This is a genomic window from Flavobacterium algoriphilum (assembly GCF_048158655.1).
GTDB classification, from domain to species: domain Bacteria; phylum Bacteroidota; class Bacteroidia; order Flavobacteriales; family Flavobacteriaceae; genus Flavobacterium; species Flavobacterium algoriphilum.
The window spans coordinates 57,672-288,357 of record NZ_JBLNKY010000005.1 but is presented as its reverse complement, the minus strand read 5'-3'; the positions used below and the strand labels follow the sequence as shown (position 1 = coordinate 288,357).

The window sequence follows — 230,686 nt, the reverse complement described above, 5'->3', positions numbered from 1 at the left end:
TTTTCATAGTAGGAACTTGCTGCTACTCTAACGGTATTAGGAAGATACGTTCCATCTAATTGTAAAACGACACCTTGACCAATAATTCCACCATCACGACCAGGAAGCGTAACCTTGGTTTTTCCCAATGTATTATTCTTATGATTGGTTTGGGAATACATACTACCTCCTTTTTGTCCGTCTAAAAGAAAACTCAGTCTCACTTTTCCGATAGTAAACTCATTCATCAATCCAGCTTTCCAGTCAGCAAAAGCATTACCTTGTTTTTTCATTATAGGATCTAGTGTAGCAGGTAAACCGGCTGAAGTATAAATAATCTGACCGTCTGGAGATCTCTGAAAACCTCTACTGTACATATCTCCCATTCTGCCACCTACTCTGGCTTCAATGCTAACATTACTTTCATGGTTGTAAATAACCTGGTTTGTTATGCCTGGAGCAAGTTCTTTAACATAACTTCTATTGCGGCTCCAAGTGAGGGTACTATTCCATTTGAATTTACTTTTTGCTATTAATTTTCCTGTTATAGCAAGCTCCATTCCTCTACTGTTTATTAAACCTGCATTTACCATTGCATTTGAGTATCCGGACACGGGGTCTAAAGGAATTGCTAAAATTTGATTGCGACTATTATTATTGTAATAAGCCATATCAATCGATAAGCGGTTTTTAAACATTCTAAAATCAATACCCGTTTCTATACTAGAAGTTATCTCTGGTTTTAAATTAGCATTGAATAATGTTGTTGTGTTGGTAAAGCTATTACCATATATCCTGTCATAATATTTATCGGTTTGGTATGGTCTAGTGTCGTTACCAACTTGTGCCCACGAAACTCTAAATTTAGCAAAGGAGAAAACAGACGGTAAGTTTGCTATCTCGTGAATCAGGAAACTAGAACTAATCGAAGGATAGAAAAAGGAATTGTTACCGTAAGGCAAAGTACTTGACCAGTCATTACGACCCGTAATATCTAAAAATATTTTTTCTTGATAGGAAAATTGTGCTAAACCATAAAAGCTATTAATCGCTTTCTTTGTTTTTAAAGGATCTGCAACTGCTTGATCCAAGCTATTTGATATTTGGTAAATACCAGGCTGAGATAACTGATCCGCATAAAGTCCTGCAAAATCATAGTTTTGTCTCATTGAATTTGTACCAGCTGTAAGGTTATAATTAATATTATCATTTAGTGCATTCTTATAGGTTAACAAGGCATCCGTATTTATTTCATAACTAAATACATTTTGTTCCCTATACATTCCTCGAGCATATTTAGTCATGCTAAAAGGACGTTGTTGTGATCTGAATTCATTTGACATGTCCAGACCAGAGCGCACCATAAATTCAAGCTTATTAGTAAACTGATACGTTGCTGATACGTTTCCAATCACCCCATGTTTGTTCATTTTGTTGAGCATTTCATACATTCCAAGATAAGGATTGTCAGGCCCTGTATTGAAGGGATTCTTTTGTTTAACACCAACAAGTCCAGGCTCCCAATAAGGTTTAAACCATTCCGGTTTTATATTTGGAGCTGTACCAATCATAAGAAAATACATAATCGATTGATTATTGTATCCGGCAGCTGGAAGATTATCACTTTTTTTGTTCGTATAATTCATCTTACCATTTATCTTGAGCTTATCAGAGATTTGTTGATTTACAGATAAAGAAGCATTTATTCTTTCAAAACCAGTATTGGGAAGAATCCAATCATTTTTAAGATGAGTAATCGATAATCTGGTAGACCCTTTCTCATTTCCCCCTTCTAATGCGATACTATTTGATTGTGTAGTACCTGTTTTAAAAAATCCAGAAATATAATTTTTGTTAGCAGCCCACGGAGTACGTTCAGTAGGTTTACCATCTGCAGCATTAGGATTATATTGAAAATAGGACTGTCCGTCAAATTTTGGTCCCCATGCCCTTCCTGCACCTACATTTGTACTTGTATTTAGACCATCAGCGCTATCTAAGTAAGAATAGTATTTATCTGTTCGTCCCTCTCCATATTCAAATTGGTAATCCGGCCAACGATTTACTTGATCAAAACTAAAATTACTACTAATTGTTACTCCTATTCCTTTATCTTTAGTCTTGCCCGACTTGGTAGTAATAATAATTGCACCACCAGCGGCTCTAGTTCCATATAAAGCAGTTGCACCAGCACCTTTTAATACCGTAACTTTTTCAATATCTTCGGGATTTATATCTGATAATGTAGACCCAAAATCAACGGGGCTATCCTGTGAGAGGTGAGAAGAGAATCCTGTACCTGTAATCTTACTACTCACAGGAACTCCATCCAAAACTATTAAAGCTTGGTTATTATCAAGATTAAGTGATGACTCACCTCGAAGTGTTATTCTGGAAGAACCCATAGGACCTGCACCAGATCCCTGTATATTTAGACCCGCAACTTTTCCAGAAAGAGAATTTACCCAGTTATTTGATTTGGCATCTTTTACAGCATTTTCACCCAGTGATTGTGCGGCATATCCCAATGATTTTTCTTCACGCTTTATACCTAAGGCTGTTACAACTACCTCTTTTAGAGACGTTTCGTCTTGATTGAGTACTACTTTAATTTCGATCTTATTTTCAATATTGATTTCTTTAGTTTGAAATCCCACATAACTAATTGACAAAATAGTTGCGTCTACAGGAACATTTAAAGTAAATTTCCCGTCAAAATCAGTGGTTGTAGCTATCCTAGTTCCTGCTACAAAAACAGAAGCACCAGGAATAGGCAAATTAGATTCATCCAAAACCATTCCTGTAATTTTTCGATTTTCTTGGTCCTTTTTAGGAATGATTTTAGGAGTAATTCCAATCACTTCTTTTACTAAAACACCACTTTTAGTGATCTTAAAATCAAGACTAGCCTTCGTTTTTAAAACCGCTAAAACTTGGTTTAGATCTTGGTTGTTTATCGTAATGGAAATTTTCTTTTGAAGAAAATTTTGGTCTGACATATAAATAAACTTATTGTTTATTTGTCGTTCTATGAGGATAAAGGTTTGCTTTATCGATACGTCTTTTAGGTTTAAATTAATTTTCTCTTTTATAGCTGCATTTACTTCAACAATACTTTTATTTGAAGTATTCGAGTAAGTCACCTCAATACCAAACAGTAGTAATAAGGATAAGGTTAGTATAATTTTTTGTTTCATTTTATCTATGATTATTTATTGTTGTTTTTCAAACTAAACTGATCTTAAAAAAAGCTAGTTTTTGTACTCATTACTAAATGGAGTTAACTAACCCTCTTTTTTTATAGGACTCCAAGGCTCTACTAATATATTTTAGTGCGATAGCTATGTGATTTTCAACCGTTTTAGGAGTGACGTTTAGAATTTCCGAAATTTCTTTGTATTTTAGTCCATCGATTCTACTGAGTTCAAAGGCCTGACGTGATTTTTTAGGGATAATATCTAAGATTTCACGTATCAAACTGGTATTTATTTCCTTTTGTTCATTTTCAATAATCTCCTGCTCCCTACTAGGAGAAAACATAGTATTTATAGTTTTTTCTTCATCGATTTGTTGATGAAAGTGCTCTGATTTCCGTGCTGTTTTTAAATTGTTTTTTACTATTACATAGATATAGGATTTCGGGTTTTTAATTTTATCAATAATATTTCTATTGTTCCACAACTGAATAAAAATATCAGCGACTTTTTCTTCGACAAGGCAAGAGTTTGATTCATAACTCATTCCAAAACGACACAAAGGAGTATAATACCTATTAAAGAAAAGTTCCATCGCCTCGTATTGGCCATTCCGAATTTGTTGAAATAAATAATCGTCTGAAAAGCAATCACTACTGCCAATTTTTGTTGGGTTAATTTTCATGGTACTTGGTAATCTCGATGTTATTTTGAATGGTTTTTATTATGGTTACATCTGAAATAAACTCTAGAGAAGTTATAAATTCATCAATTGTCAGGTTTTTAAAAGCACCTTTTATATGTTGATTTGCAATGACTGCATCCTTAATGATAAAATTCACTCCATAGAATTGATTAATTTTTAGAAGTGCGTCTTTAAATTTCTCATCATCCAGAATGAGTATATTGTCTTTCCATGCAGAAACCTTATTAACATCAAAATTTCTTTTAATCACTACTTTGGTTTTAGAATTCCAAACTAATTCTTCATTTGGTATTAGGTTAATCTCATCCTTACTTTCTTTAAGTAAAACATGTACCTTTCCTTTTGCTAAAGAAACCGTTTGATTAACGATAGTACTACTGACATTAAATTCTGTTCCTAAAACTTTCACATTAAAATCATTGGTATGGACAATAAAAGGAGAATTAATATTCTTTGTAACTTTAAAGAACGCTTCTCCTTCCAACCAAATATCTCTTTGTTTTCCAAAATCACTGGAATATTTAACTTCACTACCCGAATTTAAAATAACAGTACTGCTATCCGGTAAAATAAAAGTAAGGCGCTGCCCTTTAAGAGCAATTCTATGATTTGTATATTCAGATTGTGTCATTCCAATGAAATAAAACCCCAGACAAAAAACCAATAGGAAAGCCATAGATAGCACTGCCTTTTTTTTTATGGAAACTTTTACAGATTTAACCTTTTCTGGTTTATTATATTTGTTAAGGATTTCTTCGAAAGAAATAGTTCTTTTTGGCAATTCACTATTGGGATAACTAATCCAAATTGTTTTAAAATTTTCAAATACAGCTAGTAGATCATCGTCTAAAGACAATTCGATTTCAAATACAGATCGCTCTGCTTTTGACATTTCACAGGCAATATATCTCACGCATTTTTTTTCCTTTTGACTAACATTCAACATAAATATTTCCCTTTGTTTATAGGAGTCAAAATAAGAGAAATACCCCTAGTTTTTAATACCATCAAATCGACACGATATCGTTAATGAATTGTTAATAGCCCAAGAGAGAGGTACAAATCCCTCTTTCACCGCGGAATCAAAACCCGAAACGCAAGTTTCGGGTTTTCTACATTTAATTGTTACCAAATTTTATATTTTTAAAAGCAGCTAGGATTGATTCTAGAAGCCAGTACTGTTTTTATAAAAACCTGGACTTATGATGTGATTTACTTTTTTATTAATCAATTAAAAATAGAATGCTAATCCGGATCAATATTTAAAATTTTATTTCTGTAACATTTCATTATTAGGAATAAAAAACAGCATTCATACTGAAAACCAATTTTTTAACTTTATTTTTTCGTAATTTTGATATAAAGCATAATTGAAAGTTTTAGCTTTCAAAATCCCAAATGATTTAAGAGATTCCAAAACTATATAATGATTCAATATCTAACCGAGTTTCATTAATACAGTAAAAGCACACTCCTTATAATTTAAAAATAAAACTATGCGAGTTTCTGTCATCCGAAAAAATGTAATATTTAGCCCTGATTCTAAGAGGGTTGTTGCCAGATATTTTATAAACGGCGATAAACGTACCCAAAAAATGGTAAGCCATATAATGATGTTAGACGAAAAACAAGTCGTAGAGACCCTAGAACATACACTTCGGGAGTTTGCCAGACGGCATCGAAATATTTCAAGCACATTTTTCAGGCATTGTGAAAAAATTAGAGGAATCATTGAAGGGATGCAAATCAATTATGACGGCCTGTCTGCTGAACGAAAAATGCTCATTGGTTCTTACTGTACAATGGAGTACGCTATAGAATCAGCAGCTTTTTTCAACCCTTCTATTGTGGCAGATTTCGATCAGTCGGGCCTTGAAATTGGTGAAAAACGGATCGTTATTTCTTTCCGTGCCACTGGCGAAGGTCATATCTCATCAATCGTTTTTAGAAGAGGAATTCTGGATAAGAATAACAATCTACATGTGATGAAAATTGGCAATAACATTGATAAAGCTGAGATTGTACACAAAACGCTATATAACAAAGAACGATTTTTGATAAAATTGGCAGAAATGCATACGTCGAACAAATACTCGGCCCATATTATGCAGGAATTACCGAATGAATTTGAGTATGCCGTGTTAAAAAGTATGGTAACCAAAGCCTTATGCGATCCAATGATTCGCCAAGAGAGGAGAACGGCCCTCGAAGAAGTGATCTGGTTGGCTGATTCGTTTTATGATTTACAATTTAAGCACGATTCCGATATTACCGAACGTGTTATATTTCCGATATCAGATTCTGAAAGTCGCGGTATTGAAGATGCCCGCTTTGTGTGCTTTATGGATGATGATCAATCATGTAAAGTAATGGCTACCTATACAGCTTATAATGGTCATGTGATTCTTCCAAAACTTATTTCTACCGAAGACTTTTATACGTTTCGTGTAATGCCCTTGTATGGGGTTGGTGCTGAAAATAAAAACCTCGCACTATTTCCTAGAAAAATAAAAGGCAAGTATGCCATGCTTTCCAGAATAGATGGGGTTAACAATTACCTTATGTTTTCAGATAGGGCTACGCAATGGAACGATCCTGTTTTACTTCAAGAACCGCGTTATCCATGGGAATTTACACAAATCGGAAATTGTGGATCACCACTTTGGACCGAAGAAGGCTGGCTGGTTCTTACCCATGGTGTAGGTACCATGAGACGATATTGCATAGGGGCTTCGCTATTTGATCTTGATGATCCTTCGAAGGAAATTGGCAGACTTAAAGAACCCTTACTTTCCCCACTAGAAGATGAAAGAGAAGGTTATGTACCCAATGTGGTGTATTCTTGCGGTTCAATTATTCACAACAACAGCCTTATATTACCTTATGCAGTATCTGACTATTCTTCTACTTATGCTGTGGTGGATATGTTAGAATTGATGGATGCTTTGAAGCAAAGTAAATCATAGTTTATTTTAAGATACTCCAAACATAAAAATTCCGGCTATTCTAAAAAGAAAACCTCAAGTTTTTTTAGTCCACTTAAAAATTTAGATTTAATTAAAAGAGTAGAAAAATAAGATTTTCTACTCTTTTTTTATCATGAAAATGAGTTTCTTAAGTGAAATCGAGTTTTGCTTAATTGTCTAAAAAAATCTAATTACAAAAAACCGATACTTTTTCAGTGATCCCGCTTTTGTTTCAGTTTTTTATTTTCAAACGATTCCTATACTTTAAGCAAAATATTATTTTAAAGTATCGACAACTTCTTTCACGAGTCGCAAACTTTTTAGTTTGTCCTGATGATTAAATATCGGACTGGTAATCATCAATTCATCAACACCTGAATAAGCTATAAATTGCTGCAATTCGGTTGCTAATTTTTCTTTGCTTCCAACAAATGAACAAGCAGTCATTTGGTTTACATGAAAACGCTCCGCATCGCTCATAATACCTTCTAAAGAATCAACGGGAGGTTGCAGTCCTTTTCTGTCGTTTCGAATTAAATTTAGAAACATTTGCGTCAAACTGGTTGACAAAATTTCAGCTTCTTCATCCGTATCGGCGGCGATCGCATTAACACATGCCATAGTTTTGGGTTTGTCCAAAAATGGAGAAGGCTGAAAATTATCGCGATAAAATTCAAAAGCCTGTAACATCTGTTTGGGGGCAAAATGCCCTGCAAATGCATACGGCAATCCATTGGCAGAAGCCAACGCAGCACTGTCCATACTGGAACCTAAAATCCAAACAGGGACTTTTGTCCCCTCTGCAGGAAAAGCCCTCACATTTGCAGTGGCATTTTCCACTGAAAAATAATCTTGAAGTGCAGCCACATTTTGTGGAAATCGTTGTGATTGTTCAAAGAAATCTTTTCGAATGGCTTGTGCGGTCATCGAGTCCGTTCCTGGTGCTCTTCCTAAACCCAAATCAATTCGGTTGGGATAGAGCAATTCTAATGTTCCAAACTGTTCCGCAACGATAAGCGGAGAATGATTTGGCAACATAATTCCACCGGAACCAACTCGAATATTTTGTGTTTGACTGGCAATAAAACCAATCAGAACAACTGTTGCCGAACTAGCGACGTGTGCCATATTATGATGTTCGGCTAACCAAAATCGGTTATACCCCAAACTATCGGCAAGTTGCGCCACCTCTTTTGTTTTTTGCAAAGTTTCGCTGGCATTGCTATCTTGGGTAATTATTGCTAATTCTAATATAGAAATTGGAATATTTTTGTTCATTTAAATTTGAGATTTCGAACAAAATTAAGCATTTACACCAAAGGTCTATATTCTTCAATGTTAATTGAATTATAATGTTTTAAAACTAAAAAGAACTTTCATTTATCCCTATTGAAAATCATAAAGAAATCATCTTTATGTGATTCCTTCGTATTTCAATTAGAAAAATATGAACTAAGCCAGAATTATTTACTTCTATCCCAATACTTCAATAGTATCCAAAACTAGAAAACAATACTTTTATTTATCTGCCGAAGTCATCCTGTAAACGAACTATATCCTCCTCATCAGAAGGATTTTGAGGGTCTGTATGTTGCCAAATTTCTGCTACTATTCCCCATGAATCTAATCCTATTAATCGATGGCGCTCTCCTTTGTCCAACTGTATAAAAGTACCCGGAGCCAATTTTTGAAGTACTCCTTCTTCGTCTGTCAAACTGGTTTTTACTCCAACAATTCCGGAGAGAATTTTCCATATTTCTGCTCTGCGATTATGAAATTGCCATGACAAACGCTTATTTGGGGCTATAACCAAAATTTTCGGACTCAGCTTATTTGTAATTCTGATCGCATCCATTTCAAGATGCGGGAAAAATTTAGCGGCAAAAGCATTTGCCTGACTTTCGTCAATCACAAAAAAACCTCCCCAAGGACGTGATTCATCTTGTTTTATAACAGTAAAGTTTTCTTTTTTTAATGCCAATGCAATCTGTTCAAAAGCAGTACTTTTTTCTAAATTATCAGGTAGGTTTAGATTCATTATAATGGTTTTGAAGTAATAAATATTCGATTGATCAAATTCCGCTATTACTAGTTTTTATAAATAATAAAGGCGTTTAATTTCAATTTTGAGTTTCCCATTAGGATTTTTGCTCCCTTTGGAACATTCACTTTCGTTTCTTTACCAAAATTTATTAGTACCGTAATTTGGTCTCCTTCAAAAGACCGGGTAAACAAAATTTGATTGTTATGATGTTCTAGTCTTTCATATTTTCCATATTGCAGGACTTTTTCATTATTTCGCAGTGCAATCAACTTTTTATAACCGTTAAGAATTGACTTTTTTTTGTTCATTAAACGCTGAACATTGGTTTCTTTGTAATCAGAGTTAATTTTTATCCATGTTTTCGTAGTTGAAAAACCTGCGAAAGGAGTTCCATTCCACTGCATTGGACTTCGGGATTTGTCACGGTTGTGATCATTTCCTTCAACGAGTGCTTGATCCGGATTTTTTCCTTTGGCCAAAGCCAATTCGTAATGAGTCCTTCCTTGAATGTCAACCATTCCTTTCAAATTCTTGGCAATACTATTACGCATCCCAATTTCTTCACCATAATAAACAAAGGGAACTCCTTTAGCGGTAAGCATCAAAGCCGCTAATGCTAGAGCTTTATCCGGATTCCCCTTGGCTAATCGGTCCATCATTCGGGGCATATCATGACTTCCAAAAAACAAAGTTGGGTAATTACTCATGTTTTTTTCCATGCTTTGCAACTCGTCAAAAATACGTTTCGAGGAAAAATTTTTGATGCTTCCAAAGTTAAAATTAAAGACAACATCCAATAAATCTTGCGATTGATATTGCTTTAAAACCTCAATTTTATCGCTTCCTATTTCTCCTACTATGAACCGATTATCATACTCGCTTACAGTCAATTTTATGATTCGCATTGCGTCTTTTACACCTGCCTGATCAATGTCGTTGGTGTGTTGTTGTAGCCTGTCTTTTACTGGATTATCAGCTGTAATTCCGTTAGTGTTTAAAAAATTAATCACATCCAATCGAAATCCATCCACCCCTGTATCCAACCAAAATCGAAGCACTTTTTGAACCTCAGCCACCACTTTAGGGTTAGACCAATTGAGATCGGCCATTTTTTTATCAAATTTATGATAGTAATATTGATTGGTCAACGTATCCTTTTCCCATGCTGTTCCACCAAAGAAAGATTCCCAATTGTTGGGTCTATCTTTCCAAATGTAATAATCCCTATACGGATTGTCAATTGATTTGCGGGATTCTTGAAACCATTTGCATTCCGTAGAAGTATGATTCAAAACCATATCCATAATTACTTTGATTCCTCTTTTATGGGCTTCCTTCAAAAATTTATCAAAATCAGCTTTGCTGCCATAAGTAGGATCTACCTCGTAATAATTAGCAATATCGTACCCATTGTCCACCTTTGGAGAAGTCAGAAATGGCGTGAGCCAGACTCCTTTTATACCCAATGATTTCAAATAATCCAGCTTCTCGGTCATTCCTATAAAATCCCCATATCCATCGCCATTACTATCAGCATAACTGGGCATATAAATCTGATAAAAGACTGATTCTTTCCACCAATTTTGTGAGTATAACGTATTTTGTGCGGTTACTGAGCTACTGTCAAAGGAAAAAAAACAAAGTAGTGTAACGATTACCAGATTACATTTCATAAGCAAATCCTTTTATTTTTTCTGTTGAAACTTATAATCGACCACAATTCCGTTTACTAACATTTTAGCACCTTGATACGTGATTCCCCCCCCTGATGGAATACAGACAATTACCGCTGCACTTTCTGGAGCAATCTTTATTTTAGCCGAAGAAGAAACGTTACGCGCAACAAAACGCCCCGAAACAGTATTGTACAAATCGATTTTTTTTCCTTGCTCTGTTTGTATTAAAACTTTTTTATTAATCGTATAAGGGTTATAATATAAAAAAGAAGGATACGCTTTATCTCTATAAAAATCAGTAGCCAGTAGATTCAATTGTAGAATTCCATTCACATTCGTTGGACGGATAATGCTTCCGAAGACACCCACGTGTCCACTGCCATAAACGCTGAATTGCGATTCTTCCGGATTTTGTCCCAGTACCCAAAGCGGCCCGTCACCTTGTGCCACTGGTCCTTTTAAATTTTCATACGCTTTATAACCAGACTGTCGAATGATGCCTTCATACCCGATTACTCCTTTGCTAACTGCAGCAAGATGCGGTATCGTTTCATGCTCATCTGGCATGTACTGCGGATAAAAGAAGCGTGAAGCATTAGCGGCATTCAACATCCATTTCCCAATTGCCGTTGCATACGATTGATTGTAGCGAACCATTGGAACCATCGGCCAAGCCATATCATAGGTATTCATCAAAAAGCCATAACCACCATGATCCACGGTACTACCTACGGTACCTGAAATATCCATTCCATTCCAGTTGCCCACCAAAACACCCCAACCCTCCCTACAAATTGCAGTTCCATCGAAGGTCCAACCCAACATTTTATTCGTGTCGTAATGCTCTGCTCCTTCTTCTGCATTTATTCTTGCTGCCAAATAAGCCCCAAAAGGCATTAGCAATTCATACGTAGGATTTATAGGTTGCGATTGTAGCGCAGCCAATGCACTTTTGGCGCCTTTTAAATACCTTGGATCTCCAAATTTTTTATACGCCGCATACAAAACCCAGGCATGCCCCGCCGCGGCATCGGGTTGTGCGCAAATGTTGTTTTTCATCGGTTTCATTTTGCCGTAATCAAAATAAGAATAATCATAATTTCCATTTAAAATAGAATCGGCCTTAAAGAATTTTTCGGCTATACTTTTAGCGATTACCTCAAAACCAGGTTCGTTAGGGTATTTATCATAAACGGCATAAAACAGGAGATTTGGATACACATCATACCACCAATCGCGGCCATAACCACCGCCTAATAAAGCGACCTCCGGAGCCGTATTGTTCATCATAATGTCCCAACCTGTTTCGGTATTGAAATAATTTTTTAGCATACCAACATAATTCAAATTTTGTTGTTTGCTTTTGTCTATACCTATTAAACTGGCCCCTAATGTAGCTCCTATTGTAGCGAGTGCTTCATGAAACATTCCTTTGTTATTGGTGCCTTGTCTTACGTCAGCCACGGCAGTATACATACCAACAACGTCTTGTGGAAAATTCTTTTTTGTGCTGTCTATCCATACCATCGGCCAAAATTTACCTTTGGCATTGAAATCATACACGGTACTATCAAAACGCACCGCCATTTTTTTATAATCGATGATTTGAAATGGTTTGGGCAAGTTTGGCATTTGGTCCACACGCGCTATGTTTTGTTGTTTAACTTGGGCTGTTCCATTGAACCCGAGAAGGATAAGAAACAAACCCGAAAAAGTAATTTTGAAAATAGTATTCATTTCATATTTTGATTTAATTGTAACACACTTTTAGAAACTAATCGGTATTATACCATTTTTTCGGCTACTTCGCTCCGTACTTTGCTATCTATTACTGGTTCATCCGGAGAAAGCAATTTCCCTTCTGCTATAATTTTCTTGGCTACAAAAATAGAACTCAACTGCAAAACAGCAACGATAACAATAGCATATCGCAACGCAATTTCAGTTGAAATGGCATACGCCAAAATAAGAAACGTTCCCGCGCCTAAAAATCTCCCTGCAAATAATCCTGCCTCATGGTTCAAAATATAAGCAAATTCGCCTCTTTTTTCAATTTTAGAAACGATATCAATTACTTTAAATTGAATTGGGAAATACGCCAAATCCATTAGTGGTTTTGCAATCAGCAATAATAAGATGAAAATAATCACACCGGTTTGATTAAATAACAACCCATTGATCACCGCTCCTAAAGCAAACAAAACAAGTCCCGCTGTAAATATTTTTATTCGGTCAGAAGGTTTTGAAATCCTTCCTAAAACATACATAATTACTGCAGCAATTATAGCTCCTATGGATTGCGCAGTTCCTAGCGCTCCTTCTTTACCTATCAATAACATAATCAGCATGGCGGGTGCTGTTACCAGAAAACCCTGTACCAAGCCTTTCAATACTGATAAAGACAGTAATTTATACCACAACTGATGAAATTTAAAAAAAACATATTTTTTCTGTTCGGGATTTTGGAATGTCCCTCTGAAACAAACTATAGAGGCTGCTACAGTTACTAAAAATACCATTCCGGTAATAATTAAATAGGCCGTGTGAATTTGCGCTTCGTCTCCGCTTGACTCAATAAACCAACCAATTGTAATCGGAATGACTACAGCTATGATCGTGTAAAAAAAGGTTTCCAAACCATAATAATAATTTCGATTCGTATCATTGGTGATGGCTAATGCCAAATAATCTCGGTTAGACCAATAAAAGCCAAAAGACAATCCCATAGTAATACCTGCAAATCCTATTCCTACTAAGTCTAATGTCTTTAATGACATCATAATCATCATGGAAACGCCACTAAGCATCATTCCTGCCGAATATAATTTCCTGATATTAAAATGTTTCAGCAAATAGCCGTTCAATAAAAAAGTTAGCGGAATTCCGGCATAAATAGTAAGCTGATAAATCACCACTTTTACGGGGTCATTAGAACTTCGCATCACATAAGCAGCTACAAAAATATCTATAACAGGCAAAACGAAGGCATAAACCAGATTCGTAAGTACTAATATTTGAAAATTGTGGGTCTGACTTTTAAAATGACTAATTTCTGTTTGTAATTTTTTGAACATTAGTTATATTTTAAAAGTGAATAAATGTCTTTGATAGAAAACTCCGCACCACAAACAAACTCATCCGAAGCGCCGTAATAAATAGTGACCGTATCACCATCAGGCTGTACAATATGTCCGTTTGTAAATACTACATTCCCGAAAAAACCAGTCAATTCATAAGTTGCAGTTGGCACCATTATAGGTTCTTCAGTGCGTGCAATTACTTTTGTAGGATCTTTTAAATCCATTAAAAAAGCCCCTAAACAATATTGATGTGCAGCATTGGCTCCATGATAAATAGACAACCAGCCTTTTTCAGTTTTTATGGGAGCAGCTCCGGCACCCACTCTTTTACTATCCCATAGTCCTACTCTTGTTTTTATAACACAATGGTGATTTCCCCAGTGCAACCCATCTGGAGAGGACGTTATCCAAATATAATTCCCACCAATATCAACACTGCTTGGACGATGCAAAGCATAGTACATCCCGTTTATTTTTTCATCAAAGATGGCGCAATCCTTATTATGAGGTGGCAATATCATTCCATGGGATTGAAAGTTTTTCCAATCGGTTGTAGTGCGTAAACCTACTCCTACTCCATTATCAGAAACTGCTGTATAGGTCAGGTAATATTTATTTTCGAGCAAAGTAACCCGGCAGTCTTCTATACCAAATGTTTCCAGCAATCCCTCACCAACTAAAGGCGGATAATTCTCTGGCTCATAAAAATGGTTTCCATCGGTACTGCATAATAATCGCAGGTGAGATAAAGTAGTTAAATAATCCACTCCTTTATAATTAATTACTCTGGCGTCACTGGCATCTAATTCCGGATCGTCTTTAGGAATTTCAATAATTTTAATAGCCCCGCTTTCCGTAAGAATTGGAAAAGAAATTACGGTGTCATTTTGTTTTGGTCTTTCGGCAACTCTAACCAAAAGCCATGTTTTCCCATCAAATTGAAATACCCCTGGATTAAGGAGACAAGTAATTTCAAGACCTTCTCTACTAGCTGGAAGATCTGCTGGGGATAATAATGGGTTTTGTGTGAAACGTTTTGCAATATCGTTCATGCTATTCTATTTTTAGTTTTTTAGTTTTATTTTTTTTAAAATCCTTTGCGAGATACAAAAAAGTAATTTAATAGTAAATTTATCATAAAATCAACAACTATTCTATTTATTTACACATATCTAGAACAAACAAATCCAATTTAGTAAAAGAGAGATTCGCAACTATTGATAATTTAAAACAAAAAAACAATTCAAAGACGAATATAAAATCCGAATTGTCCTTAAATTTGTATAAAATAGTTTGATTATGGAAATCAGAATCGAAGCTGTTCAAATTGCGGAATCCTTCAATATGAAGAAATTTCGCACAGATTTTCGTGCTGAAGCAAATTCGGGCTCTACTTCCGAAGTATTTTATGCATTGGTGGAGAATGAGCGTTTTTTATATGTTTTTGATTATGGTGTTGTGGTCTTTGCAAATTATGATGCGATTGCCAAAAGTGAATTCGTGAACTTTATAAAAAATTACGCCACTACTTTAGTTGATTTGGATTTATCCGAAGAATACCGCATTGAAACTGACGAAACTATACAAAAGGTCCTAGTAAAAAACAATTATGTCACCGTTTCTCAAATAGATTCCTCCCTCATGCGAATCGTTATGCTTAATATTGCCCAATCTGTTGCGCTGGAATATTACGAAGTATTGACTGACGAACTCATTACCTCTTCAAAACACTACATTCTCGAATTAGAACAACACGGAAAACTCAGTATTTCCAAAACCAATTTGCTTAAATACATTGGAAAAGTCCTGAATGTAAAGAACAGTATTGTAGACAATTTATATATTCTTGATGACCCAAATCTCGTTTGGGATAATGAAGAACTCAATTTACTCAACCGCCATCTTAAAGCTAATTTTGATATCAATACCCGTTTTAAAGATCTCGATTACCGCTTGCAAATTGTAGAAAACAATCTTACGTTGTTCACCGATGTACTGAACGTGCGAGAAAGCTCCCGCCTGGAATGGGTGGTTATCATATTAATTGCAATGGAGATTGCCATCGCTTTATTTTTTCATTAAAACCTATAGGCTATTGCATCCGATTTCCTGTTACTTCAAGAAATCTAAAATATTTCTTTGATTCTTTATTCTAAAAACAAAATCATTTTTGTTATTTTTGTTTTTACAAGGATAAATTATTAAAGAAAAAAAGTGAATTGTGTTTTAGCACTGAGAATTCTATATAATCTAATTCCCGAACCTGAATAAATAAGCACTCCATTAAATATTATAAATGAAAACCTATTACATTCATAACGGAACTGAAAACAGTGGTCCGTTTTTTTTAGACGAATTAAAAGCTAAAAAAATAACAAAAACAACATTAATATGGTTCGAAGGTATGGACGAATGGAAATATGCCGGAGACATCCCTGAATTAAAAATCATTTTAGCTGTAGTTCCTCCACCTCTGAAAAACATTACAGCTTTACCAATAGAAAATAAAAAAGTAGTAAGTCTAACTATTTTAGGATTAGATAAAAGTATCTTTTTTTTAGCTTGTGGAATTTTAGCTTTAATTATTGGAACACTGATTTTCAATACGTATCAAGAAAACAGAAGTTTAGAATTTGAACAGAAAAATCACCAAACCGAATTTCAAAACCAACAAATTGAACTACAACAAAAACAAACTGACGAGGAAAAAATACAACTTGCTATTCAAGAAAAAATAGAATCGGATAGACTCTCAAAAGAAAAAAAAGACTCTATCAACTATAGAATTTTAGAAATAAAGAAAATAATATTTGTCAACAATGCTAATTTAGAGGAGGATCAAAATAAATTAATTGATGCCAAAGACTTTAAATTATTAAGAACAGAAATCGAAAGGGAGGAACAGATTAACTTGATAGAAGATGATATTATCCATTGGCAAAACGAAATTAAACAACTAAAAAATGAAGCCGATCGATTGTATTTAAAAATAGAAACAATACACTAATCTTAATTTTAGGAATCAAAAGAATTCCACAGCAAAAAAAACTCCAAAGCTTCAAAACTTTGGAGTTTTCCTTAATTTAAACAACTTTTCAATCAAGCTATTTTTCTAAACTTTCTAATGTCATATTCGAAATCACAGACTTATCTTGATCCAAAACATCCTCATTACTTGCATATTGATCATTTTTCTTTATAAAAAGCCAAGTATTATCATCTTTCGTTTTTAGTTCTACCAATGCAAATTCACCTTTGAGCTTTTTTCCATTAAGAATAAAACTAAGATGTCCTTCTTTCAAATCACAATTTAATTTTTTTTCGACATTAGCTACGCCTTCATTATCCGCTAAGGTATAGCTTCCATTATCCCAAATCATAACAATTCCTGCACCATAGTTTCCTTCAGGAATAATTCCTTCAAAATCTTTGTAATCATAAGGATGATCTTCCACCATAATCGCCAGTCTTTTATCCGCAGGATTCATCGACGGCCCTTTAGGTAAAACCCAACTTTTTAATACTCCGTCTATTTCCAACCGAAAATCATAATGCAAATGAAATGCTGCGTGCTTTTGCATGACGAAAACTAATTCGGTTATAGATTTTTTAATAGCACCTTCAGGTTCACTGATGTACTTAAAATTACGCTTTTGATTGTATTTATTTAAAGATATCATAATAAATAAAATTAGAGTTAAAATAAAACTAAAAAATATGAAATTGATATATTCGTGTAATTAGTCAATATGCAAGCTAAAAAAACATTTAGATTGGGTTCAACTTTTTCCTGTATTTTCGTCTAAATTGCTGTGATTATCACCGCCAATACTATAATTGTTATTCTCCTCGTCTTCACTTCCCATATCTTCCTGATCATCATCCAGTTCAGATCCGGGAACGTCTAAGTCACTGCCAGACTCATCCTCATAAAAATCTTTTTGATTCAATTCCCTGACGTTATTAATTTCAACAGGTGCTTTTTTTCTAGTAATATCTTCCGGGTCAATTTCCATTTCTTTGTGGAACTGATTATAAATATCTTCGCTTGGAGGATAAATAAGAGAATCCGGCACTTTATTTTTATCTTTAGAAACCGGTTTCGTATTATTTAGATTTAATTTGTCATCTTTGTTTTCCATTTTAATGTTTTATTAAATTGACTTACAGAACACTAAGATAATCATTTTTAAATAAAAATGCATTTTATAAGTATAAAAAACAACCTCTAATTCTTATTTTATTATGGAAACGATTTATACATTCTTTTCAAATTTTAAGCTTTCTAATCCCTAAATTAATTCAATTAATTGTTAGTTTGGTAAGAATCCATTTTTATTTTAAACAAGATTTTTTACCCTTTAAATTCTTAAAATAAAGTTAAGTAACATTCTTTGGTTTTCTAATCAAGTCTGATTCTTTTAAATTTACAAAAATTATTTTTTTTTATAAACAACTACAAAATGGTACCAATGGAAGACCCAGAAAAAAACCAAAATCAAGCAATGAATCCATTTTTTCAACCCTATAATACACCGTATAATGTTCCGCCTTTTGATAAAATAAGAAACGAACATTTTAAACCCGCTATTTTAGAGGGCATTAAACGGCATCAGACAGAAATCGATCAAATTGCAGATAATACAGATGTACCTACTTTTGAAAACACCATTCTTGCCATGGAAAATTCAGGTGACTTTCTTTTGAATGCTACTATGGTTTTTTCTAATTTGAATGGCGCAAATACCAACGATGACCTTCAAAACATAGCCAAAGAACTTGCTCCAAACTTAGCGGCACACAATGACAACATCTATTTGAACGAAAAATTATTCTCAAAAGTAAAATCACTTTGGAATGAAAAAGAAAAGCTAAATCTGAATACAGAACAAGCTAAAGTTTTAGATAATTTATACAAAGCATTTGTACGAAGCGGAGCCAATTTAGCTGATTCAGACAAAGATAAACTGAGAAAAATAAACGAGGAACTTTCACTGACTTGTTTGAAATATGGCCAAAATGTTTTGGCTGAAACCAATACATACAAATTGGTTATCAAAGATAGAAACGATTTATCCGGATTACCTCAGGAATTAATTGCTGCTGCTCTTGCCGAGGGGAGATCAAAAGGAAACGAGGGAAAATGGGTTTTTACCTTATCCAATTCCAGTGTGATTCCGTTTTTGCAGTACAGTGCCAATAGAAATTTAAGACAGCAAATCTGGAAAGCCTATGAAACCCGTGCGAATCATGATGACGATTTTGACAATAAAGAAAATGCGCTGAAATTGGCAAATCTACGCGGCGAAAAATCCAGACTTCTTGGTTATGAAACGCATGCTCATTATGTTTTGGAGGAAACTATGGCCAAAACTCCAGAAACTGTTTATAAACTTTTGAATGATTTATGGGAGCCAGCTTTAGAAATTGCCAAAACGGAAGCAGCAGATATTCAAGAAATGATGACAAAAGACGGAATCAATGATTCGGTTCAACCCTACGACTGGCGATTTTATACTGAAAAAATCCGTAAAGAACGTTTTGATTTGGACGAGCAGGAATTAAAACCTTATTTTAGTTTAGAAAATGTCCGAAAAGGCGTTTTTCAAGTTACCCAAAACTTATACGGCTTACAATTCAAACCCTTACTTGACGTACCAAAGTACCATGTAGAGGTAGAGGTATGGGAAGTTTCAGAATCCGACGGAACGCCTGTCGGTGTTTTGTATATGGATTTTCACCCTAGAAATTCTAAACGTGGCGGAGCATGGATGACGTCCTATAGAACCCAAAAAACAGTTGATGGATTTAGACAAGGTCCAGTAATTTCTATTGTTTGCAATTTTTCTAAACCAACAGAAAATAGTCCGGCTTTATTGACTTTTGACGAGGTGACAACTTTTTTTCATGAATTTGGTCATGCTTTACACGGATTATTATCGAATGTAACATACCGAAGTTTGGCCGGTACAAATGTGTCAAGAGATTTTGTTGAATTACCTTCGCAAATTATGGAAAATTGGGCCGGAGAACCTGAAGTTTTAAAAATGTATGCCAAACAGTATCAAACAGGAGAGGTCATTCCGGATGATTTGATTAAAAAAATGCAAGAATCAAGCACTTTTGATCAAGGTTTTATGACCACAGAGTATTTGGCAGCTTCGTTTTTAGATTTAAAATACCACACTCAAAAAGAGGCAATTACATTAAACAGCAATACTTTTGAGAAAAATGCAATGGACGGAATAGGCCTAATCAATGCCATCATTCCAAGATATAGAAGCACGTATTACAATCACATCTTCTCAGGTGGCTATTCGGCTGGATATTATAGTTACATCTGGTCAGGCGTTTTGGATACGGATGCTTTTGAAGTCTTCAAAACAACCAACTTATTCAATCCTGAAAAAGCCATATCATTCCGAAAAAACATTTTAGAGAAAGGCGGAACCGAAGAACCAATGGTCTTATATAAACGTTTCCGCGGAGCAGAACCTAGTGTTGCACCTTTATTAAGAAAACGAGGTTTAGACAAAAAACAAACAGCGGCGCCTACAAAAAAATCCGACGATTAATTATTCCAAAAACAAAATATCCCATTCTTAAACTTAATTTAGAATAGGATATTTTGTTTTAACTATTGGTAAACGATAATACATCTCTTTATTTACCACGACTTCTATTTTTGAAAAAGTCAAATGATTGCCTTAAATACTGATTAAGCAATATAAAAATAACGACATTACCCATTACATAAAACAGTAACAGTAGATTTCCATACTGAACAATAAAATCGATTGTGATTGACAACTCAAAAATCGATATTTTCTATTCTATTTTCCACAATTAATACAACTTAAATCACTAACTTTAAACAGCTTAAATATGTGTCTGAATAACTTGAAAGTACTTTCATAATCTTAAAAATAAAAACATGAGCGCATTAAAAGACAATATAATACCGGGAAATCACGGTCAAATTTTTGGAACAAATGCTATAGAAGAAGTTGATTTAATCGAAATTAAAGCCAGCGTCTTAGGGCTCGATGGAATAAAAGATGTGCTGTTGAATGCTGAAATATTCCCCAGAGAATTCACCGTGCATACCTCTAAAATGGTAGCTATAAGTGACATTGAAAACAAAGTAAAATCCGTAGGCTTTCACGTTATCCCAAAAGATATGTTTCAGCTTTAAAATTCAAATCTCCCCTTTCTTTAGTTTTCACAATTAGCTCTAAAATTAAAACCAACCCGATTCAGTTAATCTCAAATTATTTAAAAAAGACAAAAATGGAAACTAAAAAAACAATCTATCAATTACATGAAGAACATAAAACGTGGTTAGACAAACTTTCATTTTATAAAGATGAACTTAAAATTATGGATAACCGAATTTTGGAAGTGGCAAAAAAAAACACATCTAATGAGGTACGCTCCTTAGCTGATCATTTTAATAATCAACTAATTATCCAAAAGGAACAAATCGACATCCTAAGTCATGATATTAAAAGTCACGAAGTGTACCTTGATGCTGCAGCGCTCGATAATCCTAATGGTATTGATAATGAAAAATTTTCAGACCATAAAAAACACCGGGAAAGTATCGTCATTTTTGAGAAACTATTTAAAGATTTGAGAGAAGATTTAATTAATTTTCTATCGAAATGGATGTGAATGTTGTATGATTTACAAAAATTAGAAACGTATTTTAAAATTAACAATTATTTCTTAAGTTACCTGTGGAAAAAATTTATATAGTAGAACAGAACCCAGATTTAACAGATTATTACAATTTTTTTCGATTATAACAAGAAAACCTAACCCGTTTATAACGCTTCCGGACTCCCTTTTCTGAGTAAGCACTACCTTTAAAATACTTTTAGTATTATTAGCAACAGCTAATTAAAAATTTAAACAAAAATTAGTATTCTAAATTTGGTTTTTACTTATTCATATCGTAATATTGCAATATAAATATATAACGATGGGAATTACTAAATCAGAACATTTTACAAACGAGCAAAATGAATTGGCGACTTTAGCGAAAGCCATAGGTCATCCCGCACGTATTGCCATTATTCAACACCTTATCAAAGTAAACAGTTGTGTATGCGGTGATATAGTAAACGAACTGCCTCTAGCCCAACCTACCGTTTCACAGCACTTGAAAGAACTAAAAAATGCCGGTCTTATAAAAGGTAATTTTGAAGGAAATGCCATTTGCTACTGTCTCAACGAAGAAGGTTTTAATAAAATAAAAGGCTTTTTCCAGCATATCAATACCTATTTAGAAAACAAGAAAAATCAATGTTGTTAATTTTAAAAATACTAGAATCATGAAATCGCCAGGACTCAGAAAAAACAATATAATTTAGGAATGGCGATACCATATTCCTTTTAAAAAACAAATATTATAATCATATGAAATTATCAGAAATTAAAAATCAGTTGAGTACGTTAGAAGACGTTGCTTTTGTATTGCCAAACGGAACCTATGTCCCAGAACATTTCCATGTAACCGAAGTGGGTTTAATCACCAAAAACTTTATCGACTGTGGTGGAAAAGTTCGAAAAGAAACCCTAGTAAATTTCCAATTATGGGATGCCAATGACTTCGAGCACCGCTTAAAACCGCAAAAACTTTTGGATATTATTGCCCTTTCAGAAAAAGTGTTAGGAATCGAGGATCACGAAATTGAAGTAGAATATCAAGCCGAAACGATTGGAAAATACGACTTAGGTTTCAACGGAACAACATTCACTCTATTAAACAAACAAACAGCTTGTTTAGCACAAGATCAATGTGGCGTTCCTGCAGAAAAACAAAAAATAAAATTATCCGAAATCCCTACGCAATCAAGCTGTTGTACTCCTGGAGGAGGCTGTTGCTAATTTTTTAAAACTATAAAATGACTCTAACAAAAACCATCCTATTTCCTGAAATCGAAAAAGTAATCCGTGCTTTTGATTTTGAAAACATAACAGCAGAACGCAAAATTATTTTGCAACCGCTGATTGATTTTATTCAAAACAAAGCTACAAACCAACAAGAAATCAGGCTAAACTTAATCTGCACACACAATTCCAGAAGAAGCCATTTATCCCAAGTTTGGGCACAAACAGCAGCAGCTCATTTTAATATAAAAAATGTATTTTGTTATTCTGGGGGTACCGAAGCAACTGCTTTATTTCCTATGGCTGCGAAAACACTAGAACAATCAGGCTTTAAAATTAAAACCATTGCAATAGGGAATAATCCAATTTATGCCATAAAATATTCCGACAATGAACATCCTGTTATTGGTTTTTCAAAAACTTATGATGATGATTTTAACCCCAAAAGGGAGTTTGCAGCAATATTGACTTGTTCGCAAGCAGATGGAGGTTGCCCTTTTATTGCAGGTGCTGAAATGCGTATTCCAATCACATTTGAAGATCCAAAAGCGTTTGACAATACGCCACAACAAGCAGAAAAATATCAGGAACGCAGTTTGCAAATTGCTACCGAGATGTTCTATGTATTCTCCCAAATAAAATCATAAAATGGCAGCTAAAAAAAGATTACACTTTCTCGATAGTTACCTTACACTTTGGATATTTCTGGCAATGACAATTGGCGTTTCTATTGGCTACTTTATTCCGTCAAGTAGCGGCTTTATCAATTCTTTTTCAAGCGGAACGACCAATGTTCCTTTGGCAATTGGATTAATATTAATGATGTATCCTCCATTGACTAAAATTGATTTTTCAAAAATTCCTTTAATGTTTGAAAAGCCAAAATTACTCACCGCCTCTTTTTTAATCACCTGGATTATTGGTCCGTTTTTAATGTTTTTATTAGCAACATTCTTTTTGAAAGATTATCCGGAATACATGACCGGTTTAATCATTATTGGGATTGCGCCTTGCATTGCGATGGTAATTGTTTGGAATGAATTAGCTGAGGGAAATAGAGAATTAACAGCTGGATTAATTGGAATTAATAGTTTACTTCAAGTCTTCTTCTTTGGTTTATATGCTTATTTCTACCTGGAAGTCATGTTGCCTTTATTTGGAATAAAAGGTTTGGAATTAAATATTACGGTTGCCCAAATTGCTACAACAGTTGGGATTTATTTAGGAATTCCATTTGCATTAGCAGTAATTAGCCGCTATGCCATCAAGAAATACATTGGCGACAAATGGTTCAATCAAAAATTTATTCCTTTTGTCTCTCCCATTACTTTGATTGCTTTGCTTTTTACAATTGTAATCATGTTCAGTTTAAAAGGTGAAATGATTGTTGATTTACCGCTGGATGTAATTCGAATTGCTATTCCACTTGTGATTTTCTTTACCATTATGTTTTTCCTGATGTTTTTTGTTTCTAAAAAAATTGGAGCCAATTATCGGGATGCCGTAGCGCTTTCATTCACTGCATCGGGTAATAATTTCGAATTGGCAATTGCAGTTTCTATTGGAGTTTTCGGTATCAATAGCGGACAGGCATTTGCCGGCGTTATTGGGCCATTAGTAGAAGTTCCGGCTTTGATAATTTTAGTAAATGTCGCTTTTTGGTTAAGAAAAAAATATTATCAATCTAAGTAATTTCAAAAATAAAAATTTTAAAACATAAGTACATAATTTTAAATTAACTTCAAGCTCCCACATACTTTTTGGGAGCTTTTTTTTGCTATAAATCACTTAATCCCCTAAATGCAAAATATTTATTTCATAAAAAGAGGTTTTTTATTATAAATACCCCATTTAAAACATCCTTTTTTTAATAATTACCAATTAATTTCAAAAACACAAAATTAAGTATGAAAATTAAGTATTAATACTTATATTTGTCTAATAATACTTAATTAATGAGGTTATGATTCAAGTAATAGTAGTCGGAAACGGCATGGTAGGTTACAAATTTTGTGAAAAATTCATCACAAAATCTGGACAAGAAGAATATCAAATCACCGTATTTGGAGAGGAACCAAGACGCGCATACGATAGAGTTCACTTGAGTGAATACTTTGCAGGTAAAAGCGCTGATGACTTATCATTATCAACATCAAACTGGTACGAAGAAAATAATATAATCCTAAATACCTCTGAATTAATCACTGATATTAATAGGGAACAAAAAACAATACATACCCATTTAGAAAAAACACATACTTACGACTACTTAGTTTTAGCTACAGGGTCCGCTGCTTTTGTACCTCCTATTGAAGGGGTGGATAAAGAAGGCGTTTTTGTATACAGAACTATTGAGGATCTGGACGCAATCATGGCTTACGCCAAGAAAATAAAGCAAAATGGAGCTACAGAAGCTGCCGTCCTTGGTGGTGGATTATTAGGATTAGAAGCTGCTAAAGCGGTATATGATTTAGGATTAAACCCACACGTAGTAGAATTTGCTCCTCGATTGATGCCAAGACAGCTCGATAAAGGGGCGAGTGAAATGTTGCAATCAAAAATTGAAGAACTCAACATTGGCATTCACCTGAACAAATCAACACAATATATTGCTGGAGAACATGCCATAACGGGAATGATGTTTGAAGGCGATTATCTTCTTAAAGTGGATATGTTAGTAATTTCTGCGGGGATTAAACCACGGGATGAACTAGGAAGAGTTTCCGGACTTGAAGTAGGTGTACGAGGAGGAATTCTAGTAAACAACAAGATGCAATCTTCAGATCCTTATATCTATGCGATCGGAGAAGTAGCACTTTATAATCATATGATTTATGGTCTTGTAGCTCCTGGATATGAAATGGCTGATGTAGCTGCTGAACAAATCCTGAAAGGGGCAAAAACGATGAGGGAAACCATCGATATGTCCACACAACTAAAATTAATTGGTGTTGAGGTGGCGAGTTTTGGTGATCCTTTTATAGAAAGTGAAGGTGTGACAGCCATAGTTTATGAAAACAAATTCAGCGGAATTTATAAAAGAATCAATGTAACCAAAGACGGAAAAAAATTACTGGGCGGTATACTTGTAGGAGATTCGTGTGATTATAATGGTATGTTCCAAATTTATAGCAATGCTATGGCCTTGCCTGCTAATCCAGAAGATTTAATCTTGGGTTCAAGAGGTGGAGAAAGTTCTAGTATGGGAAGTGTTATGGATTTGCCAGATACTGCCGTAATTTGTTCTTGTGAAAATGTAACAAAAGGAGCAATTTGCTGTTCAATACTTGATGAAACCTGTGAAACAGTATCAGATGTGGTAAAATTAACAAAAGCAACTTCAGGCTGTGGCGGTTGTAAGCCAATGGTAGTTGATTTAGTTAAAGAAGCCCAAAAATCAATTGGCAAAGAAGTGAAAGAAAGCATTTGCGAGCACTTTCTTTTTACCAGACAAGAATTATTTGATATCGTAAAAATCAATAAATACACTAACTTTTACGAAGTTGTAGATCACCACGGAAATGGCGATGGTTGCGAGGTTTGTAAGCCGGTTGTAGCTTCTATTTTTTCAAGTATCTACAATGACACCGCAAACAAGCACGTTACTACTCAAGATACCAATGACCGATTCTTGGCTAATATTCAAAGAAACGGAACCTATTCAGTAGTGCCAAGGGTTGCAGGAGGCGAGATTACTCCAGACAAATTAATTGTTATCGGAGAAGTGGCCAAACAATTTGATTTATACACTAAAATTACGGGAGCGCAACGTGTCGATTTATTTGGAGCACATTTGAACGATTTACCAAAAATTTGGAAAATACTAATCGAAAATGGTTTTGAAAGTGGCCACGCATACGGAAAATCATTGAGAGCCGTAAAAAGTTGTGTTGGTAACGCTTGGTGTCGTTATGGAATGGATGATAGTGCAGGATTTGCCATTGAACTTGAAGATCGTTACAAAGGTATTCGTGCTCCGCATAAAATTAAAGGAGGCGTTTCGGCTTGTATTAGAGAATGTGCCGAAGCAAGAGGAAAAGATTTTGGACTGATAGCTGTGGAAGGCGGTTGGAATCTTTACATCTGTGGAAACGGTGGAGCCAATCCAAAACACGCTGTTCTACTAGCAGAGCAAATTGATAAAGCAACTGTTATTAAATATTTAGATCGTTTTTTAATGTATTATATCCGTACAGCGGGACCTTTAGTACGTACCGCAACTTGGTTGGATAAAATGGAAGGCGGATTGGATTATTTAAAAGAAGTTATCATTCACGACCGTATCGGTATTTGTGAAGCATTAGAATCTGAAATGGAATCGCTTGTTGGAACTTTTGAATGTGAGTGGAAACAGGTACTTGAAAAACCAAGATTGATGAAACGTTTTAGTCACTTTTTGAATTCAGATGAAACGGATGATACTATCGAATACGTACCGTTAAGAGATCAAAAAATGCCAAAACCGTGGTAATAAATAATTAAATTCTTTCCAGTAAATAGTACTTCAACGGCTTTTTGGGAGTAATGGAAAGATAAAAAAATAAAATTATGGAAAATATATTAAACGATTACAAAGCTGTTTCGTTAGAAGACGTTAAAGTTTGGTTCAAAGCCGGAAAAATAAAAGACTTTTCTAGTAATAGAGGAGGATGTATTAAATATAAAAACAAACAGATTGCCGTTTTTAATTTCGAAAGAAGAAATGAATGGTATGCCTGTCAAAATGCTTGTCCTCACAAAATGGAAATGGTCTTGTCAAGAGGGATGACTGGTTCTGCAGATGGTATTCCAAAGATTGCCTGTCCAATGCACAAGAAAACTTTTTCTCTAGTAGATGGTTCCAATCTGAATGGGGAGAAATATTCAATAGCAACCTACCCTGTAAAAGTTGTAGAAGATGAAGTATTCGTTGGCTTTTTGGAATAATTATGTATCTTTGATTTTAAACATTTCTAATGACAGCAACACCATTCCAGAACGCAAGTAAATGGATTGACGCAGAGAATGCTCAAGATCCAAACCACGAAACATACCAAGCTATAAGCTATCCAAAAGAATTATTATATTCAAATCGAATGTATGAAAGACTGATGGATTTTCATCCAAATGCATCAGAAGAAGTTCAAATTGCCTCCAAAGCACAACACATTTGCCGATGGAAAATAGCACGGGAATCCTATCCAATGGATCGTGTGGGTTATTTAAAATGGCGCGAAGATTTGAAAAAATTTCACGCCAAAACAACCGCTGTTATTTTAGAAAAAGCAGGGTACAGCGAGGAATTTATCGCCAGAGTTTCTTTTCTGATCGAAAAAAAATTACTTAAAAAAGACGCCGAAACACAGCTATTAGAAGATGTAATTTGTTTAGTATTTCTAGAGTATTACTTAGACCCTTTTGTACACAAACACGACAGGGAAAAAATGAAAAACATCATTCTGAAAACTTGGCTTAAAATGTCTGAAAAAGGACAGCAAGAAGCCTTAAAAATCAACTACAGTGCTGCGAATCTTGAATTGATCAAAGAGTCTCTTGAACTGTAATTTGATTTCGTTATGACAAAAAGCGCCAAAGGATCATCTATCGATACTATTTCATTTAAAAACTTAAGGCGATTGTATCTTTTCGCCTTATTAACAATTGCCATTACGGTATTGCTAAGCCAGTTGTTGATACAATACAATCTTAACAGCCAGCTGAGTGATTCCCGAATAATCAATATTTCGGGAAAACAAAGAATGTTGAGCCAGAAGTTGACGAAAGAAGTTTTAATTTTCAATTTCGTAACGGATACTGCCAAAAAAAATGAGGAAATTACAAGGATTAACGAAACGCTTTCGCTTTGGAAAACTACCCATTTTAATTTAGAAAAAGGAAATGACAGCCTTGGTTTTCCAAAAGAAAAAAGCAAAACTCTTTCGGTATTATTTAAGGCAATCAAACCTAATTTTGACAGTATAGTTAACGCTGCAACGCTTTTTTTAGAAAATAAAAAACAAAATACAAAGGAACCCGAAAATCAAAAATTAGTACAAACTATCCTTGAAAACCAAGTAGTTTTTCTTTCTAAAATGAACCAAATTGTTGATGTATACGACAAAGAGGCGCTAGAAAAAGTGACGCTGCAAAGTAAAACGGAATACGCAATTTTAGTATTTACATTATTTGTTTTATTACTGGAATTCTTGTTTATCTTTAAACCGACCAATCAAAAAGTAGAAAAACTTATTTCTAAACTTTTATCTTCCGAGAAAAACGCATTAAAACTCGCTTATAACACGGAAATAATTAGCGAAATAAAAGAAAATTCTGTTAAAGAATTGAAATCGCTCAATTATGCCATGGAGAATACGTTGCTCTATTGCCGGGTTGCCCCTGATGGTACCGTGATTCATATTGGTGAAAAATTCTCAAAACTGCTTCAATACAACCCATTTATTTCTGACAAAACCTTTTCTCAGGTTCTGACTCCAATAGAAAAAGAGCAAATCGTAATTGACAGGATTCTTGCCGAAAAACAACGCAGTGGCTGGCAAGGAGAGCTCAATATTACTAATAGAGATGGCGAATCCCTCTGGCTCGACTTATCGATGGTTCCCGTAACGATAAAAAAAGAAGAATCTGAATTATTGATTATCTGTTTTGATATTACCGAGCGTAAGAAAGCGGAACAAGAAGTTGAACGATTGAATACCGAAAATGTAACCGATAAAATCAATCAACAAAAGATTATTTCGAGTAAAATTGTCGAAAATCAGGAAAACGAGCAAAACAGGATTGCCCGAGAAATTCACGATGGAATTGGACAAATGCTTACCGGCTTAAAATTTAGTCTGGAAAGCATTAATCTGGATGATAAAGAAAAAGCGGCTCAAAAAATAGAGTACCTGAAAAAATTATCGCTTGACATTATAAAAGGAGTACGTACCGCCACCTTTAATCTAATGCCTCCTGAATTGAGCGACCATGGCATTGTTTCCTCCATTGCAAAATTGACTCAGGAATTATCAAAATTAACAGGGAAGAATATTCTTTTTTATAATAAGACCCATTTTGATAAACGATTGGATTCTTTAATTGAAATTAACGTCTACAGACTGACCCAAGAAGCCATTAACAACGCTCTTAAATATGCCGAATCCTCGCATATAATTGTACAATTATCTCATAGCAGCACAATTTTGAGTATTACGATTGACGATAACGGAAAAGGATTTGATATTACAACCGTCGAGAAAAAAAGAAACAGCGAGTCTGGAATGGGATTGCTTTTCATGAAAGAAAGGATTCAATATATTAATGGTCGGGTTTTCATCAACTCGATTCCTGGTGAAGGAACTCGCATTACTTTCAATATTCCTATATAATCTTCGGAAAATTACAAAATTCACTCTTTTTTCAATCCAAATAAAATAATTTCATTAGAATACGTATCTTAGCCTTTATTTTTAGGTTAATATACGTAATAATCAGATTTAAAAATTAAGTAAATTATGAGTAATACTATTCGAGTTGTTCTGGCAGATGATCATGTATTTGTAAGAGATGGTATCAAATCATTATTAGAAAACGAAGTAAACATAGAAGTTGTAGGTGAAGCTATTGATGGTTTAGAAGCCCTAAAAATAGTAGAAACAAGCAAACCTGACTTACTCATTTTAGATATTCGTATGCCTAATATGACCGGTATTGAGGTAGTCGAAAAACTAAGAAGTCAAAACAATATGGTAAAAATTGTTATGCTTTCTATGCATGAATCCGAAGAGTACGTATTAAAATCAATCAGAGCCGGAGCCGATGGATACTTACTTAAAGGTTCCAGCAAAGAAGAATTTCTTAAAGCACTCCATACTATTGCTAATGGCGGAAAATATTTCAGTGGCGACATCTCCTCTATATTAATTGGTCAGCTTAACAATCCGTATGGGGTAATGGAAAAAAAGCAAGTACTTGACGAAGAACTGATGATAACCAAAAGAGAAAAAGAAATTCTTAAACTTTTATTATCTGGAAAAGGAAATAAAGAAATAGCCGAAGCTTTAGACATCAGTAAGCGGACTGCAGAGGTTCACCGTTTTAATTTGATGAAAAAATTGAAAGTAAAAAATCTTATGGAACTTTCTAATAAAGCAACAGAATATTCTTTATTGTAATCTTTTTTCAGGAAGAGCCTTTCCAATTTTCCAAAGACTACGTACTTCAATATAAATTAAGTATAAATACTTAATTATTTTTAGCAAACTGCAAAAACACAGGTTTAAACTAAGTTTTAGTACTTATATTTGTAAAAAATATAAGTATCATGAAAAATTCAAACTCTTTATCCCAATCCCATAAAATTTTGGTTTTAAATACACTTGCATTTACTGTATGTTTTGCATGTTGGACTTTAAATGGTGTTTTAGTAACATTCCTAGTAGACAATGGAATTTTTAAATGGAGTGTTGTCCAAGTGGGCTGGCTTCTTGGTATTCCAATTCTAACAGGTTCTATTATGCGTTTACCAATAGGTATTTTAACTGATAAATTTGGTGGGAAATATGTATTCTCCATATTACTGCTCCTCTGTTCTATCCCTTTGTTCCTACTTCCTTTAGCTGATAGTTTTTTCATGTTTGCCCTGCTGAGCTTTTTGTTTGGTATGGTAGGGACCAGTTTTGCAGTTGGAATTGGATATACCTCTATTTGGTACCCAAAAGAATGGCAAGGTAGAGCATTGGGAATTTTCGGAATGGGAAATGCTGGAGCTGCAATAACTACATTTCTTGCCCCTTCATTATTGAATCATTTTTCAATTGAAGACCCACAAAATGGTTGGAAATTATTACCGATTATATATGGAACTGCGTTGGTAGTTATTGGTGTTGTATTCTTGGTTTTTGCAAAAAACAAAAAAATAGAGAACCAAACCAAAACGGTTTCTCAAATGCTTCAATCCTTAAAAAGTGTCAGAGTATGGAGATTTGGAGCCTATTATTTCTTAGTATTTGGATGTTTCGTTGCGTATTCCCAATGGTTGTTACCCAACTTTATGAACGTGTATCAAACTAGTCTTGTCATGGGCGGATTATTTGCTACCATGTTTAGCTTGCCCTCTGGTGTGATTCGTGCTTTTGGTGGTTATTTATCCGATAAATTCGGAGCTCGAAAAGTGATGTATTGGGTATTAGGATCTTCTGTACTATTAAGTGCTTTATTGATGATCCCAAAAATGGATATTACTACAACAGGTCCTGGTGTAATGGCTACAAAAAAAGGAACTATTACAGCCGTTTCTGATACCAATGTAAAAATTGGTGATAAAGATTTCCTTATTGCTCAAAAAGTAGAAAAACGTATGGAAAGCTCTATTTTTCCCATCCGAACTTCCTGGCAACAAGTAGTTGTAACCCAAAATCAAGAAGTAAAGAAAAAGGAATTAGTTGCTAAAGGAATAACTCACATTCGTTTTGACGCCAATATGTGGGTATACTTAGTTTTAGTAATTGGGATTGGTATTTCTTGGGGAATTGGCAAAGCGGCCGTTTACAAACACATTCCTGAATATTTCCCTACAGAAGTTGGTGTTGTCGGTGGAATGGTAGGTATGATAGGCGGTATTGGTGGTTTCTTTGGACCAATAATCTTTAGTTATTTATTGACTGCAACAGGAATTTGGTCAAGCTCTTGGGTATTTATCCTGCTATTCTCAGCAATATGTCTGGTTTGGATGCATCTTACTGTAACCAAAATTATGAACGAAAAACACCCTACGCTATCCAGAGAAATGGAACGTAAAAAATAATACTTTTTTGAATGGGTTATTTAAGTTAAAAAAAATATTAATAATCAAACCAGTAAATAACACTTTCTATTACGGTTTTACATCTTGTGTAGAGGCTAAAAAATCAACCGCAAATTCGCAGATTAAAGCTGTGCGTTTGCGGTTTTGTTTTTAATAGAATGAAAATCTAAACATTAATTTCTATTCCCCGCTACCGCACGAATCCTTTCGTGTGGTTCGTTATCATTTAAATACTAAACATTCTAAAAACAACTACATCGTCAATTAATCCTTTTTGACCTGAATAATCAATGGCATTACTGTAAACATAATCTTCCGCTTTATAAACTAAGCCTCCTTCTACAGGATTATTGTGTACATAGTCTATCTTTTGTTGAATAACGGCATTGCTCCACAATTCTATAGGTTGATTAATAAATCTTTGTACTCATTACGAGTAAATACACCTATCCAACCTACTACTGAGAAACTTATAAAGTACAAACCCTCTGGATTATGACCCGAGACGATAGTCGAACGGACGAAGTAAATTTATAATTTCTACTCATAATTACTGGTTTTAAGATTAAGTTTAGTTTTAATCTACATGCACCACACGAAAGGATTCGTGCGGTAGCGGGGGAAACTTATAAAATATGCTCCAGATTTTTCAGCAAATTTGTATTTTCCACTCATTGGTTTTAAATTAAAAATTGACTTAGGTTTGTGGGCACGAGCATTTGCCAATAATTTAAGAAACATATTTATTCACTAAGTTTTCAATGGCTAGCGCGAGCGTCCCGCTCGTGCCCATAATCAAATTTCTCTTCTCTTTGTTTTTCGCAATAATTTAATGATTCAATTATCTTTCCAAAATATAAATCCTTTGCGGGCACGAGCGTGACGCTCGGGCTAGCTGGGGGGGGGGGGGGTATTTATGCAATATGTAGATTTTCAGCTTTTTGTTTTTTTTGAATTTCTTTTATCGTTAATTCCTTGCCAAATATTTCTTGGTGTAATCCAGTATTATTTATTGATTTAACTAATTCTTGAATAGCTTCTGATGAAAAATAAACTTTAGATTTTTTTGAAAAACTATCAGTAGTTTCAATCCAAATAAATTGTTTAAAATCTTGATTTATCGAATTTTCATCAGGATCATCAACTTTAAATTCTGAGCTATTTGCCCACTTCAAATACGCTATTAATATTTTCAATTGAGCAGTTGTTATTTTATAAATTGCTTTATTTTGAATTGCTTTTACAAGATTACTTAAAATTATATGATCTCTATTGTTTTGAAATTCACCAACGATTTTATAAAGAGGTTTTCCTTCGTTCGTAGTTATTTTACCAATTTCTCCTGCCGTAATAGCATTTAAAATAATATTAAACACTCCATTATGAGTTTTATCAATTTCAATGTCACTACCTGATAAAACATTATCTTTACTATTAAAACCGTAAACTTTATTTTGCATAGGATTCAAAATAAGAACTTCTCTAGGATTTATATCTACCATTTCAGGCAAAAGTTTTGACCATATTTCCATAAATTCTTTACTTTTTTCATTTGCTTTCATTTGAATAAAACGGTTGAAACTTGCAGTTGAAATATTAGCGTGTTCATTTTTACTTGAAGCTCTGTAATAAATTGCTCCGTTCAATATTTTGTATTCAGGAAAATTATCTTTAGGTACAAGAATGTTGTTGTTTTTTTCGATAATGATGTAAAAGAATTTTCTAGCTCCAACTTGAAACATTTGTAAATCTAAGGAAACTCCAACGTTGGTAATTTTTACAAATTGTTGGGTCACATCATTTAAATCGATATTTGTTAAAAGGTCAATATTTAGTTTATCAAGACCTGTATCAGCATAATTCCCACTACTATCTTCATTTATTCCAATTAATATAATTCCACCGTCAGCATTTGAAAATGAAAGAATGTCTTTTGCGAAATTCATTGAAAAAAGCTCAATGTTTGATTTTGAAGCAGTAATATTTAATCTAAGTTTATAATCAATTAAATTATTTTCTTTTGGGAAAACTCCATTATTTTTAATTTCTGAAATTATAGTTTCAACTTTCGATTTCAATTCAATTAAGTTCATTTATTAAATTTTTTAATTAATAATTTTATTTAAACAATTTCTGTTAAGTTCCTATAAACTGACGGCTAACGTTCCTCAATGGTGGGTTAAGAAAGCCTAAACTTTCGGTTAATATAACTATTTTACAAGTACAAAACCAACTTCAAATTAAGCCCAAAACCCGCCATATTGCCAAGCGGCGGTTGGCAGAAGTATTAATTATTTACATTACCTTGACGTATTATTATTTCTTCTTGTCTTCTTTTTTCTGCTTCAATTTTTTGTTTTTCCATTTCGATTTTGTGAAGCTCTTGTTTTTCTTTTTGAACTTGTTCAGCCGTTACTAAAGAATGTTTAAAATAATCCGCTGTATTAATATTATAGCCTTGACTTTTTATGTAAAGATTTAATGCCAATGCTGTTGGTGTTATATTTGCAATTAATTCTTCACTTGCAGCTTTGAAACCACCTGCACTATGTATTAATTCTAATGAACGAAGATGGTCCAACTCTCTATCGATTCTATGAATATTATTGGTTTTTGTCAATTCAATTAAAAGATTACAGTCTGCTTCAAGATCATCACCAACTACAAGCCCATTTTTGTATAAAATCTTTCTGGAGCTTTCACAGGAAAATTTGAGTATTCTTGCTTGTGCAACAGTTAATTGTTTTAATAAATCAACGAAAATTAAATTTTCGTCATCTTGTCCATCTTCAGTGCACGATGATGTAAAAAGCCCTGCCCACAATTCTTGAATTTCATCGTTGTCATTTAAAGAACCGTTTTCAATTATGGATAATGCAATTCTTGGATGTGATTTAATTTGCAATGATTCTCCCTGAAAATCTAACTTCCCTTTTGCTTTTTCCATAATATTTAAGATGTTGCATAATCTCCAATGTCTTACTTTATCTTTTAATAAAAGTCCTATTTCATCGAGAGCAGGTAAACAAACACTTTTTAAAAAACCTTCTAATCCTTGAAATGATTTTTCAACTCCTGTATTTACAGCATCCCCTATAGGTTTTAATCCTAAAATATCTAAACTAGATTTATTTTCCATTATGTCTTTTTTCTAAATATTCTGCCAACTATATAGTACTGCAGTTATCCGACTTATTACCCCTAAATTGGGTAGATTGTAGCGATAAACATCAAACGGTACTTCCTTCAAACATACAAATTAATTACCGAAAAATCTGATAAAAAAAGCTTGACAATTATATTATTTTCAAAAATAATTCCTTCTTAATTGTAAACTTTACGGAAAACCACATTCACATTCTTTTTACACAAAATCCCTAGCCCCGGGAGTAGTGAAAACCCCATGCAGGAGGAGAACCACTTTTTCTGGTAGTGGCAGAGCGACCACAGGGAGCTCCTGCCGGCGCCTAGAAAAAGGGTTGGAGACCAAATGGATTGTAACGAATAATGGACCCGAGTGAAACGAACATACGAAGTAATTAGCTCCTAAAAAAAATTGTAGAAAATTAACCGCCAATAGCAATCATGCTGCGGTTGTCTTGATTCAAAGCGGGATTGTTTACCTCCTCGATAGTAGTCATTCCTGCACGTACTTTCTTTTTGTTTTTAATGGCAAAAGCAATCCAGTCTTCTATCGCTTCGTCATTTCTGAAAGGCGTCAATACATCTGTCTCGGAGTTGGAGAACAGACAGTTTTTTATTTTCCCGTTTGCTGTAAGGCGAATTCTGTTGCAACCGTCACAAAAAGGATTGGTTATCGAACTGATAATCCCAAAGCTTCCCAAGTAGTTTTTAATTTTGAATTCTCTGGCAGTGAAGTTTTTATCGTCTTCTAATTTCTCTACATGGGATTCTGGGAAATGATGTTGTACCTGATCCAGAATCTCCTTTTGAGAAACCATTTTGCTCTTGTCCCACTTATTTCCTGCAAAAGGCATGAATTCTATAAACCGAATCGAAATGGGTAAAAACTCAGTGAGTTTAATAAAATCAATAATTTCATCGTCATTGAATCCTTTGATCAAAACCACATTGACTTTGATTTTGAAATCATTGTTCAACAATAAATGCAAATTATCAATTACACTCTGAAACTGGTCTCTAAGCGTAATCGAATGAAATTTGGAGGCCACCAAAGTATCTAAACTCAAGTTGATTTTTTTGACGTTAAATTGCTTTAAAACGTCTATATGTTTGTTAATCAAAATTCCGTTTGTAGTAATGGAAATCTCAGTTTGAAGCGAAGCCAGTTTAGCTATTATTTCAGAAAAATCTTTTCTTAACAACGGTTCTCCGCCGGTAAGTCTTATTTTATCAACACCATTATTGACGAATGTTTGGGCGATGGCGTGAATTTCGTCAGCGGTCATCAAGCTCGCTTTTGGACTTAATACAATTCCATCAGCCGGCATGCAATAGGTACAACGCAAATTGCATTTCTCAATTAAGGAAATACGCAAATAGTTGTGTTTACGTCCAAAATCATCCGTTAAAACAGCATTATTTGGTGTCATGATTTTTGCCTTTTAAAATATGAAAAACATGCAGCACATGAGGAAATATGGCATCCATGGATTCCTTTGCGCCATTAGTTGAACCTGGTAAAGCCAATACCAAAGTATTCCCTAAAGTTCCCGCAACTGTTCTGGAAAGCATCGAATACGGCATACGCTGTTGCCCATAATTGCGAACGGCCTCCTCAATTCCCGGAATTCTGGTTTCTAATAACGGTTCTAGTGCTTGCGGTGTAACATCTCTTGGCGAAAGCCCAGTTCCTCCGGTAAAAATGATCAATTGATTTTCTTTTGCGAAAGCTTTAGTTCGCTCTTGAATCACATCAATTTCATCAGGTATAATTTCGTAATGCGTAGTTTCAACACCGCTAATTTCCAGTTTTTCAACAATAATTTTTCCGGAACGATCTTGTTTATCTCCCGCAAAAATTGAATCGGAACAAACAAAAACCGCCGCTTTAATGGCTGATGGAAATCTATTTTTGAAAGACGATTTTCCGCCTTCCTTACTGATTAATTTAATCGTCGAAATCTCGATGTTTTTGTCAATTGGTTTGAGCATGTCATACATCGTAAGCGCCACAATCGAAGCACCGTGCATCGCCTCAACCTCAACTCCGGTTTTGTAAACCGTTTTTACCTTGAAGATAATATCAATGCTTAATTCGTTGATTTCATATTCCACCGATGTGAATTCAATAGGAATAGGATGGCAATCAGGAATGGATAAATGCGTATTTTTCACTGCAAATAGACCGGCCGTTTTGGCCATTTCCAGCACGTTTCCTTTTGGAACCAGATTATTTACAACGGCATCAATTGTGGCTTGAAGACTTACAATTACTGTTGCCTTTGCGGTTGCGGTTCGGAGCGTACTTATTTTATGTGTGATATCAACCATTTATATGTGTCTAAAGTTTTAAAGTCTAAAGTTGCAAAGTCAGCCTCTTGAAAACAACAAAACCGTTATTTTTAATTCGTTTGGATTATTCTATTTATAACCCGTTAGTGTAATTCAATTTGTTTAATTTTTTACACATAGAAACATAGATTTTAAAATTTTGGAAGGCGTTTCACTTTATTAGAGAAAACCTTAGTGTGAACCCAAGAATTGGACTATTCAACTCTTTTTTTCTATGTTTCTATGTGGCTCAATTTTTTTATTTAAGATTAATTAAAATTTTTATTGATTACACCCAACGGTTATTTATAGTATTCAAAAAGACTTTCGAATTTATGACTACAAACTGTTTTTCTTCCAAGTAAAAGTACTGTTTTCGAATATTTCTTTACCAAAAATTGGCACATCTGTTTTAATCCAATTCACAATCGTTTCAGTGGCTTCATATACTTGCTTTCTTCTGGTTGCCGAAACAAAGACAAACAAACAGATTTCTCCTACTTTAACAACGCCCAAACTGTGATAAATGTGCATGCAAATCAAATCAAATTGCGCGAAAGCCTTCTCTCTAATCACGTTTAGGGATTCGTCTGCCATTTCTTCGTAAGCGCTGTAATCAATTGCAGCTACGGTTTGACCATCAATTGCATCGGCTCTGACTTGACCCAAAAAAATATTGTGTGCTCCAATAGTGGTTTTCGATTGGTGTTTCGCAATCGAATTCCCTATAAATTCCGATGAAATTGGTCCCTGAATGAAAAAAGTTTTGGTACTCATGCTCTTTATTTTTATATTTTAGGAAACAGAAACCGTTCCTTTATGCAGTATTTTATCCAATGCAATAGCGCCTCCGGCAATACTTCTGGCATTAATGAAATTATTATTTCTAAGAATTTCAATTGCTTTTTTACTTCTAATTCCGGATTGACAAAAAACAAATAATTCCACATTAATATCCAACTGATCTAGGGTTGCTTCTAAACGATGTAACGGAATTTGAATTCCATTTTTGATTGTTATTTTTGGATGCTCCTCTGCATTTCGAACATCCAGAAAAACAACTTCCGGATGATGCATTTGTTCTAATGCAAGAGCAGCACTGATTTCAATAGTTGCACTTTCAACTGATGTATATTTATTTTCGAAAGCTACTCTATCGATCGTATTTATTTCTGTTTTTGAAAAATCAAACTTCTGTTGCTCGTTATTCAACATATTATAAACTAATAATTTACCAGACAACAACTCTCCTATTCCCAAAACCATTTTCAAAACTTCATTCGCTTGAAACATTCCAATGATTCCAACCGATATTCCCATAACACCAGCATCATTACAGTTGCCAACTTGCGCTGATTCCTCAGGAAAAAGACAGCGGTATGTAGGTCCGTTTTCATAATTAAAAATAGAAACCTGTCCTTCAAATTTATAAATAGAACCGTAAACAAACGGTTTGTTGGTTACGCAACACGCATCATTAATCAAAAATTTAGTATTCAGATTATCCGTGGCATCAACCATAATATCATACTGTTCGAATAATGAAATTACATTTTTAGAGTCTAATTTTTCAGTAAATGCATTTATTTTTATAGAAGGATTAAGTTCCAAAGCCATAGCTTTTGCTTCGAGAACCTTACTTTTCCCCACCGAACTGCTTTTGTAAATCACTTGGCGTTGCAAATTGCTCACTTCGATTCTATCATCGTCAACAATTCCAATTTCCCCTATTCCGGCTGCCGCCAAATACGGTAAAACAGCCGTACCCAATCCTCCGGCACCAATTATCAAGACTTTGGTTTGTTGCAGTTTTTGTTGCCCATTAATACCTACTTCAGGAAGTATAATTTGTCGGTTGTATCGTGCTGTTTCCATAAATTTAGGTTTTGTAGACAAAAATCAAAAAATTTATTACTGATGCGGAGTTTTTTTTTAAAATCTTAAATCAAAAATCGTTAATCAGCAATCAAAAATCCTAACCTCCAGCAAATGGTGGTAATAAAGCAACAACATCATTGCTTTTCAGCATATAATTTGCTGTATCCTGTACTATTTTTTGATTAATTGCAACACTAAAAGAAAGTTGACTCAATTGGTATTTTTGTTCTAATGCTGCTACTAATTGGTGTAAAGGTAAACCCGAAAAAGAAAATTCTTCTCCTGGAGTTTTTGTTTTTTGGGCTATGACGCCAAAATATTTGACTGCGATCATGCCGTTAAATTTAAGTTTTGAAAAATAAACTCATCATCCGAAAATTCCTCTTGAAAATAAGTCTTTAATTTTGAAGCATTTCGCACCACTTCGCCTATGACAATAATTGCAGGAGAAGAAAGTTGGTGCTCTTCGACTAACTTCGCTATAGAACTTATGGTTCCAACCACTTTTTTCTCCGTGTTTTTGGTACCATTTTGAATGATGGCAACAGGCAAATCATCGGTTCTGTTGTTTTGATAAATCGAAATAATTTCGTCCAATTTATTCATTCCCATCAAAATAACCACAGTTGCTAATGATTGAGAAGCCAAAGCCACATCTTTGGACAATTTATGATCCGAAGTAGTTCCGGTAATTACCCAGAAACTTTCGGCTACTCTTCTTTGTGTCAAACTGATTCCATTAGACGCCGGCACCCCTAAAGCAGATGAAATTCCAGGAACAATAGCAGTTTCCAAATCAAATTTTTGAGCATATTCTATTTCTTCGCTTCCTCTTCCAAAAACAAATGGATCGCCACCTTTCAATCGAACAACATGACCAAAACGTTTTGCCATCGACACAATCAATTCATTGATTTGATCTTGGCTGTACGCGTGACAACCAAAACGCTTTCCAACAAAAATGATTTCTGCCTTTGTAGCATATTGCAATAATTCTTCATTTACAAGCGCATCATACAAAACAACATCAGCACTTTCGAGTGCTCTGATTGCTTTTAAAGTGATCAACTCTACATCTCCGGGACCTGCCCCTACGATTGTCAATTTTGGTGTATTTGAATTTTTCATTTTAACTAGGATAAATTGGTATTCAATTCGTTTAACTCGGCAACAGAATTTATATTTTTAAACAGATGTCTTTTGGCATTCGGAATCGGAATCAATTGATGTTTTACATTTGAAATGAAGCGCATCATTTTCAAATCATTAGCAGCAATTGCCTTTTTTAAAACAGGTATTAAACTTGTAGCATAAATCCCTATCAAAGGATGAATCCGATCAGTATCTTTAAAAACAGAAACCTCAAAATTTGTACCATGATTTTCAATCAATTCCAACAGTATTTCGGTAGAAATTAATGGAATGTCGCAACTCAATATCAAATTCATCTCCGTTTCTGAATGGACCAGTGCTGTATATATTCCTCCCAAAGGTCCTTTATGAACTACTATATCTTTTATTTTCTTATATGCTAAATAATCGTAATCGTTAGTATTCGTAATCAATTGAATGTTACTTGATATTGGCAAAACCGCTTCAATAATATGCGCAATAAAAGGTTTGTTTTGGTACAACACCAATCCTTTTTCCGACTGCATTCGGCTGCTTTTTCCTCCACAAAGAATTGATACTTGCATACTTTATAATTTATTGATTTAAACAATCAACTTCACGCTCGCTAATAGGATTACTGTTGCTAACACACATTTCAACACTTTATTGGAAAAATATCCGCTCCCGTAATAGGCGCCTAACATCCCTCCGAAAACAGCTATTGGAACTAAATAAAAACTTTCTGTTGGAAATATTTTGTCTCCCATAAAATAGCCCGAAAGTCCTGCAATAGAATTCACCAGAATAAATAAACTTGAAATGGCTGCTGTTTCTTTTAACGTTGCCCAACCCAATAATAAAATAATTGGACTCAGGATAACACCGCCACCAATCCCTAACATTCCGGATAATAAACCTATTCCAAAACCTATCCCCATAGCTAACGGAATATTCATTTTAGCACTATCTGTTTCTTTAGAATTAAAAAAACCGAACAATCGCAACGCTGCCAGAATCAATACGATTCCTAACAATATTTTATAACAACTATTTTCTAACGGAATCATCCCGCCTATAAAAGCCGCCGGTACCGAAGTTATCGCGAAAGGATAAAACAGTTTGGGTTTAAAGAAATCTTTTTTATAATAAAAGAAAAAAGAAATTCCTGAAACAAACAAATTAAGCAACAAGGCGGATGGTTTCATCACCGAAACAGGGAATGCAAAAATGGCCATCAATGCCAGATATCCGGAAGCGCCACCATGACCCACGCTGGAATACAAAAACGCAACCACCGCTAATAATACGCCGAATAAAATCAAAAAATCATTATTTACTATTGACATCTTACATCTATTAATTAAGTGGTATAACCAGTACTTCCTGATCTTTTTCAACATTTACCACATCATAAGGCAAATAAATTAAAGCATTTGCTACCGCAAAAGTGTTCAACATGGCTGAACTTTGACTCTCCAATATGGTAACTTTTTCATCATCATACAACCCTTTCAAAAACAAGGATTTTCCTGTTGTATTCTCTATTGTTGAACTTATTTTCCGTTTGATTTTTGGCAAATGAATTGCTTCAAAACCCATATTTATTTTTAGCGCCGGATGCACATAAATATAAAAACTGGTCAATGTTGAAGCTGGATTTCCAGGCAAGGCAAAAACTAATGTTTTGTCTTTTTTTCCAAAAAATAACGGTTTTCCTGGTTTCTGATTAATTGTATAAAACAACTCTTCTACTCCATTAGATAAAAGTGCTTCTTTTACAAAATCATAATCTCCAACCGAAATTCCGCCCGAAACAAGCACAACATCAAAACCCGAAAGACAACATTGCAAAATTATTTTTGTCGCTTTCAAATTATCCTTTACCTGGAATTTTTCTATTTTTTTAATCCCAATTCCCTGCAAAGCAGCTTCCAGCATAATAGAGTTACTCTCGTAAATCTTCCCTTCAGATAATTTTTTACCCACTTTTACCAATTCGTTCCCAGTAACCACAATTGCTACTTTAGGTTTGGCATAAACTGTTATTTCCGTAATTCCCAAACACGCTAAAAATCCGATAGCCGCAGGAGTAATCAGGGCATTATTTTCAAGTACCAGTTCGTTTTCTTTTATTTGCTCGCCTTTGTTTCTGACATTCGCAAAAAGAACAGGCATTTGGGTAATTTCAAGTGTTTTATTTTCAATCGTAGTATGTTCCTGCATGACAACGGTATCCAAATTATCTGGAACATATGCTCCGGTGAATATTCGTATTGCCTGATCTTTCTTTATTTTCTTATTCGAAAAATCACCAGCTTGCGAAATGCTAATCACATTAAACTGTTGTAATTCACCATGTGTAAAAGCATAACCATCCATCGCTGATTGACGGAAAGGCGGCATATCCATGGGAGAATAAATTGCTTCCGCCAAAATATAACCAAGTGATTTGGCCACTTTAATTTTTCTGATAGGCATCTTGCAACTATTTTCTGCAATAATCGATAAGGCTTGGTCCACTTGTATCATACAATGCTGAATAAAACTAAGTAAAAGTACTTATTGCAAATATACGTAAATATGTGAAGTTGAACCAACAATTACCTATAATTACTTGTAAAATGCATATACCAAGATTTAAACAGTTTTATTTATTAAAAAACGAACAAAGCAATACCAAATCTGTAAAATCTGTAAAAGGAAATCCCGAATCTAGAAAATATTTTGAGTTTCCATTTTAAAATTTTTAACCCATCCAGATATAGGATACTTAAATACTCTAAACTTAACCTTATTTTAAATCCAAAAACATAAAACTTAAAGCAACAAAAGAGGCTTAAATAAATTGGCAAGTATTTTCCTTAGTAAAATATAACTTTTTGAATTTAAGATACTTAAGCACCCTATATTGATTTATTTTTACTAATTTTATACCCCCTCAAAAAAAATACTCGTTTTAAAAATACCCCACCTACTCGATTAAATAGTGTGACCAATCTTGATCAATTATTAAGTGACTAGGATTGTTCATCGAAATTGACTAATACTTATTACATAAAACTTATATACAGCTCTTATATCAGCAAATTTTCTCAAATTTAATACACCTACTAAATCATTTATTAACACAATTAATAACTTTTTAAATGTTTAAATTATGAAAAATGTAGTACAGATTAAAGAAGTAAATTCTTCTATCAAAAACAGGAGGGAATTCCTCAAAATTAGCGGGCTTACCGTTTTAAGTACTGGTTTATTATTATCTGGTTGTAACAACAACGATGATTTAATTCTCAGTCCAAATAGTACCGGCCTTACATCTAAATATGGACAAGGTCATTTTCCAGGAACAAAAGATGGTGTCTTTGATTTAGGTGCAGGCGACTTAGGTGTATTGACTTATGCCTATGCTCTGGAACAATTAGAGGCAGATTTTTATACCAAAGTTGTAAATGCAAGTGGATTCACAACCAATTTTACCGCTGAAGATCAACAAGTGCTTCAGGATTTGTACTATCATGAAGTTATCCACCGCGAATTCTTTAAAACAGCGTTGACTGGAGCTCTTCCTAATCCAAAAAAACAGTTACTCCCTGACTTAGAATTCAATTATGGAAGTTTAAACTTCAGTAGTCGTTCTCAGGTATTAGCCACTGCCAAAGCACTAGAAGACACAGGTGTAGCAGCCTATAATGGTGCAGGAAGATTAATTAGCAATCCAGATTATTTACTACTAGCTGGTAAAATAGTTTCTGTAGAAGCAAGACACGCATCTGCAATTAGGAGTTTAATAAATCCTAATTCTAAAGATTTTGCAGGAGATGATGTTATTGATACTAATACAGGACTTGATGTAAAGAAAAACCCATCCGAAGTTATTACAATTGCAAAAGGATTTATCACAACTACTTTCACGGCCTTATACTTACCCTAATATAAAACATTAAAAAATTAGAAATTATGAACATATTAAAATTTATAGCGTCTTTTACTAATGACGAATTAATGCAAAGTAAAGGATCAAGAAGAGATAGTTTTGGAAAAATAAGTCAATTAGGGAAAAATTTAGCATTAGCCTCAATTCCATTTGGGCTTTCATCATTAACAAATGTGGCTTATGCCGGAAAAATAAAACCTACTCCTAGCAACCCTATAGGAGCATTACAGCTGGCATTAACATTAGAATATCTTGAAAAAGAGTATTATATCATGGGATTAGAATCTGGTGTAATTCCTTCCGGTGGAAGAGATGAAAAAATTTTTATGCAAATTTCAGACCATGAAACTGATCACGTTACTTTTTTGATTAATGGTTTAGGAGGTGTTGGAAGTCCAAATTTTGTTGAGAAACCAACTTTTGATTTTACCGTCAATGGAGCTTTCGATCCCTTTAATCATTATCCTACATTTTTAGCTTTAGCTCAGGCTTTTGAAGATACAGGTGTAAGAGCTTATAAAGGTCAGGCTACTAATTTAATATCAGCCCCAGATTTGTTGACGGCAGCACTACAGATTCATTCTGTGGAAGCACGTCATGCCTCCGAAGTAAGAAGACTACGTGGTCTTAAAGGATGGATTACATTAAATCAAAGAGGAGCAGGAATGCCTGAGGCAACGCAAGCAGTCTACAATGGTGAGGAAAATATCATTCAAGCAGGTTACGATACCTCATCATTATTTGGTGCAAACGCAGGATCAGAATCTTACGATGAACCTTTGACTACAGACCAGGCAGTTGCTATTGCGAGTTTATTTATTGTGTAAACTAGGAATATTGTAAAATAGAATTTAGTCTATACTGATATAAAAAATCATAGTTTATTCTATTATCGGTTGATATTTACATATCTTAAATTTTATTAAAAAAATAAGAAGCCCAAAATCTATTGTAGATTTTGGGCTTCTTTGCATACCTTAATTAATAGCTAAATTTATTCAATAGGTAAAATAAGTGTCGATGTTATGGCTTCCAAAACTTCAAAAGCCGTTTCTGCCATCTTGTTCCCTTTCGTATCCAAAAGCGGATTTACTTCTACAAATTCGATACAAACTACCTTTTTACTTTCGATAATCTGATTAATAATTGCAATAACTTCGTATTGATCAAATCCTTTTGGCACCGGAGTTCCCGTTCCATATGAAATCATATCACAATCCATAGAATCCACATCAAAAGAAATATAAATGATATCACAATTCATAAGCTCAGCCAAAGCCTCCGCTACACAAGTTTGAAGTCCCCTATAACGTACCTCGTGAACTTTATAATTTCGAATATGCAACTTTTCAATCTGCTTATCTTCGGCTTCTTCGGTATCGCGAACGCCAAAATAAATAATATCTTCGGCCAGCACTTTAGCGCCTTCGCTGCCAATATTTTTCATTTTCTCCCAATGCTGTTGAGTTTCAAGAGGCACTTCATTATTCTGACAACTTAAATTGTCATCTGCAAGAGCAGCCGATAATGGCATGCCATGAATATTCCCCGAAGGCGAGGTATAAGGCGAATGCAAATCAGCATGGGCATCAATCCAAATAACTCCTAATGTCTGTTCCGGATAAGCTGTTTTAATACCGCTTATAGATCCTAATGCTGAGGAATGATCTCCTGATAAAACTATGGGAAAATAATTCTGTTCCAGATTTTTCTTTACTGCATTACAAACTCTGGTACACTGTTCCACAACGTGCTCAATTCTTCTGGCAGAGGTGCTTCGGGTTTTATCATAAATGGATTCGTTATGCGTTTTCACATCTTCAAACTCAAATTGATTAAAATAATCGCTATCTTGATTAATTGCGGCTATTTCGATAGCATCAATACCTAAATCCGAACCTCGGGTTCCTGCACCAATATCAGACCTATTTTTGATTAATTTTATTGCTTTTTCCATCATAATTAAATTATCTGAAATCGTTTAATGCTCTTTCGATAATTCCAAGACACTCGTAAATTTGAGTTTCTGTGATAACTAATGGCGGTGCTAAACGTATTTTATTTCCATGTGTAGGTTTTGCCAGTAAACCGTATTCGCTGAATTTCATGCAAATATCCCAAGCTAAATCCGAGTCTTCTTCACAATTGATAACTATCGCATTTAGCAATCCTTTACCACGAACCAATGTAATTAGCGGATTTCTAGAAGCGATTTCGTTAAGGCCGGTTCTTAAAACAACTCCTAAGTGAGCGGCATTTTGCGATAAATTTTCATCCCGAACCACTTCAAGTGCTGCAATGGCAACAGCAGCTGCAACTGGATTTCCTCCAAAAGTAGAACCGTGCTGACCAGGTTTGATGACATTCATAATTGCATCATTGGCTAAAACTGCCGAAACTGGATAAACGCCACCTGATATCGCTTTTCCTAAAATTAAAATGTCTGGTTGAACATTTTCATGATGTACGGCTAATAATTTCCCAGTACGTGCAATTCCGGTTTGTACTTCATCAGCGATAAATAACGCATTGTATTGTTCGCAAAGCGCTTTTGCTTTCGCCAAATAACCGTCGGCAGGGACATAAACTCCGGCTTCTCCCTGAATAGGCTCCACTAGGAAACCGGCTATATTATTAGTTGATTTTAAAGCGTTTTCCAATGCTTCAATATCATCATAAGGTATTTTGATAAATCCTGTCGTAAATGGACCAAAGCTTTTACGCGCATTTTCATCATTCGAAAACGAAATAATCGTAGTCGTTCTTCCGTGGAAATTATTCTCACAAACAATTATTTGCGCTTGATTTTCTGGAATTCCTTTTACTTCATAGGCCCATTTTCTACACAATTTCAAAGCGGTTTCTACTGCCTCGGCACCAGTATTCATTGGCAATATTTTATCGAAACCAAAATATTTAGTTACAAATTCTTCGTAAGGTCCTAATTGATCGTTATAAAAAGCACGTGATGTCAAGGTCAATGTTTGGGCTTGTTTTACCATTGCTGCAACAATTTTTGGATGACAATGCCCTTGATTTACCGCCGAATAAGCCGACAAGAAATCATAATATTTTTTTCCGTCAACGTCCCAAACATACACGCCTTCCCCTTTTTCTAAAACTACCGGTAACGGATGGTAATTATGAGCGCCATACTTATTTTCTTTTTCTATAAATGCTTCAGATTTTGAAGAAAGTGCTTGATGTGATTGTTCCATGACTTGTTATTTGATGAAAATTTTAAACAAAAATATATAATATTTTTTATTTTACAACAAAAAATGATAATTTTGACTTAATTTAATCGTTTAAAATAAATAATCACTTTTATTTGTACGGAAATAAGTCATTCCAAAATAAAGGCTTATGATTTTTACTTTAATTAGATGAGAAATAATCGTTACTTTTATAAATAGTAGAAAACACCTTTTTCAATTTAAAATAAATTCCATGGACACATTAGATGAATTTGATATCAACATTATTAAAGAATTAGAAAAAGATGGCCGCATGGCATTTTCCGCTATTGCCACTACGCTAAAAATATCTAATACAATGGTTCATCAGCGGGTAAATCGATTGACAGACCAAGGAATTCTGGCAGGAATAAAACCCATTATCAACGAAAAGAAAATTGGCTACGACTGGGCTTCTTTTACCGGTATCACCTTAAATAAAGACCAAGATTCCAACAGAATTATCGATGAATTAAAGAATATTCCTGAAATTACGGAATGCTATTATGTTACTGGTTCTTTTACACTTTATATCAAAATAGTAGCCCAGAACCATGAACATATGAGAAAAATCCTTTATGAAAAAATTGATAATATTCCGGGTATTTCAAAAACGGATTCCATTATAGAATTGGGTTGCGCCTTCAAACGAAACATTACTTTATAATTTAAGTATTTATTTTTTGTTATAAAAAAATCAAAAAAAAGGTATTTATATACAAAAAACACAATTTATTTAGATATTTGTATAAAAAAATTATGAAAAATATAGCCTTGTTTATTTTTGGAATGATATTATTTTCAAACAGCACTTTTGCACAACTGAAACCAGTAAAATATAGTGATGGCGCTCAGGTTTTGAATGGATTCCAAATTCAGCCAATGAAAAAAAGCCCACAAAAACCGGGTATTCTAATTCTTCCCGCTTGGAAAGGAATTGATAAACATGCAAAAACTACCGCAGAAACTTTGGCTAAACTAGGATATTATGCCTTTGTGGCCGATATTTATGGCGCTGGAAATTATCCAAAAGACAATGCCGAAGCGGGTCAAAAAGCAGGATTTTACAAAACTAACTACAAGGAATACCAAAAGCGAATTTCATTAGCATTACAACAATTAATTAAATCCGGAGCAAATCCTGATAATATTGTTATAATGGGATATTGTTTTGGTGGAACTGGAGCACTTGAAGCTGCACGTGCACACTTAAATGTAAAAGGAGTGGTTTCTTTTCATGGTGGATTAGGTAAAGATGCATCTCGTCCTACAGAACCTATAACTGCAAAAATTTTAGTTTGCCACGGTGCTGATGATCCGTATGAATCCAAAGAAGAAATCACCGCATTCCAACAAGAAATGAGAGACACCAAAACCGACTGGCAAATGGTTTATTATGCTAATGCAGTACACGCTTTCACAGATCCCGATGCAGGAAATGACAATTCAAAAGGAGCTGCCTACAACGAAAAAGCAGCCAAACGTTCTTTCGAACATTTCAAAGTTTTCTTAAATGAAGTTTTGAAAAAATAATTTCACATTTAATTTATAATAAAAAATCATGAAAAAAATAATCTTATTAAGTTTACTGTGCGTTTTAAACATCAGTTGCACTTCTCAAAAAATGGGTGTTGCAGTTGTTGAACCTACAAAATACATGAATACCATTACGGCTAGTGATTTAAAAACACATCTTTACATAGTCGCTGCTGATTCAATGGAAGGACGCCAAACAGGTTCTGAGGGACAGAAAAAAGCAGGTGTTTATCTCATCAATCAATACAAGAAAAACAATGTGCCTTTTCCTAAAGGAGCAACCAGTTATTATCAAAAAATTCCCGCATCCTATTTGAATGCAAAACGAAATGAAAACTTATCTGATTCCGAAAACATTTGGGCGTACATCGAAGGTTCTGAAAAGCCAAACGAAGTGCTGGTTATTTCGGCTCATTACGACCATGTAGGGATTAAAGACAGTGAAGTATACAATGGTGCCGATGATGATGGTTCCGGAACAGTCGCTTTATTAGAAATTGCACAAGCATTCGAAAAAGCTAAAAAAGAGGGCCACGGTCCAAAACGCTCAATCCTTTTCCTACATGTTACCGGAGAAGAACATGGTTTACACGGTTCACGTTTTTACTCAGAAAATCCTTTGTTCCCTATTGCAAACACGATTACCGATATCAACATTGACATGATTGGTCGTCGTGACGAGGCACATGCAAATACAAACAATTATATATATCTGATAGGTGCAGATCGTTTATCAACTGATTTAGATAACATTTGTACCATCGCAAATGCCAAGTATATTAAAATGGATTTAGATTATAAATTCAACGACCCTAAAGATCCGAATCATTTTTATGAGCGTTCAGACCATTATAATTTTGCCAAACATGGAATTCCAGCGGTATTCCTTTTCAATGGTGTACATGAGGATTACCATCAAAAAACAGATGAAGTCGATAAAATTGAATTTGATGCGTTGGCCAAAAGAGCTCAACTTGCTTTTGTAATCGCCTGGGAATTGGCAAACAGAGAAAATCGCCCTGTAGTCGATAAAAAATAGTTTTAGCTTTAGGGCGCATCCCGCCGAAAAAAGCGGGTCGGGCTATTCGTTGCAATCTTATTATTATCCTGTCAACGTTTTGATCCCTGACAGGGTAATAAAAGGATTTTCACTGCTATCCCTTGTCCAAAAGCGATACAACAAGAGCTTTGAAGGAATTCAAAGCTCTTATTGAATTTATATATACTGAAAAACAAACCACTACTCTTTCTTTGAAGTTGTAATCGGCCTATTATTTCTGGACCACTCGCTCCAAGAACCAACATACAATTTTGGGATTTTAAGGCCTGCATAAGCTACTGCTAAAAGCGTATGACAAGCTGTTACACCGGAACCACAATGCACGATAACATTTTCAGCTACTGTATTTCCAAATTCTTTCATATAATTATTTTTCAGTTCCTCAGGTGATAAGAAAAAACCATTAGAATCTAAATTAGAGGTAAAAGGAATATTTATGACACCCGGAATGTGCCCTGCAACTAAATCTATAGGTTCTTCCTCTCCATAATATCGTTCCTCATCCCGTACATCTATAACCAGAAAATCCTTGTCATCTGCTACTTTATCAATTTCATGAATATCTGCTAACGGCAACAACCAATTTTCAATTTTATAGGGTTCCTTTTTCAAAGGGATTTCTGTTTTTGAGCTTGTTGGAAATCCAGCTTTAATAGCCGCTTGAAATCCTCCATCCAGCACTTGAATCCTATTATGGCCAACAGATTTTAGCATCCACCAGAAACGTGCAGCTGCATTGGAGCCATTTTTATCATCATATACTACTACGTGGCTCGTAGGCGTTATGCCAAGACTCGTTAAAGTTTCAGAAAATTGTTCAAGTGTAGGCAAAGGATGTCTCCCTCCTATGGATACATCAGCGTTTATATTGGCTAACTGAGTATTTAAATCAACATACAAAGTGCCTTCTAAATGTTTGGCTCCATAATTTTCTTTAGCTCCATATCCGTTACTAGCATCAATAAGAATTAATTCACTTGTCCGATTCACTTCTATTAGTTCATCAGGCTTTATAATTGGTAAAATTTCTTGAGGCATATTTTTTATTTTTTTATATTAGTGTCATTGTTTTATTTTAGCTTACACCAATAGATTTTAAATGAGATAGAACTAACGACAACTTTAAATACTGCTAATTTATACTATTATTTACAATTCTCAAAAAAGCAATTAAACTCAAAAACACACAAGAGACAATTGTTCTCAAGAGAATTTTTTCCATAAAAAAAGCCCACTTATGTGGACTTTAAATATCTTTTCTTGGATTTAGTTAGCAGTTACAATCTTTATGTTTCAACTTTAAAATATGTTTAAGCATTTTCATCAAACTCAATTTTATCTGCGCAATCTATTTTGTTTAATGGCTTCTCCATAGGCAATGTAAAATAAAAAGAGGAACCTACACCTTCTGTACTTTCTACCCATATTTCACCACCATTCTTTTCTAAAAATCCTTTTACCAATAATAATCCTATACCTGCACCTTTATTTTCTATCCTTGCTTTAGAAAGTATATTCATTTGTGGTGAAAAGAGTTTGTCTTGAATTTCTTTAGACATACCAATACCGGAGTCCTTTATCTGAACTATTATTTTATCTTCTTCCGTTTTTGCTGTAACAGTAATTTTACCACCGGGAAGTGAATGCTTAATCGCATTTGAAACTATATTTTGGATAACAGAAAGTACCATTTTTCCATCTGCAAAAACACTGGTATTCTCTTTAATTTCATGATGCAGATTTATTGTATTTAAAGAAGCAGTATCATTTAAAGTATCAAAAACTTTTTGAACATACTGAACAAGATCAATTTTCCTTGGAGAAAATACTTCCGCTGCGTATTTTATTCTTGCCCACTCGACTAAATAATCTAACATATTCAATTCATCAACTGATGATTTGTAAAGTAGCTCAAGCATTTCTTTAACTGTATTTGGCTCCATTCTTTCAAAATTTGATTTCAAATATCCTGCAGTAGCTATAATACTGGATAATGGACTTCTCAAATCATGTGAAAGAATGGCAAGAACGCTTTCCTTATGAGTATTCAGATCTTCCAGCTCTTTTACATATTTTTTTATCGCATCTTCTGATTTTTTTCTTTCCGTTAAGTCGCGTAGAATTTTAACATATCCTAGCATCTCTCCATCTATACTAGTAAGTGGAAAAACCAGACCATACGCATAAAATTCACTCTTGTCTTTACAAATGTGCCATCTGTTATCTGTTGCTCTTCCCTCCTTTAATGCAGTTTCAGTTTCATTTTTAGAAATACCATTTTTTATATCTTCTTCGGTAAAGATTATATCAAAATGTTTTCCTATAATTTCATCCGGTTTATAACCAAATATTTTTGATGACCCTGAACTCCAGCTATTTATTACAAATTCATTATCAAGAGTAAAAATGGAGTAATCTTGTAAGCTGTCTATGATCTGGCTATAAAACTCAGCATTTGGAATGTAATTACTTTTAAGAATTTTAGAATTAATATGCTCGTTTTCCATTTGGTTAATTAAATGATATTTAAAAATTTTGAATGCAAAATAGTATTTGAAAATCAGGTATAAATGCGGTATAAATGCGGTCAAAGATAAACAATTAGGATATGCGTAAACTGAAAAACGAAAAATATTCCCCCAAATGTAAATGACTCATTACCTACACTAGTTCGCTATTTAATTTCAGAAACATTTTTTCGATTATTAAATCCTAAACGACTTCATCAATCACACTAATTTATACTATACCCTTCCTCTTTTACAATATTCAAGCCAATAAATAAATTCGCACAATCCCACGAAAATTTACCCCACAAAAAAAGCCTCGAATTTCTTCGAAGCTTTTGCTTTCTGGGTGGGAGACGGGGCTCGAACCCGCGACCCTCGGTACCACAAACCGATGCTCTAACCAACTGAGCTACAACCACCATTTGCTTAGCGGTGGCAAAGATACAACATAAGTTTACTTCTGCAAATAATTTTTTTAAAAAATTACAGCAAAATTATATCAAATCTGCTAAACTATTGACTGCCAAATATCTTTCAACCGTAAAACCTTCTGCATAATCTACTCCTACAAGCCTTCCTAAATCCTGTGAACGGTAATTCAGGCTCTCAAAGAAGTTTTTACTCGTTATTGGTGATTCCGGTTCTTTGGAATTTGCATCATAAAACTGCGAACGATACGCTAAAATAGATTCAATTTTCTTATCGGTAAAACCTGTAATATCGACAACGAAATCAGGTTCTATATTTTTCCACTGAATGTAATGATACACAACTTTTGGTCTCCAGGCAGCTTGATTTTCTCCATCGAGAGTAGTTTCTATTTTTCGCAATCCTGATAGAAAACAAGCATCCGAAACCAATTTACTTCCTTTTCCATGATCGATGTGACGGTCGGCAATTGCATTACATAATACAATTTCAGGTTTATACTTGCGAATCATTTTTATGATTTCCAATTGGTGTTTTTCGTCATTTACAAAAAAACCATCACGCATTTCCAGATTTTCCCGTACCGAAACACCTAGAATTTTTGCAGCAGCATTAGCTTCCTCATCTCTAATCTCTGCGGAACCACGAGTTCCTAACTCGCCACGAGTCAAATCAACAATTCCGACGGTTTTCCCTAAGGAGATTTCTTTTAGAATAGTTCCCGCACAACCCAATTCCACATCATCAGGGTGCGCACCAAAAGCAAGTATATCTAATTTCATTATTTATTGTTTTCTGTTAACTGTTTCCTATAATATTTAATCTACAATACCTTTTTCATTGTCATTGATTTATTGATACTTTCGCTCCACTCCTTTTCCGGTACGCTGTCTTTTGTGATACCACAACCCATATACAAATACGCCTGAGAAGCTACAATTTGCATACAACGCAAATTTACAAACAAATTAGAACTTACCGAATCTGTTGCAAAACTACTGTTCAACTCCCCTAAAAAACCAGTATAAAAACTCCTGTCGTAATTTTCATTTTCCAAAATAAAAGCTTTAGATTGCTCTTTTGGCAAGCCACAAACTGCTGGCGTGGGATGCAATAAATGGATTACTTGCTGCAAACTGGAGTTCGAATTCAATACTCCCCAAATATCTGTTTTTATATGCCAAACACTCCCCGCTTTAACGCTGTAGGGTTGGGTAACCGAAACTTCTAAAGCCACGCCTTGCAAAACTGAAACTATATAATCCGTAACATATTGCTGCTCTTCTTTCTCTTTTTTTTCCCAAATTATTTCCCCCGAGCCACTATCCTTTTGAGTTCCTGCCAAAGCCATTGTTTCAAATACATTAACATTGGCTTTTAATAATTGCTCGGGTGTAGCGCCAAGCCACATTCCCACTTTTGGATGAAAAAAACAATACACAAATGTAGCGGGATACAACCGAACCAACTTTTCGAATACCGTAGCCAAATCAAAATCAACCAGATCAACTGTTTCTTTTCGGGATAAAACCACTTTCTTGAATTCGTCTTTTTCAATGGCTTGAATTCCTTTGGCAACCAATCTTTCAAAATTATTTTTGGTTGCTGCACTTGGATCCTTAAATTCCCTTTCAAAAACGTCACCTTTTTTTTTATCGCAAACAACACCCGCTATTTCGGATTGATTTTCAGGAATTAAATAGGTTTGATTGCCATCAAAAGAAGCAAAAACAAAGCCTTTTTCGGTAAAATCGTGTACTTTATACAATTCATCATTTTGCTGAAAAAGTCCAATTACCATATCCGAATTGGGCTTGCAATACAATACAAAGGGTAAATTTTGCTGTAATTGATTTTGGGCTTTATCTAAGATTACTTCCATTATTTGTCTTCACTTTTTCTTTTTGGCAGAACCATATTCGTCAATTTGCAAAGCGAAATCAAATTGTCTTTTTCATCCGTAATTCGTATTTCCCAAAGATGAATGCTTCTTCCCTTGTGAACTATTCTTGCCGTGGCAGTTACGATTCCGTCACGTTTTGCTTTCAAATGATTTGCCGATATTTCAATTCCACGCACTTCACTGTGGTCTGAATTTATATATAACATCGATGCCGCACTTCCCACACTTTCCGCCAAAGCCACCGAAGCGCCACCGTGTAATAATCCCATAGGTTGGTGCACCGATGGATTTACGGGCATTGTAGCTACTAAATAATCTTCTCCTGCATCAGTATATTCAATATTCAAGGTTCTCATCAATGTGTTTTCGGAGATTTGATTGCAATATTCAAGGATTTTTTCTTTGTCGAATGTCATATTTTAGCTTTAAAAATGTAAAAATAAATAAAAGATGAGTTACAAAATAGCAAATGCAATTGTTATTCTAAATTCAAATTTGAAAATCATTTCTTATCCAAATAAGATTTTCCTTATTTTTACAAAAAAACTAACGAAATGCGTCCCATAACTTTATTGTTTTTTATTGGAATATTGATGACTGTTTGCGCTTGTCGTTCTGATTTTGAAACCGTAGCCAGCACGGGCGATTTGACCTTTTCTAAAGACACTATCTACTTAGACACCGTTTTTACAAACATAGGTTCTAGTACCTACCGCCTTAAAGTGTACAATCACAGTAAAAATGACATTACCATTCCAACCATAAAATTAGAAAAAGGATTGAGTTCTAAATATAGAATGACAGTCGATGGAATGCAGGGAACAAATGGAAAAATATTCACCAATGTTGATCTTCTCGCCAAAGACAGTTTGTATATTTTGATAGAAACCACCGCTAATATTGCAGATGCCAACCCAACCGACTTTTTATACACGGACCAAATTCAATTTGATGGCGGCGAAAATTTGCAAAAAGTAACATTAGTGACGCTTATACAGGATGCTGTTTTTCTCTATCCAAAACGTTTTGCTGATGGAACAACGGAAACGCTCCCCATTGGCGATGAAAAAATCGATGGTTTTTATCTCGATGAAAATGATCCCGTAAATGGCAATGAATTACAGTTCTCTAATAAAAAACCGTATGTTATTTATGGTTACGCTGCGGTTCCTTCAGGTAAAACGGTAACTTTTGATGCGGGAGCCAGAGTCCATTTTCATGTAAATTCAGGTCTTGTTATATCTAAAAACGCATCGATACATATAAATGGCGCTACGTCTGCAACGGATAAATTGGAAAAAGAAGTCATTTTTGAAGGCGATCGATTGGAATCCGAATATTCAGATGTTCCAGGACAATGGGGAACGATTTGGCTTACTAATGGCAGCACCAATAATCAATTGAATCATGTCACCATCAAAAATGGAACTATCGGATTGTTGATTCAAAACAACGACGGAACAACTACTACAATAAAAAACACCCAAATATACAATTCAGCCAATTATGGTATTTTGGCGCAGACCGCAAAAATTAATGGGGAGAATCTTGTTATCAACAATGCGGGACAAGCCAGTTTAGCATGTGTTTACGGTGGAAATTACAACTTTACCCATAGCACTTTCAATAACAATTGGAACAGTTCTAAACAAGCGGCGGTTTTAATAAGCAACTACATTTTAGGAGCAATCCCAGAAGTAAAAGATTTGACCCAAGCAACATTCAATAATTGTATTATTTACGGTTCATACTCGAATGAAATGATTTTAAACAAAAAAACAGCTACTACTTTTGTATACCAATTCAATAATTGTCTCTTAAAATTTGACAATACTTCCAACCAATTTACGACCAATCCAGACTATCAATTTGGAACAGATCCATCACATTACAACGCAATTATTTTAAATAAAGATCCAAAATTCCTGAAGATTTCCAAAAACAATTTCAACATTGACAATACTTCTGGCGCTTTCGCAAAAGGGAATTCGTCATATCTGATTCCGTTGGATATTATGGGAAACACCCGAACTTTACCTCCAGATTTAGGCGCGTATCAAAGCAAACCGTTCCCTAAATAATTTTTCAAAGTCTTTGCTTTTCACATTTGCTCGTACTATTTATTTAAACTAAATTTGCATCGCAATACAACAAACTAAAAAACAATGATCCATTTCTTTGAAAACCAAAGCAAAGCTGTTTTTGCAGTACAAACGCAAAACGAAATTTCGGCTCAAGACATTTCAAAACTCAACTGGCTTTTTGCCAACTCCTATAAAATAGAAAAATCCGTATTGACGGATTTTTTTGTTGGTCCTCGTGCCACTATGATTACGCCTTGGAGTACCAATGCAGTAGAAATTACCCAAAACATGGGCATTGTCGGAATCATTAGAATTGAAGAATTTCAAAAAGCAACAGCTGATTTTTCTGATTTTGATCCAATGCTTTCGCAAAAATACGCTGAGCTAAATCAAGATATTTTCACTATCAACGTACTTCCGGAAGCTATTTTGGACATCGATGATATTGCAACCTACAACAAAAAGGAAGGTTTGTCTTTAAGTCCGGAAGAAGTAGATTATTTGGATAATTTAGCCCTTAAATTAGGACGAAAACTAACCGATTCTGAAATTTTTGGTTTCTCTCAAGCCAATTCAGAACACTGTCGTCACAAAATTTTCAACGGGAAATTTATAATTGATGGAGAAGAAAAAGAGTCTTCTTTATTCAAATTAATCAAGAAAACATCTCTAGAAAATCCTAACGATATCGTTTCGGCTTATAAAGATAATGTCGCTTTTGTAAAAGGGCCACGTGTACAACAGTTCGCACCAAAAACTTCTGACAAACCTGATTTTTATGAAATCAAAGAATTTGATTCGGTTATTTCATTAAAAGCAGAAACCCACAATTTCCCAACAACTGTAGAACCTTTCAACGGAGCTGCAACTGGTTCCGGTGGCGAAATCAGGGATCGTTTAGCTGGTGGGCAAGGTTCCTTGCCACTGGCAGGAACGGCAGTTTACATGACTTCCTATTCTCGTCTGGTAGAAAACAGACCATGGGAAAACGGAATGGCAGAAAGAAAATGGTTGTATCAAACTCCAATGGATATCTTAATTAAAGCTTCAAACGGAGCTTCTGATTTTGGAAATAAATTTGGACAACCGTTAATTACTGGTTCTGTCTTAACTTTCGAACACGAAGAAGACGCACGCAAATTAGGTTTCGACAAAGTGATTATGCAAGCGGGTGGAATTGGTTACGGAAAATTAGATCAAGCGATTAAGAAAAAACCTCAAACTGGAGATAAAATTGTTATCCTTGGTGGTGAAAATTATAGAATCGGAATGGGTGGAGCTGCAGTTTCATCAGCTGATACTGGTGCTTTCAGTTCCGGAATTGAGTTGAATGCAATACAACGTTCGAACCCAGAAATGCAAAAACGTGCTGCCAATGCGATTCGTGCTTTGGTAGAAAGCGATATCAATCCTATAGTTTCTATTCACGATCACGGTGCAGGTGGACATTTAAACTGTCTTTCGGAATTAGTGGAAGATACTGGTGGATTAATTAATTTAGACAAATTGCCTGTGGGAGACCCTACCCTTTCGGCAAAAGAAATAATTGGTAACGAATCCCAAGAAAGAATGGGATTGGTTATTGGTAAAGAAAACATCGATTTACTTCAAAAAATTGCCGACCGTGAACGCGCTCCAATGTATCAAGTTGGGGAAGTTACCGGAGATCATCGTTTTACTTTCGAATCAAAAACAACTGGGGCTAAACCAATGGATTTTGCTTTGGAAGACTTTTTTGGAAGTTCGCCTAAAGTGGTGATGACGGACAAAACTATCCAAAGAAATTATAGTACTTTAAGTTACGACAAAAAAAATATTTCAACGTATTTAGAGCAAGTATTACAATTAGAAGCCGTTGCCTGTAAAGACTGGTTAACGAACAAAGTGGACCGTTGTGTGGGTGGAAAAGTTGCCAAACAACAATGTGCCGGTCCATTGCAATTGCCTTTGAATAATTGTGGTGTAATGGCTTTGGATTATCAAGGGATAGAAGGAGTGGCTACATCAATTGGGCATTCGCCTGTTGCGGCTCTGATTGATCCTGTTGCGGGAAGCAGAACAGCCATTGCAGAAGCATTATCTAATATTGTTTGGGCACCTATCAAAGATGGTTTAGATGGAATTTCCCTTTCGGCCAACTGGATGTGGGCCTGTAAAAATGAAGGTGAAGATGCGCGTTTGTATGCCGCAGTACAAAGTTGTTCGGATTTTGCAATCGAATTGGGAATTAACATTCCAACCGGAAAAGATTCACTTTCGATGAAACAAAAATATCCAAACGAAGAAGTAATTGCGCCGGGAACGGTCATTATTTCGGCAGGTGGAAATTGTACCGATATTACTAAAGTTGTGGAACCTGTTCTACAAAGAGACGGTGGTTCTATTTATTATATCAATCTTTCTCAAGATGAATATAAATTGGGAGGTTCTTCGTTTGCACAAACATTGAATACTATAGGAAATGAAGCACCGACAATTAAAGATGCGGCTTTTTTCAAAAACGCTTTCAATACCATTCAGGAATTAATTCTTGACAATAATATTCTTGCAGGACACGACATCGGAAGCGGTGGTTTGATCACTACTTTACTGGAAATGTGTTTTGCCGATGTGAATTTGGGAGCTAAAATAGACTTCTCTGTTTTCGAAGAAAAAGACATTATCAAATACCTATTCGCTGAAAATATCGGGATTGTTTTCCAAGCAAAAACAGATGCTGAAGTGGAATCTAAATTAAACTCAAATAACGTTTCTTTCTATAGATTAGGAACAGTTACAACTGACGAAACTTTGGACTTTGGACCATGTGGATTAAGTATCCCAAAATACAGAGACATTTGGTACAAGACATCATTCTTATTAGATCAAAAACAATCTAAAAACGGAATGGCTCAAGCGCGTTTCGACAATTACAAAAATCAACCGTTGCAGTTTACTTTTCCAACACATTTTACAGGAAAAAAACCCATTATCGACAACTCAAAACCGCGTCCAAAAGCAGCTATCATCCGTGAAAAAGGAAGTAATTCCGAGCGTGAAGTTGCAAACGCCATGTACTTAGCCGGTTTTGATGTAAAAGACGTTCACATGACCGATTTGATTTCGGGGCGTGAAACTTTGGAAGACATTCAATTCATTGGTATTGTGGGTGGTTTCTCAAATTCAGATGTTTTAGGTTCGGCTAAAGGTTGGGCTGGAGCGTTCTTATATAATGAGAAAGCCAATATAGCACTGAAAAACTTCTTCGCAAGAGAAGATACTTTATCTGTCGGAATTTGCAATGGATGTCAATTGTTTATTGAATTGGGATTAATCAATCCTGAGCATGAGCAAAAACCAAGAATGTTACACAACAACAGTCAAAAACACGAAAGTATTTTTACTTCTGTAAAAGTGCAAGAAAATAATTCAGTGATGCTTTCTACACTTTCAGGTTCCACACTTGGAGTTTGGGTTTCACACGGAGAAGGAAAATTCCAATTGCCATTGGCGGAAGAAAACTATAATATCGTTGGAAAATACGGTTATGAGGGCTATCCTGCCAATCCAAACGGATCTGACTATAACACCGCCATGATGTGTGACACAACAGGAAGACACTTGGTTATGATGCCACATATTGAGCGTTCGGCTTTCCAATGGAACTGGGCCAATTATCCAAAAGACCGAAAGGATGAAGTTTCTCCTTGGCATGAAGCTTTTGTCAATGCAAGGAATTGGATTGATAAAAAGTAATTATATAGAAATATAATTTATAAAAAGCGTTCCTGAAAGGAGCGCTTTTTTTATGGGGTAGAAATCAGATGACAAGTTCGCATTCACTTAATATCAATTAAAAATTCTGTTTAATACTATGATTTTATACTACTAATCAATGGGTATCAAACTCGTGTACCATTTCGTTGGTCATAGACGGAAGGTTGGAAAACCTCTATGTACTTGATGCCATTGTGCCAACCTATCAAATTAGTAACAATAGTATTAAACAGAATTATACATTCCAAAAACAAAATATAACCTATATTCTCTTTTAAATATCTTTTAAAAAACTGCTGAACAAAAATAGCAGCACAACATTCTATTGTAAATTTACAACTTAGCCGCATAAAAAACTATAAATTTGGACTTAAATAAATACCAAAACAATGGCATTGATAAAAATTAAGCATTCATAGTTGCACCTCACAATCTTAATTCAGAGAAAACGATTTCGTAAAATAAAATATTTCTAGTTTAATTTCCATTTAAAATTAATAATTATCATTAATTTTTAATTAATTTGCGATAAAATTCAACCTCAGAATAATGACTTCTATAACCAGACTTTTTGATTTTCCTTATTATCAGCAAGATAAATATACTTCAATTCCAGATGCTTTAACAACAAAGAAAAATGGGGTTTGGATAAAAACTTCTACTCAAGAATATATCGCTAAAGCCAATGCCATATCAAGGGCATTACTGAAATTAGGTGTTCAAAAAGACGACAAAATTGCTGTCATTTCTTCTAATAACAGAACCGAGTGGAATATTATGGATATTGGGGTGTTACAAACTGGAGCGCAAACAGTTCCTATTTACCCTACGATTTCTGAAGAGGACTATGAGTATATATTAAATCATTCCGGTGCCATGTATTGTTTTGTATCCGATGAGGAAGTGCTTCGGAAAGTAAATTTAATTAGAGATAAAGTACTCACTATCAAAGAAGTATATTCGTTCAACGAAATTAAAGGTTGCAAAAACTGGAATGAACTTCTAATACTTGGCGAAGACCAAAGCAATCAAAATGAAGTTGAAGCTAGAAAAAATAATATAAAAACGGAAGATTTAGCGACTATTATTTATACTTCCGGGACAACAGGAAAACCAAAAGGCGTCATGCTTTCGCATAAAAACATAGTGTCAAATGTGTTGGACAGTGCTCCTAGAATTCCTTTTGAAGCGGGAAAAAGTCGTGCCTTAAGCTTCCTGCCTGTCTGTCATATTTTTGAAAGAATGATTTTGTATTTATACCAGTATTATGGTGTTTCAATCTATTTTGGAGAATCAATCGATAAAATTAGTGATAATCTAAAAGAAGTAAGACCCACAGTTATTACTGCTGTTCCCAGACTTTTAGAGAAAGTATATGATAAAATCTACGCCAAAGGTACCGCACTAACCGGCGTCAAAAAGAAACTATTCTTTTGGGCCATTGATTTAGGATTAGTCTACGAACCTTATGGAAAAAATGGCTTGTGGTACGAATTACAACTCAAAATTGCACGTAAATTGATTTTTAGTAAATGGAAAGATGGTTTGGGTGGAAATCTGGATTTGATGGTTTCCGGAAGTGCCGCTTTGCAACCCAGATTAGCCAGAGTTTTTGCTGCTGCAGAAATCCCGGTAATGGAAGGCTATGGATTGACTGAAACTTCTCCTGTAATCTCCGTAAACGATATGAGAAATCACGGTTTTAAAGTAGGAACTGTGGGCAAAGTAATCGATAATGTGGAAGTTATAATTGCTGAAGATGGTGAAATCCTTTGCAAAGGACCTAACGTAATGATGGGATACTTCAAAGATGAAAAATTGACCAACGAAGTAATTACAAACGGTTATTTCCACACAGGAGACATTGGAGTTTTTGATGAAGACGGGTTCTTGAAAATTACGGATCGTAAAAAAGAAATGTTCAAAACATCCGGAGGAAAATATATTGCCCCTCAATTAATTGAAAACACGATGAAACAATCGCGCTTCATTGAACAAATAATGGTGATTGGTGACGGACAAAAAATGCCGGCTGCAATCATTCAACCAAGTTTTGATTTCATTAAGCAATGGGCTGTTATTCATGGAATAGATGTTGGAAAAAGCAATGTGGAGATTATCTCGAACGAAAAAGTAATCGAACGAATTCAGACCGAAATTGATACCCTAAATAAAAAATTTGGGAATTGGGAAAAAATCAAACGCTTTGAATTGACGCCGGACGTTTGGTCCATTGACGGCGGACAACTTACCCCTACTCTAAAACTAAAACGAAAGATAGTGATGGATAAATACATCAATTTATTTCATAAAATCTACGGTTAGTATTTCAAACAAAAAAAAACATGAAACTAAAAATCCTAATTTGTTCCGTTATAAGTGTATTCTTTTTTTCTAATTGCCAAGAAAAATCGAAAGTAGATCCTATTAAAGTAAATTATTTAGATTTCTCAAAAAGAGACGATCAGGTGACTGGAGGTATCAAAATGATTCCGATAAAAACGCCGAAAGGGACTTTTAAAGTCTGGACAAAAACTGTGGGTAATAATCCCAAAATAAAAGTATTGCTCCTTCACGGCGGCCCAGGATTGACGCATGAATTGTATGAATGTTTTGACGGGTATTTCCCTAATGAAAGCATCGAATATATTTATTACGACCAATTGGGATCCTATTACAGCGACCAACCCAAAGACAATAGTTTATGGACCAATGAACGTTTTGTAGAGGAAGTCGAACAAGTACGCATTGCATTAGGCTTAGACAGTTCCAATTTTTACCTAATGGGACAATCTTGGGGCGGAATCCTAGCGATGGAATATGCGTTGAAATACCAAAAAAACCTAAAAGGTTTGATTATCTCCAATATGATGGCAAGTGCTAAGGAATATAATGCTTACGCAAAAGACGTTCTCGCACCACAAATGGATCCGAAAATCCTAAAGCAATTACAGGATATCGAGAAAAACAATGATTTTGATAATCCAAAATACAGCGAATTACTGTTCAAATATTACTACACGGAACATGTTTTAAGAAAACCACTGGACCAATGGCCGGAATCCATTAACAGGTGTTTCAAACACATCAATCCGGATGTATATGTTTTTATGCAAGGTCACAGTGAATTTGGCATCACCGGAAATGCTTCTTTGAAAAATTGGGATGTCAAAGCCAGATTAAAAACACTGACGGTTCCTACATTGAGTATTGGTTCAAAGTACGACACAATGGATCCCGAACACATGAAATGGATTGCCCACGAAGTTCAAAACGGACGCTTCTTGTTTTGTCCTAACGGAAGCCACCTTTCACAATACGATGATCCTAAAAATTATTTCACAGGCGTGATTAAGTTTTTGAAAGATGTTGATAATGGGGAGTTTAAGAAAGGGTAAATAGCAATTTTCAACAAATCATCATATTCTTTAATAGCAAATTTTATATCAGTATAGAAATTGATTATTCAATTCACAGGTTTTGTTTCCCGAAATAACTTCAAAAAGAAATAAACTTCCAAATATTATCCAATAGTCCCGAAAAATATCGGTTTTTATATGTATTTTTTTATCAATTTAAAAAATTACCACCCAATCTTAATTTTCAGATTATGGCTTTGGATATTGCAATCACTGTTTTAATGTCAGCATTGACTTTTACCGTTATCGCACTTGTTAATGAAAAACTAAAATAGATAAAAATTCTTACTAAAAAACTCTCCATGTCATGGGGAGTTTTTTAGTTTATACAAAAAAAATAAAAAAATAATTCAACTTATTATGCGTGCATAGTATTTTTTTTTATTATATTTGAAATCGATATAGTTAGAGATATGAAAGATAAAACAATAGATTATATTTTAAGAGCGACTTGGCAAGCAGTCTCCAGAATGTACAATGAAGAAGCCTCTAAATACGGTGCAACGATGGCTACAGGTTTTGCATTGCTGAGTATGGATAAAGAAAAAGGAACACCCTCTACGGCTTTAGGTCCAAAAATGGGGATGGAAGCAACAAGTCTCACCAGAACCTTAAAATCAATGGAAGATAAAGGATTAATCTCAAGGAAGAAAAATCCTGATGATGGTCGTGGCGTTTTAATTTACCTGACAGAATTTGGGAAAGAGAAAAGAGAATTATCAAAAAACACCGTTTTGAAATTCAATGAAACCGTGCGAAAACATATATCCGAGGAAAAATTGCAACATTTTATTGAAGTCGCAGAAACCATCAATGAATTAATTCAAGATAAAAATATTTTTAATCATACAAGCGTAAGCGAACTGACGGAACAAACTGAAAAACCAGAAAATGACATCGCCACAATTAAAAAAAATAATCCATAATTAAAAATGGCGCTACCATATTCCTTTAAAACCAAATAATAACCACTTATGACATCGCCACGATTCAAAAAAACAATCAATAAGTAAGAATGGTGATACCGTATTCCTTTAAAAACCAAATAATAACTACGTATGAAACGCACAATTAAAAAAGTTGCAGTAATTGGATCCGGAATTATGGGTTCAGGAATTGCTTGCCATTTTGCCAACATTGGAGTTGAAGTTTTACTTTTGGACATTGTTCCAAAAGAACTCACCGAAGCCGAAGCTAAAAAGGGGCTTACTTTAGAAAGCAAAATTGTCAGAAACCGATTGGTGAATGAGCATTTGGCTAATTCTCTAAAATCGAAACCCTCTCCTATTTACAATCCGAAATTTGCCAGTAGAATTACTACGGGAAATACAACGGATGACATGGCGAAAATCGCTGCAGTAGATTGGATTATTGAGGTTGTAGTGGAACGTTTAGACATCAAAAAATTAGTTTTTGAGCAAATTGAAAAATTCAGAAAACCGGGAACTTTAGTTACTTCAAATACTTCTGGAATTCCAATTCACTTTATGAGTGAAGGAAGAAGTGACGATTTTCAAAAACATTTCTGTGGCACACACTTTTTCAACCCTGCGCGTTATTTAAAATTATTCGAAATCATTCCTGGTCCTCAAACTGCAACAGAAGTTTTGGATTTCCTTACTGATTATGGTTCAAAATTCTTAGGAAAAACTTCAGTCGTTGCCAAAGATACTCCGGCATTCATTGGAAATAGAATTGGAATTTACGGTATTCAGAGTTTGTTTCATTTGGTAAAAGAATTGGGATTAACCATTGAAGAAGTCGATAAATTGACCGGTCCTGTTATTGGAAGGCCAAAATCAGCCACTTTCCGAACGGTTGATGTTGTTGGATTGGATACTTTGGTGCATGTTGCCAACGGAATCTACGAAAACTGCCCGAATGACGAACAACATGATTTGTTCAAGCTTCCTGATTTCGTCAACAAAATGATGGAAAACAAATGGTTTGGAAGCAAAACAGGCCAAGGTTTTTACAAAAAAGTAGACAAGGATATTTTGTCTTTGGATTTAGACACTTTAGAATACCGTCCGGCCAAAAGAGCTTCTTTTCCAACTTTAGAATTGACAAAAACAATCGATAAACCTATTGATCGTTTTAAAGTTCTGGTAAAAGGTACAGATAAAGCCGGAGAATTCTACCGCAAAAGTTTTGCGGGAATGTTTGCTTACGTTTCGAACAGAATTCCTGAAATTTCAGATGAATTATACAAAATTGACGATGCTATGAAAGCCGGTTTCGGGTGGGAAAATGGTCCTTTTGAAATTTGGGATGCGATTGGTGTCGAAAAAGGAATCGAAATCATGAAAGCCGAAGGTTTAGCACCAGCTGCTTGGGTAAACGAGATGTTGGCTTCCGGAAATGCTAGTTTTTACACTGTAAAAGAAGGCGCTACTTTTTTCTACAATATCCCTACAAAATCGCAAGCCAAAGTTCCGGGTCAGGATGCATTTATCATCTTGAACAACATTCGCGAAAGCAAAAAAGTATGGAGCAATAGTGGAGCAATTATACAAGATTTAGGAGACGGAATTTTGAATTTAGAATTCCAGTCTAAAATGAATACGATTGGCGGCGATGTTTTGGCAGCCATCAATAAAGCAATCGACTTATCTGAAAAAGAATATCAAGGACTGGTTATTGGAAATCAAGCAGCGAATTTCTCTGTTGGAGCCAATATCGGAATGATATTCATGATGGCAGTCGAACAAGAATACGACGAGTTGAACATGGCGATCAAAATGTTCCAAGACACGATGATGCGCGTACGCTACTCTGGAATTCCTGTTGTGGTTGCACCGCACGGAATGACTTTTGGCGGTGGTTGCGAAATGAGTTTGCATGCGGATAAAGTAGTCGCTGCGGCAGAAACCTATATGGGTTTAGTGGAATTTGGTGTTGGAGTCATTCCTGGTGGTGGCGGATCGAAAGAAATGACCTTACGTGCGGCTGATTTATTCCATAAAAATGATGTGGAATTAAATGTACTACAAGAATATTTCTTGACTGTTGCTATGGCAAAAGTGTCTACTTCTGGTTACGAAGCCTTTGATACCGGACTTTTACAACACGGTAAAGATATCATCGTGGTAAACAAAGACCGCCAAATTGCCGAAGCAAAGAAACACGTTTTACTAATGGCCGAAGCCGGTTACACACAACCGATTCGCAGAAACGATGTAAAAGTTCTTGGAAAACAAGCATTGGGAATGTTCCTAGTGGGAACGGACCAAATGGTTGCCGGAAAATACATATCGGAACACGACAAAAAAATCGCAAACAAACTAGCTTACGTAATGGCTGGTGGTGATTTATCAGAACCTACATTAGTATCCGAACAATATTTATTGGATTTAGAACGAGAAGCTTTCTTATCCCTTTGCACGGAAAGAAAAACATTGGAGCGTATCCAATTTATGTTAACTAAAGGAAAACCTCTAAGAAATTAGATTTAAGACTGAAGTATTAAGACTTAAAAAAAAGACTATTCACAATTTTGAAAAATTAAAAATTTGGCAAAAAACGATGGATGTTGCTGTTGAAGTTTATGAAGTTTCTACTTTATTGCCTAATGATGAAAAATTTAATTTAATTCATCAAATAAAAAAATGTGCAGTATCTATTCCTTCTAATATTGCTGAAGGTTCTAGAAGAAATTATGATAAAGAATTTGTACAATTTTTAGGAATTGCAAATGGTTCAACTTTTGAATTAGTAACTCAATTAATACTTGCTAAAAGGCTTAAGCTTGTAAATGAAGATTTAATACAACCTATTATTAATCAATTAGTAGAAGTTTCAAATATGAATTTTTCATTTCAAAAATCATTAAAAGAAAAAATTAACATAAACATTGGAAAATCTTAATACTTAATTCTCCAATCTTAATACATAATTTATGAAAACAGCCTATATAGTTAAAGCATACAGAACAGCCGTGGGGAAAGCACCAAAAGGGGTTTTTAGATTTAAACGTCCTGATGAGTTGGCGGCAGAAACGATTCAGTTTATGATGAATGAGTTGCCTGATTTCGACAAAAAACGTATTGACGACGTTATGGTAGGAAATGCCATGCCGGAAGCAGAACAAGGACTAAATGTAGGGCGATTAATCTCTTTGATGGGATTAAAAATCGAAGATGTTCCTGGTGTAACCGTAAACCGTTATTGCGCTTCAGGATTAGAAACAATTGGTATGGCAACCGCCAAGATCCAGTCCGGAATGGCCGATTGTATTATTGCCGGTGGAGCCGAAAGTATGAGCTTTATTCCAATGGGAGGATACAAACCGACTCCGGATTATGCTGTTGCAAAAGCAGGAAACGAAGACTATTATTGGGGAATGGGACTAACTGCAGAAGCGGTTGCCAAACAATATAATGTATCCAGAGCCGATCAAGATGAATTTGCGTACCAATCGCATATGAAAGCTTTGAAAGCACAAGCCGAAGGCAGATTCGATAAACAAATTGTTCCGATTACTATTGAGCAAACGTTCATCAACGAAAACGGTAAAAAAGAAACCAAATCCTATATCGTAAATAAAGACGAAGGTCCAAGAGCAGGAACTTCAGTAGAAGCATTAGCCGGTTTAAGACCCGTTTTTGCAGCGGATGGAAGTGTAACTGCAGGAAATTCATCCCAAATGAGTGATGGAGCCGCTTTTGTTTTAATCATGAGTGAGGAAATGGTAAAAGAATTGAATCTAGAACCAATTGCCCGTTTGGTAAACTTTGCTTCGGCTGGTGTGGAACCAAGAATCATGGGAATTGGACCCGTAAAAGCGATTCCGAAAGCTTTAAAGCAAGCAGGATTACAATTAAAAGATATTGATTTAGTGGAGTTGAACGAAGCATTTGCATCCCAATCATTAGCGGTAATTCGTGAATTAGGATTGAATCCTGATATCGTAAACGTAAATGGTGGAGCAATAGCATTAGGGCATCCGCTAGGCTGTACCGGAGCAAAATTGTCTGTTCAGCTATTTGACGAAATGAAAAAAAGAGGAAGCAAATATGGGATTGTAAGTATGTGTGTGGGAACTGGACAAGGAAGCGCAGGGATTTACGAGTTGATGTAGTCAAAGATTTCCATCCAATTGTCATTCAGACAAAAGAGGGATCTTCACAGGAAGAATGACGATATTGAGAATTTAGATTATAAATAAAAACATATTAAAAAATAAAAAAATGGCAGATACAGTTGAAAAAAAAGTAACCCGTGGCGGTCAGTTTTTGGTTAAAGAAACAAAGTGCGAAGATGTCTTCACTCCTGAAGATTTTAATGAAGAACAATTAATGATGCGTGACTCTGTAAAAGAGTTTGTAGACAAAGAAATCTGGCCGAACAAAGATCGCTTTGAAAAAAGAGATTTCGCCTTAACGGTGGAAAGTATGCAAAAGGCAGCTGAAATGGGTTTTTTGAGTATCGCAGTTCCTGAAGCTTATGGTGGAATGGGAATGGGATTTGTAAATACTGTTTTGGTTTGCGATTATATATCGGGAGCAACAGGTTCCTTTTCTTCTGCTTTTGGAGCACATACAGGAATTGGAACACTGCCAATTACTTTGTATGGAACTGAAGAACAAAAGCAAAAATATGTAACAAAATTAGCGTCTGGCGAATGGTTTGGAGCATATTGTTTGACTGAACCAAGCGCTGGTAGTGATGCCAATTCTGGAAAAACAAAAGCAGTATTATCTGAGGATGGAACACACTACAAAATCACAGGACAAAAAATGTGGATTACCAATGCGGGATTTTGTAATGTTTTTATTGTTTTTGCTCGTATCGAAGATGATAAAAATATTACTGGTTTTATTGTAGAAAATGATCCAAATAATGGAATTTCTATGAATGAAGAAGAACATAAATTAGGAATTCGCTCCTCTTCTACGCGTCAGGTTTTCTTTGCAGATACAAAAGTTCCTGTTGAAAATATGTTATCCGAAAGAGGGAATGGTTTCAAAATAGCCATGAATGCTTTGAATGTAGGCCGAATTAAATTGGCCGCAGCCTGTTTGGATGCACAACGCAGAGTTATTTCAAACTCCACAAAATATGCTAATGAAAGAATACAATTCAATACCGCTATTTCGCAGTTTGGTGCCATCCGAGCAAAATTAGCCGAAATGGCAACATCCTGTTATGCCGGAGAAAGCGCTACTTATCGTGCTGCAAAAGATATTGAAGATCGAATTGCGTCACGTGAAACCGAAGGAGCTACCCATCAAGAAGCAGAATTAAAAGGGATTGAAGAGTATGCAATTGAATGTTCAATTCTAAAAGTGGCTGTTTCTGAAGATATTCAAAATTGTGCAGATGAGGGAATTCAAATCTACGGTGGAATGGGATTCTCTGAAGACACACCAATGGAAAGTGCTTGGAGAGATGCCAGAATTGCTCGCATATATGAAGGAACAAATGAAATCAATAGAATGCTATCTGTAGGAATGTTAATCAAAAAAGCGATGAAGGGTCACGTTGATTTACTTGGACCAGCATCAAAAGTACAAGAAGAATTAATGGGAATTCCTTCTTTTGATATACCTGATTATTCAGAATTGTTTGCTGAAGAAAAAGAAATGATTGGTAAATTGAAAAAAGCATTCTTAATGGTGGCAGGAGGAGCCGTTCAAAAATACGGTCCAGATTTGGATGCACACCAACAATTATTGATGGCAGCTTCAGATATTTTGATTGAAATTTATATGGCTGAAAGTACCATTCTAAGAACGGAAAAATTAGCTAAAAAAGAAGGTGAGGCCAAAGTACAAGAGCAAATTGCCATGGCAAAATTATACTTGTATAAAGCAGTAGATATCGTTACTCAAAAGGGAAAAGAAAGTGTAATCTCTTTTGCTGAAGGGGATGAACAACGTATGATGCTTATGGGCTTACGCCGTTTTACAAAATATACTAATATGCCAAATATTGTAGGATTAAGAGAAACAATCGCTACAAAATTAGTAGCTAAAAATGAATATTGTTTCTAGAATATAAACATAGTTTTTAGTTTATTTATTTGTCATAAAAACCGTCTTGTTCCTTATAAACATGACGGTTTTTCTATTTAATCGAAAAATCACTTATCTTCATTTTTTTTCTATTGGTCTGATTTCTCCATTATAAGAAATCGGACTTCGATTATTAGAATTAATGGTAAGTGTAGCGTTCCCTTCAAAAAAAACAGAAAGAAATAGTATGTAGACATCCGTATCTCCGTTAACAGTCGCTTTTATTTGATAGGCTTTTCTTCCTTTTTCAGTGGTAAATTCTTTTGGACTTCCTTCAAAATTTAAACCACCATTCCCGTTACCATAGTCAATGCCACTGTACCCTCTACCAAAAAAAGGCATTTCACTCTTAATTATATCTGGCTTAAATTCCACATAATTTGAATTAGTGGTCAAATCAATACTTCTAAATCCTTGACCTAAGGCTGTTCTTCCAATAAAAACAAACGCTTTAGAATTAACCAAAGCTGCTATTTGTTTCTCTTTTTCGATTTTGAGTTCCGCTCTTAATTGTTTCTTACTTTTTTCCTGAGCATAACTCGATGTTAGAATCAGCGAAAGAAACAATACTAAAATTGCTGTTTTTATTTTCATGGTATCCATTTTAAAATTTATAATACTATTAAATTTACTTTAAAAATTTTATATTTATTTTTTTCAAAGCGCATCACGGCGATATCGCACATCACGAAATTTAATAATTTTCCATTTTATGAATAAAATAAGAATATATTTTTTGAAGCGTTGACAAGCAAATACTCTCGACGGTAGGTTTTTTAATTAGATATCCCTTAAAAGCTATTTTAGTCCACTAACAAAAATTAAGTCTCATGTTCCTTCAAGTGAAACTGTTTTATTCATAGTTTATTTAAATGAATTACAAGTAACAAAGCAAAAATACTGCCAGTTTTAAGATTTTAAAAAAAATCTTACAAAAAAAAGTATTTTAAAATCGTATCCAGTCCTCCTAAGTTTTCAATAAATACAACAATTTATTTCTTTTTAATCTCTGTAATTTCCACCTTAATATTAACAGCATACGCATTTGGAATGATTTTTTTCCCATGTGCATTGGCATACACTTTAGTGAATTCGGCCCCGAAATATAAGATTATAGCGGAATAATAGACCCAAATTAAAATAATGATTATGGAACCTGCCGCACCATAAACGGTTGCTACGGTTGAACTTCCTAAATAAAAACCGATAGCAAATTTACCAAACATAAAGAAAAAGGAAGTAAAACTGGATCCTATCAAAGCATCTTTCCAAGCAATAGTTCCATCCGGTAGTGTTTTGAAAATAATGGAGAACAACAATGTTGTAGTCGCAAATAAGATTAAAATATTAAAAACATAAAATATATAAACCGTCGTGTCAGGGAAATAAACGAGCAATCCTGTGTTTATAATGTCCATAACTGTATTTACCATCAAACTGACCATTAACAAAAAACCAACTGAAGCAATCATGGAAAATGACATCAGTCTGTTTTTAATAAATTTCATAATTCCTTTATTCGGTTTTGCTTTTAAGCCCCAAATAAAATTAATGGAACTTTGTATTTCAGCAAAAACACCCGAAGCACCAATCAACAACATAACTCCTCCAAATATCGTTGCAAATGTAACGCTATCAGACAACTCAATATTTTTAATGGTTTCCTGAATTTGAATCGCTGCTTCATTGCCAACCATTCCGTTAATCTGTCCAAAAAACCTTCCTGTAACAGCTTCTCTTCCAAATAAAAAACTAAAAATAGATAAAATAATAATTAACAACGGGGGAAGTGAAAATACGGTATAATAAGACAATGAAGCACTCAGTTTTATAGCGTTATCATCATCAAATTCTCGATACGTTCGCTTTAATAAATCCCAACTTATAATCGCGATCTCTTTATGCTTCATGTTCTGCTGTTATTTTATCGTAAGAAAACGATACATGGTTACCTTATTTGACCTAAAAACACATTTAAATTAGAGTTGTATGTCAATTACTGCTGTTTTCAAAACTACAAATAAATTGATTAGGTATTCAAAATGAATATTGTAAAATTCCCATAAAATTGAATTATTTAAAACACAATCCTATTATTCGTAATACAAAATTTTCTTACCTTTGAAATAAAACATTTTATGAAAAAATTAGCCTTATTATTTAGCATCGTGTTAGCCCTTTTTATTAGTTGCAAAACCAATTCCTTTTCTCCTGATAAAAAATTAGTTATTGCTTTCGAACCAAAAAGTGGAAGTCAGGTTTCTGGAACTGCAACTTTTGTAGAAAAAGACGGAAAAGTGACTTTCGTTGCAAAATTAGCTGGGCTAAATCCGGGTATTCATGCTATACATATTCATGAGAAGTCCGATTGTACGGCTGCCGATGGAAGTTCAGCTGGTGGACATTGGAACCCAACATTCAAAAAACATGGTAAATGGGGAGTTGGAGAATATCACAAAGGTGATATTGGAAATTTTATTGCTGATGAAAAAGGAAACGGAACCATTACTTTAACAACTGATGAGTGGTGTATTGACTGTGGTGATACAAATAAGAATATTTTAGGAAAAGGACTGATCGTCCACCAAGGGGCAGATGATTTTGTTTCTCAACCAGCTGGTAATGCCGGCGCAAGAGTTGCTTGTTCAGCTATTATTAAATAGTTTTTTAAATTTAAATTGGAAGATAAAGAGCACCTGTATTTTAAATTGATTCAACAGTAACCAAAATAGACCTAGACCGCAGTAAACAGGTTTTTTCTCCAAGAAATGATAAAAGTGTTTGGAGTAAACTAAATAAAACGTGTATCGAGAAATTCCTTAAAGAAGATCTGATGCATGAAAGCGGATTGCCCAAAATGAAATTGCTAAAAAACGGCAGTTGGACTTCATTAGCTGCTGTAAAGGATTTGATTATGCCATTTGATCTGGGAAATGGTTTTTTATAAAAATAAGGCGGCATTTGAAAATTATAAAAATTTTAGCCTCAATATTTTATAATAACTAATTAAAACTTAACCTAAACTTTTTCTACGTAACCATAAAAAACATAGCTTTGTAGCTTCAAATTAAAGCAATGATTAACCCTTCGGCATCAGGTTGGATAGATAAATTTTTTGTTGAACAAAAATTTTCAAAAGAAACAGTTTTTAAAACTACTGATTCATTTTATCAAAAAGTTAGAAATACAGGTTTTATATACGGTCATATAATTGCATTTGAAACCGTTAATAAAATTGAAACCAAAGGCTGGTTTAAAGAAGAGATTTCCAAAGTTGCTTTATTAAATACTTTATACAATATTTTTTGTTTGACTAAGCAAGAAATCAGTTCTGAAAATTTCATAAAAGAAGCGGTTGATTTCTATAACCAAATGAATCCCCAAGGATTTAATTTATTCAAAAAAATACTCCCTAAAAATTCCCTTTCCCTAACACTGGAAAAAATAATTGATGAACGTGTCCAAACCAATGATACAATCATCAGTAAAAATTTCTCACACCTTGTAACAAACGCACTTTTGTTTATTGATGTTGTTGCTTTTCGCCAATATTTAATTCACGGAGAAATTCCTGAGAAATATTTAAAAAAAATTGAAGAGACAATAGTTAATCTTGTGACACTGGCCCTAAAAATTAAGTTAAATAAATCTCAATATGATGATTTGTTAATTAAACTTTTTGAAGCCTCCATACGCTACAGCAAATTTTCAAGAGTTCCTGTTCAAAGTCTGGAAACCCTTCAATTGGATTATTTCACACATGAATTAGAAAAATATTATTTAATCGACATTGCGGGTATGGCGCTGTGGAGTGATGGAATAATTGAAAATAACGAAGCCTATTTTTTACATTCATTAGCTGAAATGGTATCAATTACAGATGATTTTGTTAATCAGAGCATAAACAGCACTAATGAATTCATTACCCAACATAAAAAAGACATCCCTTACTTCAATTACTCGAATCCAGTCAAACATTTTTATGACCAAACCACTCAAAGTGTTGTAACTTTAGTAAGCCGTAATAAAAACCGATTGATAAAGGAAATTGTTCAAAGTAAAGAATTAATGCTTCTGTTAGCCTCTTCTACTCGAAGAGATTTAGATGAAAAGGAAAAGAAAAAAGTAAAAAAACAATTATTAGATATTTGTAAAACCATTCCTTCCTTGACCATATTTTTATTACCAGGCGGAAGTTTATTGTTACCTATTTTAATAAAATTCATCCCAACCTTATTACCGTCAGCTTTTAATGAAAATTTAGAAGAAATCGAATAAAAAATTGCCCGATAGCAATTTTTTTTTAAAAGTTTTTAGTTGATATCATAATACAAAACTTTAGCTGATTGAACATCTGAACAACCATAATGTTCACAATAAATGTTTTACTTTCAAAACATGCATTATAAAATCTATAACTTAACATACTCATATCAAAATGCACCACCATATTGGCAATATTTCTATGGACAAATACCGCTCGTGATTTTCACCAACAATTTCGTTAACTCTATTATCCAAACAACCAATCCATAATAGGGTAAGTTTGCCCTTTGGCTAACTCCGCAAAATAATTAGGATCGTTAGTCCGATATTTTTCTACCCATTTTTTATTATTTCTGATAATTTTTTATAAAAATCACTCCTAAAGAATTAATCCCTAATTGATTCAAATGTGAATTTACATTAGTTCTTTTATTTGCTAAAAAAAATATTGTCCCTTTTATTGATTATTTCGAATGTACTACAGTAATGTTACAATTCTTCCTCTAACCAGGCGCGCATCATCCAGATTGTTTTTTCTTGTTCAGCTATAAAATCACTCATCATTGAATTCGTTCCTTCATCATTAATTTCTGAAGATTTATTAAGAATTTCTCTTTCAATTTTTAACAAATGAGATAATGAATTTACAATTAAATGAATTGCTTTTTCATCTATCGAAATATTCTTCCCAACCGCCAATTGGCTATTTTTAATATAATCCTCAAAAGTATGAAGCGGTGTTCCACCAAGAGTAAGAACACGCTCAGCAATCATATCAATTTTCAATTGTGAATCATTGTATAATTCTTCAAATTTGACATGCAAATCAAAGAAACGCTTTCCACGAATATTCCAGTGAATCCCTCTTAAATTTTGATAATATACTTGAAAATTAGATAGCAGCGTATTTAATTCAGTCACAATTGATTCAGTTTCTTTAACGGGTAAACCTAAAATATTTGTTTTCATGATAATTGTTTTCAACAAATTTAAACAACAAAATAACATTTTACACTATAAACTAAATTGATTGTTTTTATATTTGTATTAGATATTACTATAAAAAATGACAATCACTCAACTGAAATATGTTTTAGCTGTAGCCGAACATAAAAACTTTACTCTTGCTGCCGAAAAATGTTTTGTAACTCAGCCCACTTTGAGCATGCAAATTCAAAAAATTGAAGAAGAGTTAAGTATTCAAATATTTGATAGAACAAAAAAACCAATTCAGCTTACGGATATTGGACAAAAAATCGTCAATCAGGCTAAAAACATTGTTAACGAAGCCGATAGAATTCAAGATATTGTAGAGCAACAAAAAGGTTATATTGGAGGAGAATTCAGATTAGGAATAATTCCTACAATTATGCCAACATTATTACCAATGTTTTTGAATAATTTTATCAAAAAATATCCCAAAGTAAAGCTTATTATTGAAGAGTTGAACACGGAAGAGATTATTATAAAACTCAATAACGGTCATCTTGATGCTGCAATTGCAGCTACACCTTTACTGGAAGAAAAAATCAAGGAAATTGTTTTGTATTTTGAACCTTTTGTCGCCTACATTCCGGAGAGTCATCATAATTTTCAGAAAGAAGAAATAGAAGTCGCAGATTTAAACTTAGATGAAATCCTATTATTGCAAGACGGTCATTGTTTTCGCGAAGGTATTTTAAACTTATGCAAAAGTGCCGGTAAGAATGAAATGAATCACTTTCGAATACAAAGTGGAAGTTTTGAAACTTTAATAAAATTAGCCGATGAAGGTTTGGGAACCACATTACTTCCTTATTTACATACCTTAGATTTAAAAGAATCCGACAAAATTAAATTACGCCACTTTAAGGAGCCAAAACCTGCAAGGGAAGTCAGCTTAATCTTTCCTAAAAGTGAACTTAAAATTCAGATAATTGATGCACTTCGGAGCACAATTGCAGGTGTAATAAAAGGGGCAATTGTTTTTCAAAATGTTCAAATTATTAGCCCAATTCAGAAAAAATAAAAAAGGAACCAATCTAAGGTTCCTTTTTATTTATGAATTTACGATTAGTAAACATTGTTTTAATTCTGGTTTTCCAATTGTAAAATTTAATAACCATTCTCTTAATTGTTCCATTTCGTATGGTAATAAAGTTTTAATTGCTTTTTCTAATTCTTTACAAAAAAGCATCGGATCGAAACTTACTCTTTCAAGCACTGATTTTGTGTAATCAAACATGATTTTCGACATAATAAATTAAGATTTTTGGTTATCAAATAGTATTAATTTATGTAAAAATACATTTTTACAAGAGACAATATAACAAATTAACGTTCTTTTTAGTATTTTATTTCATTTCAAAAAAAGTATTTTTCTTAAACTCAAAATTTTTATTTTTCTATTTCTTAGTCGCACGAAACATTTCTCTTTTCCCAGGAGGTCCCGCTAATTTTTCAACTGTGAAACCCACTTCTATCATACTCCTTTTCACCACTCCTCTCGCAGCATAAGTAACCAGTACACCATTGTTTTTAAGAGCATTATGCATTTTTTTAAAAATGGCTGTACTCCACAATTCAGGTTGCACCCGATACCCAAAAGCATCAAAATAGATTAAATCAAATTTTTCAAAATCATCAATTTCTTCAAAAAGTTGTTTCCTTTTAGTCAACGTAAAATCATCCCTTAAAACAATTTTTTCTTCCCAATTGCTTTCATGCATTTTTTTAAATACAGAACTTTCATTACTGGCATTCAGTTCATCTACGTAATTCATCGATACAACTTCCTCTGCTGATATTGGATATCCCTCAACTCCTACATAATCGATGGATTGCTTCATTTTAGATGCTTCCAGAAAAGTGACGAAAGCATTCAAACCTGTTCCAAAACCAATTTCTAAAATAGAAATTTGTCTATTTTGAAACAAAGACAATCCATTTTTGATAAATACGTGTTGTGCTTCCTGTATGGCCCCATGTTTAGAATGATAACATTCATCCCATTCCTGCAAGTGAATGGTTGTGGAACCATCGAGTGTTTGGATTATTTCTCTTTTCAAAATTATAATTTGAGATTATTCTTAGTTTAATAGCTATATAAGCCGGTCAAATTTAATCAAAACTAAAACGTAATAGTCTCAAAAAATCTATATTTTTTATAAATTTCATATAAATTGACGCTATTTATTTCCATTTTTTAAAAGATAAATAAATCACAGCTAAATGCTATAATTAATGGAATAATCATAAGTATTTCAGTGATTTTTATTTAATTTTGCAAACATTAAACTTAGTTTTGTAAAAAGCAAAGATTTTAATCCCCAAGTATAAAAAATAAAAATAAACAATACCTTATTATGAGTACAACTCAAACTAGCAAAATTGAAATAATTAAAGCCCCTACTTCAAAAATAAATGAAGTAGATTTTGAAAACTTAAGCTTTGGTTCTGTTTTTACAGATCATTTATTCGAATGTGATTTTAAAAATGGGGAATGGCAAAAACCGGTCATTAAGCCTTACGCTCCTTTTTTGTTAGATCCGTCTACAAGAGTTTTTCATTATGGCCAAGCTATTTTTGAAGGTATGAAAGCATATAAAGATGACAATAATGACATTTGGCTTTTTAGACCTGATGAAAATTACAACCGTTTCAATAAATCTGCTGTAAGAATGGCTATGCCAGAAGTTCCAGAAGATGTATTTATGAATGGTCTAAATCAATTGTTACAATTAGATGAAGCTTGGATAAAAAAAGGAAAAGGAAATTCCATGTATATTAGACCGTTTATGATTGCAACAGGCACGGGAGTAATTGCAAATCCATCAGATGATTATAAATTCATGATTATTTTGTCTCCTGTAGCAGCTTATTATTCGGGTGATGTAAAAGTACTTATTGCGGAGCATTTCAGTAGAGCTGCAAACGGTGGAATAGGAGCTGCAAAAGCTGCTGGAAATTATGCAGCCCAATTTTACCCTACTGACTTAGCTAATAAAGAAGGATTCCAACAAGTAATCTGGACTGATGATGCAACACATACCAAATTGGAAGAAGCCGGTACAATGAATGTATTTTTTAGAATCAATGATACGTTACTAACAGCGCCTGTAAGCGAGAGAATTCTTGATGGAGTAACCCGAAAAACGTTGATTGATTTAGCAAAAAGTGAAGGTATAGTTGTCGACATTCGTCCCGTTTTAGTTTCAGAACTTGTTGAGGCTTCTGAAAATGGAACTTTAAAGGAAATCTTTGGAGCTGGAACTGCTGCAGTGGTAAGCCCTATTTCTGGATTTTCGTATAAGGATGTTTATCATGAATTACCAAAAATTGAAAAATCTATGGCATCTCAATTAAAAGATAAATTGACCAATATTCAAAATAAATTGGAGGAAGATACTTTTGGTTGGACTGTTAAAGTATAAATTTCTAATTTTAGATTTATAAAAAAAGCGATTTTCATACTGAAAATCGCTTTTTTTATAAATCTTTTTTAGGCAAAATGAATCTCCTATTTTCCCTCCAATATTTTAGAAAAATCAGGTTTGAAATAATTAGGACCTTTCATTACTTTTCCGTCTTCACGGTAAATAGGTTTTCCATCTTCGTCTAATTTACTCATATTACTGCGTTGAATTTCATCAAAAACTGCTTCCATTTTATGCTGTAGGCCGTGCTCAATAATAGTTCCACATAAAATATACATCATATCGCCAAGTGCGTCTGCAATTTCTACCAAATCATTATTTTGAACTGCTTCCAGATATTCTTCGTTTTCCTCTTTCATCAAGTTGTATCGAAGTGCGTGTTTATTTTCTCCTAAATTAGCTGTAGGTATTTCATTATGTCCTATTTTAAATGCGGTATGAAATTCCTTTACGGATTCTATCTGTTTTTGCATGTTTTTATTTTTATTAAATGAAAAGGCAAATTAGCAACTATTTCTAAACAATTAACTAAATTTGCCCGAAATAATTTAAACTATGTTTAGTCAAGGACAATTAGTGTTTGCAGGCTGTTTTTTTGTTGCTTTTGTTATTGCAGCAATTTATGCCTACCGAAAAGATTTGGGAGTACATAAAGAGTTTTATAAGGGGAATTACAAAATATTAATAGGTTTCTTAATTTTTATTGGAATTCTGTTTATGATTAAAATATTTTTCAAACGTTAATCTCTTTATTTTTTGGAATAAAAAATGCCCACTATTATTTATAGGTGAGCATTTTTTTTTGAAATTTATACCGCTAATTTTCCAAAGGTAAAAAAGCAAAGTTTTTAGAATATTTCAACATTTGTTCGGCAAATGTTTTTGGCTGTTGTATTTCTATCGAAATAATTTTACCTGTTTTGTCTAATTTAGGAACCAAGACCGGATTTACAAAACCACTATAAGCAGCTGAAGCAAATTGTTTGTTACGTTCTAAAACTTCGGCATGTAGTTTTTGATCTACTTTCACACCATAATTTTCCACTAATGCTTTTCCTGCATTAAAATCTCCTTCTGATTTGATTCGTTGTACTTCTCTTAACAATTGCCCGAATAAATCGTGTAACTTTTCATAATCCGTAACATTGAAATACGTTTTTGCGTTACGAGTGATTTTCTCTATAACATTGTCTTTTTGTCCTTTTTCAAAAACCCAAGAACTCACCCACTGACGGTTTCTCATGTGTGCTTCTTCAATATTGGCACCCAATTCTAAACGCACTAACTGCGTCATTAACCCATTTCTAATGTAACTATCATAAGATTCCATTCCAAGTTTTTTCCAATCGTCAACTAACCCTAATTCCTGTAATTTTGGATTGTACAAATAATATAATCCAACTAGATCAGCCCTACCTTCTTCAAGTGTCGAAGCATAACTTTTCAAGGATTCTTTAGGAGTTCCTACACCAGGATTAATTTGTCCTGAAGCATGACCCACCACTTCGTGTAAAGCAGTATGCATCTTATCCCCTATTTCGCCATATTTTTTGGCCAAAGCAATTTCTTCTTCGTCATTAGCAAATTCTTCTAATTTTCCTTTACCGGCAGCTTTTGCATACGAATCAATAATATTTCCTAAAGAAACTGATTTTGAACCATGTTCCGCACGAATCCAATCTGCATTTGGAAGATTTACTCCAATAGGTGTACTTGGCGATGCATCACCCGATTCTCCTGCTACAATAACCGTTTTGTAAGAAACACCCACTACATTTTTCTTTTTATGTTCTGGCATTAACGGAGAATTATCTTCAAACCATTGGGCATTTTTGGAAACTACTTCCATTTTTGCCGACATGTCAAAATCTTTAATCTGAACGATTCCTTCATAAGAACCTCTGTAGCCTAATGGATCATTGTATACTTCAATAAAACCATTAATATAATCAATGTTACCTTCGGTTGCATCTAACCAAGCGATATTATAATCATCCCAAGTTTTTAAATTACCCGTTTTGTAATAACTGATCAGTAATCCTAAAGCATCCGCTTGTTTTTTATTTTCGGCAACTGTTTTTGCTTTTTCTAGCCAATAAGTAATTTTATCAATTGCTGCACCGTACATGCCGCCACTTTTCCAAACTTTTTCAGTTAATTGTCCTTTTGAATTGCGAACTAATTTAGAATTTAAACCATAAGAATAAGGTTTCTTAGGATCTGGACTTGTTTTATTAGCGTAAAAATCTTCCGCTTCTTTTAATGAAATTCCCTTGTCATAGAAATTAATGGCTGACCCTTCCAATAAACCTTTTGATTCGTCAAGATTCACTTTTTTGGCATCAGCATCATTAAAGATAATAGCTGCAATAGTTGGCGATAAAGTTGTATTAGTAGTTTTCAATAAACCGTTAAAATAGGCAATAGAAAATCCTGGCTTAATTTTATCGCTGGAATAATGATGATGAATGCCATTGGAAAACCAAACTCTTTTAAGGTATATTTCGAAATTTTTCCAGTCTCCAGAAGTCTTATCTCCTTTATAATTTTTATAAATATTCTCTAATGCTTTTCTAATTTTCAGATTGTATTTATAATGTTGGTCCCACATTATATCACGTCCTGAAGTTCCGGCTTGAGTCAAAAAATAAACTAATTTTTGTTCTTTTAGTGTTAGATTTTTCCAATCAGGAATTTGATAACGCAATACTTTAATGTCGGCAAATTGTTCAACAACATAATCGAAAGAAGCTTTCTCTGTGGTTTTTACTGCCGTAGTTTTTGTCACTTGTGCATTACAAATAACAGAAACCGCAAGAGTTGTAAAAAATCCAGCAATTTTAAGTGATTTCATTATTACTAATATTTAGATGTTTAGCAAACTATTATATAACAAATATACATATTCTTTAAATAAATAATAAAAACCATACCTAATATTGTCGCTCTCTTAAAGTGAACAAAATTATAATTCCACTTTACTGTCAATATTTTTTTGATTCAGAGTTAAATAAAATAAAAATTAAATTCAAAAAAAAGTTTGAATTGCAAAAACTAAACCACCAAGTTTTATAATTTTTTAATAGTTGCCTTACAGTATTAATAAAATTTCTAACTTTACAAGATAAAACAGTCTATTATCATGAGGATTTTAAAATATTTATTTCTTTTATTACTACTTAGCTTAATTGCATTATCCATTTTTATTGCAACACAAAAAGGAGATTTTACTGTAGAAAGAAGTAAAGTGATTAATTCCCCAAAACCCGCGGTATTTAATTATGTGAATGATTTTAAAAATTGGGGAGATTTTGGCTCTTGGGTTACAGCAGATCCTGAAATAAAAATAACTTACCCTCAAAATACAATTGGAAAAGGCGGTTCTTATTCTTGGGAAGGGAAAGATGGCAATGGCGATATGAAAACGATTTTCGTAAAAGAAAATGATAGTATTTCTCAAAAAATGAATTATAACGGAACTTCTTCAGATGTTTTCTGGACTTTCAAAGACACTGTAGGAGGAACTAAAGTGACTTGGAGAACAAAAGGAAAAATGAGTTTTCTTTTCAAAATTTATTCTGCTTTTAATGGAGGTGCTGAAAAAATAATAGGTGGAATGTATGAAAAAAGCTTAGCTAACTTAGACAAAACATTAGATTATGAAATAAATACCTATTCCGTAAAAGTAGACGGCATGGTAAAGAAACCGGAGACTTTTTATTTACATCAAACTTTCACCAGTAAAATTGCCAATGTTACTAAGAATTATAAAATTGTTGCTCCAAAAATCATCACTTTTTGCAAAAAAAATAATCTGGTAATTACTGGAAAACCTTTCATACTCTATCATAACTATGATTTAGTAAACGGACTTACTAAAATATCTATTTGTGTACCAATTAAAAATCAAATTTTCACAAGCGAGGGAAGCGATCTTTATTCTGGAAAACTAGAAGCGTTTGAAGCAGTAAAAACTACTTTAACAGGTGATTATTCCCATAGAGACAAAGCTCTAGACAAAACAACGCAATACCTTAATGCGAATCATTTAGCAGCAGATGGGACAATTTCACATCTTGAAATTTACCTGATGGATAAAACCAACATAAAAAATCCATCAAAATGGGTTACTGAAATTTATTTTCCAATAAAATCAAAAGGAGAACCTGTTACAATCTTCAAGCCGGCAGTTATAAAAGCCGATCTAGCCATAACAACTGGACCTGGTATAAAAACTACTGAAGCTATAAAAACTGAACCCGTTGCAAAACCTAAGCCCGTTGCAAAACCCAAACAAATTATAAAAAATGAACCTGTCATAAAAAATCCAACCGCTCCAAAAAAAGAAGAAGAACAATCTGAATTTTAATATTTTTTTTATTCTAAATTAAACCTATTTGATAAATTCCATTCTAACTTATAAATAATAGCTTTGCAAGAGGAAAAGGAATTCATTCAAAAACTATTGAACCCTAAAACGCAAAATCAAGCGTTTCAACAACTCTTACAAGATTATCAAAAACCGCTGTACAATCACATTCGCAATATTGTATTGAGTCATGATGATGCTGATGATGTGCTGCAAAACACTTTTATAAAGGTATTTCAACATTTAAAAAAATTTAAAGGAGACAGTAAACTTTTTTCTTGGATGTATCGCATTGCAACTAATGAAGCATTAACCTTTTTGAATCAAAAAGCAAAAATTAACGGAATTTCATCTGAAACATTACAAAACAAAACCATTGATAATCTAAAAGCAGATATTTATTTTGACGGAAATGAAATTCAAATAAAATTACAAAAAGCCATCGCCGTTTTACCCGAAAAACAACAATTAGTTTTCAAAATGAAGTATTTTGAAGAATTAAAATATGAACAGATATCAGAAATATTAGGGACTTCAGTCGGTGCTTTGAAAGCATCTTATCATCATGCCGTAAAAAAAATAGAAGCCTTTGTAACGGTAAATTAAACCTTTTATATTTAATTAAGTCTAATGAATATTATGAAAGCATTTAAATTAGAAAACAACACAAAAATTGAATCCGGATTTAAAACTCCAGATCATTACTTTGAAAATTTTTCGACAAAAGTTTTACAACAATTGCCAAAAGAAGATTCAAAAGTAATTTCTCTTTTTCAAAAAAGAAAGATAATAATGATGATGGCAGCTGCAATTTTAGTTATTGCTTTAATGATACCTATTATAAACACCTACACTACAAAAACTAAGGAATTAGATTCCAAAACTTTAGAAAATTATCTTACCTATCAATCTAATATGAACCAATACGATCTCATAAGTGAGCTAGACTTTGAAGATATTAATAAAATAGAAACTACCGTAGCACTTGAAGACAAGACCGTTGAAGATTTATTATCTATAAATTCCAATGTTGAAAATCTTATGATTGAATAAAACAATACATTTTAATACTGAAATTGAACTTAAAAATACAATAATGAACATTAAAAAAATATTACCAATACTACTCTTACTTTTCTCTTTCAATTTTTATGCTCAAGGCGAAAAAATGAAAGAAAAAAAAGAACAAATCAAAGTTTTAAAAGTTGCTTTTTTGACAACCGAATTAGATTTAACAACTAGTGAAGCCGAAAAATTTTGGCCACTCTACAACACATTTGATGATAAGCAATTTGAATTGAGACATCAAAAAATGAAAACTTTAATGAAAAGAATAAATGATGGAGGTCTGGATAAAATGTCTGAAAAAGAAGCCAGTACTTTTCTTACTCAAATGGAAAGCAATGAAGAAGAATTATTTTTATTACGAAAAAAATTCACTGCAAATCTTAAAACTATTATTCCAGCAATTAAAATCATAAAACTACGAAAATCTGAAGAGGATTTCAATAGAAAATTATTGCACCAGTACCGCGACAAAGGTCCTAGAAAATAAATTAATTTTATTAATTCAATAAACGCCCTATTCAATGGTTCATTCATTATAATAGGGTTTTATTTTTTAAAATTTAAGCGAACCATTTTATTTTTACCTGCAGCAATAGCGGTGTGCTTATCCAAAAACCGAATTGTAAAAAGATTGGAATCAGTAGTTAATTGTTTCCATGAAATACCACTATCCGATGAATAATACAATCCGGATGCACCTACTGAAACTAATTCTCTTCCATCACTTTCTGGAACATATTGTACGCAGGAAGTATAACCAAAACCATGATTTTCGGCTTGTAATTTCCATGTTTTACCCCCGTTAGTTGTTAACGCCTTGTTTGAGAAATTTTGATTCAATACCTCATAATTCCCTCCAGCTATAAATCCTTTTTTGGAATCATAAAAATCAGCTGTAAAAATCCCAGTCATGGTTTTCCCTTGAACTATTGGCGTATCATGCACTTCCCAAGTTTTCCCTTTATCTGATGAATAAAAAACTCGGGCTTTTTTTCCGCCAGTAACAATCCAAGTCTTATTTCCTTTGGTAACAATATTAGTGTTGCTTGCCGCAAAAGCACCTTCCCCCTCTATTATTTTTGGTAATTTATCACACGAGATTTTATTCCATGAAGCACCACCGTCACGCGTTATTATTATACTAAGACAATTAGTTATTGGATCTCCAATAGCGATTCCTTCTTTGTCATTCCAAAATTGCATACTATCATAAAATACTTTTTTATGATTTTCCTGATAAACCAATTGGGTTGCTGATCCGTCTTTAGCAATTTTATATAATAAAGCTGGATTTGAAACGTTAAGTATAAAAATTGCTGCAGATGTTTGCGCAATGCTTCTAAATTCAAACATCAAACTATCATTACCAATATGGCTTTCATCTTTTTTATTTTTTTCCAAATCATAAAAACCAAATCTTGAATTGTCCGCAGCATACCAAATTTTATTTGCATCAATTAGAATGGCTCTAATACTCACTTTATCTTGAAACAACGTATCAATTTGCACAGATTGAAAGCCCATATCATTAGGATTTACAACAACACAACTACTTGTTTTACAAGATGTAAAAATATTTAAAACCAATATAATTAAAATATTTCTTAGCATTTTCTATCATTTTAAAGGCTAATCTACAATTAAAAATGTTAATCCCAATAGTGCCTAAATTTATTGGCACAGTAATTGAATGTTAAAAAATATTAAATTAATACTATTAATCATGAAAACTAAAATAGTTCTTTTAAGTTTATTAACTTCTGTTTTCGCCACACAAATATATGCGCAAGATAGAACTACAGTAAATGCACTGAATAATGAAATTAGCGATAATTTAGATTTACGTGCAGTTGCATCAATTTTTGGAGATTCAAGAGATCTTCAGGATTTTGAAAGACGGTTGAATGACCCACAACTTCAGATATCAAATTTAGATTTGAATAATGATAACGAAGTAGATTACTTAAGAGTAATTGAATCCGTCGAAAATAGAACTCACGTGATTATCATCCAGGCAGTTATTGATCAGGATGTATATCAAGATGTTGCAACAATCGATGTTGAGAAAGACAGATACTACAATATTCATGTACAAGTTGTAGGAGATGTATACATGTATGGTCAAAATTACATTTACGAGCCTGTGTATTACAATACACCATATATTTATGCTTCTTTTTGGGCTTCTAATTACCGTCCCTATTATTCTACTTGGAATTGGGGTTATTATCCTTCATATTATTATGCATGGAATCCATTCCCAATTTTCAGATATAGAAATAACATCAATATTTGCTTAAATATAAACAACAATTACAACTATGTTACCTCAAGAAGAAGTAGTATTGCCATAGGATTATACAGTACAAGACGTTCAAATGGATATGAAAGACAATACCCAAACTATGCTTTCTCAAGAAGAAATTATCAAGTAACAAATCGTTATGAATTAGACCAAAGAAGAGGATCTAGAAATGTTGGTTCTAGAAATGAAAATGGTTATCAAAACAGAACCAATTCTTCTAGAGAAGCTTCCACACAAAGGACAGAGAATGAAAGAGATTATTCTCAAAACAGAGCCAATCCTTCTAGAAATGCGACTCCACAAAGAGCGCAACAACCAAGAGATTATTCTCAAAACAGAGGAAATTCTTCTGGAGAAGCAGCTCCACAAAGAGCGCAACAACAAAGAGATTATTCTCAAAACAGAGGGGATTCAACTGGGGAAGCTGCGCCACAAAGAGCACAACAACAAAGAGATTACTCTCAAAACAGAGGTAATTCACCAGGAGAAGCAGCTCCACAAAGAGCACAACAACAAAGAGATTACTCTCAAAACAGAGGAAATTCATCAGGGGAAGCTGCGCCACAAAGAGCACAACAACAAAGAGATTATTCTCAAAACAGAGGGAATTCATCAGGAGAAGCAGCTCCACAAAGAGCACAACAACAAAGAGATTACTCTCAAAACAGAGGGAATTCATCAGGAGAAGCTGCGCCACAAAGAGCGCAACAACAAAGAGGAAATTCAGATGGACAAGCAGCTCCACAAAGATCGGAACAACAGAGAGGAAATTCTTCATCAAGAAACGATAGCAGAAGGTCTTAAAACACGCTAATAAATTAAAAAGTACGGTTGTATCAACTGTGCTTTTTTTTGTCATTTTATTAAATAAACAGCTCTAATTTATTTAAAAAGAGTAAATTTGATGAGTTTTTTAAAAATATTACATGAGCGCATCGCACAAAGACTTGCATACTAAATTAACATTAGGTGGGTTACTAGTTTCATTAGGAATAATTTACGGTGATATTGGAACTTCACCTTTATATGTAATGAAAGCCATACTAGGTGATCATATTATCAATGCTGATGTCGTTTTGGGAGGGATTTCAGCTGTATTTTGGACTCTTACTCTACAAACCACTATAAAATATGTACTGATTACTTTAAGTGCTGACAATCATGGTGAAGGTGGTATTTTTGCTTTATATGCATTAGTCAAAAAAACAAAAATTCAATGGTTAATAGTCCCCGCAATTATTGGCGGAAGTGCCTTACTCGCCGATGGAATAATAACCCCACCCATATCTGTATCTTCTGCTGTTGAGGGAATCAGAACCTATTACCCACATATAAATACTATCCCAATAGTAATAGGAATTCTATTTGTATTGTTTGCAATTCAACAATTTGGAACCAAATTAGTCGGTAAATTTTTCGCTCCAATGATGCTTATTTGGTTTGGTATGCTTGCCGTTTTGGGCTCCATACAAATCGCACAACATACTGAAGTTTTCAAAGCTCTGAACCCTTACTATGCCTATCATCTATTATCCATTCATCCTGAAGGTTTTTTTGTTCTGGGTTTTGTATTTCTTTGTACAACTGGAGCTGAAGCATTATATTCAGATATGGGACATTGTGGTCGAAAAAACATTAGAATTAGCTGGATCTTTGTAAAAACTGCGTTAGTGCTTAATTATTTTGGACAAGCGGCTTATTTAATCCATCACGAGGGCGAAACATTACAAAGTTTAGGAGGAAAAAATGGAAATCCATTCTATCTTATCATGCCTGATTGGTTTCAACCTATAGGAATTATTATTGCAACACTTGCAGCAGTAATTGCTTCACAAGCATTAATCAGTGGTTCATTTACATTAATAAATGAAGCCATGCGATTGAACTTTTGGCCTAAAGTAAAAATAAAATACCCTACTGAGTTAAAAGGACAATTATATATTCCATCTATAAACTGGTTGCTGTTTTTTGGTTGTGTTGGCATCGTATTGCACTTTGAAGAATCCAGTAATATGGAACATGCTTACGGATTAGCTATTATTTTATGCATGATAATGACTACTATTTTACTTAATTTTTATTTAATAATGAAAAGAGTAAAATTGTATTTTATTGTACCATTGATTACCATTTATCTAATAATTGAATTTAGCTTTTTAGCAGCTAATATTACAAAATTTGCAGAAGGTGGCTATGTAACCCTTTTTATAGCAATAGTTTTAATATCGGTAATGACCATTTGGTATTTAGCTAAGAAAATTAACAAAAGCTATACCAAAATTGTTAAGATTGAAGATTACAAAAAGGTGCTTGTCGAATTAAGTAAGGACTTATCCATTCCTAAATACGCGACGCATTTAGTCTATATGACTAATGCAGGAAGAACAGATGAAATAGAAGAAAAAGTAATGTATTCCATTTTACAAAAAAGACCTAAAAGAGCTGATATCTATTGGTTCGTACACGTGAATATATTAACGGAACCTTATAAAACCGAATATAAAGTAACCGAAATGGTTAAAGATGATTTGTATCGTGTGGACTTTAATCTTGGTTTTAGAGAGCCTACCAAAATAAACTTGATGTTTAAAGAGGTAATTAAAGACATGGTACAAAAAGGAGAAGTAGATATAACCAGCAGATATGAATCTTTGAATAAAAATAACATTATAGGGGATTTCAAATTTGTATTATCTGAAAAGTTCCTTTCTAATGATAGTGACTTAAGATGGTATGAAAAAATAATCATGAATTCCTATTTCTTCATTAAAAAATTAAGTTTATCTGAAGAAAGAGCCTTTGGCTTAGACAGCAGCTCTGTTAAAATTGAAAAATTCCCAATGGTGCTTCATGCTCCTGAAAAGATAGCATTAACAAGAGTTAAATAAGGATTTTAAAATCCTAATAATTTATAAAAGCACTGTGTAAAAACAGTGTTTTTTTATACCAAAAAATTAAAAAATAACATTCATTATTAAAAATATAACATTCAATCAATTAATAGTACCTTTGCACCTCAATTATTAAAAATGAGATTACACAGAAATTTAGTTTATACTACCATTGATGCTTTGAACGCCATATTTAATGAAGGCGAATATGCTGATAAAGTGGTAGCACGATCCTTAAAAAAAGACAAACGTTGGGGAAGCTCTGACAGAAAATTTGTTGCCGAAACCATCTACGAAATTGTACGTTGGAAAAGATTATATGCCGAAATCGCCGAAGTAAAAGAACCTTTTGACAGAGACAATCTTTGGAGAATGTTTTCTGTATGGGCCGTTTTAAGAGGCTACCCTATTCCTGATTGGCGCCAATTGGAAGGAACTCCAGAAAGAAAAATAAAAGGTCGTTTTGACGAACTTTCAAAAGTGAGAGCCTTGAAAGAATCTATTCCGGACTGGATGGATGAATTAGGAGTTAAAGAATTAGGTGAAAAAGTTTGGGCAACTGAAATTACAGCTCAAAACCAGCCTGCTAAAGTTATTCTAAGGGTAAACACACTTAAGACAACTCGAGAAGCGCTTCGTGCTATTTTGATGGATTTAAATATTGACACAGAGACGCTGAAAAATCAACCTGATGCTTTGGTTCTAAAAGAAAGAGCTAATGTTTTCTTGACTGATGCTTTCAAACAAGGTTTCTTTGAAGTTCAGGATGCTAACTCCCAATTAGTGGCTGCTTTCCTTGATGTAAAACCTGGAATGCGTGTTGTTGATACCTGCGCTGGTGCTGGTGGTAAAACATTACACATTGCTTCTTTGATGGAAAACAAAGGACAGTTAATTGCTATGGATTTGTATGAAAGCAAATTAAAGCAATTAAAAATCAGAGCCAAAAGAGATGGCGCTTTCAATATTGAATACCGCATCATTGATTCTACAAAAATCATCAAAAAATTACACGAAAAAGCAGACCGTGTTTTAATTGACGCACCTTGTAGCGGCTTAGGAGTTCTAAAAAGAAATCCAGACGCTAAATGGAAATTAAAACCGGAATTTATTGATAACATCCGTAAAGTACAATCGGAAGTTTTAGAAAGTTATTCTAAAATTGTAAAACCGGGTGGGAAATTAGTGTACGCTACTTGTTCTATATTACCATCCGAAAATCAAGAGCAAATTGCTCGTTTCTTGACTACTGACATTGGAAAACAATTCAACTTTATTAAAGACCAAAAAATATTGGCTTCAGAGTCTGGTTTTGACGGATTCTACATGGCTTTGTTAGAACGTAAAGAAAACTTAGAGCAGAAAGAAAAAAGAGTACAGAAAGAAATAGAATAGAATAGAGATTTTAGACTCCTGAATTCACAAAAAAAGTCCTCGAAATTCGAGGACTTTTTTATATTATTATTTTTTCAGCTTAATATTTTTCCAACTTTAAACCTTAAATTCAAAAACTTCAAACTTCAATTAATCATTCATTGAGATTAAAAACTCCTCATTGTTTTTGGTTTTCTTGAAACGATCATTAATGAAATCCATAGCTTCCACTGGATTCATGTCCGAAAGGTATTTTCTCATAATCCACATGCGTCGCAATGTTTTTTGATCCAATAGCATATCGTCACGTCTTGTACTTGAAGAAGTTAAATCGATAGCAGGAAAAATACGTTTGTTAGCAATTTTTCTATCCAATTGCAATTCCATATTACCGGTACCTTTAAATTCTTCGAAAATAACTTCATCCATTTTTGAACCGGTTTCAGTCAATGCAGTAGCAATAATACTTAATGAGCCACCATTTTCTACATTACGGGCAGCTCCAAAGAAACGTTTTGGTTTTTGCAATGCATTCGCATCCACACCACCACTTAATACTTTACCTGAAGCAGGTTGAACGGTATTATACGCTCTGGCCAAACGCGTAATGGAATCCAATAGAATCACAACATCATGACCGCATTCTACCAATCTTTTTGCTTTCTCAAGAACGATATTCGCAATTTTCACATGCTCTTGCGGTTCTCTGTCAAATGTAGAAGCAATTACTTCGCCACGCACACTACGTTGCATATCAGTAACCTCTTCCGGGCGTTCATCAATTAATAAAACAATTAAATACACTTCAGGATGATTCGCCGCAATTGCATTGGCAATTTCCTTAAGTAACATTGTTTTACCCGTTTTAGGCTGCGCCACAATCATTCCACGTTGTCCTTTTCCTATTGGTGAAAACAAATCGATAATTCGTGTTGAAATGGTACTTTGCTTTTCAGCCAGTTTAAATTTTTCTGAAGGAAAAACAGGCGTTAGATGTTCGAATGAAACCCTATCTCGAACCACTTGAGGGTCGTGTCCGTTTATTTTTAAAACGCGTACTAATGGAAAAAATTTCTCTCCTTCTTTTGGTGGACGAACCACACCTTTTACGGTATCTCCAGTTTTTAGACCGAACAATCTAATTTGAGAAGTCGATAAATAAATATCATCTGGCGAAGCCAAATAATTATAATCTGAAGAACGCAAGAAACCATATCCATCTGGCATCATTTCAAGAACACCTTCACTCTCTATAATTCCATCAAATTCAAAATCAGAAGCAGCAAAATTACTTTTCTTATTTTTAAAATTTGGATTTAGATTACCGTTTCCATTACCGTTTTGGTTAGCGTTTTGGTTGGAATTCTGATTTGGATTCTGCTTATGTAATTGATTTGGATTTATCTTTTTTACCGGTGTGGCAAGAACTTCGGTTTCCTCTTTAGTTGTTGCAATTGTAATCTCGATATTCTCTTTGTTTGCTTCTTTTACTTCTTCTTTACCCTTTTTTAAAGCAATCTTCTTTTCGTAGGCTGATTTATTAAATTTAATAATTTTACCTACTTTTTTCTCCGCATCTGCTTGTTCTTCTGCAATTGGAATAATCTCCTCTTCTTTTGGTATTGGTTCAACCGCAGGATTTTCTTCAACTGGAGTACTTGTTTCTGTTGCAGTTTCTTCTTTTTCAAACAGCGTATTTTTTACTGCTTTTTGAATAGCTATTTTTTTAACCGGAACGATTCGCGTTCTTTTGGGTTTATCGTCTTCAACGTTACCTTCTTCTTTTGTAGCTAATACTGAATCAACGTTAGAAACCACTTGATGCTCTAAAATCTGACTGATTAAAGTATCTTTTTTTACACCGTTAACCTTTATTGTTTTAGCTGATTTAGCTATTTCTTGAAGCTCAGATAGCTTCATTTCTTTTAATGCAGAAATATCAAACATGAATGTTCTATGAGTTTAATTATTTTGGAAAATTGAAAGATAGGTAGTAAACTTTTTGTTTTGAATCAACCGCAGTATGAAGTGCTTACGGTATTATCATGCAATAATACGAATAAAATTTTATCATACAATAGCATTTTTAAAAAAGAAAATATATTTTTGTACAACAAATCAAAACCATGATACAAAGAATTCAAACCATTTATTTATTTCTTGCATTTGTAGTAACAGGAATTTTACCATTTTTCATTCCTTTATGGACAATGAACAATGCTACTAATTTTTTATTCATGCAATACCAGGTATATGTGATCTTATTTGGTTTAAGCACAACGCTTACTTTGCTGAGTATTGTATCTTATAAAAAAAGACAAAATCAATTTGTTATTGGCAGATTGAACATAATATTAAATTTAATTTTATTAGGATTGTTTGTATATCGTTCACTAAATTTATCTGGAGAAACACTGGCTGTTTCGGAGAAAGGTATTGGGATGTTTCTACCTGTAGTTGCTATCGTATTATTAGTCTTGGCTAATAAAGCTATAAAAAAGGATGAAGATCTCGTAAAATCTGTGGATAGATTGAGGTAAACCTATAAACTTAATTTATTTAGTGCGAAGAAAACCCGAATGTAACAGTTCGGGTTTTTTTGTAGCCATAAATATTATAAAATAATAAAAATCTTATTAAATGATTCATTAAATTTTTATAAATTTGGTTTATAATAATTCTATCATGAAAACAAAAATTAGAATCCATTTAGCAGACGATCATCAAATACTTATTGATGGAATTAGCACTTTACTGCAAACAATTCCTAATTATGAAGTAGTGGGGTTTTCTCTAAACGGAACCACCATATATGATGACGTGACGAATAACAAATCTGACATTCTTGTTTTAGACATTAATATGCCAGAAAAAGATGGAATTGAAGTCATTAAAGAATTTGCTGAAAAAGGTTTTCCTTGCAAGGTTATTGTTCTTTCCAGTTATGACGATCTGAAACTGATAAAAGAAATTATGAAACTTGGTGTCAGTGGTTATTTAACGAAACAATGTGCCGGTGAAAATATCGTCGAAGCCATTGAATTAATTTCGAGGGGAGAAAAATATTTTAGTAAACCAATTCGAGAAAAAATATTTAATTCTTTAACAAAGAGTAATCCAAAACTAAACAAAAAAGAACTGAATACAAATTCAATTTTGACAGGACGCGAATTGGAAATCATTACTTTGATTTCATTAGAATACAGTGGAAAGCAAATTAGCGAACAACTTTTTATCAGCATGAATACTGTAGAAACACATCGCAAGAACATAATGAAAAAACTAGATGCCAAAAACACTATTAGTCTAGTTAAATATGCGATTAAAAATAATTTGATAAAGTCATAAATTAAGCAATAAAAAATATTTTTTTATGTCTCAATTTCGAATTAATATATTGCTTCTTTTATTGCTAGCTTTTTTTAGCACTTCTTCTTTTGCTCAAGAAAAAACACTTTCCAAAAAAGAAATTACACTATTATCAAAAGACGCTAATAAATGTTTGAAAAAGGGGGATTTTGAAAAATCTCTGGTTAAAGCACGAATGGCTTTACATTATGCCATTGCTATAAAAGATGACAATCTTATAGCATCCACATACAACACAATTGGAGCCAATTTTGATGAATTAGCTGAATTTGATAAAGCTTTTTTCTACTACAATAAAGGCTTACTTTACGCAAAAAAAACCAATAATAATCAATTAAAAAATTGGCTCTATAACAATTTAGGAAACATCTATTGCTTCAATAAAAAAGAATATCGGAAAGGAATTGTTTGTTACAAAAAATCATTAGAATACAGTAAAAAAATAAATGATTTTAGCCAAATCGTCTTCACAAAACTCAATATAACTTGGGCTTATTTTGACATTGGCCATTTTGATGAGGGCTACCCTTATTTACAATATATAAATAAACACCACCAAAAATACGGTGATGAATCAACAACAGTTGCACTAAACATGTTAAACGGAATGTATTATGGTAATAAAAATGACACTAAAAAAGCCAACTTCTTTTTTCAAAATGCCATAAAATTTGGAAATTTGGGCATTGAAAAATCAGATTTATCTTTTTCACATCAAGAATATTCAAAAATTTTATTAAAAAATGGTGAATTTGAAAAAGCATACAAAAACTTGGCACTTTACAATACCATCACAGCTCAACTGAATACAGAAGAGAAACTCAAAAAAATCAATACTGCAGGTATTAATCTTGAAATAGATGAATATAGGAGAGAGATTAACAAAATAGAAACTAATTACAAAACGAAGCAGGAATTATTAGTAGAAACAGAATCTAAAAACAAAAAAATTAGCATTATAGTAATTTCATTATTACTTTTAACCATCATTCTTTTTTACTTTTCATTTCAAAATTCAAAACTAAAACAGAACAACAAACTTAAAGATTTACAAAGTAAAATTCAGGAAAACATAATCAACGCATCCATAAATGCACAGGAATTAGAAAGAAAAAAAATCGCTTCCTTTTTACACGATAACATTAGCGCTTTGTTGTCTTCGGCAGGATTACATTTAAATGTTTTCACTTCCCAAAATCAATCTCCTCCGCAAGAAATACTAAAAACTAAAGTAATCTTAGCAGAAGCACATGATAAAGTTCGCGATTTATCACATGAACTGATGCCTACACTTTTAGCCCGCTTTGGTTTATTTTATGCACTGGAAGACTTATGTGAAAAAAATTCAAACTCTGTAATTGAATTTAAATATTCAAGTCTTCTACCTACAAAAACGCGTTATAATGAAGGGTTTGAAATGAAGATTTATTTTATTATCAGCGAATTATTGAATAATATCACGAAACACAGCAATGCAAAAAATGCAAAAGTTACTATTCAGGAAAACAACAAATCACTACAAATCCATGTTTACGATAACGGAAAAGGATTTAATACCGACCATTTTCACAGTCTTGAAGGTTTTGGCCTCAATCAGATTCAGGCGAGAATAAATAATTTAAAAGGCAGTATTTCTATCGATTCCAAACAAAATCATGGAACGTCAATTTATATCGTTGTACCAGTTGTAGAAAAATAATCGTTAGCCTTTTTTCTCCATTTCAATAATTTCCAAATCCTTGATTTTATCGCCGTCAATCACAAAACGCAACATTGTGCGTACCTGATGAAAACCACTTTTCCCAACTGCTCCGGGATTCATGTGTAAGAGATTATGTTTTTTATCAAATATTACTTTTAGGATATGCGAATGCCCGCAAATAAATAATTTGGGCGGATTCACATTCATCTCTGCTTTAATATTGGAATTGTATTTCCCCGGATAACCACCAATATGCGTAATCCAAACAGCAACTCCCTCACACATAAAACGGTTGTGCAACGGGAATTCCAATCGGGCTTTAGCATCATCAATATTCCCATAAACACAACGCAACGGTTTTAGTTTTTTTATTGTATCGGTTACGGACAAATCCCCAATGTCGCCTGCATGCCAGACTTCATCTGCCTGAGCGACGTATTTTAAAATAGTATCGTCAATATGGCTGTGAGTATCAGAAAGGAGTAGTATTTTTTTCAAAACAGGTTTATTAGCAGCTATTTCCAGCTATTCGCTTGTATCTTTATATCCGCCAAAAAGGCGAATAAAAAGGATACCGCTTTTATCTGGGCTAGGATTTTTGGTAAAATTAGACAATCAAATTCCAAATAAAAAATCCATTTAAAACTTAACAAACTTTTGCACCATGGGGACTTCGTGACACAAAAATTAATAAGTATCTTTGTCACTTCAAAAAAAATCACTTGAGGTATTTCATAAAATTAGCATACAACGGAACCAATTATCATGGCTGGCAATACCAACCCAATGCTGCATCAGTTCAGGAAACAATGAACAAAGCATTTTCAGTGCTATTGAATACCGAGATTAATCTTATGGGAGCTGGACGCACGGATACCGGTGTGCACGCTAAAGAAATGTACGCTCATTTTGATTTTGAAAAACCATTTGATATTCCAAATTTAGTTCACAAGCTCAACTCCTACTTACCCAAAGACATTGTTGTTTATGGCATTCTTCCCGTTCATGACGAAGCGCACACGCGTTTTGACGCGACTAAAAGAACGTATGAATACCATATCAACACGTTTAAAGATGTTTTTTCGCAAGAGCAAAGTTGGTATTTCAATCAAAAATTAGATGTGGACTTAATGAACGAAGCGGCCAAATTATTGTTTAATTTTACGGATTTTCAATGTTTCTCTAAAGTGAATACGGATGTGAACACATTTGACTGCACGATTTTTGAAGCCTATTGGACTCGAGGCACGGCCGAACAGGGCGCAGACAAACAAGAAAATGGCAACCTTATTTTTACGATTTCGGCAAATCGTTTTTTACGAAACATGGTGCGTGCCATTGTGGGAACATTAGTAAATATAGGATTGCACAAGATTACACTGGCTGATTTTGTTGCTATTATAGAAAGTAAAAACCGAGATAAAGCTGGTTTTTCGGTTCCGGCACATGGTTTATATTTAACCAAAATAGAATACGATTACATTACACAATAGCCCAGATAGCAGTGGAAATCCTTTTATGTTTTTCTTTAAAAACATAAAAGATTGAAACGAATAGCTGGAAATAGCTCCTGAAAACAATCAGGATAAACCAAAAAACATGAAAGCAAAAGCATTTGATACCCGATTATTTAAACGAATATTACAATACACGAAACCGTACCAATGGCGTTTTAATGGCGTGATTATTTTTGCCATTTCACTGTCCATATTTGCTGCATTACGCCCGTATTTATTGAAACAAACAGTTGATGGTTACCTAAAAACCCATGATCAACAAGGTTTACTGATGTATGTAATCTTGATGGGAATAGTGCTTTTAATGGAGGTATTCTCGCAGTTTTACTTTGTATATTGGGCAAACTGGCTGGGTCAGGATATTGTGAAAGACATTCGGACAAAACTATTCAAACACTTGTTGAGTTTTAGAATGAAGTATTTTGATCTTGTTCCCGTGGGGCAACTCGTAACACGTTCTGTATCGGATATTGAGGCAATCGCCCGAATTTTCAGTCAAGGATTGTTTATGATTATCAGTGACTTGATGAAAATGGTTGTGGTACTTCTTTTTATGTTCTACATGAACTGGACGCTGACCTGGATTGTAATTGTGGCTATGCCTATTCTGGTTTTCTTCACGCGAATTTTCCAAAAGAAAATGCAGGTGGCTTTTGAGGAAGTGCGTACGCAAATTGCCAATATGAACTCTTTTGTTCAGGAACGTGTGACGGGAATGAAAATTGTGCAACTTTTCAACAGAGAAGACATTGAATTTGAAAAATTTAAAAGCATTAATGACAAACACAATAAAGCCTGGATTAAAACCATACTTTATAACTCTATCTTCTTCCCTATTGCCGATATTATTTCATCATTGACATTAGGATTTATCGTGTTGTATGGCGGAATCAAGATACTAAACGGGGATAATTTTACCACTTTTGGAGATTTGTTTTCGTACACCATGTTCATCGGAATGTTGTTTAATCCGTTGCGCCAAATTGCGGATAAATTCAACGAAATGCAGTTGGGAATGATAGCGGCAAATCGTGTTTTTGATATTTTGGATACCCAAGATCAAATACAAGATACCGGAACGATTGAAGCGCCAATTTTCAAGGGGGATATAAAATTCGAAAACGTTCGTTTTGGTTATACTCCTGAAGAAGATGTGATTAAAGGAATTGATCTTGAAGTAAATGCCGGACAAACCATTGCGATTGTAGGTTCTACAGGAGCGGGAAAATCAACGATTATCAACTTGTTAAACCGTTTTTACGAAATCAACAGTGGCTCCATTTGTATTGACAATCACAATATTGAACATTACACTTTAAGCTCCTTGCGTACGCAAATTGCGGTGGTATTGCAGGATGTTTTCCTTTTTGCAGATACTATTTTTAATAACATCACCTTGAATAATTCAGCGATAAGCAGGGAACAGGTTTTGGCTGCAGCCAAAAAAATTGGCGTTCACAATTTTATTATGACTTTACCTGATAATTATGATTTTGACGTCAAAGAACGTGGAGTAATGCTTTCGTCAGGACAGCGTCAGTTGATTGCTTTTTTGAGAGCGTATGTGAGTAATCCGAGTATTTTAATTTTGGACGAAGCGACTTCGTCGATAGACACCTATTCTGAAGAATTGATTCAACGCGCCACTGAAACGATTACCAAAGGCCGCACGTCCATCGTGATTGCACACCGACTTGCAACTATCGTCAATGCTGATAAAATTGTGGTTATGGACAAAGGATTAATTGTAGAGCAAGGCACGCATCAAGAGTTAATCAACCGTGAAAGTGGGTACTACAAGAACTTGTATGATTCGCAATTTTCGGTGGCTAATTAGTTTTTTTACTGCAAAGACGATAAAATTTTATTGACGCTAAGACACAAAGGCGCTAAGTTTTAAAATACAATTAAAATTTATGAAAAGATCGTTAAAAAATTAGATCTCTATATTGATAATACTGTAAGCATTTAAAAAAAAATAGTGCTTTTTTGAAATTTTGTTAGTTTATTACTTTATTTCGTTGAAATTTTCTCAAAACAGAATAAATCCTTAAATTCGCCCAATCAATTAAATAAGAAAACACACGAAAAAATGAAATACGATATTATAATTTTAGGAAGTGGTCCTGGAGGATATGTTACCGCTATTAGAGCATCACAATTAGGCTTTAAAGTAGCCGTAATCGAAAAAGAAAACTTAGGCGGAGTATGCTTGAACTGGGGTTGTATCCCAACCAAAGCGTTACTTAAATCAGCTCAGGTTTTTGATTATCTAAAACACGCTTCTGATTATGGATTGACTGTTTCATCTTTTGACAAAGACTTCCCAGCTGTTGTACAACGCAGTCGTGGTGTTGCTGACGGAATGAGCAAAGGGGTTCAATTCTTGATGAAAAAAAATAAAATCGACGTGATTGATGGTTTTGGGAAACTAAAACCAGGAAAAAAAGTTGATGTTACCGACAAAGACAATAACGTTACTGAATACAGCGCTGACCATATTATAGTTGCAACTGGAGCACGTTCTCGTGAATTGCCAAACTTGCCACAAGATGGTGTAAAAGTAATTGGTTACAGACAAGCAATGACTTTGCCAACACAACCTAAATCGATGATTATTGTAGGTTCTGGGGCTATTGGAGTAGAATTTGCACATTTCTACAACTCTATGGGAACTGATGTTACCATTGTAGAATTCATGCCAAATGTAGTTCCCGTTGAAGACGAAGATATTTCGAAACAAATGGAGCGTTCTTTGAAAAAAGCAGGAATCAAAATCTTGACCAGCTCTTCAGTTGAACGAATTGATACCACTGGAGCAGGTGTTAAAGCATTTGTAAAAACAGCAAAAGGAGAAGAAGTTCTGGAAGCAGAAATCTTGCTTTCAGCAGTTGGAATCAAAACCAATATTGAAAATATAGGATTAGAAGAAGTTGGTATTGCTACTGACAGAGATAAAATCTTGGTAAACGCATACAACCAAACCAATATTCCTGGATATTATGCTATTGGTGATGTTACACCGGGGCAAGCATTAGCACACGTAGCTTCTGCTGAAGGAATCAATTGTGTAGAGAAAATCGCAGGGCTTCACGTAGAACCTATCGATTATGGAAACGTACCGGGTTGTACGTATGCAACTCCTGAAATTGCTTCAGTAGGGTTGACTGAAAAACAAGCTAAAGAAAAAGGATATGAATTGAAAATTGGTAAATTCCCATTTTCAGCTTCAGGAAAAGCAAAAGCAGCAGGAACTCCGGATGGTTTTGTAAAAGTAATTTTTGATGCCAAATATGGCGAATGGTTGGGTTGTCACATGATTGGAGCCGGAGTTACAGATATGATTGCTGAGGCAGTTGTTGCACGTAAACTGGAAACTACAGGACACGAAATCCTAAAATCAATTCACCCACACCCAACAATGAGTGAAGCCGTTATGGAAGCCGTTGCTGATGCGTATGGCGAAGTAATACACCTATAGATTTTAGATCGTAGTTTAAGGATTTTTGATATCCCATATAGGAATCCGATTTGTGAAAGCAAATCGGATTTTTTATGATTATCCTAATGACAAAACTTTACTTTGAGAACCCAAACCTAAAATAAAAAAACTGCTGCATGTGTCTATTACCGTAAGATGGCTTAAAAAATTAGTTTTTTATTTACGTTATAGCCCTACCTATAAAGCACCTATTATCAATTAATTATGAAATATTTTTAACTAATTATACAACAAACAATTTACACATAATCCCGTACTTTGGATAGATCGAAAAATAGTTAAATAAACGGAAACAATTTTTCTTTTATAATTATTTATAAAGTGCGTCTCATGAAAAACATTTATCTTACCACTGGCACAATAAATCAAGTTTTTGATGAACTTGAAACCTCCCTTAAAGGGGTTTTAGATTCAAAAAATAACGAATTTAATTTAACCTTAAATTCAGATTTAATCAAGGGAAATATTAAGGCGATACCATTTATAAATGGCATTAGTTCCATTCAAGTTAACATTACATTTTCTGATGATACAATGCTGAGTATTGAATCATTAAGTAAATCGTCAATTTTATTTGCCTATTGTACTGAGGGATATATTAAACATAGCTTTGGCGTATCTGGACACAAATTAACTCTTAGAAAACACTATTCAGGATTCGTAACCAGTAGTCGAAGTATAAATACCATATTACATTTCAAAAAGAATATGCCTATTAAATTTTCTCTTATAAAAGTTGAAACTGAAGACTCAGTAAACACAATAAATGATTCTATTATTTTAAAAATGAAAAAAACTTTTTTAAATAAACGACAAAATCATACTTATCAAGGACTTGAAAATTTAAAAATTACAGAAAAATTCAATCAATTTAATTCAATTACTGAACAAGGAATGAGTGGACATGTAATGAAAAAAGAAATTATACAATCAATACTAACTATGGAGATTAAAAACCATACAGATAATCTAATTAAAATGTCCCGTGCAATAAAACGTTCGACTCTCAATCAAATTAATGAACTAAAAAAGATGGCGAGTTTTATTAAAAATTATGCCTTTGAAGGAATTTACAATAAAGTTATTATTTCAAAAAACAGGATCATAATAAAGTAACTTATAGAAAAACTTGAATTATTGTTACCACTGGCTTACCCTTTCCATAATCAAGATAATCTATTTTTTATTTCAGGTTTACAAATCAGATAAGTTTACAAATCGTGTTTTTCATGCTTTTAAAAGCAACAAAAAAACATTTATATCGTTGAAATTATTTTTAATATTTTAACAAATAAACTAATATAAATTCGTAAATTTGATTGTATTGTATATTATTTATGTAGTAAAATGTTAAAATTAAATCATTTAATTTATTTGCTATGAAAACACTAAGACAATTCAGTTTAAAGCCGGTATTGATAATTATTAAAATTAATTCAGCTTGCAATCCAAACATGAATGATTTGAATACTGGCAATCGTTTAAAAGGTGTAACTCCAATAGATAACCAAAACGGTGTTACTATTATTGTTACTGATGGAACTTTAAAAATAAATTTTTATTGGGACACTGACGGAAATGAAATAATTAATTTCAATGGATTCAATTTTAGCTTTGGAGCAAATAATGTATTATCTGCCACTGACGGAACAAATACTTACACTGGAACTTGGTCAATTACAGACACAAATGGTTATATCGACAATTTATCCGATTTAAAATTCGATATTACTTTTACACCTCCGATAAATTTTGTTGAAATAATTGATGATTGGGAAATAATTGATAATTCCTCCAGTTATATTAAATTAAAAGAAGTTGTCGGCAGCAATGGTGGAACCGACTTTTTAGCATTCAGCAAAAATTAGAAACTTGGTGAATTACAAAAATGAATATTATGGTAAATAAATGTTTTCAAAAATGATTTTTTTTAACTTTTAACCAACATTTGAATGTTCAACAAATACATTTTTAACTTTAATTCTCGGCTTAAATCTGATAAAATAACAACATCACTCTGACACTTTTTGAGTGCAGTTAATTGTTGAATTTAAAATACTAAATCCGTTATACTTTATTCTTTGGAGTAAAGGTAAAACGGGTTTTTTTAATACATTCAATTTTCTATAACAATTAAACACTAATAAGACAAAATATTGAAAATCAATAAATTATATCTAAAAAAAACTCTTTATTTAACTTTAAATTCATTTTTTTTGTAAATTAGTACTTTCGTAAATAGGGCGCATATATTGCGCCTTAGCATTCAAAAAAAGGAAGAATTAGTACGCCAAAGCTTATAGTAAATCTAAACCGATTATAATTTGATTTAAAAGCTACAAGCAGTTACGGACAAACAAGAATACTGATAATTCAGTCATATGCTTCTTGATGCCGACTCACAACAAAGATGAAATACGAAACCATCGTCTCCTTAAAAAACCGGCGAAACCAAAAAGCCAAACAAGTAGAAAAACATTAAATTAAAATAACTAAAAAACTTTAAATTTAAAAAAATGAAAACAATCAAAATAATTTTAGTTACGTTACTCTTTGGATTATTCCTAACACAGGGTACGAGTTTGTATGCACAAGATCCTATGAAAGTATCGTCAAATGTGTATAAAAAAATCCTTCTTGAAAATGACAAAGTAAGAGTTATGGAAGTTGAATTTAAGCCAGGAATGACAACTTCTTGGCACAGTCATCCAAACCATGTCATCTATGCCGAAACCGGAGGTAGCATTGAAATTACCGAGAAAGGTAAGACCGCAACTGCAATGGAAATCAAAACAGGCAGTGCAATGTATATGCCTGCAGTAACTCACATGGCCAAAAATGTAGGAAACTCCACTATTAAACTTATTGTGACCGAGATGAAACCAATGATGCATAAAAAGATGAATTCCATGAGGCCAGCGGATAAGAAAAGATAATTGAAAAACCCTCTTAACAACAACAATTCATTTAATTCCATTTATTGAACAGGATTAAAAACACCAAAATCCGCCACGTTTCAACAAGGCGGATTTTTTATGAGAAAAATAATCCTCTTATCCATCATTACATTAGTTGGAGTAATACAAGCACCGGATTGAATTCCTCAAAAGTTTGGCAGTATAGAAGAGCTCAAAAATTCACATGTTTCTGATAGTAAAGTTTGGGGTAGCGGTTAACTTATTTAGCTGTAACTTAAAAATTGATTTAGTGGACGAACTCGGGCTCAAAATGCACCCGTTGACTCTTAACAAAGGAAAAAAGTATTTGACAATAAATCTTTAATATTATTTTTGCTTTAATAAAAGCTTTGGAAATAGACTTATTTAAAAATTAAACATAAATACTACACTCATGAACATGTTTGCAAAAAATGAGGCCGCATCTGTAAAAGAATATCTTTTGAACTTACCAGAAGATCGCAAGAAAGATATTGATTTTCTCCACGATTTTATTCAAAAAGCAGTTCCCAACTTAAAACCTTATTTTGCTACTAATATGATTGGTTACGGTTCGTTTTACTGCTTAAAATTGTATTAAAGCTCGCTGAAAAAAAACTTGGGGTTGTAGGTGCCACTTTAGTTGATAATTAGTTTGGCTTTACTATGAATTATTATTTATTTTGGTATCTATATGAGGGGAAAGGTGAATTTCCCATAACCCAACTTTTCTTTAATGGATTTTTGACATATTAAGAACTAGGCTAACAATTATTATAAAAAATAAAAATTTTTATAACTATGAAAAATAAAAGACTTGTTGGTATTGTGCTCACAACATTGATTCTATTACTCATTCCATTAATTGCAATGCAGTTCACGGATGAAGTAAACTGGACTCTGTTCGATTTTATTATCGCAGGTTTCCTATTGCTAGGCACCGGACTCATGTGCGAACTTGTAATAAGAAAGGTAAGCAAAATCGAGCACCGCATTACCATCTGTGCAGTTCTTCTAACAATGTTCGTCCTCATTTGGCTTGAACTTGCAGTAGGAATCTTCGGGACACCATTCGCCGGATCGTAAAACAGTAAAACGATAAAGCAACGTCAAACCACTTATAATCAATTCGCTATTTAGTATAGCTTTTTTATTATCTGGAAATAATACATTCTGACAATGTGAAACTAAGTCTTCCTAGCAATATTTATAATACTTCTGATAACTTCATCAAGTTGGTTTGAACTTTCTAATATCATATCGCAAATATTTTTCGTATTACTATCTAATAATGTTGTGTCCAAAATGCTAGTAAGCCCAATTATATTGCTCAACGGAGCCCGAATAAGATGTGATTGCTGAAAAACAATTTTTTCAATCGTATCCGTATTTTTCTCAATCTGATCATGAGCAATTTGCAGTTCTAATTCTTCGGCAACATATTTGGTTATATTATATCCAACACAGAATACACCTGTTGGATTTTTTTGATCATCAAACATTGCTTTATATTCCCACTGAGTATAAACATACCCTCCTTTCCCGTCATGTTTCCTTATTGTTGCTGGAAATAATTTATCTGGATTCTCAAAACATTTGACTGAAACTTCTACACAAGTGTTAATATCATCCGGATGCATTGTAATATAACAGGGCTGACCAACCAAATTATTATTGATATGTGAAAATTGCTTGGCATAATGTCCGTTTATATAAGAATATGTTCCATCCATACTCGCAGTTATTATATAAAATAAAACGGAGTTATCCAGTAGTTTTTTAGTTTCTTCAAAAGAATCCATGATTGATTTTTAAGGTTAAGCTAATGTAGCTTTAAATTATTCAATATAGCCCTATATTTAGCATTAAATACCATTAACTCATATCAACCCAAAGTGATGTAATTTAGATAGTTATACATTTATTATTAAAAAAAACATTTCTTTAAGTCAAAATAGTTGTGTTATTTTAGTCCGAAATTACTCATGGAACTAACAGAAACCAGCTGGCGCTTTTGCTATAAAATTAAAATTTTAGTTCTAAGATTATCATTAAATGAGAATTACATTATCTTTAGTAAATAAATCAATTAATATAACTACAAAACACAATTTACATGAAATGGAAATTATCACTTTTCTTAATTCTAAGTATTAGCATATTAGGGTACGGTCAAAAAATTGATGAATCTGAATCAATAAAAAGACTCCTAGAAAAAGAATCGGCCACATGGAGAGCTGCTGATAGTAAAGGTCATACGGAATGCTGGTACATTCAGCCGTACAGCAGGATTTTAGTTTCGACCGCAGCAGGTATTACAATAGACGTTCCTCCAGCTGCGATGATCAATACAAATCCTAGTGCAATGTGTAACGGTGGCTTTGCGGTGAACACCAACTACAAAATGAGTATCCAAAAGAATAATGCCTGGGTAAGTCATAATGAAGAATCAACAGCAAAAGACGGCAAAAAAACATTCTCCTATGAAATCCGATTATTAGAAAAAATAAAAGGAAAATGGAAATTAGTAGGACAATCGATACATATGTATAATCTGAAATAAAATATTATAGAACTGGTTAGTGAACAATGAATGCTATCAAGCAACATCATATATATTAAAAACTCCTTCTTTGTTTATAGAACAAGAAGGAGTTTTTTTTAGATTATTATTTTAATAAAAATCGTTTAATTCTAACTATTAATTCGTTAGGGCTAAATGGTTTTGTAATAAAATCATCCGCACCCAATTCAAAAGCTCTTAACACGTTTTTTTCTAAACCTACTGCTGACAATATAATAATGGGAGTATTTAGTTTTAAGTCTATTTTTATTGTGTTAATAATATCTAATCCAGAAGCAAAAGGCATCTCAATATCGGACAATATAAGGTCCGGTTTTTCTGAAACTATTTTATCTAATGCAACATTACCATCCGGGCATGAAATAACTTCATACCCTTCACGAATAAGTTTAAATTCAATAGTTTTTAGCATCATTTCATCATCTTCGGCTATTAGTATTTTCATTTATTATTTTAATTAATCATTATGGAAATTAGGTTTTAAAAAATGCGTTTGTATTTCTTAAAAACACATTCTTTTTTTCAAAATTACCTTTTATAAATAATTAATAGTTTCAATATATTAGAAATTTGTTGTAAAATTACTACCCAAAACAAACCGTATTTTATAAAAAACTATTCGTATTTATAATACTATTTACGTTTTTCATTCCCCTTTGATTTTGCTAACTTATTATATTTTAGAAAAACCATGAACTGTTTCCAATTCGTTAAAAACAAGCTGACAGATTTCATAAAAACTTCTAACTTCTTCTTTACGCTTTTCTCCCAAAGGATTTGTTACCATTTCGCTTTCTATAATTTCAATACATTCCGATGCTTTTGTAATACCTAACAAACTAATAGCCGATTTTATTTTATGTACTTCAGCTTTTAAAACTGTTATATTATCAATCTCATTTGCCTCAATTATAGCTTCTAAAGCTGGCGGGGTATTAAATAAAAACAAGGATATCATTTTTTCAATAAAGGAAGTATCTCCGTCGGCAAATTCATTTAAATATTTAAAATTGACTAATTTTTCAGTCACTACTTGTTCTTCTTCTGGAAAATCAAAAGTTTTATTATTATTTACATTCATTAAATTGTGTTGTAATTTTTCAAGCAGTACATTAAAATCAAAAGGTTTAGACAGGTAATCATTCATACCGCTTTCTAAACTTCTCTTTTCTTCAACTAATGTAGCATGCGCAGTCAGGGCTATTATTGGGATATTCGATTTAGATCCCATATTGGTTCGTATATATTTTGTAACCTCATTTCCATCCATTTCTGGCATTTGAATATCCATCAGAATAATATCATAATCATTTTTTTCTATTTTATCGATGGCTATTTTTCCGTTCTCGGCTATATCAATTTCTTTTTCCCATTTTTCAAATACTTTAATTGCGAGCAGTTGATTTAGTTCATTGTCCTCTACCAAAAGTATTTTTATGTCTTTCAAGAAATTATAGGAAAATGATTCTTTTTTTACTTTTATTGGCTCAACAATTCCTTTTTGAGCCTTTTTATATTGCAATAAAAATGAAAATTCACTCCCTTTAGCAACTTCACTTTCTACAGTCAACATACCGCCCTGCAACTCAATGAGTTTACGGGTAATGGTGAGTCCTAAACCGGTCCCGCCAAATTTTCTCGTCGTTTCATTGGATGCCTGATTAAAACTTTCAAAAATAGAATCGAACAGATTTTCAGGAATACCAATGCCTGTATCTATAATAGTAAATCGGATAAAAGTATCAAATTCAGATTCGTTCTCCTGCGAAACAATTAGCTCAACATATCCTTTCTCAGTGAATTTTAACGCATTTCCAACCAGATTAATCAATATTTGAGATAACCGTGTGGGATCTCCAATCAAAAAATCATTTATTTCGGGATCAATTTCACACAATAACTTTATTTTTTTCTCTTTTGAAATAGGAGAAAGCAATTCAATTACTGAATTTATATTTGTGGACAAGGAGAAATTTACATCTTCAAATATCATTTTATTGGCATCTATTTTAGAAAAATCTAAGATGTCGTTAATGATAACTAATAAGTTTTTACTGGCTCTTTTTATTGCTTCTACACTTTGTTTCTGATCGGTGTCTAAATTTGTGCTTTCCAGAATTCTTGCAAATCCTATAATCCCATTCATTGGAGTACGAATTTCATGACTCATATTAGTAAGAAACTGTTCTTTTATCTTAACAGATTGTTCCGCGAGATCTTTAGCTTTTATTAATTCTTTTTCAATGCGCTTTTGCTCACTAATATCCTGAATCGTGCCTAAAACCCTGAAGGGCACATTATGTTCATCATTCAAACATTTTATAAATTCATTAATGTATTTAATCGTTCCGTTTTCACACAATATACTATGGGTAAACTGTACTTCAGAATTACTATTTTTGACATAATTGAGATTACTTTCAAAAAGTTCAATATCGTCTGAATTAATTAAACATGATTTAATGAGAGCTATGGAAGGAATAGTAGTTTTATCAATTTCAAAAATATTAAAAATTTCTTCTGAGAAAAAAACGTCTCCGTCATTTAGATTTATTTCCCAACTCCCAATCTTGGCCAACTTTTGAGCTTCGTAAAGTCTGTTTGCATTAATATTTAAAGCCAATTCGGTTTTTTTTCGCACTTCAAGGCTATTGTGAAGTTTAATTGCATTTCTGATACTTTGTGAAATGCCATCAGGAGTGAGTAATGTTTTTGGAATATAATCAGAAGCTCCGCCTAAAATAGCCTGACTGGCAATTTTCTCATCCCCTTGCGAAGTCACAAAAATAACCGGCGTTTCTATACCTATATCTCTCAATTTTTTTAAAAAAGAAATACCATCACTATCAGGCATCAGGTAGTCTAAAAAAATCAGGTCATAATGAACTGACTTTATCTTTTCAATACCCTCTTTAGCTGAAAAAGCACTTTCAACATCGGCAATAATTCCAGAATGGGATATCGAACGAATTATGGTAATAGAATCAACTTTATCATCGTCGATTATCAATATTTTTAAAGCAACTGCCATATAATTTTATTTTTTTTCACTTGAAAATTCAATAATATTCCAATAGTCATTAAGTATTGAAAAAAAATCGGTGGTATTTTTACCTTCAAATGGTTTATGCATGTATCCTGCAATGTTTAAATTTAAAGCTGCAGCTTTATTAACTTCATTATCAATTCTTGTTATTACAAAAACTAAAATTGATTTTAAATCCGGATGAACTCGCATTTTACTTAATAAGTTTATTCCGTTTACACTTTCCTCATTAATATCTATCAATATAATTTTTGGAATGGGTGATATCTTATTTTCTCCTTGCAACATTAGCCATGCATCATTATCATTTTGAGCCAAATGTAACGTAGATTTAATACCGATATCAGAAAATGCTTTTTTTACATTTTCAATGTCAGCGGCACAATTATCTACTAATAAAATATTTGAATTCGTCATAAAGTAGATTTAAGAAAAAAACTTACAATTCACACAATTGCCAGAAATTATTAAGTGTAGAAACTGAAACAACAAACTTTTCAAAAGATAACGGTTTTAAAATATATCCGGCTACGTTCAAATTATAGGCTTTAATTTTGTCACTGTCTTCATTTGATGTAGTCATCACAAAGACAGAAATATTTTTAAGTGTTTCATCTTCCCTTAAAACCTTCAGAAATTCTATTCCGTTCATTTTAGGCATGTTAATATCCAAAATAATAATTTTCGGTAAAGGAATAATCTTATCATTCAGCATTTCCAGAGCTTCAACCCCATTTCCTGCCACAAAAAGTGGATTTTTAATATTATTTTTAGAGAATGCTCTTTTAACATTCATCACATCAACCTCATCGTCCTCTACTAATAAAATGTTTACTAATCTTTGTGTCATAATTTTAATTTTTTATTCTTATTGTTTAGGCCAATTAAATTTAAAAACCGACCCGTTATTTACAGCTGGAGTATATTTAAAGGCGCCTCCTGCTAATTTAATTATTTTACTTGTTATTGCTAATCCCGCACCGGTTGAATCTACGATATCTTTAGAGTTTACCGTGTAAAAAATGGAAAAAATTTTATCTCTTACGTCTTCCGGTATTCCTGGACCATCATCGCTTACTTTTATTTCATAATCTGTTTCATTTTCAATTATTTCAACAAAAATATTCTTTTCCTCTTTATCATGAAAACGAATAGCATTATCGAGTAAACTAAACAGTACTTTTTGCAATTTCTTACCCATAGTGACCGTGTTTTCATTTTTTAAATTATAAATAAAATGAAAATCAACATTAGATTTATCATCTAAAATTGCTATACAATCATTGACTAATTTAGGAATATTCACTTCATATAACTCCATCTCAGTTTTATTCACACGAGAAAGCTCAAGTAAGGCACTCATCATTTTTTCAAGACGCTCTACCCTATTTTTCAGTAATCTAAAATTATCTAAAATAGCATTGTCTGCATTATTTCCCAAATCTTCTTCAATCCAAGTTGTCAAGTTTGAAATGGCTCGCAGTGGCGTTTTTATATCGTGCGAGACAATATAAACAAACTCTTCAAATTCCTTTTTAAGGACGACCAATTCCTCCTGACATTTTTTTTCTGATGCTGTCATACTCAATTATTTAGGAAGTGTAAAAATAAAACTTGTGCCGTTGTCATTTTCAGATTCTATATAAATAGCACCTCCTTTTTCTTCAATTATTTTTTTAACAATTGATAATCCAATACCTGTACTTTCTTTTTTATCTCGAGCTTCAATGGTTTGAAAAACTTCAAATACTTTTTTATGGTATTCTTTTGCAATACCGGGACCATTATCTTTTATGGTAAATTGATGAAAATCAGGCAATATTTCATATAAACATTCTATTTTACCAATGGGTTTATCATTGTATTTGACTGAATTGCTAATCAGATTGCTAAAAACCTGTTGCAAAAGGATTTTTTCTGTTTCAATAACAGGAATAGAATCCATAATGGAAACTTCGAATCCTTCAATAGGGACAACAGAATCAATAATTTGATTCAACATGTTTTTTAAATCAGTTGTTTCTTTTTCAATTTTTGTTCTTCCAATGCGGGAATATTCCAAAACGCCATTAATCAGGTTTTCCATCCGCTGTATACGACCGCGTAACAATTTAAAATTAGCGCTAACGTCATCGGGCATTTCAGGCATATCTTCAACAATCCACTCCGAAAGATTATTAATAGCTCTTAAAGGTGCTTTAAGATCATGAGAAACGATATAAGCATACTGATCAAGTTCTTTATTTTTTTTCCCGAGATCAACTAATGCACTATTTAAATTCTCTTTTGCTAATTTTTCTTGTGTGATATTAGTGCTAATCGCTATATATTGATACGGTTTTCCTTTTTCATTCAAAAAAGGAACAATAGTGGTATTTTCCCAATAAAAAGAGTCATCTTTTGCTCTATTCATCACTTCTCCTTTCCAAATATTTCCATTCGCAATTGTCCCATATACTTCTCTTCTAAATTCTATGCTATGATAACCAGTACTAATTATTTGTTGATCTTGTCCTATTAGTTCTTCTTTAGAATATTTAGAAACTGCACAAAAATTTTCATTAACATAAGAGAAAACACCTTTTTGGTCCGTTATGGCTACTATTGCTGCTTCATCCAATGCAGACTTAATATCGTTTATTTCTTTTGCTTTTTCTTCTATTTTTTGTTCCGCTAATGTCTTGTCTGTAATGTCCTGAATAGTACCTTGAATGCCTAATACCTCTCCTTTTTCATTTTTATAAGGTTTCCCTACAGCTACAACATATTTTAGAGTTCCGTTAGAAAATAAGAGCCTATGATTATAATGTAAGTCGGCTCCAGTTGTTAATGTTTTTTCAAGTGCTTTGTCAAGACCCGATAAATCACTAGGATGAATTTTACTTCGGTAGGCTTTAAAAAGCTGATCAGAAGCCAATTCCTCTAAATCAAAAATCTCATAATGTCCTTTAGACCAAATAAGGTCTTTTGTGACTAAATCAAATTTCCAACTTCCTATTTTAGCGATACTTTGCGATTCATCTAGTAGTTTATTGCTATTTATTAAATTTAACTCCGCTTCTTTCTCCTTTGTAATATCCCTTGCAATACAATATAAATTCCTTGAATCAGGATCTGGAGCGGTATTCCAACTCAATAAAACATATTTCCCATTTTTACAACGGTAGCGGTTTTCAAAACTGATAGTCTCATGTCCATTTGATAATTTTTCAACTTCCTTAAATGTTTTATCCAAATCCTCCGGATGAATGAAATCTTTAAATAGTTTCCCTTCTAATTCCACTTTAGAATATCCCAATACATCTGTAAAAGCAGGATTAACTTTATAAAAATAACCATCCACGTTCGCAATACAAACCAAATCCTTTGAAAGTTCAATAAAATTCTGGAATTCCCTTTGGGATTTAATAAAATTCGAATTCTTTTTTCGTAAATCTAATAATAAAACTACTTGATTGGCAAGTAATTTTAAAGCATCTTTTTGTTTATTTGTCAATATTCTAGGCTCGGTATCTATAACACATAGTGAACCCAAATTAAAGCCATTTTCATCCTTAAGCGGTGCTCCAGCATAAAACCTAATATTAGGATTCCCTGTCACTAAAGGATTGTTAGCAAATGTCTCATTTTCCATTGCATTATTGACCTCATATACTTCATCGCCCATAATTGCATATTGGCAAAAAGATACGTTTCTTGGAGCTTCAGAAAGCCCAAATCCAACGCTAGATTTAAACCATTGTCTTTCTTCATCTAACAAACTTACTAAGGCTATGGGAGTTTCACAAATATAAGAGGCAAGCTGGGTTATGGAATCATATTCCTTTTCAGGTAAAGAATCCATAATGGAATACTCTTTAAGTGCTTTAAGTCTTTTTATTTCATTTTCCGGTATCGGATTTTTTTTCATCAAAGGGGCTTTTTCTTTAATAACAATATTACAGAATTTTTAGTTCTAAACTAACGGTTTTATAGCTTTACTTACTCTTTTTACAACTTAATTAACGGTCCAAACTACAAAAATGTTTCAATTTGCAGTATTAACATTTATAAAAACTTAATATTATCAAATAATTACAACCGTTTTTCTTATATATTACTTATCATCTAATACTGCCAACATTTTTTTATTTTATTAAGAAAACATTGATTTCCATTTCCATTTTTTTTTAAATAAAATAAAACCACAAACTACTGTTTTTTAATTACTTAATTTAAAATAACCACAAAAAAAACATCATTTTTAATACCAATAAAATAATTAATTGATTAAATTTACACTATAGGTTTCAACAAGAAGGAATACCTACTATCCTTTTTTTAACCTCAAAAATTTAAGTAAAATTCAAACCTACTTTTGAATTAAAAAATTTACGGTCTGATTAACCAAAAAAGCACGCCTCAGCTATTTTTCCACTGTTACAATTTTAACAAACTAATGGTCAGTTTCTATTCAAAAAACATACCAAATGGCAAAGTACAAACACATTCTTTTTTTTAACCAAATTGGTATTGAAGCCATTGATAAAGTTGGTGGTAAAAATGCCTCTCTTGGCGAAATGTACAATCAGCTTAATCCAAAAGGCATCAACATCCCTTATGGATTTGCAATTACTGCAGCAGCCTATCGCCACTTTCGAAAAGCAAATAATCTGGAAAAACCTCTTGAAGATTTATTATTTTCATTGGATACAAAACAGTATTCTAATCTTTCTTCCATTGGAGAAAAAGCAAGGAATATTATTTTATCAGCAACAATTCCAAAGGAAATTCGGGATGAAATAGAAGCTGCTTACCATTCCCTTAGTGAACAATGCAGCAACAATAATATTGACGTGGCAGTGCGAAGCAGCGCAACTTCAGAGGATTTACCCTCAGCAAGTTTTGCAGGACAAATGCAATCGTTTTTAAATATCAATGATGCAACACAGTTAATCAATGCCGTACACCATTGCTTTGTATCCTTGTACACGAACCGTGCCATAAAATACCGGCATGATATGGGCTTTTCCAAACTAGATATTGCCATTTCTGTAGGCGTACAGCAAATGGTACGAAGCGATAAAGCAGCTTCTGGCGTAGCATTTACTATTGATCCAGATAGCGGATTCGAAAATACCATTATCATAAATAGTATTTGGGGATTAGGAGAAAACATTGTTCAAGGCACTGTTACCCCTGACGAATGGATAGTTTTTAAACCTACTTTAGAAAACACAGATTTAGATCCTATTCTAAAAAGAAAGTGCGGCAGAAAAGAGTCTACGATGATTTATGCCGATAAATCCACCAGTTCCTCCCCAGAAAACACAATCAGTAATACGGACACTTCCTTAGAAAAACAAAACCAGTTTTCTTTAAGCGATAAAGAAGTAATTCAGCTTTCTCAATGGTGTTATAAAATTGAAAAGCATTATCGAAAACCAATGGATATTGAATGGGCAAAAGACGGTTTGAATAACCAACTTTATATTGTTCAGGCGCGGCCGGAAACCGTACATGGAAAAGCAAATAAACAAGTTCGGGAAATCTATACACTCAAAGAGAAAAGTACACTTTTGGCTCAAGGAATTGCTCTTGGGGACAAGATTTCTTCGGGGAAAGTGCGTATTTTAAATAGTCCACAAGAAGGTCATTTATTGCAAGATGGAGAAATTATAGTCACTGATTTAACTAATCCTGATTGGGATCCCATCATGAAAAGAGCTTCAGCGATTATCACCAACAAAGGCGGACGTACTAGCCATGCGGCCATAGTAGCGAGAGAACTGGGAACCGTTTCGGTAGTGGGCTGCGGTAATGCTACAGCTGCACTAAAAAATGGTCAGGAAATTACCGTTTCCTGTGCCGAAGGTAAAGAAGGAAATATATACGAAGGATTGCTAAAATGGGAAATAACGAAACAGGATTTCAGTAAACTTGAAATGCCAAAAACAGATCCCATGCTTATTCTCGCCGATCCGGAAAGAGCTTTTGAATTAAGCCATTATCCAAATCAAGGTGTCGGTTTGATGCGAATGGAATTTGCCATTTCAAATACCATTAAAATTCATCCGTTGGCGTTATGTGAACCCGAAAAAATAACCGATCAAAATATTGTTGCAGAAATAGCCGCACTAACCAAAGGCTATGAAGACCCTAAAAATTATTTCATTGATAAACTGGCCGAGGCTGTAGCAATCGTTGCTGCTGCCTTCTATCCAAAAGAGGTAATTGTACGAATGAGTGATTTTAAAAGCAATGAATATACTAACCTCATTGCCGGAAAATATTATGAACCTCACGAAGAAAATCCTATGATTGGTTTTCGTGGTGCTTCGCGTTATTACAGTGATTTTTATCGAAAAGGTTTTGCTTTGGAATGCGAAGCCATGAAAAAAGTACGCGATAAAATGGGCCTCCATAATGTGAAACTGATGATTCCTTTTTGCAGAACAGTTGAGGAAGGAGAAAATGTCCTCAATGAAATGACTAAAAATGGATTAGTGCAAGGCATCAACGGACTGGAAGTATATGTAATGATTGAAATTCCAAGCAATGTATTAATGGCGGATGAATTTGCAAAACTCTTTGACGGATTTTCTATTGGTTCGAATGATTTAACCCAACTCACATTAGGTTTGGACCGCGACTCCGCATTAGTAAGTTATTTGTTTGATGAAGAAAATCCAGCCCTAAAATATTTGATTAAAGAAACGATTCGGGTCGCCAAACGAATTGACATTAAAGTAGGATTATGCGGTCAGGCGCCGAGCGATATTCCACAATTTACTAAATTTTTAGTAAATGAAGGCATCGACAGCATTTCATTTAACCCTGATGCTTTGATAAAAGGAATTAAAAATATTTTGGATGCAGAAAAGAAAACAAAGAGACCAATTCTAATGTAATACTTCTTGTATGGAAACAACATTTAAAAATAAGGTAGCAATTGTAACAGGCGGTTCTTCAGGAATTGGCAAAGCTACTGCGCTTGCTTTCGCAGAAAAAGGAGCTAAAGTAGCTGTTGTGGATTGGTTGGAAAACAATGAAACGGTGAACCTTATCAAAGGAATGGGAGAAGATGCCATTTTCATTAAATGTGATGTATCAAAATCCACTGATGTAAAAGCAATGGTAGCCAAAACCATTAGCACTTTTGGCGGATTGGATTATGCCTGTAACAACGCCTGTAGCGACGGAATGTCTGCTTTGACACAGGACAGTACAGAGGAGAACTGGGATAAAACCATCGGAATAGACCTAAAAGGAATTCGGCTCTGCATGAAATACGAAATCCCTGAAATACTGAAACAAGGAAAAGGTGTAATTGTCAATTGCTCATCTGGAGCCGGGCTGGTTGGACACTCAGGTTTACCTGTCGATACACATTCCAAACAGGATATTGTAGGATTAACAAAAACTGCGGCATTAGAATGTTCTAAACTCGGAATCCGAGTGAATGCAGTTTGTCCTGGAGTAATTCAAACACCAATGATTGATCAGCTTACCAGAACTAGTGAAGAAGCTGTAGAACAGTTCACTGGCTTGAAACCAATTGATCGTTTTGGTCTTCCAGAAGAAATAGCTAACGCGGTAATATGGATGTGCTCTGATGAGGCCTCTTTTGTAACGGGACTTGCCATGGCTGTTGATGGTGGTTTTATAGCGCAATAAAATTAATTATAATAGTAATACTTGTTTTATGAATTCCATCAAAAATAAAATAGAGCGCCACTTTTTAAATAGTAAAAATTTCTTTTTCATGGACCGTATTGCCTGAGAATTAAATGGTCGTCCGGAGCGATACAACCGAGTATATTTTAGACAAAGTATTGTCTTTTTTCAAAATCTATAGAAGAAAGAGTAGTTAATCTGTATTCCAAGAAAATAATTCATCCAACAAACGGAAACTTTAATTTACCGCTTTTAAAAGCAACATTGAAATAAAAATCAGACTACAGTCCATTTTGTGAAAGCAGAAATCCTAAAAAAAAATTAGATTAATCAAAAAAATAAATTAGAAATAACAAAATGAAACAAAACTAACTATTTAAAAAATCACCAAGATGGAAAATACTCATTTTTGTCAAAGTTGCGGAATGCCATTGACAACAGAAGAATCAAAAGGGACCGAGAATAACGGTCTTAAAAACAATGATTATTGTAAGTATTGTTATGAAGATAGCCAATTTAAAAATCCAGAAATGAATTTAGAAGAAATGGGAAAAGTCGTAAAAGCTCATATGGAAAAAAAGAAACTCCCTAACTACATGATTCAAAAAGCTCTAAATGTTTTACCTGTACTAAAGCGCTGGAAAAACAAACAATTTATCGACTAAACAATCTATTCAACCCCTGGAAAACAGTAATGGATAAAAATCCCATATCGCTAGGCTTTAAACAAGCTCTTCGAAGAGTATTGAATGAGAAACTGTCTTGGTTTGGGTTGCTAAAACGCGACAGGCAATTAGTGTGGAAGATGTGTGGAGAAAAAAATTTATGGTTTGGATGCACCGGCAATTGTGCAGTGTTGAGGTGCCTATTCCCTAATCCGCCCATATTGAAGAAGCTGTGATTCCTCAGAAAAAAAATATTAATACAGATAAAAAAATGATACGCCATGATTGAATTTTTAATGCCAAGTTTGGGCGCGAATATGGAAGACGCTACATTGATCGAATGGAAAAAAAAACCAGGTGATACAGTGAAGTATGGGGATATTATTGCCGAAGTTGAAACACAGAAAGAACTGATTGAAATTGAAATATTTGAAGAAGGAACCATTGGAGAATTGCTTATTAAAGAAGGTACTAAAGTCCCAGTGGGAACTGTAATAGCATTAATAAATCCTCAGGAAGTTTCATCGGAAACAAAAAAAGAAGAAAAAATCCCAGAATCGATGCCATTACAATCGATAGAAGAAAAAATAATCGAATCAATTGATACTTCGAAAGTTGAAGACCTTTCTCATAAAACACCTCCATTACCCGAAAGAATTTCAGAGGATGATGCCCTTTCGAAAACAACAAAAACTGGACCTGATGAAGCCATTACCAAAGATGATTTGGACAACACACTTGAAAAAATTGTAGCTGATGACAATCACACTGACCTTTCGAAAATACCAGGAACTGAACCTGATGAAGCCATTACAATAGATGATATTGAAAACACGGAGGAAATACCAATTGAAATGGAAAATCAGAGCAGTATTACTGCAGCTATTCGTTCTGAAGTGGTGTTTGCTATGAGTCAGTCTAACAGGGAAATTCCTCATTATTATCTGGAGAAAAGAATTGATATGACAAATGTACTGGCATGGTTAGAGGTAGCGAATAGTAAACGTAGCCTGAAACAACGGTTGCTTCCTGTTGTATTATTGATAAAAGCAACCGCAAAATCGCTCCTTGAATTTCCTGATCTGAATGCTATTTGGGATAATGGTTTACAGCTAAAAAAAGATATTAATATTGGATTTGTAGTATCGTTACGCACTGGTGGTATTATCGTTCCAGCCCTTCATCAAGTCAATTTAAAGAGTATTGATGAAATCATGGATGCCTTAAATGATATTATTCCAAGAGCTCGAGCATTGAGATTACAAAGTTCCGAATTGAGTGATTCTACCATAACCCTAACGAGTATTGGCGATGATGGAGCTAATACCGTTTTTGGTGTAATTTATCCTCCTCAAGTAGCCCTTATCGGTTTTGGAAGTATTTCGGAACAGCCATTTGCCGAAAACGGAATGATAGGTATCAGGTCTTGTGTTTCTGTGACGTTGGCAGGTGATCACCGTGTTACAGACGGATTAACAGGTAGTCGATTTTTAGTTACTTTGAATAAATACTTACAAATTCCTGAAGCATTATAGTTGCTTTAAATAAAAAATTAGAAATAGAATTCTGGAACAAAACTGGGAAAACCACCATTTTAACAAAATTAGTATTTTACATTAAAAAAAATAAAAATGAAAGTATTAGTATATAGCATATTTAATTTTGATAAACCTTTCCTAAAAAAAGCAGCCCATGGGAATCACGAATTGGTTTTCACGGGCCAGTCTTTGAGTAAAAACACGGTAAACTTCGCCAAAGGATTTGATGCTGTTTCACTTTACACCTCTGATGATGCTTCTGAAACAGTATTGAAAAAATTATATATTCATGGTGTTAAGTATATTGCCTTGCGTACCACAGGTTCCGATAATGTCAATTTGGAAAGAGCTAAATCTTTAGCCATAAAAGTGGCAAACGTCCCCGCTTATTCACCTTATTCCGTTGCCGAACTTGCCGTATCTTTATTATTAGCATTGAACAGGAAACTTGTTTTAGGTCAAACTTTAATGCAAATTGGTGATTATCGCTTGGATCATTTAGTGGGTTTTGATTTGCATGGAAAAACAATAGGCATCATAGGAACTGGGGAGATTGGCGCAGCTTTTGCGAGAATCATGCATGGTTTTGGGTGTAGTCTTTTGGCCTTTGACAGGCAAGAAAACAATGAGCTGATGGATGAAATCCCAATCACTTATGCTTCATTGGAAGAGGTTTGCAAAAATTCAGATATAATTTCCGTGCATTCACAATTAGATGAAACAACGAAATACTTGTTTAATAAAAACACTTTTTCACAAATGAAAAAGGGAATTATTTTCATTAATACAGCTCATGGAAGTATTGTAAATACCGAAGATTTAGTTGAAGCTATAGAAAACAAAACGCTGGCAGCAGTTGGTTTAGACGTTTATGAAAAGGACCAGACTATATTTTATCAGGATCATACTGATTCTCCCGTAAGTGATCCTTTGTTTCTAAAACTTCGCTCCTTTCCACATGTGATGATTACCGGACATCAGGGATTTTTAACTAATGAGGTTTTAGAGGGAATTGCCAATACCACAATTGCCAATTTGAACGCCTGGGCATACACTGGTATTTCTGAAAATGAAATAAACTGATTGCGATTTTATATTTATCAAACCAATACAAGCTATTGTTTTTATTACTTGCCTATTTTTTCAAATTATACTATTTTCAATAGTGTTTAAAAAATTCAAAAATGAAAGGATCCTATAAACTCGGAAAAGTCGCAGGTATCGGAATATTTATCCATTGGAGCTTTTCCTTGCTTATTCTATTTATCATTTTCATTAACTACAAATCAGGGCACAATACTATTCAAATAATATGGTCCGTTGCATTTATTCTATGCATTTTTATTACTGTTTTATTACACGAACTGGGACATGCCTTGGCAGCAAAAAAATATAATATACTAACCAAAGACATCACGCTTTTACCTATTGGCGGTTTAGCCCGATTAGAGCGAATCCCCGAAAAACCATCGGAAGAATTAATAGTTGCTTTAGCGGGTCCTATGGTAAATATCACTTTAGCATTTATAACAGGATTTTTTATTACGATTCCGGATACTTCCGAAAAATTGATGGCTGAATTAGCAAACGGCGTAAATGCTCATAATTTTTTAGTCAATTTCTTTTTAGTCAATTTTTGGTTGGCACTTTTCAATTTAATTCCAGCATTTCCTATGGATGGCGGCAGAGTTTTACGTGCGCTGCTATCTTTTAAATTACAACGTCATGTTGCTACAAGAATCTCAGCTAGAATAGGTCAAATTTTAGCATTGGCTTTTATTTTTTTTGGTTTTTTCACCTCCCCTTTTTTGATCTTTATAGGTATATTTGTTATTATAGCAGCTCAAATTGAAGCCGATAATACCGAATCGAAATTCATATTGAAAGGTTTTAAAATTCATGATGTCATAATGAAAGATTATCAAAAAATTGATGCCAATGAAAAAGTAAAAAAAGCAGTAAAATTGATTTTAGACAGCCAAAACAAAAAATTTTTGATTACTGAAAATGATATTGCTGTTGGCACACTTAATCGTGACCAAATTATAATGGCACTATCAAAAAAAGGAGATGACGAATTCATTTATAATGTCATGGACCGAAATTTGATTTTTCTAGACAGTGATTCTCTTTTAGAAAACGTTTTTGAGCTAATACAAGAGAATAAATCAACATTAATGCTGGTTATGGAAAATAATAAACTAGCAGGAACTTTGGATATAGAAAATCTTATGGAATTCATTTTAATTAATGAGGTCAAAATAAATAAAGCCCATGACGAAAAGTAATAATGCCTTTACTGCTCCTAAAAGCCTAGCGTTTGTTTACGGTGGTGAAGATTATTTTTCTCGATTAGAAACTATTATCCGTAATTCTCAATTTGAAATCCACATCCAAATGTATCTTTTTGAAGATGATACAACTGGACGAAGAATTATTACTGTATTAAAAGAAGCAGCTTTGCGCCATGTTAAAATTTATATCCTTTTGGATGGATTGGGCTCCTTGTCATTTCCATCTGAAACTATAACTGAAATGAGAAAAAGCGGAATAAACATTCGCTTTTTTGCTCCTTTATTTTCAGCATACACCTATTATCTTGGCAGAAGATTACACCGAAAAGTAGTTGTTGCTGATGCAAAAATTGCTCTAATTGGCGGGATCAACATAGCAGATAAATACTGTGGCACGCCAATGGAAGCGCCTTGGCTGGACTATGCCGTTCAAATAAGTGGTACAATTGCCGAACCGCTTCACAAACAATGTATTGCTATTTATTTTAAGAAAAGACGTTTTCAAAACAAAGAAATAAAATCAGCATTTCATATTCAGGAAGATGCTTTGGTACGCATCATTCAGAATGACTGGTTAAAAAGAAAAAATGAAATTTGTGATGCGTATATTAAATCCATTCGGAATGCAAAAAAAGAAATAATTATAGTAGGCAGTTATTTTCTTCCTGGGATACGAATCATTCAGGCTTTGAAAAAAGCTTCCAAAAACAATGTGAAAATCAAATTAATTCTATCCGGAATTTCAGATCTTCCTTTGACCAGACGCGCAACTTGTTTTCTTTATGGCAAACTGCTTGATTATAACATCGAATTGTACGAATGGGACAAATCTATTTTACATGGAAAAACAGCGGTTATTGACGGATATTGGACTACAATAGGTTCTTTTAACCTGAATAATTTGAGTTCGTACGGAAGTCTCGAAATGAATATTGAAATAATTTCAGATGAATTTTCTAAAATGTATCAAACACACCTCGAGGAAATTATTGAGCAATGCCAAAGAATAACTCTAGAATCTCTGAAAATGAAAACCAATGTATTTACAAAATTCATCAATCTGCTATCCTATGGTATTACCCGGATAATAGAACTCATTATCACATATACGCCCTATAAACGTTTCTATAATTCATAAATATTATTAGAAATGTACTCAAAATATAAAAAAGTTCTTTTAGTCCCATAAAATAGTGTTAAAAAAAATAGTAGTTAATTAAATAATTTTTGTAATTTTATGATTGATTACAATACCTTTAAAGCATTAAAAACAAGCGTTTTATGAATTTTTAAAATACAACTTTAGAATTTAAAAATATGGAACCACATCGGATAAAAACTAAAAAAAAAGAGGAATGGATTCAAAAAGATATCGAGAGTAAAATCCCGAAATTAAACCGAAAAACACTATTTCTTCCTAGTCAGGATGAATTATTCTTCTAGATTATTTCTCAAATAATTTGTTAACCCAGGTTAGCGACGGAACCGTGAGTCACTGTTCTGTAATTGAATGTTCTTTCAAGCACCAGGTTCAAAAGATTCTCCGCAGAGCTCCGAATTTTTAAACCGGTATTCTTAATTGGGGTTAGGGACATAAAGGTCCCTACTCCATTAATGATTTTAACCTTATGGATTTTATTCAATATAAAAAAGACTTTACGCACGATGCCCATAAAAAAGGCTATTTAGAACAGAATATTCAACGCTGTCTGGACTATGCTGAAGTTTTATTTGCACATGATATTCCTGTCATTTATAATGCAACTCATTTATCCCTTCTGATTGGATACAAAAAAGAATTTCTAAAAAAAGCGACTCTTTATCCCAAACGTTATTATCGGGATTTTGAGATTTTAAAAAAAAATGGCAGCAAACGACTTATTTCTGAACCACTTCCCAGCTTGAAAGAAATCCAAATCTGGATTCTCAGAAACATCCTTTATAAAGTACCCGTTAGCCCTTTTGCAAAAGCGTATAAACCCAATGTTAGTATGCTTGAAAACCTTAGATTCCATAAAAATCAGCCCAAAGTTTTCACGCTCGATTTAGAGGATTTCTTTCCTTCTATTGGTTTTGAATCGGTTGAAAAAGAATTTCTTGAATTAGGATATTCCAAAATGGTCTCGAAACTGCTTTCAAAATTATGCATCCGTGACGGAAGTTTGCCACAAGGTGCCCCAACGAGTCCGTATCTTTCGAATTTGATTTTTAAAGAAGCCGATGGGGTCATTTCTGATTATTGCATCCAGCACAAAATAAGATACACCCGGTATGCAGACGATTTGAGTTTTTCCGGAGATTTTGATGAGAAAAAGCTACTTGACAAAGTAACTGAAACTGTTGAGAAATTAAATCTTCGTATCAATAAAAACAAAACAAAACTGATGACGCCTAACGTTCGCCAAACAGTTACTGGCATTGTGGTCAATGAAAAACCGCAAGTCGCATTTCATAAACGTAATGATTTAAGACAGGTCATGTATTACATCAATAAATTTGGTTTTGAGGAACACCGAGAATACAAAGAGATTGACCAAAAAAATTATCTGGAACACCTATTGGGGAAAATAAATTTTGTGCTGCAAATAAATCCAAAAGACGTGGAATTTATAGGCTACAAATCCACTCTTATTGACTTAAAAAAGAAACAAGATTTAAAAACAATGGAAAATGAATTATTAGCAATATAACAGGAACCATACTAGTCATAAAATTTAAAGCTTCTAAGGGAGCTTTTTAAATAAACTAACTTTAAAATTTATATGGCATGAAAAAAATAACCGTACTTATCGTAACCTTGTTTTACGCTACTTTTCTATGTGCACAAACAACCTGGAAGGCAGACCCAATGCATTCAAAACTAACATTTAGCACCGTGCATCATGGCATTTCTGATATTGCTGGATTATTCAAAATATTTGAGATAACTGCTGCAGCTAACAAAACTGATTTTAGTGATGCCACTTTTGAACTTTCTACTGAAGTAGCATCCATCAACACTGAAGTGGAAATGCGGGATAATCATTTACGAAGTGCTGAATTCTTTGAAGTTGAAAAATATCCAAAAATGACTTTTAAAAGTACTTCCATAAAAAAATTCGGAAAAGAAAAAGGTAAATACAAACTAATAGGCAACCTCACATTACATGGAATTACCAAGCCGGTTACTCTTAATATGTGGTATCGTGGAACTATAGTAAACCCACAATCAAAAGCAATTACAGCCGGATTTCAGTTTAGTGGAATTCTAAAACGTTCTGATTTTGATATTGGTACAAAATTTCCTGCACCGATGATTAGTAATGAAGTAAAAATTAAAGCTGATAGTGAATTCATCAAGCAATAATCTTTTATAATCAATTGTAGAAAACTTGCCAAGACTTTAGTTAGACAAACAATTTCCTTATGAAAAACAGTCCTAAAAACGGTGACTTTTTTAGCACTAATTCATTCATAATAAGGACTTAATACTTATATAACAACAAAAAAAATCCTTAAATTTGATAGTATAAATAATCCATTCACACGGTGTTTTTTTTGTAATTAGTTCCTATTAGAAAAATTTCTTTCTAATAGAAAGTGTGCTAAAAAACAATTCACAGATCAATTGTAAACTGTTAACTACAGATTTGATAATTCCAACAATGCTAATTATAAAAACAATTCCCGATGGCATTTATAGACTATTACAAAATCCTAGAAGTGGATAAAAAAGCAATCGAAGCCGATATTAAAAAGGCCTATCGTAAAATGGCCCGAAAATACCATCCCGACTTAAATCCAAACGATAAGGAAGCCGAAAGAAAATTCAAAGAAATCAATGAGGCCAATGAGGTTTTGAGTCATGCTGAGAATCGTAAAAAATATGATGAGTACGGTGAAAACTGGCAACATGCTGAGCAATATGAACAAGCAAAACAACAAGGAAACTATTCGAGAGGCGGGCACCAAGATGGTTCTGGAGGATTTAGCGGTGGTGGCGATTTTTCAGATTTTTTTGAATCTATGTTTGGTGGTCGTCCTTCGGGAGGTGGAGGTCGACGTCGTAGTGCCCAATATAAAGGACAAGATTTCAGTACTGAATTGCATCTGGACCTAAAAGAAGTTTACAAGACGCACAAGCGAACCTTAACAATCAATGGTAAAAATATCCGAATTACTATTCCTGCCGGAGTGGAGAATGGTCAGCAAATAAAAATTAGCGGACTTGGAGGAGAAGGTTCCGGCGGCGGGCCAAAAGGGGATTTGTATATCACTTTCACTGTTGAAAATCACACTAATTTTAAACTCGATAAACACAATTTATATTCTACAGTGGATTTAGATTTATACACCGCCGTATTAGGTGGCGAAATCACCGCAGATACATTTGATGGAAAAGTAAAACTTACGATAAAACCCGGAACCCAAAACGGAACTAAAGTAAAACTAAAAAGGAAAGGATTTCCTATTTATAAAAAAGAAGGGGAATTGGGTGATTTATACATTACGTATCAGATACAAATACCCATAAACCTTAGTGAAAAAGAAAAAGAATTATTTACGGAACTGGCTAAGTTAAGAACGATATGAACATAGAAAACCTCATCCCATTACCGAAATTAAGTATCCATTATAAGGTTGAAATAGCATTCTTTGATAATCTCAGTGAAATGGGTTTACTCGAAATAAAAACAATCGAAGAAACTCAATATATTCATGCTGACTCCATCTTCGAAATTGAAAAAATAATTCGAATGCATCAGGAATTAGACGTTAATATCGAAGGAATTGATGTTGTATTTAATCTTTTACAAAAAATAGAAGATTTGCAAAATGAATTAATCACCATTAAAAACAGATTGCGGTTGTACGAAAGTTGATTTATAAATATAGGAACTTAACTAGAACACTATTCTGCTTTTAAAAACAAGTATGAATTAAATTTTCAATGCTTTATAAATACTATATTTCTTTTATATATTTCATTAGATAAGAATTTTTTCTAAATCATTTTTTTCTTGATTTAGTACTATTCATTTCTGGCTCCCATTTATAAAATTCCAATTTATCACAGAAATAACCACTCTATAAATAGCTAAATTTACCTTCCTTTTTTTAAAATCTATTTTTCCCGACAAAACCATCAAAAAAACAGACGAACAACACTTAAAAGCACTGTAAATCAGTGAAATAATCGTATATTTGGGTAGCCATTTTCTGTTAAAAAAATAATTCATCCGCTTATGGATAATTTTTCTAAAATAATCGAAATATTCAAAGGTTTTTTACTTGAAATTGGTGAACTATCCTATTTTGCAGGTCGTTTTTTTAAAGAAGTTTTTAAGCACCCTTCAGAATTCAAGGAATTTATTCGACAATGCTTTTATATGGGAAACCGTTCTTTGCTACTTGTTTCCGTTACGGGGTTTATCATTGGTTTAGTATTCACTTTACAATCAAGACCTACATTACAGGAATTTGGGGCTGTTTCTTGGATGCCGTCCATGGTGAGTATTTCGCTTATTAGAGAAATTGGGCCTATAATTACCGCTTTAATTTGTGCCGGACGCATCGGTTCCGGTATTGGTGCAGAATTAGGTTCTATGCGAGTGACGGAACAAATTGATGCTATGGAAGTTTCAGGAACAAATCCATTTAAATATTTAGTAGTTACTCGCATTTTAGCAACCACTTTTATGCTTCCTGTTTTGGTTTTTTTTGGAGACACTATCGCAATTTTCGGTTCTTTTCTGGTGGAAAACATCAAAGGAAATGTGTCTTTTTTATTGTATTACAATCAAGTTTTTGATGCATTGGAATTTGGTGATTTAATACCTGCAACAATTAAAACTTTCTTTTTTGGATTTGCCATAGGATTAGTAGGCTGTTTTAAGGGATATTATTGTAAAAAAGGAACTGCTGGTGTAGGCTTAGCGGCCAACTCTGCGGTAGTTTTCACCTCAATGCTACTCTTTATTATTGACTTTATTGCTGTTTTTGTTACTGATATTTTTTATGATCTATAATTGATTATGACTACACCAATACAAAATAAAAACCCTATCATAGAAATCAAAGACTTACGAAAAAGCTATGGTGATAATCATGTTTTGGATGGTTTTCATATGGTTTTATACGAAGGCGAAAATCTGGTTATCATGGGAAAATCTGGTTCCGGTAAATCAGTAATGATAAAATGCCTAATTGGTTTGGAAGAGCATGACACTGGCTCTATCGCAGTGATGGGAAAAGATATTAATGAACTCGACCACGAGGAATTAGACGAACTTCGAACAGAAGTTGGCTTTCTTTTTCAAGGAAGCGCACTTTATGATTCCATGACCGTTAGGGAAAATCTTGAATTCCCATTGCGCCGTCACAAAAAAAAATTCGGAAAAATAAAAGACACCACACCATTGGTAATGGAAGCATTAGAAAACGTAGGTTTAGCCCAAACCGTTAATTTAATGCCCGAAGAGCTTTCGGGAGGAATGAAACGAAGGATTGCTTTGGCAAGAACTTTAATTCTCCAACCCAAAATTATTCTTTATGATGAACCCACTACTGGATTAGATCCTATAACCGCAAAGGAGATTTTGCTATTGATGATTTCTATCCAGAAAAAATACAACACTTCGGCAATAATTATAACCCATGATGTGGATTGTGCCAGAATGATTTCGAACAGAATGATTTTATTAGTCGATGGCATCAATTATATCGAAGGCACATTTGAGGAATTATCAATCTCAACTGATCCTAAAGTACAAGCCTTCTTTAAATAAGAATAAAAATGGAAAAAACGACATCTCAAAAAATGCGTCTTGGACTTTTTGTAGTAATCGGGTTAGTATTGTTTATATTGGCCGTCTATTTTATTGGCGATAAGCAAAAAATGTTTGGAAACACAAATCATTTAAATGCGATTTTCAATAACGTGAGCGGTTTACAATTAGGAAATAATGTGCGTTATTCAGGAATAAATGTCGGAACGGTTCGTGCCATAGAAATGATTAATGATTCTACCATAAAAGTGGACATGCTCATTGATAAAGCCATTTTTCCTCACATTCGAAAAAATGCTATTGCCACTATAGGCTCTGATGGCTTAGTGGGAAATATGATCATAAATATTATTCCTGGAAAAGGGACTCAAGCTTCTATAGCTCCTGGAGATGAAATTCATTCTGTAAGTCGTATTCGAACGGATGATATGCTCAATACACTTGGTGTGACTAATAAAAATGCAGCACTTCTTACGTCTGATTTACTTAAAATCACAAAGGGAATCACTGAAGGAAAAGGAACTATAGGTTTATTAATTAAAGATTCCATCTTGGCAACAGATCTGAAAGAAACCGTGCATTATTTAAAAATTACAGGAAAAGGGACTACAGAGTCTGTAACAAAATTAAACCGACTCATTTCTTCCTTGGACAACAAAGACAATGTAATAGGGGTTTTGAAAGACACGGCCGTAGCTAATAATATTAAAACTGTAGTCCAAAATTTAGATAAATCAAGTACCGATATAAATAAAATGGTAACCAATCTCAACACGACAATTGCAAATATAAAAAACGGAAAAGGGGCCCTAAATTACCTTTCTAATGACCCAAAACTAGTACAAAAAATAGATTCTACAATGACTAATATCAACCAAGCCAGTTCGTTGTTAAATGAAAATATGAAAGCTTTGAGGCACAATTTTTTATTTAGAGGTTATTTTAAAAAACAGGAAAAAGCAAAATTGAAAGAGCAGAAAAAATAGAAGTTTGAATCCGTATCGAAGAAAGAAATTACAAAAAATCAGGTCATGGTTACTATAGAAAAACTTGGTATTATACTAAGCCCAACTGAAAGAAATTTTGAAAGTACAGGAGTTTTAAACCCTGGTATTTATCAAGATGGAAATACAGTACATATTTTATACAGAGCGGTACAAAGCGGCAATTTCTCTACCATTGGATACGCCAGAACAGAAGGTCCGATAAAAATAGTTGAAAGATCCGAAAAACCAATCATTATGCAGGATTATGATTATGAGAAACAAGGAGTTGAAGACCCCCGAATTGTAAAAATTGAAGATACGTATTATATAACTTACACAGCTTATGACGGTGTCAACGCTTTGGGAGCACTCGCTACTTCAAAAGATTTGATTCATTTTGAAAAACACGGCATAATTACTCCTCCGGTTAACTATCAGGAATATGAAAGCCATGTAAATTTGTGTAATGAGAGTAAGCTAAACCCAAAATACCATCAATATTATAATCTTTTTGCACAAATAGGACTGGAAAGCGATGAAACCCGCTTGTTACGCGATAAAGATGTGGTACTGTTTCCCAGGAAAATAAATGGACAATTTATCCTTTTGCATAGAATTTGGCCAGGTATCCAAATTGTAAAGTTTAACAACTGGAAAGATTTAACTTTAATCTTTTGGGAAAATTATCTGAAGAATTTAACAGATCATATTGTTTTAGATCCGAAAGATGGTTACGAAATGAGTTACATAGGAGCTGGAGTGCCACCAATAGAAACTCCTGACGGATGGTTGCTAATTTATCATGGGGTACACGAAACGACAACGGGCAAGATCTATCATGCTAAGGCTGCTTTATTGCATTTAGAAAAACCTGAAATTGAAATATCCAGACTTCCCTATCCGCTCTTCTCTCCTACTAAACAATGGGAAATAGAAGGAGAAGACAACGATGTTGTATTCCCAACCGGTTATGCATTGTTTGGAAATGAGCTTTACATATACTATGGTGCAGCTGACAAACATATTGCCGTTGCTAAAATGAATATCAACGAATTGCTTCTTGAATTAAGAAAGCAACCTTAAAGAAACGCCATGAAATTTGAAAAAGTAATAAAAATGCTACTTATAAGTTCCTATTCTCCAAGAGAATGCGGAATAGCGACTTTTTCTAATGACATTGTAAATGCTGTGAAAATTGTTTTTGGGGAAACACTTCCTGTTGAAGTTTGTGCTTTGCAAAATAGTGACCAAAACTTCTCCTATAATTCTGAAGTAACCTATATTTTACCTGTTGATTCATTAGAACATTATAGGCTGGTTGCAGAGAAAATAAACGAACGAAATGACATTGGTTTAGTTTGTATTCAACATGAATTTGGCCTTTTTAGGGGTGATTTTGGCGATTATATCCTCTCTTTTATATTAGCGCTAAACAAACCAATAGTTACCGTTTTTCATACTGTACTCCCAAACCCAGATGAAAAAAGAAAGAAAATTGTTCATGCCATAGCTGATTTATCTGATCGAATTATTGTGCTTACCAAAAATTCAGAAACAATTTTGACTAGAGATTACGAATTGCCTAAAATGAAAACAATCGTAATTCCGCATGGCAATCATACTGTACTATGGGAACAAAAAGAGGAATTGAAAAACAAATATGATTTCTCCGACAAAATAGTGATGTCCACATTTGGTTTAATCAGTAAAAATAAAGGCATCGAAACCGTATTACGTGCTTTGCCGGAAATTGTCAAGAAACATCCCGAAGTCATTTATTTAGTAATTGGCAAAACGCATCCTGAAATAATTTGTTGTGAAGGGGAAAAATATCGGGATATCCTTACTGGTATTGTCCATGAACTCCGTTTAGAAAATAATGTTATTTTTATCAATGAATATCTTCAATTGTGGCAATTACTGGAATATTTAACGGTATCAGATATCTATTTATTTTCTTCTAAAGACCCCAATCAAGCTGTCAGTGGAACTTTTGCTTATGCGATGAGCTGTGGTTGTGCCGTCATTTCTACTCCAATACCACACGCTGTTGAATCTCTTGTAAATGGTAACGGAATATTATTGAATGGATTTGATAAATCAAAAGAATTCGAAAAAGCAATTTTGCATCTTATCGAAAATAAAGAGGAACGGATTGCCATGGGCAAAAATGCATTTACATTGGCGCATTCCACAACATGGGAGAATATTGCTATTCAATACCGGCTATTATTTGACCAATTGACGAATCGAGAAGAAGATTTAAAGTTTAATTTTCCGCCAATAAAACTAGACCATATTGAGAAACTCACCACTGCTTTTGGAATACTTCAATTTTCAAAATTCAGCCAGCCCGATCCGGAATCTGGCTATACATTAGATGATAATGCCAGAGCGTTAATCAATATGGTACTGTATAACAACGCTTTCCAAAACAATAAAACTTTAGAATTAGCAAGTATCTATTTAAGTTTTATAGAAGGTATTCAACAAAATAATGGCTGGTTTAATAATTACAAAGACTTTGATCTTCAATTAACGAAACAAAATGAAGCAGTAAATCTTGAAGATGCAAACGGGAGAGCTTTATGGAGCTTGGGAACCGTAATTGCACATAGAGAATCGGTACCTGTAGAGATGATTTTACGGGCAGAAAAATGTTGGAATAAAGCAATCCAAAGAATTGACGACATTAAATCCCCAAGAGCCATTGCCTATGCTTTGAAAGGTTTGTACCTCTATTATACAGCTTACAAAGAAGAAGCTATAAGGCAGAATATAGAAAAATTTGCTGATGAACTGTTGCGTCATTATCAAATCAATTCAGCAGAAAACTGGTGTTGGTATGAAGATTATATGACTTATGCCAATAATGTATTGCCCGAAGCTATGATGTACAGTTATTTAGTTACAAAAAATTCTAAATATAAAAAAATTGCGCTTATCACATTTGATTTTCTCCTTTCTCATTATTTTATGAAAGGACAGTTAAAAGTAATTTCAAATAGAGGTTGGTTCAAGAAAGAAAATGAAAGAGTTTTCTATGGAGAACAACCTATCGAAGTAGCCACCACAATTATTGCATTGGATTTATTTTATGATGTAACCAAAAATAAAAAATACAAAGACCAATTAAAACTCGCTTTTATCTGGTTTTTAGGCAACAATCATCTCAAACAAATCATGTATAATTCTGAAAATGGTGCTTCCTATGATGGCTTAGAGGATAAACACATCAACATCAATCAAGGTGCGGAATCTACCTTATGCTATTTCAAAGCGAGATTAATTATGGAAAAATATTCCTAGAATTAACAAATTTTATTCTTGGGTTTCTATTTGGAAAACAACAATTACCAATGACTTAATTCTATAAACAACAGCATATTAATTGGGGCGTGCCCCTTCGTAAAAACTTTCGGGTCGTGCTGTACGTTCCCGCTTTTTTCTAGAGGCAAAAAAGCCTCTAGAAAAAGAGCTCCACTACCATCACTCACGCAAAAAGTGCTAAATTATAAATTAAGCCTTCTAAATAAACAAATTCTGAACACATCTTTTTGTCTATTTATAAGTACTTTTTAAATACTTTTCAATGCTTCAATAAGCAAATTAATATCCTCTTTGGTGTTATAATGACTTAAGGAAATACGTAAACTTGGTTTTTTCAAATCTTCATTAGAAAGCATTTCCGCTAATACGTGCGAGGGTTTTATGCTTCCGCTTTGACAGGCGCTTCCGCGAGAAACTGCAATTCCTTTCATATCTAAATGGAATAATATCATCGCCGTTTTATCTTCTGAAAAAGGCAATAAAACATTCAATATATTATAAAATCCATCAACGCTTCCGTTTATTACAAAAGTTGGAAATTCAATTTCGAGTTGGGTAATCAAATAGTTTTTCAATTCCGAAATCTGATTCCTTTCTGTTTCTAAATTAGCATAAGAAAGCTCCAGCGCTTTTGCCATCCCGGCAATTTGGTGTAAAGCTTCCGTTCCTGCCCGCAATCCTTTTTCTTGTTCGCCACCAAAAAATAAAGGTTGCAAACCGGAGTTTTTTCGAATAAAAGCAAACCCAACCCCTTTGGGACCGTGAAATTTATGAGCGCTTGCTACAATAAAATTTATAGGCATATCTTGCAAATCAATTGCCGTTTTTCCAACGGACTGCACAGTATCCGAATGAAACAAGACATTGTGTTCTTGGCAAATAAGTCCTACTTTATCCAAATCTAAAATGGTTCCAGTTTCATTATTCACATGCATCAGGCTTACCAACGTTTTCTTTTCCTGAGAAAGCAGTTCTACTAAATCAGTGATGTCAATTTCGCCATTTGGCTTGACAGCCACATAATCAACCTGAATTCCGTATTCGCTTTGCAAAACTAAAATCGAATATAAAACGGCGTGATGCTCGATTTTACTGGTAATGATTCGCTCCACTTTTAGGTCTTTAACAGCAGATCGAAGAATCCAATTATTAGCCTCGGTACCACAGGAAGTGAAGATTATTTCTTGCGCGGTACCATTCAATTGTTTTGCAATTGACTTTCTGGAAAGCTCTAAAATACTTTTGGCATTACGGCCAAAACTATGGGTTGAGGATGGATTTCCATAATCTTCGGCCATAACTTTAGTCATTTCTTGAATAACTTCTGGACGAATTGCTGTTGTAGAAGCGTTATCGAGATATACTTTTTTCATTTTTTAGGATTATAAAATTATTTTGAAGCTTCCATTTCTGATGGTACCGCTTTTAATTTTCTGGAAAAGATCAGTTTCTCATTAAAAACAACTATTGAAACTAAAATCAGAAAATAGGAAAACAATTGAAGGTTAGTTACCTGCTCATTATAATAGAATATGGCCAATAAAAAACCGATAATGGGATTAATATAAATCATAATTCCTACCGCTGAGGAGCTTATTCCTTTTAGTGCATACAAATTTAAAAATAGAGGAATAATCGTAAAAAAGATTACGATGACTAACAAACAACTATAAAACAATGGTTCTGTAGGCAAAGCACCACTATAATTTGGATAAAAGGGCAAGAGAATTAGGGCAGTAAAAACCAACTGAATAGTCAAAACAAGAAATTTATCCAATCCACTATTCTTTCGTTGACTCACTAAATACATCGCATAAGTCGCTGCAGTGATAAGACTATATAAAATGTCCTCAAAATGATTGAATGATAATAAAATACAACTAAAAGCACTAATCATGACTGCAATCCACTGCCACTTATTCAGTTTTTCTTTTAAAATTAAAAAAGCCAATATCGTGGTTAAAATGGGACATATTAAATAGGCCAACGATGCTGCTTTTACACTTATATGATTCATTACATAAATAAAAACAAACCAGTTTGAAGATAAAAATATCCCGCCTCCAAGCGTCAAAACACTAACACTCCTTTTTTGTTTTGCATCCATATTTTTGAACTGATTCCAATTCTTTTTTAAAACTTTTCTTCGAAAGGAAAGATTAATCAACAGCATGGTAACAACGCTAAAAAAAACTCGGTAAAATAAAATATCCAAAGACGGGTAATTACGCAACGGTTTTAATGCTAAACTAAAAAAACCCCATACAAAAAAGGCGGAAAAAGCGGCTAAATAATATTTGTTAAGTCTCATATATGCTATAAATTGAAGCAAAGGTAATGATTTCTATTCGCATTGAATTGTTGTAATCCTCCATTTTAATAAAGCTTCAACAGCCTTTATTGGAATTTAAAAGCCTAATATCCTGTTAAATTCTATGTTTTTGAATAGGAATGTAATTGGAACAAATTAAAAATTCTATTTTTGTTTCAAATAGTATAAAAATGAAAAGAGTTGTAAGTTTATTAGCCATAGTACTGTTATTAAATGGTTGTGATGACGGTAATTTAACCCAAGAAGACATTAATTTTGAAGACATTGCTACACAGAGCTGCAGTATCAATAATATTATCTATAAACTGAAAGATAAGGAATCATTACTACTGGAAATCCCTAAAACAATCTTTACAAATGAACCCAATATAGTGGGCCAACCGACTATATTAAACATTAGTAGTGCCAATAGAGTTGTTTATCGTTTTTATAACGGAACAGTATCATCAGCTAACATTTGTGAAACTATTCCGCCCGTAACGCCTATTGTAACGGATCAATGGACTGCTACTGCTGGTAAAATACAAATATTTACTACCGCTGTTAAAACTATAAATACTACTGATAACAGTACCCGCATTACAGGCTACAATCACAATATCGTTTTCAAAAATGTCACTTTTGCAAAAAGTAGCGGTACTCAGGTTTATGAAACATTCCCTTTTGGAGACTATGTTACTACAGCAACTGCATTGCCTTTTCAGTTTGATCAAACTGTAGAACAATGCAGCGCTTCGAAACAAATTTATAATTATACCAGTAGCGAAGCGCTGATATTAGACATCGATCCAGCTCTAATTACAAGTTCAGCCACGCCTCTAAACACTCCAAGAACTGGACTTATAGGTGCTACAGTTAACAAAATTACGTATCGATTATTTTCAGGTTTACTTACTTCAAGCTATTTCTGTACCACTACAATTCCTACAATTCCAGTTGTAAGTGAAGAGTGGATTGCGGCCTCAGGAGTTTCAAATGTGAGTGGAATTATTGAAGTAACAACAACTACTTTAGGTGCGGGATTTAAACATGTCATCGTGCTTAAAAATGTTACTATGAAGAAAGGAACTAACGATTTTAAGCTTGGAGACCGCTTCATTTATGGCGAACTTTTAACTACAAATTAAACGCAATTACAACCCTAAAATCAGGCTTGTTTATATACTCAAAAAGCGTCGATTCTCAAGATAATTTTCAATTGAAAATAGCTTAGAATTGACGCTTTTTTTGTGCTTTAAAAGATCTAAAACGGGTTATTTGGTGCTTTGTTTTATAAACACTTCCGTTGCTCCTTGACCATATTTTTGATAATTACCTTCTTGAAAAGCAATATTATCATAACGCCCTAATAAAAAATCCAGCTCTGCTTTTAGGATTCCTTCGCCCACACCATGAATAAAAACAATCTTTGGAATCCGATTGCGAATGGCAAATTCTATGTGTCGTTTTGCGGTATCGGTTTGCAAGGTTAAAATGTCATAATTGGACATACCACGTTTATTAGGAACTAATTTTTCGATGTGCAAATCAAACTCCGGAGCTGAAATCTCGTACTTATCTTTACGTTCTTTGACAAAACTTCGCGGTTTTGGAATTTCTTTCTCCTTCGAAATTTCATCTACATTAATTCTTCTAATAGAATCCATTAAATTACTGGAATCGTTTATCTTAAGCAACTCGTTGACAGAAAACGTCATCGTAAAGCCATCCTCTGTTTCGATTGTAACTTGGTCATCTTTGATTGACAACACTACTCCGTTCATGGCTTCATCAAGCACTGAAACTTTATCTCCTTTATTAAACATTTTCATCTTCTTTATCTTGATTTTTACTCGGTATCTTGGCACTCAATTGCATCATTCCAAACATAAAAATAGCAATTGCCACTACCATTACACATATGTTTTTATCTGTCTTTACTTGCTCGTATAAAGCTACAATGATTGCAATAATCATTATGGGAATTAAAAACTTTTTCATCTCTTAAGGTATCAGTTTCCAAAAGTAATGAATTTAAAATTGCATCAATTTATTATCTCAATCGTTTCTTATTTTTTCGTAAAATTGTAAAAACAAAAACCATTGGATTTAGAAAAATACATGTTCCCCTGTTTAAGCAAAATACTCTTTGGCGTGGAGTGTTTGGGCTGTGGTTTTCAGAGAGGTTTTTTGCTTCTTTTACAATGTAATTTTCTAGCAGCTTTTAAGATGTATCCCGCCATTTATACATCGTTATTATTTCTGGCAATTGTTGGTTTAAATTTTATTGACAAACGAAATAATTATCAAAAATACATTATTGGAATAGCAATCATCAATGGACTATTTATGATTTTTGGTTATTTTTACAAACACTATTAAGCGATGATTGTGTTTCTAAATTAGAGAGTCGCAAATCAAAAAATCGGTTTTGAATTCTAAAAATAAGCAACCAATAAAGTAAACCATTTAAATTCTCACTAAGTCATAAAAATCGAGATATGACTACTCCGATTAATTTGGCTACAAATTATTTTGAAGTTATCTATTTCGTTTTTTGTTATATTTTATTATAATTTGCTCAAAAATGTTACCAATCAAAAAAAACATTCCATTCTCATCCAATCTACCAATTTCTTTACTTCATTATTGCAACTGTTTCTAAAAAACACCTTACTTTTATCCTTTTAAATTAATAATTCAAACCCAATAATCGTGACAAAAGATCTGATTATCAAAAATATTAGTGCTTTGAAGAGCCATTTTTCCATTAACTACGGAATCAAGACAAAAACAGAAGCCTTTACGGAGAAACTATTCTATACACTATTTGATGCCAATGCGCCTTTAAATGAAAGCATCGATGAGCTGGAAATACTATTCAAAGAAATTTCTTCAATTGCCTGTAAAAAACCGCATGCGATGTGCGACACTATTTGGGACAAATATCTAAAAACCTTGCCATCGGTTCTTGAAAAATTGAATCAGGACGCAGCATATATTTTAGAAAATGACCCGGCTTCAAACAGTATTGAAGAGGTTTATTTGGCTTACCCAGGATTTTACGCAATTGCCATTTATCGACTAAGCCATGAATTGTACTTATTAGATCTATTATTGTTCTCCAGATTGATGAGCGAATACGCGCATCGCATCACGGGTACAGACATTCACGCAGGTGCAACTATTGCGTCGCCTTTCTTTATTGATCATGCCACCGGAATTGTAATTGGAGAAACGACAGTGATTGAAAAACACGTGAAAATTTACCAAGGAGTTACTTTAGGAGCATTAAGTGTAAGCAAAGACATGAAAAATGCAAAAAGACATCCTACGGTGGAGAAAAATGTTTGTATTTATGCCAATGCAACTATTCTTGGCGGAGAAACCGTCATTGGTAAAAATAGCATTATTGGAGGAAATGCTTGGGTTACCAAATCTATTCCTGAAAAATCCATTGTTCTCAACACCACAACTACAGAAGTAAAAATAAAAGAAATAAATTAGCATGAAGCCACAAAAATTATTAGACTTGATTGGAAATACCCCTTTAGTGGAAACAGTTAATTTGATACAAAATAAAAACGTAACACTTTTATTAAAGCTTGAAGGAAACAATCCCGGAGGTAGCGTAAAAGACAGAGCAGCTTACAATATGATTAAATCCGCACTGGAAAGAGGGGATATCAAAAAAGGCGACAAACTCATTGAAGCGACCAGTGGAAATACTGGAATTGCTTTGGCGATGATTGCCCAACTATTCAATATCGAAATTGAATTGGTTCTACCGGAAGATTCTACCAAAGAACGCACCCAAACCATGCGTGCTTATGGCGCCACCGTAATCCTTACCCCTGCAGCAACCGGAATTATTGGTTCCAGAGATTATGCCGATAAAAAAGTAGCCGATGGCGGTTATATCATGTTAAATCAATTTGCAAATGATGACAACTGGAAAGCACATTATAAAACCACAGGTCCCGAAATATGGAATGATACCGATGGAACTGTAACCCATTTCATTTCTGCTATGGGAACTACGGGAACTATTATAGGAACTTCTACTTATTTGAAAGAGAAGAATCCTGCAATCCAAATCGTAGGTGCACAACCAAGTGATGGCTCTCAAATCCCGGGAATCAGAAAATGGCCTCAAGAGTATTTGCCTAAAATTTTCGATGCCTCAAAAGTGGATACGATTGTTGAAGTCACCGAACAAGAGGCGCGAGACATGACCAAACGTTTGGCTCTGGAAGAAGGTGTTTTTGCAGGAATGAGTAGCGGAGGTTCTGTAGCAGCAGCCCTAAAAATAGCGGATACTATAGAATCGGGTGTGATAGTCGCCATTATCTGTGACCGTGGTGATCGTTATTTATCCTCGGATTTATTTGATTAAAAAAATCACAAATCAGCCTTGCTTTTGTAGATCTTTTTGATATGATAAGCAAGGCTGTTCTTTTTGACTTTCTTTCTTTAACCATATAAGTAACAGAAGGCCATTCAAGTCTTAGTTTATATTTATTAGGCTCATGTCTACTTATATTTCTTATGTAGTTTAATTTTACCGTACTGTTTCACAACATTTCCAGTAGCCCTTTTTTATATTTTTATGAGTAATGAATTCCAGATCTGGTTACAAATGAAAAACACATCATTACTTTATTGCATTTTATTTTTAGCATTATTTATGGGAGGAAAAGCACAGGCTCAAGACTGGCCAAATTTAAATAAATACCAAAACGAAAATGTGAATCTAAAACCAGCAGCAGCAGGACAAGATAGGATTGTATTTATGGGCGATTCCATAACGGAATTTTGGGCAACGGTAAATTCGGAATATTTTACAGGAAAACCGTATATAAATCGAGGAATTAGCGGACAAACAACGCCTCAGATGTTGATTCGTTTCAGAGCCGATGTTATTGCTTTAAAACCTGCAGCAGTGGTGATTTTAGCCGGAATAAATGACATAGCAGGCAATACAGGTCCCGCGACATTGGACATGATTAAAAACAATATTTTTTCTATGATCGAATTGGCAAAAGCAAACCAGATTAAAGTAATCCTTTGTTCTATATTACCCGCTTTTGATTTTCCTTGGACACCCAATCAAAATCCTGCTGAAAAAATTATAGCCTTGAATGAACTCTTAAAAAATTACGCTGCCGCCAATGGCATTTTATATCTTGATTATTATTCGGCAATGGTAGACGGAAGAAAAGGACTGCTGGCCTCCTACTCTAATGATGGCGTACACCCCAATAAAGTAGGCTATCAAATCATGGCTCCTCTTGCTGAAGAAGCAATAACCAAAGTTTTATTAGAAAAATAATTATTACTTAAAAAAAATACAAAAATGAACTATCGCAGACTAGGTAAAACAGATTTTGAAATCTCCGAAATATCACTTGGCACATGGCAAGTAGGTGGAAAATGGGGTTCTCCTTTTAATGATAAAACTGCAGATGAGCTAATAAATACCGCCATAGATAACGGCGTGAATTTTATTGACACTGCCGATGTTTACGAAAATGGATTGAGCGAAACCGCCGTAGGCCGAGTGGTTCGTTCCCGTTCGGAACGCATTTATGTCGCTACCAAATGTGGCCGACACATCAATCCGCATGTCAATGAAGGTTATCAGCCAAAAGTGCTGCAAAAATTCGTAGAAGATAGCCTAAAAAGAACTGGACTCGAAACCTTGGATTTAGTTCAACTACATTGTCCTCCCACCGAAGTATTTTACCGTCCGGAAATCTTTGAAATGTTTGATCGTTTGAAAGAACAGGGAAAGATTTTAAATCTTGGCGTTAGTGTCGAAAAAGTGGAAGAAGGATTAAAAGCTATTGAATTTCCAAATGTATCAACGGTTCAGATTATTTTCAACCTTTTTCGTCAACGCCCATCAGAATTATTTTTCAAAGAAGCAGTAAAACGTGATGTCGGTATCATTGCAAGAGTACCGTTAGCGAGCGGATTGCTAACAGGGAAATTTAATGCTAAAACGACTTTTGACGCTCAAGATCACCGTAATTTTAATCGGAATGGAGCGGCTTTTGATAAAGGAGAAACATTCTCCGGAATTAATTATGAACTAGGCTTAAAAGCCGTAGAAGAATTGAAAGCATTATTTCCTGAAGCAACAAATCTGGCTCCTATTGCATTACAGTGGATTTTGAGTTTTGATGAAGTGAGTTGTATTATTCCTGGCGCATCAAACGAAAGTCATGTATTGTCCAATTTATCGGTTTATGATTTACCAAAATTAACCTATGAAAAAACTGTGGCTATGAATGAAATTTATGAACGTTATATCAAACCTGAAGTACATCAACTTTGGTAATTCATTCGATAGGATTTATAAAAAAGGCTCGATTTTATTGAACTGCCCCCAAAAAGTTAGACACTATTTGGACAGTTAATATTGTAAATGGAGCCTTTTCCGTGAATTTTTTTTTTAATACTATACTAACACTTCTAGAATTGCTGTATTCCATACTTTAGAAACAGGAACTGTTTTTCTGCGTTTCTAAATTAACATATCCATTATTCCTCTAATTTTTTTTTAATTTACCGGTAAATAATAAGCTAGATTCGAGAAAAAGGTAATCAATAATTAATTTGTTTAAAATAAATTACTCAGCCTACAATGGAAAATATATTGTATCTCAACATATTTTCTTGTTCGTTACCAAATCTTTAAAGAATTACAAGTACTGTTTTATTAATAATTAACATTAGATTTTAGAAAGGAGAATCACTATGTTTGTAGAAATGCTAAAAATTCATTGGCATATACAATCCTTTATAACGCTATCGGGACAATAATCTCAGAACGTGTAATATCAAATAATTTTAGGTGTTTATGAAACAAATTAAACTAAAAATAGCACCCTTACAAAAAACAGTATTATTACTAATTCTACTTTTAGGTGTAATATACCTCCTCTATACTTGGAAACAATTTAAAAATGATCAGGCTGATGAAGTATTGCAAATTGCAAGATCTATTGAAACAACGTTGCCAAAAGAGAATTTAAAAACACTTAAAGGAAAACCAAGCGATATTAATACCCCGGAGTATAAGGCTATAAAAAATACCTTGAAAGCAATAATTAGCGTCAATCCCAAAGCACGATTTGCATATATCTATCTAAGGAAAAACGGAAAAATATACTTTATTGCAGATTCCGAACCTACTGAATCAAAAGATTATTCGCCTCCCGGCCAGGAATATTCTGAAGCTGACTTAGTTTACAGCTTACCTTTTGACAATGGAAAAGAATTTGTTACAGGTTCACTAACCGATAGATGGGGAACATGGATAAGTGTACTTATTCCTATAAAAGATAAAGTTAGTGGAAAGACTATTGCCGTATTTGCAATGGATTTTAACGCAAAATCATGGGATACTATATTATTAATCAAAATAATACAATCCAGTGTACTAATCGTATTATTGTTATTGGCATTCCTTTTCTTATTTAAAATAAAAGCTAAGAATGATATGCTTAAGTCTGACAACACAAAACACAGACACACTGAAAATGAGTTAAGAGAAAGCGAGAAAAAGTACCGTACCATTTTCGAAAACATACAAGACGTATTCTATCAAACCGACCTCGCGGGGATTATTCTCGAAATAAGCCCATCAATTGAATATTTTTCTGAATTCACTAGGGATGAAATCATAGGCACCCCTGTAAATAATCTCTATTCTAACCCTGATGACAGGAATCTTCTGCTTGACGCAATAATGAAAAATGGAGAAGTCCTTGATTATGAATTAAAACTTAAGACAAAAACTGGTAAAATAAAGCATGCTTCAATTAACGCCCGTTTAATAGTAGATGAGAATGGTAATCCAGACCATATTAATGGAGCAATACGGGATATTACAGAGCGTATACTATCTAAAACTAAGCTCATCGAAAGCGAATACCGCCTGCGAACTATCATTGAAGCTGAACCTGAATGCATCAAGATAGTGGATGCAGAGGGTCGATTGTTATTGATGAACCCTGCTGGGTTAGCTATAATCGAGGCTGATTCAATGGAACAAGTAGCTGGGCAAGGGATTTTTAGTCTTATCACTCCAGAATACCGTAATGCTTTTATAAAAATGCATAAACGGGTAATAGCTGGCGAATCAATACAAATGGAATTCGAATTAGTGGGCCTTAAAGGTGGGCATAACTGGCTAGAGACTAGCGCCGTTCCTTTGCAATACCACGGTAAGGTGGTCTACCTCGCCCATACCCGCAAAATTACCGAGCGCAAACGGGCTGAAGAGATGTTAAAGAACAGTGAAATGTTTTTAAAAGAAACGCAAACAATTGCACGACTTGGCACATATACTATAAATACTAAAAATGATACTTGGACAAGTTCTGATATTTTAGATACAATTTTCGGAATCGATTCTTATTATGATAAAACGATACCAGGGTGGATTTCGATTGTACATCCGGAGTGGAAACAAATAATGCACGATTATTTTATAAATGTAGTGATCGGTAATGAATACAAATTTGATAAAGAATATAAAATTATAAGAAATAACGATAAAGAAGAACGATGGGTTCATGGATTGGGTGTAATGCTCTTTAATGAAGAAAATCAACCCATAAAAATGATTGGTACCATTCAAGATATTACCGAACGTAAGCGGAATGAAGAGGAACTTACAAGCGCCAAAGAAAAAGCCGAAGAAAGCGACCGTCTAAAATCGGCATTCCTTTCCAATATGAGCCATGAGATCCGCACTCCTATGAACGGCATTCTGGGCTTTGCTGAATTACTTAAAGAGCCTAGCTTAACTGGTGAAGAGCAGCAAGAGTACATAGGCATTATAGAGAGAAGTGGCACTAGGATGCTCAATATCATCAACGATATTATTGATATTTCTAAGGTGGAATCGGGATCAATGAAAATTTTAATTTCTGAAACGAATATCAACCAGCAAATTGAATACATCTATACCTTCTTTAAACCAGAGATTGATGCTAAAAACATGCAGTTTTCCTTTAAAAATTCATTACCATCAAAATTGACCCTGATTAAAACAGACCGAGAGAAAATCTATGCCATTCTTACCAATCTGGTTAAAAATGCTATAAAATTTACCCATAACGGCTCTATTGAATTTGGCTATGTCTTGAAGCCTTCTAAACCAAGGGCAGCGGGTATTTCAGGCTATCGTTTTGAGCCGTTCGAACTGGAATTTTATGTAAAAGATACAGGTTCAGGTATTCGGAAAGAACAATTGGAAATCGTTTTTGAAAGGTTTAGACAAGGTAGCGAATCGCTAACCCGAAATTATGAAGGAGCCGGATTGGGATTATCTATCTCAAAAGCTTTTGTGGAAATGTTAGGTGGAGAAATTTGGGTAGAAAGTGAAATTGGAAAAGGTTCCATATTCTATTTTACCATTCCATACAATTGCGAGCAAGAAGTAAAAGAGACAGTAAAAATTATTGATTTGGTTCATGCTGATGAAAAGCAAATTAAAAGCCTAAAAATATTAATTGTCGAAGACGACAAAATATCAGGAAAACTACTTACACAAACAATAAAGAAATTTAGTAAAGAAATTTTAAGGGCAAAAACTGGAATTGCAGCGGTTGAAATTTGTCATAATAACCCCGACATAGATTTGGTATTAATGGATATTCAAATGCCTTTAATGGACGGTTATGAAGCCACCAAAAAAATACGGAAATTTAATACAGCTGTTATTATCATTGCACAAACAGCTTATGCACAAACCGGTGATAAAGAAAAGGCAATAATAGCAGGATGCAATGATTATATTTCAAAACCTGTAAAGAAAGAGGAATTAATCGCAATAATGCATCAGTATTTCAAAAAAAAAGGAAATGAATAACTCTAATTATTTGACAGAAAAAGTGTGAATTAATTTCAAAAGAAAAAAAGTTGTAACATGAAAAGGCTCGATTTAATTGTAAATCGAGCCTTTTTACAAATTATTATTTTTTATACTAATGAAGCCGTAGCAGAAATTGCTGCATTCAATAGTTTCGAAATAGGACAATTTTTCTCTGCTTTTGTAACTAATTCTTGAAAAACAGCATCTGTAATTCCTTTTACTTTTGCATTTACAGTTAAGTGAGACGTTATAATGGTCCCTTCTACCAAATCAATATTGCATTTGGTTTCGATGCTTTCAATTTCAAAACCACCTTCAGTGATATAAGCAGAAAGCTGCATTGTAAAACAACCAGAGTGCGCTGCTGCAACGAGTTCTTCGGGATTAGTCCCTATGCCTTCTTCAAAACGGGCTTTGAAAGAATATTGTGTGTTTTCTAAAGTTTTACTTTGTGTTGTGAGTTTTCCAGCTCCCTCTTTAAGTGAACCATTCCAAACTGCAGTTGCATTTCTTTTCATAATTATAGTTTTTTAGTTTTCTCAAATTTAGTTCTTTTAAAAAATATATTTTGCGGAACTCCATATTTTTAACGAAATATTTAAAGTTCTATTGAAATCAATTTATATTATCAAAAATGAAGTGCCTATATTAATTCCATCACTTTTAGATGAAAGTTTCCAATTGTATTTTTCGACATTTTTTAGCCTTCCGTAAAAGAAATAATTGATTATGAATTTAAATCATTTATTGTAAAAAAAAAGAGCAAATTGGCCTTGGGAAGATTAATTTGCTCTCTTTTTTTTAAAAATTATCTCAATAGTAATTAGTCATTACTTTTACCTCTAACTAGAGCTACTATTATTATTATAAAAACTGCCACACCTACTACCAAAGCCCATGGTTCTACATACCATTCATTTCCACCATCTTTCACATTCAAATTTACATCCACTTTTTTATCTTGTGCCCATATAAGACTTTGAGAAAAGAAAAATGTGCCTATTACTAAAGACTTTTTTAGGCTTGCGCTGATGTTCAATAACTGTTTCATGTTGATCGTTTTTAAATTAGTTATAGATATTATATTAAAAATATATTAACGCTAATTTAATGAAATGTTGCGTAATTAAATAAAAATATTACATAATTAATATTAATTCAACATAAATTAGACTGTTTGCTTTTATTCAATAAATTTTAATTAATGTAGTTTACCAAACGACAACTTCCCTACCCTGATTATACTTAAAAACTTGTAATTTCTAGAACTTTAGAACACCTGTAAGTAAAGAGCGACTCCTCACCCCAACCTCTCTCCAATGAAGCGCAGAGCAAAAAGCTATTTTACGGGCATAGTGTTGTTGCTAACGGAATTGCAGGTTTGGAGCGGAAAACAGGAATTAGCTCAAATAAAAAACACTTGAAATTAAAAATATTTACTAATTTGAATTTATAAAACCATTCAAACGCTTATTTTTGCGCTATGGCAAAGAAAAATACAGACAAAGTTGTCTTTCATCAAATAAAAGTCCTTGATGCTGGTGCAAAAGGCGTTTCGGTAGCAAAAGCTCCGGATGGTAAAGTAGTTTTTATCCCGAATGTGGTTCCGGGTGATGTAGTTGATGTGCAGACTTTCAAGAAACGCAAGGCTTATTACGAAGGAAAAGCAGTTCATTTTCATGAATATTCTGAGCATCGTGTAGAACCTATTTGCGAGCATTTTGGTGTTTGTGGCGGTTGTAAATGGCAAAATATGAAATACAGCCAACAGTTGTACTACAAGCAAAATGAGGTAAAAAACCATTTGCAACGCATCGGAAAAATAGAACTTCCGGAATTTGAACCGATTCTTGGTTCAGAAAAGCAGTTTTTTTACAGAAACAAAATGGAATTTTCGTTTTCGAACAGCCGTTGGTTGACCCAAGAAGAAATTGACAGCACCGAAGATTTAGGAAACAGAAACGCCCTTGGTTTTCACATTCCTAAAATGTGGGATAAAATTCTCGACATCAACAAATGTCATTTACAGGAAGATCCATCCAATGCGATTAGAAACGAAGTGAGAGATTTTGCCAATGCACATGGTTTGACTTTCTTCAATCCGAGAGATCATGAAGGATTGCTAAGAACTTTGATGTTACGTACGGCTTCAACTGGTGAAATCATGGTTTTGATTCAGTTTTTTGAAAACGACAAAGCTAACAGAGAATTGCTTCTTGACCATATTTACGAGAAATTTCCGCAAATTACTTCGCTGCAATACGTGATAAACAATAAAGCCAACGATACTTTATACGACACTGACATTAAATTATACAAAGGAAGAGATTACATCTTGGAAGAGATGGAAGGCTTAAAATTTAGTATTAATGCGAAATCTTTTTACCAAACCAATTCTGACCAAGCTTATGAACTGTATAAAATAACACGTGATTTTGCCGGATTGACTGGAAATGAAATCGTTTATGATTTATATACCGGAACGGGCACGATTGCGCAGTTTGTTTCGAAAAAAGCAAAAAAAGTAATCGGTGTGGAAAGTGTTCCTGAAGCAATTAAAGATGCTAAATTAAATGCTGAACGCAATGAAATTACCAATTGCGAGTTCTTTGTAGGAGATATGAAAGTTGTTTTCAACGATAGTTTCATCGCTCAACACGGACATCCTGATGTAATTATCACCGATCCGCCAAGAGACGGGATGCACAAAGATGTAATTGAACAAATTATGAAAATTGCTCCTGAAAAAGTGGTTTATGTAAGTTGTAATTCGGCTACACAAGCGCGGGATTTGGCTTTGATGGACGAGAAATACAAAGTGACTCGGGTACGTCCTGTGGATATGTTTCCGCAAACGCATCACGTTGAAAATGTAGTACTTTTAGAAAAAAGATAATTGATTTTTATTGCTTCGCTAATTCGCAAAAACTCGGTGAAGATTAACGATTTTTGATTGCAGCTTTTAATAACTGCAATCAAAAATCTTCATTAAAAAAACATGAGAAAAATAATTTTATTGGTATTCGTTTTAGCGCTATCATTCTCCAGTTGTGAGAAAGATGATATATGCGATGCAAATACTCCTACAACGCCACGTTTAGTCATTGGCTTTTATGATTTCTTGAATCCTTCGGTTTTGAAAAATGTGACAAATCTAAAAGTAGTTAGTCCAGGAATGACTGATGGAATTATTTTTAATGCTAGTGCTACTGATGACTCTAAATACCTGACTAACGGAAGCACGATTTCAATTCCATTGAAAACAACCGACGATACAACAAGCTATAGTTTTATTTTAAATTCCGGAAATACAAATCCAGCATTGGTAAACCAAGACAATATAAGGTTTGATTATACCAGAGCTGACTTTTTTGTATCAAGAGCTTGTGGTTTTAAGACGCTGTTTACGTTAAACACTTCAAACCCTTACACACATACTGATGCAGCGGTTCCTGATACAAAATGGATTAAATACATCTCGGTTGAAAAAAGTAATATCGATAACGAAAATGACACACACATTAAAATATTTTTTTAGTTTTTGCCTCATGTTGTCTCTTTTTTTGGCGCAAGCACAAGACACCGACACCATCCAAATAAAAAAAATGGATGGAGTCGTTCCTGAAGCTCCAAAACCTGTAGTTAAAAAAAACTCATCCGAAATAAAGAACGATACCATTATAAAAACAGATCGTTATGGTTTTCGTGTAGGTGTTGATCTATACAAATTGACGCGTGCATTATATGATAAAAATTATAAAGGCTTAGAATTAGTTGGCGATTATCGTTTGACAAAAAGATATTTCTTGGCAGCTGAAGTTGGAAACGAAAATAAAACAACTGAAGACGACCGATTGAATACCACAGCAAAAGGGACTTACCTAAAAGCAGGTTTTGATTACAATGGCTATGAAAACTGGCTGGATATGGAAAATATTATTTCGATAGGAATGCGATTTGGTTTGAGCAGTTTTAGTCAACAATTGAACAGTTATAAAATCTATAATGCTAATCCTTATTTTGGCCAAGTACCGGCAATTACATCCGGAGCTAAATACAGTGGACTGACCGCTAGCTGGATTGAAGTCGTGGCAGGTGTAAAAGCTAAAGTTTTTGATAATGTGTTTGTAGGTTTCAGCCTTCGCTTGAACGCATTGGTTTCTAATAAAAAACCAGACAATTTTGACAATCTATATATTCCTGGTTTCAATAGAACCTATAATGGTACTTTCGGGGTAGGATTTAATTACTCAGTTACCTACTTCATCCCTTTTTACAAGAAAAAAATAGCTTCAATCGTTTCTAAAAAAGTAGAGAATAAATAATTCCGAATATAGAATAAAAAAATATCGCAAAGAAAACAACAGTTCTCTTTGCGATATTTTTTTGTTTTGAGTAATGAATAAACATATACTCTAAGACTTTTTAAAACTATCCAATAACCCGAAGTCCTTTAATGAAAATCCATTTCATAAATAATTTTTCCCCATCCTTCGTTTTCACCGCTTGAAATTTTGGTGATAAAAGCGTCCCAACTACAAAAGCAGTCAATGGAACCCAATATCCAGTTAAATTAGTAAATTGGTCCACTATAAATCGGAATGACGTAAATAAAATTGCAAAACAACCAAGTTGGAAAAGAAATGCGCGTACTTGTAATTTGGTCATAATAAATTATGAGTTTTAAGTTATGTTTTTAATAATCTGCTAACTGTTATCTGATATCTTAAATCTGCTCACTGTTATCTGATACTTGAGCCGAGTCTTCGCGAACATCCTGAAACTTAGTTCTCTTGCTACCTTCGTACATTTCGTATTTTACCAATCGTGCTTCTAAACCAGCATTGAAAAGTTTGATTTTTCTCGAAGGTTTTAGTCCAACATATTTCAAGGCTTCCAGATTAGCCGTAATAAACCAAGCATTTGTACCAGGGTAATTTTTCTTTAAGGTATCACCAATACTTTTGTAGAATTCTTCCATATGAATATCCAATCGCTCATCATAAGGCGGATTGAAAACCATGTGTAATTTCCCTTCTGATGTTTTTTCTGTATCAAAAAAGTTCTTTTCCTCGATAGAAATATACTCCTCAAGATTGGCATTTTTGATATTATCTTTGGCTTTTTGAACCGCACTTGGTGCTTTATCAAAACCTTTTATGGTGTAATGAAACTCACGAACGCGCTTCAATAAGCTGTCTGAAATACTATCAAACAAATCATTGTCCCAATCGTTCCATTTTTCGAAAGCAAATTCTTTACGATTGATATTTGCCGGAATATTACAGGCAATCATCGCCGCTTCTGCTAAAAATGTTCCCGAACCACACATTGGATCCAAGAAATCACCTTGACCATCCCAACCGGAAAGCAATAGAATTCCTGCAGCCAAAACCTCGTTTATAGGAGCAATATTGGTAGCGGTTCTATACCCACGTTGGTTTAATGAATTCCCGGAAGTATCGAGTGCAACAGAAACTTGGTCTTTATCAATATGAATATTGATTCTCAAATCAGGATGTACTTTATCAATACTTGGCCGTTGTCCCGTTCTTTCTCTGAACTGATCTACGATTGCATCTTTACATTTTTGAGAAACAAATTCCGAGTGATTAAAATATTCCGAATGTACCGTTGTGTCAATCACAAAAGTCTGATTGGCATTCAGTAATTTAGACCAGTTCATACTAGAAATACCTTTGTATAAAGCCTGTTCATTATTTGCCTTGAAAAAATAAATAGGTTTCAGGATTTTCAAAGCCGTACGTAAAGCTAAATTCGCTTTGTACATAAACCCTTTATCCCCTTTAAAACTCACCATTCTCACTCCCTGCTCCACGTTTTGTGCGCCAAGCATTTGCAATTCTTTTGCTAATATTTCTTCAAAACCAAAAAAGGTTTTGGCAATCATTTTATAATTATTTTCCATTGTAAAATCAAGTATTCGTTGCAAAAATACACTAAATTTGCATCAATCGAATTAATTGAAAAAGAATAAATGTCTGCAGCACAAAATCCACCAACTGAAAATCAACCGAAATCAACTGAAAACTGGTATACATCATGGTTTGACTCTCCGTATTATCACATCCTTTACAAAGAACGAAACTACAGAGAAGCTCAGGTTTTTATGGATAATCTTACACATTATCTAAATCTTCCTGAAAAAGCAAAAGTATTGGATTTAGCTTGTGGTAAAGGCCGTCATTCTATTTATTTGAACCAATTAGGATTTGATGTCCTTGGTGCTGATTTATCTGAAAACAGCATTGCCGAAGCTACTAAAAACACCAATGAAACGCTCCATTTCAAAGTTCATGACATGCGTGAACCTTTTGAAGAAAAATATGACGCCATTTTCAATTTATTTACCAGTTTTGGCTATTTCGAAAATGACGAAGACAATCTAACAACATTAAAAGCCATCAAAGAAAGCCTTTCTGAATATGGTTTTGCCGTGATTGATTTTATGAATGTAAACCACGTAACAGAAACATTAGTTCCCGAAGAATCAAAAACAGTTGAAGGAATCGATTTTAATATTAAACGTTATCTAAAAGATGGTCATATTTATAAAGAAATTGATTTTGAAGATAAAGGTCAAAAATTTCATTTTACCGAAAAAGTAAAAGCGCTTACGTTAAAAGATTTTGAGGAATTAATGGAAGAAGCCGGAATTTACTTATTGGATATTTTTGGAGATTATAAATTAAAAAAATTCCACAAAACGGATAGTGAACGACTAATCATGATTTTCAAATAGTTGTTAATTCGGTTAAACAGATTAATAAATAAACGGTTAAATAAATAATGAATTATCTTTTACCATTACTTTCCGTACTAATAGGGTATATTTTCGCTTTGGTTTTAAGACCAAAAAATAAAACCAACCTAAAATTACTATTGGCTTTTAGCGGTTCCTTTTTACTTTCCTTAACGGTAATGCACTTATTGCCCGAAGTATACGAAAGCGTTAATCCAAAAATTGGAATTTTCATCATGATGGGAATCTTATTTCAAATCATCTTGGAATTTTTCTCCAAAGGTGCTGAACACGGTCACGTTCACGGCCGCGAGACAATGAACCAAATCCCGTGGTTGTTATTCATCAGTCTTTGCATACATGCTTTTCTGGAAGGATTTCCCGTAAGCCACCACCATGATTTAGCGGTGGGAATTGCCATTCATCATTTGCCAATCGCGATTATTTTGACCACCTTTTTCATCAATGCAAGTCTGGATAAAAAAGCGATACTTTTTTTCATGGCAACCTTTTCAATTATGACACCGCTGGGAACATTTTTGTCTGATTATATGCCCATCTTAAACGTATATTATACAGAAATCACAGCCATTGTAATAGGAATATTATTTCATATTTCATCCACCATTATTTTTGAGACTAGCGAAGGACACAAGTTCAATATCGCCAAAGTTTCAATGATCATTTTTGGAATTGCCTTGGCGTATTTTATATAATTTTACAATTTGGGCGTGACCACAAGGGTCGGGCTATTCGCTGCAATCCCTCACGCAGAAAAATAAATGTACGGATAACTCGCAAGTTGTCCCTTCAAAAAAAAACAAATATGACTTTTACTAAAACCACCGAACAATCCTCAAAATACGAACATTTAGAAAAAATGTCGGTTCAAAAATTGTTATCTAATATCAATCAGGAAGACAAAACCATACCGCTTGCCGTAGAAAAAGCCTTGACGCAAATAGAAAATTTAGTGACAGAAATCGTTAGCAAAATGAAATTGGGCGGACGATTATTCTATATTGGCGCAGGAACTTCTGGCCGATTGGGAATTCTTGATGCCTCGGAATGTCCACCAACATTTGGCGTTCCTTTCGATTTAGTAATCGGGATTATTGCCGGTGGCGACACCGCAATCCGCAGAGCCGTAGAAAATGCCGAAGACAACGCTATTCAAGCCTGGATTGATTTGAAAGCTTTCAATGTAAATATAAATGATGTAGTTGTGGGAATAGCCGCTTCTGGAACAACGCCTTATGTTATTGGCGGATTGCAAGCCTGTAACGAAAATAAAATTACCACAGGAAGTATTTCTTGCAATGCAGGAAGCCCGCTTTCACTAACCGCAAAATTCCCTATCGAAGTGGTTGTCGGACCAGAATTTGTAACTGGAAGTTCCCGTATGAAAGCAGGAACAGCCCAAAAACTGGTGCTGAATATGATTACCACGACCACCATGATTCAACTGGGAAAAGTGAAAGGAAACAAAATGGTTGATATGCAATTGAGCAATAGCAAACTGGTAGATCGCGGCGTAAAAATGATTATGGGAGAAATCCCTGTTTCTTATGAAGCTGCAGCAGCATTATTGAAAAAATACGGAAGTGTTCGGAAAGCGGTTGATAAGTATAACGGTCAATAAACAGTCGCAGTTTTCAGTCGCAGCGTCATTTCGAGGAACAAAGTAATCACACTTCGTTTTTAGCATAATTTATAACTCCAAATTCATAACTTAAAATGGCAACTAACAAAGAACTATTATCCAAAGGAATTAAATATTTAGCAGGCGCTTTACCGTTGCTATTTATAGGCCCGTCCGTGATTTATAATGCGTTTATGAACCAACAAAATGTGTGGCATTATTTGGTTTTAGCAATAGGAATTATTGCTTGTCTTATTGCTATGTTTCTGATGTATTTGGGATTAAAAACAATTATGAAAAGCTTATTTAACGACTAATTTGTATCTTTACTAAAAATTTTAATCATGGATATTCAAGCTGAAATAAATTGGATTCATCAAGAGATAGATAAAGTAAAAGATCCTTCTTTTGTTGAAAAACTCAAACATCTTTTACAATCACTCCATTCGACAGCCGATGAAACTAGTATTGATTATATACTGATATTGACAATGCATTAGAAAGCATCAAAAACGGCAATTTTCATTCTGATGAAGAAGCAAGATCAATCTCAAAAAAATGGGGAAGAAAATAATCTGGTCAAATAATGCTTTAGCCCAATTAGAAGGTATTCATTTTTATATTTTTTTTGAAAGCAAATCAATCCAAATTGCTGACAAGGTAATCGAAGCTATCTTTGACAGTACCGAAATTCTTAAAACCCAACCGGAAATTTTCAAGCTCGACAAACAAAAGACCAATAATGATGGCACTTTTCGTGTTTGTCCAATTTTATGATTATAGCATATCCTATCAAATTACTAAAACTACAATTCTAATTCTCCGTGTGAGACATAACGCCCGAAAATCGAAAATACTCCCATGGAAAACCTAATTCACGTTCAAAAAACATTTGAAAAAATCGTTTACACTGATAAGAAAGTAAACAACCGAGAATTTGAAGATTGCGTTTTTAAAAACTGTGATTTATCAAATAGTGATTTTTCCTATAGTAGCTTCATGGATTGTGAATTCATCGATTGTAATCTGGCTATGACCAAATTATCAGGGACAAGTTTAAAAGGAATACAATTTAAAAACTGCAAATTACTGGGTATTCAATTTGAGGAATGCGACGATTTCCTGTTTAATGTCCATTTTCAAGAATGCGTCTTAGATTATTCTTCGTTTGCGAATAAAAAGATGCCAAAGACAAAATTCAATTCTTGTTCGTTAAGAGAGGTTAGCTTCATTGGAACCAATCTTACGAATTCCTTTTTTGAAAACAGCAATTTGGAGGGTACTATTTTTAACAATACCCAATTAGCAGGAGCTGATTTTTCAAAAGCAACTAATTTTAAAATTGATCCCGAATTCAATCCCATGAAAAAAGCCAAATTTTCCACTCAGGGAATTATTGGGCTTTTAGATAAATATGATATTAAAATCGAATAACTAGCCCTGATTGAAGTGGAAATCCTTTTTTGAGGTTTTTACCGAAAAAAAGATTGAAACGTAAAGCAGGAAACAGCTCCAAAAAATATGAAAAAAATAATCCTCCTCCTCCCATCACTATTGCTGATGTCTTGCTACAATGTGGAACGCAATTGTGCAGCCTTTAAAACTGGGAAATTCAAATTTGAACACGAAGTCAACGGCGTAAAAAAAACAACGGTTTTTGAGCGAAATGACAGCCTGGAAATTGAAACGTTTGAAGGAAAGACGGATACCGCTTCGATTCGTTGGGTAAATGATTGTGAGTATATTTTACAGAAATTACATCCCAAGAATATGGCAGAAGAAAAGGCTATTGACATGAAAATTTTGACAACATCGAAAAATTCTTATACCTTTGAATTTGGAATGGTTGGCGTTGACACTAAACAAAAAGGTACTGTCACCAAAATTTCTGATTAACAATTTCACCTTAAAAACTTACAAATCATAACTAAATAAAATGGAAGTATTTTTAAATGCCGATGCTTGGATTGCCCTATTAACATTGACCTTTTTGGAAATTGTATTAGGGATTGACAACATTATTTTCATCTCGATTGCCACTGGGAAATTGCCCGCTGAACAGCGTAAAAAAGCTACTAAAGTGGGAATGTTTCTTGCTATGTTCATGAGAATTGCGCTTTTGTTTGGAATTAATTTATTAATTCAAATGAAAAAACCATGGTTTCATATCGATTTAAGTTGGTTTTCAGCAGGAATTACGGGTCAAAGCATAATTCTATTATTAGGAGGATTGTTCTTGATTTATAAAAGTACAAATGAGATTCGGGAGAAAGTAGATGAAAAGGGACATGAAGAAAAAGAATTAGGCAATGCGGCTACAAAATCATTTCAAAATGTGCTTTTACAAATCATTATGATTGATTTAGTATTCTCTTTTGATAGTATTCTTACCGCGGTAGGTATGACAAATGGGGTTGAAGGCGCTATTTATATCATGATTACTGCTGTGGTTATTTCAGTATTAATTATGATGCAATTTGCTGTTCCTGTTGGGAATTTTGTCAATAGGCATCCTTCTATTCAAATTCTGGGATTATCCTTTTTGATTTTAATTGGAATGATGTTACTTACTGAAAGTGCGCATTTATCTAATGCTTTAATCTTTGGAAACCACGTTACACCGGTACCAAAAGGGTATTTATATTTTGCGATAACTTTCTCTTTGTTAGTTGAAGTATTGAATATGAAAATGAAGAAGAATAAGTAAACAGAAATATATTTTTATGCAAAAGCTCCCGTAATGGAGCTTTTTTTTTGCTAAAAAACATACTGTCGCTTTACATAGCAGAATAAAAGAGATTCAAATTTGATCTTTTCTTTTTATAAATTAACTTCGGTGCTACAAATAAGCGTCATGAAAAATACTATCTCCCACAGAGTTGCAGACTTTTTAAAAAACTTCCCTCCTTTTAGCTTTTTACATCAAAAAGATATCGAAACTCTTTCTGAACAAATATCCATTATTTATAAAGAAAAAGACAGTGTGGTATTTACCGAAAACGAAGAAACACACAACTGTTTTTATGTAGTTCATAAAGGAGCTGTAACACTCCGAAATAGGAAAGAAAACGACATTTTGGACATGTGTGATGAAGGAGATATTTTTGGCTTAAGGCCACTTATTGCCAATGAGAATTACCAGATGGAAGCCCGAACCTATGAAGAAAGTATCCTTTATGCCGTTCCCATAAGCGTCTTCAAACCTTATGCACTAGAAAACAGAGCCGTAGGTAATTTTTTAATAGAAAGTTTTGCCTCTAATACACGCAACCCGTATTCCAAAAGTCATAGCGGCAAGCTATATGGTGAAACAATAGGGAGTGAAGCTTTGGATATTGATAAAAATCTATTGGATATACAGCCTGTAAAATATTCAAAAAAACTGATAACTTGTTTTTCTACAACTACAGCAAAAGAGATTGCTGAAACCATGACTAAAAAAAATGTGGGTGCCATTCTTGTTATAGAGGATAAGCTTCCCATTGGTATCATCACAGATAAGGATTTAAGGAACAAAATTGTGACAGGAGAATTCCCAATCACAACAACTGCCAACCTGATAATGACAACTCCTGTTATTACTTATCCCAAGAAAATGACCGTTACTCAGGCTCAAATGGCAATGATGAAAAGCAACATCAGCCATTTATGTCTTACAAAAGATGGCACGGCAAATTCAAAGGCTGTTGGAATTCTATCCAAACACGATGTGATGGTAGAACTTGGCAATAATCCAGCAGTATTGATAAAAGCGGTAAAAAGAGCTAAAAAAGCCAAACAGATAAAGCCGATACGAGCCAGCATAATGCAATTATTACAAGGATATTTAGACCAAAATATCCCTATGACACTGACTTCTAAAATAATTACCGAATTAAATGATGTTTGTATTAAGCAAATAATAGAAATAGCGTTAAAAAAAATGAAAACGCCTCCACCGGTAAAATTTGCATGGTTGGCATTAGGAAGTCAAGGGAGAAGTGAACAGTTGCTTCATACTGATCAGGATAACGCCCTAGTTTATGAGGATGTTCCAGAAGAATTAAAAGAAGAAACTAAGAACTATTTTTTAGAATTGGCTACTCATGTCAATAAAGGGCTTTTTGATATTGGCTATGATTATTGTCCGGCAGAAATGATGGCTTCCAATCCAAAATGGTGCTTGAGCCATAGTGAATGGGAAAGTCTAGTGTACCATTGGATTACCAATCCTGGGAAAAATGAAGTCTTATTGTCTTTTATATTTTTTGATTACAGCCTTTCTTATGGCGATAGAGAACTCGTAAATAATTTGTCTGATTTTATTTTTGAAAATATAAAAGCCAATCCTGTATTTTATATTCATTTAGTCAGTGGAGCGTTGCAAAGCCCCTCTCCTACTGGATTCTTCAGACAACTTCTTGTAGAGCAGGATGGTGACCACAAAGACTTTTTTGACATAAAAAGACGCGCTTTAATGCCACTGACCGATGCAGCAAGAGTATTGATTTTGTCGCATTCAGTGAAATCTATTAGCAATACTCCGGAACGTTTTGAAAAATTAGCCGAATTAGAGCCTCATAACAGCGAATTGTATTTAGCCTGTTCCTATTCATACAAAGCGTTATTAAAATTCAGAACCAAACAAGGGCTTTTGCATCATGATTCCGGTCAGTTTATTGCCTTGGAAACGCTATCCAAATTAGAAAAAATAAAGCTCAAGAGAACTTTTAAAACTATAAAGGAACTTCAAGAAATCATTACCATCCGATTTAATGCTTCAAACATATTATAATGATGAATTTCTTTAAAAAAGGTAAAGCTGCATTATTTAAACTTTGGAAGAAATCCGAAAAATCATCCGAAGAGGAACAGTCAAACGACATTAATACTACGCGTTTTGTTGTATTGGATACTGAGACTACCGGATTTGATTATACAAATGACCGAATACTTTGTATTGGGGCCATCGTCCTGCAAAACAATACGATTCCCCTACATCATAGTTTTGAAGTTTTTATTCAACAAGAACATTATGATCAGGCAACTGCAAAAATTCATGGAATTCTGAAAGAATATGTTCTAGATCGCCCCACTGAATTAGAAGCCTTACAACATTTTTTGGCCTTTTTAGGTGACTCCATTATAATTGCCCATCATACTATATTCGATATAACCATGATTAATAAGGCACTGGAGAGAAACGGATTGCCGAAATTAACAAATAAGACTTTAGACACTGCTGTGCTGTATAAAAAAACGCTGTTGGTTTCTCATTTATTGGAACGCAAGGACAATTATAGTCTGGACGAGCTTGCCGATAAATTTGATATCTCTAAAAAGGATAGACATACGGCAATGGGTGATGCCTATATTACCGCAATTGCCTTTTTGAAAATTCTAAACAAATTGAGATCTAAAAAAGAGCTTACCTTAAAACAGTTGTTCAAATAAAACAAAAAAAATGATAAAAACTCATAAAAAAAGCTCCTTCTGGAGCTTTTTTTATTCTAAAGATAAAGTTATTTGGCCATCATCGTCAAGTTGAATAGCTGCATCATCAGCGTCCGTTTCTCCTTTCACGTCTAATTCTTCGGGAATGATTTCCTCAGGAGCTTCGTAAGGCAAAGATTCCAATAGGTTTACTTGTTTCAACTTATCGGTTGTCAATTGGTTTCCTAAAGCTTTAAACCCTTTTAAAGCGATAAAGGATTCAATATCCACCGTCATATTTTCCTTTTGAACTCCTTTTACTTTTGCAAAAACTAGTTCGGCCACAGGACGATAATCCGTAGCTACAATTTCAAGATGTGAATTAGCATGTTCCGTGATAAAACTTTCCTCTTTGTTCTCTGTTTCCACCAAGAAACGTTTGATATAATACCGTTCCTTTTCTCCATCATAATAAATAGCTGAGATTGGTTTTTTAGGAACCCATTTTTCCAAAACTACCATATCTTCATCAAAATGAGTCGATAATTCCGGCGTAATTACTTTTATTTTACCAGATTGTGAAATGATCAGAATCTTATCACTTGGTCTAAATTCTCCCAATAATTCTCCCCTTCCATCGACGTTTAGTCGTTGGACAGTATCGTCAAACCAAACTTTTCGTGGCAATAATGTCGAAATTCCTTTCTCTTTCAGTTCAATTTTTTTGATAGGATATTTAGTTACCAAATTCCCTTTGGAACTTCTTCCTTTTATTGCCAAATTAGCGAAATCAATATCGAATTTCAGTTTTTTGACACTTCCTACCTGACGCAGTATTATAGTAATCACCTCAGCCTCCCCATTGGGATTACAAGAAAAATATACTACTTGAGAACCTGTAGTTTCATTGGTTAAATCATAAGCCTTATCACGGGTTACTCCAGAAACATTGAAACGTTTGATATAAGATGGACCAGATTTTCCGTCCCGATAAATCATATTATAAATAGTACGCTTGTCGCTTTTGTCAAAAATAGCAATGTGAATAATATCTTTGCCTACAAAAGTTTTAGCATCCACTTTGGTAATCATCATTTTCCCGTCACGCAGAAAAACAATTACATCATCAATATCCGAACAATCGGTAACGTATTCGTCTTTTTTCAAGCTCGTACCTACAAATCCTTCTTCCTTATTTACATATAATTTGGTGTTTCTTAAAACTACTTTTGTAGCTTCAATATCATCAAAAATACGAAGCTCCGTTTGGCGTTCCCGTCCTTTTCCGTATTTCTCTTTTAACTTGGTAAAGTAAGCAATCGCAAAATCAATCAGGTTTTCTAAATTGTGTTTTACTTGTTCAATATCGCCTTCCAAAGATTCGATTTTATCCTGCGCTTTATTGCTGTCAAATTTAGAAATACGCATGATTCGGATATCCAGTAAACGCAGAATATCTTCTTCGGTAACCGCACGTTTTAAGTGTTTCGTATGTGGTTTCAAACCCTCATCCACCGATCTGATTACGCCTTCCCTAGTGGTTTCCTCTTCAATGTCGCGGTAGATTTTATTCTCTATAAAAATACGTTCCAAAGAAAGAAAATGCCATTGTTCCTCCAATTCACTCAACTGAATTTCGAGTTCGCTTTTCAATAGTTGAACAGTTCTGTTAGTTGAGATTTTCAACATCGCAGAAACCCCGATAAACAACGGTTTATTATCCTCAATCACACAGCCTAATGGTGCTACCGAAGTTTCGCAAGCCGTGAAAGCAAACAAGGCATCAATCGTTTTATCTGGTGAAACTCCTGGAAAAAGGTGAATTAATATCTCTACCTCAGCAGCGGTATTGTCCTCAATTTTCTTGATTTTGATTTTCCCTTTATCATTCGCTTTCAAAATACTGTCTATCAAAGTGGTCGTATTGGTCGAAAACGGAATTTGGGTAATCACCAAGGTATTCTTGTCTAGCTGTGCGATTTTGGCACGTACACGAACTCGTCCACCACGCAATCCATCATTATAATTAGACACATCGGCAATACCTTGTGTCAAGAAATCAGGATATAAGGTAAATGGTTTGCCTTTTAAAATTTTTATTGACGAATCAATTAGTTCATTAAAATTATGAGGTAAGACTTTCGTCGAAAGACCAACAGCGATTCCTTCCGCTCCAGAAGCCAATAATAATGGAAATTTTACAGGCAGATTATTGGGCTCGGCACGACGACCATCGTAAGAAACGCCCCAGTCTGTAATCTTTGGAGAATATAAAACTTCTAAAGCAAATTTAGACAAACGCGCTTCAATATATCGAGAAGCCGCAGCTCCATCTCCCGTTAGGATATTTCCCCAGTTTCCTTGACAATCAATCAACAATTCTTTCTGACCTATTTGTACCATTGCATCACCAATACTCTGATCCCCGTGTGGGTGATACTGCATGGTGTGCCCTACTACATTGGCCACTTTATTATAACGACCGTCATCTAACTCTTTCAAAGAATGCATGATACGACGTTGCACCGGTTTAAAACCATCTTCAATCGCAGGAACTGCACGCTCCAAAATTACATATGATGCATAATCCAAAAACCATTCCTTGTACATTCCTGTAACTTTAGTAATGGTATCATTTTCATCTTCTTCATTTTCGTAAAAGTGCTGTCCTTCAAAAGATTTTTTATCTACATCAATAATTTCATCTGAATCATTTTCTTCTTGATTTTCATCAGTAGAATGATCTTTCGGATTATTTTCTTCGTTTGCTGGAATTATGTTATCGTCTTCTTCGTCTTTCATTTATACTGAATGCTTAAATCTTACTTTAAAGTATTGTTTATCCTTAAAAAATTAATTTTAATTATTTTCTTTTTGCATTTCTAATTTAACCCGGAACTATTTCAAATTCTTTTCATAAAAAATTTTACCTGCTCGGTTGATATGGTCTTTTAAACTTTCAGAAGTTAATTGATTATAAATTGAAATGTCAAATAAATAAGGAGTATTCAAATCATCTATTTCAAAATTTATTTCTCCTAATAAACCATACTTTAATTCATTTCCAAAAAGTGTCAGGTCTATATCGGAACCAACTCTGTAATTCTCTTTGGCTCGGGAACCATAAATAATTACCTTCTCGATTTCAGAATGTTTTTCAAAAACCGAATTTATTTTATTGACTGTTTCCTGATTTAATCCAAACTTCATCATAAAAATGTTTTCATTCTTTCATTAAAATTAATAAAAGCTAAAAAATAAACCTCTTTTATTTTGTGAGCTATTTTGTCGACTGTTTCCTCATTATAAGTATGAACGCTTTCATTTCGGCTTTCAATCATATCCATCCAAATTTGCCCCTCCTCAAATAAGCCTTTATTAAAAGCTTCTCTTGTAGCGCTTCTTGATCCAACAATATTTTGAATTCCTTCAAATATCAAAAAATCTTTCATCACATTCCAAGCCAATTCATGTGTATATTCAAAACTTTGAATCAAACCCTGCTCTTCAAGTTCATTAAGTTCCCCTTTTTCAATAAATTTTGTTAATTGAGAAAGTGCTTTTCCAAAATTCTGAAACCTTTGCTTCCATCGAACATCTTGATTTTCCATATTACTCTATATCGTTTGAATTTTAAACTTTCTCAATCACATCCAACTCCACCTTCAAATTCTTGATGATAAACTCCTGTCGGTCTGGTGTATTTTTTCCCATATAGAAGGATAGTAATTGCTCAATGGAAGTATTTTTATCCATCATAATAGGGTCCAAACGAATGGTTTCTCCAATAAAATTTTTGAACTCATCTGGAGAAATTTCTCCCAATCCCTTAAATCGAGTGATTTCTGGTTTTGGTTTTAATTTTTCCATTGCCTCTTTTCGCTCTTCTTCCGAATAACAATATATCGTTTCTTTCTTGTTTCGGATTCTAAAAAGGGGTGTTTGTAAAATATATAAATGCCCTTCTTTTATTAATTCAGGAAAAAACTGCAAGAAAAAAGAAATTAACAACAACCGAATGTGCATTCCATCGACATCGGCATCCGTTGCAATTACAATATTGTTATACCGCAATTTTTCTAATCCGTCTTCAATATCAAGTGCTGCTTGCAACAAATTGAATTCTTCATTTTCATAAACAATTTTCTTGCTCATTCCGTAGGAATTCAAAGGCTTACCACGCAAACTAAAAACTGCTTGAGTGTTCACATCACGCGATTTTGTAATCGACCCGGAAGCGGAATCCCCCTCAGTGATAAAAAGCGTACTCTCTAGTCTTTTAGGATTCTTAATGTCGGTAAGATGGGCTCTACAATCCCTTAATTTTTTATTGTGAAGATTTGCTTTTTTGGCACGATCAGTAGCTAATTTTCGAATTCCTGATAATTCTTTTCGTTCTCTTTCGGCTTGAAGAATTTTGCGAAGCAAGGCATCAGCAGTTGCTGTATTTTTATGCAAATAATTATCTAACTTCGTTTTTACAAAATCATTTATAAAAGTACGCACTGATGGCATTCCTGGCTCTGAACCCATATCAGTCGATCCCAATTTAGTTTTGGTTTGCGACTCAAAAACGGGCTCCATAACTTTAATACTTACCGCACTTACAATAGATTTACGCACATCTGAGGCTTCGAAACTTTTATTATAAAACTCTCTAATGGTTTTTACAATAGCTTCCCGATAGGCTGCTAAATGCGTTCCTCCTTGTGTAGTATTTTGTCCATTTACGAAGGAATGGTATTCTTCGCTGTATTGTGTTTTACTGTGCGTCAAAGCAATCTCAATATCCTCTCCTTTTAGGTGAATAATTGGATATTCCAAATCATCGGCATGAATGGTTTCTTCCAATAAATCTTTCAGACCATTTTCAGAAAAATATTTTTCACCATTGAATAAAATAGTCAAACCATTGTTTAAATAGCAATAGTTTTTAAGCATTTTGATTACATATTCATATCTGAATTTGTAATTTTTAAAAATTGCTTCATCTGGAATGAAACTAACTTTAGTTCCTTTTCGTTTGGTTGTATCTATGATATCTTCTTCCAGAACTAGATTTCCTGCTGAAAATTCGGCTGCTTTCTGTTTTTCGTCCCGAACGGATTCTACACGGAAGTAATTAGACAAAGCATTGACAGCTTTTGTTCCTACTCCATTTAAACCAACGGATTTTTTAAATGCCAACGAATCGTATTTCCCACCCGTATTCATTTTGGAAACTACATCAATCACTTTTCCCAATGGAATTCCACGACCGTAATCTCTAACTGTAACGGTTTTGTCTTTAATAGTCACCTCAATTGTCTTACCCGCACCCATGACGAATTCATCGATACAGTTATCGAGGACTTCTTTTAGCAGAATGTAAATACCATCATCCGGAGAGGAACCATCGCCTAGTTTCCCAATGTACATTCCGGGACGCATGCGAATATGCTCTTTCCAGTCGAGCGACCGAATATTATCTTCGGTATATTGATTTTGATCGGACATTGTAAATTTTGTGGATTTTGTGCTAATGTAGTCTAATTCAATAAAATTTAAAACAGGAAACCATCAAAGTTATTAAGAATGATATTGATATTTTCAATTGAAAGATTAAAAATTTGAAAGATTGAAAAAAATTAGAAATTCTTAACAATATCTCTCAATTGGTTATCCAATTCGGGATTCGAAATTTCCTCGTTTATAACATCAAAATTAGCATCAAAACTGGGAAGAGAGAACGTTGCTTTTAAATTACCACCATAAAAAGGAAAAGCGTTTTTGGCTATTTCCAAAACGGATGCCCCTCCTCTGGCTCCAGGCGATGTTGCCATAAGTAACATTGGCTTTTCCTGAAAAACCTTAGCCGTTATTCTGGAACACCAGTCAAACACATTTTTGAAAGCCGCAGAATAATTCCCATTATTTTCTGCTAGTGAAACAACTAAAATATCAGCTGTAGCAATTTTAGCCAAAAATGCTTTTGCTATTTCATGCTGACCAATTATTTTTTCAATATCAACACTAAACAAAGGCATTTGAAAATCATTCAAATCCAACACCTCCACGTCGGCATTTTCGAAGAGATGGGCTGCATAAGTTGCTAATTTTTTATTGATGGAGTTTTTACTTGGACTTCCTGCGAAGGCTATGATTTTCATACTAATTTATTTTCACTAAAGTAATAAAATTTAAAAAATTTGTCAGACAGAAAAGATGATCTTAAAATAAATTACTTATAATATTTTTTCAATTTCATATTTATCTCTTTTGGATTAAATGGCTTTATAATATATTCATTTATCCCAAACTGCATGGCTTTCTCAAGATAACCGTAAGAAGAAGAGGCTGTCAATGCAATAATTGGAATCAATACATCAGTGTTCCTTATGATTGCTGTTGCTTCATAGCCATCCATAACTGGCATCGATAAATCCATTAAAATAACATCATACGCATTTGATTTATATTTTTCAACGGCAATAAGACCATTTTCGGCCATATCAACATCTACATTCCATTGCTTCAATATTTTTTCGGCAATTTTAATGTTTATCAAGTTATCCTCCACCAAAAGAACTCTTAATCCTTCTAGATTTTCTTCTTCGTAATCATGCCATACAACGCTATTTTTTAGCTCTAAATTTCTTGAAAAAATCGGCAATTCTAAAACAAAACTAAAGGTAGAACCAACTCCTATTTCACTTTGTAATTCGATATCTGAATTCAATAAACGAAGTAGCTTTTTTGTTATTGCCAAACCTAAACCTGTTCCTCCAAATTGTCTGGTGGTTTTTGTTTCTGCCTGTTCAAACTTTTGAAAAATTAAGTGAAATTTTTCAATATCAATTCCAATTCCGTTATCAATAATTTGAACTTTAAAAATAGAAATACTGTCTTTTTGTTGGATTTGGTCAATTTTAATCTGAATCAACCCATTTTTAGTGAATTTTATAGCGTTTGAAACTAAATTTGTGATGATTTGGCCTATTCTCAAAGGATCACTAATTAGGTTTGAAATAAAATCATCGCCAATAATTATTTCAATCCTATTTAGGTTTTCTGATGCTTTTATCTCCAAAGATTTTCCGATATGCGAAACTAATTCCTTAAAGTCAAATGGAATTTTTTCAACATCAATTTTTCCTGCTTCAATTTTATTAAAATCTAGAATATCATTTATGAGCAGAAATAAATTTTGGGCAGAATATTTTAAAACTTCTAGGTTTTCCTGGAAACTATTTAACGTATTTTCTTTTTCCATGATGTAAATCAAACCAATAATTGCATTTAGAGGAGTTCGAATTTCATGGCTCATGATAGAGAGAAAATCTGACTTGGCTTCATTAGCTTTTTCAGCATTAGATTTTGCTAAATACAATTGATCTTGAAACTCTTTCTTAGATTCTATTTCATCATGTAAAATTCGCAATAAATCAATTGGGCTCTCCTCGTTACCAAGTTTTATTTCATTATCGTTTAATTGCTTTATAGCTTGAATTAACTTGTCTTGTATGTTTTCTTTTTTATCTAATTCTGATTTTAATTTTTGATTTATTTCATAATATTCTAAATCGTTTAACCGTGAAGATTGCTCAAATAATTCGGCATCTTTTTCAAAATTAAGATACGATAGATTTATAACTTCAATAAAATTGTGGAAAACCTCATTATCCGCAATGAAATCTTCTGAAAAATGCTTTTTTATTTGCCTGTTTAGTTGTCTGTGTAGATTTTCTATTTTCATTATACTTCTTCATAAATGGTTGCGATTGTCATCGTTTGATTGTGCAGCTCACAAGCTACTTTTTTAAACGTTGGAGAGATTTCACCATAAGAGTAAAAACCACAAACTAGCGTGTTTTTACCAAAAACTTCTTTTACGACTTCAAGTTCTTCTTCAATTCTATTGCCAAGAACCACTTTTCGTCCGACACAACTTACTAATAATGCTAATTCCGTTTTAGTAGATTGTTCTGAAAATATTTGTAAAGCGGCATTGTAGGAAGCATCTATGAGTTTATCTAAATTTCCTTTCATCAATCTGACGAAAGACCCTTGTGGAATATTACCCGCAAAAGTCATTGATTTTTTTTCCTCATCTATCGACAAGATGGTCCTTACAATGGGTGAAGCATTTATATTTTCTTTCATAGAAAGTGGAAAATACAATGACGAAGCAGGCAATTCTTCGGCGTATTTTCCAAGATACTCTTTGTATAAATCCAATGCGAACCTATCTCCTATTTTGTATAATACATTCTTTTCTGAAAGTGTAACTTCTCTTTCTGGACCAAAATCACTCCAACCTCCTTTAGAACTAAAACCAAAACGAATTGCGTTTCCATAAAAACCAACAGCAACAATTTTACCTTGAGAGGCATCGTTGTTTAATCCTACAATTGTTTTTTCGAATTTATATTCATCTCCAGCCAATCCCCCAAAAATAGGGATTGTCTCTTTCGTTTGTCTTATCAATTCGTTTATGAGCTCAGTCCCATTAACAAAACTGCCTTCAGAAAGAATAAGTATTGATTTTAGGTCTTCATTAAAGAAGTCTTTTTTAATTATATTCCCTAATTCCTGAATATCCGAGTTATTCAGAATATCAATCTCAGAAACTTTTATAGTTGTTTTTTCAAAATCTATTGCTGTAGCTACAATATTGTTTTCAATTAAACTGGCATTCGAAATTTGCCCGGAAGTAGAACAAATAACAATATGTGCTTTAGGATATAAATCTTTTATCTTTTTATATGGCATTACTTTTTCTAAAAAAACCCTTTCACCAAAAGCCAGAACAAGATTTGCTTTTGTCGAGTCAAAACCGTTCGTAGAAAAAACAACTTCCGCATCTTTTTTAACATTAATGACAATTTGTTCCAGTTTCATAGGGTTAGAAGTTTAAGTTTTATTTCATAATAAATTAACGAAAATTTTCCTTATAAACAAAAAAACTATAAAAGTAATTTTATAGTTTTTTTGTTTGGCAATAAACCAATTATATATTAAATCAATTTAAACATTAAATCTAAAATGCATAACATCACCATCTTTAACAATATATTCTTTTCCTTCTACCTTGAATTTTCCAGCTTCTTTACATTTTGCTTCTGAGCCGTAATGAACGAAATCTTCATACGCAATAACTTCGGCGCGGATAAATCCTTTTTCAAAATCAGTATGGATAACTCCAGCAGCTTGAGGTGCAGTTGCTCCAATATTAATGGTCCAGGCACGAACTTCTTTAACTCCTGCTGTGAAATAGGTTTGTTGTTTCAATAATTTATAAGCCGCACGAATCAATACCGATGCTCCTGGCTCACTTAATCCCATGTCTTCTAAGAAAACCTGACGCTCTTCATAGCTTTCCAATTCTGTAATATCAGCCTCAGCGCCTACAGAAAGTACGATAACTTCGGCATCTTCGTCTTTAACCAATTCCCGAACCTGGTCTACATATTTATTTCCGCTAACTGCTGAGTTTTCATCTACATTACAAACATACAATACTGGCTTAGCTGTAATCAATTGAAAAGCTTCCATTAAAACCTCTTCGTCGTTGTTTTGAGGAACTACTATTCTAGCCGATTTTGCCTGAAGTAACGTTTCTCTAATTCTATCTAAAAGTGCTTTCTCTGTCTGTGCTTCTTTATTTCCTGTTTTAGCAGCACGATTTACTTTTTCTAAACGTTTTTCAACATTTTCCAAATCTTTCAACTGCAACTCAATATCAATGGTTTCTTTATCACGAATTGGATTTACATTTCCATCAACGTGAACTATATTATCGTTATCAAAACAACGTAAAACATGAATAATTGCATTACACTCTCTAATGTTTCCCAAAAACTGATTTCCCAAACCTTCACCTTTACTGGCTCCTTTTACCAATCCTGCAATATCTACGATATCTACAGTTGCCATTTGTACGCGTTCTGGTTTTACCAATTCTTCCAATTTTTCCATTCTGGAATCCGGAACATTTACAACACCTATATTTGGTTCAATAGTACAAAAAGGAAAGTTAGCACTTTGCGCTTTTGCATTTGATAAACAATTGAATAATGTTGATTTTCCAACATTCGGTAATCCTACAATTCCTGCTTTCATGTGTAGATAATATTTATATTTTAATGAAATATGGCAACGCCATTCCTCATGCTATTTTTGCTTACCGATAACAGTCTCCTGCTAAAAGTTTTATAATTCACTTTAAAAGTTTGCAAATATAAGATTTAATAAATGTTTGATAGCATAATCAATACATTTCTGTATTGGCATTCTATCTTTTTACCATTTTACTATTTTAACACTATTTATTGGTCTATTGATTTTTTATAAAATAACAAACTAAATACTAATATTTTGTTAAAAAAAAATTATATTGCGCTCGATTTAAAACCAAACAAAAACCAAAATCAATTATTTATGAAAAAGTTTACATTATTATTTTTTTTGCTAAACGTCACGTTTCTTTTTGCTCAAAAAGAAATCTCCGGGGTTGTAAAAGATAACACTGGTGCCGAATTACCAGGTGTTAACATTATCGAAAAAGGAACAAACAACGGTGTCTCAACCGATATTGATGGGGCTTACAAAATAAAAGTTAAAGAAGGGGCCACTTTAGTTTTTAGTTATGTAGGATTTAATAAAGTAGAAAAAGTAGCTACAAATTCTATAATGAATATAGTACTAGCTGAAGAAGGAGGACAAAACCTTGAAGAGGTGGTAGTGACAGGAACAAGAACTGCTCCTAGAAGTAACACTACAACTGCACTACCTATTGATGTAATAACGTCAAAAGACTTAGCATCTACAGGGCAAGCTTCTTTTGATAAAGCATTACAGTACAAAATTCCATCTTTTAATACGGTTCAAACTCCTGTTAATGACGCAACTTCATTACTTGACCCTTATGAAATTAGAAATTTAGGACCAAGTAGAACACTTATACTTATTAATGGTAAGCGTAAGAATATGAGTGCATTGCTTTACACTCAAACTTCTCCGGGACGAGGTGAAACAGGTGCTGACATATCAGCAATACCTCAAGATGCTATCGAAAGAGTAGAAATACTTCGTGACGGTGCATCTGCCCAATATGGATCTGATGCTATTGCTGGAGTAATGAACATTATCTTGAAAAAAAATACTAATGGTGGTTCTGCAACAGTTAGAACAGGTATTACTGGAAAAGGTGACGGAGAAATGATAGGGATCAGTATTAACAATGGTTCTACAGTAGGCGACAAAGGTTTTGTGAATTACACTGTAGATTTTTCTAAAGTTAAATTAGCCAACAGACCCGGTATTCTAAACGCACAAGATGAATCTGATTATTGGGGTGTTCCATTGGCTACAACACAAGCGTTTCTTGCTGTAAAACCTGATGGTGGAAATGTTAATGGTTCTCCAGAGACAGCAGCAGCTAAATTTGAAGTTAATGGAGGAAGTGATTTAAGTGAAAATTCAAAAATTTATTACAATGCTGCTTACGTTTATAAAAAAGTAAATTCATTTGCAAATTATAGAGCTCCATATTGGAGAGCAGCTGCCGATATGCCTTATCTTGCAAGCTTATATGGAAATGGTACAGCAGCTTCTTATTTAGGGTATGTTCCAACCTTTATAGGAGACTTGAATGACTACAATGCTACATTAGGTTACAAAAATGTGACAAATGGCTGGAATACTGATGCGAGTGTTACTATTGGTGGTAACAAACAAATTTATACTGTTACAAATTCTCAAAACAGATCTAAGGATTCTAATGGTAAATTTATTTATGCTGCTAATCCAAACATCTATACTGGACAAACTACATTCCGTCCAGGTGGAACATCATTCAATCATCTTGTTGGAAATATCGATGTTTCAAAAGTTTTATCTGATAAGATAAGCATTGGTTTTGGAACTGAATTTAGAACTGAAAATTTCGAAGTTATTAGTGGCGACAAACAATCTTATGATGGTCTTGGTGCTGACTCCTTTCAAGGGAATGATCCATCAAACTCGGGAAAATTCAATCGTTACAACTTAGGCGCTTATTTAGATATTGCTGTTGATTTCACCAAAGATTTCTTAGTAAATGGTACCGTTCGTCATGAAGATTATAGCGATTTTGGTGCTGCAAATGTTTGGAAGTTAAGTTCTAGATACAAATTTTTTGATGATAAATTCACATTAAGAGGTTCTATTTCTACAGGATTTAGGGCTCCTTCATTACACCAAATTTATACCGAAAAATCACAATCAACCTTTTCAGGAGGCGCAATTGCAGTAACGGGAATTATAAGCAATGTTTCGACAGCAGCGCGAACTCTTGGAGTTCCTAAACTTACTGCTGAAAAATCTGACAATATAACCTTAGGATTTGGAATCAAACCTATAAAAAATTTCAATTTTACTTTAGATTATTATAACATTAAGGTAAAAGACAGAATTGTATTAGGAAACCTAGTTAATGGTCAAGCATACTTTGTAAATGCAATTGATTCTAGAACTGCCGGACTTGACTTTGTTGCTGGATACAGAAACATCATGTTAGGTTCTGGAAAATTAGCCCTTAATTTATCTGGAAACTACACCCTTGTTAACGAAAGAGTGGGAGCTGTAAAAAATCCTGCAAGTGTAACAGCACTTCCTGGAAATCAAACTGTTTTTAATGCTACTCAAGATGCGTTAATGTTTACTTCCAGACCAAAATTCAAATATATTTTTGGAGGAGATTATGAAATTGGTAAATTTAATTTCTCGCTAAACAATACAGTTTTTGGACCAACAAAATTCAAAAATGCTGATTATTCTGATCCAGGATTATCTACTGAATTTTCAACAAAAATGGTTACTGATTTAGGTATTAATTTTAATGCCACAAAAAAATTATCATTGGCCTTAAACGTTAATAATATATTTAATGTAATCCCAAAATACAAAATAACATCTGATGGTTCTGCATCTGCAAATGCAATTGTAAATAATCCTGCATTACTTCATGCTCAGGATATGAATATAACTTTTGATGGTCGTTATAATACAATGACTTACGATGGCTTTCACTTTAGTCAATTAGGAACTATGTTTAATTTATCTTTGAACTATAAATTCTAATTCGATTATTGAATAATTTCAAAAGGGCTGTCTTTCGACAGCCCTTTTTTTATTTCGTTTATTTTACTATATTTAGTATTCCAATTAACAACTATCATGACAAATCTCTATGACGGAAAAATGGCTGCAATTTTTGATGCAATGTACCAAACCTTCATTGATTATGATGAAGAATATCAGTTTTACAATAGCATAATCCATGAAAATAATTGTAAAACTATTCTCGAAATAGGCAGTGGTACGGGTAATCTTGCTAAAAGATTTCAAGAAAATAATCAGGATTATATTGGTTTAGATTACAGCCAAAGTATGATTGCAATAGCCGAAGAAAGAAATAAAAATTGCACCTTTATTCATGGAGACATGAGACTGTTTGAATTAGAAAAACCCGTCGATTCGACACTAATTACAGGACGTTCTACTAGTTATTTAATAACAAATGACGACGTTAACAGTACTTTTGATTCTATTTATAAAAACCTCAATCAAGATGGAATTGTCATTTTTGACTTTATAGATGCTAATCGGTTTATTCCTTTTGCCAAAGAAAACCAAAATATAATTCACGAAGCAGCATATAAAGGTATCAAATATTACAGAAATAGCAATTGGAAAACGACTCTTTCAGATAATTTTATGCTGGAATGGACCGCGCAATATTATAGTTTTAAAGATGAGGAAAAAGAAATAATTGCAGACGATTTTTCTACAGTTCGTGTATTCACCTTAAATGAAATACAATTATTTTTATATTTAAATAATTTTGAAATCATTAAAATAATTGACCGAAAAACATATGCCTATGATACCTATGTAATTGTAGCGAGAAAAAAACAAAAAATAGATTCTTAGTAAATCACTTAGCCCTTTCAAGTAAATAATATAATTTTTTAATGAAATTCTATAACAAATTTACTTACAACTAATTGTAAGTTTGTTATATATAATTTTTAAAATAAATATCATGAAAACTATAATCTTAGGAATGACAGCCTTTCTACTGTCACTAACTGTTCAAGCACAAAATCAAAATGTAAAGTCAGAAGTTAAAACAACAGTTACAAAGGTTAAAGATTCTGAGGGAGAAAAACAATTAATCAAAACTCAGGAAGTTAAAGAAGTTCAAAATATAGAATTAAAAGATGCTAATTCTAATGTTTTGAATAAAGAAGTAAAAGAATCTCCCATTCAAGTGACTGCTACTACGGCAATAACCACAGATGGAATCACAAAAATAATTGATATTGACCGTTCTGCTTATTACAATTTAAATGGTAAGAAATACCAGTTTACAACCGATAATAGTGGCTATACGATGTATTTACCAAACAGTAAAAAAGCTGCAATTTTAAGACGAACATCAAACAACAATTATATTTACAAGTCCAAAAATAAAACTTCATACGGCTATTTTGATGCTAATGGAAATTTAGTTTTAGAATCTTATGATGATAAAACAGATAAAGTAACTACTGAAACGTATATCATTCTCAAAAAGTAATTCTAAAAAGCAAAAAAAATCCTGAGCGAATACTCAGGATTTTTTTTGTTTAAATGAAATCGTTTATTCATTATGCAAAAATGCTTGCCTGTTTAGTAATGTTTCCTCAGATTCAACATGATTGTCATCCGGAATACAACAGTCTACAGGACATACTGCAGCACATTGTGGCTCATCATGAAACCCTTTACATTCTGTACATTTTCCCGGTACAATATAGTAAATTTCGTCAGAAATTGGAGTTTGAGCTTCATCTGAATCTACTTCAGTTCCATCAGGTAAAATTACTTTCCCTTTAAGTTTTGTTCCATCTTTAAATCTCCAGTCATCGGCACCTTCATATATTGCAGTATTTGGGCATTCTGGTTCACAAGCACCACAATTGATACATTCGTCTGTTATTATAATTGCCATCTTTATCTTTTTATGAGTTAAAAGCTATGTCTTTTGAGATAAAATTATTTAAGATTTTTTCTCTTTTGACTTGTAACTTATTATAGCTTATTTTTGTGCAAAATTACAATCAAAACTATTCATAAACAAGTTACTTATGTTACAAAACGAAAAAAAAAGAAGTTTTATCGAATTAGGAAAGTTTTTAAGTCAATTTTCCGAAAATAATACTTTTAAGCAACCAACTGTTTTGCATAACGATCTATTTTTTGATGATTTTATTGATTTAATAAAATTATCACAATCCCATAATGGATGGTATACACCTGAACAAGTTTATTTTTCCATTCAATCTTGGGCAGAAGCACTAACTGAACAAAATTTAAATGAGTGGCTTTCTAACTATGATTTCCCAATAAAAGAATCTAAAAATATCGCTTTGATTCTTGCGGGAAACATTCCGCTAGTTGGTTTTCATGATTTCTTGTCGGTTCTAATAACAGGACATAATGTATTGATAAAGACATCTTCAAATGATCAGCATTTATTGCCCTTTTTAGCTAAATATATCATAGCCGTCGAAGCTGAATTGGCTAATAAAATAACTTTTGTTGACGGTAAATTAGAAAATTTTGATGCCGTTATAGCAACAGGAAGTAATAATACCGCTCGTTATTTTGAGTATTATTTCAAAGACAAACCTTCTATAATCAGAAAAAGCAGGAATTCAATTGCTGTTTTGAATGGAAAAGAAACTAAAGCCCAGTTAAGCGCTTTAGGTGAAGATATATTTCGATATTTTGGTTTAGGATGCCGCAATGTTTCTAAAATTTTTGTCCCAAAAGGATATATTTTTGATGGTTTTTTTGAAGCCATCTTTGAGTATCAAGATGTTATTCATTATGAAAAGTATGCTAATAATTATGATTACAACAAGGCCGTTTTCCTGATGAGTAATTTTAAATTGTTGGATAATGGATTTTTAACCCTAAAAGAAGATAAAAGTCATGCCTCCCCTATTTCTAGTGTGTTTTATGAATTTTATGATGACATCAATGAACTACAGACAAGAATACAATCAGAAAACGAGCAAATTCAGTGTATTGTAAGTAATAATCTGATAGAAAGCAGTATTGACTTTGGACAAACGCAAAGTCCTAAATTATGGAATTACGCAGATAACATCGATACAATTTCATTTTTGCTAACAATATAAGCGAAAATTGTTTGATTTTTTCGAATTATTTAACGCTTTTTAAACTCCTATTGCCGAAATTTGCACTTTAATTTTTTGGACTTAAACTACACCATGAAAAAACACAACTACAGCGCAGGACCTTGTATTTTACCACAAGAAGTTTTTGAAAAATCAGCACAAGCTATTTTAAATTTCAACAATTCTGGGTTATCCATTTTAGAAATTTCGCACAGAAGCAAAGACTTCGTTGCCGTTATGGATGAGGCAAGAGCTCTTGTTATTGAACTTTTAGGCCTTGAAGGGAAAGGATATCAAGCTTTATTTCTTGCTGGCGGAGCTAGTTTAGAATTTTTGATGGCTCCTTATAACTTGATGAAAGAAGGTGGGAAATCTGCTTATCTAGATTCAGGAACTTGGGCAACAGCAGCTATAAAAGAAGCAAAACTTTTTGGAGATACCGTTATTGTAGCTTCATCAAAAGAACAAAATTACAACCATATTCCAAAAGGATACACTGTACCTTCAGATGCTGATTATTTCCATTGCACGAGTAACAATACCATTTTTGGTACACAAATGAAGGAATTTCCATCACTTGATATGCCAATTGTATGTGACATGAGTTCTGATATATTTTCAAGAGAGTTGGATTTTTCTAAATTTGATTTGATTTATGCAGGAGCTCAAAAAAATATGGGACCAGCAGGAACTACTCTAGTTGTTGTGAAAGAGGAAATTTTAGGTAAAAATGGCAGAATAATCCCAAGCATGTTGGATTATACTAAACATATCAAAGCAGAAAGTATGTATAATACTCCACCTGTTTTCCCAGTTTACGCGTCTTTATTGACCTTACAATGGTTGAAAAACCTTGGTGGTGTTGCTGCAATTGAAAAAATAAATAATGCTAAAGCAGCATTACTTTATGGAGAAATTGACAGAAACCCATTATTCAAAGGAGCTGCAGCTGTTGAAGACCGCTCTAACATGAATGCGACTTTCTTATTGAATGATGCTGCTCATGCAGAAACATTTGATGCCATGTGGAAAGCTGCTGGAATATCAGGATTACCTGGCCACCGTTCAGTAGGTGGTTACAGAGCTTCTATGTACAATGCGCTTCCATTAGAAAGTGTTCAGGTATTGGTTGATGTAATGAAAGAATTGGAAAAAAACATGTAATAATTTAAGAATTGAAGATTTAATAATTAAAAAAATTAAATTAGTGAATCTTTCAATTAAAATTATACTTTAAAATTAAAAAATCCTGATTGAATCTTTAAATCATTTAATTTTTCAATCTTTAAATATAAAACATAAATGAAAGTATTAGCCAATGACGGAATTTCTAAAAGTGGAATTCTAGCTTTAGAAAAAGGGGGATTTGAAGTTATAACTACAAAAGTAGCACAAGAACAAGTGGCTAACTTTGTAAATGAAAACAATGTAAGCGTTGTTTTGGTGCGTAGTGCTACCAAAGTTCGTAAAGATATCATTGACGCATGCCCAGGATTAAAAATTATTGGTCGTGGTGGTGTAGGTATGGATAATATTGATGTGGACTATGCTAAAAGCAAAGGAATTCACGTAATCAATACTCCTGCTTCTTCATCAGAATCAGTAGCAGAACTAGTTTTTGCACATTTATTTTCTGGCGTACGTTTTTTACATGACTCGAACAGAAATATGCCTCTTGAAGGAGATACAAACTTTGAAGGTTTGAAAAAAGCATACGCAAACGGAATTGAGTTAAGAGGAAAAACTCTTGGTGTTGTAGGAATTGGACGTATTGGTCAAGCTACTGCTAAAATGGCATTAGGTTTAGGAATGAAAGTGATTGCTGCTGATATGTTTATCCCACAAGTTGACGTTAAAGTTGATTTTTTTGACGGTCAATCTATCACAACAACTATCGTTTCTCAAACATTGGAATCTTTATTCAAAGAAGCTGATTTCATAACATTACACGTTCCTGCTCAAGATGGTTACATCATTGGGGAGAAAGAATTAGCTATCATGAAAGACGGCGTAGGTATTGTAAACTGTGCGCGTGGTGGTGTTATTGATGAAGTTGCATTAGTAAAAGCATTAGACAGCGGAAAAGTATTGTTCGCTGGATTGGATGTTTTTGAAAACGAGCCAACTCCGGAAATGACTATTTTGATGAACCATAAAATCTCAATGACTCCACATATTGGAGCTGCAACAGGAGAAGCACAAGACAGAATTGGTACTGAATTAGCTTCACAAATTATTAGTATATTAGGCTAGTATTTTTGTATTAAATAGTAAAAGGGATTCATTGACATTGTTCAAAAAATCCCTTTTACTATTTAATTTAGTTTCTAATGTATATTCGCACTGTTTAAAAGAATAGTATCAATATCAACTGATTGAAAATTAAATTTTTAAAATAAAACTATACCGAATTATTTATTTTGTAACTTTATAATTCATTTTTTCATCATGAAAAATAGTTTTTACATACTTGCAATTATTTTAGTTTCCCTTTATAGTTGTAAAACTTCAACATCCCCTTTTTCAAAAACAGATAAAACAATTCCTACTCAAAGTGACACTGTTAGAATTGCCAATGATGAACTCCAATATGAAGTCATAATCATAGACCCTGGTTTTAGCACTTGGCTTTATTCAAGAGCTTTTCCTAGAGGGTATCATTCCCGAACTTACTTAGAAAACAAAAATCAATTTTACGTTAGCGAGTGGAACAGCCGTGTTTTACAACCACAACGATATGATCCTAATCTTTATGAAATGAGTATTAACTATGATTCTAACATTGATTATGGTTATGAAGTGAACTATTTGATTTATAATTACTTTATTTATTTTCAAAATACCTACAAACAAAGACTCTTTGGTACTGTTCCCTCAAGATAATGTCACTATATTTGTAATCATTATAAATAAAAATGAGCGATTTAAAAAAACGTTGGGGAATTGAGACCAATTTCCAACTCACAATTATATTTATAGTTTTTGCAATTACTGGTTCGGCTTCAGCTTGGTTATCAAAACCATTTTGTTTTTGGCTGGGAATTACAAAATCAGACTTAGGTTATTGGTTCACTCCTGTTAGACTATTATTAATTTTTCCAATATACCAAGTACTTTTAGTCTCGATCGGATTTGTTTTCGGACAATTCAAATTCTTTTGGGCATTCGAAAAAAAGATGCTAAAACGAATGGGATTCGGATTTGTTTTTAAAGAATAAAAAACGCTTCAATTATGAAGCGTTTTTTTTTTTATCCAATAATTATAAATCCAAGTCAACGTAAATGTGGGAATAAAATCCGAAAATGGCAAGATTTCTTCCAGAAAAGTAACTACTCCACCCACTTTCCCAACCGTTCCTTTATACATTGTTGTCATTAAATAACCGGCAATGGGAGCCCAAACCACATCGGAGAATTCTCCAATAAATGGTACCGTAAACGATAACATTCCTATGGTATCAAATAATATCCCCAGAAAAAGATTTCTTCTTTTATTATCTGTTTTGCCAATTTGTACTTTTTCCATTATTCTGTTTTAGAACTATTTGTACAAATCTAATGCCAATTAATTTTTGAGCTTGTCTTTGAAAATCTTCTTCAATTTTTCTACTTTTGGCGTAATTACATAACTGCAATATCCTTGCAATTTATTTTGATTGTAATAATTTTGATGATAATCCTCGGCTTCATAAAATATTGTAGCTGGTGAAACGACAGTAACAATTGGTTCACCAAACGTATTTTCTCTAGTCATCAAAGCAATATACGCTTCGGCTAAATCTTTCTGATTTTCATCATTATAGAAAATTTCGCTTCGGTATTGTGTACCAACATCATTTCCTTGGCGGTTCAAAGTAGTGGGATCATGCGTTGCGAAAAATATTTCCAACAGTTCACCAAAACTTATTTTACTGGGATCAAAAGTAATTTGAATAGCCTCAGCGTGACCCGTGTCTCCATTGCAAATAGCCGCATAAGTTGGATTTATTGTATCTCCGCCTATATATCCCGAAACCACCGTTTTCACTCCATTTAATTCTAAAAAAACTGCTTCCGTACACCAAAAACAACCGCCGGCAAAAGTGGCAACTTCCATTTCTTGTTCCATTTCCATTTATTAGTTTATTTCGTTTACAAAAAAAATAATTTTGGTTTATTATAACCAATAATCTAAAACCAAATTTAATCTAATAATTGGAAGTGATTAATCCGTATTAACTAAAGTTTATAATTTTTGAAGGGAAAATATATTGTGAACCATTTAATAATCATTAAAATCTTTGTTACTTTGTGAAAATAGTTTCAAAATGATACAAGTAAAAAATCTACATAAATATTACGATCAACTACATGTGCTGAAAGGCGTTGATTTACATATTCAAAAAGGAGAGATTGTCTCGATCGTAGGTGCTTCTGGTGCCGGGAAAACAACACTTTTGCAAATTCTTGGAACTTTAGACAAACCTACAGTTGAAAACGGAATCGAATTACGTATTAATGACGAAGATATTCTGACTATGAACGACAAAAACCTGTCTAAATTCAGAAATTTAAATTTGGGTTTTATTTTCCAATTTCATCAATTATTACCTGAATTTACGGCATTGGAAAATGTTTGTATTCCCGCTTTTATTGCCAATAAATCCAAAGTGGAAACTGAAATAGAAGCCGAAAAACTACTAACCTATCTTGGCCTTTCACATCGTATGAACCACAAACCCAATGAACTTTCAGGCGGAGAACAGCAACGTGTGGCAGTTGCAAGAGCGTTAATCAACAAACCCGCAATCATTTTTGCCGATGAGCCTTCGGGAAATCTAGATACCGCATCTGCTGAAAACCTGCACCAATTATTTTTTAAATTACGTGATGAATTGGGACAAACTTTCGTGATTGTAACTCACAATGAAGAATTAGCAAATATGGCCGATAGAAAATTAGTAATGGTAGATGGATTGATTAGTAATTAGGAGTTATTTCCAGTTATACGTTGCAATCTTTTGCTTTTTAAAGAAAAAGTAAAAGGATTTCCACTGCAAAAGAAGTTCACTGAACTCCTATGAAAATAGAAATAAAGTGAAGTAATCCGGGCTATCCTAATTAGTTATAAGCTGAATTAATAATTTATAGTTTTACATTTGCCAAACTAAAAAAAATCTACAATGGAAATCTTACTCATAATTCTAGTTATATTTTTATTATTTTATGTCCCTAAATATTTTAGAAAACGTAAGTTATAGTAATTAATTTAAAAAATCATTTTCTGTCTATACTGTAAATTCACGTTTTTATTCTTCCACATTCTTCATTTTCATTAAAAGCGAATATGCCCCTTTAATCACAATATTCGCCTCTTTTAAATGATTATTTGAAATAATTTCCGTAAATCCGTTCTCAATAGTTCCAATTGTGATTTCCTTCATTTCAAATTGCTTGTTTCCTTTAGAAACAAAAATATAATTCTTCTTTTCATAATTCACAATAGCATCAGATGGCAACACATTTGATTGCTGGCTTTTTAATTCTATTTCGGCATTCATATACATTCCCGGTAAAAGTGTTTTATCATAATTTATAAAATGGCAGTGTATTTCAGTGCTTCGGTTTTCTGAAAAATCCTTACCGATTAAAATAATTTTGCCATGATATTTTTTTTCAGGATTGGTATTTGTATAGGATATAACTGATTGGCCAATAGTCAATTTATTGATGTCTTTTTCGAAAACAGTCAATGCCAAATGAATATCAGATGGATTTACAATCTCGAATAAAATATCGCTTGGGTTTACATACTTGCCAATATTTACGTTTACTTTAGATACATAACCGCTTATTGGCGAATAAATATTAATGCTTTTTGAAATATTCTTGGTAGAAACATTAATTGGATTTATCCCTGCGAATTTTAATTTCTCTCCATACGATTGTACCATTACCGATAGTGAATTGTATTCTGATTGTGCTTGTTGATATACTTTATCGCTGCTGGCTTTGCTTCGGTTGAGTTCTTTTTGTCTTTCGAATTCGGCTTTTGCGTACCCTATTTTTGCTTTCGCCAAAAGGTAATCTTCCTGCAATTGAATGTATTGCTGGTCTTCTACGACGCACAATACTTGTCCTTTGGTTACATACATTCCCTCTAAAAGTTTAGTGTATTTTAAATAACCACCCATCGGCACACTTATGGAAACTAAATTTTGAGGTGGAACATCTATTTTACCATTTAATTTTAAGACAGATGAAATTTGTTTTTGCTCGATTTTCCCAGTTTCAATACCTGCATTTTTTATTTGTGCATCGGTAAGAGTTGTCGTGTTTTCGATAGTTGGATTAGCTTCTGTTTCGCTTTCCGTTTTCTTATCTCCACACGAAGAAAGCAATATTATTGCCAGTATGGTAAGGATTCTATTTTTACACATGATTGTATTTTTATTTTGGTATTTGTGAATCTGCGATTTCATTTTATTTATTTTGAATAGTAAGATAATGTTTGTTTTTAAAATTTCATTGCCATTGCTAATCGGCTAGGCATCAATCGTAATGCGAAGGAGTTTTATGGAATTAATAAAGACTAAAGTGTCAGGAAGCAAATGAATAGCTGCCGCCTCAATAGGTCCAATTATTTTAAGCAAGACAAGGGTAATTCCAATTACATGAACGACACCAACCCCTACAAAAATATTTTCGCGAATGGTTCGATAGGCTCTTTTACTAATAGCACGAGCCTTGGCGATTTTCACCAAGTTATCCTGCATCAGAACGATATCGGCTGCTTCCATTGCTGCTTCGGTTCCCATCGTACCCATTGCGATACCTATATTTGCCTGGACTAAAGCAGGGGCATCATTAATGCCGTCGCCCACCATTGCAATTTTAGAACCGTCTTTTTGCAGTTCTTTGATAATATTGATTTTGTCTTCGGGCAATAAATTGGCTCTGAAATCGGTAATGCCGATCTGATTGGCAATATGCTTGGCAGTTTCAGGATTATCACCGGTAAGCATAATTATGTTTTGAATACCACTTTTTCTTAAACCTTCAATCATTTCTTTTGCACCTTCGCGTATCGCATCTGTTATATAAAAGATACCCACCAATTTAGTATCAATTGAAAGATAAATAGCAGTATCGGTATTACTTTCTGAGGATTTCGACACCGTCACTTTACTTTCTTCCATAAAGAGCTTGTTTCCTAATAAAACTGATTTGCCATCTATTTTTGCCGAAACACCCCGCCCTTTTACCACCTCGAAATTTTCAGGCTCGCCATAAGTAAGTTTTAATTTATCGGCATAGCTTAAGATTGCTTTTGCTAATGGATGGCTGGAACGGCGATCAACGGATGCAGCAAATTGAACCAATTGGTTTTCATTATAAGCAGGATCTAATATTTCAACGCTATTCACAGTAGGGCTTCCAATGGTTAGTGTGCCTGTTTTATCAAAAACAATGGTAGATACTTTAGCAAGCTCTTCTAAAAACAATCCTCCTTTTATCAAAATTCCTTCTCTCGCGGCCCGGGCAATTGCCGTTATGGTCACAAGCGGAGTTGCCAAGCCTAATTCGGCAGGGGAAGTAAAAATCAGCAATGCAATTACCAGTTTGACATCACGGGTAAAAAAGTAAACCGTACCAACAAAAATAAATACCACCGGAATAAGCCAAGAAGCCACTTTATCGGTGAATTTTTCAATAGGTGCTTGCTGGCTTTCGGCCTCTTCCACCAAGGCTATAATACGCGAAAAAACGGTGTCTAATCCTGCTTTAGTCATTTCTATATCGAGCGCACCTAATTCCAGTATGGTTCCGGCAAATACTTCACTTCTAACTGTTTTTTCTTGCGGAACACTTTCGCCTGTTATTGGCGCCTGGTTCACCGAACCGGATCCGCCAATTACTTTACCATCAACAGGGATTTTTTCTCCGGCTTTTACCATAACAATATCGCCAATTTTTAAATCGCTTATTTGTACTAAGGATTCCTGATTGTCTTTTTTTACTATTGCCGTTTTTGGAACTGAACCAATCAACTCTTTAATAGACGATCTTGCTTTTTCAGTACTTGCACTTGCGATATATTCTGCAATAAGGATTATCATAAGCACAACAGCACCAGCTAAATATTCTTTGCCAAGAACTGAAATTATTACCGCTATGGTTATAAACAATTCGGTACCTATTTTTCTTTCTTTTATGATATCCAGTACCGCAGTTTTTACTAATGAATAAAGACCGAAAGCCATTGCGACAATCAAAATAGGCATTGGAATAACATCAAAATAAAATAATAAACAGGCTATTCCCACTGTTATGATCCGTACAATTTCCCAAAGGAACTGTCGCGAAAAAAAGGTTTGCGTATAATTCATATGTTGATATTTATTGTTTTTTATCGGTCATATGTAATTCGCATATCATCATTGGCGCTTGCGACCCCAATTGCAATCATGCTCATTTCATAATTAAACTATTTTAATTAGTTAATGCATTGATTTCAATCACACTTATATTCAATTTTCTAACGGCCTCAATATAATCTCTTTGAATTTCTGTACTTTGATTAATGAGCATTACCCATTCCAGATAATTAATGTCACCATTGATAAATTTATCATTAGCAGCTTTGGTTACCAAATCAACATTTTTCAAGGCTTGACTTTCGTAATAGGCGATAGTTTCTTTGTGTTTTTTATATTCTTGGACTAATTCCTGATTCTTGATTTCTAATTTTAGTTTTTCATTATTTAAATTATTTTCGGCAATTTGGGTGTTTATCTCTAATGCTTTTTTCTTATTATTTATTGCCGCATTGAATAACGGAATTGCCACTCCAAATTGTCCGTAAACACCATTATAACTGTTTTGAAATACAGTGTTTGTTTTGAAAGTCTGGTAAAAAACACCACCTATTAATTCGGGTAATTTTTTAGATTTTTCAAGTGAAATTTCCGCTTTGCTGCTATTTACCTCTTGCTCAAATAATTTTATACTGGGTTGATTTCCAATAGCACTTTTATTTGAATTTTCAGCAAAATCTATTTTAAATTTATCTGAAACTGGGATAAAGTCTTTGTCAGTATTAAGTAAATACTTGAATTGCGATTGTATTATTTTATAATCATTTTGTAATTCCAGAAGTTGAATTTTTATTTGTCCAGATTGGTTTTCAGCTGTTGCTTTTTCTAATATATTACTTTCGCCTTTATCAAAACGGAGCGCTGTTTTTCTTAAAAATTCGGAATAGATACTATCACTTTTTAGTAATAATTTTTCCTTTTCTTTTAGATAAATCATTTCGTAAAACACAGTTGTTACTTTTTTGGTCAATTCTTTTTTCTGTAATGCTTCATTCCATTCGCCCATTTTAGCATCTTCAATTAAAAGTTGTTTCTGTCTTTTGTAAACGGTTGGAAATTTTATGCTTTGCGAAATACCAATTTTCACATCATTTACATTGCTGTTAAATTGACCGTATTCGCCAATAATTCCCGTGTTGTAAATATCATAGCCTGTTTTAGTCATTTGTTGCAAATACTCTGAATTTAGTTTTCCATTTTTAATTTTGATATTATTTGAAAGAGCCGTTTCAATAGCTTTCGCTATTGAAATTTTTTCCTGAGCATCTGCATTTTGAAAAGAAAAAAACAGTCCCAATACCATGATTGTTGTAATTGATTTTATCTTTTTTGGTTTTAAATTAATTCCTTTTTCAAACATGATATATAAAATTGGTAGAACAAATAAAGTTAAAAACGTGGCAATCAACAGACCGCCAATTACCACAGTTGCTAAAGGTTTTTGTACTTCTGCACCAGAACCGTTGCTTAATGCCATAGGTAAAAACCCTAATGATGCTACAAATGCAGTCATTAAAACTGGGCGTAAACGTATTTTAGTTCCTTGTAAAACAATCGCTTTTAGATCGGTTTCACCCGATTTTCGTATGCTGTTGAATTCTGCAATCAATACTAATCCGTTTAGAACCGCTACACCAAATAAGGCAATAAAACCAACTCCTGCACTAATACTAAAAGGCATTCCACGCAATGCTAAAAAGAAAATACCTCCAATTGCCGAAAGTGGAATGGCTGAATAAATCAATAAACCTTGTTTTACTGAATTAAAAGCAAAATATAACAAAATAAATATTAATATCAATGATATGGGAACTGCAATCATTAAACGGGTTTTGGCTTCATTTAAGTTTTCAAAAGCACCACCATAAGTAGGATAATAACCCGCCGGAAATTTTATTTTGGTTTCGACTTTTCCTTGCAATTCTTTCACGATACTTTGAACATCACGATCACGAACATTAAAACCAACTACAATTCTGCGTTTAGCATCTTCTCTTTGTATCTGATTAGGCCCTTCGGTAATTTCAACTTTTGCTAATTGTGATAAAGGAATTTGTGTTCCATTTGATGCAGGGATTAATAGATTTTGAACATCCGATAAATCTTTTCGCTTTTCGCCTTCTAAGCGAACTACTAAATCAAACCGTTTTTCCCCTTCATAAACAACTCCTGTGCTTTGTCCTGCAAATGCGGTGTTTACTATTCGATTAATATCTTCGATATTCAAGCCATATTGTGCAATTGTCGCTCGATTGTAATTGATCACAATTTGAGGCATTCCGGTAACTGTTTCTACATAAAGGTCGGAAGTTCCTTCAACAGTATTAATTACTTTGCCTAATTTGCTCGCATATAATGCCAGTGTGTCTAAATTTTCGCCAAATATTTTGCACACTACATCTTGTCTTGCTCCTGTCATCAGCTCATTGAAACGCATTTGAACTGGGTATTGAAAACCATAAGAAACGCCTGGAACGGCTTCTAATTCTTTTGCCATTTTTGCTGATAATTCATCAAAAGTTGTGGCAGAAGTCCACTCGCTTTTGTCTTTTAAAATCACCATCATATCACTGGCATCAATAGGCATTGGATCGGTTGGAACTTCACTACTTCCAGTTTTGCCTACAATTTTCTCTACTTCTGGAAATTTTTCTATTAGTATTTTTGCACCTTGTGAAATGGCAGTCATAGAAGTTTGTAGATTGCTTCCTGGTAAAACTCTGGTTTCTACTGCAAAATCACCTTCTTCCAATGAGGGCATAAATTCGCCACCCATAAACGAAAGTGTAATCAGCGCTAAAACAAATAAACCCAAAATTGCAGCAATAATTGTTCGAGGAATTCCTAATGCTTTATTTAGAAGGGGTTGATAGAAATTTTCTAATTTTTCCATCATTCTATCTGAAAAAGTTTTTTTGTGGGATATATTTTTATTCAAAAATAAAGCGGTCATCATTGGAACATAAGTCAGTGACAATATAAAAGCACCAAATAATGCAAATGCAATAGTTTGTGCCATTGGTAGAAACATTTTTCCTTCAATACCACGCAAAGTAAAAATGGGAATGTATACTATCAATATAATTAATTCCCCAAAAACGGATACATTACGCATTTTTATAGACGTTTTTAATACGGTATTGTCCATTTCTTGCTGTGATATTTGAGAAGCTTTTCTGCTGTGCAAACTAAACAAGCAGGCTTCTACAATTATAACGGCACCGTCTACAATCAATCCAAAATCTAATGCTCCTAAACTCATTAAATTACCGCTCACCCCAAACACATTCATCAATATGACTGCTATTAACATTGCTAAAGGAATAACTGAGGCAACAATTAATCCTGCTCTTATGTTTCCTAAAAAGAAGATTAAAACAAAGAGGACTATTAATGCCCCTTCTAATAAGTTTTTTTCTACCGTTGAAATGGAATTATTTACCATTTTGGTTCGGTCTAGAAAAGGTTCCAGAATAACGCCTTCAGGTAATGTTTTTTCGATTTGTGTAATACGCTCCTTAATGTTTTTAATAACCACATTGCTGTTGGCTCCTTTTAACATCATTACTACTGCTCCCGAAACTTCGCCGGATTGCACTCCTTTTTTATTAAAAGTCATTGCACCATATCGGATAGCACTACCAATACGAACATCAGCTACATCACGAATGAATAAGGGGCTTTCGCTATTACTATTTTTAATAGAAATGTCTTTTATATTTTCGATAGTATTAATTAATCCTTCACTTCGGATGTATAAAACTTTAGGCCCTTTTTCAATATAAGCACCACCCGTATTTTGATTGTTTTTTTCTAACGCTGTAAAAACATCAGCAATTGTAATATTGTACGATTGCAATTTATTAGGATCTATGGCAATTTCAAATTGTTTCAATTTTCCACCGAAACTGCTAACTTCTGCGACACCTTCAACGCTTAATAATTGACGGCGAACAATCCAATCCTGAATGGTTCTTAATTCGGTTATATCATATTTTTTTTCGTAACCGGGTTTGGTTCGGACAGCATATTGGTAAATTTCGCCCAGTCCTGTTGTCACTGGGGCCAAAAATGGATCACCAATGCCTTTTGGTATTTGGTCTTTAACAGCACTTAATCGTTCAGTAACTTGTTGTCTTGCCCAGTACACATCCGTATCATCATTAAAAACAATCGTTACAACTGATAAACCAAAACGAGAGAAACTACGAATTTCTTTGAGTCCAGGAATATTACTATTGGCTTGTTCAATTGGAAAAGTAATCAGTCTTTCTATATCAGTTGCGCCCAGTGATGGCGCAGAAGTGATTAATTGTACCTGATTATTCGTAATATCAGGAACTGCATCGATTGGTAATTTGGTAAATTGGTAACTCCCATATCCTATAAGAGCAACAATGAAAAGACCAACGATAAGTTTGTTTTTGATTGAAAATTCTATGATTTTATTTAACATAATTAGTAAGATTAATGAAATTATAACCAAAAGCATTTTGCAAAAAGCAAATACTATTAGTAAAAGATAATGCAGTAATTAGGAAAATTTATAAAATTTCTAATTACAGAACTACATTAAAGAATCATTAAAATAATTTGGGCGGTTGCCAGATATTTGTAAAAGCAAAAGAAGAATAAATTTGTTTACAAAAGGGAATTTTAATTTTTGAAGTAATTAAAATTATTTTTCTAAGGGAAAAAAACGTTTGATTTTCAAAAGCAATAATGGTATTAACCGAATGGCAACAGACTGTTTTAAATGGCAGGTTTTGGTGATCGTGTTTATTATTACCCGAATGATCTGTATTTTTGTTGTAATGTATATTCAAAAAATCGACAAAAGAAATACTGTTATTGTTCTCTTCGTGTTCAATATAATGATGGATTAAGTTGGGTAATTTCAACAATTGCCCCATTTCAGTGTTAGTACACAAAAAAATAAATAGGAGTGATATGGCAATTGATTTTTTCACGAATGTAAAAATAGGATTTTTTATTTAATATTTAAAATCTTTGTATTGTATTCTAAAAAGAATTGAGTTTATCGATATGAAATTTTATATCATAAAAATATGCTGAGTTATTTTCATCACATTTCACTTATGAACAACTTTTGATATAAGTATACCATATTCATTTTAATCTAATTATTTAAAACAATACACAGATTGTAAGGAGTGAGGAAAACACTCAAGAAATAGTTAAGAAACCTTTAAAATTCATTTTGAATAAAAAAACTAATAAATTAAATATCACTTACTTACAAAAAAAGATCATTTTTCTAATTTTCATACCCTGAGGTCTTGATGTGAATTTATATAAAAGCTAAAATTAGAATCCTTCAAAAATCCCCAATCCAAAGAGAGCAAAATCATATTTTACAGGGTCGGTTGGGTCAAGTAGCCTTAAGTTGAAATCTAGTTCATTTAGGGCTTTAGAATCATTTTGATTTCGAGTCAGTAAACCAAGTTTACGTGCAACGTTACCGGAATGCACATCCAATGGGCATGCTAATTTAGAAGGTGATATAGTTTTCCAAATGCCAAAATCAACCCCTTTATTATCATCTCTAATCATCCACCTCAAATACATATTGATCCTCTTCGAAACTGAGCCCTTAGATGGATTTGCCACATGTTTTCGGGTTCTGTCCAAATGAGGAATTTCAAAAAAGGCTTTATGAAGTTCATAAATAGCTGGCTGTAAAGAATCTTCTGTTTGATAAGAATCAAAGATAGCTTCTAGCCCACCTTTATTATTGTAGATGTATTTTAGTGCTTTAATAAAATGCATAAAGTCAACAGAATTAAACGTTCGATGTACAAATCCTTCCAATCGTTCCAGTTGATAATCGTTATGGTTCATTACAAAATCATAAGGTGAATCACCTAGTAAGTCCATCATTCGATGCCCGTTTTTTGTAATTATCGTTCTATTTCCCCATGCAATAGTTGAGGCAAGAAAACCAGCTATCTCAATATCTTCTTTTAAAGAATATCGATGAGGCACACTAATAGGGTCTGGGTTTATAAAATCAATCGTATTATATTGAAGTACTTTGGCATCCAAAAAATCTTTTAATTCTTCTTTACTTAATTTAACCATTTCTTTACTCATCCTTTATTTATTGCAAATTTAAGCTAAATAAGTAATTAATTTAATACTACCTTAATTACCTGTTTAAACATGTACCTAAGGTGGATGATTCGCCAAGACAATAAAGGAGTACATATAGGAATATAGAAAAGTATTTCACTAGCTTCATTATCCTGTCCCTTGGATGTGCATTCCGGTAACGTTGCACGAAAATTAGGAATACTGACCAAAAAACAAAATGATGAAAAAGCATTAGCCGAATTGGATTTAAAACTCCGTAAATTTGATCCAATTGATCCCGTAAAATATGATTTTGCGTTATTTGTATTAGGGGTTTTTGAGAATTTTTAACTAGTTAAAGCTCTTTATTTTCAAACATTTTAGTTATTTCATATTTATTCCTTTTAAATAAAATATAAAATAGCTTTTTATTTAAAAGGAATAAATATCTTTATAAAAACAATTCAATTATTTGGTAATAAACACCTTACTTATTCAGATTAGATTAGTACTAATCATGTCAGACTAAAATTGGTGGTTTTTTAAACTAAAACGCTAAAATGAATATAAAAACCCATAATACCAGACTTGATTATTTATTTCTATCTTTTGTTTTTAGTACTTCTTAACCAATACAATTTGATTAGTTATATAAAAGTCTTAATTTTAACTCTTTCTACGAAATGGAACACTATTTTATTAGTATCATTTTATTTCTTTTGATACTTTTTTTTCTGATATTAATTTCGATACTTATCCTAAACAAATTCTTGTATCATTTAGCTGTTCCTAAAATAAACATAGTCAAGACTAAAGCTGAGGATTTCTTGACTTCTTTGATTTTTTCCTCTTATGACGAAGTTGAACTAGCATCAAAAATTAACGATTTTAAAAAAGAAATTCCTTTTAAAAAAAAATGGTGTAAAAAAATCATATTGAATAGAATTATTTTTTTAAAACGCAATTTAAAGGGTGACATAACAAATACTTCACATTTTATTTATGAGCAATTTGATTTATTTAACCACACTCGTTCGCTTTTAAAAAGTAAAAAAAAATATTTGATTTGCCTTGGTATGTATCATTTAGAGGCACTAGAATACAATAAAGGAAAAAATTATGTAACCCCTTTTTTAAATCATAAAAACAAAACCCTAAATTCAAGTGCTTATTTAACATTGATTTCATTGCAACCAGAGAATTTAAATCTTTTATTAGATTACCCTAACTTAATTCTTTTAGCAGGAGAAATAAATTTGATGAATATTGTTCATCAAAAAAAGCTACCAATTCCTACAAAATTAAAAGATTGGATTCAATCAAAAAATCCTTCGATTGTAAAATTAGGAATAAAATTAATGTCATATTATAATTATACAAACGAAACTCAAGCCATTTTAAATCATCTAAAATCCGTAGATGAAAAAATAAGACACGAGGTTATAGTTGCTGTGAGACAATTATTTATACTTGATACCGAAAAAATTTTGATTGAACAATTTGATAAAGAAGACAAAAAAAATAAAATCGAAATTTTAAACACATTAGCTTCAATAGGCAGCGAGGAATCAGAACAATTCATCGCAAGTCTTTTAACAAAGTCCATTGATTCTGACATCAAACTGAAAGCTGTGTATAGTCTTTCAAAAATGAATTCAGTTTACTTTGAAAATAAATTTATTGAAAATCCAGAGATAAAAAAAATGATAAAACATGTAAAAATCCCTTCAATATGATGTTAAAAGAGCTATTAAAAGACTATGAACTGTTTGTCGCTGTTTTTTCAATAACATATATCATTTTTTATATCCTATTGGCTTTACTATCTTATTTTGCCATAAAAAAACATATTAACGCAAAATACTTTATTCACGATGATGTTCTTCTAAGATCCAATTATATTCCTGGAGTTTCGGTAGTAGCTCCCGCATTTAATGAAGGCGCAAATGTGGTTTTTAACGTAAAATCTTTACTATCCTTAAACTATCCTAAATATGAAGTGGTATTGGTTAACGATGGTAGTAGTGATGATACTTTAGAAAAGCTTATTAAGGAATTTGAATTAATTAAAGTAGATTTTTATTATCAGGAAAAAATTCCAACTAAAACTGTAAGAGGACATTATAAATCAACTAATCCTATATATTCGAAACTTTTGGTTGTTGATAAAGAAAATGGAAAAAGTAAAGCTGACGCATCAAATGCCGGAATAAATTCAACTAAATATCCTTTATTCCTATGCACAGATGTTGATTGTATATTAAAAAATGATACTCTAATAAAATTAGCAAAGCCTTTTATAGAAAGTGAAAGAAGAGTCATCGCAACAGGAGCGGGTATCCGAATTTCAAATTCTTGTGAGGTAAAAGAGGGGTTTCTTGTTAAAGTTCATTTCCCAAAAGGCTGGTATCCCAGATTTCAAGAACTTGAATATGTGCGAGCCTTTCTTTTTGGTAGAATGGCATGGAGTCAATTAAATAGTTTATTGTTGGTTTCAGGGGGTTTAGGGATGTTTGACAAGGAAATAGCTGTTGAAGCTGGTGGCTATTGGCATAAATCTTTAGGTGAGGATATGGAGCTTATCACGCGAATGAGAAAATATATGTATGAGAAAAAACTTGATTTTGCAGTAAAATACATCCCAGAATCCTTGTGTTGGACTGAAGTACCAGCAACCAGAGAAATATTGATCCGACAACGTGTACGATGGGCAAGAGGCCTAATTCAGACACTTAATCTACATAAGGATGTTTTTTTTAATCCAAAATACGGAAGAACTGCTTTTCTTATTTTTCCTTATTTTTTTACTTTCGAATTTTTGGTCCCCATTTTAGAGCTAATTGGAATTATCGTTTTAATACTATCCTTTATATTTCTGGATGTTAATTATGAATTATTCTTGTACTTAACTTTGGCAGTTTATTTTTTTTATCTTAATATCACGATAATATCTATTTTATTGGATGATCTTTTATACAAGCATTATTCCAGTATGAAAGAAATATTCATCCTCATTTTAACTGCAATTATAGAACCTATATTCTATCACCCAGTAAACGTTTACGCCTCATTAAAAGGGTATTATCATTTTTTTAGACAGAAAGAACAAGCATGGGGAAACATGGAAAGACAAGGTTTTAATATTGAAAAAAAAAATTAAAAATATGATTCAAAAAAATATCATTAGAACACTACTCATTGTATTACTATATTCAGGAACACTCTCAAACTATACTGTTTTTGCACAAAAAATTGATACTGATAGCCTATTGACTGAAGCCCTCCATGATGCATATAAAACTAGAAACTACAAATTAGCTTTAAAGAAATCACAATTAGGAATTAAACTGGCGCCCGATTATTTGGATTTCTATTTGCTATCAGGAAGGATTTATCAATTAACCCAAAAAAGGGATAGTGCTAGATTTTATTATAATTATGTAATTGAAAGAAACCCAAAATACGAAGAGGCTTTTTCTTATCTAATAAATATGGATTTAGAAGAAAAAAAATACAGGGAAGCCGAAATTTTGATTAACAAAGCAATCGAAGCACATCCAGAAAACAAGGCTTTTGATTATAATAAAATGACGATTTACCAATCTCAAAATGACGACAAAAAAGAATTTGATTATTTAAAAATTTTACAATTAAAATATCCTGATGATTCCGAATTAAAACAACGTGTTTTTAACTTAGACACTAAAAACAATTCGGAAAGAATTGGAATTAATTATAGCTATACAACATTTAACAGGAAAGCGTATGGCCCATGGCATTTAGGTAGCTTGCAATATATTAGACAACGCAATTGGGGTTCTTTGATTGGTAGAGTTAATTATTCAAACAGATACGCTTCGGGAAAAAGTCTTATTGATGGCGTCCAATATGAAGCGGAATCGTATCTTTTTACTGGAAAAAATAACTATTCCTATCTTGGAATGGCTTACAGTGAAAATCCAGTTTTTCCAAAATTAAAACTCGGCTATTCTTTTTTTCAAAACTTTAAAAAAGGATGGGAAGCTGATATGGGAATTCGATATGTAAAAACTCAAGATACTGAATTTACGACCGTAGTTATGGGAATTGGAAAATATGTTGGTTCGTTTTGGATTAATCTTAAATCCTATATACAAAGTGACCAAAACAATCTTTATCCTGCCTTCACGCTAAACACTAGATATTATTTCGACACACGCTTTGATTATGCATCCTTTAGCGCTGGTTATGGATCTTCTCCAGATGAAAGATCAACTTTAGGCCAATATGAACAAAGAATTTCTCTAAATTCTTATCGCATTGGCGGAGGATATTTTAAATTATTCAATGATCATTATATAACTGGTATTCAATTAACACTAAATAATCAAGAATATGCTCCAGATTTAAAACAAACCGAACTGGAACTCGCCTTGATGCTGCAATATAAATTCTAGAATATATATAAAAAGTACTTTAGTTTATTAGATTTTTTATTTCGCTTCAACTTAACTGAACCTGATATTCTGATATCTAAAAAAGCAGAAATTAAAAATTCAATTTATTGGTTGTCAGGACACACAAAAATAAGATTCGCCATTTTGTAACCTGAGCTTCTGTTTTTTTGGTATTTTAAATTTAAAAGACACACCAGTAAATAGCAATTCAATCACAAATCGGTTAAAAGAAAATCTTCTCCTTTTACTCCTATCAACTAATTTGATTTAGCGCAAAAAACTATTCTTATAATTTAAAGCGTACTATCTTCTTATAAAGAAATATTTTTTTATAAGAATAAACTTTCTTTTATTAAAAATAAAATACATTTAAGCGATTAAATTGACTTTTAGTCGATTAAACGCGTTTTATTTAGTTATATTTGATAGAGAAATTTGTTGACAAATTCAAACACTTATATTTTAAGTAAAATAATTATAGCAGCTTAAATAGATTTTACAGGTTTATAATTAAAAAAATAAAACAACTAATTAAAAGCAGTACAAACTTGTAAAAAAAACAAAACAAATAATAGTTATCTCATATAAAACGCCCCCAAAATGACGAATAACATAAAAAAAATATTAGTAATTGAAGACGATATTTTAATGGTAAAAATTTTAGAATTCATTCTGAGAAAAGAAGGATACGAATTGACAATTGCTAAAGACGGTATCGAAGGTATCGAAAAATTAAATTCAATGAATCCTGATATGGTGATTACAGATGTTATACTCCCTTTTAAATCTGGATTAGAAGTAATTAGTTGTGTAAAAGAAAATTTCATCCATATTCCTGTTATTGTGGTATCCTCAATGGGCGAAGAAGAAGGAACAGTATTGGAAGCATTCAACCTGGGTGCTGATGATTTTGTATCGAAACCATTCAATCCAAATGAGTTGAAAATTAGAGTAAAACGAATATTTGATAGAAATGAAATATTTCAACATACTATGAAAACTACCATAAGTGCATAATATACTTGGTTTGAAAGGCCGATTTAAAGTTAAAAATAAAAACAGTAGATTCTCTCATTGAAAGAATTTAAAAAACTGATAAAAGTTGGATTTATAAATTAATCCACAAATACAAGTGACTTCTCTTACGAATTATATCATTCCTTTCAAAAAGACTATCTTTGCATAAAATGTAAGCAAATGAGTACCTTCGAACAATTCAATCTCCCTAAATCAGTACAAAAATCAATAGACGATTTAGGATTTACAACACCTACTCCTATTCAGGAAAAAACTTTTTCTGTAATAATGTCAGGAAGAGACATGATGGGAATTGCACAAACCGGTACTGGTAAAACATTTGCCTACTTATTACCTTTATTAAAACTATATAAATTTACTCCAGGACATACCCCTAAAATAGTAATTTTAGTTCCTACGCGTGAGCTTGTAGTGCAAGTCGTGGAAGAAGTAGAAAAACTGACAAAATACATGTCAGTACGTACCGTTGGTATTTTTGGAGGTGTCAACATTAATACTCAAAAAACAACCGTTTATAAAGGTTGTGACATCCTAGTGGGAACTCCAGGAAGAATCATGGATTTAACGCTAGATAATGTGATTCGTTTTGAAGAAATGCAAAAGCTTGTAATCGATGAATTTGATGAAATGCTTAATTTAGGTTTCCGTACCCAATTGACATCTATTTTGGCCATGATGCCAAAAAAACGTCAAAACATTTTATTTTCGGCAACTATGACCGATGAAGTAGATGCTATTTTGAATGATTATTTTGATTATCCACAAGAAGTTACGCTTTCGGCATCAGGAACTCCATTGGAAAATATCAAACAAATTAGCTATAAAGTTCCAAATTTCAATACCAAAATAAACCTTCTAAAACACTTATTGCAAAACAACGAAGACATGAGTCGTGTTTTGGTATTTGTTAATAATAAGAAGATTTCTGATATGGTTCACGAACGTATCGAAGAGGATTTTGAAGGTCAGTTTGGTGTAATTCACTCGAATAAATCTCAAAATTATCGTTTAAGTACAATGGCTTCCTTTCAAGAAGGAAATTTACGGGGCTTGATTACCACCGATATTATGGCAAGAGGTTTGGATATTTCTAATATCACGCATGTTATCAACTTTGAAATGCCTGAAATGCCTGAATTGTATATGCACAGAATTGGTAGAACTGGTCGTGCCGATGCAACAGGAACAGCAATAAGTCTTATCGCACCTCGTGAAGAAGAATCCAAAGTGGAAATAGAAGTGCTGATGAATATGGAGTTGGAAACTGAACCTTTCCCTGAAACAGTAGAATTATCATCGAAATTAATCGAACCTGAAAAAGACAGACAGCCGATTAAGTTTATGATGAAAAAACAAAAACTTGAAGGCGATGGAGCTTTTCAAGAGAAAAGTAAAAAGAATAAGAAAGTCAATTTAGGTGGGCCAGGTGTTACCAAGAAAAAAACACACGGCTCTGTGAATAGAAATATGCTAAAAACCAGAGATAAAAAGAGAAAAGACAAGAATAAATAAAAAATTTAAAAGGCTAAAAATGAGACTCGTTTTTAGCCTTTTTTTTTCATTTTTAAGTTTAATGCTTTGTAAAAACCAAACAAACCGGAGAACACAAAGCTATTCTTCTGCCCGTATCAGTAAGCGCTCCTGTAGTTAAGTTTCTTTTAAAAACAACTACATCATTCGAATATTGATGCGCTACCAAAAGAAATTTTCCAGTGGGATCAATCGCAAAATTCCTAGGTCCTTTTCCCAAAGTACTCATTTGTCCTTTCGATAGTAATTTTCCGTTTTTTAGAATTTTAAAAATTGAAATACTATTTGCTTCACCCCTGTTTGTTGCATATAAAAAATTTCCGTCAGGCGAAATATGAATGTCCGCAGAACTGAAAGTTCCTTTAAAATCTTTAGCTAAAATGGTAGTTTCGTCTATTTTTTTTAATAGTCCATTTGAATAACTGAAAACTGTAAGTGCTCCGTCTAATTCTTGCAATAAATAAACAAACTTTCCGTCTTTACTAAACGTTAGATGTCTTGGTCCACTTCCTGATTTCACTGAAATACTATCTTTAATTTTCAAAATTTCCGTTTCAGCGTTCGGATTGTATTGGTAAGAATACACTTTATCATTCCCTAAATCATTAGACAAAATAAACTTTCTATCTGGAGAAAAATAAACCATGTGCACGTGCGGACTTTTCTGTCTTTGTACATTAATTCCTTTTCCGTAATGCTGTATTACTTGCTTAGCTTCAGCAATACTCCCATCGGTGTTTTTACCAAAAACTGAAATATTTCCCCCCGAATAATTGGCAACAATTACATTTTTATCATCATTAATAATATAACAAGGATCCGCTCCTTTGGAACTTTGTTTGTTAATTAAATTTAATTTTCCACTTGAAGGATTAAAGTCAAAAGAACTTACCGTACTTTCAGCTCCATTTTCATTTACTGAATAAACATACTTATTATTTTTCGAAACGGTCAAATAACTTGGGTTTACAACATTATCAGTAGTATTTATAAGATTAAAACCACCCATATTTGCATCAAAATCATAGGTGTAAATTCCTTTACTCTCACAACTGTTAGTATAAGTTCCTATTAGCAAATTGAATTTGTTTTTTTGTGCTTGCACGCTTGTTAAAATGAAAATTAAAAGAAGAACAACATACGAATTTTTCATGTTTTTAAATTTTATTGAAAAGCTAAAATACATAAATATTTTATAATCAATGTCAATTGTTTTTTGATATGAAAAATTATACCAACTTCAAACAAAACTGTCAACTAATTTGTATTTTTGAATACTAAATTCAATGAACTCCATTGAAAATATAATCCAGTGAAGTAAAATTGAAATAAAAATGCACTTTAAACATCCCGAAATTTTATACTTTCTATTCTTATTGATTGTACCAATTTTGGTTCATTTATTTCAATTGCGCCGTTTCAAAAAAGAATATTTCACAAATGTTCGTTTCTTAAAAACACTTTCGATACAAACCAGAAAAAGCTCCAAAATCAAAAAATGGTTGCTCCTCGCCTGTCGTTTATTATTGCTTACTTGTATTATTATAGCATTTTCGCAACCTTTTTTGGATTCAAAAGACAGTAAAAACGCCACTAATGAATTGTATATTGTTTTGGATAATTCCTTTAGTATGCAAGCCAAAGGAAAAAAAGGCGAATTGCTAAAACGAGCGGTTCAGGAATTACTGGAAGAAACACCAGAAAATGTAAATTTTTCTTTGCTTACTAATTCTGAAAATTATTGGAACACGGATATAAAATCGGTTCGAAGTTCTTTACAAAACCTTAAATATAGCGCTGCTCCTTTTCAGTTGGACAATATAATGACAAAAATAAAAGCGCATAAATCGGCTTTTAAAAAAGACATTATTATCATTACGGACGCTATAGGACTTGATAAAAAACAATTAAAAAATAGTGACGCAACTAATCCTTCGCAATTCATAATCCCAAAAGCAGAACAAAAAAACAACGTTTCCATTGACAGCGTTTTCATGAATAAAACACTCGATAATTTTTATGAAATCAGTGTCCAATTATCCGCTTATGGCGAAAATTTCTATCCAATTCCTATTTCTTTATATAATGACAAAAAGCTTATTGCGAAGACGATCGTAGCATTAGACCCACAGAAAAAAACGCTGACTTTTACGATTCCAAAACAAGCTTTTCATGGATATGTTTCCATAGTTGATAATGGCTTAAGTTATGATAACACTTTATTTTTTAGCATTTCAAAAACAAAAAAAACTAATATCATCAGCATTGGCGAACTAGAAAAAAGCAACTTTCTTTCTCGAATTTATACCAATGAGGAATTCAATTTTAATAATTATACTTTAGGGGTACTGGATTACAACAAATTGGAAGAGCAAAATATGATTATTTTAAATGAATTGGATGAAATTCCACAAGCGCTTCAAACCACTTTAAAATCTTTTGTCGAAAAAGGCGGGGATTTAATTGTGATTCCTTCGGCTGTGGCTTCGGTTGCTAATTTGAATTCATTTTTGATGAATTTTGGAAACCTAAAATTCAATGCTTTGGAAAATAAAGAAAAACTGATTACAAAAATCAATTTTAATCATCCCATATTCAACACTGTTTTCGAAAATAAAGTCACTAATTTTCAATATCCAAAGACAAAAAGTTCATTTGGTTTATCCAGCTCAAGTCCTGCCGCTTTATCCTATGAAGACCAAAGTATTTTCCTAACTTCATTAGCCAATTCGGTTGCTGCAGTTTTTATTTTTTCAGCACCAATTAACACGGCAAATTCAAACTTCCAACAATCGCCATTGATTGTACCAACCTTTTATAAAATGGCGATGAGCAATCAAAACAATGCCATAAGTGCTTTGATAATAGGAAACAGTACTCCACATCTGACAGATGTTTCTTTAAACAAAGATGATATTTTAACGGTTAAAGGTTCAGACGAACAATTTATTCCTATTCAACAAATTTTGAATAATAAAGTGCGACTGATTTTCAATGATTATCCGGAACAAGCTGGGAATTATAGTATTTACAATAAAAAAGAGTGGATAGAAAACATCAGTTTTAATTATAATAGAACCGAAAGTGATTTGGCTACAGCCAATGAAAATCTCCTTTCTAATTATAAAACAATCGATTCAGTAACTACATTTTTTGACACTTTACAAACTGACAGAACCGATAATCAAATTTGGAAATGGTTTCTTATCTTTGCACTGTTATTTCTAATAACCGAAATGGCAATTATACGATTCGTAAAGTAAAAAACGAAGGTCAAATAATTAAAAAATCAACATGAAATGAGCATGACCGTAATTTGGTCGTAAAAGCTAATACAACTATGCGAATTCCATATTCCATTTAAAAACAAATATTATCTACATATGAAATTAATCATCAGAGAAGCAAAAATTATCGATTCGAAAAGTCCTTTTCATAACAAGACAGTAGATATTTTAATTGTTGATGGTTTTATAAAAAAAATAGGAACTTCTATTCCTAATTTAGAAAAAACAGACGAAGTAAAACTGGATAACTTACATGTTTCCCAAGGCTGGTTTGACAGTAGTGTTTCGCTTGGAGAACCTGGTTTTGAAGATAGAGAAACCATTTCAAACGGGCTTGATGTAGCTGCCAAAAGCGGTTTTACTGCAATAGCCTTACAATCCAACTCCTTCCCTGTTATTGACAATCAATCCCAAGTGAATTTTGTGGTAAACAAAGCACATGGATTTGCAACAGAACTTTTCCCAATAGGCTCTTTAACAAAAGGAAGTGAAGGAAAAGACATGGCTGAATTATATGATATGAAAAAAGCGGGTGCAATTGCTTTTGGAGATTATAATAAAAGTCTTGACAATGCCAATTTGCTAAAAATTACCTTACAATACGTACAGGATTTTGACGGTTTAGTTATTGCATTTACACAAGATCGCAATATAAAAGGAAACGGGGTAGCTAATGAAGGTATTGTTTCTACCCGATTAGGTTTGAAAGGAATTCCAAATCTAGCCGAAGAATTACAAATTGCTAGAAATTTATTTCTGTTAGAATACACTGGTGGAAAATTACACATTCCAACTATTTCAACTAAAAAATCAGTTCAATTAATCAAAGAAGCGAAAGCTAATGGACTAAATGTGACCTGTAGTGTAGCGGTCCATAATTTAGTTTTAACCGATGAAAAACTGGAAGAATTCGATACAAGATATAAAGTTTCACCACCGTTGAGAACAGAAACCGATAGAAAAGCATTGTTGAAAGGGATAAAAGACGGAACGATCGATATGATCACATCCGACCACAATCCGATTGACATCGAACATAAAAAAATGGAGTTTGATACCGCCAAAAATGGAACAATTGGACTAGAAAGTGCTTTTGGTGCTTTGATGACAGTACTGCCATTAGAAACAGTGATAGAGAAATTGACATCCGGAAAATCTAGGTTTGGTATTGATATACAAACCATTAATGAAGGTTCAAAAGCTAACATTACCCTATTCAACCCGGAACCAAAAAGCATTTTTACAAAATCATCCATTTTATCGAAATCGAAAAATTCCGCTTTCTTGGGAGCAGAAATAAAAGGAAAAGTTCACGGGATTTTGAATCAAGGAAAATTAATTTTAGCATAAATAAAAAAAACCGCACAAACCTCAAGGTGAGCACAAATAAAAATGAATAATACTACCGAAACAGGAAAAACTGCCGCCATAACAAGTTATATTTTAGGAATTGGCGTGTTTATAGCGATGTCTATGAACTCTGAAGATAAAAATGCGTTTGCTTCTTTTCACATCCGTCAAGGACTGGGACTCACATTAACTTTTATATCCTTGGGATTAATCATCAGCAATTTTGACAGCTTAATGATTTCTGCGCCTATGTGGATTTTTGTATTCGTTTTATGGTCCTATGGGATTACCAGTGCTATAAAAGGCGAAACAAAACCGGTTCCTTTATTAGGGACTTATTTCCAAAAATGGCTTAAAAACATATCATAACAAAATGAATTTATCTTTAGAATATAAAATACGAGAACCTAAAATAAAATTAGACAAAAATCCACTTTTACTTTTATTACATGGTTACGGCAGCAATGAGGAAGACTTATTTTCGTTTGCAACCGAACTTCCTGATGAATATTACATCATTTCAGCAAGGGCTCCATATAACATGCAATATGGCGCTTATGCTTGGTATGCTATCAATTTTGATGCAGATGAAAACAAATTTTCAGATCACGAACAAGCAAAAATTTCAAGAGATTTAATTGCTCAATTTATCGACGAATTAATTGAAACCTATCCTATAGATTCTAAAAACGTTACTTTGGTTGGCTTCAGCCAAGGCTCGATTTTAAGTTATGCAATAGCGTTATCGCATCCTGATAAAGTGCAAAGAGTCGTTGCGTTGAGCGGTTATGTAAGCGAACCTATTTTAGAAGAGAGTTACTTACGAAACGATCTTACAAAACTTAAAATATTCCATTCGCATGGCACTGCAGATCAAGTAATTCCTATAGAATGGGCAAGAAAAACAAAACCTTTTTTGGAGAAATTAGGCATTGATTCTACCTGCAAAGAATATCCTGTAGGTCATGGCGTAGCACCACAAAATTTTTACGATTTCAAGAATTGGCTTCTTGAAAATTAATTTTTTGTTTTCAGTCGCAATGAACACTCAGTGCGACAGAAAACTAAAGCTTTATTTTTGATACAACAAAGATTGATTTACTTCAAAAGTAATGGTATCATCATCATTGACAAAGTATTTTAACAACACTTCTCCCCAAATTTCGCCATCACTAAAATCAGCAATAATCCAACGATGATTTAAAATTCTGACTTTATTGATGATGAATTTATTAGCCCCGATTTTATCCTGACCCACGTAAGGATTCCCCTTAGGATTTGAATTATAATCCAATAATTTCTCAGTTACAAAGGGAATTAATTTTTCATATTGAATTATCTTTCCAGAGTTCGAAGATTCAAAATAATTTTGGGCATTTTCATTTTTTTCCAACGAGAAATAGTTAGCGTCAGTTAATTTATTTTTAACCGAATTCAAGCTATCTTTCAACTTTGTAGTTACCTTTTTATATCTATCCTGTTCAAAAGTTACTTCCTTACTCAAGAACATATACGTGTAAACATTAAATAATAAAGCTAGAATAAAAGCGTAAAGTAATAATGATTTTTTCATTTTTAAGACTGATTAAATTGTAATTTCTAGATTATCATACGCAAGAAAAACGTTCTCTGGAAGTTTTTTTTGTACTTCTTCATGAAAACCAAGAATATGACTGATGTGGGTAATATAGGCTTTTTTAGGTTGAAGCAAAGTTATAAAATCTAACGCTTCCTGCAAATTGAAATGCGCAATGTGAGATTCTTCACGCAAAGCGTTTATCACCAATACTTTTAGATTTTTCAATTTATCTATTTCGCTTTCTTCAATTGTTTTCACATCTGTCAAATAAGCAAAATCATCTATTCTATACCCAAAAACCTGAAGACCTGCATGCATTACATCAATAGGAATAGCCGTTTTATCGCCAATAGAAAAGGGTTGATTATTGACCACTTCAATTGTTTCTACAGATGGTGCTCCAGGATATCTATTTACTGTTTCAAAAACATAATCGAAACGCTTTTTAAGATTATCAATTACCCTGTGATGCGCATAAATGGGAATCTCGCCTTGTTTAAAATTGAAGGGTCGAATATCATCTAAACCGGCAGTGTGATCTGAATGTTCATGAGTAAATAGGATTCCGTCTACTTTTTGGCAATTCGAAGAAAGCATCTGTTGTCTAAAATCAGGTCCGCAATCGATTACGAACGAATGGTTTCCCCAAGAGATCCAAACCGAAACTCGAAGCCTTTTATCCTTAAAATCAGTGCTTTTGCATACAGGATGATTACTCCCTATAATAGGAATTCCTTGTGATGTGCCAGTGCCTAAAAAATATACCTTCAATGCTATTAGATTTTTTTACAAAAATAGGGTTAATTCTCTTTCATTAGAAACCTATTTAATTAACTTTGTAACATATTAGCCATATTAAAATAAAATGGGTACTGAAATAAAACTAAAAGGTGACAAAGTCATCGAGCAAATTCCTTCCATAAAAGACAAAGCACTTCGTATCAACTTGAATGAAAATATCTACGGAACTTTCGCAGAAATTGGTGCTGGGCAAGAAACTGTAAGACATTTTTTTAGATCTGGTGGATCTTCCGGTACTATTGCAAAAGCGATGTCCGCTTATGATAAAGATTTTAGTGATGCCGTGTATGGTACAGAAAAAGACGGGCGCTACGTTACGGAAAGCAGACTAAAGAAAATGCTTTCTCATGAAGTAAACTTAATAGAACAGCGTTTAAGTAGAGAAAAACATCCTAACAAAATGTTTTTTAGTTATGCCAATACTGTAGCAACCATTGATTTTGCCAAACAATTCAAAGGACATGGATGGGTTGGAATCAGCTATCAAATTGAACCGGACGAGGATTATAACGAAATCATTATTCACATTCGTTTTAAGGAAACAGATGTTCGATTGCAACAGGAAACACTTGGAATTCTGGGTGTAAATTTAATTTATGGCGCTTATTATAAATACAACGACCCTAAACGTCTATTGCGATATTTATACGATCATTTAGATAAAGATCAGTTAGAGATAGATACAATTAATTTCTCAGGACCACGTTTTTCCGAGGTGGACAATCGTTTGATGAGTTTACAGCTGGTTAAAAATGGAATGACTGATGCGGTTATGTTTAATCCAGATGGAAAAAACATCCTTCCTGCAGCCATATTATACAAAAAAAATATTCTTGCTTTCAGAGGAAGTTTTCGTCCGGTTACTAAAGTAAACATGGACATGTATGAGAAATCATTAAAAATGTTTCTGAATGAGAATAAAGTAGAAGTCGATAATACACTTGTTATTTTTGAAATTACCCTTTCGAATTTACGTTCAGATGGTGAAATTGACGAAAGAGATTTTATGGATCGTGCCGAATTACTTTGTTCGTTAGGACAAACGGTAATGATTTCTAATTTTCAAGAATATTATAAAGTGGTGGAATATTTTGCCAATTATACCAAAGCTCGAATGGGATTAGCAATGGGTGTAAATAATTTAGTTGATATTTTTGACGAAAAATACTACCGTCATTTGAGTGGTGGAATTCTGGAAGCTTTTGGAAAATTATTTTACCGTGACATGAAAGTCTTTTTGTATCCAATGATGGGCGAAAATGGGGAAATCATCACTTCGGACAATTTGAAAGTACATCCTAGAATGAAAGAATTATACAAATTCTTCAAATTTAATGGTAAAGTTGTTGATATAGTAGACTATGATCCTAATATTCTGGAAGTATTCTCTCGTGAAGTACTCAACATGATAAGCCAAGGAAAACCAGGTTGGGAAATTATGCTTCCTTCCGGTATTGCCGAAATTATAAAAGAACATCACCTTTTTGGATATGATCCAATTAAACTATTGAAAGAAAGCAATTAATCGTTTACAAAGCAAAAGAAAGTGCCAAGAAAAAAGATATTCTAATAGTCTTATTTCTTGGCTCTTTCTCTTTATTTATTTTTAAGATTATTTCAGTATTTGAGCAGCATGTGCTTTTGTTTTTACATCCGAGATTACTTCATCTATAATTCCGTTTTCATCTATCACGAAAGTAGTTCTGTGAATCCCGTCATATTCTTTTCCCATGAATTTCTTTGGTCCCCAAACCCCAAAAGCTTGAATTACTGATTTATCTTCATCAGCCAATAATGGAAAAGGGAAATCATATTTTTCTTTGAATTTTGCCTGTGCTTTTTGCGCATCGGCGCTTACACCTAGAATTTCATAATTATTAGCTTTAAAACGCTCATAATTATCTCTTAAATCACAAGCTTCTGCAGTACATCCCGGTGTATTAGCTTTGGGATAAAAGAATACAACTAGTTTTTTCCCTTTATAATCGGCTAATTGATGTAGCGTTCCGTCTTGATCCAGAGCAGAAAAATTGGGGGCTTTATCTCCTTTTTTTAATGTTGTCATTATTATATTTTATTTGTTGAATTGAAATTGAATTTTGCTATTGAGTTTGAAATTGTTTTTCTTTACAAACCAAATTTAATGAATAATGAATAAACAAGAACGTGTAACGTTTGTTATAAATACGTTAAAAGAATTATATCCTACAATTCCTATTCCGCTAGACCATAAAGATCCTTACACTTTATTGATTGCCGTTTTACTTTCGGCACAATGCACAGATGTTCGCGTGAATCAAATTACACCTTTGCTTTTTGCAAAAGCGGATAATCCGTACGATATGATAAAAATGTCAGTGGAAGAAATTAAGGAAATCATACGGCCTTGTGGCTTATCGCCAATGAAATCTAAAGGTATCCACGGTTTATCTCATATTTTAATTGATAAACATGGTGGAAAAGTGCCGCAGAGTTTTGAATTTTTAGAAGAGCTTCCGGCAGTTGGGCATAAAACTGCAAGTGTGGTGATGTCTCAAGCTTTTGGTGTTCCGGCTTTTCCTGTAGACACACATATTCATCGATTAATGTACCGTTGGAATTTGACCAATGGAAAAAATGTGGTCCAAACAGAGAAGGATGCTAAGCGCCTTTTTCCGGAGAAAATATGGAATGATTTACACTTACAAATCATTTGGTATGGACGGCAATATTCACCTGCACGTGGTTGGGATTTAGATAAAGATATTATCACCAAAACGATTGGTAAAAAATCAGTTTTAGATGAATATGATAAAAAAAAGAACTCCTAAAATAGGAGATTCCACTAATTTTAAAGAAAAATTAGTGGAATCCGGTTATTCAAGTCCTAAAAAATAGAATCTTGAATTTTTTCGATACATTAACAACCAACACTTAAATTGACTTTTATTAATTCGCTATAATTTCGAAACTTTTATCTTCTATTTTTATTATGGTTAACGCCTTTGAATAATTCAATAAAAAAGAAACGATTTCTTTCCTAGGCTTCATCCTTTTAGTAACTTTTGATTCTCTGGAGTAAATTTTTGCCATATTGTAATAAATTTGTTTTATATTACAACGGAGCAAGTTTCGTTTTATTGTTAATTAGTCAAAACAATTTGATGCTTATCTATAACTTTTCTTAAATTCATTAATGCATAACGCATTCTACCTAAAGCAGTATTGATACTAACTCCAGTTGTTTCAGAAATTTCTTTAAAACTCATATCCTGATACATTCGCATTACCAAAACTTCTTTTTGATCTATGGGAAGCTCTTCGATAAGTTTTTTCAAATCCATTTCGACTTGTTCCGATATTATTTTGTTTTCTATTGTAAGTGAGTCATCGGACATTATTGAAAAAATAGAGAATTCCTCTGTTTCTCTAAACATGGGCATTTTTTTAGTTTTTCGATAATGATCCACAATAAGGTTATGTGAGATTCTCATCACCCATGGCAAAAACTTCCCTTCTTCATTATAAGAATTTGATTTTAAGGTTCTTATCACCTTAATAAAGGTGTCTTGAAAAATATCATTCGAAATATCTCTATCAGAGATTTTAGAATATATAAACCCATAAATTTTTGATTCGTGTCTTTTAATTAAAGATGCTAAGGCATCTTCATTACCTGCAACATAATCCTGAACCAATAATGCGTCTGGAAGTTGTGTACTAGCCATAGTTATACTTTTTAGTTTTTAATTAAAATCGAGAGTTTTCTCTAAAAAGTAGTTTTGTAATATAGGCTAGTGATTAATTAGGGTTATTTTAATGGTCAAATTTAGCAAATAATTATTTTAACAAACAAATAAAATTAATAAAAATTAACATTTGAGAAATAAAAATGTTAATTATTAGGCTAAGATTTTACATTTGGGTGATATAAATTTACGCAATAATAGTTTAATAAAAATATTATTTTTAAACTATTGTGCTTTAAGAATTAAAAAGAATAACTAAAAAAAAATTTAACAAGAAATTTAATTATAATAAAGAATTCTGAGAACCATATTTCTGATTTCATTCCATTTAACGATCCAAAATTTGTGATTTGTTCAACCCCTTTTCTCCGATGAAAATTGATTACTTTTGTAAAAATTATTGTTTTTATGCAAGTTGACCTTTCTACATTAGATCCTAAGAAAAATATTATAATCAAAGGCGCACAAGTACATAATTTAAAAAATGTAGATGTTGCGATTCCTCGAAATAAATTAGTTGTAATAACGGGACTTTCTGGATCCGGAAAATCAAGCCTGGCATTTGATACTTTATACGCCGAAGGACAACGCCGTTATGTAGAAAGCCTATCCTCATATGCAAGACAATTTCTTGGCCGTTTAGACAAACCAAAAGTGGAATATATAAAAGGGATTGCTCCTGCAATTGCTATTGAACAAAAAGTAAACACTACTAATGCCCGCTCTACGGTAGGAACTTCAACTGAAATTTATGATTATATAAAATTATTATTTGCTCGAGTTGGAAGAACTTATTCTCCTATTTCAGGACGAGAAGTAAAAAAAAATACGGTTACTGATGTGGTTACCGATGTGAAAAGTTTTGACATTGAAAGCAAATGGTTACTCCTTGCTCCTTTACATCTGGAAGAAGGCCGAAAACTGGAAGACAAATTAAAAGTACTTTTACAACAAGGATTTGCAAGAATTCTGGTTAATAATGAAATGGTTCGTTTAGATGAAATCGACCAACATTCTTTAGACAATAAAGACATCAAGCTCATTATTGATAGGATTGTTGTCAATCCCGAAACCTCGGGAGAAGAAGAATTCTATAATCGACTGGCTGATGCAGTGCAAACCGCTTTTTTTGAAGGGAAGGGAATTTGTTATTTGCAGGAATTAAATTCGGATAAAACATTTTCTTATTCTAATAATTTTGAGTTGGACGGTATTACTTTTTTGGAACCAAATGTACATTTATTCAGTTTCAACAATCCTTACGGTGCTTGTCCTGTATGTGAAGGTTACGGAAATATAATAGGAATTGATGCCGAATTAGTGGTTCCTAACACTACCTTATCAGTATTTGAAAACGCTATTTTCCCATGGAGAGGCGAAAGTATGAGTTGGTTTCGGGACCAATTTGTAAACAACGCCTACAAATTTGATTTTCCAATCCACAAGCCTTTTTATCAATTATCGGAAGATCAAAAAGAATTGATATGGAATGGAAACAACTACTTTCAAGGCCTGAATGATTTTTTTAAGGAATTAGAAGAAAAAAATTATAAGATTCAAAACCGTGTAATGCTTTCTCGTTATCGCGGTAAAACCAAATGTTATTCTTGTAAAGGAAAACGCTTGCGAATAGAAGCTTCTTACGTTAAAATTAATGATAAAACCGTTTCTGATTTAGTTGATTTACCAATTAAGCATTTAGTAACCTTTTTTGAAAGCATTAATTTAGATGTTTATGAAAAGCAAATTGCAAAACGATTATTGATAGAAATCAATAATCGGTTATCCTTTTTAACTGAAGTTGGTTTGGATTATCTTACTTTAAATAGAAATTCAGCAACACTTTCCGGAGGGGAATCACAAAGAATCAATTTAGCAACTTCATTGGGAAGCAGCTTAGTGGGTTCTATGTATATTCTTGATGAACCCAGCATTGGTTTACACCCAAAGGACACAGAACGATTGATAAAAGTATTGCTATCGCTTCGTGATTTGGGCAATACCGTTATTGTAGTCGAACACGACGAAGATATTATGAAAGCAGCCGATATGATTATTGATATTGGTCCTGAAGCAGGAACTCTAGGTGGTTATTTAGTGGCTCAAGGTACTTATGATGAAATCCTGAAATCGACTTCACTTACAGCAAAATATTTAAATGGTGATTTAGAAATTTCTGTCCCTAAGAAAAGAAGAACTTTCAAAAATTTTATTGAAATAAAAGGAGCCCGAGAAAATAACCTACAAAACATTGATGTTACTTTTCCATTGGATGTATTGACGGTTATAACAGGTGTTTCTGGAAGTGGAAAAAGCACATTGGTAAAGAAAATTTTGTTTCCTGCCATGCAAAAAAAGCTAGAAAATGCAGGCGAAAAAGCAGGTCAATTTACTGAAATGACTGGTTCATTTTCGCAAATTAAGCATATTGAATACGTAGATCAAAACCCAATTGGAAGAAGTTCTCGTTCTAATCCAGTCACTTACATTAAGGCTTATGATGACATCAGGGAGTTATATTCCAAAGAAAAATTATCAAAAATAAGAGGATATCAGGCCAAACATTTTTCTTTTAATGTTGATGGCGGAAGATGTGAAACCTGCAAAGGGGAGGGTTCCATAAACGTAGAAATGGTTTTCATGGCTGATGTACAATTGCCTTGTGAAACCTGTAACGGAAAACGGTTTAAAAAAGAAGTTTTGGAAGTTGCCTTTGAAGGCAAAAATATAAACGATATTCTTACGATGACCATTGATGATGCAATTGCATTTTTTACCAATCATAAGCAAGCTAAAATCACTCAAAAGATTCAACCGCTGCAAGATGTTGGATTAGGATATGTGCAATTGGGACAATCCTCTTCTACTCTTTCAGGTGGAGAAGCGCAACGTATAAAACTTGCTTCATTTTTAGTAAAAGGAGCCACAAAAGACAAAGCACTTTTTGTATTTGATGAACCTACTACAGGATTACATTTTCATGATATTAAGAAACTATTGGCTTCATTTGATGCTTTGATAGACAAAGGGCATTCGATAATTGTAATCGAACACAACCTGGATCTTATAAAATGTGCCGACTGGATAATTGATCTGGGCCCTGAAGGAGGGGAAAATGGTGGGAAATTATTAGCTGTGGGAACTCCTGAAGAAATAGTAAAAATAAAAAAATCAATCACTGCTAAATATCTCAAGGATAAATTATAAAAATCTATTCAGAATAGCATTTTTCTTCAAATGTATTTCCATCTTCATCGATAGCAATTAATATCTTTTTTTCTCTGGAGGACACGTACGTTAAATAAATCCAAGCTATGGACCATAAACCTAGCGTAACACAACAAAGTAAAAAATTAAAACCGTGGTCAACTGTTTTTGCATCTTTTGATAAGACCGCAAATGGCAGTGCATCATTTCTTTCAGTAATAACAAATCCATTACTAATTTTAGTAGCTATAATAGTAGAAAATTTCTGTAGACTTTCTTCGTTTATGTATTGGTTGCTTTGCATAATTATTGGGGTAAATTACTTTAGCTATTTAGTGTTTTTTTCAAAAATATTTTGTAAAATATCATTGGCAAAAATAAGGGCGATATCTTGCCACCGCAATACCCACTTTTAGTGATTTTTCAGTATTTTTTACAATTTGATCTTTATGTTTAAAACCCAAAATAGAGTACAAATATATTTTAAAAAGGCTTTTTAATATTACATAATACTTAAAAAATATTGTATAATTCACACTATTCAAAATCCTCTATTAATTTAAAAACAACAAATTAAATAAAAACCTAGAGTTACTATTTTTTAGTCAATTGATCTGAAGAAATATTGTTAAGCTAAAAAAACTTTAACTTAAGCGATTTTTAAAACCAACGTGAATTGCTGTAATTAAATCAAAGTCCCTTTATAGACGTCTTTTTTTTATATAAAATTAAATCTAAATGTGAGAAAGATTACAAAAAATTCAAAACACCTTTTAGCAATTGGTTACAAAAACAATTTGATATAAAGAAAATTATTTTAAAGCTACTTTCTAAACTTTTTCAACACATTATTCATTACTTGGTTTATTTCGGTAGAAATAGCAAATTTATAGTTGATATAAACATATAAAATGGTCACTAAAGCAGATTTTAATCCAATACTAATTATCGGATGAAAAGGAAACTGCCAGAAATAAAACAGTAAGAACAACACAAACGTAATTGCTATAGAATACAATGTTTGAGTTGTAAAAGGATATAAATCCAAACGCTTAACCACAAAAATCAATTTGGCAAGGCTATATAATGTTATCGATAATAAAGTGGCAAAAGCAGAACCCATAATACCATAAATAGGAATAAAAATCATATTCAGGACTATGGTTAAAATTACCAATGCGACACCTAAAAACAAAACCGTTTTATAATATTTTGTATTGAAAATAATGGCGTTATTATTCCCTAAAATCAAATCGAAATATTTAGAGATTCCAATCATAAAAACAACCAAAATACCTCCGCTATAATCCTTCGGAACCATTTCATACAACTGATTGATATTGACAAAAATACCCAGCATAACCAAACCGCCTACAACTTGTAGATTAATCGAGGTTTTTTTATAGAGATCATTTAGCTCATCATGTTTGTTTTCATGCATTAATCGTGCAGTAATAGGATAAACGATTTGATGCATTGCACGACTTGGAACAGATATCACTAACGCAATATAAGTAGCAACAGAATAAAAGGCAATATTCTCAATATGCATGTATTGATTAAGAATCATTTTATCCCCATCCAAAAGTAAATTAGCAACACTTCCTGACAAAATAATATAAAAAGTGTACGTCAATATTTCTTTTGTGTTTTCTGGAATTGTAAACTGAAAAGTGGGTTTCTGGATACTAAAGGCATAAAACATCGTCACCAAAAACGCCAAAAAATACAATCCTGCTGTCGCATATACGAACCCTTCAACGCTAAGCCAATTATAATAAACTCCAATTAACAGAAAAAACGAAAACAATCGCAACCCTACTTCTTTAATAAAATTTCCAAAAACAGAATGCATGTGTACACGTAACCAAGCATAAAAAATTTCGAAATATGCCATACACAATCCGATAAATGGTATCAACCAAATATAATTTTTGACAATTGCATTCTTTTTTGACAAGAAGAATAAAATCTCATCATAAAAGAAAAGCCCAATTAATAACATTGGAACTATTAACAGAAAAGGGAACAAAACCGTAAAGGATAAAAACCGAGATTTTTCTTCTTCAGTTTTATATTGAGAATAAAATTTAACCAATGTATTTTGCATTCCAATAGCAAACAATGGCATAATCACATTAGCACAAGAAGTCACGTAATTAGTCAAACCATAAAAAGTTGCTCCAAGAAAAACAGGATACAAATAAATGGTATTTATACCACCAATTCCAAAACCAATATAGGTTATTATCGTATTTTTTAAAGACTGATTTAATACTATTCCCATTATTGAGGTTAGAAGTTAGAGGTTCTGTTTGTCTGAATTGATCAATTGTGATAATTCTTTGGTAAGGTTTTTTCTGGAATAACGTTGTAAACCTACTCCATTTACTTCTAATTTTCCTTCCAGAAACTGATTATAAAAATCCAAAATTACACTTTTTAGTTTCACTTTCTCGGAATAATTAAAAAACACACCAGTATTCGTTTCCGTTATGATTTCGGCAAAATCAGAACCATTTGGTCCAATCGCTATTATGGGTCTGTTAGAAACCATATATTCAAATAATTTTCCCGGAATAATGCTTTTGGTATCCTCGGAATCAATTTCGATAAGCAATAAAACCTGCGATTTTCTTTGATGGGCAATCGCTTCCGCATGGGAAACATAGCCCAAATTATTCAAATACGGATTTAAGCCAAATTGAGTTAAGGTTTCCAATACTTCCTGACTTACTGCGCCAATTAATTTTATGTCTAAATGTGATTTGAAATCCGGAATTTCATCTAGTAATTCAACGAAGCATTCCCATAAAATTAGAGGATTTCTTTCCGACAAAAAAGAACCAATGTGAGCCAAGCTAAATTTCGTATCCAATGTTTGTTTTTCAACATTTTCAATATCGTAACCATTGGTTATTACGGCAATGGGCTTGCTTGTAATGGCTTGAAATTCGGTTTTAGTGGTTTTACTGGTTACAATAATAGTATCAGCAGCATTCAAAACCTGCTGTTCTAATGTTTTGTGTTTCTTGGCTGCATAGCCCGATAATCGTAAGGATTTATGATAACCAATCGTCGTCCAAGGATCTCTAAAATCAGCAAACCATTTTAGATCTAATTTTTGTTTTAATTCTAATCCAATGAGATGCAAGCTGTGTGGCGGTCCCGAAGTAACAATTGTATCAATATTATTTTCTAGAATGTATTTTTCTAAGTAAGAAACCGATGGTTTTACCCAAAAAACACGGGCATCAGGAATAAAAAGATTACCACGAATCCAAAGAAAGGTTTTATCCAGAAGGCTTTGTTTCTTTTTATTTGGAATAATTCCTGAACTGATTTTTTTTGTTTTGTTCTTCGAAAAAAAAGAAGCCAATTGATACGGTTCAAAAATTTTATGTTTCAGAATAATTGCCGTGTCTGAAACTTCTTTTATTAAATTTTCATCCACAATTGGGTACGTTGGATTCTCTGGAATAAACACAATGGGTTGAATTCCAAAATCCGGCAGATATTTTACAAATTTCAACCAACGCTGCACTCCTGGCCCCCCAGCTGGCGGCCAATAGTAAGTAATTATTAATAGTTTCTTTGGTTCCAAGTTTAAGGTTTAAAGTTAATATACTAATTTAAATTCTAAAATCTTAAATCGTTAATCAACAGTCTTAAATCCTTTTTTTCTTTCAAAATAAATCCCTCCAATTAACAGCAACAACATTCCTATTGAGCTAAAGAGTGTAATTGTACTTCCCGTTTTTATAACTTGTGGCTCAAACTTGAATTCTACAATATGTTTTCCCGCAGGTATAACAAGAGCTCGTAGTGTATAATCGGCTCTTATATGAGGAGTCAATTTGCCATCAACATAAGCATTCCAGCCTTTTCCATAATAGATTTCAGAGAAAACGGCTAAACCTTCATTCCCATTATTCGACGTATATTTTAAATGGTTCGGTTTGTATGAATCCAAAATTATTGTAGCCGAACTGTCTTTGGCGAAAGCCGTCTTTTTAATTTCAAATTCTTTTTGATTGACTACTGCCACATTTTTAGAATCCAAACTATCCAATGCTTTCATTTCTTGATCAGCAGAATTGACTGCTTTTACCTGACTCACAAACCAGGCGTTTCCATTGGCGATAGGATTTGACGTTGGAAATTCTTTTCCTTCTTTATCCGTTTGAATTACATATTTTACGTCCAACATATTAAGGATTTCCATATTGTTTTTAGCAATTTGGTAATCAAATAATTGTTGCATTCTTCGTGGTTTAACCGCATTATATCCCCCAATAGATTTATGGAAATAAGAAGTTCTGGCGCTTGATAAATTACCGCTTACTTCAAAAACTCTGTAGTTTGTTGTATCTTTTAGAATTTGAGCATCTGCAGGTGTTTCCTGAAATGGCACTTCTACTTCTCTTCCACTAACAAAATCTTTACTCGAAACGTATTTTTTATCGACAAAAAACAAGTCGAAAATCATTAGAAGTCCTACCAAGATTATCGCTGTATTTTGAGCCAATTTATTTTTTATAAACAACCATAAAATACCTGCTGAAATTAAAATAAAGAAGCCAGAACGCAATAAATCCGCACTGTACAAACTCATTCTGTCCTCCTTAAGCGCACTCACAAAATCTGGTCCGTAACTTTCGAGATAATAACTATCATTCCCACCGGAAAAGCTGAACAAACTTTTGCACAAAAACAAAATCAGAATAACCCCTAAACTAAAAGTTCCAGCCTCTAATAAGGATTTCTGCTGTAGCTTCGGATCCTCTTTTTCTAATTTAAAAAAGGATTGTAATCCCATTATCGCTAAAACTGGGAAACATAATTCTAAAATCACCTGTATGGAAGAAACCGCTCTAAACTTATTGTACATTGGAACATGATCAATAAAAAAGTCAGTCAAAGCCGGTAAATTTTTACCCCAAGAAAGTATTAATGCCACAATGGCTCCCGAAAGAAATACATATTTAATTTTTCGTTCATCAACAAACAAAGCCAAAATTCCTAAAAAGAAAACTACAGCACCAATATAAGCTGGTGCCGCTACAATAGGCTGGTCTCCCCAATAGGTTGGCATTCCAGAAACAAAATCTTTAGCTTGAGCCTCTTGCACTCCTTTACCAATCATAAAATCATACATTTTACTATCCGTTCCCAGAGCTTCATTATTAGAACCTCCAAAAAGTCTTGGAGCAATAAGATTGAAACTTTCGGCGATCCCATAACTGTATTCTGTAATATATTCACGAGTCATAGCACTACTAGTAGTCATTTTTGATCCGTCAGGATTAAAGGTTAATTCACTCTTTCCCCGAGTACTAAAATCCGCATATTCGGCTGTAGCCAATAAATTAGTTGCATTAGAGCCCAAAGCAAATATACCAGCCACCGCCAGAACGCCAAACGAATACAAAAGTGATTTATATTGCTTCGCTTTTACACCCTGATAAATAAAATAACCGGAAAGTATCAATAAGAAAATTAATAAATAATAGGTCATTTGAAAGTGGTTGGCATTAATTTCTAATGCCGTGGCAAACATTGTCAGCAAACCACCTAAAATGTATTTTTTTCTAAAAACTAAAATAAAACCAGCAATAACGAGCGGCATATAAGCAATTGCATGCGCTTTTGCATTATGTCCTACCCCAAGTATAATGATCAAATAAGTGGAAAACCCAAAAGCCAAAGCCCCAAAAAAAGCTTTCAAAGGATCGATTTTCAAAACCAACATTAACCCATAAAAACCAAGAAAATACAGGAATAAATAATCGGCGGGACGCGGTAAAAATCGCAACGCATCATCAATCATTCCAATGTAATCGTGAGGGTATTTTGCGCCTAATTGATAGGTGGGCATTCCACCAAAAGCGGAATTGGTCCAATAAGGTTCCACATGATCCGAGGCTCTAAAGTCGTTTTGCTCTTTGGCCATTCCCGTGTATTGAGCAATATCCGATTGGAAAATTTGTTTTCCTTGCAATACAGGATAAAAATAGATTAGAGATATTAGTACAAAACCAAGTATGGCCAGCGCGTGCGGATAGAACTTATTTATTATTTTCAATTTTTGAAAGTTTGGTTTAAAGTATGAGAGCTGCGTTTTTTTTACGGCAAATTTAATCTATTTCTTCGTAATCAACATATTCTCCTACTTTTTTGGTTTCACGAGGATTTTTGGCATTGTCAGCATTGTAAATCACTTCATCTTTGCTCTGTGTTGTTTTCCAAGAATTATCCTGCGCATTTTGTTGCTGTTGTTGAAAATTTTGCCCAGCCTTTTCTACTACTTTTTTAACTAATAAAGGCAGAAATAACTTCGCCAAAAATTTAAAAATATAATAGAAAGCAAGCATATAAAAAAGTGCTTTTATAAAACCGGAAAATGAAGCAGTTTGCATAAACGTATAATTTTTTTCAAAATTAATAAATCAAACGTTCAAAATTAAAATATCATTCTTAAATAAATAATAAAATATAGTACATTTGAAAAGCGTTATTACTTTTTAACTCAAAAAAAAAATAATATGTTCAAATTCAAAACCTTATTTTTAGCTGCCCTTTTAATAATCCCATGTATTCACTATGGACAGCATACGGATCAAATCAACTCTAACAGACCCGGTGAAACGATGTCCGCATTTGCAGTTGGAAAATCAGTAATTCAAATAGAAACAGGGATTTATGGAATCAAAGAAAAACATAATTTATTGAATTATGATGCCAATGGTTTGGGGATTGATGCCACGTTAAGATATGGACTTTTCCTAGAGAAATTAGAATTGATAGCCGATTTACAGTACCAAAACGAAAAATTTACCACGTTATTTAATAACTCTAATAAATCAGCGCTAAAGCAAACCGTTTTAGGAGCCAAATATCTAATTTACGATCCATTCAAAAATTATGAAAAAAAAGTAAATGTTTACAGTTGGAAAGCCAATCGTGCTTTCAATTGGCATCAATTAATCCCTGCTGTTTCCGTATTTGCAGGAGCTAATTTTACCATGGCTAATAATCCATATTCTTTTTCTCCTAAAGCGAGTATATCCCCAAAAATCATGTTAATTACACAAAACCATTTGGGCGACGGAACATGGGTTTTTGTTACCAATATTATTGCCGATTACGTAACAACTGACTATCCAAGTTATGGATATGTATTGACATTAACTAAAGGATTTAACGATAAATGGTCAGGTTTCGTAGAAAACCAAGGCTTTAAAAGTGATTTTTATAGTGATGCAATTGTTCGCGGAGGTGCTGCTTATTTACTCAACAAAGACATGCAAATTGACGCATCAATAAGTACTAATTTCAAAGATACTCCTTCTGTTCTTTATGGAGGAGTAGGTTTTTCCTGGCGCTATGATGCAAATTATCAAGAAGTACGAATGAGTATTGACAGTGGAGGCGACAAAAAATCAAAATCAGTAAAAAAAGCAGAGAAAAAAAATAAAAAACGCAAAGACGAAATAGAAACTACACCCCAATAATAATGATTACAATAAAAGAAGCTAAAACAAAAAGTGAATTAACCAATTTCATCAAATTCCCTTTTTCTTTATACAAAAACAATAAAAACTGGGTTCCACCCATCATCGCTGATGAACTGGAATCGTTTGATAAGACCAAAAATCCTGCTTTCGAAAATGCAGAGGCGTATTTTTATATTGCGTACCAAAACAATGAAATTGTTGGCCGAATAGCGGCTATAATCAATTGGAGCGAAGTGAATGATCAACAAAAAAAGAAAGTTCGTTTTGGTTGGTTTGATGTCGTTGATGACATTCAAGTGACAAAAGCACTTTTGGAAAAAGTATATGAATTAGGTCGTAAAAATAATTTAGAGCACGTTGAAGGTCCTATGGGATTCTCAAATTTAGACAAAGTTGGTGTACTAACAGAAGGTTTTGATGAAATGGGAACCATGATTACGTGGTACAATCATCCGTATTACGCCAGTCATTTTGAGCAATTGGGTTATGCCAAAGAGAAAGAATACATAGAAAGTAAATTCCCTTTTGCCAACGTAAAACCGGAATTTTTTGAAAAGGCAAATGAATTGGTAAAAAGAAGGTACCAGTTAAGTCCGCTAAATTTTAAAACTACTAAAGAAGTGATGCCCCACGTGGATAAAATGTTTGATTTATTCAATGAGTCCTATGCTTCTTTATCCTCTTTTGTAGCCATTTCAGATACACAAAAAGAATATTTTAAGAAAAAATATATCAGTTTCATTAATCCTGAATTCATTAAATTTGTGGAAGACAAAGACCATAATATTGTCGCTTTTAGTATTGTGATGCCTTCTTTTTCGGAAGCATTGCAAAAATCAAAAGGAAAATTATTCCCATTTGGATTCCTGCATTTACTGAAAGCAAAAAAACAAAGCAAAGACGTGCTTTTTTATCTCATTGGTGTTCTCCCGGAATACCAAAACAAAGCAGTCACAGCAATCATATTTAAAGAATACTACGAAACTTTTAAAGAAAAAGGGATTATCAATTGCTTCAGAACTCCTGAATTAGCTGACAACCTTGCAATTCATAATTTATGGAAACATTTTAATACTGTAGTTCACAAACGCAGATGTACTTTTTTAAAAATTCTGTAATAATTGAGATCATAACTAAAAAATCCATCAGCGGCGAGTGATGGATTTTTTAGTTATAGATGGTTGCTTTTTATAATAAAAATCACATTTTACAATCCACTTTTGACAAAACTACATTCCCTTCAAATTTTAATTGTGCTGCATCCTTAAAAGTTACTTTTCCTGTATAATCATCCACTAAGTCTCCAAAACCTTCAACATAGGTATTCCCTTTTTTCAAAAAAACGACTTCACGAACGGTAGCAACACCTTCTGACATGAAGGCATAATCCGCAAAAAGCGTATCTCCTTTTATTTTTCCAACTAATGTCCCAAAACTTTTGTCTTTCTCATAGAAATTATAACTCAGTTTACCCGAAGTCAATTGATCTCCTTTCACATTCAAAGTCATTGAAATCGTATCCTTTTTTAAAACTACACGGTAACATTCTTCGGATACATGTTCTTCAACAACTTTTTTTTCTGATGCAGCCGGAGCTTCTTCCTTTTCTTTTTTACAAGAAACTAGAATGCTTATAAAAACGACTCCTAATACTATTACTTTTTTCATAGATTTTTCATTTTAGTTTTATAAATGTACCAATTCATAGCTAAATTCATTCCAAAAAAAACCATTCGCTTGGCGAATGGTTTTTTTTGGAATGAATTTAAGACTAAATTAAGCGTCCAAATCTACTTTAGTTCGTGATGCAATTTCTTTATAGGTTCCGTTTTCTAATTTTTCACGGATAGCTTCAAAAGCAGTAAGTGTTTGAGCTATATCATCCAATGTATGAGGAGCAGTAGGAATAACACGCAATAAAATCATTCCTTTTGGAATCACTGGATAAATTACTATCGACAAGAAAATACCATAATTTTCTCTTAAGTCATTCACCATTACCATCGCTTCCGGCACACTTCCTTCCAAATAAACTGGTGTAACACAAGTATTGGTATCACCAATATTAAATCCTTTGCTTCTCAAACCATTTTGCAGAGCATTTACATTTTCCCATAATTTGTCTTTCAATTCTGGGTTATCACGCAACAATTGCAAACGTTTCAAAGAACCAATGGTTTGAATCATTGGCAATGCTTTTGCAAACATTTGAGAACGTAAGTTGTATTTTAAATAATCGATGATGTCTTTATCAGCCGCCACAAAAGCTCCAATATTAGCCATCGATTTTGCAAAAGTCGAAAAATAAACATCAATATCTTCCTGAACGCATTGCTCCTCACCTGCTCCTGCACCTGTTGCACCAAGAGTTCCAAAACCATGTGCATCATCAACTAGCAAACGGAAATTGTATTTTTCTTTCATTGCTACAATCTCTTTCAGCTTTCCTTGTTGCCCGCGCATTCCAAAAACACCTTCGGTAATAAATAAAATACCGCCACCAGTTGTTTCTGCAAGTTTTGTAGCACGCGCCAAGTTTTTTTCCATACTTTCGATGTCGTTGTGCTTGTAAGTAAAACGTTTTCCGCTATGCAAACGAACACCGTCAATAATACAAGCGTGCGCATCTACATCATACACAATCACATCATTTCTGGTAACCAAAGCATCAATGATTGACACCATTCCTTGGTAACCAAAATTCAATAAATAAGCTGATTCTTTCATTACAAAAGCAGCCAGTTCTTGCTCTAATTGTTCGTGATATTTAGTGTGGCCACTCATCATACGCGCACCCATTGGGGCAGCTGCACCAAACTCGATAGCCGCATCTGCATCTGCTTTACGAACTTCAGGGTGATTTGCAAGACCTAAATAGTCATTCAAGCTCCAGTTCAAAACATCTTTCCCCGCAAACTTCATTCTTGGACCTAATTCTCCTTCTAATTTAGGAAAAACAAAATAGCCTTCCGCTTGTGAAGCCCATTTTCCTAATGGTCCTTTATTGTTTTGAATCCTTTCGAATAAATCCTTTACCATAATATATCAAGTAATAATTTTAATTTTAAGAAGTTGCAAAAATAATTATTTAAATTTTATAATTGTATTGAAAGTAAATTTATTTTTCATGGTTTATCTTGATGACTATCAGGAGGTATTTCCTGCTCTACACTATATCTTTTGTGCCGAAGAAAAATCGGCACAAAAGGATGCCGTTTCGATCAGGGCTAAAAAAAACGATTCCGATGATAAACTTTGTATATTTGGATAAATATTTCAACATTAGAAATTTATGTCCGAAGATACAAAAGAATTAAAACTTGCCGTTCTCATTGATGCTGACAACGTTCCGTATAGTAATGTAAAAGGAATGATGGAGGAAATAGCCAAATTTGGCACACCAACCACCAAACGTATTTATGCCGATTGGACAAAACCAAATGCCGGAGGCTGGAAAAGTGTTTTATTGGAACATGCGATTACGCCGATTCAACAATACAGTTACACAGTGGGTAAAAATTCTTCGGATTCAGCGATGATTATTGACGCCATGGACCTGTTGTATTCCGACAAAGTAGATGGCTTTTGTATCGTTTCCAGTGATTCTGATTTTACACGTTTAGCAATCCGATTGAGAGAATCCGGAATGAAAGTCATTGGAATTGGAGAACAAAAAACACCAAATTCATTCATTGTAGCCTGCGATAGATTTATTTATATTGAAGTTTTAGACGGAGCTATCAAGAAGAAATCACCAAAACGAACTGCCTCAGATGCCAAAAAAGCTACCCCAAAAAGCTTAAACAAAGTCGATGTACAAACTATCGAATTAATAGAATCAACCATCGAAGACATTGCTGATGACAGTGGCTGGGCTTTTCTTGGAGATGTAGGAAACCTTATCGTTAAGAAAAAACCCGAATTTGATCCAAGAAATTATGGTTTCGCAAAATTAACTCCCATGCTTAAATCATTAACTGATATTTTAGAAATCGATGAAAGAGATTCCGATAAAAAAGGAATCAAACATGTTTATGTACGATTGCGTTTTAGTTAGACTAACTTCTTAACAGCCTCATATAATGTTTCTTTTTTAATGGGTTTAGACAAATAATCATTCATCCCTATTGCCTTAACACGCTCTTTTGTGGTTTCCATCACATCAGCAGTTACTGCAATGATTGGAATTTCGCTATTATGCGCACCGGCACCTCCATTTCTAATTGCAATTGTAGCTTCATAGCCATCCATAACTGGCATTTGAAGATCCATTAGAACAATATCAAATTGATTGGTTTTAAATGCCTCCAATGCTTCTTGTCCATTATTCGCATAAACAACAGTCGTATTTAACCATTTCTTGGTAATCATTTTTATGACCATTTGATTAATCGGATTGTCTTCAACTACTAAAATCGATTTTCCATCCAAATCATCAATAACAGTTTTAACAGGAGCTTCAACCTTTTTCTGTTCTGTTGATACTTCAAAATCAATTGTAATAACACAAGTCGTTCCCTCATTGATTTTACTATCCATTACAATAGTTCCGTTTTGCATATCGACCAAAGTCTTAACAATGTAAAGTCCTAATCCAAGTCCGCCAAATTTTCGCTTATTATTAATGTTATTTTGAGAGAAAGAATCAAAAATACTATCCATTTTATCCTTGGAAATCCCCACACCAGAATCCGAAACAGTCAAAATCAAACTCGCTTTATTATTAGGTTTCAATTCAGCATCTATACTGAATTTCACAAAACCAGCGGCTGTAAATTTAATGGCATTATTCAATACATTGTTCACCACCTGAACCAATCGGGTCAAATCTCCAATTAAAAAATCAGGAATAGTATCCGATTTTAAAAATTGAAATTCTAACCCTTTATCTGTAGCCATATTTATCGCATTATTCTTTAAATGCTCCAAAACCTGTACCGGATCAAATTGCTCATTTTCCAACCTTAATTCCCCTTTTTCAATTTTAGAAAAGTCTAAAATATCATTGACAGAACTCAATAAACTATGAGAAGAATACTTTATAATTTGGCAATTTTTTATTATATTTTTATCCTGAACTTCATTAGAAATAGAATCAATTAAATTCATAATAGCATTGAGTGGCGTTCTCAATTCATGACTAATATTAGATAAAAAATACGATTTCAAGTCATTCATCTCCTGAGAACGAACCAAAGCGATTCGAGTAAGTTCATTTTTTTCATTTTTAAGATTCCTGATCAGGTTTGCCATTGAAAGTGAAAGGAAAATAACTTCTAAACCGGTTCCTAATTTAGAACTGTTCTGCGTCAAAAATGAATTAGGAACTTGACCGAAATTATTTAGAATAAATATTCCAAATCCAAGAATTAAAAAGAAAATACCAACGGTAAAAAAGCCATCAACATACTTGTTTTTATAATACAGATAGATGACCGAGGATATGATCAAGATGAGAATCAGCAATCCGAGTACGTTTGCCAAAGGATAACTAATTGCCAGAGCTACCGGAACAAAAAGGATGCAGAAAATTAACACAAAAGTTAAAAAATAAACGATATTAAAAAGAAGATAAATCGTTTTATTATACTTTTTGACATTTAAGAAAACTTCGCTGTACTTACCCAATAAAAAACCGGCTATCATCGCAAAAAACAATACTGCACGAAGCGAAAACCATCCACCCTGTGGCGTAACCAACTCATAAAAATACCCGTCCAAAGAAAATTGCATTAAGCCAATAAAAATAACATACAAGCTATAATACAAAAATGTTTTTTCGCGTAAAGCAAAATAGAAAAAAAAGTAAATAATGGAAACAATTGTCAGAATTCCATAAAAAATTCCGAAAAATAATTGCTCTTCTGAAACTGTTTTTATAAAACTTTCTGAAGAATACAGTTTTATTGGTATTTTTGTTGCTTCACCGTCGCTTTTTAAGTGTAAAAATAATTTTAAACTGGATTTTGGTGCAATTTCAATTTTAAAAATAGTCTTACGATTGTCAAAACTACGTTTAGAATATTGCATATTATCACCACTAACTTTTTTGGTGATTCTTCTTGAAGCTGAATCAAAAATATATAATTCTACCAAATCAGTAATTGGTCTAGCAGTCTCTAAGTAATATTTTAAGGATAAGTCCGTAGGGTTTTTAAGTTCAGTCTTTACCCAAAAATTATTCTGAGTAAAGCCTAAATCATCATTTTCCGTTTTAAGCTTTTTAGGACTCAATGAATTATAATTTGCAGTTACAAATTGGATATCTAAATTTCTTTGGCCAACATCTGCAATTGTAGTAAATTGATAAAGAGAAATTTTTTCAGGAATTGCATTGCTTCTAAAAACATATTGTGAATAAGTATTTGTAAAAAGCAACAAGAAAAATAATAATTTCAAAGTACTAGAAAGTCGATCGAATTTTTTCTGACCCATGTTTAATAAATTACAATTAGACAAAAGCACTTACTTAAAAAGAGCCCTTTAGTTTTTCTAAGTACTCTTTTTTTAATTATACTTTTCTATTATGTGAAGTAAAACAATTCATTTCAAATAATAGCATTTAAAGCACAAAATCTTAAAATAACTTTCACTGTAAAACAAAAAATTTTTCAATTTTGGAAATACTGTACCTATTATCAATTACTATCTCAATACAGCCTGTTCTGGATATACAAATTAGCACTTTGGCTAATCGTTAACGTGTCATTTTATAATACTTAAACTAAAGTCGTTAATATCCTGAAATTTAGTTTAGGAATTTCAATGACAACTGTTTATAATTAAGAAGGCAAGAAAAAAATAATTAATTTTTCCTGACGCATAGCCACAAAAAAAGAGGCCTTTTTAAAGGGCCTCTAATTCAGACTTTGATTTGTTATTATCGACTTATATCTTTCGATACAATTAACTATCAAATACAATACTCTTTGCAGATGGTTATATTCACAAACAAATCAAAACCATACCCAAAGATAAGGCAAATTTAATTCCAAACCATTCTAATAAAACACTTTAACTCTTAATTAACGCCGTGATTTTAGAATTTTAAAAACCACTGTTTAAAATAAAATTTCTACCCGTCAAGAATCCATCTTGGTCAATAGCCACAAAAAAAGAGGCCTTTTTAAAGGGCCTCTAATTCAGACTTTGATTTGTTATTATCGACTTATATCTTTCGATACAATTAACTATTAAATACACTACTCTTTGCAGATGGTTATATTCAAGAACAAATCAAAACCGTATCCAAAGATAAGGCAAATTTAATTCCAAACCAATCTAATAAAACACTTTAACTCTTAATTAACGCCGTGATTTTAGAATTTTAAAAACCACTGTTTAAAATAAAATTTCTACCCGTCAAGAATCCATCTTGGTCAATAGCCACAAAAAAAGAGGCCTTTTTAAAGGGCCTCTAATTCAGACTTTGATTTGTTATTATCGACTTATATCTTTCGATACAATTAACTATTAAATACACTACTCTTTGCAGATGGTTATATTCAAGAACAAATCAAAACCATATCCAAAGATAAGGCAAATTTAATTCCAAACCAATCTAATAAAACACTTTAACTCTTAATTAACGCCGTGATTTTAGAATTTTAAAAACCACTATTTAAAATAAAATTTCTACCCGTCAAGAACCGATCTTGGTCAATATCCATAAAAAAAGAGGCCTTTTTAAAGGGCCTCTAATTCAGACTTTGATTTATTATTGTCAACTCCTATCTTTCGATACAATTAGCTATCAAATACACTACTCTTTACAGATGGTTATATTCAAGAACAAATCAAAACCATCTTCAAAAATAAAACAAATTCAACTTCAAACCATTCTAATAAAACACTTTAACTCTTAATTAACGCTGTGATTTTGGGCTTTTAAAAACCAACTATTTAATATAAAATTTCTAGCCGTCAAGAATCAATCTTGGTCAATAGCCACAAAAAAAGAGGCCTTTTTAAAGGGCCTCTAATTCAGACTTTGATTTGTTATTGTCAACTCATATCTTTCGATATAACTAACTATGAAATACACTACTCTTTGCAGATGGTTATATTCAAGAACAAATCAAAACCATAATCAAAGATAAGGCAAATTTCGATTCAAATTACTCTAATAAACCATTTTAACTAATCATTAACTTACTGAAATACAAATAATTAAAAAAAAAACTATCATAAAAATTGATCAATTCATTGCAAATTCAACCACAATACTTCACAAAAAAGGAGGCCTTTTTAAAGGGCCTCCGATTGTAGATTTTGATTTACCATTTATCAAATTATACCCTTAAGCATAAAATTACTATTTGAATAAGCTTCTCTTTTCAGATGGTTTTATACAAGTGATTAATCAAAACCGCACCCAAAGATATAAGTATTATTAGTTTAAACTATAAAAAAAATATATTTTAACCATTAATTAACTTGCTTATTTATAACACATTAAGTCAATATTTTAATTGCTATTATTTAGGAGCGGTTAGTGCGCTATAAGCTTCATCAAAATGAAATTTCTAAAAAAATGTATCTTTGGATAATTAAATTAAAACCTAAAAAATGCAACTCGTTTTCGCTTCCAACAACAAAAACAAAATTCTGGAAATACAAAGCATACTTCCCGAAACAATCAAAATTCTAAGTTTAGAAAGCATTGGCTGTCATGAAGAAATTCCTGAAACAGCAGATACAATTGAAGGTAATGCCATCTTAAAAGCCAATTACGTTACTCGCAACTATGGTTACGATTGCTTTGCTGACGACACTGGACTTGAAGTGGATTCTTTAAATGGGGAACCTGGAGTTTTTTCTGCACGATATGCTGGCGAACAGCGCGATGCTGATGATAATATGAATAAATTATTGAATGCATTATTAGGTAAAAATGATAGAAAAGCACAATTTAAAACAGTGATTGCATTAAATTTAAATGGTGAACAACATCTTTTTACAGGAATCGCCCGAGGTGAAATTACTTTAGAAAAGACAGGTAATCAAGGATTTGGCTACGACCCTATTTTTAAACCTGAAGAATATCAGGAAACTTTTGCACAATTATCATTGGACATAAAAAATAAAATCAGTCACAGAGGAAAAGCGACACTCCAACTAATAGACTTCTTGAAGGAAAATAAATAAATGTTTTTAATACCACATTTTTATAACAATATATTCGAATTTGGGTCGTAATCTCACACTCGTTTTTTAAATCAAAACCTACGTTTCACAAATAAAAAACATAACTTTCTGATAATCAAATTACAATAAATCATTAAATCTTAAAATAGCATTAGTTTATATGAATTATAAACAGTAATTTTGCACCCTATTTTAAAAATACATATGAATAAATTTGAACAATTAGGATTGAGTGAATCGTTACTGAAGGCGATTTTAGATCTAGGATTTGAAAATCCGACCGAAGTACAGGAGAAAGCGATTCCCCTATTATTGGAAAAAGACACAGATATGGTTGCGTTGGCTCAGACAGGGACAGGGAAAACGGCAGCTTTTGGTTTTCCAGTTATTCAGAAAATTGATGCCAACAACAGAAATACACAAGCATTAATTTTATCTCCAACACGCGAACTTTGTTTGCAGATTACCAACGAAATTAAAAACTACTCTAAATACGAAAAAGGTATTAATGTGGTAGCAGTTTACGGTGGAGCTAGCATAACAGAACAAGCGAGAGACATAAAGAGAGGCGCACAAATTATTGTGGCAACTCCAGGAAGAATGCAAGACATGATTAATAGAGGTTTAGTAAACATCTCTCAAATCAATTATTGTATTCTAGACGAAGCTGACGAAATGTTAAACATGGGTTTCTACGAAGATATCGTAAACATCCTTTCTACTACCCCAGACGAGAAAAGCACATGGTTGTTTTCTGCAACTATGCCTGCTGAAGTAGCTAGAATTGGAAAACAATTCATGAAAGATCCAATTGAAATTACAGTTGGAGCTAAAAATTCAGGTTCTGCTACAGTTTCTCACGAATTTTACCTTGTAAATGCACGTGATCGTTACGAAGCTTTGAAACGTTTAGCTGATGCTAATCCAGACATTTTCTCAGTAGTTTTTTGTCGTACCAAAAGAGATACGCAAGCTGTTGCTGAAAAATTAGTTGAAGACGGATATAGCGCTGCTGCATTGCACGGCGATTTATCTCAAGCGCAACGTGATGGTGTAATGAAATCTTTTAGAGGAAGACAAATCCAAATGCTTGTAGCTACTGATGTTGCTGCACGTGGAATTGATGTTGATAGCATTACTCACGTAGTGAATTATCAATTACCTGACGAAATTGAAACGTATAACCACCGTTCAGGTCGTACTGGTCGTGCTGGTAAATTAGGAACTTCTATTGTAATCGTAACTAAAAGCGAATTGCGTAAGATTTCTTCAATTGAAAGAATCATCAAACAAAAATTCGAAGAAAAAACGATTCCTTCTGGAATTGAAATCTGCGAAATCCAATTATTACACTTAGCTAATAAAATTAAAGATGTAGAAGTTGATCACGAAATTGACAACTATCTTCCTGCAATTAACAGCGTTCTTGAAGATTTATCGAAAGAAGAATTAATCAAGAAAATGGTATCGGTTGAATTTAACCGTTTTATCAATTATTACAAAAAAACTAGAGATATTTCTAATCAAACTTCAGGTTCTGAAAGACGTGAGCGTGATGATAGAGATGGTGCTCCAAGAGAAAATAACAATGGTGGTGCAACAAGATATTTTGTGAACATAGGTTCTAGAGATAACTTTGATTGGATGTCATTGAAAGATTACTTGAAAGAAACATTAGACTTAGGTCGTGATGACGTTTTCAAAGTAGATGTAAAAGAAGGTTTCTCTTTCTTTAACACAGATCCGGAACATACTGATAAAGTAATGGAAGTATTGAACAACGTACAATTAGAAGGACGTAGAATCAATGTTGAAATTTCTAAAAATGATGGTGGCGGAAGACGTGATCACAATGGAAGAAGTTCAGGTGGAAGTTTTGGTGGTGCTAGAAGAGAAGGTAGTTTTGCTCCAAGAAGAGAAGGTTCTGGCGGCGGTGGATTTAGAAGCGACAGAAATGCAGCTCCTAGAGAAGGTGGATTTGGCGGAAGAAGCGAATCAAGAAGTACTGCTCCAAGAAGAGAAGGTGGCTTTTCATCTGACAGACCTAGAACTGAAGGCACATCTGACAGAGCGCCTAGACGTTCGGAAAGCTTTGGTGATTCACCAAGACCAAGAAGACCAAGAAGAGACTA

At 33.3% G+C, this 230,686-nt stretch carries 199 protein-coding genes, 1 tRNA gene and 1 pseudogene (2 of these 201 only partly in view); 118 read left to right on the top strand and 83 right to left on the bottom strand.

What is annotated here, in order from left to right:
• The 3 genes from ACM55G_RS10980 to ACM55G_RS10970 form a co-directional block, all read right to left on the bottom strand.
• Window positions 1–3,176, bottom strand: the 5' portion of a protein-coding gene (locus ACM55G_RS10980) for a SusC/RagA family TonB-linked outer membrane protein (RefSeq protein ID WP_416843972.1). Its footprint begins 286 nt before the window's first position; 3,176 of the gene's 3,462 nt are visible here — the first part of the coding sequence; its start codon is at window positions 3,174–3,176; its stop codon lies beyond the left edge, outside the window.
• Window positions 3,177–3,249: 73 nt separating this feature from the next.
• The gene (locus tag ACM55G_RS10975; RefSeq protein WP_416843971.1) at window positions 3,250–3,858 is read right to left on the bottom strand and encodes an RNA polymerase sigma factor; all 609 of its coding nucleotides are present in this window, start codon (window positions 3,856–3,858) and stop codon (window positions 3,250–3,252) included.
• The gene (locus tag ACM55G_RS10970) at window positions 3,848–4,771 is read right to left on the bottom strand and encodes a FecR family protein (RefSeq protein WP_416843970.1); all 924 of its coding nucleotides are present in this window, start codon (window positions 4,769–4,771) and stop codon (window positions 3,848–3,850) included. Before ACM55G_RS10970 ends, ACM55G_RS10975 begins: the two co-directional genes overlap by 11 nt.
• A 604-nt stretch (window positions 4,772–5,375) precedes the next feature.
• On the opposite strand from ACM55G_RS10970, the gene ACM55G_RS10965 reads away from it, so the two are divergent.
• Complete coding sequence (locus ACM55G_RS10965) at window positions 5,376–6,845, top strand: glycoside hydrolase family 130 protein (RefSeq protein ID WP_416843969.1); 1,470 nt, start codon at window positions 5,376–5,378, stop codon at window positions 6,843–6,845.
• 276 nt (window positions 6,846–7,121) lie between these two features.
• Here ACM55G_RS10965 and ACM55G_RS10960 read toward each other — a convergent pair whose 3' ends face one another.
• From ACM55G_RS10960 to ACM55G_RS10935, 6 genes are all read right to left on the bottom strand, one after another.
• Window positions 7,122–8,123, bottom strand: coding sequence for an LLM class flavin-dependent oxidoreductase (locus ACM55G_RS10960; RefSeq protein ID WP_416843968.1), 1,002 nt, complete (start codon window positions 8,121–8,123; stop codon window positions 7,122–7,124).
• A gap of 244 nt (window positions 8,124–8,367) precedes the next feature.
• Window positions 8,368–8,883, bottom strand: a complete 516-nt coding sequence (locus ACM55G_RS10955; protein WP_416843967.1) for a cupin domain-containing protein — start codon at window positions 8,881–8,883, stop codon at window positions 8,368–8,370.
• A 50-nt stretch (window positions 8,884–8,933) separates the two neighbouring features.
• The gene (locus tag ACM55G_RS10950) at window positions 8,934–10,562 is read right to left on the bottom strand and encodes an alpha-amylase family glycosyl hydrolase (protein WP_416843966.1); all 1,629 of its coding nucleotides are present in this window, start codon (window positions 10,560–10,562) and stop codon (window positions 8,934–8,936) included.
• Window positions 10,563–10,574: 12 nt separating this feature from the next.
• Window positions 10,575–12,302 carry a hypothetical protein gene (locus tag ACM55G_RS10945; protein WP_416843965.1) on the bottom strand — a complete coding sequence of 576 codons (1,728 nt, stop codon included), beginning with the start codon at window positions 12,300–12,302 and terminating at the stop codon, window positions 10,575–10,577.
• Between the two features lie 47 nt (window positions 12,303–12,349).
• Complete coding sequence (locus ACM55G_RS10940; RefSeq protein ID WP_416843964.1) at window positions 12,350–13,639, bottom strand: MFS transporter; 1,290 nt, start codon at window positions 13,637–13,639, stop codon at window positions 12,350–12,352.
• Window positions 13,639–14,697: a glycoside hydrolase family 130 protein gene (locus tag ACM55G_RS10935; protein ID WP_416843963.1), complete on the bottom strand. Its 1,059-nt coding sequence runs from the start codon at window positions 14,695–14,697 to the stop codon at window positions 13,639–13,641. The genes ACM55G_RS10940 and ACM55G_RS10935 overlap by 1 nt, the downstream gene beginning before the upstream one ends.
• Before the next feature lie 247 nt (window positions 14,698–14,944).
• Between ACM55G_RS10935 and ACM55G_RS10930 the strand changes: the two genes are divergently transcribed.
• Window positions 14,945–15,727, top strand: a complete 783-nt coding sequence (locus ACM55G_RS10930) for an RMD1 family protein (RefSeq protein WP_416843962.1) — start codon at window positions 14,945–14,947, stop codon at window positions 15,725–15,727.
• A gap of 214 nt (window positions 15,728–15,941) precedes the next feature.
• Window positions 15,942–16,652 carry a DUF4339 domain-containing protein gene (locus ACM55G_RS10925; RefSeq protein ID WP_416843961.1) on the top strand — a complete coding sequence of 237 codons (711 nt, stop codon included), beginning with the start codon at window positions 15,942–15,944 and terminating at the stop codon, window positions 16,650–16,652.
• A 97-nt stretch (window positions 16,653–16,749) separates the two neighbouring features.
• On the opposite strand, the gene ACM55G_RS10920 is transcribed toward ACM55G_RS10925, so the two are convergent.
• Together ACM55G_RS10920 and ACM55G_RS10915 are read right to left on the bottom strand one after the other, a co-directional pair.
• Window positions 16,750–17,325, bottom strand: coding sequence for a DNA polymerase ligase N-terminal domain-containing protein (locus ACM55G_RS10920; protein ID WP_416843960.1), 576 nt, complete (start codon window positions 17,323–17,325; stop codon window positions 16,750–16,752).
• A 99-nt stretch (window positions 17,326–17,424) separates the two neighbouring features.
• Window positions 17,425–17,787, bottom strand: coding sequence for a hypothetical protein (locus ACM55G_RS10915; RefSeq protein ID WP_416843959.1), 363 nt, complete (start codon window positions 17,785–17,787; stop codon window positions 17,425–17,427).
• Window positions 17,788–18,117: 330 nt separating this feature from the next.
• Here ACM55G_RS10915 and ACM55G_RS10910 point away from each other — a divergent pair, with 330 nt between their 5' ends.
• The 13 genes from ACM55G_RS10910 (at window position 18,118) to ACM55G_RS10850 (ending at window position 32,324) form a co-directional block, all read left to right on the top strand.
• On the top strand, window positions 18,118–20,220 hold the full coding sequence (locus ACM55G_RS10910; RefSeq protein ID WP_416843958.1) for a M3 family metallopeptidase: 2,103 nt from the start codon (window positions 18,118–18,120) through the stop codon (window positions 20,218–20,220).
• Window positions 20,221–20,579: 359 nt separating this feature from the next.
• The gene (locus ACM55G_RS10905; protein WP_416843957.1) at window positions 20,580–20,840 is read left to right on the top strand and encodes a heavy-metal-associated domain-containing protein; all 261 of its coding nucleotides are present in this window, start codon (window positions 20,580–20,582) and stop codon (window positions 20,838–20,840) included.
• A 95-nt stretch (window positions 20,841–20,935) separates the two neighbouring features.
• On the top strand, window positions 20,936–21,319 hold the full coding sequence (locus ACM55G_RS10900; RefSeq protein WP_416843956.1) for a hypothetical protein: 384 nt from the start codon (window positions 20,936–20,938) through the stop codon (window positions 21,317–21,319).
• A 310-nt stretch (window positions 21,320–21,629) separates the two neighbouring features.
• The gene (locus ACM55G_RS10895) at window positions 21,630–21,962 is read left to right on the top strand and encodes an ArsR/SmtB family transcription factor (protein ID WP_416843955.1); all 333 of its coding nucleotides are present in this window, start codon (window positions 21,630–21,632) and stop codon (window positions 21,960–21,962) included.
• Window positions 21,963–22,066: 104 nt separating this feature from the next.
• Window positions 22,067–22,537, top strand: a complete 471-nt coding sequence (locus ACM55G_RS10890) for a DUF6428 family protein (protein WP_416843954.1) — start codon at window positions 22,067–22,069, stop codon at window positions 22,535–22,537.
• Window positions 22,538–22,554: 17 nt separating this feature from the next.
• The gene (locus tag ACM55G_RS10885; RefSeq protein ID WP_416843953.1) at window positions 22,555–23,187 is read left to right on the top strand and encodes an arsenate-mycothiol transferase ArsC; all 633 of its coding nucleotides are present in this window, start codon (window positions 22,555–22,557) and stop codon (window positions 23,185–23,187) included.
• Between the two features lies 1 nt (window position 23,188).
• The gene (arsB, locus tag ACM55G_RS10880) at window positions 23,189–24,232 is read left to right on the top strand and encodes an ACR3 family arsenite efflux transporter (RefSeq protein ID WP_416843952.1); all 1,044 of its coding nucleotides are present in this window, start codon (window positions 23,189–23,191) and stop codon (window positions 24,230–24,232) included.
• Window positions 24,233–24,503: 271 nt separating this feature from the next.
• Window positions 24,504–27,011 carry a nitrite reductase large subunit NirB gene (gene nirB / locus ACM55G_RS10875; RefSeq protein ID WP_416843950.1) on the top strand — a complete coding sequence of 836 codons (2,508 nt, stop codon included), beginning with the start codon at window positions 24,504–24,506 and terminating at the stop codon, window positions 27,009–27,011.
• 77 nt (window positions 27,012–27,088) lie between these two features.
• Window positions 27,089–27,466 (top strand): nitrite reductase small subunit NirD, encoded by a 378-nt coding sequence (gene nirD, locus ACM55G_RS10870; protein WP_416843949.1) that lies wholly within the window; start codon window positions 27,089–27,091, stop codon window positions 27,464–27,466.
• Between the two features lie 29 nt (window positions 27,467–27,495).
• Window positions 27,496–28,083 (top strand): DUF4202 domain-containing protein, encoded by a 588-nt coding sequence (locus ACM55G_RS10865; RefSeq protein ID WP_416843948.1) that lies wholly within the window; start codon window positions 27,496–27,498, stop codon window positions 28,081–28,083.
• Between the two features lie 12 nt (window positions 28,084–28,095).
• On the top strand, window positions 28,096–29,907 hold the full coding sequence (locus tag ACM55G_RS10860) for a sensor histidine kinase (protein WP_416843947.1): 1,812 nt from the start codon (window positions 28,096–28,098) through the stop codon (window positions 29,905–29,907).
• Between the two features lie 126 nt (window positions 29,908–30,033).
• Complete coding sequence (locus ACM55G_RS10855) at window positions 30,034–30,693, top strand: response regulator (RefSeq protein WP_416843946.1); 660 nt, start codon at window positions 30,034–30,036, stop codon at window positions 30,691–30,693.
• 149 nt (window positions 30,694–30,842) lie between these two features.
• The gene (locus ACM55G_RS10850) at window positions 30,843–32,324 is read left to right on the top strand and encodes an MFS transporter (protein WP_416843945.1); all 1,482 of its coding nucleotides are present in this window, start codon (window positions 30,843–30,845) and stop codon (window positions 32,322–32,324) included.
• Window positions 32,325–32,550: 226 nt separating this feature from the next.
• Here ACM55G_RS10850 and ACM55G_RS10845 read toward each other — a convergent pair whose 3' ends face one another.
• The 12 genes from ACM55G_RS10845 to ACM55G_RS10790 all read right to left on the bottom strand — a co-directional run bounded on the left by ACM55G_RS10845 (window position 32,551) and on the right by ACM55G_RS10790 (window position 43,319).
• Entirely contained in the window at window positions 32,551–32,721 is a 171-nt protein-coding gene (locus tag ACM55G_RS10845; RefSeq protein WP_416843944.1) for a hypothetical protein, read from the bottom strand.
• 517 nt (window positions 32,722–33,238) lie between these two features.
• The gene (locus tag ACM55G_RS10840) at window positions 33,239–34,417 is read right to left on the bottom strand and encodes an ATP-binding protein (RefSeq protein WP_416843942.1); all 1,179 of its coding nucleotides are present in this window, start codon (window positions 34,415–34,417) and stop codon (window positions 33,239–33,241) included.
• Between the two features lie 194 nt (window positions 34,418–34,611).
• Window positions 34,612–35,463 carry an Abi-alpha family protein gene (locus tag ACM55G_RS10835; RefSeq protein ID WP_416843940.1) on the bottom strand — a complete coding sequence of 284 codons (852 nt, stop codon included), beginning with the start codon at window positions 35,461–35,463 and terminating at the stop codon, window positions 34,612–34,614.
• Window positions 35,464–35,890: 427 nt separating this feature from the next.
• Entirely contained in the window at window positions 35,891–36,898 is a 1,008-nt protein-coding gene (gene moaA / locus ACM55G_RS10830) for a GTP 3',8-cyclase MoaA (protein ID WP_416843939.1), read from the bottom strand.
• Complete coding sequence (moaCB, locus tag ACM55G_RS10825; RefSeq protein WP_416843938.1) at window positions 36,885–37,799, bottom strand: bifunctional molybdenum cofactor biosynthesis protein MoaC/MoaB; 915 nt, start codon at window positions 37,797–37,799, stop codon at window positions 36,885–36,887. Before moaCB ends, moaA begins: the two co-directional genes overlap by 14 nt.
• A gap of 339 nt (window positions 37,800–38,138) precedes the next feature.
• Entirely contained in the window at window positions 38,139–38,576 is a 438-nt protein-coding gene (locus tag ACM55G_RS10820; protein ID WP_416843937.1) for a molybdenum cofactor biosynthesis protein MoaE, read from the bottom strand.
• Between the two features lie 18 nt (window positions 38,577–38,594).
• Window positions 38,595–39,674 (bottom strand): molybdopterin-synthase adenylyltransferase MoeB, encoded by a 1,080-nt coding sequence (moeB, locus tag ACM55G_RS10815; protein ID WP_416843936.1) that lies wholly within the window; start codon window positions 39,672–39,674, stop codon window positions 38,595–38,597.
• 100 nt (window positions 39,675–39,774) lie between these two features.
• Window positions 39,775–40,011: a MoaD/ThiS family protein gene (locus ACM55G_RS10810; protein WP_416843935.1), complete on the bottom strand. Its 237-nt coding sequence runs from the start codon at window positions 40,009–40,011 to the stop codon at window positions 39,775–39,777.
• Complete coding sequence (gene cobA, locus ACM55G_RS10805; RefSeq protein ID WP_416843934.1) at window positions 40,008–40,805, bottom strand: uroporphyrinogen-III C-methyltransferase; 798 nt, start codon at window positions 40,803–40,805, stop codon at window positions 40,008–40,010. The genes ACM55G_RS10810 and cobA overlap by 4 nt, the downstream gene beginning before the upstream one ends.
• Before the next feature lie 5 nt (window positions 40,806–40,810).
• Window positions 40,811–41,374: a molybdenum cofactor guanylyltransferase gene (locus tag ACM55G_RS10800; RefSeq protein WP_416843933.1), complete on the bottom strand. Its 564-nt coding sequence runs from the start codon at window positions 41,372–41,374 to the stop codon at window positions 40,811–40,813.
• 18 nt (window positions 41,375–41,392) lie between these two features.
• Window positions 41,393–42,136, bottom strand: a complete 744-nt coding sequence (locus ACM55G_RS10795) for a sulfite exporter TauE/SafE family protein (RefSeq protein WP_416843932.1) — start codon at window positions 42,134–42,136, stop codon at window positions 41,393–41,395.
• Window positions 42,137–42,146: 10 nt separating this feature from the next.
• Window positions 42,147–43,319 (bottom strand): molybdopterin molybdotransferase MoeA, encoded by a 1,173-nt coding sequence (locus ACM55G_RS10790; RefSeq protein ID WP_416843931.1) that lies wholly within the window; start codon window positions 43,317–43,319, stop codon window positions 42,147–42,149.
• 628 nt (window positions 43,320–43,947) lie between these two features.
• Between ACM55G_RS10790 and ACM55G_RS10785 the strand changes: the two genes are divergently transcribed.
• Together ACM55G_RS10785 and ACM55G_RS10780 are read left to right on the top strand one after the other, a co-directional pair.
• A complete protein-coding gene (locus ACM55G_RS10785; RefSeq protein WP_416843930.1) occupies window positions 43,948–44,724 on the top strand; it encodes a ferritin-like domain-containing protein in 777 nt (258 codons plus the stop codon).
• Between the two features lie 26 nt (window positions 44,725–44,750).
• Complete coding sequence (locus ACM55G_RS10780) at window positions 44,751–45,554, top strand: ferritin-like domain-containing protein (protein WP_416843929.1); 804 nt, start codon at window positions 44,751–44,753, stop codon at window positions 45,552–45,554.
• 167 nt (window positions 45,555–45,721) lie between these two features.
• Here the strand turns inward: ACM55G_RS10780 and ACM55G_RS10775 are convergent, their stop codons facing one another.
• Together ACM55G_RS10775 and rocD are read right to left on the bottom strand one after the other, a co-directional pair.
• Window positions 45,722–46,687 (bottom strand): arginase, encoded by a 966-nt coding sequence (locus ACM55G_RS10775; protein ID WP_416843928.1) that lies wholly within the window; start codon window positions 46,685–46,687, stop codon window positions 45,722–45,724.
• A 7-nt stretch (window positions 46,688–46,694) separates the two neighbouring features.
• On the bottom strand, window positions 46,695–47,945 hold the full coding sequence (gene rocD, locus ACM55G_RS10770) for an ornithine--oxo-acid transaminase (protein ID WP_416843927.1): 1,251 nt from the start codon (window positions 47,943–47,945) through the stop codon (window positions 46,695–46,697).
• A 232-nt stretch (window positions 47,946–48,177) separates the two neighbouring features.
• Between rocD and ACM55G_RS10765 the strand changes: the two genes are divergently transcribed.
• The 3 genes from ACM55G_RS10765 (at window position 48,178) to ACM55G_RS10755 (ending at window position 50,538) form a co-directional block, all read left to right on the top strand.
• Window positions 48,178–48,630, top strand: a complete 453-nt coding sequence (locus ACM55G_RS10765; RefSeq protein WP_416843926.1) for an Lrp/AsnC family transcriptional regulator — start codon at window positions 48,178–48,180, stop codon at window positions 48,628–48,630.
• 92 nt (window positions 48,631–48,722) lie between these two features.
• The gene (locus tag ACM55G_RS10760) at window positions 48,723–49,496 is read left to right on the top strand and encodes a dienelactone hydrolase family protein (RefSeq protein ID WP_416843925.1); all 774 of its coding nucleotides are present in this window, start codon (window positions 48,723–48,725) and stop codon (window positions 49,494–49,496) included.
• A gap of 28 nt (window positions 49,497–49,524) precedes the next feature.
• A complete protein-coding gene (locus ACM55G_RS10755) occupies window positions 49,525–50,538 on the top strand; it encodes a M28 family peptidase (protein WP_416843924.1) in 1,014 nt (337 codons plus the stop codon).
• Window positions 50,539–50,739: 201 nt separating this feature from the next.
• On the opposite strand, the gene ACM55G_RS10750 is transcribed toward ACM55G_RS10755, so the two are convergent.
• The 6 genes from ACM55G_RS10750 to ACM55G_RS10725 form a co-directional block, all read right to left on the bottom strand.
• Complete coding sequence (locus ACM55G_RS10750) at window positions 50,740–51,597, bottom strand: sulfurtransferase (RefSeq protein ID WP_416843923.1); 858 nt, start codon at window positions 51,595–51,597, stop codon at window positions 50,740–50,742.
• Window positions 51,598–51,869: 272 nt separating this feature from the next.
• Window positions 51,870–53,066, bottom strand: coding sequence for a PAS domain-containing sensor histidine kinase (locus ACM55G_RS10745; RefSeq protein ID WP_416843922.1), 1,197 nt, complete (start codon window positions 53,064–53,066; stop codon window positions 51,870–51,872).
• Window positions 53,067–53,413: 347 nt separating this feature from the next.
• Window positions 53,414–53,489: transfer RNA gene (locus ACM55G_RS10740), tRNA-His, on the bottom strand.
• Between the two features lie 74 nt (window positions 53,490–53,563).
• Entirely contained in the window at window positions 53,564–54,280 is a 717-nt protein-coding gene (bshB1, locus tag ACM55G_RS10735) for a bacillithiol biosynthesis deacetylase BshB1 (RefSeq protein ID WP_416843921.1), read from the bottom strand.
• Between the two features lie 41 nt (window positions 54,281–54,321).
• Window positions 54,322–55,380: a chorismate-binding protein gene (locus ACM55G_RS10730; RefSeq protein ID WP_416843920.1), complete on the bottom strand. Its 1,059-nt coding sequence runs from the start codon at window positions 55,378–55,380 to the stop codon at window positions 54,322–54,324.
• A complete protein-coding gene (locus ACM55G_RS10725; protein ID WP_416843919.1) occupies window positions 55,380–55,817 on the bottom strand; it encodes a PaaI family thioesterase in 438 nt (145 codons plus the stop codon). Before ACM55G_RS10725 ends, ACM55G_RS10730 begins: the two co-directional genes overlap by 1 nt.
• Before the next feature lie 138 nt (window positions 55,818–55,955).
• Here ACM55G_RS10725 and ACM55G_RS10720 point away from each other — a divergent pair, with 138 nt between their 5' ends.
• From ACM55G_RS10720 to ACM55G_RS10680, 9 genes are all read left to right on the top strand, one after another.
• A complete protein-coding gene (locus tag ACM55G_RS10720; protein WP_416843918.1) occupies window positions 55,956–57,482 on the top strand; it encodes a hypothetical protein in 1,527 nt (508 codons plus the stop codon).
• 84 nt (window positions 57,483–57,566) lie between these two features.
• Complete coding sequence (gene purL, locus ACM55G_RS10715; protein ID WP_416843917.1) at window positions 57,567–61,220, top strand: phosphoribosylformylglycinamidine synthase; 3,654 nt, start codon at window positions 57,567–57,569, stop codon at window positions 61,218–61,220.
• 570 nt (window positions 61,221–61,790) lie between these two features.
• A complete protein-coding gene (locus tag ACM55G_RS10710) occupies window positions 61,791–63,566 on the top strand; it encodes an AMP-dependent synthetase/ligase (RefSeq protein WP_416843916.1) in 1,776 nt (591 codons plus the stop codon).
• A gap of 20 nt (window positions 63,567–63,586) precedes the next feature.
• A complete protein-coding gene (locus ACM55G_RS10705; RefSeq protein WP_416843915.1) occupies window positions 63,587–64,639 on the top strand; it encodes a proline iminopeptidase-family hydrolase in 1,053 nt (350 codons plus the stop codon).
• A 434-nt stretch (window positions 64,640–65,073) separates the two neighbouring features.
• Window positions 65,074–65,586, top strand: a complete 513-nt coding sequence (locus ACM55G_RS10700; protein WP_416843914.1) for a MarR family winged helix-turn-helix transcriptional regulator — start codon at window positions 65,074–65,076, stop codon at window positions 65,584–65,586.
• A gap of 132 nt (window positions 65,587–65,718) precedes the next feature.
• The gene (locus ACM55G_RS10695; RefSeq protein WP_416843913.1) at window positions 65,719–68,109 is read left to right on the top strand and encodes a 3-hydroxyacyl-CoA dehydrogenase/enoyl-CoA hydratase family protein; all 2,391 of its coding nucleotides are present in this window, start codon (window positions 65,719–65,721) and stop codon (window positions 68,107–68,109) included.
• 37 nt (window positions 68,110–68,146) lie between these two features.
• Window positions 68,147–68,527 carry a four helix bundle protein gene (locus ACM55G_RS10690; protein ID WP_416843980.1) on the top strand — a complete coding sequence of 127 codons (381 nt, stop codon included), beginning with the start codon at window positions 68,147–68,149 and terminating at the stop codon, window positions 68,525–68,527.
• A gap of 31 nt (window positions 68,528–68,558) precedes the next feature.
• The gene (locus ACM55G_RS10685) at window positions 68,559–69,740 is read left to right on the top strand and encodes an acetyl-CoA C-acyltransferase (protein WP_416843912.1); all 1,182 of its coding nucleotides are present in this window, start codon (window positions 68,559–68,561) and stop codon (window positions 69,738–69,740) included.
• 109 nt (window positions 69,741–69,849) lie between these two features.
• Window positions 69,850–71,655 carry an acyl-CoA dehydrogenase family protein gene (locus tag ACM55G_RS10680; protein ID WP_416843911.1) on the top strand — a complete coding sequence of 602 codons (1,806 nt, stop codon included), beginning with the start codon at window positions 69,850–69,852 and terminating at the stop codon, window positions 71,653–71,655.
• Between the two features lie 99 nt (window positions 71,656–71,754).
• Here the strand turns inward: ACM55G_RS10680 and ACM55G_RS10675 are convergent, their stop codons facing one another.
• Window positions 71,755–72,270 carry a DUF4251 domain-containing protein gene (locus ACM55G_RS10675; RefSeq protein WP_416843910.1) on the bottom strand — a complete coding sequence of 172 codons (516 nt, stop codon included), beginning with the start codon at window positions 72,268–72,270 and terminating at the stop codon, window positions 71,755–71,757.
• Between the two features lie 398 nt (window positions 72,271–72,668).
• Window positions 72,669–73,586: a YihY/virulence factor BrkB family protein gene (locus tag ACM55G_RS10670; protein WP_416843909.1), complete on the bottom strand. Its 918-nt coding sequence runs from the start codon at window positions 73,584–73,586 to the stop codon at window positions 72,669–72,671.
• Between the two features lie 228 nt (window positions 73,587–73,814).
• On the opposite strand from ACM55G_RS10670, the gene ACM55G_RS10665 reads away from it, so the two are divergent.
• Both ACM55G_RS10665 and ACM55G_RS10660 read left to right on the top strand, forming a co-directional pair.
• Window positions 73,815–74,339: a superoxide dismutase family protein gene (locus tag ACM55G_RS10665; RefSeq protein ID WP_416843908.1), complete on the top strand. Its 525-nt coding sequence runs from the start codon at window positions 73,815–73,817 to the stop codon at window positions 74,337–74,339.
• Window positions 74,340–74,751: 412 nt separating this feature from the next.
• Window positions 74,752–75,954 (top strand): LETM1-related biofilm-associated protein, encoded by a 1,203-nt coding sequence (locus tag ACM55G_RS10660; RefSeq protein ID WP_416843907.1) that lies wholly within the window; start codon window positions 74,752–74,754, stop codon window positions 75,952–75,954.
• Between the two features lie 477 nt (window positions 75,955–76,431).
• On the opposite strand, the gene ACM55G_RS10655 is transcribed toward ACM55G_RS10660, so the two are convergent.
• The gene (locus tag ACM55G_RS10655; protein WP_416843906.1) at window positions 76,432–76,911 is read right to left on the bottom strand and encodes a Dps family protein; all 480 of its coding nucleotides are present in this window, start codon (window positions 76,909–76,911) and stop codon (window positions 76,432–76,434) included.
• A 97-nt stretch (window positions 76,912–77,008) separates the two neighbouring features.
• Between ACM55G_RS10655 and ACM55G_RS10650 the strand changes: the two genes are divergently transcribed.
• The gene (locus ACM55G_RS10650; RefSeq protein ID WP_416843905.1) at window positions 77,009–77,950 is read left to right on the top strand and encodes a LysR substrate-binding domain-containing protein; all 942 of its coding nucleotides are present in this window, start codon (window positions 77,009–77,011) and stop codon (window positions 77,948–77,950) included.
• Window positions 77,951–77,980: 30 nt separating this feature from the next.
• Here the strand turns inward: ACM55G_RS10650 and ACM55G_RS10645 are convergent, their stop codons facing one another.
• Window positions 77,981–78,178 (bottom strand): hypothetical protein, encoded by a 198-nt coding sequence (locus ACM55G_RS10645; RefSeq protein ID WP_143388061.1) that lies wholly within the window; start codon window positions 78,176–78,178, stop codon window positions 77,981–77,983.
• A gap of 148 nt (window positions 78,179–78,326) precedes the next feature.
• Window positions 78,327–78,989: a tRNA (5-methylaminomethyl-2-thiouridine)(34)-methyltransferase MnmC2 gene (gene mnmC2, locus ACM55G_RS10640; protein WP_416843904.1), complete on the bottom strand. Its 663-nt coding sequence runs from the start codon at window positions 78,987–78,989 to the stop codon at window positions 78,327–78,329.
• Window positions 78,990–79,286: 297 nt separating this feature from the next.
• Between mnmC2 and ACM55G_RS10635 the strand changes: the two genes are divergently transcribed.
• On the top strand, window positions 79,287–80,354 hold the full coding sequence (locus ACM55G_RS10635) for a branched-chain amino acid aminotransferase (protein WP_416843903.1): 1,068 nt from the start codon (window positions 79,287–79,289) through the stop codon (window positions 80,352–80,354).
• A gap of 86 nt (window positions 80,355–80,440) precedes the next feature.
• Here the strand turns inward: ACM55G_RS10635 and ACM55G_RS10630 are convergent, their stop codons facing one another.
• Both ACM55G_RS10630 and ACM55G_RS10625 read right to left on the bottom strand, forming a co-directional pair.
• Entirely contained in the window at window positions 80,441–80,830 is a 390-nt protein-coding gene (locus ACM55G_RS10630; RefSeq protein ID WP_416843902.1) for a pyrophosphohydrolase domain-containing protein, read from the bottom strand.
• Window positions 80,831–81,174: 344 nt separating this feature from the next.
• Entirely contained in the window at window positions 81,175–83,211 is a 2,037-nt protein-coding gene (locus ACM55G_RS10625; RefSeq protein WP_416843901.1) for a dipeptidyl-peptidase 3 family protein, read from the bottom strand.
• Window positions 83,212–83,499: 288 nt separating this feature from the next.
• Here ACM55G_RS10625 and ACM55G_RS10620 point away from each other — a divergent pair, with 288 nt between their 5' ends.
• From ACM55G_RS10620 to ACM55G_RS10605, 4 genes are all read left to right on the top strand, one after another.
• Window positions 83,500–84,726, top strand: a complete 1,227-nt coding sequence (locus ACM55G_RS10620) for an SRPBCC family protein (RefSeq protein WP_416843900.1) — start codon at window positions 83,500–83,502, stop codon at window positions 84,724–84,726.
• Window positions 84,727–84,789: 63 nt separating this feature from the next.
• Window positions 84,790–85,332 (top strand): RNA polymerase sigma factor, encoded by a 543-nt coding sequence (locus ACM55G_RS10615; RefSeq protein WP_416843899.1) that lies wholly within the window; start codon window positions 84,790–84,792, stop codon window positions 85,330–85,332.
• A gap of 33 nt (window positions 85,333–85,365) precedes the next feature.
• Window positions 85,366–85,779: a hypothetical protein gene (locus ACM55G_RS10610; protein ID WP_416843898.1), complete on the top strand. Its 414-nt coding sequence runs from the start codon at window positions 85,366–85,368 to the stop codon at window positions 85,777–85,779.
• A gap of 43 nt (window positions 85,780–85,822) precedes the next feature.
• Complete coding sequence (locus ACM55G_RS10605) at window positions 85,823–86,281, top strand: sensor of ECF-type sigma factor (RefSeq protein ID WP_416843897.1); 459 nt, start codon at window positions 85,823–85,825, stop codon at window positions 86,279–86,281.
• A gap of 59 nt (window positions 86,282–86,340) precedes the next feature.
• Here the strand turns inward: ACM55G_RS10605 and ACM55G_RS10600 are convergent, their stop codons facing one another.
• A complete protein-coding gene (locus ACM55G_RS10600; protein WP_416843896.1) occupies window positions 86,341–87,405 on the bottom strand; it encodes a WD40/YVTN/BNR-like repeat-containing protein in 1,065 nt (354 codons plus the stop codon).
• Between the two features lie 112 nt (window positions 87,406–87,517).
• Between ACM55G_RS10600 and ACM55G_RS10595 the strand changes: the two genes are divergently transcribed.
• From ACM55G_RS10595 to ACM55G_RS10585, 3 genes are all read left to right on the top strand, one after another.
• Window positions 87,518–88,903 carry a hypothetical protein gene (locus tag ACM55G_RS10595; RefSeq protein ID WP_416843895.1) on the top strand — a complete coding sequence of 462 codons (1,386 nt, stop codon included), beginning with the start codon at window positions 87,518–87,520 and terminating at the stop codon, window positions 88,901–88,903.
• 122 nt (window positions 88,904–89,025) lie between these two features.
• Entirely contained in the window at window positions 89,026–90,987 is a 1,962-nt protein-coding gene (locus tag ACM55G_RS10590; protein WP_416843894.1) for a KUP/HAK/KT family potassium transporter, read from the top strand.
• A gap of 141 nt (window positions 90,988–91,128) precedes the next feature.
• Complete coding sequence (locus tag ACM55G_RS10585; RefSeq protein ID WP_416843893.1) at window positions 91,129–92,385, top strand: RsmB/NOP family class I SAM-dependent RNA methyltransferase; 1,257 nt, start codon at window positions 91,129–91,131, stop codon at window positions 92,383–92,385.
• Window positions 92,386–92,514: 129 nt separating this feature from the next.
• On the opposite strand, the gene rho is transcribed toward ACM55G_RS10585, so the two are convergent.
• A complete protein-coding gene (rho, locus tag ACM55G_RS10580) occupies window positions 92,515–94,311 on the bottom strand; it encodes a transcription termination factor Rho (RefSeq protein WP_416843892.1) in 1,797 nt (598 codons plus the stop codon).
• A 179-nt stretch (window positions 94,312–94,490) separates the two neighbouring features.
• Here rho and ACM55G_RS10575 point away from each other — a divergent pair, with 179 nt between their 5' ends.
• From ACM55G_RS10575 to ACM55G_RS10565, 3 genes are all read left to right on the top strand, one after another.
• Window positions 94,491–94,904 carry a DUF4293 domain-containing protein gene (locus ACM55G_RS10575; protein WP_416843891.1) on the top strand — a complete coding sequence of 138 codons (414 nt, stop codon included), beginning with the start codon at window positions 94,491–94,493 and terminating at the stop codon, window positions 94,902–94,904.
• A gap of 145 nt (window positions 94,905–95,049) precedes the next feature.
• Window positions 95,050–95,712 (top strand): response regulator, encoded by a 663-nt coding sequence (locus ACM55G_RS10570; RefSeq protein ID WP_416843890.1) that lies wholly within the window; start codon window positions 95,050–95,052, stop codon window positions 95,710–95,712.
• Window positions 95,713–95,737: 25 nt separating this feature from the next.
• On the top strand, window positions 95,738–97,432 hold the full coding sequence (locus tag ACM55G_RS10565) for a tetratricopeptide repeat-containing sensor histidine kinase (protein WP_416843889.1): 1,695 nt from the start codon (window positions 95,738–95,740) through the stop codon (window positions 97,430–97,432).
• A 3-nt stretch (window positions 97,433–97,435) separates the two neighbouring features.
• Here the strand turns inward: ACM55G_RS10565 and ACM55G_RS10560 are convergent, their stop codons facing one another.
• The gene (locus ACM55G_RS10560) at window positions 97,436–97,933 is read right to left on the bottom strand and encodes a metallophosphoesterase family protein (protein ID WP_416843888.1); all 498 of its coding nucleotides are present in this window, start codon (window positions 97,931–97,933) and stop codon (window positions 97,436–97,438) included.
• Between the two features lie 224 nt (window positions 97,934–98,157).
• Between ACM55G_RS10560 and truA the strand changes: the two genes are divergently transcribed.
• From truA to ACM55G_RS10520, 8 genes are all read left to right on the top strand, one after another.
• On the top strand, window positions 98,158–98,928 hold the full coding sequence (gene truA / locus ACM55G_RS10555; protein WP_416843887.1) for a tRNA pseudouridine(38-40) synthase TruA: 771 nt from the start codon (window positions 98,158–98,160) through the stop codon (window positions 98,926–98,928).
• A 106-nt stretch (window positions 98,929–99,034) separates the two neighbouring features.
• A complete protein-coding gene (locus ACM55G_RS10550) occupies window positions 99,035–100,789 on the top strand; it encodes an ABC transporter ATP-binding protein (RefSeq protein WP_416843886.1) in 1,755 nt (584 codons plus the stop codon).
• Window positions 100,790–101,044: 255 nt separating this feature from the next.
• Window positions 101,045–102,433 (top strand): dihydrolipoyl dehydrogenase, encoded by a 1,389-nt coding sequence (gene lpdA / locus ACM55G_RS10545; RefSeq protein WP_416843885.1) that lies wholly within the window; start codon window positions 101,045–101,047, stop codon window positions 102,431–102,433.
• 351 nt (window positions 102,434–102,784) lie between these two features.
• The gene (locus ACM55G_RS10540) at window positions 102,785–103,570 is read left to right on the top strand and encodes a hypothetical protein (protein ID WP_416843884.1); all 786 of its coding nucleotides are present in this window, start codon (window positions 102,785–102,787) and stop codon (window positions 103,568–103,570) included.
• 263 nt (window positions 103,571–103,833) lie between these two features.
• The gene (locus tag ACM55G_RS10535; protein ID WP_416843883.1) at window positions 103,834–104,322 is read left to right on the top strand and encodes a hypothetical protein; all 489 of its coding nucleotides are present in this window, start codon (window positions 103,834–103,836) and stop codon (window positions 104,320–104,322) included.
• 648 nt (window positions 104,323–104,970) lie between these two features.
• On the top strand, window positions 104,971–105,390 hold the full coding sequence (locus ACM55G_RS10530; RefSeq protein ID WP_416843882.1) for a cupin domain-containing protein: 420 nt from the start codon (window positions 104,971–104,973) through the stop codon (window positions 105,388–105,390).
• A 415-nt stretch (window positions 105,391–105,805) separates the two neighbouring features.
• Window positions 105,806–105,991 carry a hypothetical protein gene (locus tag ACM55G_RS10525; protein ID WP_416843881.1) on the top strand — a complete coding sequence of 62 codons (186 nt, stop codon included), beginning with the start codon at window positions 105,806–105,808 and terminating at the stop codon, window positions 105,989–105,991.
• 200 nt (window positions 105,992–106,191) lie between these two features.
• On the top strand, window positions 106,192–106,476 hold the full coding sequence (locus tag ACM55G_RS10520) for a hypothetical protein (RefSeq protein ID WP_416843880.1): 285 nt from the start codon (window positions 106,192–106,194) through the stop codon (window positions 106,474–106,476).
• 101 nt (window positions 106,477–106,577) lie between these two features.
• Here ACM55G_RS10520 and ACM55G_RS10515 read toward each other — a convergent pair whose 3' ends face one another.
• Window positions 106,578–107,192 (bottom strand): histidine kinase dimerization/phospho-acceptor domain-containing protein, encoded by a 615-nt coding sequence (locus ACM55G_RS10515; protein WP_416843879.1) that lies wholly within the window; start codon window positions 107,190–107,192, stop codon window positions 106,578–106,580.
• Window positions 107,193–107,506: 314 nt separating this feature from the next.
• Between ACM55G_RS10515 and ACM55G_RS10510 the strand changes: the two genes are divergently transcribed.
• Window positions 107,507–107,953, top strand: coding sequence for an endo-arabinase (locus ACM55G_RS10510; RefSeq protein ID WP_416843878.1), 447 nt, complete (start codon window positions 107,507–107,509; stop codon window positions 107,951–107,953).
• Between the two features lie 106 nt (window positions 107,954–108,059).
• On the opposite strand, the gene ACM55G_RS10505 is transcribed toward ACM55G_RS10510, so the two are convergent.
• The 6 genes from ACM55G_RS10505 to ACM55G_RS10480 form a co-directional block, all read right to left on the bottom strand.
• A complete protein-coding gene (locus ACM55G_RS10505; protein ID WP_416843877.1) occupies window positions 108,060–108,419 on the bottom strand; it encodes a response regulator transcription factor in 360 nt (119 codons plus the stop codon).
• Between the two features lie 228 nt (window positions 108,420–108,647).
• Window positions 108,648–111,005, bottom strand: a complete 2,358-nt coding sequence (locus tag ACM55G_RS10500) for a response regulator (RefSeq protein ID WP_416843876.1) — start codon at window positions 111,003–111,005, stop codon at window positions 108,648–108,650.
• 6 nt (window positions 111,006–111,011) lie between these two features.
• Window positions 111,012–111,437, bottom strand: a complete 426-nt coding sequence (locus ACM55G_RS10495; RefSeq protein WP_416843875.1) for a response regulator — start codon at window positions 111,435–111,437, stop codon at window positions 111,012–111,014.
• Between the two features lie 22 nt (window positions 111,438–111,459).
• Window positions 111,460–111,870, bottom strand: a complete 411-nt coding sequence (locus ACM55G_RS10490; RefSeq protein WP_416843874.1) for a response regulator — start codon at window positions 111,868–111,870, stop codon at window positions 111,460–111,462.
• 18 nt (window positions 111,871–111,888) lie between these two features.
• Window positions 111,889–112,602 (bottom strand): sensor histidine kinase, encoded by a 714-nt coding sequence (locus ACM55G_RS10485; RefSeq protein WP_416843873.1) that lies wholly within the window; start codon window positions 112,600–112,602, stop codon window positions 111,889–111,891.
• Window positions 112,603–112,608: 6 nt separating this feature from the next.
• On the bottom strand, window positions 112,609–114,930 hold the full coding sequence (locus tag ACM55G_RS10480; RefSeq protein WP_416843872.1) for a PAS domain S-box protein: 2,322 nt from the start codon (window positions 114,928–114,930) through the stop codon (window positions 112,609–112,611).
• A gap of 559 nt (window positions 114,931–115,489) precedes the next feature.
• Here ACM55G_RS10480 and ppsA point away from each other — a divergent pair.
• From ppsA to ACM55G_RS10395, 17 genes are all read left to right on the top strand, one after another.
• Window positions 115,490–117,910 carry a phosphoenolpyruvate synthase gene (ppsA, locus tag ACM55G_RS10475; protein WP_416843871.1) on the top strand — a complete coding sequence of 807 codons (2,421 nt, stop codon included), beginning with the start codon at window positions 115,490–115,492 and terminating at the stop codon, window positions 117,908–117,910.
• Between the two features lie 10 nt (window positions 117,911–117,920).
• Window positions 117,921–118,676, top strand: a complete 756-nt coding sequence (locus ACM55G_RS10470) for a glucose 1-dehydrogenase (RefSeq protein WP_416843870.1) — start codon at window positions 117,921–117,923, stop codon at window positions 118,674–118,676.
• Between the two features lie 392 nt (window positions 118,677–119,068).
• Window positions 119,069–119,341: a zinc ribbon domain-containing protein gene (locus ACM55G_RS10465; protein WP_416843869.1), complete on the top strand. Its 273-nt coding sequence runs from the start codon at window positions 119,069–119,071 to the stop codon at window positions 119,339–119,341.
• A 281-nt stretch (window positions 119,342–119,622) separates the two neighbouring features.
• Entirely contained in the window at window positions 119,623–120,876 is a 1,254-nt protein-coding gene (locus ACM55G_RS10460; RefSeq protein ID WP_416843868.1) for a dihydrolipoamide acetyltransferase family protein, read from the top strand.
• Window positions 120,877–120,972: 96 nt separating this feature from the next.
• A complete protein-coding gene (locus ACM55G_RS10455) occupies window positions 120,973–121,962 on the top strand; it encodes an NAD(P)-dependent oxidoreductase (RefSeq protein ID WP_416843867.1) in 990 nt (329 codons plus the stop codon).
• A gap of 101 nt (window positions 121,963–122,063) precedes the next feature.
• Window positions 122,064–123,167 carry a site-2 protease family protein gene (locus tag ACM55G_RS10450; protein WP_416843866.1) on the top strand — a complete coding sequence of 368 codons (1,104 nt, stop codon included), beginning with the start codon at window positions 122,064–122,066 and terminating at the stop codon, window positions 123,165–123,167.
• Window positions 123,154–124,311, top strand: coding sequence for a phospholipase D-like domain-containing protein (locus tag ACM55G_RS10445; RefSeq protein WP_416843865.1), 1,158 nt, complete (start codon window positions 123,154–123,156; stop codon window positions 124,309–124,311). The genes ACM55G_RS10450 and ACM55G_RS10445 overlap by 14 nt, the downstream gene beginning before the upstream one ends.
• A 179-nt stretch (window positions 124,312–124,490) precedes the next feature.
• Window positions 124,491–124,616, top strand: a complete 126-nt coding sequence (locus ACM55G_RS10440) for a hypothetical protein (RefSeq protein WP_416843864.1) — start codon at window positions 124,491–124,493, stop codon at window positions 124,614–124,616.
• Between the two features lie 185 nt (window positions 124,617–124,801).
• Window positions 124,802–125,863 carry a reverse transcriptase domain-containing protein gene (locus tag ACM55G_RS10435; RefSeq protein WP_416843863.1) on the top strand — a complete coding sequence of 354 codons (1,062 nt, stop codon included), beginning with the start codon at window positions 124,802–124,804 and terminating at the stop codon, window positions 125,861–125,863.
• Window positions 125,864–125,940: 77 nt separating this feature from the next.
• Window positions 125,941–126,519 carry a YceI family protein gene (locus ACM55G_RS10430; protein ID WP_416843862.1) on the top strand — a complete coding sequence of 193 codons (579 nt, stop codon included), beginning with the start codon at window positions 125,941–125,943 and terminating at the stop codon, window positions 126,517–126,519.
• A gap of 323 nt (window positions 126,520–126,842) precedes the next feature.
• Window positions 126,843–127,745: a DnaJ C-terminal domain-containing protein gene (locus ACM55G_RS10425; protein ID WP_416843861.1), complete on the top strand. Its 903-nt coding sequence runs from the start codon at window positions 126,843–126,845 to the stop codon at window positions 127,743–127,745.
• Window positions 127,742–128,035 carry a chaperone modulator CbpM gene (locus ACM55G_RS10420; RefSeq protein ID WP_416843860.1) on the top strand — a complete coding sequence of 98 codons (294 nt, stop codon included), beginning with the start codon at window positions 127,742–127,744 and terminating at the stop codon, window positions 128,033–128,035. Before ACM55G_RS10425 ends, ACM55G_RS10420 begins: the two co-directional genes overlap by 4 nt.
• A gap of 363 nt (window positions 128,036–128,398) precedes the next feature.
• Entirely contained in the window at window positions 128,399–129,181 is a 783-nt protein-coding gene (locus ACM55G_RS10415) for an MlaE family ABC transporter permease (RefSeq protein WP_416843859.1), read from the top strand.
• Between the two features lie 6 nt (window positions 129,182–129,187).
• Window positions 129,188–129,940 carry an ABC transporter ATP-binding protein gene (locus ACM55G_RS10410; protein ID WP_416843858.1) on the top strand — a complete coding sequence of 251 codons (753 nt, stop codon included), beginning with the start codon at window positions 129,188–129,190 and terminating at the stop codon, window positions 129,938–129,940.
• A gap of 8 nt (window positions 129,941–129,948) precedes the next feature.
• Window positions 129,949–130,926: an MlaD family protein gene (locus tag ACM55G_RS10405; RefSeq protein WP_416843857.1), complete on the top strand. Its 978-nt coding sequence runs from the start codon at window positions 129,949–129,951 to the stop codon at window positions 130,924–130,926.
• 45 nt (window positions 130,927–130,971) lie between these two features.
• Window positions 130,972–132,009 (top strand): glycoside hydrolase family 130 protein, encoded by a 1,038-nt coding sequence (locus ACM55G_RS10400; protein ID WP_416843856.1) that lies wholly within the window; start codon window positions 130,972–130,974, stop codon window positions 132,007–132,009.
• A gap of 9 nt (window positions 132,010–132,018) precedes the next feature.
• Window positions 132,019–134,235 (top strand): glycosyltransferase, encoded by a 2,217-nt coding sequence (locus tag ACM55G_RS10395; RefSeq protein WP_416843855.1) that lies wholly within the window; start codon window positions 132,019–132,021, stop codon window positions 134,233–134,235.
• 269 nt (window positions 134,236–134,504) lie between these two features.
• Here ACM55G_RS10395 and ACM55G_RS10390 read toward each other — a convergent pair whose 3' ends face one another.
• Window positions 134,505–135,629, bottom strand: coding sequence for a cysteine desulfurase family protein (locus ACM55G_RS10390; RefSeq protein ID WP_416843854.1), 1,125 nt, complete (start codon window positions 135,627–135,629; stop codon window positions 134,505–134,507).
• Between the two features lie 17 nt (window positions 135,630–135,646).
• The gene (locus ACM55G_RS10385) at window positions 135,647–136,567 is read right to left on the bottom strand and encodes an EamA family transporter (protein WP_416843853.1); all 921 of its coding nucleotides are present in this window, start codon (window positions 136,565–136,567) and stop codon (window positions 135,647–135,649) included.
• Between the two features lie 191 nt (window positions 136,568–136,758).
• Here ACM55G_RS10385 and ACM55G_RS10380 point away from each other — a divergent pair, with 191 nt between their 5' ends.
• Complete coding sequence (locus ACM55G_RS10380; protein ID WP_416843852.1) at window positions 136,759–137,715, top strand: hypothetical protein; 957 nt, start codon at window positions 136,759–136,761, stop codon at window positions 137,713–137,715.
• Between the two features lie 126 nt (window positions 137,716–137,841).
• On the opposite strand, the gene ACM55G_RS10375 is transcribed toward ACM55G_RS10380, so the two are convergent.
• Complete coding sequence (locus ACM55G_RS10375; protein WP_416843851.1) at window positions 137,842–138,393, bottom strand: Smr/MutS family protein; 552 nt, start codon at window positions 138,391–138,393, stop codon at window positions 137,842–137,844.
• A 295-nt stretch (window positions 138,394–138,688) separates the two neighbouring features.
• On the opposite strand from ACM55G_RS10375, the gene ACM55G_RS10370 reads away from it, so the two are divergent.
• The 6 genes from ACM55G_RS10370 to ACM55G_RS10345 all read left to right on the top strand — a co-directional run bounded on the left by ACM55G_RS10370 (window position 138,689) and on the right by ACM55G_RS10345 (window position 146,453).
• Window positions 138,689–138,949: a DUF2752 domain-containing protein gene (locus ACM55G_RS10370; RefSeq protein ID WP_416843979.1), complete on the top strand. Its 261-nt coding sequence runs from the start codon at window positions 138,689–138,691 to the stop codon at window positions 138,947–138,949.
• A 333-nt stretch (window positions 138,950–139,282) separates the two neighbouring features.
• Window positions 139,283–140,074 carry a serine O-acetyltransferase EpsC gene (gene epsC / locus ACM55G_RS10365; protein WP_416843850.1) on the top strand — a complete coding sequence of 264 codons (792 nt, stop codon included), beginning with the start codon at window positions 139,283–139,285 and terminating at the stop codon, window positions 140,072–140,074.
• Between the two features lies 1 nt (window position 140,075).
• Entirely contained in the window at window positions 140,076–140,963 is an 888-nt protein-coding gene (gene cysM, locus ACM55G_RS10360) for a cysteine synthase CysM (protein WP_416843849.1), read from the top strand.
• Between the two features lie 243 nt (window positions 140,964–141,206).
• Window positions 141,207–141,899: an SGNH/GDSL hydrolase family protein gene (locus tag ACM55G_RS10355; protein ID WP_416843848.1), complete on the top strand. Its 693-nt coding sequence runs from the start codon at window positions 141,207–141,209 to the stop codon at window positions 141,897–141,899.
• A gap of 24 nt (window positions 141,900–141,923) precedes the next feature.
• Window positions 141,924–142,910, top strand: a complete 987-nt coding sequence (locus tag ACM55G_RS10350) for an aldo/keto reductase (protein ID WP_416843847.1) — start codon at window positions 141,924–141,926, stop codon at window positions 142,908–142,910.
• 522 nt (window positions 142,911–143,432) lie between these two features.
• The gene (locus ACM55G_RS10345; RefSeq protein ID WP_416843846.1) at window positions 143,433–146,453 is read left to right on the top strand and encodes a PAS domain S-box protein; all 3,021 of its coding nucleotides are present in this window, start codon (window positions 143,433–143,435) and stop codon (window positions 146,451–146,453) included.
• Window positions 146,454–146,563: 110 nt separating this feature from the next.
• Here ACM55G_RS10345 and ACM55G_RS10340 read toward each other — a convergent pair whose 3' ends face one another.
• Both ACM55G_RS10340 and ACM55G_RS10335 read right to left on the bottom strand, forming a co-directional pair.
• On the bottom strand, window positions 146,564–146,974 hold the full coding sequence (locus tag ACM55G_RS10340) for an OsmC family peroxiredoxin (RefSeq protein ID WP_416843845.1): 411 nt from the start codon (window positions 146,972–146,974) through the stop codon (window positions 146,564–146,566).
• A 305-nt stretch (window positions 146,975–147,279) separates the two neighbouring features.
• On the bottom strand, window positions 147,280–147,507 hold the full coding sequence (locus ACM55G_RS10335; protein ID WP_416843844.1) for a hypothetical protein: 228 nt from the start codon (window positions 147,505–147,507) through the stop codon (window positions 147,280–147,282).
• Window positions 147,508–147,939: 432 nt separating this feature from the next.
• On the opposite strand from ACM55G_RS10335, the gene rlmD reads away from it, so the two are divergent.
• The 3 genes from rlmD (at window position 147,940) to ACM55G_RS10320 (ending at window position 150,781) form a co-directional block, all read left to right on the top strand.
• Window positions 147,940–149,352 (top strand): 23S rRNA (uracil(1939)-C(5))-methyltransferase RlmD, encoded by a 1,413-nt coding sequence (gene rlmD, locus ACM55G_RS10330; RefSeq protein ID WP_416843843.1) that lies wholly within the window; start codon window positions 147,940–147,942, stop codon window positions 149,350–149,352.
• A 102-nt stretch (window positions 149,353–149,454) separates the two neighbouring features.
• Window positions 149,455–149,994: a DUF6452 family protein gene (locus ACM55G_RS10325; RefSeq protein WP_416843842.1), complete on the top strand. Its 540-nt coding sequence runs from the start codon at window positions 149,455–149,457 to the stop codon at window positions 149,992–149,994.
• Entirely contained in the window at window positions 149,966–150,781 is an 816-nt protein-coding gene (locus tag ACM55G_RS10320; protein WP_416843841.1) for a DUF6048 family protein, read from the top strand. The genes ACM55G_RS10325 and ACM55G_RS10320 overlap by 29 nt, the downstream gene beginning before the upstream one ends.
• Window positions 150,782–150,887: 106 nt before the next feature.
• On the opposite strand, the gene ACM55G_RS10315 is transcribed toward ACM55G_RS10320, so the two are convergent.
• On the bottom strand, window positions 150,888–151,124 hold the full coding sequence (locus ACM55G_RS10315; protein ID WP_416843840.1) for a hypothetical protein: 237 nt from the start codon (window positions 151,122–151,124) through the stop codon (window positions 150,888–150,890).
• 58 nt (window positions 151,125–151,182) lie between these two features.
• Window positions 151,183–152,385, bottom strand: a complete 1,203-nt coding sequence (locus ACM55G_RS10310) for a THUMP domain-containing class I SAM-dependent RNA methyltransferase (RefSeq protein WP_416843839.1) — start codon at window positions 152,383–152,385, stop codon at window positions 151,183–151,185.
• A 69-nt stretch (window positions 152,386–152,454) separates the two neighbouring features.
• On the opposite strand from ACM55G_RS10310, the gene ACM55G_RS10305 reads away from it, so the two are divergent.
• The 11 genes from ACM55G_RS10305 to ACM55G_RS10255 all read left to right on the top strand — a co-directional run bounded on the left by ACM55G_RS10305 (window position 152,455) and on the right by ACM55G_RS10255 (window position 160,294).
• Complete coding sequence (locus ACM55G_RS10305) at window positions 152,455–153,219, top strand: class I SAM-dependent methyltransferase (protein WP_416843838.1); 765 nt, start codon at window positions 152,455–152,457, stop codon at window positions 153,217–153,219.
• 47 nt (window positions 153,220–153,266) lie between these two features.
• Window positions 153,267–153,935: a ZIP family metal transporter gene (locus tag ACM55G_RS10300; RefSeq protein WP_416843837.1), complete on the top strand. Its 669-nt coding sequence runs from the start codon at window positions 153,267–153,269 to the stop codon at window positions 153,933–153,935.
• 110 nt (window positions 153,936–154,045) lie between these two features.
• Complete coding sequence (murQ, locus tag ACM55G_RS10295; RefSeq protein WP_416843836.1) at window positions 154,046–154,861, top strand: N-acetylmuramic acid 6-phosphate etherase; 816 nt, start codon at window positions 154,046–154,048, stop codon at window positions 154,859–154,861.
• A gap of 95 nt (window positions 154,862–154,956) precedes the next feature.
• Window positions 154,957–155,178: a DUF6095 family protein gene (locus ACM55G_RS10290; RefSeq protein ID WP_416843835.1), complete on the top strand. Its 222-nt coding sequence runs from the start codon at window positions 154,957–154,959 to the stop codon at window positions 155,176–155,178.
• 27 nt (window positions 155,179–155,205) lie between these two features.
• Window positions 155,206–155,361, top strand: coding sequence for a hypothetical protein (locus tag ACM55G_RS10285; RefSeq protein ID WP_416843834.1), 156 nt, complete (start codon window positions 155,206–155,208; stop codon window positions 155,359–155,361).
• Window positions 155,362–155,419: 58 nt separating this feature from the next.
• Window positions 155,420–155,638, top strand: a complete 219-nt coding sequence (locus ACM55G_RS10280) for a type II toxin-antitoxin system RelE/ParE family toxin (RefSeq protein ID WP_416843833.1) — start codon at window positions 155,420–155,422, stop codon at window positions 155,636–155,638.
• A gap of 84 nt (window positions 155,639–155,722) precedes the next feature.
• Window positions 155,723–156,295, top strand: a complete 573-nt coding sequence (locus ACM55G_RS10275) for a pentapeptide repeat-containing protein (protein ID WP_416843832.1) — start codon at window positions 155,723–155,725, stop codon at window positions 156,293–156,295.
• Window positions 156,296–156,382: 87 nt separating this feature from the next.
• A complete protein-coding gene (locus tag ACM55G_RS10270) occupies window positions 156,383–156,757 on the top strand; it encodes a DNA topoisomerase IV (RefSeq protein WP_416843831.1) in 375 nt (124 codons plus the stop codon).
• A 40-nt stretch (window positions 156,758–156,797) separates the two neighbouring features.
• The gene (locus ACM55G_RS10265) at window positions 156,798–157,568 is read left to right on the top strand and encodes a TerC family protein (protein WP_416843830.1); all 771 of its coding nucleotides are present in this window, start codon (window positions 156,798–156,800) and stop codon (window positions 157,566–157,568) included.
• Window positions 157,569–157,715: 147 nt separating this feature from the next.
• Window positions 157,716–159,635 carry a DUF294 nucleotidyltransferase-like domain-containing protein gene (locus ACM55G_RS10260; RefSeq protein WP_416843829.1) on the top strand — a complete coding sequence of 640 codons (1,920 nt, stop codon included), beginning with the start codon at window positions 157,716–157,718 and terminating at the stop codon, window positions 159,633–159,635.
• On the top strand, window positions 159,635–160,294 hold the full coding sequence (locus tag ACM55G_RS10255) for a 3'-5' exonuclease (protein WP_416843828.1): 660 nt from the start codon (window positions 159,635–159,637) through the stop codon (window positions 160,292–160,294). The genes ACM55G_RS10260 and ACM55G_RS10255 overlap by 1 nt, the downstream gene beginning before the upstream one ends.
• A 51-nt stretch (window positions 160,295–160,345) precedes the next feature.
• On the opposite strand, the gene ACM55G_RS10250 is transcribed toward ACM55G_RS10255, so the two are convergent.
• The 8 genes from ACM55G_RS10250 to ychF all read right to left on the bottom strand — a co-directional run bounded on the left by ACM55G_RS10250 (window position 160,346) and on the right by ychF (window position 170,374).
• Window positions 160,346–163,075 carry a DNA gyrase/topoisomerase IV subunit A gene (locus tag ACM55G_RS10250; protein WP_416843827.1) on the bottom strand — a complete coding sequence of 910 codons (2,730 nt, stop codon included), beginning with the start codon at window positions 163,073–163,075 and terminating at the stop codon, window positions 160,346–160,348.
• A 96-nt stretch (window positions 163,076–163,171) separates the two neighbouring features.
• On the bottom strand, window positions 163,172–163,486 hold the full coding sequence (locus ACM55G_RS10245) for a nucleotidyltransferase domain-containing protein (RefSeq protein WP_416843826.1): 315 nt from the start codon (window positions 163,484–163,486) through the stop codon (window positions 163,172–163,174).
• Complete coding sequence (locus ACM55G_RS10240; RefSeq protein WP_143386439.1) at window positions 163,483–163,884, bottom strand: nucleotidyltransferase substrate binding protein; 402 nt, start codon at window positions 163,882–163,884, stop codon at window positions 163,483–163,485. Before ACM55G_RS10240 ends, ACM55G_RS10245 begins: the two co-directional genes overlap by 4 nt.
• 22 nt (window positions 163,885–163,906) lie before the next feature.
• Window positions 163,907–165,769, bottom strand: coding sequence for a DNA topoisomerase IV subunit B (locus ACM55G_RS10235; RefSeq protein ID WP_416843825.1), 1,863 nt, complete (start codon window positions 165,767–165,769; stop codon window positions 163,907–163,909).
• A gap of 131 nt (window positions 165,770–165,900) precedes the next feature.
• Window positions 165,901–166,422 (bottom strand): NADPH-dependent FMN reductase, encoded by a 522-nt coding sequence (locus tag ACM55G_RS10230; RefSeq protein WP_416843824.1) that lies wholly within the window; start codon window positions 166,420–166,422, stop codon window positions 165,901–165,903.
• A gap of 71 nt (window positions 166,423–166,493) precedes the next feature.
• Window positions 166,494–168,008, bottom strand: a complete 1,515-nt coding sequence (locus ACM55G_RS10225; protein WP_416843822.1) for a response regulator — start codon at window positions 168,006–168,008, stop codon at window positions 166,494–166,496.
• On the bottom strand, window positions 168,008–169,153 hold the full coding sequence (locus tag ACM55G_RS10220; protein ID WP_416843821.1) for an FIST signal transduction protein: 1,146 nt from the start codon (window positions 169,151–169,153) through the stop codon (window positions 168,008–168,010). The genes ACM55G_RS10225 and ACM55G_RS10220 overlap by 1 nt, the downstream gene beginning before the upstream one ends.
• Before the next feature lie 126 nt (window positions 169,154–169,279).
• Window positions 169,280–170,374, bottom strand: a complete 1,095-nt coding sequence (gene ychF / locus ACM55G_RS10215) for a redox-regulated ATPase YchF (protein ID WP_416843820.1) — start codon at window positions 170,372–170,374, stop codon at window positions 169,280–169,282.
• A gap of 318 nt (window positions 170,375–170,692) precedes the next feature.
• Here ychF and ACM55G_RS10210 point away from each other — a divergent pair, with 318 nt between their 5' ends.
• The 3 genes from ACM55G_RS10210 (at window position 170,693) to ACM55G_RS10200 (ending at window position 174,875) form a co-directional block, all read left to right on the top strand.
• Window positions 170,693–173,374: a TonB-dependent receptor gene (locus ACM55G_RS10210; RefSeq protein WP_416843819.1), complete on the top strand. Its 2,682-nt coding sequence runs from the start codon at window positions 170,693–170,695 to the stop codon at window positions 173,372–173,374.
• 96 nt (window positions 173,375–173,470) lie between these two features.
• Window positions 173,471–174,226, top strand: coding sequence for a class I SAM-dependent DNA methyltransferase (locus ACM55G_RS10205; protein WP_416843818.1), 756 nt, complete (start codon window positions 173,471–173,473; stop codon window positions 174,224–174,226).
• Window positions 174,227–174,338: 112 nt separating this feature from the next.
• Window positions 174,339–174,875 (top strand): hypothetical protein, encoded by a 537-nt coding sequence (locus ACM55G_RS10200; RefSeq protein WP_416843817.1) that lies wholly within the window; start codon window positions 174,339–174,341, stop codon window positions 174,873–174,875.
• Window positions 174,876–174,938: 63 nt separating this feature from the next.
• Here ACM55G_RS10200 and ACM55G_RS10195 read toward each other — a convergent pair whose 3' ends face one another.
• On the bottom strand, window positions 174,939–175,289 hold the full coding sequence (locus ACM55G_RS10195; protein ID WP_416843816.1) for a 4Fe-4S dicluster domain-containing protein: 351 nt from the start codon (window positions 175,287–175,289) through the stop codon (window positions 174,939–174,941).
• A gap of 136 nt (window positions 175,290–175,425) precedes the next feature.
• Between ACM55G_RS10195 and ACM55G_RS10190 the strand changes: the two genes are divergently transcribed.
• From ACM55G_RS10190 to ACM55G_RS10170, 5 genes are all read left to right on the top strand, one after another.
• The gene (locus ACM55G_RS10190; RefSeq protein ID WP_416843815.1) at window positions 175,426–176,484 is read left to right on the top strand and encodes an acyl-CoA reductase; all 1,059 of its coding nucleotides are present in this window, start codon (window positions 175,426–175,428) and stop codon (window positions 176,482–176,484) included.
• A 93-nt stretch (window positions 176,485–176,577) separates the two neighbouring features.
• Entirely contained in the window at window positions 176,578–177,648 is a 1,071-nt protein-coding gene (serC, locus tag ACM55G_RS10185; RefSeq protein WP_416843814.1) for a 3-phosphoserine/phosphohydroxythreonine transaminase, read from the top strand.
• A gap of 138 nt (window positions 177,649–177,786) precedes the next feature.
• Window positions 177,787–178,737 carry a D-2-hydroxyacid dehydrogenase gene (locus tag ACM55G_RS10180; RefSeq protein WP_416843813.1) on the top strand — a complete coding sequence of 317 codons (951 nt, stop codon included), beginning with the start codon at window positions 177,787–177,789 and terminating at the stop codon, window positions 178,735–178,737.
• A gap of 195 nt (window positions 178,738–178,932) precedes the next feature.
• On the top strand, window positions 178,933–179,367 hold the full coding sequence (locus ACM55G_RS10175) for a DUF6146 family protein (RefSeq protein ID WP_416843812.1): 435 nt from the start codon (window positions 178,933–178,935) through the stop codon (window positions 179,365–179,367).
• Between the two features lie 32 nt (window positions 179,368–179,399).
• Complete coding sequence (locus tag ACM55G_RS10170) at window positions 179,400–179,702, top strand: DUF6787 family protein (RefSeq protein ID WP_416843811.1); 303 nt, start codon at window positions 179,400–179,402, stop codon at window positions 179,700–179,702.
• An 8-nt stretch (window positions 179,703–179,710) separates the two neighbouring features.
• On the opposite strand, the gene ACM55G_RS10165 is transcribed toward ACM55G_RS10170, so the two are convergent.
• Together ACM55G_RS10165 and msrA are read right to left on the bottom strand one after the other, a co-directional pair.
• On the bottom strand, window positions 179,711–180,010 hold the full coding sequence (locus ACM55G_RS10165; RefSeq protein WP_416843810.1) for a hypothetical protein: 300 nt from the start codon (window positions 180,008–180,010) through the stop codon (window positions 179,711–179,713).
• Window positions 180,011–180,049: 39 nt separating this feature from the next.
• The gene (gene msrA, locus ACM55G_RS10160) at window positions 180,050–180,592 is read right to left on the bottom strand and encodes a peptide-methionine (S)-S-oxide reductase MsrA (RefSeq protein ID WP_416843978.1); all 543 of its coding nucleotides are present in this window, start codon (window positions 180,590–180,592) and stop codon (window positions 180,050–180,052) included.
• 199 nt (window positions 180,593–180,791) lie between these two features.
• Between msrA and ACM55G_RS10155 the strand changes: the two genes are divergently transcribed.
• On the top strand, window positions 180,792–181,454 hold the full coding sequence (locus tag ACM55G_RS10155) for an ABC transporter ATP-binding protein (RefSeq protein WP_291246788.1): 663 nt from the start codon (window positions 180,792–180,794) through the stop codon (window positions 181,452–181,454).
• Between the two features lie 318 nt (window positions 181,455–181,772).
• Here the strand turns inward: ACM55G_RS10155 and ACM55G_RS10150 are convergent, their stop codons facing one another.
• From ACM55G_RS10150 to ACM55G_RS10135, 4 genes are all read right to left on the bottom strand, one after another.
• Window positions 181,773–182,945, bottom strand: a complete 1,173-nt coding sequence (locus ACM55G_RS10150) for an efflux RND transporter periplasmic adaptor subunit (RefSeq protein ID WP_416843809.1) — start codon at window positions 182,943–182,945, stop codon at window positions 181,773–181,775.
• A 63-nt stretch (window positions 182,946–183,008) separates the two neighbouring features.
• A complete protein-coding gene (locus ACM55G_RS10145) occupies window positions 183,009–184,853 on the bottom strand; it encodes a heavy metal translocating P-type ATPase (protein WP_416843808.1) in 1,845 nt (614 codons plus the stop codon).
• A gap of 103 nt (window positions 184,854–184,956) precedes the next feature.
• Window positions 184,957–189,297 (bottom strand): CusA/CzcA family heavy metal efflux RND transporter, encoded by a 4,341-nt coding sequence (locus tag ACM55G_RS10140; protein WP_416843807.1) that lies wholly within the window; start codon window positions 189,295–189,297, stop codon window positions 184,957–184,959.
• Between the two features lie 872 nt (window positions 189,298–190,169).
• Window positions 190,170–190,955, bottom strand: coding sequence for a TIGR02757 family protein (locus tag ACM55G_RS10135; protein WP_416843806.1), 786 nt, complete (start codon window positions 190,953–190,955; stop codon window positions 190,170–190,172).
• Window positions 190,956–191,018: 63 nt separating this feature from the next.
• Here ACM55G_RS10135 and ACM55G_RS10130 point away from each other — a divergent pair.
• From ACM55G_RS10130 to ACM55G_RS10105, 6 genes and pseudogenes are all read left to right on the top strand, one after another.
• Window positions 191,019–191,285: pseudogene (locus ACM55G_RS10130) on the top strand (DUF2400 family protein); the annotation flags it as partial.
• A gap of 476 nt (window positions 191,286–191,761) precedes the next feature.
• On the top strand, window positions 191,762–192,670 hold the full coding sequence (locus tag ACM55G_RS10125; protein ID WP_416843805.1) for a HEAT repeat domain-containing protein: 909 nt from the start codon (window positions 191,762–191,764) through the stop codon (window positions 192,668–192,670).
• Window positions 192,667–194,094: a glycosyltransferase family 2 protein gene (locus tag ACM55G_RS10120; RefSeq protein ID WP_416843804.1), complete on the top strand. Its 1,428-nt coding sequence runs from the start codon at window positions 192,667–192,669 to the stop codon at window positions 194,092–194,094. Before ACM55G_RS10125 ends, ACM55G_RS10120 begins: the two co-directional genes overlap by 4 nt.
• A 4-nt stretch (window positions 194,095–194,098) precedes the next feature.
• Window positions 194,099–195,370, top strand: a complete 1,272-nt coding sequence (locus ACM55G_RS10115; protein WP_416843803.1) for a YaiO family outer membrane beta-barrel protein — start codon at window positions 194,099–194,101, stop codon at window positions 195,368–195,370.
• 600 nt (window positions 195,371–195,970) lie between these two features.
• Entirely contained in the window at window positions 195,971–196,387 is a 417-nt protein-coding gene (locus ACM55G_RS10110; RefSeq protein ID WP_416843802.1) for a response regulator transcription factor, read from the top strand.
• Window positions 196,388–196,567: 180 nt separating this feature from the next.
• Window positions 196,568–197,920: a DEAD/DEAH box helicase gene (locus ACM55G_RS10105; RefSeq protein ID WP_416843801.1), complete on the top strand. Its 1,353-nt coding sequence runs from the start codon at window positions 196,568–196,570 to the stop codon at window positions 197,918–197,920.
• A 58-nt stretch (window positions 197,921–197,978) separates the two neighbouring features.
• Here the strand turns inward: ACM55G_RS10105 and ACM55G_RS10100 are convergent, their stop codons facing one another.
• Window positions 197,979–199,091 (bottom strand): lactonase family protein, encoded by a 1,113-nt coding sequence (locus ACM55G_RS10100; protein ID WP_416843800.1) that lies wholly within the window; start codon window positions 199,089–199,091, stop codon window positions 197,979–197,981.
• A gap of 181 nt (window positions 199,092–199,272) precedes the next feature.
• Between ACM55G_RS10100 and ACM55G_RS10095 the strand changes: the two genes are divergently transcribed.
• The 4 genes from ACM55G_RS10095 (at window position 199,273) to ACM55G_RS10080 (ending at window position 203,596) form a co-directional block, all read left to right on the top strand.
• Complete coding sequence (locus ACM55G_RS10095; protein ID WP_416843799.1) at window positions 199,273–201,201, top strand: BatA domain-containing protein; 1,929 nt, start codon at window positions 199,273–199,275, stop codon at window positions 201,199–201,201.
• Window positions 201,202–201,321: 120 nt separating this feature from the next.
• The gene (locus tag ACM55G_RS10090; protein WP_416843798.1) at window positions 201,322–202,575 is read left to right on the top strand and encodes a dihydroorotase; all 1,254 of its coding nucleotides are present in this window, start codon (window positions 201,322–201,324) and stop codon (window positions 202,573–202,575) included.
• A gap of 42 nt (window positions 202,576–202,617) precedes the next feature.
• Window positions 202,618–202,944, top strand: a complete 327-nt coding sequence (locus ACM55G_RS10085) for a hypothetical protein (RefSeq protein ID WP_282715226.1) — start codon at window positions 202,618–202,620, stop codon at window positions 202,942–202,944.
• 4 nt (window positions 202,945–202,948) lie between these two features.
• Window positions 202,949–203,596, top strand: a complete 648-nt coding sequence (locus ACM55G_RS10080; RefSeq protein ID WP_416843797.1) for an alpha/beta hydrolase — start codon at window positions 202,949–202,951, stop codon at window positions 203,594–203,596.
• A gap of 51 nt (window positions 203,597–203,647) precedes the next feature.
• Here ACM55G_RS10080 and ACM55G_RS10075 read toward each other — a convergent pair whose 3' ends face one another.
• Window positions 203,648–204,148, bottom strand: a complete 501-nt coding sequence (locus tag ACM55G_RS10075; RefSeq protein WP_416843796.1) for a hypothetical protein — start codon at window positions 204,146–204,148, stop codon at window positions 203,648–203,650.
• A 12-nt stretch (window positions 204,149–204,160) separates the two neighbouring features.
• A complete protein-coding gene (locus ACM55G_RS10070; RefSeq protein ID WP_416843795.1) occupies window positions 204,161–204,925 on the bottom strand; it encodes an MBL fold metallo-hydrolase in 765 nt (254 codons plus the stop codon).
• 94 nt (window positions 204,926–205,019) lie between these two features.
• On the opposite strand from ACM55G_RS10070, the gene ACM55G_RS10065 reads away from it, so the two are divergent.
• A complete protein-coding gene (locus ACM55G_RS10065) occupies window positions 205,020–206,480 on the top strand; it encodes a TonB-dependent receptor (protein ID WP_416843794.1) in 1,461 nt (486 codons plus the stop codon).
• Between the two features lie 87 nt (window positions 206,481–206,567).
• On the opposite strand, the gene bcp is transcribed toward ACM55G_RS10065, so the two are convergent.
• Entirely contained in the window at window positions 206,568–207,020 is a 453-nt protein-coding gene (gene bcp / locus ACM55G_RS10060) for a thioredoxin-dependent thiol peroxidase (RefSeq protein ID WP_416843793.1), read from the bottom strand.
• Window positions 207,021–207,105: 85 nt separating this feature from the next.
• On the opposite strand from bcp, the gene ACM55G_RS10055 reads away from it, so the two are divergent.
• Complete coding sequence (locus ACM55G_RS10055) at window positions 207,106–207,765, top strand: endonuclease III domain-containing protein (RefSeq protein WP_416843792.1); 660 nt, start codon at window positions 207,106–207,108, stop codon at window positions 207,763–207,765.
• A gap of 312 nt (window positions 207,766–208,077) precedes the next feature.
• Here the strand turns inward: ACM55G_RS10055 and ACM55G_RS10050 are convergent, their stop codons facing one another.
• Window positions 208,078–208,662 (bottom strand): RNA polymerase sigma factor, encoded by a 585-nt coding sequence (locus tag ACM55G_RS10050; protein WP_416843791.1) that lies wholly within the window; start codon window positions 208,660–208,662, stop codon window positions 208,078–208,080.
• Window positions 208,663–209,091: 429 nt separating this feature from the next.
• On the opposite strand from ACM55G_RS10050, the gene uvrA reads away from it, so the two are divergent.
• A complete protein-coding gene (gene uvrA, locus ACM55G_RS10045) occupies window positions 209,092–211,890 on the top strand; it encodes an excinuclease ABC subunit UvrA (RefSeq protein ID WP_416843790.1) in 2,799 nt (932 codons plus the stop codon).
• 4 nt (window positions 211,891–211,894) lie between these two features.
• Here the strand turns inward: uvrA and ACM55G_RS10040 are convergent, their stop codons facing one another.
• From ACM55G_RS10040 to ACM55G_RS10020, 5 genes are all read right to left on the bottom strand, one after another.
• Window positions 211,895–212,194: a hypothetical protein gene (locus ACM55G_RS10040; RefSeq protein WP_416843789.1), complete on the bottom strand. Its 300-nt coding sequence runs from the start codon at window positions 212,192–212,194 to the stop codon at window positions 211,895–211,897.
• A gap of 519 nt (window positions 212,195–212,713) precedes the next feature.
• Window positions 212,714–214,177 (bottom strand): lipopolysaccharide biosynthesis protein, encoded by a 1,464-nt coding sequence (locus ACM55G_RS10035; RefSeq protein WP_416843788.1) that lies wholly within the window; start codon window positions 214,175–214,177, stop codon window positions 212,714–212,716.
• A 15-nt stretch (window positions 214,178–214,192) separates the two neighbouring features.
• Complete coding sequence (locus ACM55G_RS10030; RefSeq protein ID WP_416843786.1) at window positions 214,193–215,494, bottom strand: glycosyltransferase family 4 protein; 1,302 nt, start codon at window positions 215,492–215,494, stop codon at window positions 214,193–214,195.
• Between the two features lie 51 nt (window positions 215,495–215,545).
• Window positions 215,546–217,975, bottom strand: coding sequence for a YfhO family protein (locus tag ACM55G_RS10025; RefSeq protein WP_416843784.1), 2,430 nt, complete (start codon window positions 217,973–217,975; stop codon window positions 215,546–215,548).
• Window positions 217,976–218,027: 52 nt separating this feature from the next.
• Complete coding sequence (locus ACM55G_RS10020) at window positions 218,028–218,309, bottom strand: DUF4834 family protein (protein WP_416843783.1); 282 nt, start codon at window positions 218,307–218,309, stop codon at window positions 218,028–218,030.
• A 126-nt stretch (window positions 218,310–218,435) separates the two neighbouring features.
• Between ACM55G_RS10020 and ACM55G_RS10015 the strand changes: the two genes are divergently transcribed.
• Window positions 218,436–219,404 (top strand): transporter, encoded by a 969-nt coding sequence (locus ACM55G_RS10015; RefSeq protein ID WP_416843782.1) that lies wholly within the window; start codon window positions 218,436–218,438, stop codon window positions 219,402–219,404.
• Window positions 219,405–219,406: 2 nt separating this feature from the next.
• Complete coding sequence (locus tag ACM55G_RS10010) at window positions 219,407–220,525, top strand: GTP cyclohydrolase (protein WP_416843781.1); 1,119 nt, start codon at window positions 219,407–219,409, stop codon at window positions 220,523–220,525.
• Window positions 220,526–220,607: 82 nt separating this feature from the next.
• Here the strand turns inward: ACM55G_RS10010 and ACM55G_RS10005 are convergent, their stop codons facing one another.
• Both ACM55G_RS10005 and ACM55G_RS10000 read right to left on the bottom strand, forming a co-directional pair.
• Window positions 220,608–221,075, bottom strand: a complete 468-nt coding sequence (locus ACM55G_RS10005; protein ID WP_416843780.1) for a hypothetical protein — start codon at window positions 221,073–221,075, stop codon at window positions 220,608–220,610.
• A 108-nt stretch (window positions 221,076–221,183) separates the two neighbouring features.
• Window positions 221,184–222,446, bottom strand: coding sequence for an aminotransferase class I/II-fold pyridoxal phosphate-dependent enzyme (locus ACM55G_RS10000; RefSeq protein ID WP_416843779.1), 1,263 nt, complete (start codon window positions 222,444–222,446; stop codon window positions 221,184–221,186).
• Between the two features lie 253 nt (window positions 222,447–222,699).
• Between ACM55G_RS10000 and ACM55G_RS09995 the strand changes: the two genes are divergently transcribed.
• The gene (locus tag ACM55G_RS09995) at window positions 222,700–223,464 is read left to right on the top strand and encodes an NYN domain-containing protein (RefSeq protein ID WP_416843778.1); all 765 of its coding nucleotides are present in this window, start codon (window positions 222,700–222,702) and stop codon (window positions 223,462–223,464) included.
• On the opposite strand, the gene ACM55G_RS09990 is transcribed toward ACM55G_RS09995, so the two are convergent.
• A complete protein-coding gene (locus ACM55G_RS09990) occupies window positions 223,461–225,842 on the bottom strand; it encodes a hybrid sensor histidine kinase/response regulator (RefSeq protein ID WP_416843777.1) in 2,382 nt (793 codons plus the stop codon). The genes ACM55G_RS09995 and ACM55G_RS09990 overlap by 4 nt on opposite strands.
• A gap of 2,133 nt (window positions 225,843–227,975) precedes the next feature.
• Here ACM55G_RS09990 and ACM55G_RS09985 point away from each other — a divergent pair.
• A complete protein-coding gene (locus ACM55G_RS09985) occupies window positions 227,976–228,554 on the top strand; it encodes a non-canonical purine NTP diphosphatase (RefSeq protein ID WP_416843776.1) in 579 nt (192 codons plus the stop codon).
• Between the two features lie 204 nt (window positions 228,555–228,758).
• A protein-coding gene (locus ACM55G_RS09980) for a DEAD/DEAH box helicase (RefSeq protein ID WP_416843775.1) crosses the window boundary here: on the top strand, window positions 228,759–230,686 show its 5' portion. It continues 1 nt past the right edge of the window; 1,928 of the gene's 1,929 nt are visible here — the first part of the coding sequence; the start codon lies at window positions 228,759–228,761; its stop codon straddles the right edge of the window (only 2 of its three bases are visible, at window positions 230,685–230,686).

Coding starts and splice junctions, on each gene's coding strand:
- ACM55G_RS10415 (WP_416843859.1), top strand. CDS start 128,399: ATGGATAATTTTTCTAAAATAATCGAAATATTCAAAGGTTTTTTACTT.
- ACM55G_RS10135 (WP_416843806.1), bottom strand. CDS start 190,955: ATGAGTAAAGAAATGGTTAAATTAAGTAAAGAAGAATTAAAAGATTTT.
- ACM55G_RS10335 (WP_416843844.1), bottom strand. CDS start 147,507: ATGAAACAGTTATTGAACATCAGCGCAAGCCTAAAAAAGTCTTTAGTA.
- ACM55G_RS10610 (WP_416843898.1), top strand. CDS start 85,366: ATGAAAGCATTTAAATTAGAAAACAACACAAAAATTGAATCCGGATTT.
- ACM55G_RS10445 (WP_416843865.1), top strand. CDS start 123,154: ATGACGAAAAGTAATAATGCCTTTACTGCTCCTAAAAGCCTAGCGTTT.
- rho (WP_416843892.1), bottom strand. CDS start 94,311: ATGTTTGATATTTCTGCATTAAAAGAAATGAAGCTATCTGAGCTTCAA.
- ACM55G_RS10915 (WP_416843959.1), bottom strand. CDS start 17,787: ATGGAAAACAAAGATGACAAATTAAATCTAAATAATACGAAACCGGTT.
- ACM55G_RS10175 (WP_416843812.1), top strand. CDS start 178,933: ATGAAAAATAGTTTTTACATACTTGCAATTATTTTAGTTTCCCTTTAT.
- ACM55G_RS10625 (WP_416843901.1), bottom strand. CDS start 83,211: ATGAAATCACTTAAAATTGCTGGATTTTTTACAACTCTTGCGGTTTCT.
- ACM55G_RS10860 (WP_416843947.1), top strand. CDS start 28,096: ATGACAAAAAGCGCCAAAGGATCATCTATCGATACTATTTCATTTAAA.
- ACM55G_RS10455 (WP_416843867.1), top strand. CDS start 120,973: ATGAAAGTATTAGTATATAGCATATTTAATTTTGATAAACCTTTCCTA.
- ACM55G_RS10865 (WP_416843948.1), top strand. CDS start 27,496: ATGACAGCAACACCATTCCAGAACGCAAGTAAATGGATTGACGCAGAG.
- rocD (WP_416843927.1), bottom strand. CDS start 47,945: ATGGAACAATCACATCAAGCACTTTCTTCAAAATCTGAAGCATTTATA.
- ACM55G_RS09985 (WP_416843776.1), top strand. CDS start 227,976: ATGCAACTCGTTTTCGCTTCCAACAACAAAAACAAAATTCTGGAAATA.
- ACM55G_RS10055 (WP_416843792.1), top strand. CDS start 207,106: ATGAATAAACAAGAACGTGTAACGTTTGTTATAAATACGTTAAAAGAA.
- ACM55G_RS10630 (WP_416843902.1), bottom strand. CDS start 80,830: ATGCAAAAACAGATAGAATCCGTAAAGGAATTTCATACCGCATTTAAA.
- ACM55G_RS10320 (WP_416843841.1), top strand. CDS start 149,966: ATGACACACACATTAAAATATTTTTTTAGTTTTTGCCTCATGTTGTCT.
- ACM55G_RS10745 (WP_416843922.1), bottom strand. CDS start 53,066: ATGGAAAACGAGCATATTAATTCTAAAATTCTTAAAAGTAATTACATT.
- ACM55G_RS10530 (WP_416843882.1), top strand. CDS start 104,971: ATGAAAACAATCAAAATAATTTTAGTTACGTTACTCTTTGGATTATTC.
- ACM55G_RS09990 (WP_416843777.1), bottom strand. CDS start 225,842: ATGGGTCAGAAAAAATTCGATCGACTTTCTAGTACTTTGAAATTATTA.
- ACM55G_RS10900 (WP_416843956.1), top strand. CDS start 20,936: ATGGAAACTAAAAAAACAATCTATCAATTACATGAAGAACATAAAACG.
- ACM55G_RS10315 (WP_416843840.1), bottom strand. CDS start 151,124: ATGACCAAATTACAAGTACGCGCATTTCTTTTCCAACTTGGTTGTTTT.
- ACM55G_RS10020 (WP_416843783.1), bottom strand. CDS start 218,309: ATGCAAACTGCTTCATTTTCCGGTTTTATAAAAGCACTTTTTTATATG.
- ACM55G_RS10350 (WP_416843847.1), top strand. CDS start 141,924: ATGAACTATCGCAGACTAGGTAAAACAGATTTTGAAATCTCCGAAATA.
- ACM55G_RS10100 (WP_416843800.1), bottom strand. CDS start 199,091: ATGAAAAATTCGTATGTTGTTCTTCTTTTAATTTTCATTTTAACAAGC.
- ACM55G_RS10220 (WP_416843821.1), bottom strand. CDS start 169,153: ATGAAACTGGAACAAATTGTCATTAATGTTAAAAAAGATGCGGAAGTT.
- ACM55G_RS10395 (WP_416843855.1), top strand. CDS start 132,019: ATGAAATTTGAAAAAGTAATAAAAATGCTACTTATAAGTTCCTATTCT.
- ACM55G_RS10465 (WP_416843869.1), top strand. CDS start 119,069: ATGGAAAATACTCATTTTTGTCAAAGTTGCGGAATGCCATTGACAACA.
- bcp (WP_416843793.1), bottom strand. CDS start 207,020: ATGACAACATTAAAAAAAGGAGATAAAGCCCCCAATTTTTCTGCTCTG.
- ACM55G_RS10005 (WP_416843780.1), bottom strand. CDS start 221,075: ATGAAAAAAGTAATAGTATTAGGAGTCGTTTTTATAAGCATTCTAGTT.
- ACM55G_RS10065 (WP_416843794.1), top strand. CDS start 205,020: ATGGGTACTGAAATAAAACTAAAAGGTGACAAAGTCATCGAGCAAATT.
- ACM55G_RS10095 (WP_416843799.1), top strand. CDS start 199,273: ATGCACTTTAAACATCCCGAAATTTTATACTTTCTATTCTTATTGATT.
- ACM55G_RS10975 (WP_416843971.1), bottom strand. CDS start 3,858: ATGAAAATTAACCCAACAAAAATTGGCAGTAGTGATTGCTTTTCAGAC.
- ACM55G_RS10725 (WP_416843919.1), bottom strand. CDS start 55,817: ATGACATTCGACAAAGAAAAAATCCTTGAATATTGCAATCAAATCTCC.
- ACM55G_RS10270 (WP_416843831.1), top strand. CDS start 156,383: ATGAAAAAAATAATCCTCCTCCTCCCATCACTATTGCTGATGTCTTGC.
- ACM55G_RS10035 (WP_416843788.1), bottom strand. CDS start 214,177: ATGGGAATAGTATTAAATCAGTCTTTAAAAAATACGATAATAACCTAT.
- ACM55G_RS10110 (WP_416843802.1), top strand. CDS start 195,971: ATGACGAATAACATAAAAAAAATATTAGTAATTGAAGACGATATTTTA.
- ACM55G_RS10405 (WP_416843857.1), top strand. CDS start 129,949: ATGGAAAAAACGACATCTCAAAAAATGCGTCTTGGACTTTTTGTAGTA.
- ACM55G_RS10085 (WP_282715226.1), top strand. CDS start 202,618: ATGAATAATACTACCGAAACAGGAAAAACTGCCGCCATAACAAGTTAT.
- ACM55G_RS10490 (WP_416843874.1), bottom strand. CDS start 111,870: ATGACACAAAGATTAGTAAACATTTTATTAGTAGAGGACGATGAGGTT.
- ACM55G_RS10785 (WP_416843930.1), top strand. CDS start 43,948: ATGAAAAATGTAGTACAGATTAAAGAAGTAAATTCTTCTATCAAAAAC.
- ACM55G_RS10430 (WP_416843862.1), top strand. CDS start 125,941: ATGAAAAAAATAACCGTACTTATCGTAACCTTGTTTTACGCTACTTTT.
- ACM55G_RS10485 (WP_416843873.1), bottom strand. CDS start 112,602: ATGACAGCATCAGAAAAAAAATGTCAGGAGGAATTGGTCGTCCTTAAA.
- ACM55G_RS10040 (WP_416843789.1), bottom strand. CDS start 212,194: ATGCAAAGCAACCAATACATAAACGAAGAAAGTCTACAGAAATTTTCT.
- ACM55G_RS10910 (WP_416843958.1), top strand. CDS start 18,118: ATGGAAGACCCAGAAAAAAACCAAAATCAAGCAATGAATCCATTTTTT.
- ACM55G_RS10525 (WP_416843881.1), top strand. CDS start 105,806: ATGAACATGTTTGCAAAAAATGAGGCCGCATCTGTAAAAGAATATCTT.
- ACM55G_RS10705 (WP_416843915.1), top strand. CDS start 63,587: ATGAAACTAAAAATCCTAATTTGTTCCGTTATAAGTGTATTCTTTTTT.
- ACM55G_RS10855 (WP_416843946.1), top strand. CDS start 30,034: ATGAGTAATACTATTCGAGTTGTTCTGGCAGATGATCATGTATTTGTA.
- ACM55G_RS10840 (WP_416843942.1), bottom strand. CDS start 34,417: ATGAACTTAATTGAATTGAAATCGAAAGTTGAAACTATAATTTCAGAA.
- ACM55G_RS10965 (WP_416843969.1), top strand. CDS start 5,376: ATGCGAGTTTCTGTCATCCGAAAAAATGTAATATTTAGCCCTGATTCT.
- ACM55G_RS10080 (WP_416843797.1), top strand. CDS start 202,949: ATGAATTTATCTTTAGAATATAAAATACGAGAACCTAAAATAAAATTA.
- rlmD (WP_416843843.1), top strand. CDS start 147,940: ATGGCAAAGAAAAATACAGACAAAGTTGTCTTTCATCAAATAAAAGTC.
- ACM55G_RS10460 (WP_416843868.1), top strand. CDS start 119,623: ATGATTGAATTTTTAATGCCAAGTTTGGGCGCGAATATGGAAGACGCT.
- ACM55G_RS10515 (WP_416843879.1), bottom strand. CDS start 107,192: ATGGATTCTTTTGAAGAAACTAAAAAACTACTGGATAACTCCGTTTTA.
- ACM55G_RS10920 (WP_416843960.1), bottom strand. CDS start 17,325: ATGATATCTTTAAATAAATACAATCAAAAGCGTAATTTTAAGTACATC.
- moeB (WP_416843936.1), bottom strand. CDS start 39,674: ATGGAAACAGCACGATACAACCGACAAATTATACTTCCTGAAGTAGGT.
- ACM55G_RS10260 (WP_416843829.1), top strand. CDS start 157,716: ATGAAAAATACTATCTCCCACAGAGTTGCAGACTTTTTAAAAAACTTC.
- ACM55G_RS10440 (WP_416843864.1), top strand. CDS start 124,491: ATGGAACCACATCGGATAAAAACTAAAAAAAAAGAGGAATGGATTCAA.
- purL (WP_416843917.1), top strand. CDS start 57,567: ATGATCCATTTCTTTGAAAACCAAAGCAAAGCTGTTTTTGCAGTACAA.
- ACM55G_RS10325 (WP_416843842.1), top strand. CDS start 149,455: ATGAGAAAAATAATTTTATTGGTATTCGTTTTAGCGCTATCATTCTCC.
- ACM55G_RS10015 (WP_416843782.1), top strand. CDS start 218,436: ATGTTCAAATTCAAAACCTTATTTTTAGCTGCCCTTTTAATAATCCCA.
- ACM55G_RS10635 (WP_416843903.1), top strand. CDS start 79,287: ATGAGTACAACTCAAACTAGCAAAATTGAAATAATTAAAGCCCCTACT.
- ACM55G_RS10385 (WP_416843853.1), bottom strand. CDS start 136,567: ATGAGACTTAACAAATATTATTTAGCCGCTTTTTCCGCCTTTTTTGTA.
- ACM55G_RS10565 (WP_416843889.1), top strand. CDS start 95,738: ATGTCTCAATTTCGAATTAATATATTGCTTCTTTTATTGCTAGCTTTT.
- ACM55G_RS10470 (WP_416843870.1), top strand. CDS start 117,921: ATGGAAACAACATTTAAAAATAAGGTAGCAATTGTAACAGGCGGTTCT.
- ACM55G_RS10940 (WP_416843964.1), bottom strand. CDS start 13,639: ATGTTCAAAAAATTACAAACAGAAATTAGTCATTTTAAAAGTCAGACC.
- ACM55G_RS10305 (WP_416843838.1), top strand. CDS start 152,455: ATGTCTGCAGCACAAAATCCACCAACTGAAAATCAACCGAAATCAACT.
- ACM55G_RS10310 (WP_416843839.1), bottom strand. CDS start 152,385: ATGGAAAATAATTATAAAATGATTGCCAAAACCTTTTTTGGTTTTGAA.
- ACM55G_RS10695 (WP_416843913.1), top strand. CDS start 65,719: ATGAAACGCACAATTAAAAAAGTTGCAGTAATTGGATCCGGAATTATG.
- ACM55G_RS10960 (WP_416843968.1), bottom strand. CDS start 8,123: ATGAACAAAAATATTCCAATTTCTATATTAGAATTAGCAATAATTACC.
- ACM55G_RS10225 (WP_416843822.1), bottom strand. CDS start 168,008: ATGAAAATAGAAAATCTACACAGACAACTAAACAGGCAAATAAAAAAG.
- ACM55G_RS10885 (WP_416843953.1), top strand. CDS start 22,555: ATGACTCTAACAAAAACCATCCTATTTCCTGAAATCGAAAAAGTAATC.
- ACM55G_RS10970 (WP_416843970.1), bottom strand. CDS start 4,771: ATGTCAAAAGCAGAGCGATCTGTATTTGAAATCGAATTGTCTTTAGAC.
- ACM55G_RS10090 (WP_416843798.1), top strand. CDS start 201,322: ATGAAATTAATCATCAGAGAAGCAAAAATTATCGATTCGAAAAGTCCT.
- ACM55G_RS10425 (WP_416843861.1), top strand. CDS start 126,843: ATGGCATTTATAGACTATTACAAAATCCTAGAAGTGGATAAAAAAGCA.
- ACM55G_RS10380 (WP_416843852.1), top strand. CDS start 136,759: ATGAAAAGAGTTGTAAGTTTATTAGCCATAGTACTGTTATTAAATGGT.
- ACM55G_RS10650 (WP_416843905.1), top strand. CDS start 77,009: ATGACAATCACTCAACTGAAATATGTTTTAGCTGTAGCCGAACATAAA.
- ACM55G_RS10245 (WP_416843826.1), bottom strand. CDS start 163,486: ATGATGAAGTTTGGATTAAATCAGGAAACAGTCAATAAAATAAATTCG.
- msrA (WP_416843978.1), bottom strand. CDS start 180,592: ATGGAACAAGAAATGGAAGTTGCCACTTTTGCCGGCGGTTGTTTTTGG.
- ACM55G_RS10435 (WP_416843863.1), top strand. CDS start 124,802: ATGGATTTTATTCAATATAAAAAAGACTTTACGCACGATGCCCATAAA.
- ACM55G_RS10685 (WP_416843912.1), top strand. CDS start 68,559: ATGAAAACAGCCTATATAGTTAAAGCATACAGAACAGCCGTGGGGAAA.
- ACM55G_RS10665 (WP_416843908.1), top strand. CDS start 73,815: ATGAAAAAATTAGCCTTATTATTTAGCATCGTGTTAGCCCTTTTTATT.
- ACM55G_RS10165 (WP_416843810.1), bottom strand. CDS start 180,010: ATGGAAAAAGTACAAATTGGCAAAACAGATAATAAAAGAAGAAATCTT.
- ACM55G_RS10790 (WP_416843931.1), bottom strand. CDS start 43,319: ATGATACAAGTGGACCAAGCCTTATCGATTATTGCAGAAAATAGTTGC.
- ACM55G_RS10800 (WP_416843933.1), bottom strand. CDS start 41,374: ATGCAAGTATCAATTCTTTGTGGAGGAAAAAGCAGCCGAATGCAGTCG.
- ACM55G_RS10150 (WP_416843809.1), bottom strand. CDS start 182,945: ATGAAATCGCAGATTCACAAATACCAAAATAAAAATACAATCATGTGT.
- ACM55G_RS10290 (WP_416843835.1), top strand. CDS start 154,957: ATGGCAACTAACAAAGAACTATTATCCAAAGGAATTAAATATTTAGCA.
- cobA (WP_416843934.1), bottom strand. CDS start 40,805: ATGAAAAATTCAAATACACCAAAATTGACAATCGTAGGGGCAGGTCCC.
- ACM55G_RS10660 (WP_416843907.1), top strand. CDS start 74,752: ATGATTAACCCTTCGGCATCAGGTTGGATAGATAAATTTTTTGTTGAA.
- ACM55G_RS10535 (WP_416843883.1), top strand. CDS start 103,834: ATGAAAACACTAAGACAATTCAGTTTAAAGCCGGTATTGATAATTATT.
- murQ (WP_416843836.1), top strand. CDS start 154,046: ATGACTTTTACTAAAACCACCGAACAATCCTCAAAATACGAACATTTA.
- ACM55G_RS10585 (WP_416843893.1), top strand. CDS start 91,129: ATGAGATTACACAGAAATTTAGTTTATACTACCATTGATGCTTTGAAC.
- ACM55G_RS10210 (WP_416843819.1), top strand. CDS start 170,693: ATGAAAAAGTTTACATTATTATTTTTTTTGCTAAACGTCACGTTTCTT.
- ACM55G_RS10340 (WP_416843845.1), bottom strand. CDS start 146,974: ATGAAAAGAAATGCAACTGCAGTTTGGAATGGTTCACTTAAAGAGGGA.
- ACM55G_RS10765 (WP_416843926.1), top strand. CDS start 48,178: ATGGACACATTAGATGAATTTGATATCAACATTATTAAAGAATTAGAA.
- ACM55G_RS10195 (WP_416843816.1), bottom strand. CDS start 175,289: ATGGCAATTATAATAACAGACGAATGTATCAATTGTGGTGCTTGTGAA.
- ACM55G_RS10375 (WP_416843851.1), bottom strand. CDS start 138,393: ATGTTTAATAAAGGAGATAAAGTTTCAGTGCTTGATGAAGCCATGAAC.
- ACM55G_RS10355 (WP_416843848.1), top strand. CDS start 141,207: ATGAAAAACACATCATTACTTTATTGCATTTTATTTTTAGCATTATTT.
- ACM55G_RS10265 (WP_416843830.1), top strand. CDS start 156,798: ATGGAAGTATTTTTAAATGCCGATGCTTGGATTGCCCTATTAACATTG.
- moaCB (WP_416843938.1), bottom strand. CDS start 37,799: ATGGTTGATATCACACATAAAATAAGTACGCTCCGAACCGCAACCGCA.
- ACM55G_RS10120 (WP_416843804.1), top strand. CDS start 192,667: ATGATGTTAAAAGAGCTATTAAAAGACTATGAACTGTTTGTCGCTGTT.
- ACM55G_RS10205 (WP_416843818.1), top strand. CDS start 173,471: ATGACAAATCTCTATGACGGAAAAATGGCTGCAATTTTTGATGCAATG.
- ACM55G_RS10600 (WP_416843896.1), bottom strand. CDS start 87,405: ATGCTAAGAAATATTTTAATTATATTGGTTTTAAATATTTTTACATCT.
- ACM55G_RS10850 (WP_416843945.1), top strand. CDS start 30,843: ATGAAAAATTCAAACTCTTTATCCCAATCCCATAAAATTTTGGTTTTA.
- ACM55G_RS10420 (WP_416843860.1), top strand. CDS start 127,742: ATGAACATAGAAAACCTCATCCCATTACCGAAATTAAGTATCCATTAT.
- ACM55G_RS10500 (WP_416843876.1), bottom strand. CDS start 111,005: ATGGCAGTTGCTTTAAAAATATTGATAATCGACGATGATAAAGTTGAT.
- ACM55G_RS10000 (WP_416843779.1), bottom strand. CDS start 222,446: ATGGTAAAGGATTTATTCGAAAGGATTCAAAACAATAAAGGACCATTA.
- ACM55G_RS10935 (WP_416843963.1), bottom strand. CDS start 14,697: ATGAACGATATTGCAAAACGTTTCACACAAAACCCATTATTATCCCCA.
- ACM55G_RS10300 (WP_416843837.1), top strand. CDS start 153,267: ATGAATTATCTTTTACCATTACTTTCCGTACTAATAGGGTATATTTTC.
- ACM55G_RS10390 (WP_416843854.1), bottom strand. CDS start 135,629: ATGAAAAAAGTATATCTCGATAACGCTTCTACAACAGCAATTCGTCCA.
- ACM55G_RS10890 (WP_416843954.1), top strand. CDS start 22,067: ATGAAATTATCAGAAATTAAAAATCAGTTGAGTACGTTAGAAGACGTT.
- ACM55G_RS10345 (WP_416843846.1), top strand. CDS start 143,433: ATGAAACAAATTAAACTAAAAATAGCACCCTTACAAAAAACAGTATTA.
- ACM55G_RS10905 (WP_416843957.1), top strand. CDS start 20,580: ATGAGCGCATTAAAAGACAATATAATACCGGGAAATCACGGTCAAATT.
- ACM55G_RS10550 (WP_416843886.1), top strand. CDS start 99,035: ATGAAAGCAAAAGCATTTGATACCCGATTATTTAAACGAATATTACAA.
- nirB (WP_416843950.1), top strand. CDS start 24,504: ATGATTCAAGTAATAGTAGTCGGAAACGGCATGGTAGGTTACAAATTT.
- ACM55G_RS10680 (WP_416843911.1), top strand. CDS start 69,850: ATGGCAGATACAGTTGAAAAAAAAGTAACCCGTGGCGGTCAGTTTTTG.
- ACM55G_RS10510 (WP_416843878.1), top strand. CDS start 107,507: ATGAAATGGAAATTATCACTTTTCTTAATTCTAAGTATTAGCATATTA.
- ACM55G_RS10895 (WP_416843955.1), top strand. CDS start 21,630: ATGGGAATTACTAAATCAGAACATTTTACAAACGAGCAAAATGAATTG.
- serC (WP_416843814.1), top strand. CDS start 176,578: ATGAAAAAACACAACTACAGCGCAGGACCTTGTATTTTACCACAAGAA.
- ACM55G_RS10115 (WP_416843803.1), top strand. CDS start 194,099: ATGATTCAAAAAAATATCATTAGAACACTACTCATTGTATTACTATAT.
- ACM55G_RS10255 (WP_416843828.1), top strand. CDS start 159,635: ATGATGAATTTCTTTAAAAAAGGTAAAGCTGCATTATTTAAACTTTGG.
- ACM55G_RS10275 (WP_416843832.1), top strand. CDS start 155,723: ATGGAAAACCTAATTCACGTTCAAAAAACATTTGAAAAAATCGTTTAC.
- ACM55G_RS10605 (WP_416843897.1), top strand. CDS start 85,823: ATGAACATTAAAAAAATATTACCAATACTACTCTTACTTTTCTCTTTC.
- ACM55G_RS10775 (WP_416843928.1), bottom strand. CDS start 46,687: ATGATGGAAAAAGCAATAAAATTAATCAAAAATAGGTCTGATATTGGT.
- ychF (WP_416843820.1), bottom strand. CDS start 170,374: ATGAAAGCAGGAATTGTAGGATTACCGAATGTTGGAAAATCAACATTA.
- uvrA (WP_416843790.1), top strand. CDS start 209,092: ATGCAAGTTGACCTTTCTACATTAGATCCTAAGAAAAATATTATAATC.
- ACM55G_RS10755 (WP_416843924.1), top strand. CDS start 49,525: ATGAAAAAAATAATCTTATTAAGTTTACTGTGCGTTTTAAACATCAGT.
- ACM55G_RS10170 (WP_416843811.1), top strand. CDS start 179,400: ATGAGCGATTTAAAAAAACGTTGGGGAATTGAGACCAATTTCCAACTC.
- ACM55G_RS10145 (WP_416843808.1), bottom strand. CDS start 184,853: ATGAATTATACGCAAACCTTTTTTTCGCGACAGTTCCTTTGGGAAATT.
- ACM55G_RS10010 (WP_416843781.1), top strand. CDS start 219,407: ATGATTACAATAAAAGAAGCTAAAACAAAAAGTGAATTAACCAATTTC.
- ACM55G_RS09995 (WP_416843778.1), top strand. CDS start 222,700: ATGTCCGAAGATACAAAAGAATTAAAACTTGCCGTTCTCATTGATGCT.
- ACM55G_RS10450 (WP_416843866.1), top strand. CDS start 122,064: ATGAAAGGATCCTATAAACTCGGAAAAGTCGCAGGTATCGGAATATTT.
- ACM55G_RS10670 (WP_416843909.1), bottom strand. CDS start 73,586: ATGAAGCATAAAGAGATCGCGATTATAAGTTGGGATTTATTAAAGCGA.
- ACM55G_RS10240 (WP_143386439.1), bottom strand. CDS start 163,884: ATGGAAAATCAAGATGTTCGATGGAAGCAAAGGTTTCAGAATTTTGGA.
- arsB (WP_416843952.1), top strand. CDS start 23,189: ATGGCAGCTAAAAAAAGATTACACTTTCTCGATAGTTACCTTACACTT.
- ACM55G_RS10230 (WP_416843824.1), bottom strand. CDS start 166,422: ATGAAAATCATAGCCTTCGCAGGAAGTCCAAGTAAAAACTCCATCAAT.
- ACM55G_RS10410 (WP_416843858.1), top strand. CDS start 129,188: ATGACTACACCAATACAAAATAAAAACCCTATCATAGAAATCAAAGAC.
- nirD (WP_416843949.1), top strand. CDS start 27,089: ATGGAAAATATATTAAACGATTACAAAGCTGTTTCGTTAGAAGACGTT.
- ACM55G_RS10250 (WP_416843827.1), bottom strand. CDS start 163,075: ATGAAAGACGAAGAAGACGATAACATAATTCCAGCAAACGAAGAAAAT.
- ACM55G_RS10780 (WP_416843929.1), top strand. CDS start 44,751: ATGAACATATTAAAATTTATAGCGTCTTTTACTAATGACGAATTAATG.
- ACM55G_RS10370 (WP_416843979.1), top strand. CDS start 138,689: ATGTTCCCCTGTTTAAGCAAAATACTCTTTGGCGTGGAGTGTTTGGGC.
- ACM55G_RS10075 (WP_416843796.1), bottom strand. CDS start 204,148: ATGAAAAAATCATTATTACTTTACGCTTTTATTCTAGCTTTATTATTT.
- ppsA (WP_416843871.1), top strand. CDS start 115,490: ATGGCAAAGTACAAACACATTCTTTTTTTTAACCAAATTGGTATTGAA.
- ACM55G_RS10820 (WP_416843937.1), bottom strand. CDS start 38,576: ATGAGTACCAAAACTTTTTTCATTCAGGGACCAATTTCATCGGAATTT.
- ACM55G_RS10750 (WP_416843923.1), bottom strand. CDS start 51,597: ATGCCTCAAGAAATTTTACCAATTATAAAGCCTGATGAACTAATAGAA.
- ACM55G_RS10955 (WP_416843967.1), bottom strand. CDS start 8,883: ATGAATCTAAACCTACCTGATAATTTAGAAAAAAGTACTGCTTTTGAA.
- ACM55G_RS10575 (WP_416843891.1), top strand. CDS start 94,491: ATGATACAAAGAATTCAAACCATTTATTTATTTCTTGCATTTGTAGTA.
- ACM55G_RS10140 (WP_416843807.1), bottom strand. CDS start 189,297: ATGTTAAATAAAATCATAGAATTTTCAATCAAAAACAAACTTATCGTT.
- ACM55G_RS10520 (WP_416843880.1), top strand. CDS start 106,192: ATGAAAAATAAAAGACTTGTTGGTATTGTGCTCACAACATTGATTCTA.
- ACM55G_RS10835 (WP_416843940.1), bottom strand. CDS start 35,463: ATGGAAAATAAATCTAGTTTAGATATTTTAGGATTAAAACCTATAGGG.
- ACM55G_RS10280 (WP_416843833.1), top strand. CDS start 155,420: ATGGGGAAGAAAATAATCTGGTCAAATAATGCTTTAGCCCAATTAGAA.
- ACM55G_RS10590 (WP_416843894.1), top strand. CDS start 89,026: ATGAGCGCATCGCACAAAGACTTGCATACTAAATTAACATTAGGTGGG.
- bshB1 (WP_416843921.1), bottom strand. CDS start 54,280: ATGAAATTAGATATACTTGCTTTTGGTGCGCACCCTGATGATGTGGAA.
- ACM55G_RS10505 (WP_416843877.1), bottom strand. CDS start 108,419: ATGAAAATACTAATAGCCGAAGATGATGAAATGATGCTAAAAACTATT.
- ACM55G_RS10595 (WP_416843895.1), top strand. CDS start 87,518: ATGAAAACTAAAATAGTTCTTTTAAGTTTATTAACTTCTGTTTTCGCC.
- ACM55G_RS10675 (WP_416843910.1), bottom strand. CDS start 72,270: ATGAAAATAAAAACAGCAATTTTAGTATTGTTTCTTTCGCTGATTCTA.
- ACM55G_RS10950 (WP_416843966.1), bottom strand. CDS start 10,562: ATGAAATGTAATCTGGTAATCGTTACACTACTTTGTTTTTTTTCCTTT.
- ACM55G_RS10400 (WP_416843856.1), top strand. CDS start 130,972: ATGGTTACTATAGAAAAACTTGGTATTATACTAAGCCCAACTGAAAGA.
- ACM55G_RS10730 (WP_416843920.1), bottom strand. CDS start 55,380: ATGGAAGTAATCTTAGATAAAGCCCAAAATCAATTACAGCAAAATTTA.
- ACM55G_RS10570 (WP_416843890.1), top strand. CDS start 95,050: ATGAAAACAAAAATTAGAATCCATTTAGCAGACGATCATCAAATACTT.
- lpdA (WP_416843885.1), top strand. CDS start 101,045: ATGAAATACGATATTATAATTTTAGGAAGTGGTCCTGGAGGATATGTT.
- ACM55G_RS10925 (WP_416843961.1), top strand. CDS start 15,942: ATGAAAACCTATTACATTCATAACGGAACTGAAAACAGTGGTCCGTTT.
- ACM55G_RS10200 (WP_416843817.1), top strand. CDS start 174,339: ATGAAAACTATAATCTTAGGAATGACAGCCTTTCTACTGTCACTAACT.
- ACM55G_RS10795 (WP_416843932.1), bottom strand. CDS start 42,136: ATGTCAATAGTAAATAATGATTTTTTGATTTTATTCGGCGTATTATTA.
- ACM55G_RS10930 (WP_416843962.1), top strand. CDS start 14,945: ATGGAAATCAGAATCGAAGCTGTTCAAATTGCGGAATCCTTCAATATG.
- cysM (WP_416843849.1), top strand. CDS start 140,076: ATGAAGCCACAAAAATTATTAGACTTGATTGGAAATACCCCTTTAGTG.
- ACM55G_RS10480 (WP_416843872.1), bottom strand. CDS start 114,930: ATGAAAAAAAATCCGATACCGGAAAATGAAATAAAAAGACTTAAAGCA.
- ACM55G_RS10810 (WP_416843935.1), bottom strand. CDS start 40,011: ATGATCGCAGTCAAATATTTTGGCGTCATAGCCCAAAAAACAAAAACT.
- ACM55G_RS10495 (WP_416843875.1), bottom strand. CDS start 111,437: ATGACGAATTCAAATATTTTATTAGTAGATAATTGTGCCGCTGACATT.
- ACM55G_RS10700 (WP_416843914.1), top strand. CDS start 65,074: ATGAAAGATAAAACAATAGATTATATTTTAAGAGCGACTTGGCAAGCA.
- ACM55G_RS10720 (WP_416843918.1), top strand. CDS start 55,956: ATGCGTCCCATAACTTTATTGTTTTTTATTGGAATATTGATGACTGTT.
- ACM55G_RS10945 (WP_416843965.1), bottom strand. CDS start 12,302: ATGAATACTATTTTCAAAATTACTTTTTCGGGTTTGTTTCTTATCCTT.
- ACM55G_RS10710 (WP_416843916.1), top strand. CDS start 61,791: ATGACTTCTATAACCAGACTTTTTGATTTTCCTTATTATCAGCAAGAT.
- ACM55G_RS10155 (WP_291246788.1), top strand. CDS start 180,792: ATGATACAAGTAAAAAATCTACATAAATATTACGATCAACTACATGTG.
- ACM55G_RS10190 (WP_416843815.1), top strand. CDS start 175,426: ATGTTACAAAACGAAAAAAAAAGAAGTTTTATCGAATTAGGAAAGTTT.
- ACM55G_RS10655 (WP_416843906.1), bottom strand. CDS start 76,911: ATGAAAACAAATATTTTAGGTTTACCCGTTAAAGAAACTGAATCAATT.
- ACM55G_RS10645 (WP_143388061.1), bottom strand. CDS start 78,178: ATGTCGAAAATCATGTTTGATTACACAAAATCAGTGCTTGAAAGAGTA.
- ACM55G_RS10620 (WP_416843900.1), top strand. CDS start 83,500: ATGAGGATTTTAAAATATTTATTTCTTTTATTACTACTTAGCTTAATT.
- ACM55G_RS10285 (WP_416843834.1), top strand. CDS start 155,206: ATGGATATTCAAGCTGAAATAAATTGGATTCATCAAGAGATAGATAAA.
- ACM55G_RS10105 (WP_416843801.1), top strand. CDS start 196,568: ATGAGTACCTTCGAACAATTCAATCTCCCTAAATCAGTACAAAAATCA.
- ACM55G_RS10540 (WP_416843884.1), top strand. CDS start 102,785: ATGAAAAACATTTATCTTACCACTGGCACAATAAATCAAGTTTTTGAT.
- ACM55G_RS10050 (WP_416843791.1), bottom strand. CDS start 208,662: ATGGCTAGTACACAACTTCCAGACGCATTATTGGTTCAGGATTATGTT.
- ACM55G_RS10180 (WP_416843813.1), top strand. CDS start 177,787: ATGAAAGTATTAGCCAATGACGGAATTTCTAAAAGTGGAATTCTAGCT.
- ACM55G_RS10760 (WP_416843925.1), top strand. CDS start 48,723: ATGAAAAATATAGCCTTGTTTATTTTTGGAATGATATTATTTTCAAAC.
- moaA (WP_416843939.1), bottom strand. CDS start 36,898: ATGACACCAAATAATGCTGTTTTAACGGATGATTTTGGACGTAAACAC.
- ACM55G_RS10235 (WP_416843825.1), bottom strand. CDS start 165,769: ATGTCCGATCAAAATCAATATACCGAAGATAATATTCGGTCGCTCGAC.